The following is a 230,686-nucleotide window of genomic DNA, read 5'->3' as shown; positions in this document are numbered from 1 at the left end:
CCTTGCCAGCACCACCCTCGGCGCCCACGTCGAGAACGGCCGCATCCTTGCCACGGGCGCCGCCAACCTCAGCGGCAACACCCTCGACAACCTCCTCGACGCCGGCACCGGCAACAACCTCCTCGACGGCGCCGGCGGCAGCGACACCGTCAGCTACCTCTACGCCGTCAGCGGCAGCGGCGTCAGCGTCAGCTTGGCCCTCAGCGGCGCACAGGCCACCGGCGGCTCCGGCAGCGACACCCTCGCCGGCATCGAGAACCTCAGCGGCTCCACCTACGACGACACCCTCACCGGCGACGGCAACGCCAACCGCCTCAACGGCGCCCAGGGCAACGACTTCCTCAATGGCAACGCCGGCAACGACAGCCTCGACGGCGGCGCCGGCAACGACACCCTCTGGGGCGGTACTGGTGCCGACAGCCTGGTCGGTGGTGACGGCAACGACTCCTACTACGTCGACCACGCCGGCGACAGCGTCACCGAGACCAACGCCAACGCCACCACCGGCGGCATCGACCAGGTCTTCAGCTCGCTCGCCGCCTACACCCTCGGCGCCAACGTCGAGAACGGCCGCATCCTCGCCACCGGCGCAGCGAGCCTCAGCGGCAACGCCCTCGCCAACCTCCTCTACGCCGGCGTCGGCAACAACCTCTTCGACGGTGCCGGTGGCAACGACACCGTAAGCTACCTCTACGGCGCCAGCAGCGGCGTCACCGCCAGCCTCGCCACCGGCACCGCGACCGGCGGCTCCGGCAGCGACACGCTGGTGGCGATCGACAACCTCGTCGGCTCGGCCTACGCCGACACCCTCAGCGGCGACGGTGGCGCCAACGTCCTCAGCGGCGGCACCGGCAACGACACCCTCAGCGGCGGCCTCGGCGCCGACACCTTCCGCTTCGACATGCTGCCGAACGCCGCGACCAACCGCGACACGATCAGCGACCTCAACGTCCTCGACGACACGATCGAACTAGAGAACGCGATCTTCAACTCGCTGCCGAACGGCCCGCTGGCCGCCACCTCGTTCCGCTCCGGTGCCGGGGTCACCGCCGCCGCCGACGCCGACGACTACCTCATCTACGACACCACCAGCGGCGCGCTCTACTACGACGCGAATGGCAACACCGGCGCCGGCCCGGTGCAGGTCGCCACGCTCGCCAGTGGCCTCGCCCTGAGCCACCTCGACTTCCTCGTCACCTGAAGTCGGCAGTCACTGCCGCCGCTCGCCGGCGGCAGTGACTGCCAGCCAAAGCGCCGCGGGCAAAGCCGGAGCAGGCCCAGCGCGAGCCCGTCCCGCGGCGGCCACCGGCTGTGCCAGAGCCCGCCCTGTATGATCCACGTAAGAAGCAAATCGCTTCCCCACGACGCTGGTCCTTCTGCTAGATTCGATCCCCGGCAACACCGCCAGCCGCCGACCGGATTCCCGGTGGCGGCAGCGGCCCACCGTTCGGGCGCGCCGCCTTGGTCCGTCCGTGGCGGGTGTTTTCTGCGGGAGGATGGGTTCCGTGCTCGGATGCGGTTCGCGTGCATCGCGCTCGGTCGGCGGCTTCGCCGCCGCCTTCGCGTCCGCGCTGCAACCGCCGCACAGCCACTCGCACAGCCACTCCGACAGCGACCGCGGCACGCGCGGCAGATTCCCGGCCAGACCCGCGCACGCGGCGAACCCCGCCGGCGGCGGGCTTCGTCGCCCACCGCGCCCGGGTCGGCCAGCACACCATGACCCGATACACCCCGGAGGAATGCAATGAAGCGAACCCTGGTCCTCATCGATCACCGCGTTGCCGATCGCCCGGCGCTCGTCGCGAGTCTGCCCTCGGACAGCGAATGGCGCAACGCCAAAGCGTTCGCCGCGCTGCGCGCCGACGCTCGGTCGTTACCTGGGGCGATGCCGCCTCCGGTGGCGACAGTTCCGCCGTCGCGGTGCAACTCGGCGGCGCGCTCGACGGTCGCGGCAAGGCTAGCGGGGTGCGTCTGCACGGCGCGATAGAGCACGGTACGCTCGGGCCGGCGACGGCGATAGACGGCAGTGCGAGCGGGTGCGCTCGGGTCACCCGCGATGGCCGCGCGCACCTCGGTCGCGTGTGGGTTTAGGCGCTGCGCATGCGGCGCCTCGCACACCTTGGCGGCACGTGCTGAAAAAGACCATAATGATCAATGGGTAACTGATCCAGGTCAACGGATTCGGGGGAAAGCTGTGTTACAAGATCTTCCAGCAAGAGCAACATTAACGGTCCAAGGTCGAAGCAGTGACCAAGTAGGAGGCTGAATTCGGAGCGGCGAGCACTCGCGTGCGGTCGCAAGAGGGGCTTCACGAGTGTTCGCCTGAGGTGTGCGCCATGACGATCGCTGCCGCGCGATGCTTGCGGCGAATCTGGTTGCCGGTTTGGTTGCCGGTTGCGCTCGTCCCATCCACAAGCCTTGAGTCCGGTCGTCGGGCTGACGCGCAAGGCAGCCCCGGCAGGCGAGGACGAACTCGTGGCACGACCGACTGGCGCATCCGTGTTCGCTGCTGGATCGCCGGCAGACTTTTTGGGCTCGTCCTTTCATTCGCACGAGGGGGCACGCGTTACCGGGCAATGAACGCTGCTCCCGGAACAATCCTTCCATCACCAGGGAGCACGACATGAGCACCTACAACGGGACAAGCGGCGACGATCCGCTTGCTGGAAGCGCTGGCAACGACGATATGCACGGTCTTGGCGGCAACGACACCCTTTATGGCGGGCTCGGCAACGACTTTCTTGACGGCGGTGATGGCGTCGACGGGCTCTACGGCCAAGAAGGTAACGACACCCTGACCGGCGGTGCGGGCATCGATTACTTCACTGTCTGGCACTGGGAAAACCCCGGCGACAGCTCGACCGACACCATCACCGACTTCACTGCGGGAACCAATGGCGACGTGATGTCGCTTCCCACTTGGCGTTTCAGCAACTACACGTCGGGCAGCAACCCCTTCGGCAGTGGCCACGCCCGCCTGACGCAGTCGGGTGCTGACACCCTGCTCGAGTTCGACGTCGATGGGCCGGGAGTAGGCGGGGGATTCCAGACTGCCGTCATTTTCACCAACGTCAGCAGATCAAGCCTAGTGTCGTACAACTTCGACGTTTGGAATCCCAACGTCGGGACTTCCGGGCCCGATCTTCTCGACGGTGGTGCAGACGACGAGGTCATTGAGGGTCTTGCTGGCGACGATACCTTGAACGGCTTTCCCGGCAACGACACCCTTGACGGCGGTTCCGGCAACGACAGCCTTGATGGCGGGCAGGGGAACGACGCGCTCTACGGTCAGGAAGGAAACGACACGCTGATCGGAGACGCGGGTGACGACAATCTCGACGGCGGGCTCGGCAACGACACCCTGACCGGAGGTGCGGGCAACGACTATCTTGACGGCCGGCTTGGCGACGACAGCCTCGATGGTGGCGAGGAGAACGACTCGCTCTTCGGCCAGGAAGGCAACGACACGCTGAGTGGAGGCGCGGGCGACGACTATCTCGATGGTGGGCTCGGCAACGACACCCTGAGCGGCGGCTCTGGTTCCGACCTCTTCAATATGTGGACCGCTCCAGACGACACATCGGTCGAGACGATCATCGACTTCACTCCGGGATCTGGTGGCGACCAGATCGACGTAGTCGCGTCATTCACCAACTACAAGCCGAACAGTAATCCTTTTGGCAGCGGTCACGCCCGCTTGACGCAGTCGGGCGCCAATACCCTGCTCGAGTTCGATCGCGATGGGCCGGGAGTCGGTGGCACGTTCCAGACGGCGGCCATTCTCAACAACGTGAGCAAGTCGAGCCTGGTTTCTTCGAACCTGCAAGGCTGGGATCACAATGTCGCAACTCCGTACGACGACCTGCTTGCCGGCACCCTCAGCAACGATGACCTCAACGGCCGTGCCGGCAACGACACGCTGAATGGCCTCGCGGGCAACGACACGCTCTATGGCGGGCTGGGCAACGACACGCTGACCGGCGGTGCGGGCAGCGATGGCTTCTCCGTCTGGCATGAGTCCGGCGACAACTCGACCGACACGATTACCGACTTCACTCCGGGCAATGGTGGCGACTTCATCAGCGTGCTTCCCTCCTGGCTTTTCACCAACTTCACACCGGGCAGCAACCCCTTTGGCAGCGGCCATGCCCGCCTGACGCAGTCGGGTGCCAACACCCTGCTCGACTTTGACCTCGATGGCCCGGGAGTCGGCAGCGCATTCCAGACGGCGGTCATTCTGAACAACGTCAGCAAGTCGAGCCTCTTGTCGTCGAGCCTGGGTGGCTGGAGTCCCAATGTCGGGACTCCGAGCCCCGAGTTGTTTGCCGGCACGCACGGTAACGACGAGTTCGACGGCCTTGCCGGCAACGACACGCTGAACGGCCTCGCGGGCAACGACACGCTCTATGGCGGGCACGGCGACGACCGGATTGACGGCGGTGCAGGTGCCGATACGATGGAGGGTGGCATTGGCGGCGACACCTACGTCGTTGATGATCCCGGCGATGTGGTGCGGGAGAACTCGCTGCTCCTCGTCTCGTCTACGGTCGCCGGGGCGCAGGGGAACGCTGGTAGTTACGCCGGGGCGTTTTCTGCCGACGGGCGCTACGTCGTCTTCCAAAGCGGGGCGAGCAACTTCGTCGACGACGATACGAACGGCGACTGGGACATCTTCGTCAAGGATTTGCCGACGGGGGCGATCCAGCGGGTGTCAACCGACTCGACCGGGGTGCAGGGGAGCCGGGGCAGCCACGACGCGTCGTTCTCTTCCGACGGGCGCTACGTCCTTTTCGAGAGCGAGGCCATCAACCTCGTCGTCGGCGATTGGAATCGGTACACCGACATCTTCGTCAAGGACCTGCAGACGGGGGCGGTCCAGCGCGTGTCGACCGACTCGACCGGCGCGGAGGCGAACTCTGGCAGCTACGGCGCGTCGTCTTCTGCTGACGGGCGGTATGTCGTCTTCCATAGCTGGGCCAGCAACCTCGTTGTCGGCGATTGGAACTGGGGCAACAGCGACATCTTTGTCAAGGACCTGCAGACGGGGGCGATCCAGCGCGTGTCGACCGACTCGACCGGGGCGGAGGCGAACGCTGGCAGCGAAGGGGCTTCGTTTTCTGCTGACGGGCGCCACGTTGCCTTCGCGAGCTATGCCAGCAACTTGGTCGCCGGCGATACGAACGGGCAACCGGACATCTTCGTCAAGGACTTGCAGACGGGGGGGATCCTGCGCGTGTCGACTGACTCGACTGGGGCGGAGGCGAACTCTGGCAGCGAAGGGGCCTCGTTTTCTGCTGATGGGCGCCACGTTGTCTTCGCGAGCTACGCCAGCAACCTCGTCGCCGGCGATACGAACGGGCAACGGGACATCTTCGTCAAGGACTTGCAGACGGGGGCGATTCTGCGCGTGTCGACCGACTCGACCGGGGCTCAGGGGGGGGGTGACAGCCGCGGCGCGTCGTTTTCCACTGACGGGCGGTACGTCGTGTTCGAGAGCGCGGCCAGCAATCTGGTGGCCGGCGATACGAACGGGCTCCGCGACGTCTTCGTCAAGGACCTGCAGACGGGGGCGATCCAGTGCGTGTCGAACGGGTCGACCGGGGCGCAAGGGAACTCTGGCAGCACCAACGCTTCGTTCTCTGCCGACGGGCGCCACATCCTCTTCTCAAGCGACGCCAACGGGCTGGTCGAAGGCGACCAGGACAATGATTCCGACGTCTTCGTGGTGGAGAATCCTTTCCGGGGGGATCCGGATACGGTGCATTCGTCGGTCAGTTATGCGCTGCCCACGGGAGTCGAGAACCTCATTCTCACCGGCGCCAATGGCATCGATGGGACCGGAAATGCGCTGGCCAACACGATCACCGGAAACGGGAACGCCAACGTCCTCAACGGCGGCAGCGGCGCCGACACCCTCGATGGCGGCTCGGGGAGCGATCGCCTCTGGGGCGGCACTGGCGCCGACAGCCTGATTGGCGGTGACGGCTCCGACCAGTACTACGTTGACCACGCCGGCGACAGCGTCACCGAAACCAACGCCAACCCCGCCACCGGAGGCACCGACCAAGTCTTCAGCTCGCTCGCCGCCTACACGCTCGGCGCGAATGTCGAGAACGGCCGCATTCTTGCCGCCGGCATCGCCAGCCTCACCGGCAACGACCTCGACAACCTCCTCTACGGCGGCAGCGGCAACAACCTACTTGACGGCGCCGGCGGCAACGACACCGCGAGCTACCTCTACGGCGTCAGCAGCGGCGTCAGCGTCAGCCTCGCCATCGCCGGCCCGCAGGCGACCGGCGGTTCCGGCAGCGACACCCTGGTCGGCATCGAGAACCTCAGCGGCTCGATCCACGCCGACACGCTGACCGGCGATGGCAACGCCAACCGGCTCGAAGGCGCCAGCGGCAACGACACCCTGGCTGGTGGTGCCGGCGACGACACCCTCGACGGCGGCCTCGGCGCCGACAGCCTGATCGGTGGCGACGGCTCCGACCAGTATTACGTGGATCATGCCGGTGACCGCGTCACGGAGACCAATGCCAACCCCGTCAGCGGCGGCACCGACCAAGTCTTCAGCAGCCTCGCGGCCTACACCCTCGGTGCCCACATCGAAAACGGCCGCATTCTCGCCACCGGCGCCGCCAACCTCACCGGCAACGCCCTCGACAACCGCCTCGACGCCGGCACCGGCGCCAACCTCCTTGACGGCGCCGGCGGCAACGACACCGTCAGCTACCTCCACGGCGCCAGCAGCGGCGTCAACGTCAGCCTCGCCATCCTCGGCGCGCAGGCCACCGGCGGCTCCGGCAGCGACACCCTGATCGCCATCGAGAACCTCGGCGGATCGAACTACGACGACACCCTGCGCGGCGACGGCAACGCCAATGTTCTCAGCGGCGCCGGTGGCAACGACTTCCTCGATGGCGGCGCCGGCAACGACACCCTTGACGGTGGCGCCGGCAACGACCGCCTCTGGGGCGGCACCGGTGCCGACAGCCTGATCGGCCGTGACGGCTCCGACTCCTATTACGTCGACCACGCCGGCGACAGCGTCAGCGAGACCAATGCCAACCCGGCAACGGGCGGCACCGACCAGGTCTTCAGCTACCTCGCCGCCTACACCCTCGCCACGCATATCGAGAACGGCCGCATCCTTGCCACCGGTGCCGCGAACCTCACCGGCAACGCCCTCGACAACCTCCTCGACGCCGGCACCGGCGCCAACCTCCTCGACGGCGCCGGCGGCAACGACACCGTCAGCTACCTCTACGCCGTCAGTGGCAGCGGCGTCAGCGTCAGCCTCGCCCTTGCCGGCGCCCAGACCACAGGCGGCTCCGGCAGCGACACCCTCACGGGAATCGAGAACCTCACCGGCTCGACCTACGACGACACCCTCACCGGCGACGGCAACGCCAACCGCCTCACCGGCGCGCAGGGCAACGACTTCCTCAACGGCGGTGCCGGCAACGACACCCTCGACGGCGGCGCCGGCAACGACCGCCTCTGGGGCGGCACTGGCGCCGACAGCCTGATCGGTGGTGACGGCTCCGACTTCTACTACCTCGACGACGCCGGCGACAGCGTCAGCGAGACCAACGCCAACCCGGCAACCGGCGGCACCGACCAGGTCCTCAGCTACCTTGCCAGCACCACCCTCGGCGCCCACATCGAGAACGGCCGCATCCTCGCCACCGGCGTCGCCAACCTCATCGGCAACGCCCTCGACAACCTCCTCGACGCCGGCAGCGGCGCCAACCTCCTCGACGGCGCCGGCGGCAACGACACCGTCAACTATCTCTACGCCGTCAGCGGCAGCGGCGTCAGCGTCAGCTTGGCCCTCAGCGGCGCACAGGCCACCGGCGGCTCCGGCAGCGACACCCTCACGGGAATCGAGAACCTCAGCGGCTCCACCTACGACGACACCCTCACCGGCGACGGCAACGCCAACCGCCTCAACGGCGCCCAGGGCAACGACTTCCTCAATGGCAACGCCGGCAACGACACTCTCGACGGTGGCGCCGGCAACGACACCCTCTGGGGCGGTACCGGTGCCGACAGCCTGAGCGGCGGCGACGGCAACGACTCCTACTACGTCGACCACGCCGGCGACAGCGTCAGCGAGAGCAACGCCAATCCCACCACCGGCGGCATCGACCAGGTCTTCAGCTACCTCGCCGCCTACACCCTCGGCGCCCACATCGAGAACGGCCGCATCCTCGCCACCGGCACCGCCAGCCTGAGCGGCAACGCCCTCGCCAACCTCCTCTACGCCGGAACCGGCGCCAACGCCCTCGACGGTGCCGGCGGCAACGACACCGCCAGCTACCTCTACGGCGTCAGCGGCAGCGGCGTCACCGCCAGCCTCGCCAGCGGCGCCGCCACCGGCGGCTCCGGCAGCGACACCCTCACCGGCATCGAGAACCTCGTCGGCTCGGCCTACGCCGACACCCTCAGCGGCGACGGCGGCGCCAACGTCCTCAGCGGCGGCAACGGCAACGACACCCTCAGCGGCGGCCTCGGCGCCGACACCTTCCGCTTCGACACCCTGCCGAACGTCGCGACCAATCGCGACACGATCAGCGACTTCAACGTCGTCGACGACACGATCGAACTCGAGAACGCGATCTTCACCTCGCTGCTGAGCCCCGGCACCCTCGCCGCCACCTCGTTCCGCTCCGGAGCCGGGGTCATCGCCGCCGCCGACGCCGACGACTTCGTCATCTACGACAGCACCAGCGGCGTGCTGTACTACGACGCCAACGGCAACGCCGGAGGCGGCCCCGTGCAGATCGCCAGTCTCGGCAGCGGGCTCTCGTTGAGCAACCTCGATTTCGTGGTCACGTGAACGCCCCGCAGGCTCGGTCCAGTCCCGGCTCGCCGCGGCGGCGACCACCGGCCGTCGGGCCGCCGTGTCGCCGGTGGCCGGCGAAGCGTGAGAATTCTACTGTCGCAGGGTATCCAAAGGTCCCGGCTCGCTGTATGGTCTTTCTGTGGGTGGTTCGATGAGGAAGGTGCGAACGACTCATGCTCGCCTGCCACAGCAGCAAGAGAAAGCGAGCCCGCTGGCGGCGAGGCTGCTGGTTTTCACGTATCGAGCAACCGGTCAGCACGTCCAGGAGCGGCGACAGATGTCGAGCGAGCAGGGGCCCGCGCGGTCATGTCAGCGGACGAGACCGCTTGCGGGCGTCGGCGAAGCGCTTCCCCCTGTGTTCGCGGCGCGCGGCGCGGGCGAGAAGACGGAGGGGGCTGTGCGAGGCAGCACCTTGCCGACCGCAGGTGACCGCATGATCTGCCGCGCTCGGCGGGCACGCAGGCGGCTGGCTGCTTCGGTGCAGCGCTGGGACGCGGCGCACCGTAACGCCTTTCCTGCGTGCCAGAGCAGCGACCACAGCGTCGTGCGGGGCGCTCCGTGTGCCGCCGGCGAAGCCTCGAATGAACGCCTCCCGATGCGCGAGAAAACCCGCATCCCGGCATCCAAGGGCCACTGTGGGTGCGTGCCTGCCGGCGCCCACTACCGGCTCGACGGGCAAGACTGTGCCAGCGCTCGGCGCGTGCCCGACCGCTACTGCGGCCGGGGCATCTGCGAGCGGGCCGAGACCAGGTCTGAAGATGTCGGCGACGCAGATTGTGTTGTGGGGACAGAGGGAACTCATCACGGAGATTCGGCGCGATGAGGAAGGGAGCGCACGACCGGACAGCAGAACGTTCCGGTTCGGCAGATTCCGAACAACGTGCTGTCGATCTCCGCGGCTCGCCCGATCGGCCCCGGCGAGCTGAAATCTCCGTACGGCCACCACTTGATCGATCTGATCGACGGACGGACCAGTGGTCGCGACCGTTGCCGCCGATGGCGCGGCACCGATTCGCAACCCTTGGCTCGCTCCCTCGGATAGCAGTGTGGCGGCGATTCATCGGACTCCGGTTCATCCGGTCGCACGACCACCTGATCCATCCGGAGGGGCTTGCAGACCTGCGGCAGTGCACCTCCGGTCGCTGTCTTGCTGCCATGAGCAGGCCGGCGCTGCCCGGCCAGAATCCATTTTCCACACCAACCCTGTCATCAATGAGGAGCAGAGCATGAGTACCTATGACGGAACTCCGGGTAACGATTCGCTCACGGGAGGTGCCGGCAACGACAGCTTGAATGGTCTGGCTGGCGACGACAGACTCTACGGCGGGCTCGGCGACGATAGCCTTTATGGTGGGGATGGCGTTGATCAACTTTACGGCCAGGAAGGCAACGACACACTCGCCGGGGGTCAAGGGGTTGACTACTTCTGTCTCTGGTGGACGGTCGAGGATCACTCGGCCGACACGATCACCGACTTCGCGGCTGGAACGAGTGGCGACAGGCTTCTCTTTCCGTATTGGCGGTTTACCAACTATTCGGTGGACCGCAGCGACCCTTTCATAACCGGTCACGCGCACCTGACGCAGGTGGGTCCAGACACGCGCCTGGAACTGGACATGGACGGTGCCAACGGTCCGGGAGCTTTGGAGCTTGCGGCGATCCTGCAGAATGTGAACAAAGCTGCTCTGCTCGGCCAGAACTTCGGCGACAATTGGTCGTGGTGGAGTCCACAGGCGCTCATCGGTACGGCAGGTCCCGATGTGCTGGCCGGAACGGTTGCCAGCGATGTGATCCAAGGGCTCGCCGGTGACGATACGCTGACCGGAGGCGCGGGTGCCGATACGTTCTACGTCTGGGATACCAGCGGGGATCGCTCGGCCGATACCATCACCGACTTCACGGCCGGAGCGGGCGGCGACCGGCTCCGCATCCCGGAGTTGAGGTTCACCCACTATTGGTGGTATGGGCTTGATCCCTTCACGACGGGCCACGCGCGCCTGACGCAGGCAGGCCCGGACACGCACCTGGAGCTGGACCTGGACGGTGCCGCGGGCCCCGGAGCCTTCGAGCTTGCGGCGACCCTGCAGAATGTCAGCAAGGCGGCTCTGGTCGGCCAGAACCTTGGCGGCGAGAGCTGGGACGTCCAGGCGATCATCGGTACGGCAGGGCCGGATGTGCTGACCGGGACGGCTGCCAGCGATGTGCTTCGGGGGTTCGTCGGCGACGACACGCTGACCGGCGGCGCGAGTGCCGATACGTTCTACGTCTGGGATAGCACCGGGGATCGCTCGGCCGATACGATCACCGACTTCACGGCCGGAGCGGGCGGCGACCGGCTCCGCATCCGGGAGTCGAGGTTCACCAACTATTCGTCGTATGGGGATGATCCCTTCACGACGGGCCACGCGCGCCTGACGCAGGTAGGCACGGACACGCACCTGGAGCTGGACCTGGACGGTGCCGAGGGTCCTGCATCCTTCGCGCTTGCGGCGACGCTGCAGAATGTCAGCAAGGCGGCTCTGGTCGGCGAGAACCTTGGCGGCCAGCGCTGGAACGTGCATGCGCTCATCGGTACGGCAGGGCCGGATGTGCTGACCGGAACGGCTGCCAGCGAAGTGGTTCGAGGGCTCGCCGGCGACGACACGCTGACCGGCGGCGCGGGTGCCGATACGTTCTACGTCTGGGATACCAGCGGGGATCGCTCGGCCGATACGATCACCGACTTCACGGCCGGAGCGGGCGGCGACTGGCTCCGTATCCCGGAGTCGAGGTTCACCAACTATTCGTCGTATGGGGATGATCCCTTCACGACGGGCCACGCGCGCCTGACGCAGGTAGGCACGGACACGCACCTGGAGCTGGACCTGGACGGTGCCGAGGGTCCCGCATCCTTCGCGATTGCGGCGACGCTGCAGAATGTCAGCAAGGCGGCTCTGGTCGGCGAGAACCTTGGCGGCCAGCGCTGGAACGTGCATGCGCTCATCGGTACGGCAGGGCCGGATGTGCTGACCGGAACGGCTGCCAGCGAAGTGGTTCGAGGGCTCGCCGGCGACGACACGCTGACCGGCGGCGCGGGTGCCGATACGTTCTACGTCTGGGATAGCAGCGGGGATCGCTCGGCCGATACGATCACCGACTTCACGGCCGGAGCGGGCGGCGACCGGCTCCGTATCCCGGAGTCGAGGTTCACCAACTATCCATGGTATGGGTATGGGCGTGATCCCTTCATCACGGATCACGTGCGCCTGACGCAGGTAGGCCCGGACACGCACCTGGAGCTGGACCTGGACGGTGCCGGGGGTCCCGGAGCCTTCGAGCTTGCGGCGACGCTGCAGCATGTCAGCAAGGCGGATCTGGTCGGCCAGAACCTTGGCAACGAGAGCTGGAACGTGCAGGCGCTCATCGGTACGGCAGGGCCGGATGTGCTGACCGGAACGGCTGCCAGCGAAGTGGTTCGAGGGCTCGCCGGCGACGACATGCTGACCGGCGGCGCGGGTGCCGATACGTTCTACGTCTGGGATACCAGCGGGGACCGCTCGGCCGATACGATCACCGACTTCACGGCCGGAGCGGGCGGCGACCGGCTCCGCATCCCGGAGTCGAGGTTCACCAACTATCCGTCGTATGGGGGTGATCCCTTCACGACGGGCCATGCGCGCCTGACGCAGGCTGGCCCGGACACGCTATTGGAGCTGGACCTGGACGGTGCCGGGGGGAGCGGAGTCTTCGAGCTTGCGGCGACCCTGCAGAATGTCAACAAGGCGGCCCTGGTCGGCGAGAACCTTGGCGGCGAGAGTTGGGACGTGCAGGCGATCATCGGTACGGCAGGGCCGGATATGCTTGTCGGCACCCCGGCAAGCGAGGTGATCAGAGGTCTGGGCGGCAACGATACCCTGCATGGAGGAGCCGGTAACGACACGCTGGACGGTGGTCCCGGCATCGACGTCGCCAGCTACTCCAGCACCAACGCCGGCGTCACCGTTTCCCTGACGACTCCCAGTGTTCCAAGAGACGCGACCAGCGCCGATGTCGATACGCTGATCGGCCTCGAGGACCTCATCGGCAGTGGTTTCAACGACGCGCTGACCGGTGACGCCGGCAACAACTCACTGCAAGGCGGCGCAGGCGACGATAGCCTGCTCGGTGGCCTCGGTGACGATACGCTGGACGGCGGCGCCGGAACCGACCTCGCCAGTTATGACGGTGCGAGCGCCGGCGTCACCGTGACTCTGGCGACTCTCGGTGCGCAACAAAACACGGGTAGTGCGGGTATCGACACCCTGATCGGCGTCGAGGACGTCATCGGCAGCGGCTTCAACGACTCTCTGACCGGTGACGCCGGCAACAACTCGCTGCAGGGCGGCGCCGGCAACGACACGCTGCAGGGCGGTCTTGGCAACGACATACTCGACGGCGGCGCCGGTACCGACACTGCCCGTTACTCCGATGCCACCGCCGGTGTCGTCATCACCCTGGCGATGCCTGGCATGCAGCAGGACACCATCCATGCTGGCGTGGACATCCTGCTCGGCGTCGAGAATCTTGTCGGCAGCCACTTCAATGACTCCCTGACCGGTGACGCCAACAGCAACGTGCTGCAAGGCGGGTTCGGCAACGACACTCTTGACGGCGCTGGCGGCACCGACACCGCCAGCTACTCCGACGCCACCGCCGGCGTCACCGTCACCCTGGCCACGCCCGGCTTGGAACAGAATACGGTCAATGCCGGACTTGACCGGCTGGACGGCATCGAAGACCTCATTGGCAGCGGGTTCAATGACTTGCTGACGGGTGACGCCGGCGATAATTCCCTGGATGGCGGCACCGGTGGCGATAGCCTGATCGGCGGCGACGGATCCGACATCTACTACGTCGACAACATCGCTGACCTCGTCACCGAGACCAACGCCGACCCAGTGACCGGCGGTACTGACCAGGTCTTCGTCGACCTTGCCAGCTACACCCTCGGCGCGCACATCGAGAGTGGCCGCGTTCTGGCGAGCGGTGCAGCGAACCTTGCCGGCAACAGCCTCGACAACCTCCTTGAGGCCGGACGTGGCAACAACCTTCTCGACGGCGCCGGCGGCAACGACACTGTCAGCTACCTCTACGCCGTCAATGGCACCGGCGTCAGCGTCAGTCTCGCCATCGCCGGATCACAGGTGACCGGTGGCTCCGGCAGCGACACCCTCGTGGCGATCGAGAACCTCGTCGGCTCGATCTACGATGACACCCTCTTCGGCGATGGCGGTGCCAACCACCTCAGCGGCGCCGAGGGCAGCGACATCCTCGACGGTGGTGGCGGAGCGGACGTCATGCGCGGCGGGCCGGGGTCGGACACCTATGTGGTGGACAACGTCGGGGACAAGGTCGAAGAAAGCTCTTCTTCCCACGTGCAGCCGTTGCGGCAGGTCTCGACGGCAGCGGACGGATCACCGGGGAACAACCACAGCTACCATCCGTCGCTCTCGATCGATGGCCGCTACGTGCTTTTCGAGAGTCTCGCCAGCTTGCTCGTCGCTGGTGACACCAACGGCCATCTGGATATCTTCATCAAGGACGTGGAAAGCGGCGCAGTGCGGCGGGTGTCGACGGGCGCCACTGGCGAACAGGCGAACGGATCGAGTTCGGGCGCACAGTTCTCGGCCGACGGGCGCTACGTGGTTTTCCGCAGCGACGCCAGCAATCTTGTCGCCGGCGACACGAACGACGCGCAGGACATCTTCGTCAAGGACCTGCAGACGGAAGACATTCGGCGCGTGTCGACGGACGCCACCGGCAACCAGGCGAATCACGGCAGTGACGGCGCGTCGTTCTCGGCAGATGGTCGCTACGTGCTTTTCGCGAGCGACGCGGACGATCTGGTCGCCGATGACAGCAACGGCCATTCGGACATCTTCGTCAAGGACCTGCAGACCGGCGGGATCCAGCGGGTGTCGACCGATGCCGCCGGTGGACAGGCGAACCGGGGTAGTGAGGGCGCGTCGTTCTCGGCTGATAGCCGCTACGTCCTTTTCGAAAGCAACGCGGACAATCTCGTCGCCGAAGACGCGAACGACTACAGCGACATCTTCGTCAAGGATCTGCAGACGGGCGGGATCGAGCGCGTTTCCGGCGGCCTGGACGCTATTGAATATGTCGGTTGGTATTCTCGAGGCGGGCACACGAATGCCTCGTTCTCTGCCAGCGGGAAGCAAGTGGTTTTCACGAGCTTCGTTGAGTTCTTCCATCCCGACGCCGGGCAGCTCAGTTCCAGCGTCATAACGATCGTTGATCTGGAAGACGGTGCACTGCGGAGCTTCGATGCCGAGCCTGCTCTCCGGGGCGAAATCGTCCCTCGTGCATCGTTTTCCGTCGACGGTCGTTACCTGGTCTTCGATGAACGTGTCGGGGTTGCGGGTGCAGGGGCGTCCTACGGGGAATGGGTGGCGGACGACTGGGACGTGTTCGTCAAGGACTTGCAGAACGACACGGTTCGTCGTGTTGCCGAGGGAGGAGGGAGACATGGTCCGCCGCGCTTCGCCGCCGACGGGCAGCACGTGGTCTTCGGCGGCGACGCGATCAACCTCGTCGAGGATCCCGCACCCACCGGGTACTCGGACATCTTCGTTGCGCCGAACCCATTCCTGGTCGACGACGGAGTCGATACGGTCCTGTCCTCACTGAGCTACACACTGCCCGCCAACGTCGAGAACCTGGTCCTCGCCGCTGGCGCGTACACTGCGCTCGACGGGACTGGCAACGAACTGGCCAATAGCCTGACCGGGAACGACGGCAACAACGTGCTTGACGGAGGCGGGGAGGGCGACCGGCTGACCGGCGGCGGTGGGGACGACACCTACTGGGTGGACTCCCCGGCTGATCGGGTCATTGAATTCGCGGGAGGTGGCAACGACAGCGTCCTCGCATCCTGCACATTTGCGCTCGCCGATCACGTCGAAGCCCTCACGCTCAGCGGCAGCGCGGACATCGACGGGGAAGGCAACACACGGGCCAACATGGTGCTCGGCAACAGCGGGGCGAACGTCCTTGACGGTCATGGTGGTGACGACACGATCAGCGGTGGAGACGGCTCTGATCGGCTGTTCGGCAGCGAAGGTAACGATGCGCTCAACGGCGGCGCGGGTGCCGATGAGTTGCTGGGTGGTGCTGGCAACGACACCCTCGACGGCGGCAGTGGGGGCGATGTTCTTGAGGGCGGTTTGGGCGACGACATCTTCCTCGTCGATGAAAGCGCTGATCTGGTCCGCGAGACGCTGGAGCCCTCACCGTTGCGGATATCGGTCACCGGTTCCGGCGGGCAGGGCTACGGCCCTGGGGGCAGCCGAAGCGCGTCGTTCTCGGCAGATGGCCGCTACGTGCTTTTCGAGAGCGGCGCCAGCAACCTCGTTGGCGGCGATACCAACGGAAGCAGTGAAGTCTTCATCAAGGATCTGCAGACCGGCGCAGTCCGGCGCGTGTGGACGGCACTGGAAGAGTATAGCTATTTTCGCTACAGCTCCGACCCGTCGCTTTCGGCGGACGGGAATTACGTGGTTTTCACGAACGCGACTTGGGAATGGGGCTTCCGCACGATCGACGAAACCAGCAACGTCTTCATCATGGACCTGCGGACCGGGGTGACCCGATGCGTGTCGACCGATTCGACTGGCGGGCCGGAGCGCGGTACCAGTTCCGGTGCTTCCTTCTCTGCTGACGGGCGCTACGTGGTGTACCAAAGCTCGGCCATTGGCCAGTATTTTCACGGTATCTTCGTCAGGGACCTGCAGAGCGGTGCAACCCGCCGCGTGTCGACCGACGCCGCTGACCTGCCCGCGAATGGCGACAGCTCCCATGCCTCCTTCTCGGCCGACGGGCGCTACGTCGTCTTCCAGAGCCGAGGCAGCAATCTGGTGGCTGGTGACACGAACGGCGCCACCGACATTTTCGTCAAGGACCTGCTGACGGGTGGCATACAACGGGTTTCTTCCGACAGTGCTGGAACTGCCGGCAACGGGCGAAGCGGCAGCGCATCCTTCTCGGCAGACGGCCAGCGCGTCGTTTTCGAGAGTGAAGCGAACAACCTCGTCGCCGGCGACAGCAACGGCAGCAGTGACGTGTTCGTCCGCGACCTGCGCACCGGCGCCATCGAACGCGTGTCCACCGACTTCGCTGGAAATCAGGTCGACGGCGGCAGCGGTTCCGCTTCGCTGTCGACCGACGGGCGGTACCTGGTGTTTGCCAGCGTGGCGCCCAATCTGGTCGCCAACGATACCAATGGATGCAGTGACGTCTTTGTCAAGGATCTGCAGACCGGGGCGGTTCATCGTGTGTCGGCCAGCCTCGCTGGCGGGGAAGGCAATGCCGCCAGCTTTTCGCCGCGATTCTCGAGCGATGGTCGCTACATTCTCCTGACCAGCGACGCCAGCAACCTTGTTGGCGACGACACCAACGGCGCGACCGATGTCTTTCGGGTGTCCAACCCCTTTGTCGAGACCGGCGGCACCGATACGGTCATCGCGTCAATCGACTATGTCCTCCCGGACCGTGTCGAGCGCATCGTCCTCGCGGGGAGCGCTCACCTGAACGCGGGCGGCAATGGCGGCAACAATCTGTTGACCGGGAACGACGGGAACAATGTCCTCGATGGCGCAGGTGGCATCGACGCAGCCAGCTACGGTACGGCAAGCGCCGGCGTCACCGTTACTCTGGTCATGGCGGGCGTGCAACAGAACACGGGGCAAGCCGGAATCGATACCCTGATCGGCATCGAGGACCTGATCGGTAGCGGCTTCAACGACTTTCTGACGGGTGACGCCGACAACAACTCGGTGCAGGGCGCTGCCGGAGACGATGCGCTGCAAGGCGGTCCCGGCAACGACACCCTCGATGGCGGCACCGGCAACGACACCCTCGATGGCGGTGAAGGCAACGACCTTCTCTGGGGTGGCAGCGGCGCCGACAGTTTGCTCGGCGGCGATGGCTCGGACCTCTACTACGTGGACCATGCGGGCGACAGCGTCACGGAGACCGGTGCCAACCCCTTCACCGGCGGCACAGACCAGGTCTTCAGCACCCTCGCCGCCTACACCCTTGGTGCGCACGTCGAGGCCGGCCGTATCCTCTCGAGCGGCGCAGCGAGCCTCTCGGGTAACGATCTCGATAACGTCCTGTACGCCGGCCGCGGCAACAACGCCCTTGACGGCGCCGGTGGTGCCGACACCGTCAGCTACCTCTACGGCGCAAGCGGCAGCGGCGTCAGTGTCAGTCTGGCCATCGCCAGCGCCCAGGCGACCGGCGGTTCCGGCAGCGACACTTTGGTCGGGATCGAGAACCTCACGGGTTCCACCTACGACGACACTCTCGGCGGCGACGGCAACGCCAACTGGCTGGACGGCGGCAGCGGCAACGACACCCTGGCCGGCGGCAATGGCGACGACACCCTTTCCGGTAGCGTGGGCACGGACACCGCCAGTTACGCGGACGCCAGTAGCGGCGTCCGCGTCAGCCTCGTCCTCAGCGGTCCGCAGGCGACCGGCGGTTCCGGCAGCGACACGCTCATCGCCATCGAGGATCTCTCCGGCTCCAACCATGACGATACCCTGCGTGGCGACGGCAACGCCAACCGCCTCGACGGCGCGCAGGGCAACGACTTCCTCAATGGTGCCGCCGGCAACGACACTCTCGACGGCGGCGGCGGAAACGACCGCCTGTGGGGCGACAGCGGCGCCGACAGCCTGATCGGCGGTGACGGCTCCGACTCCTACTACGTCGACGACGCCGGCGACAGCGTCAGCGAGAGCAACGCCAACCCGGCAACCGGCGGCACCGACCAGGTCTTCAGCTACCTCGGCGCCTACACGCTCACCGCCCACATCGAGAACGGCCGTATCCTTGCCACCGGCGCCGCCAACCTTGCCGGCAACGCCCTCGACAACCTCCTCGACGCCGGCACTGGCAACAACCTCCTCGACGGCGCCGGCGGCAACGACACCGTCAGCTACCTCTACGCCGTCAGCGGCATCGGCGTCAGCGTCAGCCTCGCCATTGCCGGCGCACAGGCGACCGGCGGCTCCGGCAGCGACACCCTTGCCGGCATCGAGAACCTCACCGGCTCCACGTACGATGACAGCCTCACCGGCGACGGCAACGCCAATCGCCTCAGCGGCGCACAGGGTAACGACACCCTCGACGGCGGTGCCGGCAACGACATCCTCGACGGCGGCGCTGGCAACGACCGCCTCCGGGGTGGCACCGGTGCCGACAGCCTGACCGGTGGCGACGGCTCCGACTCCTACTACGTCGACGACATTGGCGACGGCGTCAGCGAAGCCAACGCCAACCCGGCAACCGGCGGTACCGACGAGGTCTTGAGTACCCTGGCCGCCTACACCCTCGGCGCCCACATCGAGAACGGCCGCATTCTTGCCACCGGCGCTGCCACCCTCGTCGGCAACCCCCTCGACAACGTCCTCGGAGCTGGTAGCGGCAACAACGTCCTCGACGGCGTCGGTGGCAACGACACCGTCAGCTACCTCTACGGCGTCAGCGGCAGCGGCGTCCGTGTCAGCCTCGGCGTCAGTGGCGCACAGGCGACCGGCGGATCCGGCAGCGACAACCTCGTCAGCATCGAGAACCTGGCTGGCTCGACCTACGCCGACACCCTGACCGGCGACGGCAATGCCAACCGCCTCGAAGGAGGCTCTGGCGATGACTCGCTCGACGGCGGTGCCGGTAACGACACCCTTGACGGCGGCGCCGGCAACGACCGCCTCTGGGGCGGCACTGGTGCCGACAGCCTGCTCGGCGGCGACGGCTCCGACCTTTACTACGTTGACCACGCCGGCGACAGCGTCGCAGAAAACAACGCCAACCCCGCATCTGGGGGCACCGACCAGGTCTACAGCTTCCTCTCCGCCTACACCCTCACGGCGCACGTCGAGTGCGGCCGCGTCCTCTCGAGCGGCGCCGCGAACCTCACCGGCAACGATCTCGACAACCTGCTCTACGCCGGCAGCGGCAGCAACGTCGTCGAAGGCGCCGACGGCAACGACACCGTCAGCTACCTCTACGGCGGTCCCATCGGCGTCAGCGTCAGCCTCGCCATTGCGGGCGCGCAGGCGACCGGCGGCTCCGGCAGCGACACCCTCATCGCCATCGAAAACCTTACGGGGTCGAGCTACGACGACACGCTCGTCGGCGATGGCAACGCCAACCGCCTCGAAGGTGGCAACGGCAATGACACCCTGGGTGGTGGTGCCGGCAATGACACGCTTTCAGGGAGCTCGGGCAGCGACACCGCGAGTTACGCTGACGCCGCCAGCGGCGTCAGCGTCAGCCTCGCCATCGCCGGCGCCCAGGCGACCGGCGGTTCTGGCAGCGACACCCTGATGGCCATCGAGAACCTCGGAGGCTCGGCCTACGACGATACCCTGCGCGGCGACGCCAATGCCAACCGGCTCCACGGCGGGCAAGGCAACGACTTCCTCAACGGCGGCGCCGGCAACGACACCCTCGACGGCGGCGCCGGCAACGACCGCCTCTGGGGCGGCACTGGTGCCGACAGCCTGATCGGTGGTGACGGCTCCGACTTCTACTACCTCGACGACGCCGGCGACAGCGTCAGCGAGACCAACACCAACCCGGCAACCGGTGGCACCGACCAAGTCCTCAGCTACCTCGCCAGCACCACCCTCGGCGCCCACATCGAGAACGGCCGCATCCTCACCACCGGCGCCGCCAACCTCACCGGCAACGCCCTCGACAACCTCCTCGACGCCGGCACTGGCGCCAACCTCCTCGACGGCGCCGGCGGCAACGACACCGTCAGCTACCTCTACGGCGCCAGCAGCGGCGTCAGCGTCAGCCTCGCCCTTGCCGGCGCACAGGCGACCGGCGGCTCCGGCAGCGACACCCTCGCCGGCATCGAGAACCTCAGCGGCTCCACCTACGACGACACCCTCACCGGCGACGGCAACGCCAACCGCCTCACTGGCGCGCAAGGCAACGACTTCCTCAATGGCGGTGCCGGCAACGACACCCTTGACGGCGGCGCCGGCAACGACACCCTCTGGGGCGGCACCGGTGCCGACAGCCTGAGCGGTGGCGACGGCGCCGACCTCTACTATGTCGACCACGCCGGCGACAGCGTCAGCGAGACCAACGCCAATCCCGCCACCGGCGGCATCGACCAAGTCTTCAGCTCGCTTGCCGCCTACACCCTCGGCGCCCACATCGAGAACGGCCGCATCCTCGCCACCGGCGTTGCCAGCCTGAACGGCAACGGCCTCGCCAACCTCCTCTACGCCGGAGCCGGCAACAACCTCCTCGACGGCGCCGGCGGCAACGACACCGTCAGCTACCTCTACGGCGTCAGCAGCGGCGTCACCGCCAGCCTCGCCACCGGCACCGCGACCGGCGGCTCCGGCAGCGACACGCTGGTCGCGATCGAGAACCTCGTCGGCTCGGCCTATGCCGACACCCTCAGTGGCGACGGTGGCGGCAACGTCCTCAGCGGCGGCAACGGCAACGACACCCTCAGCGGCGGCCTCGGCGCCGACACCTTCCGCTTCGACATGCTGCCGAACGCCGCGACCAACCGCGACACGATCAGCGACTTCAACGTCCTCGACGACACGATCGAACTCGAGAACGCCATCTTCGCCTCGCTGCTGAGCCCCGGCACCCTCGCCGCCACCTCGTTCCGCTCCGGCGCTGGGTTCTCCGCAGCCGCCGACGTCGACGACTTCGTCATCTACGACAGCAGCAGCGGCGCGCTGTACTACGACGCCAACGGCAACGCCGGTTCCGCCCCTGTGCAGATCGCCAGCCTGGGCAGCGGGCTCACCTTGAGCAGCCTCGACTTCGTCATCACCTGAAGCCTGCCGCCGCTGCCGCCGCTTCCCCGCGGCAGCGGCACACGCCGGCCACCGCTTGTTCCCCGGAGAAAAAGACTGTAGCGTTATTCCCCAACGTTCCGCGCAGCTGCCCACAGGCTGGACTGGTCGCGCTGCGTCGACACCGGACGCAGCCCGATTCGGCAACGCACCATGCCGCTCGCCGCAGGCAGCGTCCATGACGGCGGAACCGCATGCGCGACGACCGCCGCTCCGCGCGGGCGAACGCGCAGCGAAGGGTGGAAACCCGGCACCGCATCACCGGCGCCAGGAAGCGGCGCCAACTGGAGGAGGTCACGACGCTTGGGAAAGTTCTGTCCCCCGCGCCTGCCGCGGGTGCTGGTGCGTGAGCGCCTGTTCCGGCTCATCGACGACGGGCTGCGGGCATCGGCCGTGTGGATCGCCGGTTGCGCCGGAGCCGGCAAGACCACCCTCATCAGCAGCTACCTCGATAGCCGACAACGGACCGCGTGCTGGTATCAGGTCGATCGCACCGACATCGATGCCGCCGGCTGCTGCCATTTCCTGCGGCAGGCGACCGGGAGCGCGACCGCTTCCGCCGCCGGCAGCATGCTGCCGCTCGATTCGCTGGCCGGGAGCGATCTGCGGGCCTTCTTCCGGCACTACTTTGCCGACCTCTACCGCGGATTTCCCGGCCCCGTCACACTGGTCTTCGACAACACGCAGGAGGCTCTTTCCTCGCCGACCTTCCGCGCGCTGGTCGTGGCCGCCATCGCCGAGGCGCCGGCAAGCGTCCGCCTGCTCGTCGCCAGCCGCGTGCGGCCGATGGCAGACTTCGCGCGCCTGCTTGCCAACGAGCATCTGGCCGTCCTCGACCCGGAACAACTCCCGTTCACCGAGGACGAATCGCTCGCCGTGCAGCGATTGGCGCGGCCGCTGGCCGGCACCCGCTCGCTGCGCGAGATGACCCGGCTGCACCAGCTCAGCCGCGGCTGGCCGGCCGGACTGAAGTTGCTGCTGCAGTTGCCGCAGGTTCCTGCCAGGAACCTGCAGGCCGACACCGCCGCCGACCAGGCCGCGCTCTTCGCCTACCTGGCGGGCGAGATCTTCGAGCAGCAACCGGCCGGCGTACAGCGCATGCTGCTTGAACTCGCGCACTTCCCGCGCATGAGTGCCCGCATTGCGGAGGATCTGTGCGGCAGCGCAGCAGCGGCAGAGGTACTGGCCGCGATGCATCACGACAGTCTCCTCACGACCCTGCACGGTAGCGGGGAACAGGCGCAGTACGAATTCCACCCGCTGCTGCGCGAGTTCCTGCGCCGCCGCGCCCTGGCGCAACTCGCCGGCGACGAGCAGGCACGCCTGCGCCGTCGCGCCGCAGCCCTGCTCATAGCGGCAGGCGACCTCGAGTCCGCCGCCCAGCTCCTGATCGACGGCCAGCACTGGGATGAGCTGCGCGAGCTGATCCGCAACGCCGCCGAATCGCTGCTGCGCATGGGAGCCCACCGCACCCTCGCCGACTGGCTGCAGGCGCTGCTCCCCGAACTGCGCGACGACGACCCCTGGTTGTCCTACTGGTACGGCGAAGCCGAACTGCACTTCGACCCACCGCTGGCACAGGAGCGCTTTGCGCGGGCCTACCGGCTGTTCCGCGAGCGCCGCGATGGCGACGGCGCCTATCTCGCCTGGTCGGCGAGCGTCGACCTGATCTGCCTCGAGTGGGCCGACTTCAGCCAGCTCGATTGCTGGCTGGATGAGGTGACAACACTGCGCGGGTTTTTCGGTGACCCACCGGCCGCGCTGCACGAACGCTTCACGGCGAGCATCTTCAGCGCGCTGATGTTCCGCCGACCGCAGGACCCGGACATCGGCGTCGTCGAACAGCGCCTGCTGGGTCTCGTCGAGCAGTGCGCCGACCCCGGCCGGCGCTTGCTTCTTGGCTGCAACCTGCATATCTACTACGCCGCCTGCGTCGGCCGCCACACGGAACTCGAGCGGCTGATGAATGCCCTGCGGCCGCCCGACGCAGCCGCTCTGCCGCCGGTCTTCGCAGTTCTCTGGGAAGCGCTGCAGGCGATGCACGACTGGCGCCATGGGTGTTGCGCGCAGACGATCAGCACGGTTACGCGGGCGGTTCGCCTGGCGCGCGAGCACGGCTTGCGGATGTGGGACTTCCTGCTCGCCGCACTCGAGGTGTATGGGTGGATCAACGATGGCTTCGCCGACCGCGCACAGTTGGCGTTGCAGCGCTTCGAGCGGATGATCGAACCGCGGCGCAAGGTCGATCTGGCGCACTTCGACTACCTGAAGACGCTGGCACGACTCGTCGCCGGCGACCGCGTCGGCGCGCTTGCCGCCGCCGAGTCGGCAAATGCCATCGCCGATCGCTACGGCGGAACACATCAGCACGCGCTGGGTCGTCTGTCACTGGCGCAGGCGCTGCACGCCTGCGGGCGGGCCGGCGAAGCCTGGCGGGCGCTCGCGAGTGCCCGCCGCTACGGCGATCTGATGCAGGGTGAGATCATCCGCTACGAGATCGACCTGTGTGAAGCGACTTTCGCCCTCGCTGCCGGCGACGAAGCGCGCTGCGCCGGCGCGCTGCAACGTGCCTTCACCGTCGGCGCGCGGCAGGATTACCGCAACCACCACCACTTCTTTCCGAGCGAGATGGCCCGCCTCTGTGCCTTCGCCCTCGAACACGACATCGTCCCCGACTTCGCCGGCCGCCTGATCGGCATCCGGCGCCTGAAGCCGCCGCGCATCGATCTGCCGCAGTGGCCATGGCACGTGCGCATTCACACCCTGGGGCGCTTCAGCCTGGTCGTCGCCGGACAGCCGATCAGCGCGACCGACGGTCTGCAGCAGAAGCCGCTCGAACTGCTGCGCGTCCTCATCGCACTGGGCGGCCGAGCGATCCGGATCAGCGAAGTGATCGGCGAGATCTGGCCGGCGGACGCGACGATCGACGGCGAGTGCCGCGCACCGAAGAGGCGGAGCCGGCGTCCGCCGTTGGTCGCGGGCGAGGCGGCGGCGGTCGGCAGACGCGAGCGCGGCGCTTTCGACAGCACTCTCTCGCGGCTGCGGCGGATCCTCGGCGGCGACGGCGAGCCCGATGACCTGGTTCTGGTCGAGGACGGGCTGCTGCGGCTCAATCCCGACCGCTGCTGGGTCGACCTCTGGTGTTGCCAGCGTTCGCTGGGAAAGCTCCGCGCGCTGCTCGATGCGCCCGAGCCACCGCCGGCGGCGGAGCTGCTGGTGCCCGCACGCGAGCTTCTGCGCCACTACCACGGCGACTTCCTGGCCCGCGAAGCGCCGCTGCCGTGCGTCACCCGCCTGCGCGACGACCTGCGCCAGCAAGTGGTCAGCACTCTTGCCGATCTCGCCGCCGTCCTCTGTCGCGCCCGCTTGCACGACGAGGCGGCGAAGCTGTACGAACGGGCGACGGCGATCGACCCCTGCCGCGAGCGGCTGTACCGCGAGTGGATGACCTGCCTGCAGCAGCAGGGCGAAGTCGCGGAAGGACTGCGCGTCTACCAGCGCTGCCGCGAGGTGCTCGCCGATCGCCTCGGCAGTCGCCCGTCCCCCGCCACGGAAGCGGTTCGCCACGCGCTCGCGGCAACATCCTGCGGCGCCGGCGACCGCGACTGAGAGGTCGCCCGGTCGATCGCCAGGGCAAAGGCAGCCATCGTCCCCGCAGGCCGCCGATATTCCCAGGGCCGTACAGCTCGCGGCCGACATCGAGGAATGATCGTGGTTGAGAAAATCCGTGTTGCCGACCTTCCCGAGTCCGATGCGGCCGAACACTTCGACAGCGCACGTGATTGCCGAGTATCTGAGGGCGATGATCGAGGACGGGGATCCCGCTTTGCTGGCGGCTGTCCTGGGCGACATTGCCCGAGCGCGCGGCATGACCGAGATTGCCAAGGCATCCGGGATTGGCCGTGAGGACTTGTACAAGGCACTTCGTCCGGGTGCCCAGCCGCGCTTCGACACCATCGCCAGGGTGTGCGCTGCCTCATCGGTTGTCACCTTCACACCTGCAGTGGCCCGGCGGCGCCTTTTCCGCGGCCGCGCGGCGCTTGGTCGGGACGTCCACGATGGTGCTCAGAGGACCACCATGTATGCTCCACGTAAGATGAAAGTCGTCGGCCGCAGCCCTTTGCCGTCTGCTAGATTCGCCCGCAGAACGGCATGGCAAGCGAACGCGGGGACGGCGGACGCAAGGCCGCGCGAGTCAGCAAGCCGGTCGGCCAACGATTGACGGGGGGCAGGGGAATGGGTACGAACTGGGTATTTGTCGATTGCCGCGTGGACGACCGGGCGGCACTGCTGGCGGGTCTCGGCGTCGACAGCGAATGGCGGCTCGTCGGCCCGGACGAAGACGGGCTGCGGCAGATTCGCGCAGCCCTCGACGGGCAGCGCGATGTCGCTTCGATCCGCATCGTCGCGCACGGCCGGCCGGGCGCCATCCTGCTCGGGTCCACCGAGATCGACGGCGACACGCTGGCGCGGCGCGACGGCGAGCTGGCGCGGATCGGGCAGGCGCTGGCCGTCGGCGGCGATCTGCAGCTCTACGCCTGCGCGGTCGGCGACGGCGAGGTCGGCAGGGCCTTCGTCGACGCGCTCGCCGAAGGACTGGGTGTGCCGGTCGCGGCCGCGTCGACGCCGGTCGGGCATGCCGACCTTGGCGGCGACTGGCGGCTGGATGTAGGACGGGCAACCAGCCCGGCCTTTCGAGTTCTTGACTGGCGCGGCAGACTCGGGATGAGCATTACTCTGACCCCGTACCATCCAACTCGCAGTGCCAGCGAGTGGCGCAACTACGAAGCTTTCGCAGCACTGAAGATTGACGGGTCCGTTTTGACATGGGGGAGAGCCTCGTCGGGCGGCGACAGCAGCGCCGTCGCGCTCCAGCTGGCAGGCACGATCGACGTCACACAGGTGTTTTCAACAGGTTTCGCCTTCGCCGCGTTGCGCGAAGATGGATCGGTCGTGACGTGGGGGTCTTGGGGTGGTGACAGCAGTGCCGTCGCGGGAGAGATCGACGGAACAATCGATGTTACACGAGTGTCCTCCACCGCCACCGCCTTTGCCGCGCTGCGTGCAGATGGATCGGTCGTGACCTGGGGGGCTTCTTGGTGGGGTGGTGACAGCGGCGCCGTGGCGGAATCGCTGAATGGCGCGATCGACGTCACGCAAGTGTTTTCTACGGGAACAGCTTTTGCTGCTCTTCGCGCGGATGGCTCGGTCGTAACGTGGGGCGATGCGGTCCACGGTGGCGACAGTTCATTGGTCGCATCAGCGCTTGACGGCACCATCGACACCCTCGATGTCACCCGCATCTTTTCCAATCATGAAGCCTTTGCGGCTTTGCGGGCCGACGGATCGCTTGTCACGTGGGGGCATCCGTTCGAAGGTGGCGCTCCCCCTGCCGAATTGTCGAATAGGCTCGATGGCACCGTCGACGTGGTCTACGTGGCGGCGTCCGATTATGCCTTTGCGGCACTCCTGGACGACGGATCGGTCGTCTCTTGGGGAAACGGGGTGTTCGGCGCCAACAGTGCCGCGGTCGCGGCGGATCTCGTCGACGTCACGCAAGTGTTCGCGACCCATGGCGCGTTTGCCGCCCTCCGTGCCGACGGATCCGTCGTTACCTGGGGGCTCGACCACGCAGGCGGTGACAGCTCGCTGGTAGCCACAGCGCTGGACGGATCGATCGATGTCGTCGAGGTGGTTCCTTCAGACAACGCGTTTGCAGCACTGCGCGCCGACGGATCAGTCGTGTCGTGGGGACACGAATGGAACATCAGCGGGCAATTCGTGTTCGGCGCCATAGTCGCCGACGGCTCGATCCCGGTTACACAGATCTTTTCGACAAGGAACGCGTTCGCGGCATTGCGGGCGGATGGATCGATCGTCACGTGGGGGCGCTCGTCGGATGGGGGCGACAGTTCGCGGGTAGCGTCCGATCTGGATGGAACAATCGACGTGACGCGGGTCTTTTCCACCGCCAGTGCCTTTGCCGCGCTGCGAGCGGATGGTTCGGTGGTCGTCTGGGGATGGCCTTTCTCCGGCGGTGACGCCAACATGGACCATTCTGGCGTCAGTCCCGCAGGGAGGCCGTTAAACGATGTTGTCAGCATGGCCGACCCGTTTGCACTGGACGTGTATTCGCCGACGGGCGGAAACACCCTCACGGGCAGTCGAGGAAACGACCACCTGAATGGCGGTGGTGCGAACGATGTCCTCGACGGCAGTGACGGCAATGACACCCTCGCCGGCGATTCCGGTAACGATATCCTGCTCGGCGGCCTCGGCGACGACCTCCTCAGCGGCGGCGCCGGTGCCGATAGCATGGTCGGCGGCGACGGATCCGACTTCTACGACGTAGACGACGCAGGCGACAGCGTCAGCGAGACCAACGCCGATCCCGCCAGCGGTGGCATCGACCAGGTCTTGACTTATCTGGCCGCCTACACCCTCGGTACCCACGTCGAGAATGGCCGCATCCTCGCCACCGGCGCGGCCAACCTCACCGGCAACAATCTCGACAACCGCCTCGAAACCGGGATCGGCAACAACCTCCTTGATGGTGCCGGCGGCAACGACACCGTCAGCTACCTCTACGGCGCCAGCAGCGGCGTTAGCGTCAGCCTCGCCATCGTTGGCGCACAGGCCACGGGTGGGTCCGGCAGCGACACGCTGATCGCGATCGAGAACCTCGGCGGATCCAACCATGACGACAGCCTCACCGGCGACGGCAACGGCAATCGCCTGAGTGGCGCGCAGGGCAACGACTTGCTCAATGGTGGTGCTGGCAACGACACCCTCGATGGCGGCACCGGCAACGACCGCCTCTGGGGCGGCACCGGAGCCGACAGCCTGACTGGTGGCGACGGCTCCGACCAGTACTACGTTGACCACGCCGGCGACAGCGTCACCGAAACCAACGCCAACCCCGCCACCGGCGGCACCGACCAGGTCTTCAGCTCGCTCGCCGCCTACACCCTCGGCGCGAACGTCGAGAACGGCCGCATTCTTGTCGCCGGAATCGCCAGCCTCACCGGCAACGACCTCGACAACCTCCTCTACGGCGGCAGCGGCAACAACCTGCTCGACGGCGCCGGCGGCAACGACACCGCGAGCTACCTCTACGGCGTCAGCAACGGCGTCAGCGTCAGCCTCGCCATCGCCGGCCCGCAGGCGACCGGCGGTTCCGGCAGCGACACCCTGGTCGGCATCGAGAACCTCAGCGGCTCGATCCACGCCGACACGCTGACCGGCGACGGCAACGCCAACCGGCTCGAAGGCGCCAGCGGCAACGACACCCTGGCTGGTGGTGCCGGCGACGACACCCTCGACGGCGGCCTCGGCGCCGACAGCCTGATCGGTGGCGACGGCTCCGACCAGTATTACGTGGATCATGCCGGTGACAGCGTCACGGAGACCAATGCCAACCCCGTCAGCGGCGGGACTGACTGGGTCTTCAGCGGCCTCACCGCCTACACCCTCGCCACTCACATCGAGAACGGCCGCATCCTGGCGACTGGCGCCGCCAACCTCACCGGCAACGCCCTCGACAACCTCCTCGACGCCGGCACTGGCAACAACCTCCTCGACGGCGCCGGCGGCAACGACACCGTCAGCTACCTCTACGCCGTCAGCGGCAGCGGCGTCAGCGTCAGCCTCGCCCTTGCCGGCGCGCAAGCGACCGGCGGCTCCGGCAGCGACACTCTCGCCGGAATCGAGAACCTCAGCGGCTCGGCCTACGACGACACCCTCACTGGCGACGCCAAGGCCAACCGTCTCAGCGGCGCGCAAGGCAACGACTTCCTCAACGGCGGTGCCGGCAACGATACCCTCGACGGCGGCGCCGGCAACGACCGCCTCTGGGGTGGCAGCGGCGCCGACAGCCTGATCGGTGGTGACGGCTCCGACTTCTACTACCTCGACGACGCCGGCGACAGCGTCAGCGAGACCAACGCCAACCCGGCAACCGGCGGCACCGACCAGGTCCTCAGCTACCTCGCCAGCACCACCCTCGGCGCCCACATCGAGAACGGCCGCATCCTCGCCACCGGCGTCGCCAACCTCACCGGCAACGCCCTCGACAACCTCCTCGACGCCGGCACCGGCGCCAACCTCCTCGACGGCGCCGGCGGCAACGACACCGTCAGCTACCTCTATGGCGCCAGCAGCGGTGTCAGTGCCAGCCTCGCCATCCTTGGCGCCCAGGCCACCGGCGGCTCCGGCAGCGACACCCTCGCCGGCATCGAGAACCTCAGCGGCTCCACCTACGACGACACCCTCACCGGCGACGGCAACGCCAACCGCCTCAACGGCGCCCAGGGCAACGACTTCCTCAATGGCAACGCCGGCAACGACAGCCTCGACGGCGGCGCCGGCAACGACACCCTCTGGGGCGGCACCGGTGCCGACAGCCTGACTGGCGGCGACGGCTCTGACCTCTACTACGTCGACCACGCCGGCGACAGCGTCGGCGAAAGCAACGCCAATCCCGCCACCGGCGGCATCGACCAGGTCTTCAGCTACCTCGCCGCCTACACCCTCGGCGCGAACGTCGAGAACGGCCGCATCCTCGCCACCGGCGCCGCGAGCCTGAGCGGCAACGCCCTCGTCAACCTTCTCTACGCCGGTGTGGGCAACAACCTCCTAGACGGCGCCGGCGGCAACGACACCGTCAGCTACCTCTACGGCGTCAGCGGCAGCGGCGTCACCGCCAGCCTCGCCACCGGCACCGCGACCGGCGGGTCCGGCAGCGACACGCTGGTCGCGATCAAGCACCTCGTCGGCTCGGCCTACGCCGACACCCTCAGCGGCGACGGCGGCGCCAACGTCCTCAGCGGCGGCAACGGCAACGACACCCTCAGCGGCGGCCTCGGCGCCGACACCTTCCGCTTCGACACGCTCCCCAATGCCGCGACCAACCGCGACACGATCAGCGACTTCAACGTCCTCGACGACACCATCGAAATCGAGAACGCCATCTTCACCTCGCTGCCGAACGGCCCGCTGGCCGCCACCTCGTTCCGCTCCGGCGCCGGCCTCACCACCGCCGCTGACGCCGACGACTGCCTCCTCTACGACAGCAGCAGCGGTGCGCTCTACTATGATGCCGCCGGCAACGGCGGGGCCGGCCCGGTGCAGATCGGCACACTCGGCAGCGGGCTGACATTGAGCCACCTCGACTTCGTCATCACCTGATGGCTGAGCGCAGACCATCGCGTCGCGGTCCCCGGCGGCCTGTCATCGCCGGGGCGGCCGCGAGGCCAGTCCGGGATGTGCCGGTAAATCGCGACGATCCTGCTGCAGAAGAGTAGCCTCGGCTCCCAGTTTACGATATGGTCTTTCGGCCTCCTCGTTCCCATCCGTGGTTGCTCTCAGTCTGTCCGTCAGGCCGTGATCACACGCGCAGCACATTCGATCGCAGCCTCCGACGCAGTGAGCGCGGGCTCTGCGGTTGCGGCGGTTCCTGGGTGGTGAAACTGCTGCCGCCCCCGGAGGCTCGGGAGATCCAGTTTCGCTATCGGGGTCGCCCATGCGGAGCTGAAGCACCTGACAGCTGACGGTCAAACCATCCGGCGCCGTTTGCCACTCTCCAAAGTGCTCTTTCACGGGTATCCATCGCCTGCCGTTCTCCACCCAAACTTCTTCTCGGAGCAGATATGCCTCGCGTCATTACCGCCGACCACATCGTCATCAGCGAATACGCTACCCCCGCCGTGTTCACCGTACGCCTTTCGGAAGCCGATCTCCTGGCTCCGGTGACCCTGAGTTGGAGCCTCAGCGGACTGACCGCAGCGAATGGCACCGACTACGTCGACGCGTCCGGGGTGCTCAGCTTCGCTGCCGGGGTCGTCGAGCGAAGCGTCACGGTGTCGATCGTGAACGACGCGATTGCTGAAGCGCCGGAGACCTTTGCGTTGAGCCTGTTCTCCGCGAGCGCAAATGCACAGATTGGCAATCCGTTTGCGATCGCGACGATCATCGACAACGATGCGACTTCCGGAACGCCGGTGTTGACGATCAACGACTTCGTGGTCGATGAAGCGGCGAAGGAAGCGACGTTCGTGCTGACGCTGGACCGGCCGTCGAGCGGGGTCGTGTCGCTGAACTACGCGACGCAGAACGGCGGCGCGCTCGCCGGCAGCGACTACGTGGCGACGAGCGGCAGCCTGAACTTTGCCCCGGGCGAGACGGCGAAGACGGTCAAGGTGACACTGCTCAACGACAGCGCAAGCGAAACGTCGGAAGCCTTCAACCTCGTCCTCTCGGCGCTGAGCGGAGCGACGACGCTGGACGCAGTGGGGACGGCGATCATTGCCGAGAACGACGCGGCGCCGGGCAGCAGTTCCAACATCTCCGTAGACGACATCGTCGTCGGCGAAAGCCAGACCTACGCGGATTTTCTCGTGCGTTTGGATCGGCCAAACACGGGAACGGTGACGGTCGATTACCGGACTTCCCCCGGAACGGCCGAAGACTATTTGAGCCGTGACTTTGTCGAGCAGTCGGGCTACCTGAGCTTTGCCCCCGGCGAGATGGTCAAGACGGTGCGAGTGACGCTGACCAACGACACCACCATCGAGCCGACCCAAAACTTCTGGTTGTGGCTGTCGAACGCGAGCGCCAACGCGACGATTGCGCGCGATGCCGCGATCGCGACGATCATCGACAACGATGCGACTTCCGGAACGCCGGTGTTGACGATCAACGACTTCGTGGTCGATGAAGCGGCGAAGGAAGCGACGTTCGTGCTGACGCTGGACCGGCCGTCGAGCGGGGTCGTGTCGCTGAACTACGCGACGCAGAACGGCGGCGCGCTCGCCGGCAGCGACTACGTGGCGACGAGCGGCAGCCTGAACTTTGCCCCGGGCGAGACGGCGAAGACGGTCAAGGTGACGCTGCTCAACGACAGCGCAAGCGAAACGTCGGAAGCCTTCAACCTCGTCCTCTCGGCGCTGAGCGGAGCGACGACGCTGGACGCAGTGGGGACGGCGATCATTGCCGAGAACGACGCGGCGCCGGGCAGCAGTTCCAACATCTCCGTAGACGACATCGTCGTCGGCGAAAGCCAGACCTACGCGGATTTTCTCGTGCGTTTGGATCGGCCAAACACGGGAACGGTGACGGTCGATTACCGGACTTCCCCCGGAACGGCCGAAGACTATTTGAGCCGTGACTTTGTCGAGCAGTCGGGCTACCTGAGCTTTGCCCCCGGCGAGATGGTCAAGACGGTGCGAGTGACGCTGACCAACGACACCACCATCGAGCCGACCCAAAACTTCTGGTTGTGGCTGTCGAACGCGAGCGCCAACGCGACGATTGCGCGCGATGCCGCGATCGCGACGATCATCGACAACGATGCGACTTCCGGAACGCCGGTGTTGACGATCAACGACTTCGTGGTCGATGAAGCGGCGAAGGAAGCGACGTTCGTGCTGACGCTGGACCGGCCGTCGAGCGGGGTCGTGTCGCTGAACTACGCGACGCAGAACGGCGGCGCGCTCGCCGGCAGCGACTACGTGGCGACGAGCGGCAGCCTGAACTTTGCCCCGGGCGAGACGGCGAAGACGGTCAAGGTGACGCTGCTCAACGACAGCGCAAGCGAGTCGTCGGAAACCTTCAACCTCGTCCTCTCGGCGCTGAGCGGTGTGACGACGCTGGACGCGGTGGGGACGGCGATCATTGCCGAGAACGACGAGGCTTCGGCGAGCAGTTCGAACATTTCGGTAGACGACATCGTCGTCGGCGAAAGCCAGACCTACGCGGATTTTCTCGTGCGTCTGGATCGGCCGAACACGGGAACGGTGACGGTCGATTACCGGACTTCCCCCGGAACGGCCGAAGACTATTTGAGCCGTGACTTTGTCGAGCAGTCGGGCTACCTGAGCTTTGCCCCCGGCGAGATGGTCAAGACGGTGCGAGTGACGCTGACCAACGACACCACCATCGAGCCGACCCAAAACTTCTGGTTGTGGCTGTCGAACGCGAGCGCCAACGCGACGATTGCGCGCGATGCCGCGATCGCGACGATCATCGACAACGATGCCCCGTCCGGAACGCCGGTGCTGACGATCAACGACTTCGTGGTCGATGAGGCGGCGAAGGAAGCGACGTTCGTGCTGACACTGGACCGGCCGTCGAGCGGGGTCGTGTCGCTGAACTACGCGACGCAGAACGGCGGCGCGCTCGCCGGCAGCGACTACGTGGCGACGAGCGGCAGCCTGAACTTCGCGCCGGGCGAGACAGCCAAGACGGTGAAGGTGACGCTGCTCAACGACAGCGCGAGCGAGTCGTCGGAAACCTTCAACCTCGTCCTCTCGGCGCTGAGCGGTGTGACGACGCTGGACGCGGTGGGGACGGCGATCATTGCCGAGAACGACGAGGCTTCGGCGAGCAGTTCGAACATTTCGGTAGACGACATCGTCGTCGGCGAAAGCCAGACCTACGCGGATTTTCTCGTGCGTCTGGATCGGCCGAACACGGGAACGGTGACGGTCGATTACCGGACTTCCCCCGGAACGGCCGAAGACTATTTGAGCCGTGACTTTGTCGAGCAGTCGGGCTACCTGAGCTTTGCCCCCGGCGAGATGGTCAAGACGGTGCGAGTGACGCTGACCAACGACACCACCATCGAGCCAACCGAGAACTTCTGGTTGTGGCTGTCGGACGCGAGCGCCAACGCGACGATTGCGCGCGATGCCGCGATCGCGACGATCATCGACAACGATGCGACTTCCGGAACGCCGGTGTTGACGATCAACGACTTCGTGGTCGATGAAGCGGCGAAGGCAGCGACGTTCGTGCTGACGCTGGACCGGCCGTCGAGCGGGGTCGTGTCGCTGAACTACGCGACGCAGAACGGCGGCGCGCTCGCCGGCAGCGACTACGTGGCGACGAGCGGCAGCCTGAACTTTGCCCCGGGCGAGACGGCGAAGACGGTCAAGGTGACGCTGCTCAACGACAGCGCAAGCGAAACGTCGGAAGCCTTCAACCTCGTCCTCTCGGCGCTGAGCGGAGCGACGACGCTGGACGCGGTGGGGACGGCGATCATTGCCGAGAACGACGCGGCCTCGGCGAGCAGTTCGAACATTTCGGTAGACGACATCGTCGTGGGCGAAAGCCAGACCTACGCGGATTTTCTCGTGCGTCTGGATCGGCCGAACACGGGAACGGTGACGGTCGACTACGGGACTACCCCCCTAACGGCCGAAGACTATTCGAGCCGTGACTTTATCCGGCAGTCAGGCTACCTGAGCTTTGCCCCCGGCGAGATGGTCAAGACAGTGCGGGTGACGCTGACCAACGACACCACCATCGAGCCGACCGAGAACTTCTGGTTGTGGCTGGACCACGCGAGCGCCAACGCGACGATCGCGCGCGATGTCGCGATCGCGACGATCATCGACAACGATGCACCGACCGGAACGCCCGTAGTGCACGTCGCCGATGCCGTGGTGGACGAGTCGGCCGGCCTGGTCTACGTTCCGATGCTATTGGACAGGCCCAGCGCCGGCAACGTCACGTTCAACTACGAGGTGTTGGGAATCAGCGCTGTCGCCGGATCGGATTTCACTATCTTCCCTGCGCAGACGGTGGGTTTCGCGCCGGGTGAAACCGCCAAGTGGATTACCGTGGGCATCGTCGACGATTCCGCGCCTGAGCCGGCCGAACTGTTTCAGGTAACGCTCACGCAAGCCAGTGGAGCAACTGTCGGCACAGCTTCCGGGCATGTCTTGATCTCGCGCAACGATCAGTCGCCGGTGGTCACGCCGGCGATCCACCTGAGCAATGCCGTTGCCGTCGAGGGCCAGGGCTATCTGGACTTCGTCGCGACGCTCAGCGCCCCCAGTGCCAACGTCGTCCGGGTTTCCTATCAAACCTACAACGGAACTGCCACCAGCTTCTCGAATGGCGACTTCATCGGGCAGTCAGGGTCGCTCGTTTTCGCACCGGGCGACACGACCAGGACGATCCGCGTGACCGTTCGGGATGACTCTGAAACTGAAACGCCCGAGGGTTTCACCGTGCAACTACAGTCACCGATCAACGCCACTCTCGGCAATACGGTTGCGACGGGCACGATCCTGGACAACGACGGTCCGCCACCGCTTTCCGTCACCCTGCCCGGAACGCCGGCCGCTGACATCCTCCTTGGTTCGCCCTTTGGCGACGCGATCGACGGCGGTGCAGGCGACGACGTCCTGAATGGCGGCGGTGGCAGCGATACGCTGACTGGCGGCATCGGCGACGACGTCTATGTCATTGAAGACGCCGGCGACACGTACGTGGAGGCCATCGGGGAGGGCACCGATCTGGTCATCAGCTACCTGCCAGCCCTGACGCTGGGCGCGAACGTCGAAAATCTGCAACTTGCGGGGAACTCGACCACCGGCGCCGGCAATGGTCTCGACAACCGAATCACTGGCAATCCGCGCGACAACCTGCTGAATGGCGACCTGGGCAGCGATACGCTGCATGGCGGGCAGGGCAACGACTTCCTCAACGGCGGTGCCGGCAACGACACCCTGGATGGTGGCTCCGGCAACGACACCCTGTGGGGTGGCACCGGCGCCGACAGCCTGATCGGCGGCGACGGTTCCGACTCCTACTACGTCGACAACGCCGGTGACAGCGTGACGGAGACCAATGCCAACCCCGCCAGCGGCGGCACCGACAAGGTCTTCAGCAACCTCGGGGCCTACACCCTCGGCGCCCACATCGAGAACGGCCGCATTCTCGCCACCGGCGCCGCCAACCTCACCGGCAACACCCTCGACAACTTCCTCGAAGCCGGCACCGGCAACAACCTCCTCGACGGCGCCGGCGGCAACGACACCGTCAGCTACCTCTACGCCGTCAGCGGCAGCGGCGTCAGCGTCAGCCTCGCCCTTGCCGGCGCCCAGGCCACCGGCGGCTCCGGCAGCGACACCCTCGCCGGAATCGAGAACCTCAGCGGCTCCACCTACGACGACACCCTCACCGGCGACGGCAACGCCAACCGCCTCAGCGGCGCGCAAGGCAACGACTTCCTCAATGGCGGCGCCGGCAACGACACACTCGACGGCGGCGCCGGCAACGATCGCCTCTGGGGCGGCAGCGGTGCCGACAGCCTGCTCGGTGGTGATGGATCCGACTTCTACTACCTCGACGACGCCGGCGACAGCGTCAGCGAGACCAACGCCAACCCGGCAACGGGCGGCACCGACCAGGTCCTCAGCTACCTTGCCAGCACCACCCTCGGCGTCCACATCGAGAACGGCCGCATCCTGGCGAGCGGCGCCGCCAACCTCACCGGCAACGCCCTCGACAACCTCCTCGACGCCGGCACCGGCAACAACCTCCTCGACGGCGCGGGCGGCAACGACACCCTCAGCTACCTCTACGGCGCCAGCAGCGGCGTCAGCGTCAGCCTCGCCATCCTCGGCGCCCAAGCCACCGGCGGCTCCGGCAGCGACACCATCGCCGGCATCGAGAACCTCAGCGGCTCCACCTACGACGACACCCTCACCGGCGACGGCAACGCCAACCGCCTCAACGGCGCGCAAGGCAACGACTTCCTCAATGGTGGTGCCGGCAACGACAGCCTCGACGGCGGCGCCGGCAACGACACCCTCTGGGGCGGCACCGGTGCCGACAGCCTGAGCGGCGGCGATGGCTCCGACGCGTACTACATCGACAATGCCGGCGACAGCGTCACGGAAAGCAACGCCAATCCCGCCACCGGCGGCATCGACCAGGTCTTCAGCTCGCTCGCCGCCTACACCCTCGGCGCGAACGTCGAGAACGGCCGCATCCTCGCCACGGGCGCAGCGAGCCTGAGCGGCAACGCCCTCGCCAATTTGCTCTACGCCGGGGCCGGTGCCAACGTCCTCAACGGTGCTGGCGGCAACGACACCCTCAGCTACCTCTACGGTGCCAGCAGCGGCGTCAGCGTCAGCCTCGCCGTTGCCGGCGCCCATGCCACGGGCGGCTCCGGCAGCGACACGCTGGTCGCGATCGAGAACCTCGTCGGCTCGACCTACGCCGACACCCTGACCGGCGACGGCCTGGCCAACCGGCTCGAAGGCGGCAACGGCAACGACACACTCGCCGGGGGTGCCGGCAACGACACCCTGCTCGGCGGCCTCGGCGCCGACATCTTCCGCTTCGACACCCTGCCCAACGCCGCGACCAACCGCGACACGATCGGCGACTTCAACGTCGTCGACGACACGATCGAACTCGAGAACGCGATCTTCACTTCACTGTTGAGCACCGGCACCCTGGCTGCCGGCTCGTTCCGCTCCGGTGCCGGAATCACCGCTGCCGCCGACGCCGACGACTACCTCATCTACGACGCCAGCAGCGGCGCGCTGTACTACGACGCCAACGGCAACGCCGGAGCCGGCCCCGTGCAGATCGCCAGTCTCGGCAGTGGGCTGACGTTGAGCCAACTCGATTTCGTCATCACCTGATTACAGGAATCCCACAGCTTACAAAATCTCAACCCACCATCTTCTCGGAGCAGATATGTCTCGCGTCATCAGCGTCGACCACATCGTCATCAGCGAATTCGCTACCCCCGCCGTGTTCACCGTGCGCCTGTCCGAAGCGGACTTGCTGAATCCGGTAACGGCAAGTTGGGGTCTCAAGGTCGAGACGGCGGTAAGTGGCGCCGACTATGGCTACGCAACCGGGCTGCTCACTCTTGCCCCGGGGATCGTCGAACAGACCATCAGCGTTGCCATCGTGAACGACGCAACGCCCGAGATGGCAGAGTCGTTCGCGCTGACCCTGTCCTTCCCGAGCGCGAATGCCGTCATCGGTAACACGGTGGCGGTCGCGACGATCATCGACGACGATGCGACGCCAGGAACGCCGGCGGTCACGATCAACAACTTCGTGGTGGACGAGTCGGCGAAGGAAGCGAGCTTTGTCGTGACGCTCGATCGGCCGTCGAGCGGTGTCGTGTCGATGAGCTACGCGACGCAGGACGCTGGTGCGCTGGCGGGAAGCGATTACGTTGCCACGAGCGGCAGCCTGAATTTCGCGCCGGGCGAGATGGCGAAGACGGTGAAGGTGGTTCTGCTCGACGAGATTGCGAGCGAATCGTCGGAAGCGTTCAACCTCGTCCTGTCGGCGCTGAGCGGTGCGACGACGCTCGACCCGGTGGGGACGGCGATCATTGCCGCGAACGACGCGCAGCAGGTGGCGAAGTCGAACATCTCGGTGGACCACGTCGTCGTCGGCGAGAGTCAGGCGTACGCCGACTTTCTCGTGCGGCTCGATCAGCCAAACACCAACACGGTGACGGTGGATTACAGGACCTCGAGTCGCACGGCGAGCAGTTACTCGGCTGCCGACTTCGTGGGTCAGGACGGGACGCTGGCGTTTGCCCCTGGCGAGATGGTGAAGACTGTGCGGGCGACGCTGGCTAACGACACAGAGTCGGAGCCAACCGAGAGCTTCAGGCTGTTGCTCTCCGGCGCGAGCGACAATGCGACGATCGCGCGCGACGTCGCAACGGCGACGATCATCGACGACGACGCGACCCCGGGAACGCCGACGGTCACGATCAGCGACTTCGTGGTAGACGAGTCGGCTAAGGAAGCGAGCTTTGTCGTGACGCTCGACCGGCCGTCGAGCGGCGTCGTGTCGATGAGCTACGCGACACAGGACGCTGGTGCGCTGGCGGGAAGCGATTACGTTGCCACGAGCGGCAGCCTGAATTTCGCGCCGGGCGAGATGGCGAAGACGGTGAAGGTGGTTCTGCTCGACGAGATTGCGAGCGAATCGTCGGAAGCGTTCAACCTCGTCCTGTCGGCGCTGAGCGGTGCGACGACGCTCGACCCGGTGGGGACGGCGATCATTGCCGCGAACGACGCGCCGCAGGTGCTGAAGTCGAACATCTCGGTGGACCACGTCGTCGTCGGCGAGAGTCAGGCGTACGCCGACTTTCTCGTGCGTCTCGATCAGCCCAACACCGACACGGTGACGGTGGATTACAGGACCTCGGTTCGCACGGCGAGCAGTTACTCGGCTCTCGACTTCGTGGGTCAGGACGGGACGCTGGCGTTTGCCCCTGGCGAGATGGTGAAGACTGTGCGGGCGACGCTGGCTAACGACACAGAGTCGGAGCCAACCGAGAGCTTCAGGCTGTTGCTCTCCGGCGCGAGCGACAATGCGACGATCGCGAGCGACGTCGCAACGGCGACGATCATCGACGACGACGCGACCCCGGGAACGCCGACGGTCACGATCAGCGACTTCGTGGTAGACGAGTCGGCGAAGGAAGCGAGCTTTGTCGTGACGCTCGATCGGCCGTCGAGCGGTGTCGTGTCGATGAGCTACGCGACGCAGGACGCTGGTGCGCTGGCGGGAAGCGATTACGTTGCCACGAGCGGCAGCCTGAATTTCGCGCCGGGCGAGATGGCGAAGACTGTCAAGGTGGTTCTGCTCGACGAGATTGCGAGCGAATCGTCGGAAGCGTTCAACCTCGTCCTGTCGGCGCTGAGCGGTGCGACGGCGCCCGATCCGGTGGGGACGGCGATCATTGCCGCGAACGACGCTCCGCAGGTGGCGAAGTCGAACATCTCGGTGGACCACGTCGTCGTCGGCGAGAGTCAGGCGTACGCCGACTTTCTCGTGCGGCTCGATCAGCCAAACACCGGCACGGTCACAGTCCGCTATGAGACGACCAGCGGTGGAACGGCCAGCCTGCCCAACATCGACGTCTGGCATCAGATCGGGGACCTGACGTTTGCCCCGGGCGAGATGGTCAAGACGGTGCGGGTGACGCTGGCCAACGACTCGACGCCGGAGCCAGCCGAGAGCTTCAGGCTGTCGCTCTACGGCGCCAGCGCCAACGCGACGATCGCGCGCAATTTCGCAACGGCGACGATCATCGACGATGACGCGACGCCGGGGACGCCGGTGGTGTCGATCACCGACGTCGTCGTCGACGAGTCGTCCGATCTGGTGCAGGTGGCGCTCGTTCTCGACAAGCCCAGCTCCGGCAACGTAACGGTCAGCTACCAGGTCCAGGCGGTCACCGCTGCCTTCGGATCGGATTTCATCGTGTTTCCGGCACAAACGGTGGCATTTGCGCCGGGCGAGATGGCCAAATGGATTGCGGTGGGCATCGTCGACGATTCCGCGCCTGAGCCGACGGAGTTGTTCGACGTGGCGATCACGGCGGCCACTGGAGCCACCATCGGCACCGACTACGGGCACGTCTTGATCTCCCGCGGCGACGAGGTTCCTGTCGCAATGCCGGTGGTCAATCTCAGCAGTGTTCTGGCGGTCGAGGGCGACGGTTACGTTGACTTCGTTGCGACCCTCAGCGCCCCCAGTTCGAACGTCGTCAAGGTTGCCTACAGAACCAACGTGGGCACCGCTACCAGCTATTCGAATGGAGATTTCGTCGAGCAGACAGGGTCGCTGACCTTCACACCGGGAGAAACGGCCAAGACCATTCGGCTGATCATTGCAGATGACCCTGCCGTCGAAGTGCAGGAGAACTTCTCTCTGCAACTGCACACCGCGGTCAATGCAACCCTTGGCAACGCGATCGCTGGCGGGACGATCCTGGACAACGACGGTCCAGCACCGGTTTCGGTCAATCTTTCCGGGACAGCCGCCGCAGACATCCTGCGCGGCTCCGCATTCGCCGACACCATCAACGGTGCCGCGGGCAACGACGTCCTGCTTGGCGGCGGCGGCAGCGATGCACTGACGGGCGGAGCCGGTGACGATATCTACCTGATCGAAGATGCGGGCGACACCTGCACCGAGGCTCTCGCGGAAGGCACCGATCTGGTGATCAGTTACCTGTCAACGCTCACGCTGGGTGCCCATGTCGAGAACCTGCAACTGGCCGGGAACGCCATTACCGGGGTCGGCAACAGCCTCGACAACCGGATCACGGGCACGACCGGCGACAACACGCTGCAGGGCGGCGCCGCCAACGACACGCTGCAGGGCGGACTCGGTAACGACACCGTCGACGGCGGCGCCGGCACCGACACCGCCAGCTACGCCGACGCCACCGCCGGCGTCACCGTCACCCTGACGGCGCCCGGCGTGCAGCAGAACACCGTCAATGCCGGCCTCGACACCCTCAACGGCATCGAAAACCTCATCGGCAGCGGCTTCAATGACTCGCTGACCGGCGATAACGGCAACAACTCGCTGCAGGGTGGCGCCGGCAACGATACGCTGCGTGGTGCACTCGGCAACGACTTCCTCGATGCTGGTGCCGGCAACGATACCCTCGACGGCGGTGCCGGCAACGACACCCTTTGGGGCGGCACCGGCGCCGACAGCCTGATCGGCGGCGACGGTTCCGACTCCTATTACGTCGACAACGTCGGCGACAGCGTCAGCGAAACGAACGCCAACCCCGCCACCGGCGGCACCGACCAGGTCTTCAGCACCCTCGGGGCCTACACGCTCGGCGCCCACATCGAGAACGGCCGCATCCTCGCCACCGGTGCCGCCAACCTCACCGGCAACGCCCTCGACAACGTCCTCGAAGCCGGCACCGGCGCCAACCTCCTCGATGGCGCCGGCGGCAACGACACCGTCAGCTACCTCTACGCCGTCAGCGGCAGCGGCGTCAGCGTCAGCCTCGCCATCGCCGGCGCCCAGGCGACCGGCGGCTCCGGCAGCGACACCCTCGCCGGCATCGAGAACCTCACCGGCTCCACCTACGACGACACCCTCACCGGCGACGGCAACGCCAACCGCCTCAGTGGCGCGCAAGGCAACGACTTCCTCAATGGCGGTGCCGGCAACGACACCCTCGACGGCGGCGCCGGCAACGACCGCCTCTGGGGCGGCACTGGTGCCGACAGCCTGGTCGGTGGTGACGGCTCCGACTTCTACTACCTCGACGACGCCGGCGACAGCGTCACCGAAAGCAACGCCAACCCGGCAACCGGCGGCACCGACCAGGTCCTCAGCTACCTCGCCAGCACCACCATCGGCGCCCACGTCGAGAACGGCCGCATTCTCGCCACCGGAGCCGCCAACCTCACCGGCAACACCCTCGACAACCTCCTCGACGCCGGCACCGGCAACAACCTCCTCGACGGTGCCGGCGGCAACGACACCCTCAGCTACCTCTACGGCGCCAGCAGCGGCGTCAGCGTCAGCCTCGCCATCCTCGGCGCCCAGGCCACCGGCGGCTCCGGCAGCGACACCCTCGCCGGCATCGAGAACCTCAGCGGCTCCACCTACGACGACACCCTCACCGGCGACGGCAACGCCAACCGCCTCTCCGGCGCCCAGGGCAACGACTTCCTCAATGGCAATACCGGCAACGACAGCCTCGAAGGGGGCGCCGGCAACGACACCCTCTGGGGCGGCACCGGCGCCGACAGCCTGGTCGGTGGTGACGGTTCCGACGCGTACTACATTGACAATGCCGGCGACAGCGTCACGGAAAGCAACGCCAATCCCACCACCGGCGGCATCGACCTCGTCTACAGCTCCATCGCCGCCTACACCCTCGGTGCGAACGTCGAGAACGGCCGCATCCTCGCCACGGGTGCAGCCGACCTCAGCGGCAACGCTCTCGCCAACCTCCTCTACGCCGGCGCCGGTGCCAACCTCCTCAACGGTGCTGGCGGCAACGACACCCTCAGCTACCTCTACGGCGCCAGCAGCGGCGTCAGCGTCAGCCTCGCCGTTGCCGGCGCCCAAGCCACGGGCGGCTCCGGCAGCGACACGCTGGTCGCGATCGAGAACCTCATCGGCTCGACCCACGCCGACACCCTGACCGGCGACGGCCTGGCCAACCGGCTCGAAGGCGGCAACGGCAACGACACCCTCGCCGGGGGTGCCGGCAACGACACCCTGCTCGGCGGCCTCGGCAACGACAGCCTGACGGGCGGCGTCGGGGCCGACATCTTCCGCTTCGACACCCTGCCCAACGCCGCGACCAACCGCGACACGATCGGCGACTTCAAGGTCGTCGACGACAGCTTCGAACTCGAGAATGCCGTCTTCGCCTCGCTCGCCACCGGCACTCTCGCCGCCGGCTCGTTCCGCTCCGGCGCCGGTTTCAGCAGCGCTGCCGACGTCGACGACTACCTGGTCTACGACACCAGCAGCGGCGCGCTCTACTACGACGCCGCCGGCAACGTCGGTGCGGGCCCCGTGCAGATCGCCACACTCGGCAGCGGGCTGACATTGAGCCACCTCGACTTCGTCATCACCTGAGGCTTGATCTACGCCGGACGATCGTCGAACGGTCTGCCGGCGCAGCCCATGGGGCAGAGGGATGTGGCGCTGCAGTCTGGATTGGCTGTCCCGTTTCCGAGCATCCGGGGTCGCCGACCGGCAGCAAATCAGGAACGCGGTCGCCGGAGAGTGGTGGCAGCGAGAACGGCAGCTCTCGGAAGTTGATGCCTGCGCGTGCTGTCTTTCCCCACTCTTATCCTGCTGTACGGAATCTTGGGGCCCGCTCCGCCGAGGCAAGGGCCGGAAGCGCACCACGCCAAGACGCCGACGTTCTCGGAAACGGGAAAGACTGTTAACATTAAACCTCTTGCTTGACAAGGCAAAATGGTCGTGCGTGCTTCAGCAGGAACGCGACAACCGTGGGGGATGCGGCTTCGTCGGTTTTGATTTTTTCTTTCTTGGGGAGAAGGCAGGATGGCTACAAGCGGTACGATCAATGCCGTGGGTGACCACGACTGGTTCAGGATGACTCTCGCTGCGAACACCTTGTACGTGCTCGCAACCACGCACGCTGGCGGCAAGGTTCTGTCGATTCTTGACGCCAATGGCGCTTTTGGCGGTGGGTCAGGGGACGCCTCGGGAAGTGGACAACTGGCTTTCATGCCGGCGGTAGCGGGCACGTACTACGTCGATGTCGGCGATTGGTTCAGCACGACGGGATCCTATGAGCTGCGCCTGACAGCAGTTGCTGACGACTACCGCAACAACATCACGACAACGGGCATCCTGGCCGTCGGCGGCACGGCGTCAGGGACCATCAACGCGGTTGGTGACCACGACTGGTTCAAGATGAGCCTCACGGCGAACGCCTTGTACACTCTTGCCGCCAAGACCGGAAATCTGGTGGATGAGGACAAGCTCCTCATGATCTACGATGCCAGCGGCAACTTCGTTGACCAGCTGGATGCCGCGGGGGCACAACTTGCGTTCATGCCGGCACTGACGGGGACCTATTACGTGGACCTCGCGGACCTCAGCGGCGCCACTGGCGCCTATTCGCTGAGCCTGGCGTCCGTCGCCGACGACTATGGCAACAACTCAAGCACCACCGGGGTATTGTCAGTGGGCGGCACGGCCACCGGGACGATCGACGCTGTTGGCGACCACGACTGGTTCAAGATCACCCTGGCGGCGAACACCTTGTACACGCTGGTCGCCGAGGATGGAGTCGCGTTCGATGGGGCAAAGCTTTTCACCATCCTGGACGGCAGCGGCAGCCCTGTTGATCAACCGGGCTACGTGTGGGGCGCGCAAGGATTCTTTGGTGGGCGCGGGGCGTTCATGTTCGCGGCGGCCGGCACCTACTACGTGGACGTCGCCGACGCGTATGACCAAACGGGCACCTATACGCTGCGCTTGGACTCGGTCGCCGATGACTATCGCAACAACGCCACCACAACCGGGACGCTGGCAGTCGGTGGTTCGGCCACCGGGACGATCAACGCGGTTGGTGATCACGACTGGTTCAAGATGACGCTGACGGCGAACACCTTGTACACCTTTGCCGCCAAGACGGGCAACGTGGTCGATGGCTACAAGGTCCTTACGCTGTTCGACGCCAATGGCCCGTTGGGAATCGAGCTGACGGGTTTTCCGGTCGTTCAGGGGCAGCTCGGTTTCATGCCGGCCGTGACGGGCACGTACTACGTCGATATTGCCGACTGGCTCGGCGGAACGGGAGACTATTCGCTGAGCTTGGCGACGGTCGCGGACGACTACCGCAACAACACGACCACGACCGGCATCGTGTCGGTCGGTGGCACGACGACCGGCATGATCGACGCCTTCGGGGACCACGACTGGTTCAAGGTGACGCTGACGGCGAACACCCTGTATGCGGTCGTCGCCAAGAACGGGGTGGTGGTCGATGGCAACAAGTTCCTCAGGATCTACGATGCCAGTGGCACCGCCCTGGGCGAACAGGCCGACAGCATGAGGAGTGGGCAACTCGCCTTCATGCCCACCGTGACGGGCACGTACTACGTGGACGTTTCCGACCTGATCGGCGAAACCGGTGCCTACTCGCTGAGCGTGGCATCCGTTGCCGATGACTATCGCAACAACACGACGACCACGGGCATCCTCGAGGTTTCTGCAGGCCCTATTTCTGGCACGCCAAACAACGACAATCTGGTTGGTACGAACACCGCCGACACATTGGACGGGGGTGCCGGAAACGATTCCATCACCGGCGGTTTCGGCAACGACACCCTGCTCGGCGGCCCCGGCGACGACCTCCTCAGCGGTGGCGTCGGTGCTGACAGCCTGGTCGGCGGCGATGGTTCCGACTTCTACTACGTAGACGACGCAGGCGACAGCGTCACCGAAACCAACGCGGATCCCGCCAGCGGTGGCATCGACCAGGTCTTCAGCACCCTGGCCACCTACACCCTCGGCGCCCACATCGAGAATGGCGGCATTCTCGCCAACGGTGCCGCAAACCTCACCGGCAACGACCTCGACAACCTCCTGTACGCCGGCAGCGGCAACAACCTCCTCGACGGCGCTGGCGGCAACGACACCGTCAGCTACCTCTACAGCGCCAGCAGTGGCGTCAGCGTCAGCCTCGCCATCGCCGGCGCGCAGGCGACCGGCGGTTCCGGCAGCGACACCCTGATCGCCATCGAGAACCTCAGCGGCTCCACCTACGACGACAACCTCACCGGCGACGGCAACGCCAACCGCCTGAGTGGTGAGCAGGGCAACGACTTCCTCAACGGTGGTGCCGGCAACGACACCCTCGATGGTGGCTCCGGCAACGACACCCTGTGGGGCGGCACCGGCGCCGACAGCCTGATCGGCGGCGACGGTTCCGACTCCTATTACGTCGACAACGCCGGTGACAGCGTGACGGAGACCAATGCCAACCCCGCCAGCGGCGGCACCGACAAGGTCTTCAGCAACCTCGGGGCCTACACCCTCGGCGCCCACATCGAGAACGGCCGCATTCTCGCCACCGGCGCCGCCAACCTCACCGGCAACACCCTCGACAACGTCCTCGAAGCCGGCACCGGCAACAACCTCCTCAACGGCGCCGGCGGCAACGATACCGTCAGCTACCTCTACGCCGTCAGTGGCAGCGGCGTCAGCGTCAGCCTCGCCATCGCCGCCGCGCAGGCCACCGGCGGCTCGGGCAGCGACACCCTCGCCGGCATCGAGAACCTCAGTGGCTCCACCTACGACGACACACTCACCGGCGACGGCAACGCCAACCGCCTGAGTGGCGCGCAAGGCAACGACTTCCTCAATGGCGGCGCCGGCAACGACACCCTCGACGGCGGCGCCGGCAGCGACCGCCTCTGGGGCGGCACCGGCGCCGACAGCCTGGTCGGCGGCGACGGCTCCGACTTCTACTACCTCGACGACGCCGGCGACAGCGTCAGCGAGACCAACGCCAACCCGGCAACGGGCGGCACCGACCAGGTCCTCAGCTACCTTGCCAGCACCACCCTCGGCGTCCACATCGAGAACGGCCGCATCCTGGCGAGCGGCGCCGCCAACCTCACCGGCAACGCCCTCGACAACCTCCTCGACGCCGGCACCGGCAACAACCTCCTCGACGGCGCGGGCGGCAACGACACCCTCAGCTACCTCTACGGCGCCAGCAGCGGCGTCAGCGTCAGCCTCGCCATCCTCGGCGCCCAAGCCACCGGCGGCTCCGGCAGCGACACCATCGCCGGCATCGAGAACCTCAGCGGCTCGACCTACGACGACACCCTCACCGGCGACGGCAACGCCAACCGCCTCAACGGCGCCCAGGGCAACGACTTCCTCAATGGCGGCGCAGGCAATGACAGCCTTGACGGCGGCGCCGGCAACGACACCCTCTGGGGCGGCACCGGTGCCGACAGCCTGAGCGGCGGCGATGGCTCCGACGCGTACTACATCGACAATGCCGGCGACAGCGTCACGGAAAGCAACGCCAATCCCGCCACCGGCGGCATCGACCAGGTCTTCAGCTCGCTCGCCGCCTACACCCTCGGCGCGAACGTCGAGAACGGCCGCATCCTCGCCACGGGCGCAGCGAGCCTGAGCGGCAACGCCCTCGCCAATTTGCTCTACGCCGGGGCCGGTGCCAACGTCCTCGACGGCGCCGGCGGCACCGACACCCTCAGCTACCTCTACGGCGCCAGCAGCGGCGTCAGCGTCAGCCTCGCCGTTGCCGGCGCCCAAGCCACGGGCGGCTCCGGCAGCGACACGCTGGTCGCGATCGAGAATCTCATCGGCTCGACCCACGCCGACACCCTGACCGGCGACGGCCTGGCCAACCGCCTCGAAGGCGGCAACGGCAACGACACCCTGCTCGGCGGCCTCGGCAACGACAGCCTGACGGGCGGCCTCGGCACCGACATCTTCCGCTTCGACACCCTGCCCAACGCCGCGACCAACCGCGACACGATCGGCGACTTCAACGTCGTCGACGACACGATCGAACTCGAGAACGCGATCTTCACTTCACTGTTGAGCACCGGCACCCTGGCCGCCGGCTCGTTCCGCTCCGGTGCCGGAATCACCGCTGCCGGCGACGCCGACGACTACCTCATCTACGACACCACGAGCGGCGCGCTGTACTACGACGCCGCCGGCAACACCGGTGCCGCACCGGTGCAGATCGCCAGTCTCGCCCCTGGGCTGGCGCTCACGAGTCTCGACTTCCTCGTCACCTGATGCCGTGCCAGCGGCTGGGCAACGCCTGTGCAGCCGACTCGCGACCGCATCACGCGGCCGCCGTCGGCTGTTCCAGGGCCCGCCATGTATGCTGCAGGTAAGAAGGAAACGACCCTCCAAGCCCCTTGTCAGCCTGCTAAATTCATCTCCCTGTGATTCACGCCGCTGCCGATTGCCATCGCCCCACGCCCCATTGCCGCGATGACCACCGCAGCAAGACCTTTCCATCATTGAGGAGATAGCCATGGCCACGTATTCCTGGAGTTCGCTGACCGATGGGTCGACGATTGTTTTCGACCCCACGGCCGACTTGCTTGATTTCGGCTCGATTGCCGCAGCCAGTGTGGAGGTCGTTGCGCTCGACGCGACCACCACGCTGTTCCGGGCGTCCGGCAAGAGCGTGAGCTTCACCGGGTTCGGAGTGACGCAGATCGTCTCACGCGACCTCTTCGGAAGTGGGTTCCGCAACGTGGTGACGTCCACCTGGAGCCGGATCATGGTCGGTGACAACGCGCTGGCCGGCGGTGGCGATGATGGACCGAACGTGCTCACCGGCCACGTCTTTGGGAACGACTTGCTGCTGGGCCTTGGTGGCGACGATTCGCTCGACGGCGGCGGGGGTTCGGACGTGCTCGATGGCGGTGCCGGCAACGACACGCTTCGGGGAGGCAGTTCTTCGTCGGACATCGCGACCGCCAGCTACGCGTCCGCCGCCTCCGGCGTCACCGTCAGCCTTGCTTTGCTGGGAGTTGCCCAGAACACCGGCGGAGCAGGGACCGATACCCTCTTCAACATCGACAATCTGTGGGGCAGCGCCTTCGCTGATCAGCTCACGGGTGGCACTGGCAACAACTTGATCCGCGGTGGCGGCGGTGACGACCTCCTCGATGGCGGTGGCGGTACGGACACGGCCGACTACTCGGATGCGGCTGCCGGAGTCACCGTCAATCTCGGCCTCGTCGGCGCCCAGAATACGGGGTTGGCCGGCGTCGATACCCTGACCAATTTCGAGAACGCGAACGGCAGCCGCTACGCCGATGTCCTGACCGGCTCGGCGGCGGCGAACGTCCTTGACGGGGGCGCCGGAGACGACCTCCTGTCCGGAATGGGCGGGGCCGACCGGCTGATCGGAGCGAGCGGCGACGATACGCTCTCCGGTGGCGATGGCAACGACACCCTCGTTGCCGGCATCGGCAACGACGAGCTGGACGGTGGCGGCGACGTCGACACGGCGGACTACTCCGCAGCGACACAGGCGGTCGCGCTCGACCTGGATGCCGGGACGGCCGCCATCGGTGGCGGGCCGCTCAAGTCGGTGCTCGCTGTGGAAAATGCTGTCGGAACGGCGACCGCGGACCTGCTCACCGGCAGCTCCGGCAACAACGCCCTGTCCGGCGGAAACGGTGACGACACCCTTGCCGGCCTGGCGGGTGACGACACTCTCGACGGCGGCTCGGGTACCGATACCGCAAGTTATGCGGCGGCATCGGCGGGTGTCACGGTCAACCTTTCGCTGGCTGGCGCGCAGCCAACTGGCGGTGCTGGAAGCGACACGTTGATCAGTATCGAGCGGCTTCTTGGAAGTTCCTTCGCTGACACGCTGACCGGCAACGGCAGTTCCAACATCATCGACGGTGGTTTGGGTGACGACGTCCTTGACGGCGGCGGCGGTTACGATGCGGTGTCATTCATTTCGGCCAGTGGGGCCGTATCCGTCAATCTGGGCGTGTCAACTCCGCAGAACACGCTCGGTGCCGGCATCGACACGCTGCTCAATATCGAAGGCGTCGAAGGCAGCGCGTTTGCTGATCAGTTGACGGGTAACGATGCAGCGAATGAGCTCAGCGGCTACCTGGGCGACGACAGCATCGCCGGGATGGGTGGGGCCGACACGCTGCGTGGTTGGGATGGCAACGACAATATCCAGGGGGGCAGCGGCAACGATATCCTCTGCGGGGGAGTGGGTGATGACCTCCTCGACGGTGGGGCGGACTTCGATCGCGTTTCCTATTCTTTGGCGGCAGGCCCAGTGAGTGTCGATCTTCGGGTCGTCGGACCACAGGCGACCGGGGAGGGCAGCGATACCTTGGTGAATGTCGAAGACGTCGATGGTGGCGCCTTCGCCGACACGCTGATTGGCAACGGCGTCGCGAATGTGCTCGCAGGCAACGGCGGAAATGACACGCTCAATGGCTTCGCCGGCAACGACACGCTTGCTGGTGCGACGGGATCCGATCAGCTCGACGGCGGTGAAGGCAATGACATCCTGCAAGGCGGGATTCACGCTGATACCTTGCAGGGAGCTTTGGGCGACGATTACCTTGAAGGAGGATCCTGCGACTACTACTACACGGGCTCCAACTACGCTCCGCTGGCGGGCACGGATGGTGACAGCATGGCCGGGGGCGCAGGCAACGACTCCTACCAGGTGACCGCCACCGCGACGCAGCAGTGGTTCGAGGTCTCGGGCGGCTACAGTTTGACGACTTCAATTGGCTTTTCTCCCGATCTGGTCAGCGAAAACCCCGATGAGGGCAGCGACACCGTCGAGGCATACGTCTCCTACACCTTGCCGGCGAACGTCGAGAATCTCGTCCTGATGGAGAGGACCTTCGACATCAACGGCACCGGGAACGCCCTCAACAACGTCCTTACCGGAAACTCCGACGAGAACGTCATCGACGGTGCCGGAGGCAACGACACGCTCGCGGGCGGTGCCGGCAACGACACGCTGACCGGCGGTGCGGGATCGGATGCGTTTGCCGCCGCCGCGGACAGCGGCGTGGACACGGTGACCGACTTTGCTGCGGGCGCGGGTGGCGATCGCGCCCTTGTGGCCACCGCTGCTTTCTCGAACTACACGCCCGGGAACGATCCGTTTGCCAGTGGCCACGCACGTCTGACCCAGTCGGGTGCGGATACGCTTCTCGAACTCGACAAGGACGGCGCAGGCGCGGCGTTTTCATTCCAGACGGCACTGATCCTGAAGAACGTCGTCACGGCAAGTCTGGTGCCAGGGAATCTCGTCTGGCCGTCAGTCAGCCATGCCCCGTCGGGCGCCGACAAGACCGTCAGCACGCACGAGGGCAACCCCCATGTCTTCACCGCTGCCGACTTCGGCTTCAGCGACCCGGCCGACAGTCCTGCCAACGCGCTTCTCGCCGTGCGCATCAGCACACTGCCTGCTGCCGGCAGCCTGACCCTCGCCGGCCTTCCCGTCGCTCCCGGGCAGTTCATCTCCGCTTCCGACCTCGCCGCCGGCCAGCTCGTCTTCACCCCGGCCGCCAACGCCAGCGGCAACGCCTATGCGAGCTTCAGCTTCCAGGTCCAGGACGACGGCGGCACTGCCATCGGCGGCGCCGACCTCGACCCGACGCCGAACCTCATCACGGTCGACGTGACATCGGTCAACGACGCTCCCTCGGGCGCCGACACGACGGTCAGCACGCACGAAGACAACCCCTACGTCTTCACCGCGGCCGATTTCGGCTTCAGCGACGCGGCCGACAGTCCCGCCAACGCGCTCCTCGCCGTGCGTATCAGCACGCTGCCCGCTGCCGGAAGCCTGACCCTCGCCGGCATCTCCGTCACGCCCGGGCAGTCCATCTCGGTTGCCGACCTCGCCGCCGGCCAGCTCGTCTTCACCCCGGCCGCCAAAGCCAGCGGCAACGCTTACGCGACCTTCAGCTTCCAGGTCCAGGACGACGGCGGCACTGCCCTCGGTGGCGCCGACCTCGACCCGACGCCGAACCTCATCACGGTCGACGTGACGCCGGTCAACGACGCTCCGTCGGGCGCCGACAAGGCCGTCAGCACGCGCGAAGACAACCCCTACGTCTTCTCCGCGGCCGATTTCGGCTTCAGCGACGCGGCCGACAGTCCCGCCAACGCGCTCGTCGCCGTGCGCATCAGCACGCTGCCCGCTGCCGGAAGCCTGACCCTCGCCGGCATCCCCGTCACGCCCGGGCAGTCCATCTCGGTTGCCGACCTCGCCGCCGGCCAGCTCGTCTTCACCCCGGCCGCCAACGCCAGCGGCAACGCTTCCGCCAGCTTCAGCTTCCAGGTCCAGGATGACGGTGGCACCGCCGACGGCGGCGCCGACCTCGACCCGACGCCGAACCTCATCACGATCGACTTGACGCCGGTGAACGACGCGCCGTCGGGCGCCGACAACACGGTCAGCACCTACGAAGACAACCCCTACGTCTTCGATGCAGCCGACTTCGGCTTCAGCGACGCAACCGACACCCCTGCCAACGCACTCCTCGCCGTGCGCATCGGCACACTGCCCGTCGCCGGCAGCCTCACCCTCTCGGGCGCTGCCGTCAGCCCCGGGCAGACGATCACCGCCAGCGACATCGTCGCCGGCAACCTCGTTTTCACGCCGGCCGCCAACGCCAGCGGCAACGCCTACGCCAGCTTCAGCTTCCAGGTGCAGGATGACGGCGGCACCGTCGGTGGCGGCATCGACCTCGATCCATCGGCGAACGCCATCACGATCGATGTCAGGCCGTTGGTCGGCGGGGACGGCGACGACCACCTGCCTGGCGGCCCGAACGACAACACGCTCGAGGGTCTTGGCGGCAACGACACCCTCGATGGCGGCGCAGGCAACGACACGCTCGCCGGCGGTGCCGGCGACGACCGGCTGCTCGGAGGGCCGGGGACCGACACGGCGCGCTACAGCGACGCGGGCAGTGGTGTCACCGTCACGCTCGCCACGCAGGGTGTGCCACAGAACACATCCGGCGCCGGCCTCGACACGCTCATCGGCATCGAGAACCTCGTCGGCTCCGCCTTCGCCGACACCCTGACCGGCGACGGCAACGCCAACCGCCTCGAAGGCGGCAGCGGCGATGACGCGCTCGACGGCGGTGCCGGCAACGACAGCCTCGACGGCGGCACCGGCAACGATCGCCTCTGGGGCGGCAGCGGTGCCGACAGCCTGCTCGGCGGCGACGGCTCCGACCTCTACTACGTCGACCACGGCGGTGACAACGTCACCGAAACCAACGCCAATCCCGCGTCTGGTGGAACCGACCAGGTCTACAGCTACCTCTCCACCTACACCCTCACGGCGCACGTCGAGAACGGCCGCATTCTTGCCAGCGGCGCAGCGAACCTCACCGGCAACGCCCTCGACAACCTGCTCTACGCCGGCAGCGGCCACAACCTCCTCGACGGCGCCGGCGGCAACGACACCGTCAGCTACCTCTACGGTGCCAGCGGCGGCGTCAGCATCAGCTTGGCCATTGCCGGCGCGCAGGCGACCGGTGGCTCCGGCAGTGACACCCTCATGTCGATCGAGCACCTCATCGGCTCCAACCAGGACGACAGCCTCGCCGGCGACGGCAACGCCAACCGCCTCGAAGGCGGCAACGGCAACGACATGCTCGCCGGTGGTGCCGGCAACGACACGCTCTCCGGCAGCGCGGGCAACGACACCGCCAGCTACGCCGATGCCGCCAGCGGCGTCAGCGTCAGCCTCGCCATCGCCGCTCCGCAGGCCACCGGCGGCTCCGGCACCGACACCCTGATCGCCATCGAGAACCTCGGCGGATCGACCTGGGACGACACCCTGCGCGGCGACGGCAACGCCAACCGCCTGAGTGGCGCGCAGGGCAACGACTTCCTCAATGGCGACGCCGGCAACGACACCCTGGATGGCGGCGCCGGCAACGACCGCCTCTGGGGCGGCAGCGGCGCCGACAGCCTGATCGGCGGCGACGGCTCCGATTTCTACTACGTCGATGACGCCGGCGACAGCGTCAACGAGACCGACGCCAACCCCGCCACCGGCGGCACCGACCAGGTCTTCAGTTACGCCGCCGCCTACACCCTCGGCGCCCACATCGAGAACGGCCGCATCCTCGCCACCGGCGCCGCCAACATCACCGGCAACGCCCTCGACAACCTCCTCGACGCCGGCACCGGCGCCAACCTCCTCGATGGCGCCGGCGGCAACGACACCGTCAGCTACCTCTACGCCGTCAGCGGCAGCGGCGTCAGCGTCAGCCTCGCCCTTGCCGGCGCGCAAGCGACCGGCGGCTCCGGCAGCGACACCCTCGCCGGAATCGAGAACCTCAGTGGCTCCACCTACGACGACACCCTCACCGGCGACGCCAACGCCAACCGCCTCAGTGGCGCGCAGGGCAACGACTTCCTCAATGGCGGTGCCGGCAACGACACCCTCGACGGCGGCGCCGGCAACGACCGCCTCTGGGGCGGCAGCGGTGCCGATAGCCTGGTCGGTGGTGACGGCTCCGACCTCTACTACCTCGACGACGCCGGCGACAGCGTCAGCGAAAGCAACGCCAACCCCGCCACCGGCGGCACCGACCAGGTCCTCAGCTACCTCGCCAGCACCACCCTCGGCGCCCACGTCGAGAACGGCCGCATCCTCACCACCGGCGCCGCCAACCTCGCCGGCAACGCCCTCGACAACCTCCTCGACGCCGGCACCGGCGCCAACCTCCTCGACGGCGCTGGCGGCAACGATACCGTCAGCTACCTCTATGGCGCCAGCAGCGGCGTCAGCGTCAGCCTCGCCATTGCCGGCGCGCAGGCCACCGGCGGTTCCGGCAGCGACACCGTCACCGGCATCGAGAACCTCAGCGGCTCCACCTACGACGACACCCTCACCGGCGACGCCAACGCCAACCGCCTCACTGGCGCCCAGGGCAACGACTTCCTCAATGGCGGCGCCGGCAACGACAGCCTCGACGGCGGTGCCGGCAACGACACCCTCTGGGGCGGTACCGGCGCCGACAGCCTGAGCGGCGGCGACGGCGCCGACCTCTACTACGTCGACCACGCCGGCGACAGCGTCAGCGAAAGCAACGCCAATCCCGCCACCGGCGGCATCGACCAGGTCTTCAGCTACCTCGCCGCCTACACCCTCGGCGCCAACGTCGAGAACGGCCGCATCCTCGCTACGGGTGCAGCGAGCCTGGGCGGCAACGCCCTCGCCAACCTCCTCTACGCCGGAGCCGGCGCCAACGTCCTCGACGGCGGCAGTGGCAACGACACCGCCAGCTACCTCTATGGCGCCAGCAGCGGCGTCAGCGTCAGCCTCGCCGTTGCCGGGGCGCAGACCACCGGCGGCTCCGGCAGCGACACCCTCACCGGCATCGAGAACCTCGTCGGCTCGGCCTACTCCGACACCCTCAGCGGCGACGGCGGCGCCAACCTCCTCAGCGGCGGCAACGGCAACGACACCCTCAGCGGCGGCCTCGGCGCGGACACCTTCCGCTTCGACATGCTGCCGAACGCCGCGACCAACCGCGACACGATCAGCGACTTCAACGTCCTCGACGACACGATCGAACTCGAGAACGCGATCTTCACCGCGCTGCTGAGCCCCGGCACCCTCGCCGCCGGCTCGTTCCGCTCCGGCGCCGGCCTCACCACCGCCGCCGATGCCGACGACTACCTCATCTACGACAGCACCAGCGGCGCGCTCTACTACGACGCGAATGGCAACGCCGGCGCCGGCCCGGTGCAGATCGCCACGCTCGCCAGTGGCCTCGCCCTGAGCCACCTCGACTTCCTCGTCACCTGAAGTCCGCAGTCACTGCCGCCGCTCGCCGGCGGCAGTGACGGTCAGCCAAAGCGCCGCGGGCAAAGCCGGAGCAGCCCCATCGCGAGCCCGTCCCGCGGCGGCCACCGGCTGTGCCAGAGCCCGCCCTGTATGATCCACGTAAGAAGCAAATCGCTTCCCCACGACGCTGGCCCTTCTGCTAGATTCGATCCCCGGCAACACCGCCAGCCGCCGACCGGATTCCCGATGGCGGCAGCGGCCCACCGTTCGGGCGCGCCGCCTTGGTTCGTCCCTGGCGAGTGTTTTCTGCGGGAGGATGGGTTCTGTGCTCGGATGCGGTTCGCGTGCATCGCGCTCGGTCGGCGGCTTCGCCGCCGCCTTCGCGTCCGCGCTGCAACCGCCGCACAGCCACTCGCACAGCCACTCCGACAGCGACCGCGGCACGCGCAGCAGATTCCCGGCCAGACCCGCGCACGCGGCGAACCCCGCCGGCGGCGGGCTTCGTCGCCCACCGCGCCCGGGTCGGCCAGCACACCATGACCCGATACACCCCGGAGGAATGCAATGAAGCGAACCCTGGTCCTCATCGATCACCGCGTTGCCGATCGCCCGGCGCTCGTCGCGAGTCTGCCCACGAACAGCGAGTGGCGGCTGCTCGGTGCGCAGGAGGACGGCCTGCGGCAGCTCCGCGCCGCCGTTGACGGGCGCAGCGAGTTCGCCTCGATCCGCCTCCTCGCGCACGGTCGACCGGGCGCGATCCTGCTCGGTGCGGCCGCGGTCGATGCCGGCTCGCTCGCCGGCCGCGCGGAGGATCTCGCGGCGATCGGCCGGGCGCTCGCTGCCGGTGGCGATGTGCAACTCTACGCCTGTGCCGTCGGCGACGGCGCAGCCGGCCGCGCCTTCGTCGACGCGCTTGCCGCAGCCCTCGGCGCCCCGGTCGCCGCCGCCTCGACCCCCGTCGGCCACGCCGATCTCGGCGGCGCCTGGCGGCTCGACGTCGGCGAAGTGCGCACGCCACCACTGGCTGCGCCGGACTGGCGCGGCCTGCTCGGCATGACCATTGCCCGGCTGCCGTTCTCCTTTCCCAACCACAGCCCCGGCGAATGGCGCAACGCCAAGGCCTTCGCCGCGCTGCGCGCCGACGGCTCGGTCGTCACCTGGGGCGATGCCGCCTCCGGTGGCGACAGTTCCGCGCTCGCGGTGCAACTCGGCGGCGCGCTCGACGTGCGGCAGGTGTTTTCGACGCTGTCCGCCTTTGCCGCACTGCGCGCCGATGGCTCGGTCGTCACCTGGGGCGATGCTTCGTCGGGCGGCGACAGTTCGGCCGTGGCAGCGCAGATCGACGGCACGATCGACATCACCCGGGTGTTTTCGACGGAGCTCGCTTTCGCAGCGCTGCGCGCCGACGGCTCGGTCGTCACCTGGGGGCACTCGGTGTACGGCGGCAGTCGTTCCGCGGTGGCGGCGCAGCTCGACGGGACGATCGATGTGATCGAGCTGTGCTCCAGCGCCGGCGCCTTTGCCGCGCGTCGTGCCGACGGCTCGGTCGTCACCTGGGGCTATTCCGGCCATGGCGGCGACAGCAGCAGCGTCGCCGCGCAGCTCGACGGGACGATCGCCGTCACGCAGGTCGCGGCGACGAGCGAGGCCTTCGCCGCGCTGCGTGCCGACGGCTCGGTCGTCACCTGGGGATCGGCGACCTATGGCGGCGACAGCGCTACCGTCGCCGCGCAACTCGACGGGACGATCGACGTCGTGCGCGTCTTTGCCAACGTCGGCGCCTTCGTCGCGCTGCGCCGCGACGGTTCGCTGGTGGTCTGGGGAGCCCCCGCCTACAGCGCTGACGCCGGCGCGGTCGCGGCGCAGATCGACGGGACGATCGACGTCGTGCAGGTCTTCTCGACCTCGCATGCCTTTGCCGCGCTGCGTGCCGACGGCTCGGTCGTCACCTGGGGGAGTCCGGGGGAAGGCGGCGACAGCAGCGCCGTCGCCGCGCTGCTCGACGGCACGATCGACGTGACGCAGGTGTTTTCGACCGGGCGCGCCTTTGCCGCGCTGCGCGCCGACGGCTCGGTGGTCAGCTGGGGGAACTCGTCGTCGGGCGGCGACAGTTCGCCGGTCGCGGGAGCGCTCGACGGGACGATCGATGTGACCGAAGTGTTCGCGACCGACGGCGCCTTTGCCGCGCTGCGCGCCGATGGCTCGGTCGTGACCTGGGGATCGGCAGCCTCCGGCGGCGACAGCTCGACGGTTGCGGCCAAGCTCGACGGGACTCTCGATGTCCGGGAGGTGTTCTCGACGAACAACGCCTTTGCCGCGCGGCGGGCGGATGGCTCGCTGGTCACCTGGGGCGATGCGGCTGCGGGGGGTGACAGCAGTGCGGTCGCGGACCGGCTGCGGGATGTCGTCGGGGTGGCGGATCCGTTTGCCGATGACGTGTTGGTGACCGAGCGGGTGGCGGTGGTTTTTCCGGGGCATAGCTCGGGCGCGTGGCGGAACGACGATGCGTTTGCCGCGATCCGTGCGGACGGGTCGGTGGTGACTTGGGGGGTTCCGGTGTACGGGGGCGATAGTTCCGCGGTGGCGGTGCGGCTCGACGGGACGGTCGACGTGTTGGAGGTGTTTTCCACGCAGTACGCCTTTGCCGCGCTGCGTGCCGATGGCTCGGTGGTCACCTGGGGCGTGTCGTCGTACGGCGGCAACAGTCTCGCGGTCGCGGCGCAGCTCGACGGGATGAACGACGTCGTTCAGGTGTTTTCGACGGAGCGCGCATTTGCCGCGCTGCGCGCCGACGGCTCGGTGGTCACCTGGGGCGATTCGTCGTACGGCGGCAACAGTCTCGCGGTGGCGGCGCAGCTCGACGGGACGATCGACGTCGTGCAGGTGTTTTCGACGAGTAGCGCCTTTGCGGCGCTGCGCGCCGACCGTTCGGTGGTCACCTGGGGGGATTCGTCGTACGGTGGCAACAGTTCCGCTGTGGCAGCGCAGCTCGACGGGACGAACGACGTCACGCAGGTGTTTTCGACGAAGTACGCATTTGCCGCGCTGCGCGCTGACGGCTCGGTCGTGACTTGGGGGCTTTCGTCGTACGGCGGCAGCAGTTCCAGCGTGGCGGCCCAGCTCAACGGTGCGATCGACGTTACACACGTGCTTTCGACGGAAAGAGCCTTTGCCGCGCTGCGCGCCGACGGATCGGTGGTCACCTGGGGGGATTCCTACTACGGCGGCAACAGCTCCGCGGTGGCGCCACAGCTCGACGGCACGGTCGACGTCACGCAGATCTTTTCGACGGACTACGCCTTTGCCGCGCTGCGCGCCGACGGCTCGGTCGTGACTTGGGGGCTTTCGTCGTACGGCGGCAGCAGTTCCAGCGTGGCGGCCCAGCTCAACGGTGCGATCGACGTTACACACGTGCTTTCGACGGAAAGAGCGTTTGCCGCGCTGCGCGCTGACGGCTCGGTGGTCACCTGGGGGGATTCCAACTACGGCGGCAACAGCTCCGCGGTGGCGCCACAGCTCGACGGGACGATCGACGTGACGCAGGTCTTTTCGACGTACTACGCCTTTGCCGCGCTGCGCGCCGACGGGTCGGTGGTCACCTGGGGGGATTCCAACTACGGCGCCGACAGTTCGGCGGTCGCGGCGCAGCTCGACGGGACGAACGACGTCGTACAGGTGGCTTCGACGGAGGGAGCCTTTGCCGCACTGCGCGCCGACGGGTCGGTAGTCACCTGGGGGGCTACGCTGTGGTCGCACAACAATTACGCGGTGCCGGCGCAGCTCGACGGGACGATCGACGTCGTGCAGGTGTTTTCGACTTCGGCCGCCTTTGCCGCGCTGCGTGCCGACGGGTCGCTGGTCACTTGGGGCAGTGCGGGTGGCTTCAGTTCTTACCTCGGGGCGCAGATCGACGGGACGATCGACGTCGTGCGGGTGTTTTCGACGGACTACGCCTTTGCCGCGCTGCGTGTCGACGGTTCGGTCGTCACCTGGGGGTATTCGTCGGCCGGTGACAGTTCCTCGGTGGCAGCGCAGCTCGACGGGACGATCGACGTGACGCAGGTATTTTCGACGGGGACCGCCTTTGCCGCGCTGCGCGCCGACGGCTCGGTGGTCATCTGGGGGGATCCATCGTACGGCGGCGATAGTTCCGCGGTCGCGGCGCAGCTCGACGGGACGATCGACGTCACGCAGGTTTTTTCGACATGGGGCGCCTTTGCCGCGCTGCGCGCCGACGGCTCGGTGGTCATCTGGGGGGATTCGTCGCGCGGCGGCAACAGCTCCGCGGTCGCGGCGCAGCTCGAGGGCGCGATCGACGTCACCCAGGTGTTCTCGACGGACTGGGCCTTTGCCGCGCTGCGCGCCGACGGGTCGGTTGTGACCTGGGGGGATTCGTCGGGCGGCGGCAACAGCTCCGCGGTTTCGGCGCAGGTCGATGGGACGAATGACGTCGTACAGGTGTTTTCGACATGGCGCGCCTTTGCCGCGCTGCGCGCCGACGGCTCGGTCGTCACTTGGGGGGATTCGTTCGAGGGCGGGAACAGTTCCCGGGTGGCGGCAAAGCTTGACGGGACTATTGACGCCACGCAAGTGTTTTCGACGCGAAACGCGTTTGCCGCGCTGCGCGCCGACGGCTCCGTCGTCACCTGGGGGCAGTCCGGCGGCGACAGTTCCGCAGTGGCGGCGCAGCTTGATGGGACGATCGATGTCGTGCAGGTGGCTTCGACGGAGTACGCCTTCGCCGCCCTGCGCGCCGATGGATCGGTGGTCACCTGGGGGTCGTCGTCGTCCGGCGGCAACAGTTCCGCGGTCGCGGCGCAGCTCGACGGGACGAACGACGTCGTGCAGGTGTTTTCGACGGGGTACGCCTTTGCCGCGCTGCGCGCCGATGGCTCGGTCGTTACCTGGGGGGATTCGTCGCGTGGTGGCGATAGTTCCGCGGTGGCAGTGCAGCTCGACGGAACAATCGACGTCACGCAGATCTTTTCGGCGGACTGGGCCTTTGCCGCGCTGCGCGCCGACGGCTCGGTGGTAGCTTGGGGAGACTGGTGGCACGGCGGCAACTTCAGCGCCCTCGGCAGCCCGTGGATCGACATCGTCAGCATTGCGACCCCGTTTGCCGACGACCTGTCCGTAGCCGCCGACGCTGACGAATCCTCTCACCATGCGCCGTCCGGCACCGACCGCATCGTGCCCGTCACCGAAGACGCCGCTTACACCTTCGGCGTCGCGGACTTCCCGCTCACCGATCCCAGCGACCTTCCGCCCGACGCCCTGCTCGCGATCCGCAGCGGAACGCTGCCAGCTGCCGGCAGCCTGACCGTCTCGGGCGCCGCAGTTACCGTTGGCCAGTCGATCGCCGTCGCCGACCTCGCCGCCGGCCACCTCGTCTTCACCCCGGCCACCGACGCCAGCGGCAACGCTTACGCCAGCTTCAGCTTCCAGGTCCAGGACGACGGCGGCATCGCCCACGGCGGCGCTGACCTCGACCCGACACCGAACCTCATCACGATCGACGTCACGCCGGTCAACGACGCCCCGTCGGGCACCGACAAGACCGTCAGCACGCGCGAAGACAACACCTACATCTTCTCCGCGGCCGACTTCGGCTTCAGCGACGCGGCCGACACACCTGCCAACGCGCTCCTCGCCGTGCGCATCGGTACCTTGCCCGCTGCCGGAAGCCTGACCCTCGCCGGCATTCCCGTCACGCCCGGGCAGTCCATCTCCGTTGCCGGTCTCGCCGCCGGCCAGCTCGTCTTCACCCCGGCCGCCAACGCCAGCGGCAACGCTTACGCCAGTTTCAGCTTTCAGGTCCAGGACGACGGTGGCACCGCCAACGGCGGGGCCGACCTCGACCCGACACCGAACCTCATCACCGTCGATGTGACGGCCGTCAATTACGGCCTCACCGTCGCGCGCCTACCCACCCTGTTCCCCCGCCACAGCGCCGGTGAATGGCGCAACGACGGGGCCTTTGCTGCGCTGCGCGCCGACGGTTCGGTGGTCACCTGGGGCGACGCCGGGTCCGGCGGCGACAGCAGTGCTGTCGCCCCGCATCTCAGCGGGGCGATCAACGTCAGCCAGTTGTTTTCGAACTGGTACGCCTTTGCTGCCCTGCGGGTCGACGGTTCGGTCGTCACCTGGGGCGATGCCTCGTACGGCGGCGACAGTAGCGCCGTCGCCGGTCAGCTCGATGGCACAGAAGACGTCGTGCGCGTGTTTTCGACGAGCACCGCGTTTGCGGCACTGCACAACGATGGCTCGGTCGTTGCTTGGGGTCAGGCAGCGCGAGGTGGCGACATGAGTGCCGTCGCAGCGCTGCTCGATGGCACGACCGAGGCGGTCGACGTGGTCGACGTTGCCTCGACGGGTGGCGCCTTCGCCGCCCTGCGTGGTGACGGTTCGGTCGTCACCTGGGGCCATCCGCCCTATGGCGGTGACAGCAGCGCCGTCGCTGCCCACCTCGATGGGACGATCGATGTCGTTCGGATCTGTGCCACCAGCGAGGCCTTTGCCGCGTTGCGTGCTGACGGATCCGTCGTCACTTGGGGATGGCCGGTGTACGGCGGCGACAGCAGCCCCGTCGCACCACTCTTGGATGGGACGATCGGCGTTGTGCGGGTGTATGCCACCGGGGGCGCCTTTGCGGCGCTGCGCAGCGACGGCTCACTGGTCATCTGGGGATCATCGTCGTACGGTGGGGATGGCCCGGTCGACCCCGCCCAGGTTGACGGAACGATCGACGTCGTCGAAGTCTTTTCCAGTGCGAGCGCGTTCGCTGCCCTGCGGGCTGACGGCTCGCTGGTCACCTGGGGTGCATCCTCGTCCGGCGGCGACAGCACTCCGGTCGCCGGACAGATCGACGGGACGATCGACGTCGTGCAGGTCTCGGCGACGAACAGCGCCTTCGCCGCGCTGCGCGCCGACGGATCCGTCGTCACTTGGGGTTCGTCCTCGTCCGGCGGCGACAGCAGCGGGGTTGCGCCGCAGCTCGACGGGAGTATCGACGTCCGCCAGGTGTTGTCCACCGATGGCGCCTTTGCCGCACTGCGGGCCGACGGCTCGGTCATCAGCTGGGGCGATCCCGGCTTCGGGGGCGACAGCGGCGTCGTTGCCGGGCAGCTCGACGGAGTGATCGGCGTCGCGCACGTCTTTTCGACAAACCGTGCCTTTGCCGCGCTGCGTACAGACGGCTCGATTGTTGCTTGGGGTGACCCCTCGGGGGGCGGCGACAGCCCGCACGTCGTCAGCCATCTGGACAACGTTGTGAGCCTGGCCAATCCGTTCACCGCTGACACTTATTCAGCGGATATCTTCAGCGACTCTTTCCACTCCGCCCCGTCCGGCAGCGACCGCATCGTGCTCGTCGCCGAAGACGCCGCTTACACCTTCGGCGTCGCGGACTTCCCGCTCACCGATCCCAGCGACCTTCCGCCCGACGGCCTGCTCGCCATCCGCATCGCAACGCTGCCAGCTGCCGGCAGCCTGACCGTCTCGGGTGTAGCTGTCACCGCCGGCCAGTCGATCGCGCTCGCCGACCTCGCCGCCGGCCAGCTCGCCTTCACCCCGGCCGCCGACGCCAGCGGCAACGCTTACGCCAGCTTCACCTTCCAGGTCCAGGACGACGGCGGCACCGCCCACGGCGGCGCCGACCTCGACCCGACACCGAACCTCATCACGATCGACGTGGCGCCGGTCAACGACGCCCCGTCGGGCACCGACAAGACCGTCAGCACGCGCGAAGACAACACCTGCATCTTCTCCGCGGCCGACTTCGGTTTCAGCGACGCAGCCGACACCCCTGCCAACGGGCTCCAGGCCGTGCGCATCAGCACGCTGCCCGGCGCCGGCAGCCTGACGCTCGCCGGTGTTCCCGTCACTGCCGGCCAGTCGATCGCGGTCACCGACCTCACCGCCGGCCAGTTCGTCTTTAGCCCTGTTGGCAACGACGGTGGCAGCGGCCACACGAGTTTCACCTTCCAACTGCAGGACGACGGCGGTACCGCCAACGGCGGCGCCGACCTCGACCCGACACCCAATGTCCTCTCGGTGAACTTCCGACCACCAATCGAGCTCTCCGACATCGCCGCGGGCGACGGCGGTTTCGTCATCGATGGCGAATTTCCGCTTGACTACAGCGGTCACAGCGTGTCTGGCGCCGGCGACGTCAACGGCGACGGGCTCGATGATGTGATCGTCGGCGCACCGTGGATGGGTCCTTCTGGTCGAAGCTATGTCGTCTTCGGCCACACCGGCACGGGTGCCATCAACCTCAAGGCCGTTGCTGCTGGCAGTGGCGGCTTCGCGGTGAACGGCCAGAGTCTCTACGATCGCAGCGGTTTCAGCGTCGGCGCTGCTGGCGACGTCAACGGCGACGGTCTGGCCGATCTCGTTGTCGGCGCATATCGGAGCGACCCTCCTGGTGGCGCAAGTGCCGGGCGCAGCTACGTCGTTTTCGGCAAGACGGATGGTGGCGCGATCGACCTTTCAGCAATTGCCGGTGGCAATGGCGGTTTCGTCATCAATGGACAAAGTGCAGATGACCAGAGCGGCCGCAGCGTCGCTGGAGCTGGGGATGTCAACGGCGACGGGTTGGCCGATCTGATCGTCGGTGCACACCACGGTGACCCTGCTGGCGCTCCAGATGCCGGGCGCAGCTACATCGTCTTCGGCAAGACCACCGGGTTTGCCGTCGAACTCGATGCGATCGAAGGAGGCAACGGTGGCTTTCTGATCAATGGACAGGCAGTGCTCGACTTCAGTGGCGCCAGCGTGTCAGGCGCGGGCGACGTCAATGGTGACGGCCTGGCCGATCTCATCGTCGGCGCGTTCCTTGGTGACCACTCGGCGACGGGCGGTGACAGCGGGCGCAGTTACATCGTTCTTGGCAAGACCAGCAGCGGCACGATCGACCTTTCGGCGATCGCCGATGGCACAGGAGGCTTCGCCATCAACGGTCAGAGCGGTGGTGACTGGAGTGGCCAGAGCGTGTCTGCCGCCGGCGACGTCAACGGCGACGGGTTGGCCGATGTGGTGGTCGGCGCGCCCAACGGCGACCCGGCTGCCGGCGACTGGGCCGGGCGCAGCTATGTTGTCTTCGGCAAGACAGGCACCGGTTCTGTCGACCTGTCGGCGGTCGCGCAGGGTAGCGGTGGCTTCGTGATCAACGGACAAAGCGCGAACGACTATAGCGGCGTCAGCGTTGCGGGTATTGGCGACCTCAACGGCGACGGCCTTGCCGACCTGCTCATCGGGGCGCCTTTTGGCGATGCCGCTGCGGGCGGCAATTCCGGGCGCAGCTATGTCGTCTTCGGCAAGACTGATGGTAGCGCCATCGACCTCTCGGCAATCGCCAATGGCAGCGGTGGCTTTGCCATCAACGGGCAGCAACCCGACGATCGCAGCGGCTTCAGTGCTGCGGGTGCCGGCGACATCAACGGCGATGGCTTGGCGGACCTGATCGTTGGGGCGAAAGCCAGCGACCCCGCCAGCGGCACTGACGCTGGCCGCAGCTACGTCATCTTCGGCAGCACCACGGGCTCCTTCGCCCCGAGCGCCGTCGACCAGTTCGGCACTGCCGGTGCCGACGCGCTGAACGGCTCACCGGTGGCCGAAACGCTCGTCGCGGGGGCCGGCAACGACACGCTGACCGGCAACGGCGGCGCGGATGTGCTTTATGGCGGCGCCGGCGACGATAGCTTCGTCCTCAACGCCAGCAACCTCGCGGCGCTCGCGAGTGGCGTCACCGATGGCCAACTCGCGCGCATCGACGGCGGCACGGGTCTCGATACGATCGCGCTCGCCGGCAGCGGCCTCTCCTTCGACCTCACCGCGATCGCCAACCAGGGCGCGAGCACGCCCGGCAGCCAGTCGCGAATCGAGTCGATCGAACGGATCGACCTCACGGGCAGCGGCCACAACACGCTGGCGCTCTCGGTCGGTGACGTTCTCGACATGTCGGACATGAACCGGTTCCACGACGGGAACGGCTGGGCCGGCGTCGGCGCCAGCGTGCCGAGGCACCAACTCGTCATCGACGGTGACACGGGCGATGTCGTCATCGCCGCCGGCCTATGGACGACTGCCGGCACGGCCAGTCACGCCGGCCACGACTACGCCATCTACAACGCGCAGGGCAGCGCCGCGCAATTGCTGATCGACACCAGCGTCGCGCGGACGATTGCCGTGCGGCCTCAGATCGAGCTTTCCAACATCGCCACCGGCATTGGCGGATTCGTGATCAACGGCCAGTGTGCCGATGACAATGCCGGCCGCAGCGTCGCCGCGGCCGGCGACGTCAACGGCGACGGGTTTGCCGACCTGATCGTCGGCGCGCCGTGGAGCGATCCGCCCGCGGGCAACGCCGCCGGGCGCAGCTACGTCGTCTTCGGCAAATCCGACCAGGGTGCCGTCGATCTGACGGCAATCGACGCCGGCAGTGGCGGATTCGTGATCGTGGGTGCGTGCGCCGACGATCGCAGCGGTTTCGACGTCGCCGGGGGAGGCGACTTCAATGGCGACGGCCTTGCCGATCTCATCGTCAGCGCGATGGGCAGCGACCGTCCGGGTGCACCGGACTCCGGGCGGACCTACGTCGTCTTCGGCAAGAGCGACGGCAGCCGTGTCGACCTGTCGGCGATTGGGTCCGGGAACGGCGGCTTTGCCATCGATGGCCAAGGCTCGGGCGATCAAAGCGGCTACAGCATTGCCGCTGTCGGGGATGTCAACGGTGACGGGCTGGCCGATCTGATCATTGGCGCGCTTCTCGGCGACCCGGCGAGTGGTGTGGATGCAGGCCGCAGCTACGTCGTCTTCGGCAAGTCCGATACGGCTCCGGTCGATCTCGATGCGGTCATCCTTGGCCAGGGCGGATTCGTCTTCGAAGGTGCCGCCGCGCAGGAATTCAGCGGCAACAGCGTTGCCGGTGCCGGCGACGTGAACGGCGATGGACTGGCAGACATCATCGTCGGAGCGTTCTCGAGCGACCACGCGAGTGGCCTTGATGCAGGACGGGGCTATGTCGTTTTCGGCAGGACGTTCAGCAGTGCCATCCACGCCTCGGCGATCGCCGCGGGCAATGGTGGTTTCGTGATCGATGGCGAGAGCGCGGGCGATCTTTGCGGGTACGGCGTTGCCGGCGCCGGCGACGTCAATGGTGATGGTCTGGCGGACCTCCTCATCAGCGCTCGTCTCGCCGACCCGGCCAGCGGTGCGGATGCTGGCCGCAGCTACGTCGTCTTCGGCAAGACCGAAGCCGCCGCCGTGCAACTGTCGGCAGTCGCCGCCGGAACGGGCGGCTTCGTCATCCATGGCCAGTCGACAGGAGACCAGAGCGGTTCGAGCGTGGCTTCGGCTGGCGACCTCAACGGCGATGGGCTGGCCGATCTCCTCGTCGGCGCCAGGCTGTCCGATCCTTCGAGTGCGACCGACGCGGGCCGCAGCCATGTCGTCTTCGGCAAGACCGACGGCACTTCGGTAGACCTCTCCAGTATCGCCAACGGTGTCGGCGGATTCGTCATCAATGGGCAATCCCCGGGGGACTGGAGCGGCTACAGTGTGGCCGCCGCAGGCGACGTCAACGGCGACGGCCTCGCCGACCTGATCGTCGGCGCCCGTCACGCGGCCTCACCGACCGGTATCGAAAGCGGGCGAAGTTATGTCATCTTCGGCAGCACCGGCGGCGCCTTCGCCCCGAGCGCCGTCGACCAGTTCGGCACTGCCGGTGCCGACGCGCTGAACGGCTCCTCGGTGGCCGAAACGCTGGTCGCCGGCGCCGGCAACGACACGCTGACCGGCAACGGCGGCGCGGATGTGCTTTATGGCGGCGCCGGCGACGACACCTTCGTCCTCAACGCCAGCAACCTCGCGGCGCTCGCGAGTGGCGTCACCGATGGCCAACTCGCGCGCATCGACGGCGGCACGGGTCTCGACACGATCGCGCTCGCCGGCAGCGGCCTCTCCTTCGACCTCAGCGCAATCGCCAACCCGGGCGCGAGCACGCCCGGCAGCCAGTCGCGAATCGAATCGATCGAACGCATCGACCTCACGGGCAGTGGCAGCAACACCCTGCGGCTGTCCGTGGGCGACGTCCTCGACATGGCCGGCATGAACCACTTCAACAACGCCAGCGGATGGCTTGATGGCAGTTACGACCTGGCTGGCGGAGGGGCCGGCGGCGCCAGCCCCGAGCAACGCCACCAGTTGCTCGTGCTCGGCAACCGTGGCGACCTGCTCGCGTTGTCCCACGCAGCCGACTGGATCAATGCCGGTACGGTGAGCCACAGCGGCCAGACTTACGCCGTGTTCAACGGCCGCAGTGCTGCCGCGCAGCTCCTGATCCACGATGAGGTCGGCCTCAGGCTGGTCGGCACGCCAGACCACGACGTACTGGGCGCGGGCAATGGCGATGACCTGCTCCAAGGCGGCGCCGGCGACGACATCCTTGATGGGCGGGGAGGGGTCGATGCACTGCTCGGTGGCCCCGGAAACGACCACCTCGACGGTGGCGCAGGCAATGACCTGATGGACGGTGGCGAGGGCTGGGACTCGATCTACTTCAAGGAAGCAGTCCAGTCGATCGTTGTCGACCTCGATGCGGGGACCGCCTCTGGCGCCGATATCGGTCTCGACCAGCTGGTTGATATCGAAGGGGTCAATGCCACCAACGGCAACGACACCGTGATCGGTGACGCAAGAGACAATGCCGTGAATGGCCTCGACGGCGACGACTCGATTCTCGGTGGCGGAGGCAACGACCACCTGGCCGGCTGGGGTGGCAGCGACCTCATCGAGGGCGAAGACGGTGACGACTTCGTCTCTGGTGGCTCCGGCAACGACACCCTCGACGGTGGCTCCGGCAGCGACCAACTGGAAGGTGACGGCGGTGACGATCAGCTGCGCGGCGGCGACGGCGACGACACACTGATTGGCGGCACCGGCGCCGACAGCATGAGCGGCGGCAACGGTTCCGACCTCTACGCCGTCGACCACTTGGGCGATGTCGTCGTGGAGACCAATGCCGACCTGGCGATCGGTGGCAGCGACACCGTTCGCAGCCAACTGGACGCCTACACGCTGACAGCCCACCTCGAGAACCTGGAGTTGCTTCCGGGAGCGGTGCGCGGCGCCGGCAACAGTCTTGGCAACACCCTGTACGGCAGCAACGACGACAATGTGCTGGACGGCGGCGCCGGTGCCGACACGATTCTGGGTGGCGATGGCGACGACCTGCTCTGGGGCGGCAGCGGTGCCGACAGCCTGCTCGGCGGCGACGGCTCCGACCTCTACTACGTCGACCACGCCGGTGACAACGTCACCGAAACCAACGCCAACCCCGCGTCCGGCGGCATCGACCAGGTCTACAGCTACCTCTCCACCTACACCCTCACGGCGCACGTCGAGAACGGCCGCATTCTTGCCAGCGGCGCAGCGAACCTCACCGGCAACGCCCTCGACAACCTGCTCTACGCCAGCAGCGGCCACAACCTCCTCGACGGCGCCGGCGGCAACGACACCGTCAGCTACCTCTACGGCGCCAGCAGCGGCGTCAGCATCAGCTTGGCCCTTGCCGGCGCGCAGGCGACCGGTGGCTCCGGCAGTGACACCCTCATGTCGATCGAGCACCTCATCGGCTCCAACCAGGACGACAGCCTCGCCGGCGACGGCAACGCCAACCGCCTCGAAGGCGGCAACGGCAACGACACACTCGCCGGTGGTGCCGGCAACGACACCCTTTCCGGCAGCGCGGGCAGCGACACCGCCAGCTACGCCGATGCCGCCAGCGGCGTCAGCGTCAGCCTCGCCATCGCTGGGGCGCAGGCCACCGGCGGCTCCGGCAGCGACACCCTGATCAGCATCGAGAACCTCGGCGGCTCAACCTGGGACGACACCCTGCGCGGCGACGGAAGCGCCAACCGTCTCGACGGTGCGGAGGGCAACGACTTCCTAAATGGCGACGCCGGCGATGACACCCTCGACGGCGGCGCCGGCAACGACCGCCTCTGGGGCGGCAGCGGCGCTGACAGCCTGATCGGTGGCGACGGCTCCGACTCCTACTACGTCGATGACGCCGGCGACAGCGTCAACGAGACCAACGCCAACCCCGCCACCGGCGGCACCGACCAGGTCTTCAGTTACGCCGCCGCCTACACCCTCGGCACCCACATCGAGAACGGCCGCATCCTCGCCACCGGCGCCGCCAACCTCACCGGCAACGCCCTCGACAACCTCCTCGACGCCGGCACCGGCGCCAACCTCCTCGACGGCGCCGGCGGCAACGACACCGTCAGCTACCTCTACGCCGTCAGCGGCAGCGGCGTCAGCGTCAGCCTCGCCCTTGCCGGCGCGCAGGCGACCGGCGGCTCCGGCAGCGACACCCTCGCCGGCATCGAGAACCTCACCGGCTCCACCTACGACGACACCCTCACCGGCGACGCCAACGCCAACCGCCTGAGTGGCGCGCAAGGCAACGACTTCCTCAACGGTGGCGCCGGCAACGACACCCTCGACGGCGGCGCCGGCAACGACCGCCTCTGGGGCGGCAGCGGTGCCGACAGCCTGGTCGGCGGTGACGGCTCCGACTTCTACTACCTCGACGACGCCGGCGACAGCGTCAGCGAGACCAATGCCAACCCGGCAACCGGCGGCACCGACCAGGTCCTCAGCTACCTCGCCGCCTACACCCTCGGCGCCCACATCGAGAACGGCCGCATCCTCACCGCCGGCGCCGCCAACCTCACCGGCAACGCCCTCGACAACCTCCTCGACGCCGGCACCGGCAACAACCTCCTCGACGGCGCCGGCGGCAACGACACCGTCAGCTACCTCTATGGCGCCAGCAGCGGCGTCAGCGTCAGCCTCGCCCTTGCCGGTGCCCAAGCCACCGGCGGCTCGGGCAGCGACACCCTCGCCGGAATCGAGAACCTCACCGGCTCCACCTACGACGACACCCTCACCGGCGACGCCAACGCCAACCGCCTCAACGGCGCCCAAGGCAACGACTTCCTCAATGGCGGTGCCGGCAACGACACCCTCGACGGTGGTGCCGGCAACGACACCCTCTGGGGCGGTACCGGTGCCGACAGCCTGAGCGGCGGCGACGGCAACGACTCCTACTACGTCGACCACGCCGGCGACAGCGTCAGCGAGAGCAACGCCAATCCCACCACCGGCGGCATCGACCAGGTCTTCAGCTACCTCGCCGCCTACACCCTCGGCGCCCACATCGAGAACGGCCGCATCCTCGCCACCGGCACCGCCAGCCTGAGCGGCAACGCCCTCGCCAACCTCCTCTACGCCGGAACCGGCGCCAACGCCCTCGACGGTGCCGGCGGCAACGACACCGCCAGCTACCTCTACGGCGTCAGCGGCAGCGGCGTCACCGCCAGCCTCGCCAGCGGCGCCGCCACCGGCGGCTCCGGCAGCGACACCCTCACCGGCATCGAGAACCTCGTCGGCTCGGCCTACGCCGACACCCTCAGCGGCGATGCCAGCGCCAACGTCCTCAGCGGCGGCAACGGCAACGACACCCTCAGCGGCGGCCTCGGCGCCGACATCTTCCGCTTCGACACGCTCCCCAACGCCGCGACCAACCGCGACACGATCAACGACTTCAACGTCCTCGACGACACGATCGAACTAGAGAACGCCATCTTCAGCTCGCTGCCGAACGGCCCGCTGGCCGCCACCTCGTTCCGCTCCGGTGCCGGCCTCACCGCTGCCGCCGACGCCGACGACTACCTCATCTACGACAGCACCAGCGGCGCGCTCTACTACGACGCCAACGGCAACGCCGGCGCCGGCCCCGTGCAGATCGCCAGCCTCGCCGCGGGCCTCACGCTGAGCAGTCTCGACTTCGTCCTCACATGAGGGCCGCGCGCAGGCCATCGTGTCGTGGTCTTCGAGGGCAGTTCATCGCCGGGGTTTGCCGCAAAGCCGGTTTGGAAGCCGCCGGTGAGTCGCGGAAAGCCTGTATCAGAGGTGCTCGCAGCTCACCGCTTACGGTATGGTCTTTCGGGGTCTTCATTCGCACCATTGAGCCTCTTGCAAAACTCGCTATGCAGCCGAATTTTTCCGTTCAAGCGGTTGGCAATGGGGTGGCAGGCGGCCATTTCTGGCATGATTGGAGCGTCGAAACCCGGATCGCGCCTGCCATGACGAACGATAGCACAGCTTGCCGGCTGCTGGACCGGTGGAATGTGGTGCAGCACGAACTGATCCCGGAACTTGAGGCACGCTGGGGCGCGCTGACGCCGAAGTTGGAGCGGGTCATCCACATTCTCGAGTGGGTGCGGATCGAGGAGTTCACGGCGGTGTCGTGGTGTGGTGTTGGCCGTCCGCCGTTTGAGCGGGCGTGGCTGGCGAACGCTTTTGTTGCCAAGGCGGTGCTGGGCTTGACGACGACGGTGGGGCTGCTCGATCGCCTGATGAATGACCGTTTCTTGCGCCGCATCTGTGGTTTCCCGCAGTACCGGAGCTTGCCTTCCGAGGCCACCTTCTCGCGCGCGTTCGACGAGTTTGCCGCAGGGAGGTTGGGCCAACGAGTCCATGAAGCCCTGATCAAGGAGCACCTGGGCGATCAACTGATCGGGCATCTGAGCCGCGATGGGACAGCCATCGAGGCCCGCGAACGCCCCGCCGGGAAAGGCAAAGGCGCAGAGAAAGGGGCCACCAAGGCACAGCCCACCCTGTTGGCGACCGAAGAGAGCCCTGCCGCGACGCCGAGCACGCCGGCACCGGCGGCGCCGGCGAGAAAGCGGGGCCGCCCGCGGCGTGGCGATGCGCGTCCGGCGGCGAAGGCCTCGCCGATCGAGCGCCAGCGCGGGCAAAGCCTGGCGCAAATGCGCCAGGAGATTCCCACTGCGTGCGATCGCGGCACGAAGTGCAATGCGCAGGGCTACAAGAACAGTTGGACCGGCTACAAGCTGCATCTCGACACCGCCGACTGTGGTGTCCCCATCTCTGCGCTCCTTTCCAGCGCCTCGATGCACGACAGCCTCGCCGCCATCCCCCTGTCGTTGATCAGCGCCGAGCGCGTCACCAGCCTCTATGACCTCATGGATGCGGCCTATTGCAGCAGCGAGTTGCGCGCGCACAGCAAGAGCCTCGGGCACTTTCCCCTGATCGACCACAACCCGCGACGCGGTGAGAAGATCGAATTCTCCCCGGCCGAACCGCTCCGCTACAACGAGCGGAGCGCCGCCGAGCGGAGCAACGCTCGCCTCAAGGATGAGTTCGGTGGCCGGAGCATCCGGGTCAAGGGCCCCAGCAAGGTGATGGCCCACCTGATGTTCGGCCTGCTCGCCCTGTCCGCTGACCAATTGATGCGATTACGACGATGACCCCCAGCCTTCGCTCTCTGAACAGGGTGCACTCGATGAGCGCTGGAGGGGGTTCGCGCCGGATTCAGAAAACGATGCCACCAGGTTAGCAACTCGGCCGGACCGGCTTCGTGCGCAAGAAGAATCGCTCCCCGAGAGCGAATGCTGCGGCGCAGCAGCTGGCGCCGCGGGAGTTTTGCAAGAGGCTCCTTAGTAAATTTTTCAACATGGAATGACAAGAATGGCAACGACCGACTCGGACCTGACCCGCAGCAGCATCCTCAGGCAAACGATGGCTTTCATCGATTGGCGCGTTGCGGATCACCCGGCGCTGATCGCTGGCCTGGGCGCCGATTGCGAGCCGGTGTGGCTCGACGCCACGCGGGACGGGTTGGAGCAGATGCAGGCCTCGCTGGCCGGTCGGCGCGACCTGGCCTCGATCCGCATCCTGGCGCACGGTCGCCCTGGCGCGCTGAGCATTGGTTCCGGGGAACTCACCGGCAAGAGCCTCGCCTCCCATGCCACGGAACTCGCGGCGATCGGCCGGGCGCTCGGCGACGACGGCGATGTGCAGATCTACGGCTGCGAAGCCGGCAAGGGGAGCGTCGGCCGCGCCTTCGTGCGCGCGCTGGCGGAAGCCTGCGGCGTCGCAGTCTCGGCTTCATCAAAACCGGTGGGTCATGCCGACCTCGGGGGAACCTGGCGGCTCGATGTCGGCGAGCTGCGCACCCCGCCGCTCGACAACCCGCGCTGGCACGGGCTGCTCGGCATGACGATCACGCCGGTGGCCCATTCCTACTATCTTCGTAGCGCCGGCGAGTGGAACAACCTCTATGCCTTTGCCGCGCTGCGCGCCGATGGCTCGGTGGTAACCTGGGGGGCGGCCTACGCCGGTGGCGACAGCAGCGCCGTGGCGGCAAAACTCGATGGCACGATCGACGTCACCCAGGTGTTTTCAGGGGGATTTGCCTTCGCCGCGCTGCGCGCCGATGGCTCGGTGGTGACCTGGGGGAGCAATACTAATGGCGGCAACAGCAGCACCGTGGCTTCGAAGCTTGATGGCACGATCGACGTCACGCAGGTGTTTTCGGCGAAATCGGCCTTTGCCGCGTTGCGCGCCGATGGCTCGGTGGTGACCTGGGGGACTGCCAGTGGTGGCAACAGCAGCGCCGTGGCGACAAAACTCGATGGCACGATCGACGTCACGCAGGTGTTTTCAAACTTCGCTGCCTTTGCCGCGTTGCGCGCCGACGGCTCGGTGGTGACCTGGGGGGATTCCTTCGGTGGCGGCAACAGCAGCGCCGTGGCCGCAAAACTCGATGGCACGATCGACGTCACGCAGGTGTTTTCGGCGCACGACGCCTTTGCCGCGCTGCGCGCCGATGGCTCGGTGGTGACCTGGGGGGATTCCTTCGGTGGCGGCAACAGCAGCGCCGTGGCGGCAAAGCTCGATGGTACGATCGATGTGACGGTGGTTTCGACAACAGGCGGTGCCTTTGCCGCGCTGCGTGCCGACGGCTCTGTGGTGACCTGGGGGAGTAATACGGATGGCGGCAACAGCAGCGCCGTGGCGGCAAAACTCGATGGCACGATCGACGTCACGCAGGTGATATCGGCGCAATCGGCTTTTGCCGCGCTGCGCGCCGATGGCTCGGTGGTCACCTGGGGGGATGCCAGCAGGGGCGGCAACAGCAGCGCCGTCGCGACACAACTCGATGGCACGATCTACGTCACGCAGATTTTTTCGACGGAATCGGCCTTTGCCGCGCTGCGCGCCGATGGCTCGGTGGTGACCTGGGGGAGTAATACGGGTGGCGGCAACAGCAGCGCCGTGGCGGCAAAACTCGATGGCACGACCGACGTGACGCAGGTGTTTTCGCATTACGGTACATTTGCCGCGCTGCGCGCCGACGGCTCGGTGGTGACCTGGGGGAGTGGCGGCGACAGCAGCGCCGTGGCGGCAAAGCTCGATGGCACGATCGACGTGACGCAGGTGTCTTCGACGGACCTTGCTTTTGCCGCGCTGCGCGCCGACGGCTCGGTGGTGACTTGGGGGAATGCCGGATATGGTGGTGACAGCAGCGCCGTGGCGAGCCAGTTGCACGACGTGGTGGGCATGGCCAATCCGTTCACCAACGATGTTTTCACGTCCACGATGACCGGAAGGATCATCACTGGCACCCCGGGCAACGATCCCGCTCTCACGGGCGGGACGGGCGACGACCGGATCTACGGCTTCGACGGAAACGACACCCTGATCGGTGGTACCGGCGACGACACCCTCGACGGTGGCCTTGGTGCCGACAGCCTGACCGGTGGCGACGGTTCCGACCTCTACCACGTCGACCACCTTGCCGACAGCGTCAACGAGACCAACGCCAATCCCGCAAGCGGCGGCATCGACCAGGTTTTCAGCACCCTGGCCGCCTATACCCTCGGCGCCCATGTCGAGAACGGCCGCATCCTCGCCACCGGTGCCGCGAACCTCGCCGGCAACAACCTCGACAACCGCCTCCACGCCGGCAGCGGCGCCAACCTCCTCGACGGCGCCGGCGGCAACGACACCGTCAGCTACCTCTACGGCGCCGCCAGCGGGGTCAGCGTCAGCCTCGCCATCGCTGGGGCGCAGGCCACCGGCGGATCGGGCAGCGACACCCTGATCGCCATCGAGAACCTTAGCGGCTCGACCTGGGACGACACCCTGCGCGGCGACGGCAACGCCAATCTCCTCAGCGGCGCCGGTGGCAACGACTTCCTCGATGGCGGTGCCGGCAACGACACCCTCGACGGTGGCGCCGGCAACGACCGCCTCTGGGGCGGCAGCGGTGCCGACAGTCTGGTCGGTGGTGACGGCTCCGACTTCTACTACCTCGACGACGCCGGCGACAGCGTCAGCGAGACCGACGCCAACCCCGCCACCGGTGGCACCGACCAGGTCTTCAGCTACCTCGCCGCCTACACCCTTGCCACGCACATCGAGAACGGCCGCATCCTTGCCACCGGCGCCGCCAACCTCACCGGCAACGCCCTCGACAACCTCCTCGACGCCGGCACCGGCGCCAACCTCCTCGATGGCGCCGGCGGCAACGACACCGTCAGCTACCTCTACGCCGTCAGCGGCAGCGGCGTCAGCGTCAGCCTCGCCCTTGCCGGCGCGCAGGCGACCGGCGGCTCCGGCAGCGACACCCTCGCCGGCATCGAGAACCTCACCGGCTCCACCTACGACGACACCCTCACCGGCGACGGCAACGCCAACCGCCTCAGTGGCGCGCAAGGCAACGACTTCCTCAATGGCGGTGCCGGCAACGACACCCTCGACGGCGGCGCCGGCAACGACCGCCTCTGGGGCGGCACTGGTGCCGACAGCCTGATCGGCGGTGACGGCTCCGACTTCTACTACCTCGACGACGCCGGCGACACCGTCAGCGAGACCAACGCCAACCCGGCAACCGGCGGCACCGACCAGGTCCTCAGCTACCTTGCCAGCACCACCCTCGGCGCCCACATCGAGAACGGCCGCATCCTCACCGCCGGCGCCGCGAACCTCACCGGCAACGCCCTCGACAACCTCCTCGACGCCGGCACCGGCAACAACCTCCTCGACGGCGCCGGCGGCAACGACACCGTCAGCTACCTCTACGCCGTCAGCGGCAGCGGCGTCAGCGTCAGCCTCGCCCTTGCCGGCGCGCAAGCGACCGGCGGCTCCGGCAGCGACACCCTCGCCGGAATCGAGAACCTCACCGGCTCCACCTACGACGACACCCTCACCGGCGATGGCAACGCCAACCGCCTCACCGGCGCCCAGGGCAACGACTTCCTCAATGGCAACGCCGGCAACGACAGTCTCGACGGCGGCGCCGGCAACGACACCCTCTGGGGCGGTACCGATGCCGACAGCCTGAGCGGCGGCGACGGCAACGACCTCTACTATGTCGACCACGCCGGCGACAGCGTCAGCGAAAGCAACGCCAATCCCACCACCGGCGGCATCGACCAGGTCTTCAGCTACCTCGCCGCCTACACCCTCGGCGCGAACGTCGACAACGGCCGCATCCTCGCCACCGGCGCCGCGAGCCTGAGCGGCAACACCCTCGCCAACCTCCTCTACGCCGGCGCCGGCAACAACCTCCTCGACGGCGCCGGCGGCACCGACACCGCCAGCTACCTCTACGGCGCCAGCAGCGGCGTCACCGCCAGCCTCGCCAGCGGCACCGCGACCGGCGGCTCCGGCAGCGACACCCTCACCGGCATCGAGAACCTCGTCGGCTCGGCCTACGCCGACACCCTCAGCGGCGACGGCGGTGCCAACCTCCTCAGCGGAGGCAACGGCAACGACACCCTCAGCGGCGGCCTCGGCGCCGACACCTTCCGCTTCGACACGCTCCCCAATGCCGCGACCAACCGCGACACGATCAGCGACTTCAACGTCGTCGACGACACCATCGAACTCGAGAACGCGATCTTCGCGTCGCTGCCGAACGGCCCGCTGGCCGCCAGCTCGTTCCGCTCCGGCGCCGGCTTCACCGCCGCCGCCGACGCCGACGACTACCTCATCTACGACAGCACCAGCGGCGCGCTCTACTACGACGCGAATGGCAACGCCGGCGCCGGCCCGGTGCAGATCGCCACGCTCGCCGCCGGCCTGGCGCTCACCAATGTCGACTTCCTTGTCACATGAATCGCGCCCGCCACCCCGCCCGGCCCGCTGCCCGACGGCAGCCGCACCACCGCGCCCAAGCCGCGACCGGCGCCCCGGCGCGGCTTCGCGGCTCTGCATCACCACATCCCCGCCGTTCGCGGCCGGGCCGGTCGCCGGCGGCACCAGCCGCAGCAGCGTCCACCCGGTCGCTCCTGAACCACTGACCCAGGAGCCGCCCAATGCGCACCAACTGGATATTCGTCGATCACCGCGTCGCCGATCGGCCGGCACTGCTGACGGGTCTCGATGCCCACCACCCATGGCGCCTGATCGGCGCTGACGACGACGGCCTGCGGCAGATCCGGCGGGCGCTGGCGGGGCAGGGCGAAGTCGCCTCGATCCGCATCCTCGCGCACGGCCGGCCGGGCGCGATCCGGCTCGGCGCCGGCGAAGTCGATGCCGGCACGCTCGCCACGCGCGCCGCCGACCTCGCCGCGATCGGCGACTCGCTCGCCGCCGACGCCGACCTGCAGCTCTACGCCTGCGCCGTCGGTGACGGCGAGAGCGGCCGCGCCTTCGTCGCAACCCTCGCCGCAGCCCTCGGCGCCCCGGTCGCCGCCTCCTCGACCCCCGTCGGCCACGCCGACCTCGGCGGCGCCTGGCGGCTCGACGTCGGCGAAGTGCGCACGCCACCGCTCGCCGCGCCGCACTGGCGCGGCCTGCTCGGCATGACCATCGCGCAGCAGCCGATCGCCTTCCCCCGCCACAGCCTGGGCGAATGGCGCAACGAAAAAGCCTTCGCCGCCCTGCGCGCCGACGGCTCGGTCGTCACCTGGGGCGATGCCGCCTCCGGTGGCGACAGTTCCGCGCTCGCGGTGCAACTCGGCGGCGCGCTCGACGTGCGGCAGGTGTTTTCGACGCTGTCCGCCTTTGCCGCACTGCGCGCCGATGGCTCGGTCGTCACCTGGGGCGATGCTTCGTCGGGCGGCGACAGTTCGGCCGTGGCAACGCAGATCGACGGCACGATCGACATCACCCGGGTGTTTTCGACGGAGCTCGCTTTCGCAGCGCTGCGCGCCGACGGCTCGGTCGTCACCTGGGGGCACTCGGTGTATGGCGGCAATCGTTCCGCGGTGGCGGCGCAGCTCGACGGGACGATCGATGTGATCGAGCTGTGCTCCAGCGCCGGCGCCTTTGCCGCGCGTCGTGCCGACGGCTCGGTCGTCACCTGGGGCTATTCCGGCCATGGCGGCGACAGCAGCGCCGTCGCCGCGCAGCTCGACGGGACGATCGCCGTCACGCAGGTCGCGGCGACGAGCGAGGCCTTCGCCGCGCTGCGTGCCGACGGCTCGGTCGTCACCTGGGGATCGGCGACCTATGGCGGCGACAGCGCTACCGTTGCCGCGCAACTCGACGGGACGATCGACGTCGTGCGCGTCTTTGCCAACGGCGGCGCCTTCGTCGCGCTGCGCCGCGACGGTTCGCTGGTGGTCTGGGGAGCCCCCGCCTACAGCGCTGACGCCGGCGCGGTCGCGGCGCAGATCGACGGGACGATCGACGTCGTGCAGGTCTTCTCGACCTCGCATGCCTTTGCCGCGCTGCGTGCCGACGGCTCGGTCGTCACCTGGGGGAGTCCGGGGGAAGGCGGCGACAGCAGCGCCGTCGCCGCGCTGCTCGACGGGACGATCGACGTGACGCAGGTGTTCTCGACCGGGCGCGCCTTTGCCGCGCTGCGCGCCGACGGCTCGGTCGTCACCTGGGGGAACTCGTCGTGGGGCGGCGACAGTTCGCCGGTCGCGGGAGCGCTCGACGGGACGATCGATGTGACCGAAGTGTTCGCGACCGACGGCGCCTTTGCCGCGCTGCGCGCCGATGGCTCGGTCGTGACCTGGGGCTCGGCAGCCTCCGGCGGCGACAGCTCGACGGTTGCAGCCAAGCTCGACGGGACGCTCGATGTCCGCGAGGTGTTCTCGACGAACAACGCCTTTGCCGCCCGGCGGGCGGATGGCTCGCTGGTCACCTGGGGCGATGCGGCTGCGGGTGGTGACAGCAGTGCGGTCGCGGACCGGCTGCGGGATGTCGTCGGGGTGGCGGATCCGTTTGCCGATGACGTGTTGGTGACCGAGCGGGTGGCGGTGGTTTTTCCCCGACACAGCTCGGGCGCGTGGCGGAACGAGCATGCTTTTGCGGGGATCCGGGCGGACGGGTCGGTGGTCACCTGGGGCGTTCTCTGGGGCGGCGGCGATACTTCCGCGGTCGCGGCGCAGCTCGACGGGACGAACGACGTCGTGCAGGTGTTTTCGACATGGCGCGCCTTTGCCGCGCTGCGTGCCGACGGCTCGGTGGTCACTTGGGGGGATTCGTCGTTCGGCGGCAACAGTTCCGCGGTGGCGGCGCAGCTCGACGGGACGAACGACGTCGTGCAGGTGTTTTCGACCTGGTCCGCCTTCGCCGCCCTGCGTGCCGACGGCTCGGTGGTCACTTGGGGGGATTCGTCGTTCGGCGGCAACAGTTCCGCGGTAGCGGCAAAGCTCGACGGGACCATCGACGTGACGCAGGTGTTTTCGACGTATAACGCCTTTGCCGCGCTGCGCGCCGACGGCTCGGTCGTCACCTGGGGGCATGCGTCGTACGGCGGCGACAGTTCCGCGGTCGCGGCGCAGCTCGACGGGACGAACGACGTGACGCAGGTGTTTTCGACGTATAAGGCCTTTGCCGCGCTGCGCGCCGACGGCTCGGTGGTCACCTGGGGGGATTCGTCGTACGGCGGCAACAGTGTTGCGGTCGCGGCGCGGCTCGACGGGACGATCGACGTGCTGGAGGTTTTTTCGACGGGTGCCGCCTTTGCCGCGCTGCGTGCCGACGGTTCGGTCGTCACCTGGGGGGACTCGTCGCGCGGCGGCAACAGTTCCGCGGTGGCGGCTAAGCTCGACGGGACGATCGACGTCAGGCAGGTGTTTTCGACGTATGGCGCCTTTGCCGCGCTGCGCGCCGACGGCTCGGTGGTCACCTGGGGTGATTGGGACCGTGGCGGCGATAGTTCCGCGGTAGCGGCAAAGCTCGACGGCACGATCGACGTCACGCAGGTGTTTTCGACGGGTCACGCCTTTGCCGCGCTGCGCGCCGATGGCTCGGTCGTCACCTGGGGGAATTCGGCCGGCGACAGTTCCAGCGTGGCGGCGCAGCTCAACGGCACGATCGACGTGACGCAGGTGTTTTCGGCGGACTACGCCTTTGCCGCGCTGCGCGCCGACGGCTCGGTGGTCACTTGGGGAGAGGATTCGTCGTACGGTGGCGACAGTTCCGCGGTCGCGGGAGAGCTCGACGGGACGAACGACGTCGTCCAGGTGTTTTCGACGGGGCTCGGCTTTGCCGCGCTGCGCGCCGACGGCTCGGTGGTCACCTGGGGGTATCCCTCGTACGGCGGCAACAGTTTCGCGTTGCTGGCGCAGATCGACGGGACGAACGACGTCGTGCAGGTGTTTTCGACGCACGGTGCTTTTGCGGCGCTGCGCGCCGACGGCTCGGTGGTCACTTGGGGGGCGTGGGGCACCGGCGGCGACAGCCGCGACTTCGCCGCAGAGCTCAACGGGACGAACGACGTCGTCCAGGTGTTTTCGACGGAGTGGGCCTTTGCTGCGCTGCGCGCCGACGGCTCGGTGATCACTTGGGGGAATTGGAACAGCGGCGGCGACAGCACAGCCGTCGCCGCAGATCTCAACGGGACGAACGACGTCGTGGAGGTGTTTTCGACGCAAGAAGGCGCCCTTGACGCGCCGGGTGGGACGCAAGGTGGTGCTTTTGCCGCGCTGCGCGCCGACGGCTCGGTGGTCACTTGGGGGGATTCGTACTTTGGCGGCGACAGCTCCACGGTCGCGGCGCAGCTCGATGGCACGATCGACGTGACGCAGGTGTTTTCGACATGGGTCGCCTTTGCCGCGCTGCGCGCCGACGGCTCGGTGGTCACCTGGGGGGATTCGTCGTTCGGCGGCAACAGTTCCACCGTGGCACCGCAGATCGACGGCACGAACGACGTCACGGAGGTGTTTTCGACGGGAAGGGCCTTTGCCGCGCTGCGCGCCGACGGCTCGGTGGTCACTTGGGGGGATTCGTCGTACGGCGGCAACAGTTCCGCGGTTTCGGCGCAGGTCGATGGGACGAATGACGTCGTGCGGGTGTTTTCCGCAAACACCGCCTTTGCCGCGCTGCGCGAAGACGGCTCGGTCGTCACCTGGGGGAATTCGTGGGGGGGCGGCAACAGTTCCAGCGTGGCGGCGCAGCTCAACGGCACGATCGACGTGACGCAGGTGTTTTCGACATGGGTCGCCTTTGCCGCGCTGCGCGAAGACGGTTCGGTCGTCACTTGGGGGGATTCGTCGTACGGCGGCAGCAGTTCCACCGTGGCAGCGCAGCTCGACGGGACGAACGACGTCGTGCAGGTGTTTTCGACCTGGTCCGCCTTTGCCGCGCTGCGCGCCGACGGGTCGGTCGTCACCTGGGGGGATTCGTCGTCCGGCGGCAACAGTTCGGCGGTGGCGGCGCAGCTCGACGGGACGATCGACGTCGTGCAGGTGTTTTCGACGAAGTATGGCGCCTTTGCCGCGCTGCGCGCCGACGGCTCGGTCGTCACCTGGGGGAGGGCGACGGACGGCGGCAACAGTTCGAGCGTGGCGGCGCAGCTCAACGGCACGATCGACGTGACGCAGGTCTTTTCGACGGACAGGGCCTTTGCCGCGCTGCGCGCCGACGGCTCGGTGGTGGCTTGGGGAGACGTGTGGTCCGGCGACGCCCTCAGCGCCCTCGGCAGCCCGTGGACCGACATCGTCAGCATCGCCACCCCGTTTGCCGACGACCTGTCCGTAGCCGCCGACGCCAGCGAATCCTTCCACCACGCACCGTCCGGCACCGACCGCATCGTGCCCGTCACCGAAGACGCCGCTTACACCTTCGGCGTCGCGGACTTCCCGCTCACCGATCCCAGCGACCTTCCGCCCGACGCCCTGCTCGCCATCCGCATCGCAACGCTGCCAGCTGCCGGCAACCTGAACCTCGCCGGCATCCCCGTCACACCCGGGCAATCCATCTCCGCGACCGACCTCGCCGCCGGCCAGCTCGTCTTCACCCCGGCCGCCAACGCCAGCGGCAACGCTTACGCCAGCTTCACCTTCCAGGTCCAGGACGATGGCGGCACCGCCCACGGCGGCGCTGACCTCGACCCGACACCGAACCTCATCACGATCGACGTCACGCCGGTCAACGACGCCCCGTCGGGCACCGACAAGACCGTCAGCACGCGCGAAGACAACACCTACATCTTCTCCGCGGCCGACTTCGGTTTCAGCGACGCAGCCGACACCCCTGCCAACGGGCTCCTGGCCGTGCGCATCAGCACGCTGCCCGGCGCCGGCAGCCTGAACCTCGCCGGTGTTCCCGTCACTGCCGGCCAGTCGATCGCGGTCACCGACCTCACCGCCGGCCAGTTCGTCTTTAGCCCTACTGGCAACGACGGTGGCAGCGGCCACACGAGTTTCACCTTCCAACTGCAAGACGACGGCGGTACCGCCAACGGCGGTGCCGACCTCGACCCGACACCCAATGTCCTCTCGGTGAACTTTCGACCACCGATCACGCTTTCCGACATCGCCACCGGCAATGGTGGATTCGTGATCAACGGTCAGTGTGCCGATGACAATGCCGGCCGCAGCGTCGCCGCGGCCGGCGACGTCAACGGCGACGGGTTTGCCGACCTGATCGTCGGCGCGCCGTGGAGCGATCCGCCCGCGGGCAACGCCGCCGGGCGCAGCTACGTCGTCTTCGGCAAATCCGACCAGGGTGCCGTCGATCTGACGGCAATCGACGCCGGCAGTGGCGGATTCGTGATCGTGGGTGCGTGCGCCGACGATCGCAGCGGTTTCGACGTCGCCGGGGGAGGCGACTTCAATGGCGACGGCCTTGCCGATCTCATCGTCAGCGCGATGGGCAGCGACCGTCCGGGTGCACCGGACTCCGGGCGGACCTACGTCGTCTTCGGCAAGAGCGACGGCAGCCGTGTCGACCTGTCGGCGATTGGGTCCGGGAACGGCGGCTTTGCCATCGATGGCCAAGGCTCGGGCGATCAAAGCGGCTACAGCATTGCCGCTGTCGGGGATGTCAACGGTGACGGGCTGGCCGATCTGATCATTGGCGCGCTTCTCGGCGACCCGGCGAGTGGTGTGGATGCAGGCCGCAGCTACGTCGTCTTCGGCAAGTCCGATACGGCTCCGGTCGATCTCGATGCGGTCATCCTTGGCCAGGGCGGATTCGTCTTCGAAGGTGCCGCCGCGCAGGAATTCAGCGGCAACAGCGTTGCCGGTGCCGGCGACGTGAACGGCGATGGACTGGCAGACATCATCGTCGGAGCGTTCTCGAGCGACCACGCGAGTGGCCTTGATGCAGGACGGGGCTATGTCGTTTTCGGCAGGACGTTCAGCAGTGCCATCCACGCCTCGGCGATCGCCGCGGGCAATGGTGGTTTCGTGATCGATGGCGAGAGCGCGGGCGATCTTTGCGGGTACGGCGTTGCCGGCGCCGGCGACGTCAATGGTGATGGTCTGGCGGACCTCCTCATCAGCGCTCGTCTCGCCGACCCGGCCAGCGGTGCGGATGCTGGCCGCAGCTACGTCGTCTTCGGCAAGACCGAAGCCGCCGCCGTGCAACTGTCGGCAGTCGCCGCCGGAACGGGCGGCTTCGTCATCCATGGCCAGTCGACAGGAGACCAGAGCGGTTCGAGCGTGGCTTCGGCTGGCGACCTCAACGGCGATGGGCTGGCCGATCTCCTCGTCGGCGCCAGGCTGTCCGATCCTTCGAGTGCGACCGACGCGGGCCGCAGCCATGTCGTCTTCGGCAAGACCGACGGCACTTCGGTAGACCTCTCCAGTATCGCCAACGGTGTCGGCGGATTCGTCATCAATGGGCAATCCCCGGGGGACTGGAGCGGCTACAGTGTGGCCGCCGCAGGCGACGTCAACGGCGACGGCCTCGCCGACCTGATCGTCGGCGCCCGTCACGCGGCCTCACCGACCGGTATCGAAAGCGGGCGAAGTTATGTCATCTTCGGCAGCACCGGCGGCGCCTTCGCCCCGAGCGCCGTCGACCAGTTCGGCACTGCCGGTGCCGACGCGCTGAACGGCTCCTCGGTGGCCGAAACGCTGGTCGCCGGCGCCGGCAACGACACGCTGACCGGCAACGGCGGCGCGGATGTGCTTTATGGCGGCGCCGGCGACGACACCTTCGTCCTCAACGCCAGCAACCTCGCGGCGCTCGCGAGTGGCGTCACCGATGGCCAACTCGCGCGCATCGACGGCGGCACGGGTCTCGATACGATCGCGCTCGCCGGCAGCGGCCTCTCCTTCGACCTCACCGCGATCGCCAACCAGGGCGCGAGCACGCCCGGCAGCCAGTCGCGTCTCGAATCGATCGAACGGATCGACCTCACCGGCAGCGGCCACAACACGGTGGCGCTCTCGGTCGGTGACGTCCTCGACATGTCGGCCATGAACCGGTTCAACGACGGCAACGGCTGGTCCGGCCTCGGCGCCAGCGTGCCGAGGCATCAACTCGTCATCGACGGCAATGCCGGCGATGCGGTCGTCGCGGATGGTCTGTGGGCGAATTCCGGCACGGTCAGTCACGCTGGCCACAGCTACGCCGTCTACAACGCCAGGGGCAGCGCCGCGCAGCTACTGATCGACACCAGCATCACGCGGACGGTCGTCGAGCGACCGCGGATCGAGCTTTCCGACATCGCGGCCGGCGACGGTGGTTTCGTGATCAATGGGCAGTGCGCCGACGATCAAAGTGGTGTCAGCGTCTCGGCTGCCGGCGACATCAATGGAGACGGTCTCGCCGACCTGATCGTCGGGGCGCGCTTCAGCGACCCGGCGGCCGGCATCGACGCCGGGTGCAGCTATGTCGTCTTCGGCCAGACGGGCAGCAGCGGTGTCGACCTCTCGGCGATTGCCGCCGGGAATGGCGGCTTCGTGATCAACGGGCAGTGCGCGGGCGACCTGAGCGGCTGGACCGTTGCGGGTGCCGGCGATGTCAATGGCGATGGACTTGCCGACCTGATCGTCGGCGCGCGCTGGAGCGATCCGGCAGCAGGTCACGCCGGGCGCAGCTACGTCGTCTTCGGTCAGCCCAGCGGGTCCGCCGTCGAGCTGTCGGCGGTCGCCTCTGGTCGTGGTGGCTTCGCGATCAACGGGCAGTGCGTAGGTGACGAAAGCGGCAGAAGCGTGGCAGCTGCGGGCGACGTCAACGGTGACGGCCTCGCCGACGTGATCGTCGGCGCGATCTGGGCGGATCCCGCGACGGGAAGCAACGCCGGCCGCAGCTACGTCGTCTTTGGCCAGACCAGCAGCGGGGCTGTCGCGCTCTCGGCAATCGCCGCCGGTAATGGCGGCTTCGCGATCAACGGGCAGTGCGCGAGTGACTACAGTGGATATAGCGTCGCGGCTGCCGGCGACGTCAACGGCGATGGACTCGCCGACCTGATCGTGGGAGCGGACGCGAGCGATCCCGCAGCGCGTAGCGCTGCCGGGCGCAGCTACGTCGTCTTCGGCCGGATTGGTGGCATCGCGGTGGAATTGTCGGCGGTGTCTGGCGGTAGTGGCGGGTTCGTGATCAACGGCGAGTGTAGCGATGACTTCAGTGGCAACAGCGTTTCGGCTGCGGGCGATGTCAATGGCGACGGACTGTCCGACCTGATCGTCGGAGCCTTCGCGAACGATCTGGCAGCGGGGAGCAACGGCGGACGCAGCTACGTCGTTTTTGGCAAGACCGACAGTTCCGCTGTCGATCTTTCGGTGATCAGCGGTGGGAATGGTGGTTTCGTGATGAACGGCCAGAGCATCGGGGATCACAGCGGCCGCAGCGTTTCGGCAGCTGGCGACGTGAATGGCGACGGGCTGGGCGACTTGATTATCGGGGCGCTGAACAGCGAAGCAGGGGCGGGTCCTTATGCTGGACGCAGCTACCTGGTCTTCGGCAGGACTGGCAGCGCTGGCGTCGATCTCTCGGCGATTGCTGTCGGCAGCGGCGGCTTTGTCATCGACGGTCAGTGCGCTGGTGACCAGAGCGGAGGGAGTGTCTCGGCGGCCGGTGACGTCAACGGCGACGGTTTCTCCGACCTGATCGTCGGAGCCTTGCTGAGCGATCCTGCGGCGGGGACGGATGCCGGACGCAGTTACGTCATCTTCGGCAGCACCGGCGGCGCCTTCGCCCCGAGTGCCGTCGACCAGTTCGGCACTGCCGGTGCCGACACGCTCACCGGCACCGCCTCCTCCGAGACGCTGGTTGCTGGCGCCGGCAACGACACGCTGACCGGCAACGGCGGCGCGGATGTTCTTCATGGCGGCGCCGGTGACGACACCTTCGTGGTCAACGCCAGCAACCTTGCGGCGCTCGCCAGTGGCGTCACCGATGGCCAGCTCGCGCGCATCGACGGCGGCAGCGGTCTCGACACGATCGCTCTTGCCGGCAGTGGCCTTTCCTTCGACCTGATGGCGATCGCCAACCAGGGTGCAAGCACCCCCGGCAGTACCTCACGCCTCGAATCGATCGAACGCATCGACCTCACGGGCAGTGGCAGCAACACCCTGCGGCTGTCCGTCGGCGACGTCCTCGACATGGCCGGCATGAACCACTTCAACAACGCCAGCGGATGGCTTGATGGCAGTTACGACCTGGCTGGCGGAGGGGCCGGCGGCGCCAGCCCCGAGCAACGCCACCAGTTGCTCGTGCTCGGCAACCGTGGCGACCTGCTCGCGTTGTCCCACGCAGCCGACTGGATCAATGCCGGTACGGTGAGCCACAGCGGCCAGACCTACGCCGTGTTCAACGGCCGCAGTGCTGCCGCGCAGCTCCTGATCCACGATGAGGTCGGCCTCAGGCTGGTCGGCACGCCAGACCACGACGTACTGGGCGCGGGCAATGGCGATGACCTGCTCCAAGGCGGCGCCGGCGACGACATCCTTGATGGGCGGGGAGGGGTCGATGCACTGCTCGGTGGCCCCGGAAACGACCACCTCGACGGTGGCGCAGGCAATGACCTGATGGACGGTGGCGAGGGCTGGGACTCGATCTATTTCAAGGAAGCAGTCCAGTCGATCGTTGTCGACCTCGATGCGGGGACCGCGTTTGGCGCCGATATCGGGCTGGACCAGTTGGTTGATATCGAGGGGATCAATGCCACCAACGCCAACGACACGGTGATCGGTGACGCCCGAGACAACGCCGTGAATGGCCTCGACGGCGACGACTCGATTTTCGGTGGCGACGGCAATGACAACCTGGCCGGTTGGGGTGGTAGCGACCTCATCGAGGGCGAAGACGGCGACGACTTTGTCTCTGGTGGCTCCGGCAACGACACCCTCGACGGTGGCTCCGGCAGCGACCATCTTGACGGTGAGGGCGGTGACGATCAGCTGCGCGGCGGTGCCGGCGACGACATCCTGTCGGACCTGATCGGTGCCAACCAACTGCTTGGCGGCGAAGGCAACGACACCGTGGTCGGTTCCGGCACGCTGGACGGCGGAGCCGGGAATGACAGCCTCGGAGGCAGCGACGGCGACGACACATTGATTGGCAGCACCGGCGCCGACAGCATGAGCGGCGGCAACGGTTCCGACATCTACTACGTCGACCACTTGGGCGATGTCGTCGTGGAGACCAATGCCGACCTGTCGCTCGGGGGCAGCGACACCGTTCGGAGCAATCTGGACGCCTATACGCTGACAGCCTACCTCGAGAGCCTGGAGTTGCTGCCGGGAGTGGTCCGCGGCGCTGGCAACAGTCTGGGCAATACGCTGTACGGCAGCAACGACGGCAATGTGCTGGACGGCGGCGCCGGTGCCGACACGATTCTGGGTGGCGATGGCGACGACCTGATATGGGGCGGCACCGGTGCCGACAGCCTGCTCGGCGGCGACGGCTCCGACCTCTATTACGTCGACCACGCCGGCGACAGCGTCGGCGAGAGCAACGCCAACCCCGCGTCTGGGGGCATCGACCAGGTCTACAGCTTCCTCTCCGCCTACACCCTCACGGCGCACGTCGAGAATGGCCGCATCCTTGCCAGCGGCGTCGCGCACCTGACCGGCAACGCTCTCGACAACCTCCTCTACGCCGGCAGCGGCCACAACGTCCTCGACGGCGGCGGCGGCAGCGACACCGTCAGCTATCTCTACGGCGCCAGCAGCGGCGTCAGCGTCAGCCTCGCCCTTGCCGGCGGGCAGGCTACCGGCGGCTCCGGCAGCGACACCCTCGTCTCGATCGAGCACCTCATCGGCTCCAGCCAGGAAGACAGCCTCGCCGGCGACGGCAACGCCAACCGCCTCGAAGGCGGCAACGGCAACGACACGCTCGCCGGCGGTGCCGGCAACGACACGCTTTCCGGCAGCGCGGGCAGCGATACCGCGAGTTACGCCGATGCCGCCAGCGGCGTCAGCGTCAGCCTCGCCATCGCCGCTCCGCAGGCCACCGGCGGCTCCGGCAGCGACACCCTGATCGCCATCGAGAACCTCACCGGCTCGGCCTACGATGACACCCTGCGCGGCGACGCCAACGCCAACCGCCTGAGTGGCGCGCAAGGCAACGACTTCCTCAACGGCGGCGCCGGTAACGACACCCTCGACGGCGGTGCCGGCAACGACCACCTCTGGGGCGACACCGGTGCCGACAGCCTGGTCGGCGGCGACGGATCCGACTCCTACTATGTCGACGACGTCGGCGACAGCGTCAGCGAGACCAACGCCAACCCGGCCACCGGCGGCACCGACCAAGTGTTCACGTACCTTGCCGCCCACACCCTCGGCGCCCACGTCGAGAACGGCCGCATCCTGGCCACTGGCGCCGCCAACCTAACCGGCAACGCCCTCGACAATATCCTCGACGCCGGCACCGGCAACAACCTCCTCGACGGCGCAGGCGGCAACGACATCCTCAGCTACCTCTACGGCGCCAGCAGCGGCGTCAGCGTCAGCCTCGCCATCGCCGGCGCACAGGCCACCGGTGGCTCCGGTAGCGACACCCTCATCGCCATCGAGAACCTCACCGGTTCGACCTACGACGACACCCTCACCGGCGACGCCAATGCCAACCGCCTCACCGGCGCGCAAGGCAACGACTTCCTCAACGGTGGCGCCGGCAACGACACCCTCGACGGCGGCGCCGGCAACGACCGCCTCTGGGGCGGCGCTGGCGCCGACAGCCTGATCGGTGGTGACGGCTCCGACTTCTACTACCTCGACGACGCCGGCGACAGCGTCAGCGAGACCAACGCCAACCCGGCAACCGGTGGCACCGACCAGGTTCTCACCTACCTCGCCAGCACCACCCTCGGCGCCCACATCGAGAACGGCCGCATCCTGGCGACTGGCGCCGCCAACCTCACCGGCAACGCCCTCGACAACCTCCTCGACGCCGGCACCGGCAACAACCTCCTCGACGGCGCCGGCGGCAACGACACCGTCAGCTACCTCTATGGCGCCAGCAGCGGCGTCAGCGTCAGCCTCGCCCTTGCCGGTGCCCAAGCCACCGGCGGCTCGGGCAGCGACACCCTCGCCGGAATCGAGAACCTCACCGGCTCCACCTACGACGACACCCTCACCGGCGACGCCAACGCCAACCGCCTCAACGGCGCCCAAGGCAACGACTTCCTCAATGGCGGTGCCGGCAACGACACCCTCGACGGTGGTGCCGGCAACGACACCCTCTGGGGCGGTACCGGCGCCGACAGCCTGACTGGCGGCGACGGCAACGACTCCTACTACGTCGACCACGCCGGCGACAGCGTCACCGAGACCAACGCCAATCCCGCCACCGGCGGCATCGACCAGGTCTTCAGCTACCTCGCCGCCTACACCCTCGGCGCCCACATCGAGAACGGCCGCATCCTTGCCACCGGCGCAGCGAGCCTGAGCGGCAACGGCCTCGCCAACCTCCTCTACGCCGGCGCCGGCAACAACCTCCTCGACGGTGCCGGCGGCAACGATACCGCCAGCTACCTCTACGGCGCCAGCAGCGGCGTCACCGCCAGCCTCGCCAGCGGCACCGCCACCGGCGGCTCCGGCAGCGACACCCTCGCCGGCATCGAGAACCTCGTCGGCTCGGCCTACGCCGACACCCTCAGCGGCGACGGCGGTGCCAACCTCCTCAGCGGCGGCAACGGCAACGACACCCTCACCGGCGGCCTCGGCGCCGACATCTTCCGCTTCGACACGCTCCCCAATGCCGCGACCAACCGCGACACGATCAGCGACTTCAACGTCCTCGACGACACCATCGAACTCGAGAACGCGATCTTCGCGTCGCTGCCGAACGGCCCGCTGGCCGCCACCTCGTTCCGCTCCGGCGCCGGCCTCACCGCCGCCGCCGACGCCGACGACTACCTCATCTACGACAGCACCAGCGGCGCGCTCTACTACGACGCCAACGGCAACACCGGCGCCGGCCCGGTGCAGGTCGCCACGCTCGCCAGTGGCCTCGCCCTGAGCCACCTCGACTTCCTCGTCACCTGAAGTCCGCCGCCACTGCCGCCGCTCGCCGGCGGCAGTGGCGGTCAGCCAAAGCGCCGCGGGCAAAGCCGGAGCAGCCCCATCGCGAGCCCGTCCCGCGGCGGCCACCGGCTGTGCCAGAGCCCGCCCTGTATGATCCACGTAAGAAGCAAATCGCTGCCCCACGACGCTGGCCCTTCTGCTAGATTCGATCCCCGGCAACACCGCCAGCCGCCGACCGGATTCCCGGTGGCGGCAGCGGCCCACCGTTCGGGCGCGCCGCCTTGGTTCGTCCCTGGCGAGTGTTTTCTGCGGGAGGATGGGTTCTGTGCTCGGATGCGGTTCGCGTGCATCGCGCTCGGTCGGCGGCTTCGCCGCCGCCTTCGCGTCCGCGCTGCAACCGCCGCACAGCCACTCGCACAGCCACTCCGACAGCGACCGCGGCACGCGCAGCAGATTCCCGGCCAGACCCGCGCACGCGGCGAACCCCGCCGGCGGCGGGCTTCGTCGCCCACCGCGCCCGGGTCGGCCAGCACACCATGACCTGACACACCCCGGAGGAATGCAATGAAGCGAACCCTGGTCCTCATCGATCACCGCGTTGCCGATCGCCCGGCGCTCGTCGCGAGTCTGCCCACCAACAGCGAATGGCGGCTGCTCGGTGCGCAGGAGGACGGCCTGCGGCAGCTCCGCGCCGCCGTTGACGGGCGCAGCGAGTTCGCCTCGATCCGCCTCCTCGCGCACGGTCGACCGGGCGCGATCCTGCTCGGTGCGGCCGCGGTCGATGCCGGCTCGCTCGCCGGCCGCGCGGAGGATCTCGCGGCGATCGGCCGGGCGCTCGCTGCCGGTGGCGATGTGCAACTCTACGCCTGTGCCGTCGGCGACGGCGCAGCCGGCCGCGCCTTCGTCGACGCGCTTGCCGCAGCCCTCGGCGCCCCGGTCGCCGCCGCCTCGACCCCCGTCGGCCACGCCGATCTCGGCGGCGCCTGGCGGCTCGACGTCGGCGAAGTGCGCACGCCACCACTCGCTGCGCCGGACTGGCGCGGCCTGCTCGGCATGACCATCGCGCGGCTGCCGCTCTCCTTTCCCAACCACAGCCCCGGCGAATGGCGCAACGCCAAGGCTTTCGCCGCGCTGCGCGCCGACGGCTCGGTCGTCACCTGGGGCGATGCCGCCTCCGGTGGCGACAGTTCCGCGCTCGCGGTGCAACTCGGCGGCGCGCTCGACGTGCGGCAGGTGTTTTCGACGCTGTCCGCCTTTGCCGCACTGCGCGCCGATGGCTCGGTCGTCACCTGGGGCGATGCTTCGTCGGGCGGCGACAGTTCGGCCGTGGCAGCGCAGATCGACGGCACGATCGACATCACCCGGGTGTTTTCGACGGAGCTCGCTTTCGCAGCGCTGCGCGCCGACGGCTCGGTCGTCACCTGGGGGCACTCGGTGTACGGCGGCAGTCGTTCCGCGGTGGCGGCGCAGCTCGACGGGACGATCGATGTGATCGAGCTGTGCTCCAGCGCCGGCGCCTTTGCCGCGCGTCGTGCCGACGGCTCGGTCGTCACCTGGGGCTATTCCGACCATGGCGGCGACAGCAGCGCCGTCGCCGCGCAGCTCGACGGGACGATCGCCGTCACGCAGGTCGCGGCGACGAGCGAGGCCTTCGCCGCGCTGCGTGCCGACGGCTCGGTCGTCACCTGGGGATCGACGACCTATGGCGGCGACAGCGGCACCGTCGCCGCGCAACTCGACGGGACGATCGACGTCGTGCGCGTCTTTGCCAACGTCGGCGCCTTCGTCGCGCTGCGCCGCGACGGTTCGCTGGTGGTCTGGGGAGCCCCCGCCTACAGCGCTGACGCCGGCGCGGTCGCGGCGCAGATCGACGGGACGATCGACGTCGTGCAGGTCTTCTCGACCTCGCATGCCTTTGCCGCGCTGCGTGCCGACGGCTCGGTCGTCACCTGGGGGAGTCCCGGGGAAGGCGGCGACAGCAGCGCCGTCGCCGCGCTGCTCGACGGCACGATCGACGTGACGCAGGTGTTCTCGACCGGGCGCGCCTTTGCCGCGCTGCGCGCCGACGGCTCGGTCGTCACCTGGGGGAACTCGTCGTGGGGCGGCGACAGTTCGCCGGTCGCGGGAGCGCTCGACGGGACGATCGATGTGACCGAAGTGTTCGCGACCGACGGCGCCTTTGCCGCGCTGCGCGCCGATGGCTCGGTCGTGACCTGGGGATCGGCAGCCTCCGGCGGCGACAGCTCGACGGTTGCGGCCAAGCTCGACGGGACTCTCGATGTCCGGGAGGTGTTCTCGACGAACAACGCCTTTGCCGCGCGGCGGGCGGATGGCTCGCTGGTCACCTGGGGCGATGCGGCTGCGGGGGGTGACAGCAGTGCGGTCGCGGACCGGCTGCGGGATGTCGTCGGGGTGGCGGATCCGTTTGCCGATGACGTGTTGGTGACCGAGCGGGTGGCGGTGGTTTTTCCGGGGCATAGCTCGGGCGCGTGGCGGAACGACGGTGCGTTTGCCGCGATCCGTGCGGACGGATCGGTGGTGATTTGGGGGGAGCCGAGCTACGGTGGCGACAGCGCCGCGGTAGCGGCGCAACTTGATGGGACGATCGACGTGCGGGAGGTGTTTTCGACGACGTACGCCTTTGCTGCGCTGCGTGCCGACGGTTCGGTCGTCACCTGGGGGGACTCGTCGAGCGGTGGCAACAGTTCCGCGGTGGCGGCGCAGCTCGACGGGACGAATGACGTCGTGCAGGTGTTTTCGACGTCGTTCGCCTTCGCCGCCCTGCGCGCCGATGGCTCGGTCGTCACTTGGGGGGATTCGTCGTTCGGCGGTAACAGTTCGCGCGTCGAGTGGGAACTCGACGGGACGATTGACGTGAGGGTAGTGTTTTCGACGGCGAGCGCCTTCGCTGCGCTGCGCACTGACGGCTCGGTCGTCACCTGGGGATATTCCTTGTACGGCGCCGACAGTTCCGCGTTGGTAGCGCAACTCGACGGGACGATCGACGTGACGCAGCTGTTTTCGACGCGAAACGCGTTTGCAGCGCTGCGCGCCGACGGATCGGTGGTCACCTGGGGGGATTCCGACGACGGCGGCAACAGCTCCGCGGTGGCGCCACAGCTCGACGGCACGATCGACGTCACGCAGGTGTTTTCGACGCAAGTGGCCTTTGCCGCGCTGCGTGCCGATGGCTCGGTGGTCACTTGGGGGCAATCGTCGTACGGCGGTGACAGTTCCGCAGTCGCGGCGCAGCTCGACGGGACGATCGACGTGCGGGAGGTGTTTTCGACGCATGGCGCCTTTGCCGCGCTGCGCGCCGACGGCTCGGTGGTCACCTGGGGGGATTCGTCGTACGGCGGCAACAGTGTTGCGGTCGCGGCGCGGCTCGACGGGACGATCGACGTGCTGGAGGTTTTTTCGACGGCTTACGCCTTTGCCGCGCTGCGTGCCGACGGTTCGGTCGTCACCTGGGGGGACTCGTCGCGCGGTGGCAACAGTTCCGCGGTGGCGGCTAAGCTCGACGGGACGATCGACGTCAGGCAGGTGTTTTCGACGTACTCCGCCTTTGCCGCGCTGCGCGCCGATGGCTCGGTCGTTACCTGGGGCGATTCGTCGTCCGGTGGCAACAGTTCTGCGGTGGCGGCGCAGCTCGACGGAACGATCGACGTCATGCAGGTGTTTGCGACCAGCCGCGCCTTTGCTGCGCTGCGCGCCGATCGCTCGGTGGTCGTCTGGGGCGACCCGTCTGAGGTGGAGAACGGGCGCATCCATCAGGCGCCGCCACTCGACGGCACCGTCGACGTCATGCAGGTGTCTTCGACGGTCCGGGCCTTTGCCGCAGTGCGGGCTGATGGGTCGGTGGTTACCTGGGGGGATTCCTACTACGGGGGCGACAACTCCGCGGTAGCGACACAGCTCGACGGAACGATCGGGGTGACGCAGGTGTTTTCGACCAACGACGCCTTCGCCGCAGTGCGCGCCAACGGATCGGTCGTCACCTGGGGTGATCGGTCGTCCGGGGGCGACAGCTCCGCGGTCGCTTCCCAACTCGACGGTACGATGCAGGTCACGCAGGTGTTTTCGACGCCATACGCCTTTGCTGCACTCCGCGCCGATGGCTCGATAGTGACTTGGGGGGATTCGTCGTGGGGCGGCAACAGTTCGGTGGTCGCGGCCGCACTCGACGGCACACTCGATGTCACGCAGGTATTTTCGACACCGTACTCATTTGCCGCCCTGCGCGCCGATGGATCGGTCGTCACGTGGGGTGAAGCGTCGTTCGGCGGCAATAGTTCGAGCGTGGCAGCGCAGCTCGACGGAACGAACGACGTCACGCAGATGTTTTCGACGCAATACGCGTTTGCGGCGCTGCGCGCCGATGGGTCGGTCGTGACGTGGGGCGACCCAACGTCTGGCGGCGACAGTTCCGCGGTCGCGGCACAACTCGACGGGGCGAATGACGCTACCCAGGTGTGTTCGACGCGCAGTGCCTTTGCCGTGCTGCGCGCCGATGGCTCGGTCGTCACCTGGGGGCATGCGTCGTACGGCGGCAATAGGTCCGCGGTGGCGACGCAATTGGATGGGACGATCGACGTGACGGAAATATTTTCGACGGAATATGCCTTTGCCGCCCTGCGAACAAACGGCTCGGTCGTCACGTGGGGAGATTCGTCACGGGGTGGCAACAGTTCGAGCGTGGCGGCGCAGCTCAACGGAACGAACGACGTCACGCAGGTGTTTTCAACAGACTGGGCATTTGCCGCGCTGCGCGAAGACGGTTCGGTCGTCACTTGGGGGGATTCGTCGTACGGCGGCAGCAGTTCCACGGTGGCTGCACAGCTCAACGGCACGATCGATGTGACTCAGGTGTTTTCGACGGGGTACGCCTTTGCCGCGCTGCGCGCCGATGGCTCGGTCATTACCTGGGGCGATTCGTCGTCGGGCGGCAACAGTTCCGCAGTGGCAGCACAGCTCGACGGAACGATCGACGTGAAGCAGGTGTTTTCGACCGGGCGTGCCTTTGCCGCGCTGCGCGCAGACGGCTCGCTGGTGGTCTGGGGAAGTCCGTTGGCTGGCGGCGAATTGAGCGCTCTTGTAAGGCCGCCAAGGGACGACATCATTAGCCTCGCCACGCCGTTCTCGGACGACCTCTCGTTGGCTGCCGGCCGAAACGACTCGTTTCACCATGCGCCGTCCGGCAGCGACCGCAGCGTGCTCGTCGCCGAGGATGCCGCTTACACCTTCACCCGCGCCGACTTCCCGTTCACCGATCCCTCCGACACGCCGGCCGACACCTTGCTCGCCGTGCGCATCGACGCGCTGCCGGAGGCCGGCAGCCTGACCCTCGCCGGCATCCCCGTCACGCCCGGGCAGTCCATCTCGGTTGCCGACCTCGCTGCCGGCCAGCTCGTCTTCACCCCGGCCGCCAACGCCAGCGGCAACGCTTACGCGACCTTCAGCTTCCAGGTCCAGGACGACGGCGGCACTGCCCTCGGTGGCGCCGACCTCGACCCGACGCCGAACCTCATCACGGTCGATGTGACACCGGTCAACGACGCTCCCTCGGGCGCCGACAAGGCCGTCAGCACGCGCGAAGACAACCCCTACGTCTTCTCCACGGCCGATTTCGGCTTCAGCGACGCGGCCGACAGTCCCGCCAATGCGCTCCTCGCCGTGCGTATCAGCACGCTGCCCGCTGCCGGGAGCCTGACCCTCGCCGGCATCCCCGTCACGCCCGGACAGTCCATCTCGGTTGCCGACCTCGCCGCCGGCCAGCTCGTCTTCACCCCGGCCACCGACTCCAGCGGCAACGCTTCCGCCAGCTTCAGCTTCCAGGTCCAGGATGACGGTGGCACCGCCGACGGCGGCGCCGACCTCGACCCGACGCCGAACCTCATCACGATCGACGTGACGCCGGTGAACGACGCGCCGTCGGGCGCCGACAACACGGTCAGCACCTACGAAGACAACCCCTACGTCTTCGATGCAGCCGACTTCGGCTTCAGCGACGCAACCGACACCCCTGCCAACGCACTCCTCGCCGTGCGCATCGGCACGCTGCCCGTCGCCGGCAGCCTCACCCTCTCGGGCGCTGCCGTCAGCCCCGGGCAGACGATCACCGCCAGCGACATCGTCGCCGGCAACCTCGTTTTCACGCCGGCCGCCAACGCCAGCGGCAACGCCTACGCCAACTTCAGCTTCCAGGTGCAGGATGACGGCGGCACCGTCGGTGGCGGCATCGACCTCGATCCATCGGCGAACGCCATCACGATCGATGTCAGGCCGTTGGTCGGCGGGGACGGCGACGACCACCTGCCTGGCGGCCCGAACGACAACACGCTCGAGGGTCTTGGCGGCAACGACACCCTCGATGGCGGCGCAGGCAACGACACGCTCGCCGGCGGTGCCGGCGACGACCGGCTGCTCGGAGGGCAGGGGACCGACACGGCGCGCTACAGCGACGCGGGCAGTGGTGTCACCGTCACGCTCGCCACGCAGGGTGTGCCACAGAACACATCCGGCGCCGGCCTCGACACGCTCATCGGCATCGAGAACCTCGTCGGCTCCGCCTTCGCCGACACCCTGACCGGCGACGGCAACGCCAACCGCCTCGAAGGCGGCAGCGGCGATGACGCGCTCGACGGCGGTGCCGGCAACGACAGCCTCGACGGCGGCACCGGCAACGACCGCCTCTGGGGCGGCAGCGGTGCCGACAGCCTGCTCGGCGGCGACGGCTCCGACCTCTACTACGTCGACCACGCCGGTGACAACGTCACCGAAACCAACGCCAACCCCGCGTCCGGTGGCACCGACCAGGTCTACAGCTACCTCTCCACCTACACCCTCACGGCGCACGTCGAGAACGGCCGCATCCTCGCCGGCGGCGCCGCGAACCTCACCGGCAACGCCCTCGACAACCTGCTCTACGCCGGCAGCGGCCACAACGTCCTCGACGGCGCCGGCGGCCACGACACCGTCAGCTACCTCTACGGTGCCAGCGCCGGCGTCAGCATCAGCTTGGCCGTCGCCAGCGCGCAGGCGACCGGTGGCTCCGGCAGCGACACCCTCATGTCGATCGAGCACCTCATCGGCTCCAACCAGGACGACAGCCTCGCCGGCGACGGCAACGCCAACCGCCTCGAAGGCGGCAACGGCAACGACACGCTCACCGGTGGTGCCGGCAACGACACGCTCTCCGGCAGCGCGGGCAGCGACACCGCCAGCTACGCCGATGCCACCAGCGGCGTCAGCGTCAGCCTCGCCATCGCCGCTCCGCAGGCCACCGGCGGCTCGGGCAGCGACACCCTGATCGCCATCGAGAACCTCGGCGGATCGACCTGGGACGACACCCTGCGCGGCGACGCCAATGCCAACCGCCTGAGTGGCGCGCAGGGCAACGACTTCCTAAATGGCGACGCCGGCAACGACACCCTCGACGGCGGCACCGGCAACGACCGCCTCTGGGGCGGCAGCGGTGCCGACAGCCTGGTCGGCGGCGAAGGTTCGGATTCCTACTACGTCGACGACGCCGGCGACAGCGTCAGCGAGACCAACGCCAACCCGGCAACCGGCGGCACCGACCAGGTCCTCAGCTACCTCGCCAGCACCACCCTCGGCGCCCACATCGAGAACGGCCGCATCCTCGCCACCGGCGTCGCCAACCTCATCGGCAACACCCTCGACAACCTCCTCGACGCCGGCACCGGTGCCAACCTCCTCGACGGTGCCGGCGGCAACGACACCGTCAGCTACCTCTATGGCGCCAGCAGCGGTATCAGCGTCAGCCTCGCCATCCTTGGCGCACAAGCCACCGGCGGCTCCGGCAGCGACACCCTCACCGGCATCGAGAACCTCAGCGGCTCCACCTACGACGACACTCTCACCGGCGACGGCAACGCCAACCGCCTCAGCGGCGCCCAGGGCAACGACTTCCTCAATGGGGGTGCCGGCAACGACACCCTCGACGGCGGCGCCGGCAACGACACCCTCTGGGGCGGCACCGGTGCCGACAGCCTGAGCGGTGGCGACGGCGCCGACCTCTACTACATCGACCACGCCGGCGACAGCGTCACCGAGACCAACGCCAATCCCGCCACCGGCGGCATCGACCAGGTCTTCAGCTCGCTGGCCGCCTACACCCTCGGCGCGCACATCGAGAACGGCCGCATCCTCGCCACCGGCGTCGCCAGCCTGAGCGGCAACGCCCTCGCCAACCTCCTCTACGCCGGCGCCGGCAACAACCTCCTCGACGGTGCCGGCGGCAACGATACCGCCAGCTACCTCTACGGCGCCAGCAGCGGCGTCACCGCCAGCCTCGCCAGCGGCACCGCCACCGGCGGCTCCGGCAGCGACACCCTCGCCGGCATCGAGAACCTCGTCGGCTCGGCCTACGCCGACACCCTCAGCGGCGACGGCGGTGCCAACCTCCTCAGCGGCGGCAACGGCAACGACACCCTCACCGGCGGCCTCGGCGCCGACATCTTCCGCTTCGACACGCTCCCCAATGCCGCGACCAACCGCGACACGATCAGCGACTTCAACGTCCTCGACGACACCATCGAACTCGAGAACGCGATCTTCGCGTCGCTGCCGAACGGCCCGCTGGCCGCCACCTCGTTCCGCTCCGGCGCCGGCCTCACCGCCGCCGCCGACGCCGACGACTACCTCATCTACGACAGCACCAGCGGCGCGCTCTACTACGACGCCAACGGCAACACCGGCGCCGGCCCGGTGCAGGTCGCCACGCTCGCCAGTGGCCTCGCCCTGAGCCACCTCGACTTCCTCGTCACCTGAAGTCCGCCGCCACTGCCGCCGCTCGCCGGCGGCAGTGGCGGTCAGCCAAAGCGCCGCGGGCAAAGCCGGAGCAGCCCCATCGCGAGCCCGTCCCGCGGCGGCCACCGGCTGTGCCAGAGCCCGCCCTGTATGATCCACGTAAGAAGCAAATCGCTGCCCCACGACGCTGGCCCTTCTGCTAGATTCGATCCCCGGCAACACCGCCAGCCGCCGACCGGATTCCCGGTGGCGGCAGCGGCCCACCGTTCGGGCGCGCCGCCTTGGTTCGTCCCTGGCGAGTGTTTTCTGCGGGAGGATGGGTTCTGTGCTCGGATGCGGTTCGCGTGCATCGCGCTCGGTCGGCGGCTTCGCCGCCGCCTTCGCGTCCGCGCTGCAACCGCCGCACAGCCACTCGCACAGCCACTCCGACAGCGACCGCGGCACGCGCAGCAGATTCCCGGCCAGACCCGCGCACGCGGCGAACCCCGCCGGCGGCGGGCTTCGTCGCCCACCGCGCCCGGGTCGGCCAGCACACCATGACCTGACACACCCCGGAGGAATGCAATGAAGCGAACCCTGGTCCTCATCGATCACCGCGTTGCCGATCGCCCGGCGCTCGTCGCGAGTCTGCCCACCAACAGCGAATGGCGGCTGCTCGGTGCGCAGGAGGACGGCCTGCGGCAGCTCCGCGCCGCCGTTGACGGGCGCAGCGAGTTCGCCTCGATCCGCCTCCTCGCGCACGGTCGACCGGGCGCGATCCTGCTCGGTGCGGCCGCGGTCGATGCCGGCTCGCTCGCCGGCCGCGCGGAGGATCTCGCGGCGATCGGCCGGGCGCTCGCTGCCGGTGGCGATGTGCAACTCTACGCCTGTGCCGTCGGCGACGGCGCAGCCGGCCGCGCCTTCGTCGACGCGCTTGCCGCAGCCCTCGGCGCCCCGGTCGCCGCCGCCTCGACCCCCGTCGGCCACGCCGATCTCGGCGGCGCCTGGCGGCTCGACGTCGGCGAAGTGCGCACGCCACCACTGGCTGCGCCGGACTGGCGCGGCCTGCTCGGCATGACCATTGCCCGGCTGCCGTTCTCCTTTCCCAACCACAGCCCCGGCGAATGGCGCAACGCCAAGGCCTTCGCCGCGCTGCGCGCCGACGGCTCGGTCGTCACCTGGGGCGATGCCGCCTCCGGTGGCGACAGTTCCGCGCTCGCGGTGCAACTCGGCGGCGCGCTCGACGTGCGGCAGGTGTTTTCGACGCTGTCCGCCTTTGCCGCACTGCGCGCCGATGGCTCGGTCGTCACCTGGGGCGATGCTTCGTCGGGCGGCGACAGTTCGGCCGTGGCAGCGCAGATCGACGGCACGATCGACATCACCCGGGTGTTTTCGACGGAGCTCGCTTTCGCAGCGCTGCGCGCCGACGGCTCGGTCGTCACCTGGGGGCACTCGGTGTACGGCGGCAGTCGTTCCGCGGTGGCGGCGCAGCTCGACGGGACGATCGATGTGATCGAGCTGTGCTCCAGCGCCGGCGCCTTTGCCGCGCGTCGTGCCGACGGCTCGGTCGTCACCTGGGGCTATTCCGGCCATGGCGGCGACAGCAGCAGCGTCGCCGCGCAGCTCGACGGGACGATCGCCGTCACGCAGGTCGCGGCGACGAGCGAGGCCTTCGCCGCGCTGCGTGCCGACGGCTCGGTCGTCACCTGGGGATCGGCGACCTATGGCGGCGACAGCGCTACCGTCGCCGCGCAACTCGACGGGACGATCGACGTCGTGCGCGTCTTTGCCAACGTCGGCGCCTTCGTCGCGCTGCGCCGCGACGGTTCGCTGGTGGTCTGGGGAGCCCCCGCCTACAGCGCTGACGCCGGCGCGGTCGCGGCGCAGATCGACGGGACGATCGACGTCGTGCAGGTCTTCTCGACCTCGCATGCCTTTGCCGCGCTGCGTGCCGACGGCTCGGTCGTCACCTGGGGGAGTCCGGGGGAAGGCGGCGACAGCAGCGCCGTCGCCGCGCTGCTCGACGGCACGATCGACGTGACGCAGGTGTTTTCGACCGGGCGCGCCTTTGCCGCGCTGCGCGCCGACGGCTCGGTGGTCAGCTGGGGGAACTCGTCGTCGGGCGGCGACAGTTCGCCGGTCGCGGGAGCGCTCGACGGGACGATCGATGTGACCGAAGTGTTCGCGACCGACGGCGCCTTTGCCGCGCTGCGCGGCGATGGCTCGGTCGTGACCTGGGGATCGGCAGCCTCCGGCGGCGACAGCTCGACGGTTGCGGCCAAGCTCGACGGGACTCTCGATGTCCGGGAGGTGTTCTCGACGAACAACGCCTTTGCCGCGCGGCGGGCGGATGGCTCGCTGGTCACCTGGGGCGATGCGGCTGCGGGGGGTGACAGCAGTGCGGTCGCGGACCGGCTGCGGGATGTCGTCGGGGTGGCGGATCCGTTTGCCGATGACGTGTTGGTGACCGAGCGGGTGGCGGTGGTTTTTCCGGGGCATAGCTCGGGTGAATCGGTCAACGGGAACGCCTTTGCTGCCATTCGCGCCGATGGGGCTGTGGTGACGTGGGGGGGTCAGAGGTACGGGGGCGACAGTTCCGCGGTGGCGGCGCAGCTGAGCGGTGCCAACGACGTGATGCGGGTGTGCTCAACGGTGGGCGCCTTCGCCGCGCTGCGAGCCGACGGCTCGGTGATCACCTGGGGGGATTCGAGGTACGGGGGCGACAGTTTCGCGGTGGCGGCAAAGCTCGACGGGACGATCGACGTGCGGGAGGTCTTTTCGACGGAATCGGCCTTTGCCGCGCTGCGCGCCGACGGGTCGCTGGTCACTTGGGGCGGTGATGGTGGCTTCAGTCTTCCCGTCGGGGCACAGCTCGACGGGACGATTGACGTGAGGGTGGTGTTTTCAACGCTGTTCGCCTTTGCCGCACTGCGTGCCGATGGCTCGGTGGTCACCTGGGGGCATTCTTCGTACGGTGGCAACAGTTCCGCGGTCGCGGCGCAGATCGACGGGACGATCGACGTGCTGGAGGTGTCTTCGACGCGTTTCGCCTTTGCCGCGCTGCGCGCTGACGGCTCGGTTGTCACTTGGGGAGAATCGTCGTACGGCGGCAACAGTTCCGCAGTGGCAGCGCAGCTTGACGGGACGAACGACGTCATGCAGGTGTTTTCGGCTCCGTTCGCGTTCACCGCGTTGCGCGCCGACGGGTCGGTCGTCACCTGGGGATATTCTTCGTACGGTGGCAACAGTTCCGCGGTCGCGGCGCAGCTCGATGGGACGATCGATGTGACCGAAGTGTTCGCGACCGACGGCGCCTTTGCCGCGCTGCGCGCCGACGGGTCCGTGGTTACTTGGGGGAATGACTCGTACGGCGGCAACAGTTCCACTGTGGCAGCGCAGCTCGACGGAACGATCGACGTCACGCAGGTCTTTTCGACGGAAGGGGCCTTTGCCGCGCTGCGCGCCGACGGCTCGGTGGTTACTTGGGGGAATGGCTCCTCGTACGGTGGCAACAGTTCCGCCGTGGCGACGCAGCTCGACGGAACGATCGACGTCACGCAGGTCTTTTCGACGGACTACGCCTTCGCCGCGCTGCGCGCCGACGGGTCGGTGGTTACTTGGGGGAATGACTCGTACGGTGGCAACAGTTCCGCCGTGGCGACGCAGGTCGACGGGACGATCGACGTCACGCAGGTGTTTTCGACGCACGGCGCCTTCGCCGCGCTGCGTGCCGACGGCTCGGTGGTTGTCTGGGGAAACTCTGCTCGGGGCGGGAGCATCGGCCAAGCGCCGCCGGTCGACGGCACCATCGACGTGACGCAGGTGGCTTCGACGGGGCGCGCGTTTGCCGCGCTGCGCGCCGACGGCTCGGTCGTCAGCTGGGGGGATTCGTCGTCCGGCGGCAACAGTTCCACGGTGGCGGCGCAGCTCGACGGGACGAACGACGTCACGGAGGTGTTTTCGACGAAGCAGGGAGCCTTTGCCGCGCTGCGCGCCGACGGGTCGGTGGTGACCTGGGGGAGTTCTTCGTACGGTGGCAACAGTTCCGCGGTGGCGACGCAGATCGACGGGACGAGCGACGTCACGGAGGTGTTTTCGGCGGGGTACGCCTTTGCCGCGCTGCGCGCCGACGGCTCGGTGGTGACTTGGGGGTTGTCGCCGTGGGGTGGCGACAGTTCCGCGGTCGCGGCGCAGCTCGACGGGACGATCGACGTCACGCGGGTGCTGTCGACGGAAGGGGCCTTTGCCGCGCTGCGCGCAGACGGCTCGGTGGTCACCTGGGGGGATTCGTCGTTCGGCGGCAACAGTTCCACCGTGGCAGCGCAGATCGACGGGACGATCGACGTGACGCAGGTGTTTTCGGCGGGGTACGCCTTTGCCGCGCTGCGTGTCGACGGCTCGGTCGTCACCTGGGGCAATGCCTCGTACGGCGGCGACAGCAGCGCCGTCTCCGGTGAAATCGATGGCACGTCCGACGTCGTGCGCGTGTTTGCCACGCGCACCGCTTTTGCGGCACTGCACGACGATGGCTCGGTCGTTGCTTGGGGCCAAGCATCGCGTGGGGGCGACATCAGTGGCGTCGCACCGCTGCTCGATGGCACGACCGAGGCGGTCGACGTGGTTGACGTGGCCTCGACGGATGGCGCCTTTGCCGCACTGCGCGGCGACGGCTCAGTGGTCACCTGGGGGGATTCGTTGTACGGCGGCAACAGTTCCACCGTGGCGGCGCAGCTCGACGGGACGATCGATGTGACGCAGGTGTTTTCGACGGTGTACGCCTTTGCCGCGCTGCGCGCCGACGGGTCCGTGGTTGCTTGGGGGAATGACTCGTACGGCGGCAACAGTTCCACTGTGGCAGCGCAGCTCGACGGAACGATCGACGTCACGCAGGTCTTTTCGACGGAAGGGGCCTTTGCCGCGCTGCGCGCCGACGGCTCGGTCGTCACTTGGGGGTATGCGCATTACGGCGGCAGCAGTGCCGCGGTGGCGACGCAGCTCGACGGAACGATCGACGTCACGCAGGTTTTTTCGACGGACAGGGCCTTTGCCGCGCTGCGCGCCGACGGCTCGCTGGTCGTTTGGGGCGACTCGTCGGCTGGCGGCGATCTGAGCGCCCTCGGCAGCCCGTGGAGCGACGTGATCGGCATCGCCACCCCATTCTCCGACGACCTCTCGCTGGCCGCCGACCCGAGCCACTCGTTTCACCAGGCCCCCTCAGGCAGTGACCGCAGCGTGCCCGTTGCCGAGGATGCCGCCTACACCTTCAGCAGCGCCGACTTCCCGTTCACCGATCCCTCCGACACGCCGGCCGACGCCCTGCTCGCGGTGCGCATCGACACGCTGCCCGCAGCCGGCAGCCTGAGCCTCTCGGGCAACCCGGTGACCGCTGGCCAGTCGATCAGCGCCGCCGACCTCGCCGCCGGCCAGCTCGTCTTCACGCCGGCGGCGAACGTGCATGGCGCCGCCTACGCGCAGTTCAGCTTCCAGATCCAGGACGACGGCGGCACCGCTCTCGGCGGCGCCGATCTCGACCCGACGCCGAACCGGATCACCATCGACCTGCTGTCGGCGAATGACGCACCCGAGGGCGCCGACCACACGGTCCATGTCCGTCAGGGCAGCGGCCACGCTTTCGCGCTGACCGAATTCGGCTTCACCGACTCCGTCGACAGTCCCGCCAACGCCCTGCTCGCGGTACGCATCAGCACGCTGCCCGGGGCCGGCAGCCTGGCCCTCGCCGGCGTTCCGGTCAGCGCCGGTCAGTCGATCAGCGTCGCCGACCTCGCCGCCGGAAACCTCGTCTTCACCCCGGCGGGCGACGACAGCGGCGACGGTTACGCGCAGTTCAGCTTCCAGGTGCAGGACGACGGTGGCACCGCCAACGGCGGCGCCGATCTCGACCCGACGCCGAACACGATGAGCATCGACGTCAAGCGGCGCACCGCCACCGACGGCGACGACCATCTCGTCGGCACCGCCGACGACGATGTCCTCGACGGCCTGGCCGGTTCCGACATCCTCGCCGGCCTTGCCGGCAACGACCGCTACGTCATCGATGTCCTCACCGACATCGTCGTCGAGCAACCCGGCGCCGGAATCGACCGCGTCGATGTCGCTTTCCTCGCCGGCGACACCTATCTCCTGCCCGAGCACGTCGAGCACGCGCGCGTCGCCAACACGACGCCCGAGGTCAACCTGGGCGGCAACGCCCTCGACAACGAACTCACCGGCAACGACACTGCCAACCAGCTCGCCGGCGAGGAGGGCAACGACACCCTGCACGGGGGCGCCGGCGACGATCTCCTGGCCGGCGATGCCGGCAACGACAGTCTCGCCGGCGAGCAGGGCAACGACACCTTGAACGGTGGCAGTGGCAACGACACCCTTGCCGGCGAAGAGGGCAACGACACCCTGAACGGTGGCGCCGGCAGTGACACGCTCGCCGGCGGCGACGGCAACGACACGCTCAACGGCAGCAGTGGCGCCGACAGCATGAGCGGCGGAGATGGTTCCGACACCTACTACGTGGAACACGGCGGCGATGGCGTCAGCGAAAGCAACGCCGGCGCCGCCGGCGGCAGCGACCTCGTCTACAGCTATCTCGCCAGCTACACGCTCACCGCGCACGTCGAGAACGGCCGCCTCCTCGCCACCGGCGCCGCGAACCTGACGGGCAACGACCTCGACAACCTGCTCCACGCCGGAATCGGCGCGAACGTTCTCGACGGCGCCGGCGGCAACGACACCGTCAGCTACCTCCACGGCGCCAGCAGCGCCGTCAGCGCCAGCCTCGCCATTGCCGGCGCACAGGCCACCGGCGGCTCCGGCAGCGACACGCTGATCGCCATCGAGAACCTCAGCGGCTCGACCTACGACGACACCCTCACCGGTGATGGCAACGCCAATGTCCTCAGCGGCGCGCAGGGCAACGACTTCCTCAACGGCGGTGCCGGCAACGACACACTCGACGGCGGCGCCGGCAACGACCGCCTCTGGGGCGGCAGCGGTGCCGACAGCCTGATCGGTGGTGACGGCTCCGATTTCTACTACGTCGATGACGCCGGCGACAGCGTCAGCGAGACCGACGCCAACCCCGCCACCGGCGGCACCGACCAGGTCTTCAGTTACGCCGCCGCCTACACCCTCGGCACCCACATCGAGAACGGCCGCATCCTGGCGACTGGCGCCGCCAACCTCACCGGCAACGCCCTCGACAACCTCCTCGACGCCGGCACCGGCAACAACCTCCTCGACGGCGCCGGCGGCAACGACACCGTCAGCTACCTCTATGGCGCCAGCAGCGGCGTCAGCGTCAGCCTCGCCCTTGCTGGCGCGCAAGCGACCGGCGGCTCCGGCAGCGACACCCTCGCCGGAATCGAGAACCTCACCGGCTCCACCTACGACGACACCCTCACCGGCGACGGCAACGCCAACCGCCTCAGCGGCGCGCAAGGCAACGACTTCCTCAATGGCGGTGGCGGCAACGACACCCTCGACGGCGGCGCCGGCAACGACCGCCTCTGGGGCGGCACTGGTGCCGACAGCCTGATCGGTGGTGACGGCTCCGACTTCTACTATGTCGATGACGCCGGCGACAGCGTCACTGAGACCAACGCCAACCCGGCAACCGGCGGTACCGACCAAGTCCTCAGCTACCTCGCCAGCACCACCCTCGGCGCCCACATCGAGAACGGCCGCATCCTCGCCACCGGCGTCGCCAATCTCACCGGCAACGCCCTCGACAACCTCCTCGACGCCGGCACCGGCGCCAACCTCCTCGACGGCGCCGGCGGCAACGATACCGTCAGCTACCTCTATGGCGCCAGCAGCGGCGTCAGCGTCAGCCTCGCCATCGCCGGCGCCCAGGCGACCGGCGGTTCCGGCAGCGACACCCTCACCGGCATCGAGAACCTCAGCGGCTCCACCTACGACGACACCCTCACCGGCGACGGCAACGCCAACCGCCTCACTGGCGCCCAGGGCAACGACTTCCTCAATGGCAACGCCGGCAACGACAGCCTCGAAGGGGGCGCCGGCAACGACACCCTCTGGGGCGGCACCGGTGCCGACAGCCTGAGCGGTGGTGACGGCTCTGACCTCTACTACGTCGACCACGCCGGCGACAGCGTCAGCGAAAGCAACGCCAACCCCACCACCGGCGGCATCGACCAGGTCTTCAGCTACCTCGCCGCCTACACCCTCGGCGCGAACGTCGAGAACGGCCGCATCCTCGCCACCGGCGCAGTGAGCCTGAGCGGCAACGGCCTCGCCAACCTCCTCTACGCCGGAACCGGCAACAACCTCCTCGACGGCGCCGGTGGCAACGACACCGTCAGCTACCTCTATGGCGCCAGCAGCGGCGTCAGCGTCAGCCTCGCCGTTGCCGGGGCGCAGACCACCGGCGGCTCCGGCAGCGACACCCTCACCGGCATCGAGCACCTCGTTGGCTCGGCCTACGCCGACGCCCTCAGCGGCGACGGCGGCGCCAACCTCCTCAGCGGCGGCAACGGCAACGACACCCTCAGCGGCGGCCTCGGCGCCGACACCTTCCGCTTCGACATGCTGCCCAATGCCGCGACCAACCGCGACACGATCAGCGACTTCAACGTCCTCGACGACACCATCGAACTCGAGAACGCCATCTTCACCTCGCTGCCGAACGGCCCGCTGGCCGCCACCTCGTTCCGCTCCGGTGCCGGCCTCACCACCGCTGCCGACGCCGACGACTACCTCATCTACGACACCGCCAGCGGCGCGCTCTACTACGACGCCAACGGCAACATCGGCGCCGGCCCGGTGCAGATCGCCACGCTCGCCGCCGGCCTGGCGCTCACCAATGTCGACTTCCTCGTCACATGAATCGCGCCCGCCACCCCGCCCGGCCCGTTGCCCGACGGCAGCCGCACCACCGCGCCCAAGCCGCGACCGGCCCCGCGGCGCGGCTTCGCGGCTCTGCATCACCACATCCCCGCCGTTCGCGGCCGGGCCGGTCGCCGGCGGCACCAGCCGCAGCAGCGTCCACCCGGTCGCTCGTGAACCCCTGACCCAGGAGCCGCCCAATGCGCACCAACTGGATATTCGTCGATCACCGCGTCGCCGATCGGCCGGCACTGCTGACGGGTCTCGATGCCCACCACCCATGGCGCCTGATCGGCGCCGACGAAGACGGCCTGCGGCAGATCCGGCGGGCGCTGGCGGGGCAGGGCGAAGTCGCCTCGATCCGCATCCTCGCGCACGGCCGGCCGGGCGCGATCCGGCTCGGCGCCGGCGAAGTCGATGCCGGCACGCTCGCCACGCGCGCCGCCGACCTCGCGGCGATCGGCGACTCGCTCGCCGCCGACGCCGACCTGCAGCTCTACGCCTGCGCCGTCGGTGACGGCGAGAGCGGCCGCGCCTTCGTCGCAACCCTCGCCGCAGCCCTCGGCGCCCCGGTCGCCGCCTCCTCGACCCCCGTCGGCCACGCCGACCTCGGCGGCGCCTGGCGGCTCGACGTCGGCGCAGTGCGCACGCCACCGCTCGCCGCGCCGCACTGGCGCGGCCTGCTCGGCATGACCATCGCGCAGCAACCGCTCGCCTTCCCCCGCCACAGCCTGGGCGAATGGCGCAACGAAAAGGCCTTCGCCGCCCTGCGCGCCGACGGCTCGGTCGTCACCTGGGGCGATGCCGCGTACGGTGGCGACAGCAGCACCGTCGCTGCGCAGATTGGCGGCGCGATCGACGTCACACAGATCTTCTCCAACCAGAAGGCCTTCGCCGCCCTGCGCGCCGATGGATCGGTGGTCACCTGGGGGTCGTCGTCGTCCGGCGGCAACAGTTCCGCGGTCGCGGCGCAGCTCGACGGGACGAACGACGTCGTGCAGGTGTTTTCGACGGAGTTGGCCTTTGCCGCGCTGCGCGCCGACGGTTCGGTGGTCACCTGGGGGTCTTACTCGTCCGGCGGCAACAGTTCCGCGGTCGCGGCGCAGCTCGACGGGACGAACGACGTCGTGCAGGTGTTTTCGACGCGGTACGCATTTGCCGCGCTGCGCGCCGACGGTTCGGTGGTCACCTGGGGCGAATCGTCGTACGGCGGCGACAGCTCTGCGGTCGCGGCGCAGCTCGACGGGACGAACGACGTCGTGCAGGTGTTTTCGACGGAGTTGGCCTTTGCTGCGCTGCGCGCCGACGGCTCGGTGGTCACCTGGGGGTATTCGTCGTTCGGCGGCAGCAGTTTCCAGGTCGAGGAGGATATCGACGGGACGATCGACGTCGTGCAGGTGTTTTCGACGGCGGACGCCTTTGCCGCGCTGCGCGCCGACGGCTCGGTGGTCACCTGGGGGTCGTCGTCGTCCGGGGGGGGCAACAGTTCCGCGGTCGCGGCGCAGCTCGACGGGACGATCGACGTCGTGCGGATGTTCTCCACGGGGTACGCCTTTGCCGCGCTGCGCGCCGACGGTTCGGTGGTCACTTGGGGGTTGTCGTCGTGGGGTGGCAACAGTTCCGCGGTCGCGGCGCAGCTCGACGGGACGAACGACGTCGTTCAGGTGTTTTCGACGGAGCGCGCATTTGCCGCGCTGCGCGCCGACGGCTCGGTGGTCACCTGGGGCGATTCGTCGTACGGCGGCAACAGTCTCGCGGTGGCGGCGCAGCTCGACGGGACGATCGACGTCGTGCAGGTGTTTTCGACGAGTAGCGCCTTTGCCGCGCTGCGCGCCGACGGCTCGGTGGTCACCTGGGGGGATTCGTCGTACGGTGGCAACAGTTCCGCGGTCGCGGCGCAGCTCGACGGGACGAACGACGTCGTGCAGCTGTTTTCCACGGCGTACGCCTTTGCCGCGCTGCGCGCCGACGGTCTGCTCGTCACCTGGGGAAGTGCCGATTCCGGCGGCGACGGCAGCGCGGTTGCCGGCAACCTGATCCATGTGGTCGCTCTCGCCAACCCCTTCACTCAGGATATCTACACAGCGACCGACTGGGTCGACGGCACCACCGGCAACGACTCGCTGGTCGGCACAGCGGCCGGCGACACGCTGAACGGCGGCCTGGGTGCCGACACGCTCGAAGGTCTGGCCGGCAACGACGGTTACGTGGTCGACTCGCTCGCCGACCTGGTCATCGAAGCCGTCGATGGAGGGTACGACTCCGTGGCGGTGGCGCTCGCCGCAGCCGGCACCTACGTGCTGCCCGCCAACGTGGAGATCGCGCATCTGACCACCACGACGCCGGGGATGCGCATCGACGGCAATGCGCTGGGCAACCGGTTGGTCGGCAACTCGGACGACGATGTCCTGGCTGGGCTGGCCGGCGACGACTCGCTCTGGGGCTCCGGCGGGAGCGATACCCTCCTCGGGGGTGAAGGGAACGACCTCCTCTTCGGCGATGCCGGGGCGGACAGCCTGGACGGCGGCGAAGGCGGAGATTGGCTCGACGGCGGCGCGGGAGCCGACAACCTTGGCGGTGGCGACGGCGCAGACGTGTATACCGTGGATGACGGGGGCGACCAGGTGATCGAAGCTGCCGCCGGCAGCGGCATCGATACCGTCCTCAGCTACCTGAGCGCGTACACCATGCCGGCCAATGTCGAGGAAGGCCGTATCCGTAAGTCCGGTTTTTCCAGCCTGGCGGGCAACAGCCAGAACAACATCCTCTACGCGGGCGAAGGCAACAACACCTTGTTCGGCGACGCCGGCAACGACACCGTTTCCTGGGGTGACACCGCGTCCACTGCCGGCGTTACCGCCAGCCTGCTCAGCGGCATCGCGACCGGCGCCTCGGGCAACGACAGCTTCAGCGGCTTCGAAAACCTGCACGGTTCGGCGGGGAACGACCGGCTGACGGGCGACGCCGGCGACAACATGCTCGCCGGCGGCACCGGCAACGACACGCTCGATGGCGGCGCCGGTGACGACACGCTCGACGGCGGCGACGGATCGGACACCTACACGGTCGACAGCGCGAGCGACCTGGTCGTCGAAACCAACGCCACCGTCGCCGGCGGCGTCGATCTCGTGCAAAGTGCCTTGGCCGCCTACACGCTCGGCGCCAACACCGAAAACGGGCTGATCCTCGCCAGTGGCGCCGCCAACCTGACCGGCAACGACGCGGGCAACTTACTCACTGGCGGCGCCGGCAACAACGCGCTGGCCGGAGCCGGTGGCAACGACAGCCTCATTGGCGGTGCCGGCGATGACACGCTCGATGGCGGTACGGGGGCGGACAGCTTGACCGGCGGCGACGGGTCGGACACCTACGGCGTGGACGACGCGGGTGACCGGGTGGTCGAAACCAACGGCACGGTCGCCGGCGGTCTCGACCTCGTGCACAGCACGCTCGCCGCCTACACGCTTGGCGCCAATGTCGAGAACGGGCTGATCATCGCCAGCGGTGCCGCCGACCTGACCGGCAATGGTCTGGGCAACGTGCTCACCGGCGGCGCGGGCAACAACATGCTGGCCGGTGCCGGCGGTAACGACAGCCTCATCGGCGCTGCTGGCGACGACACGCTCGATGGCGGCAGCGGCACCGACACGCTCGATGGCGGCGACGGGTCGGACACCTACACGGTCGACAGCACGAATGACCTGGTGGTCGAAACCAATGGCAGCACGGCTGGCGGCGTCGATCTCGTGCAAAGTCAGGCGTCAGCCTACATGCTGGACACCAACGTCGAGAACGGGCTGATTCTCGCCAGCGGTGCCGCCAACCTGACCGGCAACGACGGGAACAACGTGCTCACCGGCGGCGCCGGCAACAATGCGCTGGCCGGGGCCGGCGGCAACGACGGCCTCATCGGCGGCGCCGGCAACGACACGCTCGATGGCGGCGCGGGTGACGACACGCTCGACGGCGGCGACGGGTCGGACACCTACACGGTCGACAGCGCGAGCGACCTGGTCGTCGAAACCAACGCCACCGCCGCCGGCGGCGTCGATCTCGTGCTCAGCCTGGCTGCTGCCCATACGCTGAGTGCCAATGTCGAAAATGGCCGCATCGTCGCGACCGGCGTCGCCAGCCTGAGCGGTAACGGCGCTGACAACCTGCTTTTCGCAGGAATCGGCGATAACGTGATCGCAGGCCATGACGGCAACGATACGCTTTCATGGGCCGATGGTGCTGCGATCGGAAGTGGTGTGAACGCGAGTCTGGCCACGGGAACGGCGAGTGGCGGGTCCGGTACCGACACCTTCACCGGCATCGAGAACCTGATCGGTTCGGCCAACGATGACGTCCTGGCCGGTGACGAAAACGGCAACCGGCTCGATGGCGGCACCGGCGATGACTTCCTGGACGGCGCTGCCGGTGCCGATAGCCTGAGCGGCGGCGGCGGCTGGGACACGTACTACGTCGACGATGTAGGCGACCAGGTCATCGAGAGCGGGGCGACGAGCAGCGAGATTGATCTGGTATGCAGTTTCCTCCCCGCATATGTGTTGCCGACCAATGTCGAAGATGGGCTGATTCTCGCGGACGGGCCGGCGAACCTTACCGGCAATGCGCTGGCGAACTTTCTCGTCGGCAACACGGACGCCAATGCCCTCGACGGTGGCGCCGGCATCGACACGCTCACAGGCGGCGATGGATCCGACACCTACACGGTCGATCATCTGCGCGATCAGGTCATCGAGACCGACGCCGATCCAATCAGCGGCGGAGTTGATCTCGTCTACAGCCTGCTGCCTGGTTATACGCTGCCCGCAAACGTCGAGAACGGCAGCATTCTTGCCACGGCAACCGCCAACCTCACGGGCAACAAGTTCGACAACCTTCTCACTGGCGGAGTCGGCAACAATCTCCTGGCCGGTGCCGCTGGCAACGACACGCTGGTTGGCGGGGGCGGTGCCGATACCCTCAACGGCGGAACGGGCGCAGACAGTCTCTCCGGCGGCGACGGTGCCGACGTCTATGTCGTCGACGACGTCGGCGACCAGATCAGCGAAACCAATGGCGACCCCGTCAGCGGCGGCAGCGACACCGTCCATAGCTGGCTGAGCGCGTTTTCGCTGCCCGGCAACGTCGAGAATGGGCGCATTCTGGTCAGCACGGCAGCCACTCTCGTCGGCAATGACCTAGACAACCTTGTCTACGCCGGAACCGGTGACAACACGATCAGCGGTGGCGCCGGCGTCGATACCCTCTCGTGGCTCTACGGCGTCAGCGGTGGGCTGGGCGTCACCGCCAGCCTCACGAGCGGAACCGCCAGTGGCGGCTCCGGCAACGACATCTTCATCGGCATCGAACACCTCAGCGGGTCGGGCAACGCCGACAGCCTTGGCGGGGACGGCAACGCCAACAAGCTCAACGGCGCGGGCGGCAACGACACCCTCGACGGTGGCGCCGGCGCCGACACCTTGATCGGTGGCGACGGCTCCGACCTCTACCTCATCGACCATGCCGGCGACCAGGTCAGCGAGAGCAACGCCGATCCGGCGACGGGTGGCAGCGACACCGTGAATAGCTCGCTGGCCGCCTACACTCTCGTCGCCAACGTCGAGAATGGTCTCCTTCTCGCCGGTGGCGCCAACCTGACCGGCAACGCCCTCAACAACCTCCTCACCGGCAACGGCAGCGCCAACACGCTCAACGGCCTCACCGGTGCCGATACGCTGATCGGTGGCGACGGCTCCGACTCCTACTACGTCGATGACGCCGGCGACAGCGTCAGCGAGACGAATGTCGACCCGGCAACCGGCGGTACCGACCAGGTCTTCAGCACCCTCGCCACCTATACCCTCACGGCGCACGTCGAGAACGGCCGCATCCTTGCCAGCGGCGCCGCCAACCTCAGCGGCAACGCCCTCGACAACCTGCTCTACGCCGGCAGCGGCCACAACGTCCTCGACGGCGCCGGCGGCAACGACACCGTCAGCTACCTCTACGGCGCCAGCGGCGGCGTCAGCATCAGCTTGGCCGTCGCCGGCGCGCAGGCGACCGCTGGCTCCGGCAGTGACATCCTGATTGCCATCGAAAACCTCAGCGGTTCGACCTGGGACGACACCCTGCGCGGCGACGGCAACGCCAATCTCCTCAGCGGCGCCGACGGCAACGACTTCCTCAATGGCGACGCCGGCAACGACACCCTCGACGGCGGCGCCGGCAACGACCGCCTCTGGGGCGGCAGCGGCGCCGACAGCCTCGTCGGCGGTGACGGCTCCGACTTCTACTACCTCGACGACGCCGGCGACCGCGTCAGCGAGACCAACGCCAATGCCGCCACCGGCGGCACCGACCAGGTCCTCAGCTACCTCGCCAGCACCACCCTCGGCACCCACATCGAGAACGGCCGCATCCTCGCCACCGGCGCCGCCACCCTCACCGGCAACACCCTCGACAACCTCCTCGACGCCGGCACCGGCGCCAACCTCCTCGACGGTGCCGGCGGCAACGACACCGTCAGCTACCTCTATGGCGCCAGCAGCGGCGTCAGCGTCAGCCTCGCCATCCTCGGCGCCCAGGCCACCGGCGGCTCCGGCAGCGACACCCTCGCCGGCATCGAGAACCTCAGCGGCTCCACCTACGACGACACCCTCACCGGCGACGCCAACGCCAACCGCCTCAACGGCGCGCAAGGCAACGACTTCCTCAATGGCGGCGCCGGCAACGACAGCCTCGACGGCGGCGCCGGCAACGACACCCTCTGGGGCGGCAGCGGTGCCGACAGCCTGGTCGGCGGCGACGGCGCCGACCTCTACTACGTCGACCACGCCGGCGACAGCGTCAGCGAGACCAACGCCAACGCCACCACCGGCGGCATCGACCAGGTCTTCAGCTACCTCGCTGCCTACACCCTCGGCGCCAACGTCGAGAACGGCCGTATCCTCGCCGCGGGCGCAGCGAGCCTGAGCGGCAACGCTCTCGCCAACCTCCTCTACGCCGGCGCCGGCGCCAACGTCCTCGACGGTGCCGGCGGCACCGACACCGCCAGCTACCTCTACGGCGTCAGCGGCAGCGGCGTCACCGCCAGCCTCGCCACCGGCACCGCGACCGGCGGCTCCGGCAGCGACACTCTCACCGGCATCGAGAACCTCGTCGGCTCGGCCTACGCCGACACCCTCAGCGGCGATGGCCTCGCCAACCGGATCGAAGGCGGCACCGGCAACGACACCGTCGACGGCGGTGCCGGCAACGACACCCTGCTCGGCGGTCTCGGCAACGACAGTCTGACGGGTGGTGTCGGCGCCGACATCTTCCGCTTCGACACCCTGCCCAACGCCGCGACCAACCGCGACACGGTCGGCGACTTCAACGTCCTCGACGACACGATCGAACTCGAGAACGCGATCTTCACTTCACTGTTGAGCACCGGCACCCTGGTCGCCGGCTCGTTCCGCTCCGGCGCTGGTTTCTCCGCAGCTGCCGACGCCGACGACTTCGTCGTCTACGACACCACGAGCGGCGCGCTGTACTACGACGCCAACGGCAACGCCGGTGTCGGCCCGGTGCAGATCGCCATCCTCGGCGCCGGGCTGGCGCTCGCGAGTCTCGACTTCGTCGTCACCTGATGACGTTCCAGCGCCCCGGCGACGCCTGTGCAGTCGACTCGCGACCGCGTCAACGCGGCCGCCGTCGGCTGTTGCGGGGCTCGCCATGTATGAAGAAAATGACCCGCCCAGCCGAACGGTAAGCCGCTGCTGTCCGCGCAACTCGCCGCCCACTGAAGTGGACACAGATATCGTTGATTGCTACCATCCGCTCGTCTATTCCACAAGAAGAAAAAGGAGACTCGCGTGACCACTTTCGACCTTTCCAGCGGCATTGCCGCGACTGCTGGCGCGCTGACCGAGGGGCGGTGCGCGGCCAACGCGACGGACTCCGACGTCGTGGCGAGCCGGACGGCAAACGACAATGGCGTTGCCGCAACCGGCGTGACGACCAGCGTTGCCTTCATCGACAGCCGTGTGGCCGACCATCAGCAGCTGATCGCCGGCCTGGAGGCCGACAGCGAGTGGCGGCTGGTCGATGGCGACAGCGACGGGCTGGCGCAGGTGCAAGCCGCGCTGGCCGGCCGCAGCGGCCTGGACTCGATTCGCATCCTGGCTCACGGCCGTCCCGGCACGCTGCTGCTCGGCGCGAGCGAGCTGACCCGGGAGACCCTCGATGCGCAGGCGGAAGCGCTGGCGACGATCGGCCAGGCGCTCGCTGCGCGCGGCGATGTCCAAATCTACGCCTGCGAAGTGGGACAGGGCGATGCCGGGCGCGCCTTCGTCGGGGCCTTGACCGAAGGTATCGGGGCGCCGGTCGCCGCCGCGTCGGCGCCGCTGGGCGATGCGCGCCTCGGCGGTGAATGGCGCCTCGATGTCGGCGAGCTACGTGGCGCGCTGCTGCACCGGCCGCAATGGCACGGCCTGCTCGGGCTGACGGTGACGCCGCAGCCGCCCGTGTCGGCAGAGCGGAGTGCCGGGGAGTTCCGTAACGGGTCTGCCTTTGCGGCGCTGCGGGCCGATGGCTCGGTGGTCACTTGGGGATACGGCCCCTGGGGCGGCGACAGCAGCGCGGTGGCGGCGGCGCTCGATGGCAGCCTCGACGTCACGCAGGTCTTTTCGACGTGGCACGCCTTTGCGGCGCTGCGCGCCGATGGCTCGGTGGTCACTTGGGGAGACAGCGGCTACGGCGGCAACAGCAGCGCGGTGGCGGCGGCGCTCGATGGCAGCATCGACGTCACTCACGTGTTCTCAACCAGAGAAGCCTTTGCGGCGCTGCGCGCCGATGGCTCGGTGGTTACCTGGGGATTGGCCCTCTCTGGCGGCGACAGCAGCGCGGTAGCGGCGGCGCTCGATGGCAGCGTCGACGTCACGCAGGTCTTCTCGGCGTACGACGCCTTTGCAGCACTGCGCGCCGATGGCTCAGTGGTCACCTGGGGAGACATCGACTATGGCGGCGACAGCAGCGCGGTGGCGGCGGCGCTCGATGGCAGCATCGACGTCACCCAGGTCTCCTCAGCGGACTACGCCTTTGCAGCACTGCGCGCCGATGGCTCGGTGGTCACCTGGGGAGGCGGCGACTATGGCGGAGACAGCAGCGCGGTGGCGGCGGCGCTCGATGGCAGCATCGACGTCACGCAGGTCTTCTCAACAGAACGGGCCTTTGCGGCGCTGCGCGCCGATGGCTCGGTGGTCACCTGGGGAGACAGCGCCTATGGTGGCGATAGCAGCGCGGTGGCGGCGGCCCTCGATGGCAGCATCGACGTCACCCAGGTCTTTTCGACGAGCGAAGCCTTTGCGGCGCTGCGCGCCGATGGCTCGGTGGTCACCTGGGGAAGCAACGGCCCCTATGGCACCCGTGGCGGCGACAGCAGCGCGGTGGCGGCGGCGCTTGATGGCAGCATCGACGTCACGCATGTCTTCTCAACAGAAGGGTCCTTTGCGGCGCTGCGCGCCGATGGCTCGGTGGTCACCTGGGGAGACAGCTCCGATGGCGGCTACAGCGGCGCAGTGGCGGCGGCGCTCGATGGCAGCATCGACGTCACCCAGGTCTTTTCAACGAGCGAAGCCTTTGCGGCGCTGCGCGCCGATGGCTCTGTGGTCACCTGGGGAAACAGCGGCCTTGGTGGTGACAGCAGCGCGGTGGCGGCGGCGCTCGGTGGCAGCATCGACGTCACCCAGGTCTTCTCGACGCCATACGCCTTTGCGGCGCTGCGCGCCGATGGCTCGGTGGTCACCTGGGGATACAGCGACTACGGCGGCAACAGCAGCGCGGTGGCCAGCCAGCTCACCAACGTGGTGAGCATCGCCAACCCCTTTACCAACGATGTGTATGTGGCTGCAGCCGCCCCACCGGCAGCGCTGTCCGCCATCGACCTGTCCGACATCGCCACCGGCATTGGCGGCTTCGTCATCAACGGCCAGTGCGCCGGTGACACCAGCGGCTTGAGCGTTGCCGGTGCCGGCGACATCAACGGCGACGGCCTCGACGACCTGATCGTCGGCGCGCCTTACAGCTCCCCCCCAGGACGCAACGAGGCAGGGCGCAGCTACGTCGTCTTCGGAAAGACCGGCAGTACCGCGATCGACCTCTCCGCGATAGCCGCTGGCAGCGGCGGTTTTGTGATCAACGGCCAGTGTGCAGGTGACGTGAGCGGCAAGAGCGTCGCCGCAGCCGGCGACCTCAACGGCGACGGCCTCGCCGACCTGATCGTCGGCGTGGGCAGCGTCGACGCTGCTGGTGGGCCCAACGCCGCGCGCAGCTACGTCGTCTTCGGCAAGAGCGGCGGTGCCGCCGTCGAGCTCTCGGCGATCGCCAACGGCGCTGGTGGCTTCGCGATCAACGTCGAACAGCCTGACCAGCAGTCGGAAGTCAGCGTCTCGGCGGTCGGTGACGTCAACGGCGACGGCCTCGCCGACCTGATCGTCGGGCGCCCGGACCTCAATGCCGGGCGCAGCTACGTCGTCTTCGGCCAGACCGGCAACGCGACTGTCGAACTCTCGGCGATCGTCAATGGCAGCGGCGGCTTCGTGATCGACGGCCAGTTCGGCGGCGACTGGAGCGGCGGCAGCGTCGCTTCAGCCGGTGACGTCAACGGCGACGGGCTGGCCGACCTGATCGTCGGTGCCGACAGCCATACCCCGGGCGGGCGAGTCGAGGCTGGAAGCAGCTATGTCGTCTTCGGCAAGAGCGGCGGCACTTCCGTCAGCCTGTCGGCGATCGCCAACGGCAACGGTGGCTTCGTGATCAACGGTCAATGCGCCGGGGATAACAGCGGCTACAGCGTCGCCGGTGCCGGCGACGTCAATGGCGACGGCCTCGCCGACGTCATCGTCGGCGCCTATCACAGCGGCCTCGCCGCCGGCCTTGACGCCGGGCGCAGCTACCTCGTCTTCGGCAAGACCACAACGGGCGCCATCGAGCTCTCGGCGATCGCCAACGGCAGCGGGGGATTCGTGATCAACGGCCAGTGCGCCGGCGACGCCAGCGGTCACCGCGTAGCAGGAATCGGTGACCTCAATGGTGACGGCCTGACCGACCTGCTGGTCGGTGCGTATGGCGGTGACCCCGCTGCCGGCAGCAACGCCGGGCGCAGCTACCTCGTCTTCGGCAAGACCACTGGCGGCGTGGTGGACCTCTCGGCGATCGCCAACGGCAATGGCGGCTTCGTGATCAACGGCCAGTGCGCGGGTGACTACAGTGGCGGCAGGCTCGCCGGTGCCGGTGACGTGAACGGCGACGGCCTCACTGACCTGATCATCTGCGCGCCGTTTGCCGATCCCGCAGCAGGCAACGAGGCCGGCTGCAGCTACGTCATCTTCGGCAGCACCAGCGGCGCTTTCGCCGCCAGCGCCGTCGACCAGCTCGGCAGCATCGGCAACGATACGCTCACCGGCAGCGCCACAGCCGAGACGCTGGTCGGCAACGCCGGCAACGACACGCTGACCGGCAACGGCGGCCCCGACGTCCTTTACGGCGGCGCTGGCGACGACAGCTTCGTGCTCAACGCCAGTAACATCGCCGCGCTGGCGACCGGCGTCACCGGTAGTCAAGTCGGCCGCATCGACGGCGGCACCGGCATCGACACCATCACCCTCGCCGGTAGCGGCCTCGCGCTCGACCTCACCACCATCGCCAACCAGGGCGCGAGCACCCCCGGCAGCCAGTCGCGCATCGAGTCGATCGAACGCATCGACCTCAGCGGCAGCGGCAACAGCACGCTGACGCTGAACGTCGGCGACATCCTCGACATGGCCGGGATGAACCTGTTCAACAACGGCAACGGCTGGAGCGGCCTCGGAACCATCGTGCCGAAGCATCAACTGGTCATCGACGGCGACGCTGGCGACACGGTCCAAGTCAATGGTGCCTGGACCAATTCCGGCAGCACGGTCAGCAACGGTGGCCATACCTACGCCGTCTTCAACGCCGACACCGCCGCAGCGCAACTGCTGATCGATACCAGCGTCGGCAGCAATCTCGCCGCGCCTCCGGTTGCGTCGATCGATCTCTCAGCGATCGCCAATGGCAACGGCGGCTTCGTGATCAACGGCCAGAGCGCCGGTGACGCCAGCGGCTGGAGCGTCGCTGGCGCCGGCGACATCAACGGCGACGGCCTCGACGACCTGATCGTCGGCGCCCCTTACAGTTCTCCCGCAGGACTAAACGAGGCCGGGCGCAGTTACGTCGTTTTCGGCAGGACCGGCAGCACGGCCATCGAGCTGTCGGCGGTCGCCAGCGGCAGCGGCGGCTTCGTCATCAATGGCCAGAGCGCCGACGACACCAGTGGCTACAGCGTCGCGGCGGCCGGCGACTTCAACGGCGACGGCCTCGCCGACCTGCTCATCGGGCCGGACGACGCCCATGCATCACATGGCATAGCTGCCGGGCGCAGCTATCTGGTCTTCGGCAAGAGCAGCGGCAGCGCCATCGAGCTGTCGGCGATCGCCGCCGGCAGCGGCGGCTTCGTCATCAACAGCCAATGTGCCGGTGACTACAGCGGCCGCAGCGTCGCCGCTGCCGGTGACATCAACGGCGACGGCCTCGCCGACCTGGTCGTCGGCGCGCCCTATGGCGACTCGGCAGCCGGAGGCAACGCCGGCCGCAGCTATGTGATCTTCGGCAGGAGCGGCAGCTCGGCCATTCCCCTCTCGGCCATCGCCGCCGGCAACGGCGGTTTCGTGATCAATGGCCAGAGCGCCAACGACTGGAGTGGCTGGCCGGTGGCCGGCGCCGGTGACGTCAACGGCGACGGTCTGGCCGACCTGATCATCGGCGCGCGCCAGAGCGATCCGGCGAGCGGCAGCAATGCCGGGCGCAGCTACGTCGTTTTCGGCAAGAGCGGAAGCGGCGCCGTCGACCTCTCGGCGATCGCCACTGGCAACGGCGGCTTCGCCATCAACGGCCACTGTGCGGCGGACCTGAGCGGTGAAGGCGTCGCCGGTGTCGGCGACGTCAATGGCGACGGCCTCGCCGACCTGATCGTCGGCGTCCCCGGCAGCGACTCCGCGGGCGGCGCCGACGCCGGGCGCACTTACGTCGTTTTCGGCAAGAGCGGTGGTGGTGCGGTCAACCTCTCGGCAATTGCCAGCGGCAGTGGTGGTTTCGTGATCAACGGCCAGTCGGCCGGCGACGCCAGCGGCCTCGACGTTGCCGGTGCCGGCGACGTCAACGGCGATGGCCTGGCCGATTTCCTGATCGGTGCGCCTGGCAGCAATCCTGCGGGCGGTAACGACGCCGGGCGCAGCTACCTCGTCTTCGGCAAGACCGGCAGTGGCGCCATCGACCTGTCGGCGATCGCCAGTGGTACTGGCGGCTTTGCCATCAACGGCCAATGCAGCGGCGACAACAGCGGCCTCGGCGTGGCCGCGGCCGGCGACATCAATGGCGACGGCCTCGCCGACCTGATCGTCGGCGCACCCGCGAGCGATCCGGCAGCCCGCAGCGATGCCGGCCGCAGCTATGTCATCTTCGGCAGCACCAGCGGCGCTTTCGCCGCCAGCACCGTCGACCAGATCGGCGGCACCGGCAACGACACGCTCACCGGCAGCGCCACAGCCGAGACGCTGGTCGGCAACGCCGGCAACGACACCCTGATCGGCAACGGCGGCGCCGATGTCCTTTACGGCGGCGCTGGCGACGACAGCTTCGTGCTCAACGCCAGTAACATCGCCGCGCTGGCCGCCGGAGTCACCGGTGGTCAACTCGCCCGCATCGACGGCGGCACCGGCATCGACACCATCACCCTGGCCGGCAGCGGCCTCGCGCTCGACCGCACCACCATCGCCAACCAGGGCGCGAGCACCCCCGGCAGCCAGTCGCGCATCGAGTCGATCGAACGTATCGACCTCACCGGTAGCGGCAACAACACGCTGACGCTGAACGTCGGCGACATCCTCGACATGGCCGGGATGAACCTGTTTAACAACGGCAACGGCTGGAGCGGCCTCGGAACCATCGTGCAGAAGCATCAACTGGTCATCGACGGCAACGCTGGCGACACGGTCCAGGTCAATGGCGCCTGGACGAATTCCGGCAGCACGGTCAGCAACGGTGGCCATACCTACGCCGTCTTCAACGCCGCCGCCACCGCAGCGCAACTGCTGATCAATACCCGCGTCGGCAGCAATCTCGCCGCGCCGATCGATCTCTCAGCGATCGCCAACGGCAACGGCGGCTTCGTCATCAACGGCCAGTGCGCCGGTGACTGGAGCGGCCTCAGCGTTGCCACCGCCGGCGACGTCAATGGCGACGGTCTGGACGACCTTATCGTCGGCGCCCCGCACAGCTCTCCCGCGGGACGCAGCAGCTATGCCGGGCCCGGGCGCAGCTATGTCGTCTTCAGCCGGGCCGGCAGCACGGCCATCGAACTCTCGGCGATTGCTGCGGGCTTGGGGGGCGGCTTCGTGATCAACGGTCAATGCGCCGGGGATAACAGCGGCTTCAGCGTCGCCACCGCCGGTGACGTGAACGGCGACGGCCTGAGCGACCTGATCGTCGGCGCGCGCGCGAGCGATCCGGCGAGCGGCGGCAATGCCGGGCGCAGCTATGTCATCTTCGGTCGGACCGGCGGAATGGCCATCGATCTCTCGGTCATCGCCGCCGGCACCGGTGGCTTTGTGATCAACGGCCAGTGTGCGGGTGACTACAGCGGTTGGAGTGTGGCCGCGGCCGGCGACGTCAACGGCGACGGTTTTGCCGATTTGATCGTCGGGGCGCTAGGCGGCGACCCCGCGGGCCGCAGCGCTGCCGGGCGCAGCTATGTCGTTTTCGGCAAGAGCGACGGTGCGGCCGTCGGCCTCTCGGCGATCGCCGGTGGAAGCGGTGGATTCATGATCAACGGACAGTGCGCGGGTGATGCCAGTGGCGGAAGTGTAGCCGCGGCCGGCGACGTTAACGGCGACGGTCTGGCCGACCTGATCATCGGCGCACGCCAGAGCGACCCTGCGGGCGGAGGTCTTGCGGGCCGTAGCTACGTCGTCTTCGGAAAAAGCAGCGGTAGCGCAGTTGACCTTTCGGCGATCGCCAGTGGTTCGGGCGGCTTCGTGATGAATGGACAGTGTTTTTATGACCACAGTGGGTGGAGCGTTGCCGGCGCAGGAGACGTCAACGGCGATGGCTTGGCAGATCTGGTCGTTGGGGCGCCTTTCAGCAGCCACGCTGGCGGCAGCAACGCCGGGCGCACTTACGTCATCTTCGGAAAGACCGGTAGTACGGCCATAGATCTCTCGGCGATAGCCAACGGGGGCGGTTTTGTCATTAACGGCCAGAGTTGGGGCGACTGGTGCGGCGCTAGTGTCGCTGGCGCTGGCGACGTCAACGGCGACGGTCTTGCGGACCTGATCGTCGGTGCCTATCGCAGCAGCCCGTATTCCGCCAGTACTGGGCTAGGGCGAACCTACGTGGTGTTTGGCAAAACCGAGAATCACGTCGTTGATCTTTCGGCAATCGCTTTAGGATCCGGCGGTTTCGTCATCGACGGCCAGTGTGCCGGTGACGTGAGCGGCCGCAGCGTTGCCGCAGCCGGCGATATCAACGGCGACGGACTTGCCGACCTGGTCGTCGGCGCCCCCTATGGCGACCCCGAGGGCCGCAGCGATGCCGGCCGCAGTTACGTCATCTTCGGCAGCACCAGTGACGCTTTCGCCGCCAGCGCCGTCGATCAGCTTGGGACTTCTGGCAACGACACCCTCACCGGCAGCGCCGCCGCCGAGACGCTCGTCGCCGGCGCTGGCAACGACACGCTGATCGGCAACGGCGGCGCCGATGTTCTCTACGGCAGCGCCGGCGACGACCGCTTCGTGCTCAATGCCAGCAATGTCGCTGCACTGGCAAGCGGCGTCACCAATAACCAACTCGCCCGCATCGACGGCGGCAGCGGCGTCGACACCCTGGCCCTGACCGGCAGCGGCCTCACCCTGGATCTCACTACAATCGCCAACCAGGGCGCCAGTACCCCAGGCAGCCAGTCGCGCATCGAGTCGATCGAACGTATCGACCTCACCGGCAGCGGCAACAACACGCTGACGCTGAACGTTGTTGACGTCCTCGACATGGCCGGCATGAACCACTTCAACAACGCCACCGGCTGGACCGACGGCACCTACAACCTCGCCGCCGGTGGCGCCAACGGCGTGAACCCCGAGCAGCGCCATCAACTGGCCGTGCTCGGCAACACCGGTGATGCCCTTGTCTTGCCCGATGCCACCAACTGGAGCAACGCAGGCACGGTCAACCACGGCGGCCGCACGTACGCAGTTTTCAACCATGGTGCTGCAGCAGCACAAATCCTGATCGACAGCGCACTGGACCTCGGGTTGACGGGTACCGCCGGCAACGACGCGCTCTCGGGCGGGGCTCGCGACGATACGCTCTCGGGGGGGGCTGGCAACGACACGCTCGACGGAGGGAATGGCAACGACTTGCTGAATGGTTCTCTCGGAAATGACCTCTACCGTTACGTCCTGGGATCGGGTCACGACGTCATTACGGATTCGGGCGGAGTGGACACCCTCGAGCTGGACGACTCCGCCGGCTATCACGAGTGGGATCTCTACCGCAGCGGCAACGATCTGGTCGTGGAGTTCTACGGGCAGGGACGGATCACCATCAAGGATCAGTTTCTCGCGGCCCCGATCATTGAGACCATGACTTTCTCCGATGGCGACCCGCCGTACACCTTCTCCAATTCGCTGAGCGGTTCACCAGGAAACGACGTGCTGATCGGAACGTCTTCCGGCGAGGCCATCAATGGCGGGAGCGGCGATGACTTGATCTTTGGAAACGCGGGCAATGACACCCTTTCCGGAGGCGACGGCGACGATGAAATCCTGGGCGGCAGTGGCGCTGATTTCCTCTTCGGAGGCGCTGGCGACGACGATCTTGACGGGCAGGGCGGACAGAGCGTCATTGATGGTGGGGACGGGGATGACTCGGTCAACTACACCCGCGAGTCCGGTGGCATCGTCATCAATCTCAGCGGGGTGACGCAAAACGTCCACGGGCATGTGCTGGCTGATGGACGGGTGTTGCACGCCGACGGAATCACCGAAGACACGCTGATCAGCATCGAAGATGTCGATGGGACGCAGTTCGCGGACGTGTTTTACGGGGGATCCGGTTCCCGCGAGTTCTCGGGAGGTGCCGGCAATGACACCTTTGTCGGGGGAACCGACGCCAATTCCCGGGTTGAGGTCGAGGACGACGGCGGCCCGCTGGCAGTCATCGTCAACCTGAGTAACACGAGCATCACCGTCGGTGGCGTAACGGTTGCCAGCAGGACGGCGCGGGATAGCCATGGCGACGTCGATACCTTTGTCCTCTCCGCTGGACGGCTCGATATCGGTGGCTCAGACCATGATGACTACATCCGCGGTCGGGACGACGCCGGTACATGGATCGACGGAGAAGCGGGCAACGACACCATCCAGGGTGGCGCTTCCTGGGATGCGGTTGAATATGATGCCGACCCCGAAGAGGGTGTAATCTACGGGGCGATTGTCAATCTCTCGGCAAGCAGCATCACGGTCGCTGGTGTCTCGGGTTATGCCGCAAGCGTGACCGTTGCGGCCAATCAGGCGCGCGACTGCTCCGGTGACACCGACACATTGACCAGCATCGAAGGTGTCGACGGCTCGGATCTCAACGATTATCTTGCTGGTTCGAGCGACGCCAATTGGCTGCACGGTGGCGAGGGCGACGACACGCTGGTTGGTGGTGCAGGTGACGACTATCTCGACGGCGGCTCCGGCAACGACACCGTCAGCTACCATTACGGCGTCAGCGGCAGCGGCGTCAGCGTCAGCCTCGCCATCGCCACCCCGCAGGCCACCGGCGGCTCGGGCAGCGACACCCTGATCGCCATAGAGAACCTCACCGGCTCCGCCTACACCGACACCCTCGCCGGCGACGGCGGGGCGAACGTTCTCAACGGCGCGCAGGGCGACGACAGCCTCGACGGCGGGTCCGGCAACGACACCCTCGACGGTGGCGAAGGCAACGACCGCCTGTGGGGCGGTAGCGGTGCCGACAGCCTGACTGGTGGTGACGGCTCCGACCAGTACTACATCGATCACGCCGGCGACAGCGTCACCGAGACCAACGCCAACCCAGCCACCGGCGGCACCGACCAGGTCTTCAGCTCGCTCGCCGCCTACACCCTCGGCGCGAACGTCGAGAACGGCCGCATTCTTGCCGCCGGCATCGCCAGCCTCACCGGCAACGGCCTCGACAACCTTCTCTACGGCGGCAGCGGCAACAACCTACTTGACGGCGCCGGCGGCAACGACACCGCGAGCTACCTCTACGGCGTCAGCAGCGGTGTCAGCGTCAGCCTCGCCATTGCCGGCGCACAGGCGACCGGCGGTTCCGGCAGCGACACCCTCGTCGGCATCGAGAACCTCAGCGGCTCGATCCACGCCGACACCCTTGGCGGCGACGGCAACGCCAACCGGCTCGAAGGCGCCAATGGCAACGACACCCTGGCCGGGGGCGCCGGTGACGACACCCTCGACGGCGGCCTCGGTGCCGACAGCCTGATCGGTGGTGATGGTTCCGACCTCTACCACGTCGACCACGTCGGCGACAGCGTCAGCGAGACCAACGCCAATCCCGCAAGCGGCGGCATCGACCAGGTCTTCAGCACCTTGGCTGCCTACACGCTCGGCGCCCATGTCGAGAACGGCCGCATCCTCTCGATCAGCGCCGCCAACCTCAGCGGCAACGCCCTCGACAACCTACTCGGCGCCGGCACCGGCAACAACCTCCTCGACGGCGCCGGCGGCAACGATACCGTCAGCTACCTCCATGGTGTCAGTGGCCGCGGCGTCAGCGTCAGCCTCGCCATCGCCGGCGCACAGGCCACGGGCGGCTCCGGCAGCGACACCCTGATCGCCATCGAGAACCTCACCGGTTCGGCCTACGATGACACCCTCACCGGCGACGCCAACGCCAACCGCCTGAGTGGCGCGCAAGGCAACGACTTCCTCAATGGCGGCGCCGGCAACGACACCCTCGACGGCGGTGCCGGCAACGACCGCCTCTGGGGCGACACCGGTGCCGACAGCCTGGTCGGCGGCGACGGATCCGACTCCTACTACGTCGACGACGCCGGCGACAGCGTCAGCGAGACCAACGCCGACTCGGCAACCGGCGGCACCGACCAGGTCTTCAGCTACCTCGGTGCCTACATCCTCGGCGCCCACGTCGAGAACGGCCGCATTCTGGCCACCGGCGCCGCCAACCTCAGCGGCAACGCCCTCGACAACCTCCTCGACGCCGGCACTGGCAACAACCTCCTCGACGGCGCCGGCGGCAACGACACCGTCAGCTACCTCTACGCCGTCAGCGGCAGCGGCGTCAGCGTCAGCCTCGCCCTTGCCGGCGCGCAGGCGACCGGTGGCTCCGGCAGCGACACCCTCACGGGAATCGAGAACCTCACCGGTTCGACCTACGACGACACCCTCACCGGCGACGGCAACGCCAACCGCCTCAGCGGCGCGCAGGGCAACGACTTCCTCAATGGCGGCGCCGGCAACGACACCCTCGACGGCGGCGCCGGCAACGACCGCCTCTGGGGCGGCACCGGTGCCGACAGCCTGCTCGGCGGTGACGGCTCCGACTTCTACTACCTCGACCACGCCGGCGACAGCGTCAGCGAGACCAACGCCAACCCCGCCACCGGCGGCACCGACCAGGTCCTCAGCTACCTCGCCAGCACCACCCTCGGCGCCCACATCGAGAACGGCCGCATCCTCGCCACCAGCGCCGCCAACCTCATCGGCAACGCCCTCGACAACCTCTTCGACGCCGGTACCGGCAACAACCTCTTCGACGGCGCCGGCGGCAACGACACCGTCAGCTACCTCTACGCCGTCAGCGGCAGCGGCGTCAGCGTTAGCCTCGCCCTCAGTGGCGCACAGGCCACCGGTGGCTCCGGCAGCGACACCCTCGCCGGTATCGAGAACCTCACCGGATCGACCTACGACGACACGCTTACCGGCGACGCCAACGCCAACCGCCTCAACGGCGCGCAAGGCAACGACTTCCTCGACGGCGGTTCCGGCAACGACACGCTCGACGGCGGCGCCGGCAACGACCGCCTCTGGGGCGGCACCGGTGCCGACAGCCTGGTCGGCGGCGACGGCAACGACTCGTACTACGTCGACAACGCCGGCGACACCGTCAGCGAAAGCAACGCCAACCCCACCAGCGGCGGCATCGATCTCGTCTACAGCTCGCTGTCGGCCTACACCCTCGGCGTCCACATCGAGAACGGCCGCATCCTCGCCACGGGCGCAGCGAGCCTGACCGGCAACGCCCTCGACAACCTCCTCTACGCCGGAGCCGGCAACAACGTCCTCGACGGCGCCAGCGGCAACGACACCCTGAGCTACCTCTACGGCGCCAGCAGCGGCGTCAGCGTCAGCTTGGCGGTTGCCGGGGCGCAGGCCACCGCCGGCTCCGGCAGCGACATCCTCACCGGCATCGAGCACCTCGTCGGCTCGGCCCATGCCGACACTCTCACCGGCGACGGCAACGCCAACCGCCTCGAAGGCGGCAACGGCAACGACACCCTCGACGGCGCTGCGGGTAACGACACCCTGCTCGGCGGCTTCGGCAACGACAGCCTGGCGGGCGCCTCGGCGCCGACATCTTCCGCTTCGACACGCTCCCCAACGCCGCGACCAACCGCGACACGATCGGCGACTTCAACGTCCTCGACGACAGCATCGAACTCGAGAACCTGATCTTCAGCTCGCTGCCGAACGGCCCGCTGGCCGCCGGCTCGTTCCGCTCCGGTCCCGGCTTCAGCAGCGCCGCCGACGCCGACGACTACCTCGTCTACGACACCAGCAGCGGCGCGCTGTACTACGACGCTGCCGGCAACACCGGCGCCGGCCCCGTGCACATCGCGACGCTCACCGGCATCCCGGCGTTGACCAGTGCCGACTTCTTCATCACCTGAGGAGGCCCATGCGCAGCACGCCCTTCCATCACGCCCGCACACCGCGCGACCATGCGCACCGCTGACCCGGTCGCAGCGGGCGAGGGCGCGCCCGCTGCCGCAGCCGACAGCCCCTGGGCCGCCCTGCGCCAGACACCGCTCGACGCCGGCCTGTGGCTCGCGCTCGCGCGTGACTACCAGCGGCACGAACTGCCGTGGCAGGCCGCCTACGCCGCCCGTCAGGCGCTGCGCAGCGACCCCGGCGTACGCGCCCAGCTTGAAACACTGGCGCTTGGCGACCGGCACGACCCGGCCACGGGCGACGCCCAACTCGGCCAACCCCGCCTCGCGCACGCCGCCGCCCTCATCGAACGCTTCCGCGCGCGCACCCGAGAACGCCCCGACGACTGGCTGACCTGGCTCTACCTCGCCCGCCTCCACGACATGCGGGCCACAGAGCAGGCGGCCGCCGCCGACCGCGGCACCCGTGCGAACGCACCGCTCGCCGACCCCCCGACCACCCCCGGCGCCCCCGACCCCACCCCCGCCGACGCCCGCGACGCCGCACTCGCCCAGGCCCGCCAGCACGAAATCCTCCCCGGCGAAAGCCTGCACTGGCTCGGCGTCTGGCGGCTCAACGCCGGCGACGCCGCAGGCGCCGTCGACGCCCTGTCCGCCCTGATCGACAACCGCCCCCCGCGCTACGGCTCGCTGATGTACCTCGGCGAAGCCCTGCTGCGCAGCGACCGCATCGCCGCCGCCGAGACCGCCTTCAGCCGCGCCTCGCAGTCGGCCAACCCCGACTTCCTGAGCGACCTCGCGGCGCGCGTCTACGCCCACAACTACTGGCGCGAAGCGATCGCCCTCCTGCAGAAAGCGCTCAGTCTGCGGCCCGAGCACGTCCCCACCTGGCTCGCGCTGGCGCGCATCCAGTCCGAAGTCCACCGCCTCGCCGACTGCCGCGACAGCCTCGCGCGCATCGCCCGGCTCGCCCCCGGGCAACCCGAAGCCGCCCTGCTCAGCGCCGGCCTGCACGGCCGCCTCGGCGACGCCCGCAGCCAGCGCCTCGCGCAGCAGGAACTGCTGGCCGCCAACGACGACCCGCTGTCGCGGCTCGCCTCGAGCATCGCCATGACCGCGCTCTACGACGACAGCCTGACGGCCCGCGAAATCGCCGCGCTGCACCGGCAGCTCTGCGCCCCGATCGAAGCCGCGCTGCCCGAGCGCACCGCCTTCCCCAACCCGCGCACCACCCAGCGCCGGCTGCGCATCGGCTACGTCACCGGCGACCTGCACCGGCAGCACCCGGTCAACCTCTTCATGCTGCCGGTCCTCGGCCGCCACGACCACCGCCGCTGCGACATCACCGTCTACCACACCGGCCGGATGTTCGACACCTACACCCGCCGCGCGCAGGCCGCCGTCGACCGCTGGCGCGACGCCTCGCGGCTCGACGACCACGCCCTGCAGCGCACCATCATCGGCGACGGCATCGACCTCCTCGTCGACCTCGCCGGCCACACCGCCTCGCACCGCCTCGGCCTCTTCGCCCTGCGCGCCGCACCGGTACAGGCCACCTTCCTCGGCTACCCGCACTCGACCGGCCTTTCACGCATCGACTGGCTGATCGGCGACCCGATCGTCGCCCCCGCCGCGCACGCCGGACTCTTCAGCGAAGGCATCGCCCAGCTCCCGGACAGCGTCTTCTGCTGGGCGCCGGTCGACGACTACCCGCTGCCGCCACCGCGGCCGGCCGCCGCGCCGATCGTCTTCGCCTCGTTCAACAACGCCCTCAAGCTCTCGCCGCGAACCATCGCCCTCTGGGCGCAGGTCCTGCACGCCGTCGCCGGTTCCCGCCTCTGCCTGAAGGCCCCGTCGCTGCACGAGCGCCTCGTGCAGGACCGCCTGCGCGAATGCTTCGCCGCCCACGGCATCACCGCCGACCGCCTCGAGCTGCGCGGCCCGAGCGGACTCGCCGACATGATGCAGGAGTACGGCGCAGTCGACATCGCCCTCGACCCGACCCCGTACAACGGCGGCACGACCACCCTGCAGGCCCTCTGGATGGGCGTCCCGGTCGTCACCCTGGCGGGCGACAACTTCGTCGGCCGCATGGGCGCGAGCTTCCTCGCCAGCCTCGGACAGCACGACCGGATCGCCACCGATGCCGCCGCCTACGTCGCCATCGCCGCCCGGCTCGCCGCCGACCCGCAACTGCGCGCCGGACGCAACGCCCTGCGCGCGCACCTCAACGCCTCCCCGCTGTGCGCGCTCGAGCGCTGGGTCGGCGCGCTCGAGGCCCTCTACGCCCGCATGTGGGCCGCCTACGCCGAGGATCGCCCGATCCGGCTGCTCGCCGCCGAAGCGGCCCCGCCATTCTCCCAGCCAGCCACCCCGGAGCCGCGATGAACCCCGATCCGCACGACCCCCGCCTGCCCGACCCGCGCGACGCGGCCGCAGCGCAACAACCGGCGCTTGACATCAGCACGTCACGGCAGTTCGCCGCCTGGCTCGCCGAACAGCAGCTCTCGCTCGCGCTCACCACCTACCAGATCGGCAAACTGTTCCTGATCGGCCGCAAGCCCGAAGGCGAACTGTCGATCTTCGAACGCAGCTTCAACCGCTGCATGGGGCTGTGTGCGACCGCCAACGGCCTCTACCTCAGCAGCCTCTACCAGGTCTGGCGCTTCGAGAACGTCTTTACCGCCGGCGAACAGCAGGACGGCTACGACCGCCTCTACGTACCGCAGGTCGGCTACACCACCGGCGACCTCGACATCCACGACCTCGCGGTCGCTGGCGACGGCCGGCTGGTGTTCGTCAACACGCTCTTTGGCTGCCTGGCGACGCTCTCCGAGACGCACAGCTTCAAGCCGCTGTGGCGGCCGCGGTTCAGCAGCCGGCTGGCCGCCGAGGATCGCTGCCACCTGAACGGCCTGGCGATGCAGGACGGGCGTCCGGCCTACGTCACGGCGGTCAGCCAGTCCGACGTCGTCGACGGCTGGCGCGACCATCGTGCCGACGGCGGCGTCGTCATCGATGTCGCCAGCGACGAAGTGATCGCCGGCGGCCTGTCGATGCCGCATTCGCCGCGCTGGTACCGCGACCGGCTGTGGCTTTTGAACTCCGGCAGTGGCGAGTTCGGCTACGTGGACCGCGCCGCCGGCCGCTTCGTGCCGGTGACCTTTTGTGCCGGCTACCTGCGCGGCCTCACGTTCCACGGCGACTTCGCGCTCGTCGGGCTGTCGAAGCCGCGCCACAACCGGACCTTCAGCGGCCTGCCGCTCGACGACCGCCTGCAGGCGCACGGCGCCGAGGCGCGCTGCGCCGTGCAGGTGATCGACCTGCGCCGCGGCGACGTCGTGCACTGGCTGCGCTTCGAGGGCGTCGTCGACGAACTCTACGATGTCGTCACGCTGCCCGGCGTCCGCCGGCCGATGGCGCTGGGGTTCAAGACCGACGAGATCCGGCGGGTGCTGAGTATCGAGGGGTAGGGGAGGGCGGTGGCTCGCCCGCTGCGGGTTGCCCGGAGGCGGCAGCCAGCTGCGCCCGGGCCGGGAACCGGCGCCGGGCTTCCGGCCGGCCTTCTTGATTGATTGGCAACGGATTTCGGAGGGGTGCAGCCATGGGGATCGAACTTTCGGGCATCGCCGCGGGGATTGGCGGCTTCGTCATCAACGGCGAGTGCGGCGGGGATCAGAGCGGCTTCAGCGTCGCTGGCGCGGGCGACGTCAACGGCGACGGGCTGGACGACCTGATCGTCGGCGCGCCGCTGCGCGATCCGGCGACCGGTTCGTCCGCCGGGCGCAGCTACGTCGTCTTTGGCACGACCGATGGCGGCGCCATCGATCTGTCGGCCGTTGCTGCCGGCGTTGGCGGTTTCGTCCTCGATGGCCAGGGGAGCGACGACTGGAGCGGCCGCAGTGTCGCCGCGGCCGGCGACGTCAACGGCGACGGGCTTGCCGACCTCATCGTCGGCGCGCCGTACGCCGACGTCAGCGGGCGCAACGACGCCGGGCGCAGCTACGTCGTCTTTGGCAAGAGCAGCGGCAGCGCGATCAACCTCTCGGCGATCGCCGCCGGTAGCGGCGGCTTCGTGATCAACGGTGCGCTGGCCGACGATTTCAGCGGTCGCGCGGTGGGCGGTGCCGGCGATGTGAACGGCGACGGGCTGGCCGATCTCGTCGTCCGCGGCGGCGGAACCTACGTCGTGTTCGGCAAGAGCAGCGGCAGCGCGGTCGACCTGGCAGCGGTCGCCGGCGGCGGTGGTTTCGTCGTTCGTGGCCAGAATGCCGTCGACGGTGCGGGTTGGCGTGCCGCTGCGGCGGGCGACGTCAATGGCGACGGGCTCGCCGACCTGGTCGTCGGCGTGCCATACGGCGACTCGCCGGCGGGCGCGGCGGCGGGCCGCAGCTACCTGATCTTCGGCAAGACGGGCAGTGGCGTCGTCGATCTGTCGGCGGTCGCCGCCGGCGCCGGCGGCTTCGCGATCAACGGTCAGTGCGCCGGGGACTGGAGCGGCTGGCAGGTGGCGGTGGCTGGCGACGTCAACGGCGACGGACTCGGCGATCTGATCGTCGCCGCGCCCTACGGCGCTGGCGGGGTGGGCGGCGACTACGCCGGCCGCAGCTACGTCGTCTTCGGCCGGTGCGGCGCTGCGCCCATCGACCTGTCGGCGATCGCTGGCGGCAACGGCGGCTTCGTCATCGTCGGGCAGGCCGCCGGTGATTTCAGCGGCCGCGCCGTTGCCGCCGCCGGTGACGTCAATGGTGACGGCCTCGCCGACCTGATCGTGGGCGCGCCCGACGGCGATGCGGTGGCGGGAGACTCGGCCGGGCGCAGCTACGTCGTCTTCGGCCGGAGCGGCGGCGATGCGGTCGCGCTCTCGCGGGTCGCCGGTGGCATCGGCGGCTTCGTCATCGACGGCCGGTGCGCCGGCGACCGCAGCGGCGCGAGTGTCGCGGCGGCCGGCGACGTGAACGGCGACGGCCTTGCCGACCTGATCGTTGGCGCACCGGCAGCCGACCCGGCCGGGGCCGATGGCGGCGGTGCCAGCTACGTCGTCTTTGGCAGAACGGACGGGGCCTTTGCGGCGACCGCCGTCGATCATCTCGGCGGCAGTGGCGACCATACGCTGCCCGGAACGGCGGCTGGCGAAACGCTCGTCGCCGGTGCCGGCAACGACACGCTGATCGGCAACGGTGGCGCCGACGTCCTGTATGGCGGTGCCGGCGACGATACCTTCGTTCTCGACGGCGACAACATCGCCGCCTTGCGCGCCGGTGCGGGCGGCACGCAGTTGGCGCGCGTCGACGGCGGCCGCGGCATCGACACCCTGCGCGTCGCGGACGACGGCGTCGCGCTCGACCTCACCGGCATCGCCAGGCCGGGCGGGGGGCTCCCGGCAGCCTGTCGCGGCTCGAGTCGATCGAGCGCATCGACCTCAGCGCTGGCGACCACCTGCTGACGCTGAGCGTCGGCGACCTCTGTCATCTCGCCGGGATGAACAGCTTCAACAACGGTAGCGGCTGGAGCGGGCTCGGTGCGACGGTGCGCAAGCACCAACTGGTGATCGATGGCGACAGCGGTGACACGGTGCGGCTGACCGACGCTGCGCGCTGGAGCAGCGCGCTCGCCACGGTCAGCCACGACGGCCACGACTACCGGATCTACGAGGCCACCGCCGTGGCAGCGCAGTTGCTGATCGACGCCACCATCGCCAGCAACCTGCCGCGCTCGGTCATCGACCTCTCGGACATCGCTGCCGGCGAGGGCGGCTTCGTGATCCACGGCGACTGTGCCGGCGATCAGAGCGGCTGGCGTGTCGCCGCGGCTGGCGACGTCAACGGTGACGGACTCGGCGACGTGATCGTCGGCGCCTGGCTGGGAGACGCGGCTGCCGGTAGCGACGCAGGGCGCAGCCATGTCCTATTCGGCCGCAGCGGCAACGGTCCGGTCGACCTGTCGGCGGTTGCCGCCGGGATCGGTGGCTTCGTGATCAACGGTCACGGTGCCGGTGACCTGAGTGGTGGCAGCGTGGCCGCCGCCGGCGACCTCAATGGTGACGGCCTCGCCGACCTGCTGGTCGGCGCCTCGGCGGCCGATCCGGCGGCCGGCAGTGGCGCTGGGCGCAGCTATGTCGTTTACGGGCGGACGAGCGGCGCCGCCGTCGACCTGTCGGCGGTCGCCGCCGGCAGCGGCGGCTTCGTGATCGGCGGCCAGTGTGCCGGTGACCTCAGCGGCAGCAGCGTGGCTGCGGCCGGCGACGTCAATGGCGACGGACTCGCCGACCTGATCGTCGGCGCGCCGGCAGGCGACCCGGTTGCCGGCGGCGGGGCAGGGCGCAGCTACGTCGTTTTCGGGCGCAGCGGCAACGCGGCGATCCAGCTGTCGGCAATCGCTGCCGGTGTGGGTGGCTTCGTCATCAACGGCCAGTGCGCCGGCGATACCAGCGGCGCGAGCGTCGCCGCGGCCGGCGACGTCAACGGTGACGGACTCGCCGACCTGGTCATCGGCGCGCCGCACGGCGACCCCGCCGCGCGCACCGACGCCGGGCGCAGCTTCGTCGTGTTCGGCAAGACCAGCGGCACGGCGGTTCAGCTGGCGACGATCGCTGCCGGCAATGGCGGTTTCGTCATCAACGGCCAGTGTGCCGGTGATGCCAGCGGAGCAAGCGTCGCGCTGGCCGGTGACGTCAATGGCGACGGCTTGGCTGACCTGGTCGTCGGCGCGCGTTTCGGCGATCCGGCGGCCGGCGCCGGCGCCGGGCGCAGCTACGTCGTCTTCGGCAGGACTGGCGGCGGCACGGTCCAGCTCTCGGCCGTCGCGGCCGGCAGTGGCGGCTTCGTGATCAACGGCCAGAGTCTCGGCGACGCCAGCGGCTTCGACGTCGCGGCGGCCGGCGACATCAATGGCGACGGTCTCGCCGACCTGCTCGTCGGCGCACCGGCGGCGGCCAGCGGAGCAGGGCGCAGTTACGTCGTCTTCGGCAGGAGCGGCGGCGCCGTTGACCTGTCCGCGATTGCCTTGGGCAGTGGCGGCTTCGTCGTCAGCGGCGAGTCTCTGCAGGATCGCGCCGGCAGCAGCGTCGCGGCAGCCGGCGACGTCAACGGCGATGGTCTCGCCGACCTGCTCGTCGGCGCAGCGGACAGCGATCCGGCGGCCGGCCTTGCGGCCGGGCGCAGTTACGTGATCTTCGGCGGTACGGACGGCGCCTTCGCGCGCAGCCTCGTCGACCAGCTCGGCACCGCCGGCAGTGACACATTGACCGGATCGTCGGCCAGCGAGACGCTCGTTGCCGGCGCCGGCGACGATACGCTGACCGGCAACGGCGGTGCCGACGTCCTTCGTGGCGGCGCCGGTGACGATACCTTCGTCGTCAACGCCGGCAACCTCGCGGCATTGGCCAGCGGCGTCAGCGATGGCCGGTTGGCGCGCATCGACGGTGGCAGCGGTGTCGACACGCTCGCGCTCTCGGGCAGCGGCCTGACGCTCGACCTGACGGTCATCGCCAATCAGGGTGGTGGCACGCCTGGCAGCGCGTCGCGCCTCGAGGCCATCGAAAGGATCGACCTCACCGGCAGCGGCAACAACACGCTCCGCCTGAACGCCCGGGACCTCGTCGACCTGGCCGCGATCAACACCTTCAATGATGGCGATGGCTGGACGGGACTCGGTACGACGGTCGCCAGGCACCAGGTGGTCGTCGACGGTGACGCCGGCGACCGGGTCCACGTGCTCGGTGCCTGGGCATGGAAGGCAGCCGGCACGGTCAGTCATGGCGGTCGGCAGTACGCCGTCCATGAAGCCGACGGGGCAGCGGTGCAATTGCTCGTCGACGCCGACCTGCAGTCGAACGTGGGCGCGGTTGCGCTGTCCGACATTGCGGGCGGCAATGGCGGCTTCGTGATCCATGGCCAGGCTGGGAGCGACCAAAGTGGCAGCAGTGTCTCGGCGGCTGGCGACGTCAATGGCGATGGGCTGGCCGACCTGATCGTTGGCGCGTCTTACGCCGATCCGGCGGCGGGAGAGTCGGCCGGGCGAAGCTATGTCGTCTTTGGCACGACCGGCGGTAGCGCGATCCAGCTCTCGGCCGTCGCTGCCGGCAGCGGCGGCTTCGTGATCAATGGCCAGTGTGCTGGTGACCGGAGCGGCGGCAGCGTCTCGACCGCCGGCGACGTCAACGGTGATGGGCTTGCCGACCTGATCGTCGGCGCCGACCGGAGCGATCCGGCCGCGCGGAGTTCCGCCGGTCGCAGCTACGTCGTCTTTGGCAAGGCGGACGGGGGTGCCGTCAACCTGTCGGCGATCGCCGGCGGATCGGGTGGCTTCGTGATCAACGGCCAATGCACCTATGACTACAGTGGCCGGAGCGTCTCGGCGGCAGGCGACGTCAACGGCGACGGGCTTGCCGACGTGATCGTCGGGGCACTGGGTAGCGATGCAGCGAGCGGCGTGAGCGTCGGGCGAAGCTACGTCGTGTTTGGCAGGAGCGGCGGCAGCAGCGTCGATCTCGCGGCGATCGCCGGCGGCAACGGCGGCTTCGTCATCGACGGGCACCAGCCTGGGGACCTCAGCGGCAGCGCGGTTGCAGCCGCCGGTGACGTCAATGGTGACGGTCTGTCCGACCTGCTCGTCGGCGCGAGTTACGGCGATTCGGTGGCCGGCATCGACGCCGGGCGCAGCTATGTCGTCTTCGGCAAGAGCAGCGGCGACACCGTCGCCCTTTCGGCGGTCGCTGCCGGCAGGGGCGGCTTCGTGATCCATGGCCAGTCCGATCGTGACCGAAGCGGCTACAGCGTCGCCGCGGCCGGTGACGTCAACGGCGACGGCTTTGCCGATGTGGTCGTCGGCGCGAACCGGAGCGATCCGGCGGCGGGACTCGATGCCGGTCGCAGCTACGTCGTCTTCGGCCACACCGGCGGCGGTGCCGTCGACCTGTCGGCGGTTGCTGCCGGTACGGGCGGCTTCGTGATCAATGGTCAGGGCAGCGGTGACCGCAGTGGCGGCAGCGTTTCAGCGGCCGGCGACATCAACGGCGACGGGCTGGCCGACCTGATCGTCGGCGCGGCCGGGAGCGATCCGGTGGCGGGTCCGAATGCTGGGCGCAGTTACGTCGTCTTCGGCAAGACCGGCGGCGGTGCCGTCGATCTATCGGCGATTGCTGGCGGCAATCGCGGCTTCGTCATCGACGGCCAATGCTCAGGCGACTACAGCGGTCACAGCGTCGCGGCCGCCGGCGACGTCAACGGTGACGGGTTGGCCGACCTGATCGTCGGCGCGCACCGGGCCAGCGCGAATTCTGGGCAGAGTTACGTCATTTTCGGCAGCACCACCGGCGCCTTCGCGCAAACGGCCGTTGACCAGTTCGGCACTGCCGGTTCCGACACACTGTTGGGTTCGGCGGCCAGCGAGACGCTGGTCGCCGGTGCCGGCAACGACACGCTGATCGGCAACGGCGGTGCCGACGTCCTCTACGGCGGTGCCGACGTCCTCTACGGCGGCGCCGGCGACGACACCTTCGTCATCGACGTCGGCGACCTCGCGGGATTGACCGGCGGTGTCAGCCGGGGCCAGTTGGCCAGGATCGATGGGGGCAGCGGGATCGATACGCTTGCCTTTCGGGTGTTCATGGGGATCAGGCTGGCCGTGGACATCCCTGACATCTTCAACCTGAGGGCCATCGCCAACCAGGGTGGCAGCACTCCGGGCAGCGCGTCGCGCCTCGAAGACATCGAGCGCATCGATCTGAGCTGCAGCGACGACATCATCCTCGCACTGTCGGTCGGCGATGTCCTCGACCTCGCCGGCATGAACCACTTCAACAACGCCAGTGGCTGGAGCGACGGCAGCTACGACCTCGCTGCCGGCGGCGCACAGCCCGAAGCACGCCACCAGCTCATCGTCACCGGCAGCTCCGGCGACGAGGTCGCGCTGGTCGACGCCGCTCGCTGGAGCAACGCCGGCACGGTGACTCTCGACGGCGGTTCGTTCACTCCGCCTGGCCCTTGCTATCCCCCCTATCCGTCTTGCCGCACCTACATCGTTTACAACGGCACCACTTCGGCAGCGCAGATCCTGGTCGACAGCCGCGTGCGCGTGTCGCTGCTGGGTACTTCGAGTGCGGAGACGCTGGCAGGCGGCACGGGCGCGGAATGGCTCTATGGTGGCGACGGGGACGACACGCTGCTTGGTGGCAGCGGCAACGATGGCCTCTACGGTGGCGACGGGGACGACACGCTGCTTGGCGGCAGCGGCAACGATGGCCTCGACGGTGGCAGCGGCGCCGACAGCCTGCTCGGCGGTGACGGCTCCGACTCCTACTACGTCGACGACGCCGGTGACAGCGTCACCGAGACCAACGCCGATCCGGTAAGCGGCGGCATCGACCAGGTCTTCAGCCGCCTTGCCGCGTACACGCTCACGGCGCAGGTCGAAAACGGCGAAATCCATGCCAGCGGCGCCGCAGACCTCACCGGCAACGACCTCGACAACCTGCTCCACGCCGGAATCGGCGCGAATGTCCTCGACGGCGCCGGCGGTAGCGACACCGTCAGCTACTCGTACGGCGCCAGCAGCGGCGTCAGCCTCAGCCTCGCCATTGCCGGCGCCCAGGCGACCGGTGGCTCCGGCAGCGACACCCTGATCGCCATCGAGAACCTCGCCGGATCGGCCTGGGACGACACCCTGCGCGGCGACGCCAATGCCAACCGCCTCGACGGCGCGCAGGGCAACGACTTCCTCAATGGCGACGCCGGCAACGACACCCTCGACGGCGGTGCCGGCAACGACCGCCTCTGGGGCGGCACCGGTGCCGATAGCCTGATCGGTGGCGACGGCTCCGACTCCTACTACGTCGACGACGCCGGCGACAGCGTCGGCGAGACCAACGCCAGCCCGGCAACCGGCGGCACCGACCAGGTCTTCACCTACCTGGCCGCCTACACCCTCGGCGCCCACATCGAGAACGGCCGCATCCTCGCCACGGGCGCCGCCAACCTCGCCGGCAATGCCCTTGACAACCTACTCGACGCCGGGGTTGGCAACAACCTCCTCGACGGTGCCGGCGGCAACGACACCCTCAGCTACCTCTACGCCGTCAGCGGCAGCGGCGTCAGCGTCAGCCTCGCCATTGCCGGCGCCCAGGCCACCGGCGGCTCCGGCAGCGACACCCTGATCGCCATCGAGAACCTCGCCGGATCGGCCTGGGACGACACCCTGCGCGGCGACGCCAATGCCAACCGCCTCGACGGCGCGCAGGGCAACGACTTCCTCAATGGCGACGCCGGAAACGACACCCTCGACGGCGGTGCCGGCAACGACCGCCTCTGGGGCGGCACCGGTGCCGACAGCCTGATCGGTGGCGACGGCTCCGACTCCTACTACGTCGACGACGCCGGCGACAGCGTCGGCGAGACCAACGCCAACCCGGCAACCGGTGGCATCGACCAGGTCTTCAGCTATCTCGCCGCCCACACCCTCACCGCCCACATCGAGAACGGCCGCATCCTGGCGACTGGCGCCGCCAACCTCACCGGCAACGCCCTCGACAACCTCCTCGACGCCGGCACCGGCGCCAACCTCCTCGACGGTGCCGGCGGCAACGACACCCTCAGCTACCTCTACGCCGTCAGCGGCAGCGGCGTCAGCGTGAGCCTCGCCCTTGCCGGCGCGCAGGCGACCGGCGGCTCCGGCAGCGACACCCTCGCCGGAATCGAGAACCTCACCGGCTCCACCTACGACGACACCCTCACCGGCGACGCCAACGCCAACCGCCTCAACGGCGCGCAGGGCAACGACTTCCTCAACGGCGGTGCCGGCAACGACACCCTCGACGGCGGCGCCGGCAGCGACCGCCTCTGGGGTGGCACCGGTGCCGACAGTCTGGTCGGCGGCGACGGCTCCGACTTCTACTACCTCGATGACGCCGGCGACAGCGTCAGCGAAAGCAACGCCAACCCGGCAACCGGCGGTACCGACCAAGTCTTGAGCTACCTCGCCAGCACGATCCTCGGCGCCCACGTCGAGAACGGCCGCATCCTTGCCACGGGCGCCGCCAACCTCAGCGGCAACACCCTCGACAACCTCCTCTACGCCGGCGCCGGCAGCAACGTCCTTGACGGTGCCGGCGGCAATGACACCCTCAGCTACCTCTACGGCGCCAGCAGCGGCGTCAGCCTCAGCCTCGCCATTGTCGGCGCACAGGCCACCGGCGGCTCTGGCAGTGACAGCGTCGCCGGCATCGAGCACCTCGTCGGCTCGACCCATGCCGACACCCTGACCGGCGACGGGTTCGCCAACCGGCTCGATGGCGGCAACGGCAACGACACCCTCGCCGGCGGTGCCGGCAACGACACCCTGCTCGGCGGCCTCGGCAACGACAGCCTGACGGGCGGCCTCGGCGCCGACATCTTCCGCTTCGACACCCTGCCCAACGCCGCGACCAACCGCGACACGATTGGCGACTTCAACGTCCTCGACGACACGATCCAACTCGAGAACGCGATCTTCACCTCGCTCCTGAGCCCCGGCACCCTCGCCGCCGGTTCGTTCCGCGCCGGTGCCGGCATCAGCACCGCCACCGACGCCGACGACTACCTTATCTACGACAGCGGCGGCGGCGCGCTGTACTACGACGCCGACGGCAACACAGGCGCCGGTCCCGTGCAGATCGCCACGCTCGCCGCCGGGCTGGCGCTCAGCAATCTCGACTTCGTCGTCACATGAGGCATGACCTGTCCCGGCCGATAGCACAACGTTCTGCCGAGGCAGGACAGCGGGCGGTGAAATGCCGTTCTCCAGCGTGGACGGGCTGTCCCGTTGCCGAGCATCCCGGGCTGCCGACTGGCGGGCGAATCTCCTTGTAATTGGAAAGGACAAGTGCTTTACTGATGAGCATGGAAATCATCCTCGCGGGCGTGGTGCCGGCAGCGAATGCGACGCACCAATCTTCCCTCTCGCCGGGGTGATCGAGTCACCAGACCTGCCTGCCGTACATCGTCCTTGCTGCAGGTCTTGCGCGGCTGGCCGTGACAGGGGGTGGGAATGTCGATTGAGCAGACAGCGGTCCTGTTGTTTGACGATTTCGCGATTGCAGGCCCCGATGTCGACCGGAGCGTGTGGACGACGCCGACGGGGGCCGCCGGGTTTTTCGGTCGCACGGCGATTCGCAATCCATTGTCGGTTGCCGGTGACGGAGGGAAGACCCCGGTTGCCGATGGCGTTGCGCACCTGCGTCTGTCAACCTACAACCCAACGGCGCTCGTGCCGGGCGACAGCTTCTGGGGGTCCGAGATCGATTCGATCCAGACGTTCGCCATCGGCGGCTCAATCCCGGGGCTGCAGTTTGAAGCGCGCGTCGCCTCACCGTTCGGCAAGCCGCCTGGCTTGGTCACTTCGCTGTTCGGGTATCGCCTGATCGATGCGCAGTCGACGAACCATGACGAGATCGACTGGGAGTTCGTCTCCAACCTCTACCAGCCCGGAGTCGATCCACCGCGCGCCCTGATCAATCATTATGCCGACGAGCCTCTCGGCGCGGGTCACGGTGTCGCGCTCGAGTTGCCAACCGGATTTGACTTTACGTCCTTCCACACCTACGGTTTTCGGCTGTTTCCCGGACGGATCGAATGGCTGGTCGATGGTCTGCTCCGGTACTCGTCGACCAGCGCTGTGCCAACCGGGCCGATGGGCGTGAACCTGAACGTCTGGGCGCCCGCGCCTGAGTTTGCTCTCGCCTACAGTGCGGCATTGCAGCCAGCGGCTGATGCGCAGGCGAACGTCGACTTCGACTACCGGGTGGATTGGGTGCGGGTGTCGTCTACCAGCCTGCGCTTCTACGACCAGCCGGAGCACTTCGCCGCGTATGCGAAGATCCTGCCGGGTGTTGCCGAGCCCGCCGTACCCATCTACCACAACGATGCCCTGCTTGGCGGCATCGACTACCACGGCATCGAGTTGTACGACCGCACACCGGGCGGTGCGGGTTACCCGTTGACCTTCGTAGACCTGGTCGCCAACAGCTTTGTCCGCGCGACGTATCAGAAGCCGGACGGTACGTCTGGCTCACTGGGCACGTCCTTTGCCGCAACCTTTTCGTATCGTCCGGCACAAGGGGGCGAGAACCTGCTGTATGTGCCAACGACAGACAAGGCGGAGATCACCACCGGAGGGAGCGACCGCTATACCGATCGCGTCACCGCACACTTCGGCTCGGCAGCTACCGTGAGCAGCACGCGAACCTTTCCAGACCCTTCTCCCGCGGCAACGACGGTGTTCATCACGAACACCCTGCTTGCCACCGAAGAAATCGCCCTCGCAACGGGACTGGCGAGAACGCGGGGCGATGTCGTGCGCAGCGGGACTCTTTCCAGCATGTTCGCTGACGCGCAGCAGTTCGATGCGTCGCTGCTCCTCTGGGAAGACGGCTCAGGCAACGTGCATCATCTGGCGCTTTCGGAGAGCACTCCCAGGGACGCCCATCTCTTTACTGCGCCCCAGGAGCTCGGCCGTTGGGTCGAGCTGGTCAAGGGTGCGGGTTCAACCTGGTTTCCTGACAGCCCGACGATTCGATTGTCGATCACCGACTCGCATGGACTTCGCTTCGGCCTGCAGGGCTTTCTCGCCGCCAGCCGGAATCCGAATGATGATTCTCTCAGCGTATGGCTCGAGGTCCTCGACGCACCGCCTGCCATCGCGCAGGGCACGCGCTACGCGACGGGACTTGCCGTCTCGGCCGTTGCGCCCTTGACCGACCCGTCGACCTACGTCAGTCCCTTCTCGATCAAGCTCGCCGGGACACCGTTTGTCAATGCCGAGTTGAGCGGCTACGACAACCTCGTCGCTACGGGCACTGCCGCAAGCAATGCCCTGCGGGGGAACGCTGGAGCCAATACCCTGAACGGTGAGGGCGGGGACGACACCCTCATCGGTGCGGCGGGCAATGACACACTGAATGGCGGTGACGGCAACGACAGCCTCGACGGCGGGTCCGGCGCCGACACTCTCGACGGTGGCGAAGGCAACGACCGCCTCTGGGGCGGTACCGCTGCCGACAGCCTGACGGGTGGCGACGGCTCCGACCAGTACTACGTTGACCACGCCGGCGACAGCGTCACCGAAACCAACGCCAACCCCGCCACCGGCGGCGCCGACCAGATCTTCAGCTCCCTTGCCGCCTACACCCTCGGCGCGAACGTCGAGAACGGCCGCATTCTTGCCGCCGGCATCGCCAGCCTGACCGGCAACGACCTCGACAACCTCCTGTACGGCGGCAGCGGCAACAGCCTGCTTGACGGCGCCGCTGGCAACGACACCGCGAGCTACCTCTACGGCGTCAGCAGCGGCGTCAGCGTCAGCCTCGCCATCGCCGGCGCACAGGCGACCGGCGGTTCCGGCAGCGACACCCTGGTCGCCATCGAGAACCTCAGCGGCTCGATCCACGCTGACATGCTGACCGGCGACGGCAACGCCAACCGGCTCGAAGGCGCCAACGGCAACGACACCCTGGCCGGTGGTGCCGGCGACGACACCCTCGACGGCGGCCTCGGCGCCGACAGCCTGATCGGTGGCGACGGCTCCGACCAGTATTACGTGGATCATGCCGGTGACCGCGTCACGGAGACGAATGCCAACCCCGTCAGCGGCGGCACCGACCAGGTCTTCAGCGGCCTCGCGGCCTACACCCTCGGCGCCCACATCGAGAACGGCCGGATTCTTGCCACGGGCGCCGCCAACCTCACCGGCAACGCCCTCGACAACCGCCTCGACGCCGGCACCGGCGCCAACCTCCTCGACGGTGCCGGCGGCAACGACACCCTCAGCTACCTCCACGGCGCCAGCAGCGGGGTCAGCGTCAGCCTCGCCATCGCCGCCCCACAGGCCACCGGCGGCTCGGGTACCGACACCCTGATCGCCATCGAAAACCTCGGCGGCTCGACCTGGGACGACACCCTGCGCGGCGACGGCAACGCCAACCGTCTCGACGGTGCGGAGGGCAACGACTTCCTAAATGGCGACGCCGGCGATGACACCCTCGACGGCGGCGCTGGCAACGACCGCCTCTGGGGTGGCAGCGGTGCCGACAGCCTGGTCGGCGGTGACGGCTCCGACTCCTATTACGTCGACAACGCCGGCGACAGCGTCGGCGAAAGCAACGCCAACCCAGCAACCGGCGGCACCGACCAGGTCTTCAGTTATCTCGCCGCCTACACCCTCACCGCCCACATCGAGAACGGCCGCATCCTCGCCACCGGCGCGGCCAACCTCACCGGCAACGCCCTCGACAACCTCCTCGACGCCGGCACCGGCGCCAACCTCCTCGACGGCGCCGGCGGCAACGACACCGTCAGCTACCTCTACGCCGTCATTGGCAGCGGCATCAGCGTCAGCCTCGCCCTTGCCGGCGCCCAGGCGACCGGCGGCTCCGGCAGCGACACCCTCGCCGGCATCGAGAACCTCAGTGGCTCCACCTACGACGACACCCTCACCGGCGACGGCAACGCCAACCGCCTCAACGGCGCGCAGGGCAACGACTTCCTCAACGGCGGCGCCGGCAACGACACCCTCGACGGCGGCGCCGGCAACGACCGCCTCTGGGGTGGCAGCGGCGCCGACAGCCTGCTCGGTGGTGACGGCTCCGACTTCTACTACCTCGACGACGCCGGCGACAGCGTCACTGAGACCAACGCCAACCCGGCAACCGGTGGCACCGACCAGGTTCTCAGCTACCTCGCCAGCACCACCCTCGGCGCCCACATCGAGAACGGCCGCATCCTCACCTCAGGCGTCGCCAACCTCACCGGCAACACCCTCGACAACCTCCTCGACGCCGGCACCGGCGCCAACCTCCTCGACGGTGCCGGCGGCAACGACACCGTCAGCTACCTCTATGGTGCCAGCAGCGGCGTCAGCGTCAGCCTCGCCATCCTCGGCGCCCAGGCCACCGGCGGCTCCGGCAGCGACACCCTCGCCGGAATCGAGAACCTCAGCGGCTCCACCTACGACGACACCCTCACCGGCGACGGCAACGCCAACCGCCTCAACGGCGCGCAAGGCAACGACTTCCTCAATGGCAACGCCGGCAACGACAGCCTCGACGGCGGCGCCGGCAACGACACCCTCTGGGGCGGTACCGGCGCCGACAGCCTGAGCGGTGGCGACGGCTCCGACCTCTACTACGTCGACCACGCCGGCGACAGCGTCAGCGAAAGCAACGCCAATCCCACCACGGGCGGCATCGACCTCGTCTACAGTTCCATCGCCGCCTACACCCTCGGCGCGAACGTCGAGAACGGCCGCATCCTCGCCACCGGCGCCGCGAGCCTGAGCGGCAACGCCCTCGCCAACCTCCTCTACGCCGGCGCCGGCGCCAACGTCCTCGACGGTGCCGGCGGCAACGACACCGCCAGCTACCTCTACGGCGTCAGCGGCAGCGGCGTCACCGCCAGCCTCGCCAGCGGCGCCGCCACCGGCGGCTCCGGCAGCGACACCCTCACCGGCATCGAGAACCTCGTCGGCTCGGCCTACGCCGACACCCTCAGCGGCGACGCCAGCGGCAACGTCCTCAGCGGCGGCAACGGCAACGACACCCTCAGCGGCGGCCTCGGCGCCGACATCTTCCGCTTCGACATGCTGCCGAACGCCGCGACCAACCGCGACACGATCAGCGACTTCAGCGTCTTCGACGACACCATCGAACTCGAGAACGCGATCTTCAGCTCGCTGCCGAACGGCCCGCTGGCCGCCGGCTCGTTCCGCTCCGGTGCCGGGGTCACCACCGCTGCCGACGCCGACGACTACCTCATCTACGACACCGCCAGCGGCGCGCTCTACTACGACGCCAATGGCAACATCGGCGCCGGCCCGGTGCAGATCGCTACCCTCGCCGCCGGCCTGGCGCTCACCAATGTCGACTTCCTCGTCACATGAATCGCGCCCGCCACCCCGCCCAGCCCGCTGCCCGACGGCAGCCGCACCACCGCGCCCAAGCCGCGACCGGCCCCGCGGCGCGGCTTCGCGGCTCTGCATCACCACATCCCCGCCGTTCGCGGCCGGGCCGGTCGCCGGCGGCACCAGCCGCAGCAGCGTCCACCCGGTCGCTCCTGAACCCCTGACCCAGGAGCCGCCCAATGCGCACCAACTGGATATTCGTCGATCACCGCGTCGCCGATCGGCCGGCACTGCTGACGGGTCTCGATGCCCACCACCCATGGCGCCTGATCGGCGCTGACGACGACGGCCTGCGGCAGATCCGGCGGGCGCTGGCGGGGCAGGGCGAAGTCGCCTCGATCCGCATCCTCGCGCACGGCCGGCCGGGCGCGATCCGGCTCGGCGCCGGCGAAGTCGATGCCGGCACGCTCGCCACGCGCGCCGCCGACCTCGCCGCGATCGGCGACTCGCTCGCCGCCGACGCCGACCTGCAGCTCTACGCCTGCGCCGTCGGTGACGGCGAGAGCGGCCGCGCCTTCGTCGCAACCCTCGCCGCAGCCCTCGGCGCCCCGGTCGCCGCCTCCTCGACCCCCGTCGGCCACGCCGACCTCGGCGGCGCCTGGCGGCTCGACGTCGGCGAAGTGCGCACGCCACCGCTCGCCGCGCCGCACTGGCGCGGCCTGCTCGGCATGACCATCGCGCAGCAGCCGATCGCCTTCCCCCGCCACAGCCTGGGCGAATGGCGCAACGAAAAAGCCTTCGCCGCCCTGCGCGCCGACGGCTCGGTCGTCACCTGGGGCGATGCCGCCCATGGTGGCGACAGCAGCACCGTCGCCGCCCAGATTGGCGGCGCGATCGACGTCACACAGATCTTCTCGAACCAGCAGGCCTTTGCCGCGCTGCGTGCTGACGGCTCGGTCATCAGTTGGGGTGATCCCGCTTACGGTGGCAACAGTGCCGCGGTCGCGGCGCAGATCAACGGCACGATCGACGTCGTGCGGATGTTCTCCACGGGGTACGCCTTTGCCGCGCTGCGCGCCGACGGTTCGCTCGTCACCTGGGGCGATTCATCCTGGGGCGGCAACAGTACCGCGGTGGCGGCGCAGCTCGACGGCACGACCGCCGTCACGCAGGTGTTTTCGACGATCAGCGCCTTCGCCGCGCTGCGCGCCGACGGCTCGGTCGTCACCTGGGGCGCGGCACCGTACGGCGGCGACAGTGCCGCGGTCGCGACGCAGATCGACGGGACCAACGACGTCGTGCAGTTGTATTCGACGTACGGCGCCTTCGCCGCGCTGCGCGCCGACGGCTCGGTGGTCACCTGGGGCGATGCCGCGTACGGCGGCAACAGCACCGCCGTCGCCGCGCAACTCGATGGAACGATCGGCGTCACGCAGGTGTTTTCGACGATCAGGGCTTTTGCCGCGCTGCGTGCCGATGGCTCGGTGGTCACCTGGGGACCTTCATCGTATGGCGGCGATAGTGCTGCGGTCTCGGCGCAGCTCGACGGGACGACCGACGTCGTGCATGTGGCTTCGACGCTGTACGCCTTTGCCGCGCTGCGTGCCGACGGATCGCTGGTCACTTGGGGCGATCCCTCGTCCGGTGGCGACAGCAGCGCCGTCGCGGCGCAGCTCGACGGCACGATCGACGTCACGCAGGTCTTCGCGACCAACGGCGCCTTTGCCGCGCTGCGCGCCGACGGCTCGCTCGTCACCTGGGGGGCGGCAGCCTCTGGCGGCGACAGCACCGGCGTCGCGGCGCAGCTCGACGGCACGATCGACATCCGGCGGGTGCTGTCGACCGACGGCGCCTTTGCCGCGCTGCGTGCCGACGGCTCGCTCGTCACCTGGGGATCGGCAGCGTCGGGCGGCGACAGCAGCGTGGTCGCTGCGGGCCTCGACGGGACGGTGGACGTGCGCGAGGTGTTCTCGACCAACGACGCGTTTGCCGCGCTGCGCGCCGACGGCTCGCTGGTGACCTGGGGCGATTCGTCGTCGGGGGGCGATAGCAGCGGCGTCGCGGAGCGGTTCCGGCACGTCGTTGGTCTGGCGAATCCGTTCACCGACGACGTGTTTACTGTGACGCGCATCGGGAACAGCTTTCTCGGACACAGTTCGGGCGCGTGGCGCAACGAGGGTGCGTTTGCGGCAATTCGCGCCGACGGCTCGGTGGTGGCCTGGGGGGATCCGAGCTACGGCGGAGACAGTTCCGCGGTCGCGGCGCAGCTCGACGGGACGAACGACGTCGTGCAGGTGTTTTCGACCGAGAGCGCCTTTGCCGCGCTGCGCGCCGACGGTTCGACCGTCACTTGGGGGGGGGCGTCGTACGGCGGGAACAGCTTCGCGGTCGCGGCGCAGCTTGACGGGACGAACGACGTCGTGCAGGTGTTTTCCACGAGGTACGCGTTTGCCGCGTTGCGCGCCGACGGCTCGGTGGTCACCTGGGGGGATTCGTCGTTTGGTGGAGACAGCTCCGCGGTCGCGGCGCAGCTCGACGGGACGAACGACGTCGTGCAGGTGTTTTCGACCGCGAGCGCCTTTGCCGCGCTGCGTGCCGACGGCTCGGTGGTCACTTGGGGGGATTCGTCGTTTGGTGGAGACAGCTCCGCGGTCGCGGCGCAGCTCGACGGGACGAACGACGTCGTGCAGGTGTTTTTGACCGAGAGCGCCTTTGCCGCGCTGCGCGCCGACGGCTCGGTGGTCACTTGGGGGGATTCGTCGTTCGGTGGAGACAGCTCCGCGGTCGCGGCGAAGCTCGACGGAACGAACGACGTCGTGCAGGTGTTTTCGACGTCGTTGGCCTTTGCCGCGCTGCGTGCCGATGGGTCGGTGGTTACCTGGGGGAATTCGTCGGATGGCGGCAACAGTTCCGCGGTTGCGGCGCAGCTCGACGGGACGAACGACGTCGTGCAAGTGTTTTCGACGGGGTTCGCCTTTGCCGCGCTGCGCGCCGACGGCTCGGTGGTCACCTGGGGGCATGCATCGTCCGGCGGCAACAGCTTCGCGGTCGCGGCGCAGCTGGACGGGACGAACGACGTCGTGCAGGTGTTTTCGACGCGGTCCGCCTTTGCCGCGCTGCGCGCCGACGGCTCGGTGGTCACTTGGGGAGATTCTTGGTCGGGCGGCTACAGTTCCAACTTCGCAGCGCAGCTGGACGGGACGATTGACGTCGCGCAGGTGTTTTCGACGGAGTACGCCTTTGCCGCGCTGCGCGCCGACGGCTCGGTCGTCACTTGGGGGCAGCCGTGGTTGGGCGGCAACAGTGCAGCGCTCGAGGTGCAGCTCGACGGGACGAACGACGTCAAGCAGGTGTTCTCGACGGAGAGCGCCTTTGCCGCGCTGCGCGCCGACGGCTCGGTCGTCACTTGGGGGGATTCGACTCGCGGCGGAGCCATCGGCTACGCGCCACTGGTCAACGGGACGAACGACGTCGTGGACGTGTTTTCGACGGGGTCCGCCTTTGCCGCGTTGCGCGCCGACGGCTCGGTGGTCACTTGGGGGGCTTCCTCCTACGGCGGCAACAGCTCGGCGGTGGCGTCACAGCTCGACGGGACGAACGACGTGACGCAGGTGTTTTCGACGGAGTACGCCTTTGCCGCGCTGCGCGCCGACGGCTCGGTGGTCACATGGGGGAATTCGGGGTTGGGCGGCAACAGTTCCGCAGTGGCGGCGCAGCTCGATGGGACGATCGACGTCACACAGGTGTTTTCGGCGGAACGAGCCTTTGCCGCGCTGCGCGCCGACGGCTCGGTGGTCACGTGGGGCGACGCTGACTTCGGCGGCAACAGCGCGACGGTCTCAGCGCAACTCGACGGGACGAACGACGTCGTGAAGGTGTTTTCGACGAAGAGCGACACTGTCGAGGTGTTCCCCGACGGCGCCTTTGCCGCGCTGCGCGCCGACGGCTCGGTGGTCACATGGGGGGATTCGAACCGCGGCGGTGCCAGCAGCGCCGTCGCCACCGAGCTCGACGGGACGAACGACGTCGTGCAGGTGTTTTCGACGCACGGTGCTTTTGCGGCGCTGCGCGCCGACGGCTCGGTGGTCACTTGGGGGGATTCGTCGTTCGGTGGAGACAGCTCCGCGGTCGCGGCGAAGCTCGACGGAACGAACGACGTCGTGCAGGTGTTTTCGACGTCGTTGGCCTTTGCCGCGCTGCGTGCCGATGGGTCGGTGGTTACCTGGGGGAATTCGTCGGATGGCGGCAACAGTTCCGCGGTTGCGGCGCAGCTCGACGGGACGAACGACGTCGTGCAAGTGTTTTCGACGGGGTTCGCCTTTGCCGCGCTGCGCGCCGACGGCTCGGTGGTCACCTGGGGGCATGCATCGTCCGGCGGCAACAGCTTCGCGGTCGCGGCGCAGCTGGACGGGACGAACGACGTCGTGCAGGTGTTTTCGACGGAAGGGGCCTTTGCGGCACTACGCGCCGACGGTTCCGTGGTCACTTGGGGGGGAGCGGGAGGCGATAGTTCGCCAGTCGGGGCGCAGCTCGACGGGGCGAACGACGTCGTGCAGGTGTGTTCGACGGAGTACGCCTTTGCCGCGCTGCGCGCCGATGGCTCTGTGGTCACTTGGGGAGACTCACGCTGGGGCGGCGACAGTTCCGCGGTGGCGGCGCAGCTCGACGGGACGAACGACGTGACGGAGTTGTTTTCGACGGCTGAGGCCTTTGCCGCGCTGCGCGCCGACGGGTCCCTGATCACTTGGGGCGACTCGTCGGCTGGCGGCGACCTTAGCGCCCTGGGCAGCCCGTGGTCCGACGTCGTCAACATCGCCACCCCGTCTGACGGCGACCTGTCCGTACGCGTCGACGCCAGCGACTCTTTCCACTCTGCCCCGTCCGGCAGCGACCGCAGCGTGCTCGTCGCCGAAGACGCCGCTTACACCTTCGGCGGCGCCGACTTCCCTCTCACCGATCCCAGCGACCTTCCGGCCGACGGCCTGCTTGCCATCCGCATCGCCACGCTGCCCGCCGCCGGTAGCCTGACCCTCTCGGGCGCCGCGGTCACCGTTGGCCAGTCGATCGCCGTCGCCGCCCTCGCTGCTGGCCAGCTCGTTTTCACGCCGGCCACCAACACCAGCGGCAACGCCTACGCCAGCTTCAGCTTCCAGGTCCAGGATGACGGTGGCACCGCCGACGGCGGCGCCGACCTCGACCCGACGCCGAACCTCATCACGATCGACGTGACGCCGGTGAACGACGCGCCGTTGGGCGCCGACAACACGGTCAGCACCTACGAAGACAACCCCTACGTCTTCGATGCAGCCGACTTCGGCTTCAGCGACGCAACCGACACCCCTGCCAACGCACTCCTCGCCGTGCGCATCGGCACGCTGCCCGTCGCCGGCAGCCTCACCCTCTCGGGCGCCGCCGTCAGCCCCGGGCAGACGATCACCGCCAGCGACATCGTCGCCGGCAACCTCGTTTTCACGCCGGCCGCCAACGCCAGCGGCAACGCCTACGCCAGCTTCAGCTTCCAGGTGCAGGATGACGGCGGCACCGTCGGTGGCGGCATCGACCTCGATCCATCGGCGAACGCCATCACGATCGATGTCAGGCCGTTGGTCGGCGGGGATGGCGACGACCACCTGCCTGGCGGCCCGAACGACAACACGCTCGAGGGTCTTGGCGGCAACGACACCCTCGATGGCGGCGCAGGCAACGACACGCTCGCCGGCGGTGCCGGCGACGACCGGCTGCTCGGAGGGCAGGGGACCGACACGGCGCGCTACAGCGACGCGGGCAGTGGTGTCACCGTCACGCTCGCCACGCAGGGTGTGCCACAGAACACATCCGGCGCCGGCCTCGACACGCTCATCGGCATCGAGAACCTCGTCGGCTCCGCCTTCGCCGACACCCTGACCGGCGACGGCAACGCCAACCGCCTCGAAGGCGGCAGCGGCGATGACGCGCTCGACGGCGGTGCCGGCAACGACAGCCTCGACGGCGGCGCCGGCAACGACCTGCTCTGGGGCGGCAGCGGTGCCGACAGCCTGCTCGGCGGCGACGGCTCCGACCTCTACTACGTCGACCACGCCGGTGACAGCGTCACCGAAACCAACGCCAACCCCGCGTCTGGGGGTACCGACCAAGTCTACGGCTACCTCCCCACCTACACCCTCACGGCGCACGTCGAGAATGGCCGCATCCTTGCCAGCGGCGCCGCCAACCTCACCGGCAACGGCCTCGACAACCTGCTCTACGCCGGCAGCGGCCACAACCTCCTCGACGGCGCCGGCGGCAACGACACCGTCAGCTACCTCTACGGTGCCAGCAGCGGCGTCAGCATCAGCCTCGCCCTTGCCGGCGCGCAGGCGACCGGTGGCTCCGGCAGTGACACCCTCATGTCGATCGAGCACCTCATCGGCTCCAACCAGGACGACAGCCTCGCCGGCGACGGCAACGCCAACCGCCTCGAAGGCGGCAACGGCAACGACACACTCGCCGGTGGTGCCGGCAACGACACCCTTTCCGGCAGCGCGGGCAGCGACACCGCCAGCTACGCCGATGCCGCCAGCGGCGTCAGCGTCAGCCTCGCCATCGCCGCTCCGCAGGCCACCGGTGGCTCCGGCAGCGACACCCTGATCGCCATCGAGAACCTCAGCGGCTCGACCTGGGACGACACCCTGCGCGGCGACGGCAACGCCAACCGCCTGAGTGGCGCGCAGGGCAACGACTTCCTAAATGGCGACGCCGGCAACGACACCCTCGACGGCGGCGCCGGCAACGACCGCCTCTGGGGCGGCAGCGGTGCCGACAGCCTGATCGGCGGTGACGGCTCCGACTCCTATTACGTCGACAACGCCGGCGACAGCGTCAGCGAGACCAACGCCAACCCCGCGTCCGGTGGCACCGACCAGGTCTACAGCTACCTCTCCACCTACACCCTCACGGCGCACGTCGAGAACGGCCGCATCCTTGCCACCGGCGCCGCCAACCTCACCGGCAACGCCCTCGACAACCTGCTCTACGCCGGCAGCGGCCACAACGTCCTCGACGGCGCCGGCGGCAACGACACCGTCAGCTACCTCTATGGTGCCAGCAGCGGCGTCAGCATCAGCTTGGCCATTCCCGGCGCGCAGGCGACCGGTGGCTCCGGCAGTGACACCCTCATGTCGATCGAGCACCTCATCGGCTCCAACCAGGACGACAGCCTCGCCGGCGACGGCAACGCCAACCGCCTCGAAGGCGGCAACGGCAACGACACGCTCGCCGGTGGTGCCGGCAACGACACGCTCTCCGGCAGCGCGGGCAGCGACACCGCCAGCTACGCCGATGCCACCAGCGGCGTCAGCGTCAGCCTCGCCATCGCCGCTCCGCAGGCCACCGGCGGCTCCGGCAGCGACACCCTGATCGGCATCGAGAACCTCGGCGGCTCAACCTGGGACGACACCCTGCGCGGCGACGGAAGCGCCAACCGTCTCGACGGTGCGCAGGGCAACGACTTCCTAAATGGCGACGCCGGCAACGACACCCTCGACGGCGGCGCCGGCAACGACCGCCTCTGGGGCGGCACCGGTGCCGACAGCCTGATCGGTGGCGACGGCTCCGACTCCTACTACGTCGATGACGCCGGCGACAGCGTCAGCGAGACCAACGCCAACCCCGCCACCGGCGGCACCGACCAGGTCTTCAGCTACCTCGCCGCCTACACCCTCGCCACGCACATCGAGAACGGCCGCATCCTCGCCACCGGCGCCGCCAACCTCACCGGCAACGCCCTCGACAACCTCCTCGACGCCGGCACCGGCGCCAACCTCCTCGACGGCGCCGGCGGCAACGACACCGTCAGCTACCTCTACGCCGTCAGCGGCAGCGGCGTCAGCGTCAGCCTCGCCATCCTCGGCGCCCAAGCCACCGGCGGCTCCGGCAGCGACACACTCGCCGGCATCGAGAACCTCACCGGCTCCATCTACGACGACACCCTTACCGGCGACGGCAACGCCAACCGCCTCAACGGCGCGCAGGGCAACGACTTCCTCAACGGCGGCGCCGGCAACGACACCCTCGACGGCGGCGCCGGCAACGACCGCCTCTGGGGTGGCAGCGGCGCCGACAGCCTGCTCGGTGGTGACGGCTCCGACTTCTACTACCTCGACGACGCCGGCGACAGCGTCACTGAGACCAACGCCAACCCGGCAACCGGTGGCACCGACCAGGTTCTCAGCTACCTCGCCAGCACCACCCTCGGCGCCCACATCGAGAACGGCCGCATCCTCACCTCAGGCGTCGCCAACCTCACCGGCAACACCCTCGACAACCTCCTCGACGCCGGCACCGGCGCCAACCTCCTCGACGGTGCCGGCGGCAACGACACCGTCAGCTACCTCTATGGTGCCAGCAGCGGCGTCAGCGTCAGCCTCGCCATCCTCGGCGCCCAGGCCACCGGCGGCTCCGGCAGCGACACCCTCGCCGGAATCGAGAACCTCAGCGGCTCCACCTATGACGACAGCCTCACCGGCGACGGCAACGCCAACCGCCTCAACGGCGCGCAAGGCAACGACTTCCTCAATGGCAACGCCGGCAACGACAGCCTCGACGGCGGCGCCGGCAACGACACCCTCTGGGGCGGTACCGGCGCCGACAGCCTGAGCGGTGGCGACGGCTCCGACCTCTACTACGTCGACCACGCCGGCGACAGCGTCAGCGAAAGCAACGCCAATCCCACCACGGGCGGCATCGACCTCGTCTACAGTTCCATCGCCGCCTACACCCTCGGCGCGAACGTCGAGAACGGCCGCATCCTCGCCACCGGCGCCGCGAGCCTGAGCGGCAACGCCCTCGCCAACCTCCTCTACGCCGGCGCCGGCGCCAACGTCCTCGACGGTGCCGGCGGCAACGACACCGCCAGCTACCTCTACGGCGTCAGCGGCAGCGGCGTCACCGCCAGCCTCGCCAGCGGCACCGCGACCGGCGGCTCCGGCAGCGACACCCTCACCGGCATCGAGAACCTCGTCGGCTCGGCCTACGCCGACACCCTCAGCGGCGACGGCGGCGGCAACCTCCTCAGCGGCGGCAACGGCAACGACACCCTCAGCGGCGGCCTCGGCGCCGACACTTTCCGCTTCGACACCCTGCCCAACGCCGCGACCAACCGCGACACGATCAACGACTTCAACGTCCTCGACGACACGATCGAACTCGAGAACGCCATCTTCGCCTCGCTGCTGAGCCCCGGCACCCTCGCCGCCACCTCGTTCCGCTCCGGCGCCGGCCTCACCGCCGCCGCCGACGCCGACGACTACCTCATCTACGACACCACCAGCGGCGCGCTCTACTATGATGCCGCCGGCAACGGCGGGGCCGGCCCGGTGCACATCGCGACGCTCACCGGCATCCCGGCGCTAACCATTGCCGACTTCTTCATCACCTGAGGACACCGATGCGCAGCACGCCACGCCATCACGCCCGCGCAGCGCGCGACCATGCGCCCCGCTGACCCGGTCGCAGCGGGCGAGGGCGCGCCCGCTGCCGCGGCGGACAGCCGCTGGGCAGCCCTGCGCCAGACACCGACCGCTCGACGCCGGCCTGTGGCTCGCACTCGCGCGCGACTACCAGCGGCACGAACTGCCGTGGCAGGCCGCCTACGCCGCCCGTCAGGCTCTGCGCAGCGACCCCGGCGTACGCTCGCTCTCCCAGCTCGACGCTCTGGCACTCGGTGACCGGTACGACCCGGCCACGGGCGACGCCCAACTCGGCCAACCCCGCCTCGCGCACGCCGCCACCCTCATCGAGCACTTCGAGGTGCGCACCCGCGAACGCCCCGACGACTGGCTCACTTGGCTCTACCTCGCTCGCCTCCAAGACATGCGGGCAGCAGAACGCTCGGCGCCCGACACCCCCGGCGCCCCCGACCCCACCCCCGCCAGCGCCCGGGACGCCGCACTCGCCCAGGCCCGCCAGCACGAAATCCTCCCCGGCGAAAGCCTGCACTGGCTCGGCGTCTGGCGGCTCAACGCCGGCGACGCCGCAGGCGCCGTCGACGCCCTGTCCGCGCTGATCGACAACCGTCCGCCGCGCTACGGCTCGCTGATGTACCTCGGCGAAGCCCTGCTGCGCAGCGACCGCATCGCCGCCGCCGAGACCGCCGTCAGCCGCGCCTCGCAGTCGGCCAACCCCGACTTCCTGAGCGACCTCGCCGCGCGCGTCTACGCCCACAACTACTGGCGCGAAGCGATCGCCCTCCTGCAGAAAGCGCTCAGTCTGCGGCCCGAGCACGTCCCCACTCGGATCGCGCTGGCGCGCATCCAGTCCGAAGTCCACCGCCTCGCCGACTGCCGCGACAGCCTCGCGCGCATCGCCCGGCTCGCCCCCGGGCAACCCGAAGCCGCCCTGCTCACCGCCGGCCTGCACGGCCGCCTCGGCGACGCCCGCAGCCAGCGCCTCGCGCAGCAGGAACTGCTGGCCGCCAACGACGACCCGCTGTCGCGGCTCGCCTCGAGCATCGCCATGACCGCGCTCTACGACGACAGCCTGACGGCCCGCGAAATCGCCGCGCTGCACCGGCAGCTCTGCGCCCCGATCGAAGCCGCGCTGCCCGAGCGCACCGCCTTCCCCAACCCGCGCACCACCCAGCGCCGGCTGCGCATCGGCTACGTCACCGGCGACCTGCACCGGCAGCACCCGGTCAACCTCTTCATGCTGCCGGTCCTCGGCCGCCACGACCACCGTCGCTGCGACATCACCGTCTACCACACCGGCCGGATGTTCGACGCCTACACCCGCCGAGCGCAGGCCGCCCGGCGAGAGAGAATGGTTCGTCGGAGTGCCAATGCCCAAGGAGAGAAACTGAGCTCTCAGGCAGTCGCTGTCCGTTTCGCGCGACGGGAAAAGGCAGTTGCAACTTTTTTAATGGCCCTGGCGATATCACGAACGTCCGCGTCCGAGAAACTGTTGCGGTAATGGAAATATCCCAGGTTCGGAAGCATTCTCTCAACCACTGGCAGTTTCACCAAACGGTAATCGACCCTTGTCAAGCCACTTTCGTCAATGAACGGAAAACCCGATTGTCCATAAGTGCGCGAATTGACAAAAAGGGGAGCGCGATATAACGGCCTTCCCTTGATGTAAGGACCGCAGGCATCTTGGATGCCCTCGGCCTTCAGTGCGGCGACAAATTCATCCAGCGTGCCTCCCACCTTGCGTGGATCCAAACAATAAGGATACACATAATAGACGGGCCGATCATTGTTACGGCGTGCCGGCAACGTGAATCCTTCGAAATCATTGAACACCGCATCCCATGCCTTCGCCGCATTTTCCCTCATGCGCGTGGCCGCCTCGAGTTTTGCGAGCTGTGCGACTCCTATGGCCGCCTGCAAGTCCGTCATCGGAGAATAGGTTCCAAGCCGCCAATACGGTTCCCAAACGCCGCGGATCTGCTCGCTGCCCTTGCTCAGGAACCCTCGAACCCTGGCGGCAAGTCCATCGTCGTTGGTGAGGACGAACCCCCCTTGATCGGTTGTCAGGGTTTTCAGGCTCATCGAAAAGCAGGCCATATCACCGAAGCTGCCGATCATGCGCCCATTGAACTCGGCGAAGTGAGCCTGGGCACAATCCTCAATGACTGGCAGGGAGTGGCGCTTGGCTATACGCATGATCGAATCCATATCGCATGGATTTCCGAAAATGTGTACCACTAGAATGGCGCGGGTTCTTTCAGTGATCTTGCGCTCGATATCGGCGGGATCCATGTTGAAGGAAGCGGGATCCCAATCGACGAAGACAGGAATCAAATTATGCATCAGGATGCCAATGACGCTACCTATGTCCGTAACTGGTGTGGTAATGATCTCGTCCATCGGACTTGGATTGAGCGCCCCGATCGCGGCATGAATGGCGGACGTTCCACAACCGGTCGGAATGGCGTTCCGCATGCCGTAGCATTGAGCGAACAAGCCGGAGAACTCGCGTACCTTATAACCTTGACGCCATTCCCATGGGGCGCGGTCAAGAACTTCCAACACCTGTTGTCGGTCCGTTTCGTCGAAGATCCAGCGGGGTCCGAAAGCCCTGGCGCGAACGGGCATGCCGCCCTCTATTGCCAAGCGGTCGCTGATGGGTTCGCAAATCTCTACGGAGTCAATCAGCAATTCCGCGCTGCCACCTCCCTGCAACTCCAGAACTTCGAGTTGTACCTTTAGAGCCTCGTGGGTGTGGGTGAATTCCTTGCGAACGGTGACGCTCTGCGCAATCCCCGGAGCAAGCGTGACAGGTCTATGCGCCCCTTCATACTCAGAGTCACCATGGCGGCCGATGCTGACGCGAACAGCCATCTCCTTGTTCGCCTCCAGCCGCATGGTCGCCGCGAACTCCCTCGCCTCAGTCTGGCCCAGGCTGTCGAACACCGCCACCCAGAGCTTCTGCTTGGCACCGGACTCGACGTAGCTCCACTTGTTGCCCGAAATCTCCCTGAAGTTGGGACCCGGCAATACCTTGAACCCGCGGCCCCTCGCAGGGGATTGAAGCGAAGCGACCGATCCACCGGCTCTGTCGCTGGAAGAGGAGTCTCTTGATGGGTGTGCCAAGGCACCAGGCGTAGGGTAGAGCGGAACGACCTGAGCCACCGCGGAGCTGGCGAGGGAACCCGTCATTTGCCGAGGTTCTGCGCCTGACTGGTTGGTCACCGAGTGTTCGTCGGCGCTCGGGCCGGCCGAACTGATCGCAACCGAGTCAATCAGCAATTCTGCCGTCTGACCGCCCTGCAGTTGCAGAACTTCCAGCTGTATCTTCAACGCTTCGTGGCTTCTGGCGAATTCCTTGCGAACCGACACACTTTGCGCAATGCCCGGAGCAAGCCGGACGGACCTAAGCGCTCCTTCGTACTCCGAGCCGCCGTGCCGACCGATACTGACGCGAACACCCATCTCCGCAGTGGACTCCAGTCGCATGGTGGCCCCGAACTCCCTGGCGGCTGTTGGACCAACGTTCTCAAACACGGCCACCCAAAGCTTCTGCTTGGCGTCCGAGTCGACGAAGCCCCACCTGTTGGCCGAAATCCTGGTGAAATTCGGCCCGGCAACTACCCTGAACGATGGGCCCGCAGCCGGGGGCTGGAGCGACGTCCCTGGTCTGTCAGAGCTCTGCTTTGGAGCAGCTTCCCGCGTGCCTAGGGGCAGGGCTTCTACGGTAACGTGCTGAGAAACAACCTGAACCGGCTCAGGTGCGGCAAGCGCCTCCGTGATGGGCGCGGCGTGTACAGCTCCTTGGCTTTTCATGGAGCCCTCTTTCGTCTTGCCGCAGATTGGGCCAATCGATACCGCGTCGATCAGCAATTCAGCCGTGCCGCCCCCTTCCAACTCCAGAACTTCCAACTGTACCTTCAACGCTTGGTGGGTTCTGGAGAACTCCTTGTGAACGGAGACGTCCTGCGGTATTCCCGCCACAAGCCCAACAGACCTGTACGCCCCCTCGTACTCCGAGCTGCCCTCGCGACCGATGCTGACGCGCACAGTCATCGTTCGATTCGATTCAACGCGAATAGTCGCTGCAAACTCCCTCGCCGCAGTCGGGCCTGGATCGTTGAAAACCGCAATCCAAATCTTCTGGGTGGTGCCCGAGTCGAGATAGCGCCATCGATTGCGAGAAATGTGCCTGAAATGCAACCCGGGCTTCACAGTGAATCCCTGATTCTCCTTGTGGGTCGATAACTCTGCCTCGCCTTGGATCGGTGAAAAGAAGCGGCCAAAGGTATATGAAACGCCCATTACGGGAATACTTGCAATCAACCTATCCTCGGACACGCTCAATACGGAAATCTGGCTTCTTGACCAATTGGCAACGTACAACCGAGTACCCTGCGGATCCACGTCAATTCCGGTCGGGGCTCCGCCGACAAAGATCTTGCCGACGGGCTCGTTTGCTGCTGCATCAACGACCGTGACGTTTCCGTCCTCGCGGTCCGTGACGTAGATTTTTTCATCGTTTGGGGTTATGGCAAGGTCGAACGGCGCACTGCCAACTGGGATTCTGCCAATCACGCTTCTTGTTCCGGGATCGATAACGGCGACAGCATTGCTGCTCTGGCAGACCACATAAAGACGAGTCCCCGCCGAGTTGACAGCAATGCTAACCGGGCCGCCATCGACCGCAATCGGAGCCCCCGATATGCGCTTTTCGGTTGGGTCGATTACGTACACGGCGTTATCCTCGCAATTTGCCGCATAAACAGTTCCATCGACCGGATTAACGGAAACGTCCAGAGTATTTTGCCCGATGTCGATGTCGGCGATACGCTTGTTGCGAAGGCAATCGATCACCGTCACACCACCGCCTTTCTGGGTGGCGACATACAATTGCGAACCATCAGGCGAAAGTCGCATGCCAACCGGCTTGCTCCCCACCGGGATGGTGGCGAGGCATTCGTGGTTTTGCGCGTCGAAAACCGTCACGCTACTCGCGCCGTAGTTCCCGACGTAGAATCGCTCACCATTCGGCGCGACGGCTATCCCCTGCGGCTCATGCTGTGTGGGAATGTTTGCAACACAGGCATTGGCGTCGAGGTCGATGACAGAGACGGAGTCCTTCTCGAAATTCGCGATGTAGGCTTTTCTCATGGCACATCCTCGTGTGGGTAACTGGCTCCTGGCGCTTATCGCCACTGAGTCGATCAACAGTTCTGCTGTCCCGCCTGTTTGCATTTGCAGGACGTCCAGCTGCAGCTTCAACGAATCATGTGAGTTGCCGAATATTTTGCGCACCACCACGGGCTGCGCGATTCCTGGGGCAAGGCAGACACGTTTGTTTGCACCCTCGTAGTTCGACGCTCCGTAACGCCCTATGCTGACGTCCACCATCATTCCGTGGCTCGACTGCAAACGAACGGTGGCGACGAATTCCCTGCCAGCAGTCGGGCCCAGAGCGTCGAATACGGCCACCCAAAGCTTCTGCCTGGCGTTCGAATGGACGTAGCTCCAACGGTTCGGCGAAATCTGGTTGAAATGAAGACTTGGCTCCAGCCGAAGACCCGGCCCGTCGACGCAGCGGCTAGAGGCAGTCTTCTGGCCGCTGCGGAGCACGGTCTGTCGTGCCTGCTCAGCATGCAACATCCCATCGTGCGAAAGGCCGGAACCAGCTGAGCCAGTGTCCGTCGTCACCTCACATCTGTCAAGTGACGAGTCGGCCGGGTCATCAAAGACCCGGAAAAACGAAGCCGCTCGAGATCCAGTCGGCTTTGGTGCCGGGACATACAGTGCAACCATGGGCGTGTCACGCTGGTAAGCAACGGACTTCGACGAAGTGAGCGCACATTGTTCGCGAAGAACTCTCCAATCCTCCGTGTCAATCCTGAAACGTCCACCGTGCGATGGCGTGTGGTTGAGGGTAAAGTGAATTTCCCTGAACCCGATCTCCTGTGCCAAACGCTTTGCCTCGTGAATTTCCTCTTGCGAGTCATTCCACTTGGTCAGGACATATCTCCAGGATAGATCGAAATTGCCTTGGTGGCGATCGCGGATCTCGGCTGTTCGTTTCGCGGCGTCAAATGCAGCTCGTAGATCAAAAGAACGTCCCATATACCTCTTCACACTGGACTGCCTCGCACCATGTATGGAGAACAGGATATGATTGATTCCGGATGTTGGTAGCTGCTCAAATACGCCCAGCTTTCCCATCAATGCCCCGTTCGTCGAGGTGAAGAGGAAGGTGCTGGAATTCTGCATCCTTGCCGCGCGTGTGAACTCTGCCCACCGCGGATTCAACCAGGTTTCCCCAAGATGATAGAGACGCATCTGGCTGATGTCTTGGCCGGTACCGCTCAGCCATTCCAGGAGCCGATCAATGTCCATATTCGCCGCGCCACGAGCCGAGCGAAACTGGGGCTGCGACACAAAACAGTCCACACACCTCAAATCGCACTTGCTGGACAGCTCGAGGTTCAGTATTACGGAGCGTGGATTGAACGCCTGGAGAAACTGTTGAATCTTCCCGTCCCTGTTGTCGACACTGAGCCACTTGGCACCCGGGCGCCCAATTCGTCTTGACTCGGGTATGGTCAGATAGCAATAGTGACAATGGGGAAGCAGTGATGGATCGCTCATCACTGCAAGACGCAAATCGCGATACCTTTGTGCTATTTCGGGAAAGGCATGCTCGTAAAGACTGGCAAAGGCGTTGTCACCGCTGCAGTCTTTGGTGCAGGTCGTCACCCTGCCATCGGATAGCGCCACCGGCGACTTCATGAAGCCACAAAGAAACTTGGGTGACCATTCCATTTCATGTGCCTCGCCATGGATGCGGCGGCATTGAAGACAATGTCGGCGCAATATGCGTCGGAGACGTTACGGTGAATCACTCCAGGCGACAGGTATCAGCCGGGAGGTAGGCGGAGGAGACATCCTGACCGGAGTAGTCGAGCCACTCCGCGAAATCAAGCGCCCCGGCTTGCGGCGGGAATTCGCCATCCTTGCTATTTCGAGCGGTCGATGGCTTGGTGGCGCCGATCAGGAAGTCCTTGCTCCCCATCGCGCCAACGTAGGTATTGTTGTGCGAATAGAAGGCCTTCCAGAAGCGGCCCGCGTCGAAAGATTCGTCAGGTAGATGGAGCAGTGTCGGCCGGAGACGCGAACTGATGATGGTGTTGGCGACCAGTCGCAGTCGCTCGGTATGCCATTCCTCCCGTTGACCGGAATCTGGATCGAGCCAGACCCGGACTTCCCGGTCATCCCGCACACCCACTTGGGCCAGATCATTGTCGGCGATGACATTCTCCTGAAGGGTGACATCGGATACGTGGGTCAAGACGATGCCGGAGCCGAACGCCCATCGCCACTCATGTATGGTCGGCTCCTGGCGATTGCCAATCACCTGACAGCGCCGGACAAGGAAGGGGCCAGATCCAGCCTCCAAGTGCAAGCCGCGGAAGTTGCCATAGAATAAGCTGTCTTCGATGCAAATGTCGCGGTTGTTCAAATCGATCCAGCCCCCGGTTGCAAGGTTTCGGACGGACTGGTGACGACGCACCGTCACGCCCACAGATTGTGAGATCTTGAACCCGCAAGGCCAACCACGATACAGTCCTGCGGCAGCCCCCCGCCAGTTATTCAGGTTGGTTTGACAATCCTCAAGAAGAAGGTTGCAGCATCTCACTGCGCTCAGTCCGATGCATCCATTGCGGATGAACCGGGACCGGCGGATAACCACGTTGGAATTGCGGGTCCCACCCAAGTAGAGGCCTTTGTTGTTGTTTTCGCTGAAGACGCAGTTCTCGATGAGCACGTCATCGCAGTTTTCAAGCTGCAGGGGCGCACAGCGTGGCGCAGCGTGAAAGGATGCGTCGTGCTTGAATACCAGGCCTTTGATCACGACGTTCGAGGCATTATTGATTCGCAGTGCTACGGAACGGGTCGCTACCTCGACCAAGGCCGAGCATGGGTCAACGCCCACGGGCGGAGCGAGAAGAACCCGGGCTTGCCGCTCATCCACATAGAAGGAGCCGGGCCCCAAGTCCCCATGGTGGAGTGCTTGGCGGAGCAATACGCCGTCTACCAGAAGAATCTCTCTGCGCAACATCAGCTCGGGCGTTTCCAGGTAGGGGTCTCCGCAAGCCGATGGCGCTGAAGCGAGCCCGAGGCGATAGGGCCAAGGCGCTGACCAAAACTTGCCCTCTGGGCGCCATCCGCCTAGAGGATCGGAGCCGGAGAAAACTGCCGTGCCACTACTCTCCGCCTCGATGACGACGACAGCCGATGTTTTGTCGCGGCAGGCGAATGACACGCTTGAACGATAAATTCCGGCCGCCAAGACGAGTCGGGCCGACTTGCCTTCGGCTTGAGCTGCGAAGGCCGCAGCCAGCTTCTCCTCGAAATCTCTGGGCTGCTCCGACGAGACGGGGAGAGTCAAATCGAAGGGACCTTCAGAGCTTGCCGCCGCGCGCGCGATCGGAAAATCGGGACCGGCGGGTGGGGCGGTCGGCTGATCGGCAGCTTGCTGCCGACGATCCATGCTGCTCATTGCGCTCCTTCTGCTGGGCGAGTCTTCCACGTTTACTGAGAAAGCCTGCGACAGGTCAAGACCGAAGCACCGATTGTAGAGCTCAAAGTCCCGGGCAAACCGCTTGGCCACCAACAGTCTGAGTTCAGGGGTGAAGAGTCTATTGGCGGTTGGGAAGTGGGGAAGTTCGGCCAGCTCGGCGGGCAGGATGTTGTGGAAAGGCTTGTTGCCCAGTGAGCCGCTATAGTCCGTGGTATTGACGGCTCTCAATTCACCGAAATTCCAGCCGCGGCGCTCACCAAGAGTCCTGATGACGTCGCCCATGTTCTCAAAATTTCCGATGAAGTGGAAATTTGAAAGATCGCGGCTGAAGAAGGTGCATTGTGGTCGCCAATGATAGTTGAGGTCAATATCGTCGGTATCGGCTATGTAATGGATAAATTCGTCGAAGGTGACTGACCGTGCGAAATCCGGAGCAGTCTGCTTCTTGTGGTAGACATGGAGGATCACTTCGCGTACGCCATCCGTCGCAGCCGGGGCGTGGCGCATGGGCTGAACGAAAAGATTGGCGAAGGCGCTGGCGAGACGTTCAAATGGATCGCGTAGAACGGTAAAGGCGAAATATCGTGGATCCTCGAGATGCGTGACCTCAGCCAGATGAAATCCGGAGTTGGGCTGGCGTGTGAAGACATGCGCATCTTGATGAGATGCGCGAAAAGTCTCGGCTGATGAGCTATTCAGAACCATCGCGGTTTTCAGGAAAGTGCACGCATTCTTGGGTATCCAGCAATAAATGGTACCGTCACGATGGTCTGCCAGATAGGCGCTTTCGATCCAGCCTGCGAAAGCGTCTGCGGCTTTCTGCTGATTTCCGAGGTGCTGCCAGACATTGCCGAGCTCCAGGTATACTTCTTCGCCGTAGGCGTGCCCGCCGGCCGCTTCGCGCAATTGAATGGCGGTTTGATACGCCGCGCATGCCTCGTGGTGGCGGCGCAGCCAGCGCAGGACCCGGGCTCTGGCCAGTGCCAAGGAGAGGGATGGACAACCCGCCAGATCCAGTGCCGTATTGTAGGCAGCAAGGCTCTCTTCAAGAGAACCTTGATCCTTCAGTGCATCCCCAAGACTCTGGTAAGCACTGGCAGAGGCTGAATGCAGGCGAATGATTCGATGCAGCGTATCGACCGCTTCTGAGAGAAAGCCATATTTTGCGAGCGCACGCGCGAAACGCAGCGGGTTAGCTGAGGAGGAGTGCGATGGCGCGACGGTGCGGCGCAAGTCACTGAGGTTTTTCACCAACAAGCCGGAACGGGCGAGGGAGGATGCGACGCCTAGGACAGCAGCCAAGCCAAGTCTTCCGCTGACTTCGCCGAGTCCATCCCCAAGCGGTAGGCGGTCTGAAGGGCATTTTCCATGTACATGTTCAGCGGGCGCTTCTGACTCAACGACAGATAGAGGCCGAGTGCCGTCTGGTAATCGCCCTCCCGGTACAGGCGGTTGGCCGTCTTCAGGCTGACGCCGTGATCACCGAGGCGGCGGACGACACTGTACACCGTTTCCGAGATCGCCAGAGCGTCGATGGTCAGATCGGCGGTGCCGCCACCTTCGAGTTCGAGCACTTCCAACTGGACGCGGAAGGCTGCGTGCGGCCGGGCGAACTGCTTGCGCAGCGTAATCGTCCGTGGCTGTCCGGGCAGCAGCCTTGTCCTCTGGTGGGCGGCCTCGAACGCCGTGTCGCCATGGCGTGCAAGTGAGCACTGTACCGTCATTGCGCGGTTCGACATGAGGGTGAACCGCGCTGCGTATGTCGCTCCGGCGGTTGCCTGGGGCCGCTCAAGGATGGCGTGCCACTGCCGCTGGGCCGCATCGGAATGGGTGTAGCGCCATTGGTTGGCTGCCGTCTGTCGGAAGAAGCGTCCGGGGACGATGCGCAGAAGACGATGCGGCGAGCCGGTCTGGGCTCCATGGGGAACCGCCGGACTTGCTTCTGGCTGTCCGGAGACAGCGATCGTCGTCTTCGCCGCCTCGCCGGAGCCGACCTTCAGTACCTTGCGCACGGCTGCGATGAGGCTCTGATCATCGATCGGATCACGGAAAGCCAGCAGGTTGCCCCAGCCCTTGGCTTCCGCCAACTCGCAGGGATAACGGGTGAGTCGATTCCAGTCGTGCCGAATGCCATAACGGACGATCGGGTGCCACTCGCTGACATAGACGGAGTACCCTTTGTCAAGCAGAAAGCGCGCCAGATCGTGGAAGGTGTAACCCAGCGGCACGGTCTTGGTATCTTCAAACTCGCATTCGATCACGGCGGGTCTCGTCCGCGCCCACGGGAAACCCTCCAGGACAAACAGGTCGTGCCCCTCGGTATCTATCTTCAGGAAGTCGACGGCGGGCAGTTCCTGGTCCTCGAAGTACTCGCCCAGAGTCGTTGTGTCGACCCGCTGCGCTTCGACGTGGCTTTCATGAAAGGCCGACAAGCCGCTGATGCCACTGCTCTGTTCCGAACGGTAGAAAGAGACGCCCTTTTGCGACCGGTTGCTGACGCAGCGAGTATCGAGGGTCAGCAGCCCCTTGTTCGCGCTGGTCGAGAGGCGCTCAAGCAGTTTGCGACGGTTCTCCTCGTCTGGCTCGAAGGCGAAGATGCGCCACCCCTTCTTGAGAAAAGGTGCATGTGCCCATCCGTGGTGGGCGCCCACGTCGATCATCAGTCGCCCGTGCAATACGGTTGAGAATAGTTCGGCAATACAGTCCGTCTCGTCGTAGTGAGCCAACTGGCGGCGCTCGAACGGACCGACCACCGGCGCAACAGCTGAATGTCCGGTAGCGAGCGTGCTCTGGATGAACTTGCGAAATTCCTGTTGCACGCCGCTTTTCGACATCCTTGCCCGTACGTGGTTGCGTCCCTTCGTTCCCAACTCCCGTCGTTTTTCCGGGTGATTCAATAGTACTTCGACGGCCGCTCTCAGTTCGGCAGGGTCTTGCCGTACCACGAGCTGAGCACAACCCGCCTGCTCGAGGTAGCGGATCGTTGCCGCCTCCAAGGGGCCGTATGCCAAAACGGGCGTGCCAGAGGCGAGACATTCGGGCAGCTTGTTGGCGAGCGAGAGGCCAATATACGAGAGGCTCTTGGCGTCGAAGTTGTAGGCGATCAGCAATGCATCCGCCTCGCAAAGGCAGCGCCGGTAGGCGCTCACCTCGACCAGATTCGTCACCACGACTGCCGGCAGCTGTCCGATGTCGCTCTCGGCCTTCGCCCGACACCAGTCCATGGTGTGGACTTCGAAACGCACGGGGTAATCTGCGCTCAGTTCGGAGACCACGTTGGCGACGTCGCGGACGCTCGAGTAGGTCATGTCATCTGCCAGTGCGCCCATGTATCGAATCACGAAGGGCGCCGCTGCCGCAACTGGCGGTCGAGATTGCGGGTCCCTGGACGGGAATTCGGACGGATCAGCACCGTTGGCCAAGGGCAGCCAGTCGCCGCCGTACCGCTGATGGTATGCATCAGACATCGCCTGGCAGATGCTCAGACGCAGGCTCGCGCTGTCGAGCAAACTGCGCAATGCTTGGTCGAGACGCAAGAACCTAGCCGGGTCCGTCAGGCGCAGACGTTCTGGCCAGTCGTCCATCATGTGAACGACCAATGGCCGAGGGAACTCACGGCGCACGCGGTCCACGGCGTCAAACAGAAGCTCCGACTCGATCGGTCGGAAATAGATCACTTCCGGATCAAAGAGCCGGATCGCCGCAATCACCTCTTCCAGCGATGGCTGGGCAGCCTGACTTTCTGCGATCGACTGCCCAAGACGAATCAGGCGCAGGCTGGAACTCCGACCACCCGTTTCCCATATCTGCAGGAATCGCGACTCCGGCCAGTCGCCGAGAAAAGTCTGCTTCAGTTGTCCGGTTGCCGAACAGTGACCGACTGGCGTGCTGTCGACCATGAGGAGCCTTGGCCCCGGCTCCGCCGTTTCGTCTCCCGACGATGGCCGCGCAGGCTGCTGCATGGCCAGTTCAGTGCCAAGATCGGCCCGTCTGAAGAGTTCCAGACGTCCGCCGACGGTGCAGTTGACGATTTCCCGACCATCCTTTTCGTAGGCCGCTTTCGCGACGACGTACATCTTCTCCATGTTCGCGGTATCGGCCGCCTGCCAGTCCTTGCCCTTGAAGTAGCGTGGGTCAAAATGGTTCTCGTCGTCTTCGGTCTGGCTGATGAGTGTGCCCTCACCGATCCCTTTGGGCTGGACGTAGGAATGATCAAATCCGATCAGTATGACCTTGCGGTAACCGATGGCATAGGCCAGCTGCAGGTTGAAGAAGCTCACCGTCGAGCGCCACGAAGCATCCTCGACGAAATCGAGGCCGAAGTCCGGCTTGACGGTCGCGTTGACGAAGAAAGTGTCATCCGATTCGTTGAAGTGGTTCCCGAGCCAGAACGGGACAACCTTTTTCGTCGGCAAAGAATTGAAGTCGATGGCGCCCTGCCGGGCGACCAGATCGTTCACCACTGTCAGGATGGTCGCCGAACGTCGGAGATCGGAACTGAGAACCGCAAAATTGGAGATGATCGTATCGACGCTGGCCAGCAGCGAGAGGTCGCTTCTGCGCAGGCTTGGTCCATTGCCAACAATGACACAAATGTCGCCGCGCCGCTCACGTCGGAAGCGTGCCAGCGCATCGGCAGAGCGTCTCAACTGCCTTTCATGCCAGTCACGCAGGAAATAGCGGTCGAAATTATCCGGGACATGGTAGGCGCGATAAGCCAAACCGTCGCTCGTCGTTGCATCGAATATGTTCCAGGCGACTCGTTCGCGAGCCTTCGGGTCGGCAGCAGACTCGCTGACGATCTCGAGGTCGGACTGCTGGAAATAGATGCGCTTCTTCTCAGGGTGGTTGCGTTGCAGATAACGCCAGGTCTCGACCATCTCCGGTGCGTCGGCAGTCGACAGCCGGCGCAGCATCTCCTGTGACACGACTTCATCGATCACGCGCCGAATCGCCGTCGACTTGGCCTCTGGATCGATGCTGGCGGCGTGGTTCACCACACCATCCTGGCTGGAGCAGAGATAGTCGGCAAAGCGATCGAGCCATTTCCAGTGCACGTAGCCAAAATAGCGGTCACAGACCTTGCAGTGCTCGCGCAGGCTCAGGTCGCGTCGGGAGCTGGTCTTCATGCCACCCCACCAACGGTGATGAGCCAGGACTCGCGGCAGGTAACGCCACTTGTACCCCTTCGCGGCCATGCGTACCCACAGCTCGTAGTCCATGCAGTACTCGAATTCCTCCGATGGCCCGCCGATTGCCTCGAATACGCGACGGCGCCAGAAGACTCCCGGCTGGACAATCCCGACCTGATACTCGAAGGAGGCTAGCAGTTTCTCCGACGCCTGGTTGACGAAGCCCTTGCGGAGGAACTTGCCGTCGGCGTCAACGAAGTTGACGTCGCCATAGACGATGTCTACATCGGGGTTTTCTTCAAAGCTTTCGATCACGGAAGCGAGGACGAGGTTGTCGGGGAAAAGGTCGTCCGAGTTGAGCCAGCAGAGAATGTCGCCCGTTGACCGCGAAAAGCCCTTGCCGATGCCGTCAGACTGGCCTCGATCGGGCTCGGCGATGACGGTGACACCGGATGCGCTCAGCGCAATCCCGGTACTGCCATCGGTTGAGCCGGGGTCAACGACGATGTGTTCGAAGTCTGCGCGTACCTGGCATTGCACCGAGGCGAGGTTGGCGGGTAGAAACTGCGCCTGGTTGAAGGATGGGGTAATGATCGATACTTTCATGGGTCAAAAGCCACTCTGCCACAGTTCGGGACGAAACGGTTTGATGTGCATCGGACGCAGGTTCTGGTTGGAATCCTTGAGGCGACGATTGACGAAAACGACATCCGCCTGCCACAGGCAGTCCTGGTAATAACAAAGATCGCAGATGTCCCAGAGATCAAAACCCGCTTCGTGGAGCACGATCGCTCGCTCCATGAATTTGTCCACGGTCATTTCAATGACGACAGCTGCTGTCTGAGAGAGCACCGCCGCAGCTCCGCGCAGAATCGCACTCGGGACGTCCGGTCCTTCGACATCGATCTTGAGCAGCAGCGCGCCAGGGCGAGGATGGTCGCGGAAGTAGCCGTCGAGGGTCAGAGTCCGGACCGTGCGTGAGGACGCCGTCGGCGCGCGTACGATGTAACTATGGGAGATTTCGTCGCCACGCGTCTTCTTCTCGGTGTGCAGGGTGAGTTCGCCATCGAAGTCGGAAACCGCGGCTTCAACCAGTGTGTGCGATATGTTGCAATAGTTCTTGCGAATGAAAGGGTAGTACTCCTCAACTGGCTCGAAGAGCACATGCGGCAGGTTCGGAAAAACGGCCATGAGGGCCGGGGTGGAGTGTTGAACGCCCACGTCGACCACGGTCGTCAGGCCGATGCCCAAACCCTTCAGTGTCGTCAGACTGTCCAGAATCTTTGCCGCGCGCATCAGCTTTGCCCTCGCGAAATTCCTACGCTGTAACCAGGTAACCGACCCAGCCGCGGTCAATCTTCAGCATCTCGAGACTGCTGGCCCCGAACTCGCGCAAGACAGCTTCCATGCCCTTGTTCGAGAAATGGGTGCAATGTGCGTGCGGATATTCGAGCGGATGGCCTGGCCGTGAGCTGTCGTCGTGCAGGTGTCGCCACCAAGCACGATTGAAGAACGGCACCGACAGGTAGACGCTTGCCCCAGCCAGTCTTGCCGCGCGCAACATATCCTGAATCAGGGCTCGTGGCTGGTGAATATGTTCCAGGACGCTGATACAGGTCAGAACGGAGAACTCTGCAGTCTGCTCCGGCTGCCAGAGGCCGCAGCGCAGGTCAAGCCCGTACTGCTCGCGACCGTAGGCACAGGCTTCGGCATCGAGGTCGTAACCGATACCCGGGATGCCACGCCGCTGGGCCGCCAGCAATAGCGAGCCAATGCCACAGCCAATATCCACTATCGGTCCGTTTGCCTGGCGTGAACTGAATTCGTCAAGCAGCGTGGCAGACCAGGCCAGGTTACGTTCGAGGACCTGTTGGTGCCATTGAACCTGTGTTGGCGGGTTGACCATCGGCCGGGAAAATGGACTGCTGAAGGACTCGCACTCCATGCAGTAATAGAGATCAACGCTGCCGCCGACCTTGATCGGGAGCCTTTTCACCCACGCCATGTGCGGCGAAGCGCAAACGGGGCACGCTGCCGGCATGGGGATGGCGGTAGATGTCGTCGCCATCGCATCAGGCCAGTGGTCTGAGGGCGACGCTGAGCATGGTCGCGAATTGCGAAACATAGGGAGCGCCGTTCTTCAGCGGGTCACCATCGGCCAGCGCGTTATAAATCATGTAGCGCACCTTTGGCTGCTCGATGAACGTCGTGTAGTTGCCATCGAACTCCCAGCGGTCGTAGTAGGGCGGCGGTACTTCGAGCCTGGCCTGCTTGCTGAAGTAATGCCACTTGGCCGCGCGGTCGCTGCGCGGATAGATGTCGATCGAGTGAGCGGAACGGCCTCCCGGGCGCAGTATCCGCTTGATCTCCGAAACGACAGTCGGCATCGTGCGATCGTCAAGATGTTCGAGTACGGAAATCGAAAAGACAAGATCAAAAAAGTCGTCGGAAATGGCCTGGTTGCCGTCCCCGAGCAGACCGTCGATGTACGTGGCGCCGAGTTGGCGACGTTCCTCGACGGCGGAGAGGAAGCGGGTTTCATCCTTGCCTACGCCGAGATAGTTGTTGGATTTGTCGATATACCAGTATTCCACGCCAATCTTCGACATCTGGTTGGCGAAGAACGTGTCGTAGCCGCAACCCACTTCGAGGATTCTTTTCGCGCCGGTCGAGCGAATCAGGTCATAGATGAAAAGAGTGCCATATTCCTTCAAAGACCAGTCTCTGGGGTAAGCAAACTGAAACTGCGGGAACTTGCGCTTCAGTTCCAAGTAGTGCGCGTAATAGCCGAGTTGGTACATACGGGGAAGACCTCATTGAATGGTTCGTTCAAGGTTTCGGGAAAGCCAGAGCGGAGACAGACTCACTCTGGCATCTTCTGTTCACTGTCGCTTCGCTCTCGGTGAAACAGGCCGCCGGGCGGGCGGCTCGGAGGCAGCCGGCATTTGGGGGAGCAGCAGGCATGTGCATTGTCTCGACGCGCAATCAGAGGTTGGGAGTTCGCTGCCAGATTGCAAGCCCAGGCGTAAACCACGAAACAAATTCCAGATTGATGAGATTGCCCCCGTGGCGAGCTTGCAGGAGTTTCAGGAAGCCGTTCACCCGTGGATCCTCACCGTCGTCCGCGATCCGATAAGTGTTGTCGAAAATCACGAGTGCATCGCCGGACAGTTTCGGCAACAGGGCCTCGAATTCGCGCTCGATATCCCGGAGGAGGTGGGATGCGTCGAGAAAGGCGACGCGAATATCGTCGTTGATGCTTTCCAGTACCTGCGGCAGCAGTCGGATACTATCGCCGATGTGCAACTCCACCCGGCCGTCCACACCCGCAGCGCTGAGGTTGTGCTGGGCCTTGAGGGCATTGTCGGGCTCGATTTCGAACGTGATGACACGGCCCTCGCAGCCGCTGTCGATCAGCGCTTGCGCGAGCGCAATGGTGGAGCAACCCCAGTTCGTGCCCGTCTCGACGATGATCTCGGTTCGATTTCGGTCAAGATGAGACAACAGCAGGTGGTAGATCAGGCACCAGCCGGGATAGCCAATGCTGGCACCCGTCTTCTGACGGGCCTGCTCAAGGCTGACCACATCTGTCTCGAGCAGGGCAAGTTGTCGGTTGGGCAGTTGCGACCGCTGGTAATCGAAACGGCGATGGTGGATGGGAGTCTTCATCGCCTTGCCTGCATGAAGAAGAACCCACGGCCCAACCCCTCGGCGGCTGATCCTCGACCGGTGTCTTGCGTGTACGGCGGCAAGGTACGCGCCGGTACTCGCAGCGCAGGCAGCACCTTCCCACACGGGGCGACGACCGATTGGGCTTCCAGCCGCCCCAGCTCTTTCCTTCTCACCGCGCGAATCTTAACAAAGAATCGGCCCGCTTGAGACGCCCGTCGACCTGGTTCCGCATGGGTTCAATCCGGATCATGCAGACAGCCGCCAATTCCGCCATCGAGGCTCAGGCAGGCGCCATGAAGGAAGTCCATCCCGCCGTTGGCGATCGCCAGGGCAAGGCGGGCGACCTCGGTGGGCTGGCCGATTCGCAGCTGGGGATGATGGCTTAAAAGCTGACGGTAAGCTTCGGAGTTGCCTACGAAACCAGCCCTGAGCATGTCGGTTTCCACTGCGGCGGGTTCGATTGCGTTGACGCGGACGCGCGGACCCAGGTCAACGGCGAGGGCGCGAGTCATCCCGGCCAGTGCCGCCTTGCTGGTCGCGTAGGCGACGAAGTTCTTCTTGGTGAGGCGTGCGTGGATGCTCCCGACATTGATGACGCTGCCCTTGACGGCTTCGAGTTCTGGCAGGAGCGCCTGGGTGAGCAGAAACGGGGCCAGCAGATTGACGTCGAGAGTGGTCCGCCAGTCCTCCCTGCGCAGGCTGTCGGCACCACCCAGGATCTGGATCGCCGCGTTGTTGATGAGCACGTTGAGGCCTCGGCCGTGCAGGGCCTCGCGCACTGCACCGACGATGCAGTCGGCGCAGGCTTGGTCGTTGACCAGAGAGATCAGGTCTGCCGCCAGGTAGAAGTCGCAATCCATGCCTTCCGGCTTTCCGGTGCAGTCGCTGGCGATGACGCGGAATCCGGCGGACCAGAAAACTTCCACCAGCGCACGGCCGATGCCGCCTGCAGCGCCAGTGATCAGCGCTGTCCTGGTGCTCGCTGCCGGCACGGGCTCGTCTCAAGGGGCATGTTCAAGAGCGTTGCTCCTGCCACTGGGCTTCTCCCGACGCTGCCGCGAGGTGCCTGGTCAACTCTCGCCACGCGGTGATACCCCGAGAAACTCCATCAGCTTGACGATCGCCGTTTCGCTGCCGCGCGTGACAGCTTCGACGGTGTTGGAAGCATTGTGGGAGCCAAATATCACTCGCGAGTGGTTCCGCAACGGCGAGTCGATTGGCAGTGGCTCAACTTCAAACACATCCAGAGCTGCGGAATAGACCTTGCCGGATGCCAGTGCGGACTCCAGAGCTGCTTGGTCGATCACCTGGCCGCGGCTGACATTGACGATGCGCACGCCGGCTTTTGCATGCGCCAGAGAATTGGCGTTGATGATGTTGCGGCTGCTGGGTGTCAGTGAACAGGTAAGCACGATGTAGTCGGCTTCATCGAGGCGCGTGGGCCAGTCGGCACGTTCCACACTGGGCAGTTCGGGCACCGGGCCGACAAAAGGGTCATAAGCAACGACCTGGATCCCGGACGCGAGCAGGCGCCGGGCGGTGTTCTTGCCAATGTCACCGAAGCCGACCAGAGCCGCTGTTTTTCCGGCGAGCGAGATTCCTGTGGGTTTTGGCCATCCGCCCTGACGGACGCCGTCGTCAATATGGAAGCTCTCGCGTGCCAAGGCAATCACGTATCCCATCGCCGTATCGCCTACCTCGGCACCAAAAAGCCCGGGTGTGTTGGTGATCGGAATGCCAAGATCGGCACAGGCAGCAAAGTCGATGTTGTCCACGCCAACTCCCCACTTCACTGCGGCCTTCAGTCTACCGGCCTTGCCAGCTTCGAGAACACGGCGGGTGGCCGGGTCGTCGCCAATGATCCAGCCGTCGTGTTGCGGCAGGATGTTGATGAGTTCGTCTTCGGAGAGTGATTGCACTACCGCCGGCGCAGTTGCCTGCGCTGAGTATCTTTCCAGGGTAGGGTAGAAGCGATCCATGAGGCCAAGCATCAACGGGCAGGTGACGAGGATTTTCATTGAGTGGTTCCTTTTGTGTCGGAGTGGTAGCGGGCGGCGATGACAGCAAAATCCCAGTCCTGCTGGTCGTCGATGTCGATTGATTCGAAACGCGGGCTTTCATACATCATGGGCTGCTTGCCGATGCGCGCTTTGGTCCGGGCGAAGCTTTCGCGTGTGAAGAGGTAGAGATTGGAATTCTCCTCGAACCAGGGTTCGAGATCCTGGGTTCGGATGAGGTTGTCGGGGTCGTGGTTAACCGGTGTGCAGTCCGCGTGGTAAAAGCGCGTCTGAATCCGGTCTACAGTAAACAAGGAGTCGGTCGCACCCGCGGTCCGAGCGTCCTCAAACAGCCTGATGGCGCCGCGAATGGTTTCCACACTCAGCAATGGGTTGGTGGTGTGAGTCATCAGGTAGATATCGGCGGGGATGTTGGCAACATCATCCGCCAGTACCAGATTCATGCTGACGAGATCGCCGCAGATCTCGGCCCTGCGGTCTCGAATGAGGACGCGGTCGGTATCGACCAAACCGTTCCTGGCCAGGATCCCGCGGGCGTCGGTGTTGATGACGATCCTGTCGATCTCTTCGACCGCAAGCAGCGTATCGAGTATCCAGCGGAAGAGCGGTCTGCCGCAGAAATCCCGGAAATTCTTGCCTTGGACGCGCTCGCTGTTCGCCTTCATGGGAAGCAGGGCAACGATGTAGGGTTTCTTGCTCATGAGGAGTTTGCGATTGGTCATCAATGGGGGAAGAAGTATTTCTCTTTCTCGGCGTGCGAGAGTTTACGGTGTTGGTGGTTGCCTTTCCAGGAACCCAGGTACTGATTCCAGCGATAGCTGACGATGTCCATGAGACTGCTCTGGCTGGCACCCTCGCGTCGGGCGGATTGCAGATCCTTGCAGACGCTGGTGACGATGTATCGCAGGACATCGAAGAGATTGACATGCACCTGCGGCATGATCTTCTGCAGGGCGATGGCCTCTCGCTCGAACCGGCGCCGAACCTGCGGCCAACTCTCGCTGTGGTGGTGTACGACGCTTGCTCCGGCGACGTAGGCCGTCTTGCCGCCGGTCCGGACCAGGCGCTGGGCCAGTTCCATGTCTTCGAGGCCGGTCAGTTCTTCGTCGAACCGGTGCTGGTCCCAAGCCGCACGTGACAGCGCTGAATTCGCGTTGTTGCAAAAGAAGCCATCCTGAGGAATGCGTGAGTGTTCGGGGTAGTACTTGGCGAAGATCCGGCGCTCGCTGTAGTGGCTATCCGGGCTGCCGACCTGTCGACCATAAGTGTAGTCGGCCGCGCCGTCGAGAATCGGCTGACAGAGTTGCTGCAGCCAGCCTGTGCCCGTGGGAACACAGTGGCCGCTGATCAGGACGAGAATCTCGCCGTTTGCCGCTTCGCAACCCATGTTGAGCGAGCGGCCAAAGGAGAACTGGTCACGCGAGATGTGGTGGATGCGGCAGCCGTAGCGCTCGGCGATGGCGAGCGTGCCGTCGGTCGAGCCCGAATCGACGAGGATCACCTCCGGCTCGATGCCGTCGGTTTGCTGGCTGGCGATGCTTTGCAACAAGGATTCGAGATGCGTGGCCTCATTCAGCGTGCGGATGATGATGCTGGCCTGAACGTTGCCGAGATTGATGACCCTGGGGTTGAGAAGCAGGCTGAACCCGGGGCGCGTGCGCTGATGAACCAGGCGGATCTCGTCGGGGTCGACGGCGTTGATGGCGAACATGTCCCAGTGCACGGCTACCACCTGTTTCGCCCCGATCTCGTTGCCCATCTGGAAGGCTTCGCGCACGGACATGTTGCCGATGATGCCGCGGCGACCCCGAAAGAAGTTGTGCTCGTTGACTGGCAGGAACGCGGTGTCAATGGGTCCGTTGGCCACCAGGATGTCGATGATCTCCTGCCGGGCCGAGGTGTCCCCGGCAAGATAGATTCGCTGTCCGGCATAGTCGAGAAGGTATCCGACACAGTTGAGGTTGCCCTCGGCATCACGCGTGACTTCAGGATGAGCCGCGGGAATCGCCAGAATGCGGAGGTCTGGTGCAAGCTCGAGCCAAGTTTCGCTGGCCATACTGATGCGCTCGGCGGCAACTCCCCAGCCGATGAGGGCGCCAACGACCGGGGACGGGCCGACAAACCGGGCATGCGGCGAGGATTTGGCCAGTTTGGGCAGAGTGTGCGGGTCACAGTGGTCGATATGCGCGTGCGTGATCAGTACCCAGTCCGCATCGGTGACGCTCTCCGGCTGACGAGGAATTGGTATCTGACGAGCCAGATCGGGGGCGTCCATCTCCTGGACCGAGTTCGAGAGATAGGGATCGAGGTACAGCGTGGCCTGAGCAAAGGACAAACGGCAACCGGACTGTCCCAGCATCTCGACGGGAATACGCATGCCCCTGGTCATTGCTGCAACCCGAATACCTGCCGGTAGTCTGCCTTCTCGAAGACGCTGCAGGCGCCGCCGACTGTGGCATCGATGATGCGGCGCCCGTCCTTTTCGTACTCGACGCGGGCGATGCTGTAGGACTCTTCGGAGCGGGCGAGGTCCGGGTTGTCCCAGGTGTGACCAGCGAAATAGTCGGGGCTGAAATGGTTGGGGTCTGTGCCGTCCAGACGATGCGCTTCGTTGGGGGCGCCAGTGAAGTGGTACCGATGATCCATGCCGATGATGACGACCTCCTTGAACCCCAGATGGTAGGCGACCTGCAGCGCCGCGTAGGTAACCGTCCAGCCCTCGTGGATACCCCGGGAAATGTCGCCACAGAAACGTGCGGGTGGACTCCTCGTCTCGATGTGGTAGGTCAGAGCATCCTCCGGAAGGAGACCGGCGCTGCGCTGGCTGATCATCTTGACGCAGGTCATGGCCTTGATTTCCGCCACCGACTGCGCGATCACCCTTTCGTTGACCGCTACGTAGTAGCGGGGGTAGAAGGCGAACTTCCGGATGCCCAGGAAGATCTTGTTGACCCCAATGGCAATCTCGCGCTGCAGGAAAGCGAGGCGCATGAGATTGAGCGACGGGCCGTTGGCGACCAGCACCACACGCTGGTTGCAGTGGCGGTTCTGCAGGCGGCGAAGTCTTGTCTCGCCAGTCATTGAACGTCCGCCAACCGCTTGCGGCCGACGGCCGTGCGTGAAATCGCTCCAAGGTACTCGAGGTTGGGGGCTTGCTGGAGATCGTGATCGATGAACTGCTGCACCCCCGGCCACTCTTTTGCGTTGTAGTCATCGAAGATGACGTAACCACCCGGTTGCAGGAGTGGAAAGTAGGTGTAAAAGTCGCCCTTAACACCCTCGTAGCTATGATCGCCGTCAATGACGATCAGGTTGATCGGCAGTTCCTGGGCCAGGGAAACCGCTACTGGATCAGTGCTGTAGTGCTTGATCAGCTGGAAGTCCCCTGCAGGTACATTCGCCAGTTGCATGTTGCGCAGAAAGGTCAGATCATTCACCGGCTGATTCAGAACGGCATCATGGGCTTGTCCATAGAATCCGTCGAATGGGTCGAGGCCGACAATGCGGACTTCGCGATAGCGAGTGGTCGCGTGGTTGTACAGGATGGCCAGACTGACTCCATAGAGGGCACCGATTTCCAGGATGCAGATCTTCTCGCCAGCGATGCACTCGGCGACCAACTGGCGGGCGATGGCGTCCTCAATCGTCGTGGCAAGACGGCCGACGCAGTTGCGTTCGATCTGGAGGACCTTTGTACCGAGATAGTCAATATAGCCCGGCTTGAGTCCTGAACGCTTCAGGCTGCGTTCGGCGAAATGGAGCAGCGATTTGTTCAGCGCGGGAGTCAGCGTCCGATTGTGCACGTATGGGTTGGGGTTCTTGGCCTTGAGGTCGGCCTCGACGGCCGCGGTGACTTCTTCCGTGACCTTCCTGGTCAGTCCGTCAATCGCCCGAACAAGAGATGGCGCTGCCACAATGGCGTTCTGGGGCATGGCGGATCTTGACGCGGTCGATTCTGAGAGGCCAGTCCCCAGCAAACCAAGTTGAGCGAGCTGCTCGCCGGCTCGCGCTCTTGTCGCCAGACGAACTTCGCCCGCGGGACTCCCGGTCGCGATGGCGCTCTCGAAGTGCCCGAAGGCACGTGCTTGCTGTCCGGCCAGGGCCGCGGCCCGAGCCAGACTGTTATGCACGCCAGCCACCAGTATCTGAGTGACCAGTTTCTTTCCGCAGCCCCAATCGACGGCGAGGCGGGTGAGTTGTCGTGCGGCGGCCGTGTCGTTGGTCTGCAGATGAGCAGCGGCGGCCAGCAGGGCAAGCTTGGCGCGGTCAGGATGATGTTGCAGCGTTTCGCGGTCGATCCTGGCAAGGTTTTCCCAGTCGCCAAACTGCCACTGCGTGCGGGCTCGCTCGAGCAAATTCTCGTCGTAAGGCACACAAAGTGAGTCAGTTGCTACCCCTTCGGTTGGACGGTTCGTGCGGCCCGGTTGTTGCACACTTGCCGTCGGTCCAGGCTCGACCTGCTTCGGCTTGCGCGTCGAGGCGCGCGCGCTGCTGCCCCGGGTTGTCGCGTCGGCGCGGGTTATGGCCTCGGTGCGCGTTGCCTTCTCTTCGATGCTTCCGTTCATGGTGCTGAATCCCTCGAAGGCTCACTGTGCCGAGCACGACCCCTCTGTCGACCGCGAAGCACGGCCGGCTGGTCATCCCCTTGCGGGCGGGCCGAAACCGTCATCGTCTTCACAGGCCGGGTTCCCGTAGGAGGACGTCCTTGATCAGATCAATTTGTGCCTCGGCTCGGAGCAGCTCCTCGTGCATGAGTTGCTGACGCGCCGAGAGTTCTGCATCTGATGCTCGCTGGCTCTCCATCTGTTGCTGCAGCGAGGCGATTTGGTTCTGCCGTTCCGCTGCTAGCTTCGCCTCGTCGTCGCGGGCTTGTGCAAGCGCCTTGACTTCCTTTTCCAGTTGCCCAAGTTGTTCTGTGAGCACCGATTGTTGCTGCTCAAGCGCCTGCTTGGCACGGACCAGTGCTTCCATCTGGGTCAGTCTCTCTGCTGCCAGTGTGCCCTGTTCGTTGCGCGCGGCGGTGAGGACCTGAACCTCCTTCTCGAGCTCGTCGCGGCGAGCGGTCATGGCCGACAGCTGCTTCTGGAACTCCTCGGACGCCTGGGTCAGTGCCTCGACCTGCGCCAGTCGCTCCGCTGCCAGTGTGGTCTGTTCGTTGCGCGCGGCAGTGAGGGCCTGGACCGCTTTCTCGAGCTCGCCGTGACGAGCGGTCATGGCCGACAGCTGCTTCTGGAACTCCTCGGACGCCTGGGTCTGTGCCTCGACCTGCGCCAGTCGTTCGGCTGCCAGAGTGGTCTGTTCGTTGCGCGCGGCAGTGAGGGCCTGGACCGCTTTCTCGAGCTCGCCGTGACGAGCGGTCATGGCCGACAGCTGCTTCTGGAACTCCTCGGACGCCTGGGTCTGTGCCTCGACCTGCGCCAGTCGTTCGGCTGCCAGAGTGGTCTGTTCGTTGCGCGCGGCAGTGAGGGCCTGGACCGCTTTCTCGAGCTCGCCGTGACGAGCGGTCATGGCCGACAGCTGCTTCTGGAACTCCTCGGACGCCTGGGTCTGTGCCTCGACCTGCGCCAGTCGTTCGGCTGCCAGAGTGATCTGTTCGTTGCGCGCGGCAGTGAGGGCCTGGACCGCTTTCTCGAGCTCGTCGTGGCGAGCGGTCATGGCCGACTGCTGCTTCTGGAACTCCTCAGACGCGCGGGTTAGTGCCTCGACCTGCGCCAGTCGCTCCGCTGCCAGTTTGGCCTGTTCGTTGCGCGCGACGGTGAGGGCCTGGACCTCTTTCTCGAGCTCTCCGTGGCGAGCGGTCATTGCCGACTGCTGCTTCTGGAACTCGTCGGTCGCCTGGGTCAGGGCGTCGACCTGCGCCAGTCGCTCCGCTGCCAGTGTGGCCTGCTCGTTGCGCGCGGCGGTGAGGGCCTGGACCTCTTTCTCGAGCGCGTCGTGGCGAGCGATCATGGCCGACTGCTGCTTCTGGAACTCCTCAGACGCGCGGGTCAGTGCCTCGACTTGCGCCAGTCGTTCCGCTGCCAGCCCGGCGTGCTCGTCTCGGGCTTGGACCAGATGTGCGAGTTGACCGGCCTGCCGGGAAAGTTGTGACTCCAAGGCGATCTTCCAGTCGCGCACGTAGAGTGCGAGGCCAACAGCGGGATGTCGCTCCGGTTCGACGGTAAGCAAGCGATATCCCTTCCCTGCGAGCAGTGCGTCCACTTCATCCTTGCTCGCGCCGCTGGCGGGCAAGAGCGAGCCATCGATAACGACCCGGGCGATCACGACATCCCAGCTGGCCAGGCTCGCCTGACCGCCGGACAGGATCCGCGCTGCCGGAAGACAGTCGATGACTGCCCAGTTGAAGCTGTCCGTCGGCAGGCCGACGGTCTCCGCTAGGTGATCGATGGTGATTGCCTGCACGCGTCGCGATTCGCGTCGTCGGAGATTGCGCCACAAACCAGTCAACCTCTCCGGTTCAACCATGCCACTTTCGTTCTGGCTGGAAGCCAGGTGGAACTCCCGCTCATCGTCCGCATCGGCGAGTAGCCCGGTATGTGCTTTCCAAGCATCAGTGGTGAGGACAGCCGCCGCCAAGCGCGCAGCAAGGTTTTCGTCGGCCTCGACGAACAACGCAACCGCGGCTTCCATCTGATGGCAGAAGGCAATGGCCTGTGTTCCGCTGCCAGCGCCGGCAAAGAGGATCCCGCGCGGAGGCAGGCACTTTCTGATCACTGTCAGCCACTGTTGCATGGTCAGTTTGGGTTGCATGTGAGTCTAGCCTTTACTTTGCCCGTTTCCAGAACGCCCACCATGGGCCGGTCTTGGCATTCTGCAGCCAAGGGGCGGATGGATCCTGGACTCGCACGCACAGCGAGGCGAGACGTATCGCCAAGTGGCGCTCGTCGTCGGACCCGTGTTCGGCCGGTGACACGAGCTTTGGAAACCGGAATGCGAACTCCCAGACAGGCTCCCGATCATTGTCGCCAACAGCAATCTGCGCCTTGACCAGTTTCGCGTAGCGGCTGCCGCTGTCAACTCGGATTGCGACTGGTCTGCCGTTGAGCGTCAGCGTCATGCCAGAAACTATTTCCGGTTCCATCGCATCCACCACACAGAGCTCGAGACGGTAGCTTCCCGGAGCCATCGCTGGCACCCGCAGAGTACTACAGGTCTCGGGACCCGCCCAGCGTCCGTCGTGCTCGGCGTAGTACCAATTCTCACCGTCGATCTCTCCGCGCAGGTCGTAGAGTACTTCTGCTGGCAGCAAACCAGAGCCTGGCAGCTGGGGGGGCGGGCCTAGGTCGACACGGCTTTGCAACTGCCGGTTCTCAATGTAGTAGCGCTCGACTTCCTCCTGCAACTGATGCAGTTGCAACACCAGAATTCCATTCTCTCGGGTCAAGCTGTCGTTCTGCTCATTCAGTTTGGCCAGCTCTGTGGAACGATCGGCCGTCGCTGTCGCGCGTGCAGCCGCAAGCTGGGCCGCACGTTCCGCCGCCAGTTTGGCTTGCTCGTCCCGTGCGTCGGTCAATGACCGAACCTTCTGTTCCAGGGCGGTGTTCGCCGTTTGCAGCAGATCCCATACGTCGGTCAATGACCGAACCTTCTGTTCCAGGGCGGTGTTCGCCGTTTGCAGCAGATCCCGTGCGTCGGTCAATGACCGAACCTCCTGTTCCAGGGCGGTGTTCGCCTTTTTCAGCAAATCGGCCCTCGTTTGCCCTTCGCGTACCAGCTCGTCCTGTTGGTGTTGTGCCTGAATCAGGCGCTGCAAGCGCTCGTCTACTTCTGCGTTCTTTTTCGTCACTGCCGCATGGTCGCGCTGCAGTATGCGCAACTCATCCTCACGCTTCTGGCTGTCGAGGTAGCATTCTTCAAGCTCCTCTTGCGCCTGATGCAGTCGCAAGAGGGTCACCTTGCTCTCTTCGGCGAGTGCTTCTTGGTCTCCCTTCAGTCTTGCCAGTTCGGCGGTGCTCGCGGCAAGCCGCATACGACGTTCTTCAGCCTTTTGGCTCTGATCGTCTCGCTCCCGCGTGCGTGCCTGCATCAGTTGCTCAAGTTCTGCTTGGCGTGCCGCCAGTGCTGACTTCTCCTGCTCGAGGGTCCGCAGCATCCTGGCCTGGGACTCGAGCGTGGCTGCATGGGCGGCAAGGACCTCGGTGTAGTCGTTCCAGGCTGGCGCCTGCAGGGCAATTGGTCGCACGAGGGGCAGGTCTGCGGTGCTTTCCAGCTCTTCGTAGAGGGCACGAGGCTCGTCCCGATCGTTCACGAGATCCCGAGCCAGATACTCGAGCAACTGAGCATCGGCAGACGGTGGCTCGAGGGCGGCGAGGGGGGCTCGCTCGGACGACAGATTGATGTCGAAGGCACCGGCCACCCGTTCGGCAAGGGCCCGTGGTGACTGGCGAACCGCGGCCGAGTTGACCAACAGGCATCGCTCGCGATTGGCATAGGAGAAGCGCAGCAGTTCAGTGTTGAAGTCGCGCCACATCGCGAGCGTGCGTGTCAGCTCGTCCTCGGTGGCTTGGCGGCCCCTGAGGACTCCGCCGACTGCGGCCGCAGGGGACTCGTAGGCGAGGACGAAGCCGATCTGCGGGTCAAAGTTCTTCCAAAAGTCCAGCAGGTAGATGAGGCGACAGTCTGCCCATCCCCAAGCCTCGCTGTCGGCGTTGCTCAGGAAGAGGTCGGTGGCCAAGTCTTGCCATGGCCTGTCTGGGGCCAGTTGCTGTATCGACAAGGCCATCGGGCTCGTCATGACTTCCAATGGATCGCTCTTGATGATCTGCTTGTGCAACGCCTCTGGGGTCATGCCGTGAGCGCGCGAGCGCGCGGCCGTCGCGAGGCCGGCAGCCTGCAGTACCTGGTGGGGCAATTCATACCCCGGCTGCGGAAAAGCGCAGGTCAGGATTACTTTCACGTGTTTCTCCGTTATTCCGGGCTGGGCCGTGGTTGATACGCTGAGATGGCGAAAACCTCTTCCGTTCGCATTGCCTCAAGGCAATTTCTGGAAAAACAGGAAGACCCCCAGTTCACCGCCATGATCCGTGAACTCCACATGGAACCTGCGCACTCCGGCGCCCTGAAGAATGAACAGCAATTCATTCAGGTTGTATGGATTCATCTGCATTTCGGGGTCGGCGCCAAGTGGCGGGGTGGCCGCTGACGTTCGCCATATCCGGACCGCGCCAGGAATGGATGCGGCGGCGGGGGCAGGAGGCGCAACCCCGTTGGTTGATGCATAGCAAGCTTTGGAATAAGAGAAGTGAACAGCTCCAATCCCTCCAACAGCAAGGTGGTCGAGCATTCGGCGAAAGATCTCGCGGCCACGCTCCGGTGCTACATGCTGGAAGACGATGAACGAATGAATCAGGTCATAGTGGCTGTCGGTCAATGTCGTCAGCCGGTCGTCGGACGGTAAAAGGCGGACGTTACTGACACCGAACACGTTGCAGTTTCTTTGTGCCTCTTCAAGCATGGAAAGGGATACGTCGACGCCAACCACCTCGGCGGCGGTTGGTGCAAAATGGACCAGCAGGCGTCCGACGCCGCAACCGAAGTCGAGCACGGATTTCGGCTGAAAATTGGGCGAGATGTATTGTCTGATCATTCGCAACACGTAATCGACGTGCACCCGTCCGGATTCGAAGAACTCGTTTCTCGCCGCATCCGTAAGCTCTGCTCGCCGAAACTTCGGATCGGTAATGACGCCAAAATACGGATCCCTGCGACCCCATTCCTCCCATGCGACGTCCGTGGTCACGTCCGCATCCCCTTCGTCGCCGCAATGCCGGGCGCCCTGATCTTTTGCAGGAACTCCTGCCACTGGGGAAGAAGCCGATCAGGCAGGTAGCGACAGGACGTCACTGCACCCTTGGCGACCAGTTCCAGTCGCCGCTCGCGCCGCTCCGGAGCGATCACGGCAGCGATTGCTCGCGCCGAGTCGGCAATGGAGTATGGACTGAAGTACTCTGCCGCATCACCGTAGACCTCGCGGTGTACCGTGATTTCCGAGGCCACCACGGCGCCCCCGCTGCGCATTGCTTCCACTCCGGAGAAATCAAATCCCTCGCCAAAGCTTGGGCAGATGGTTGCCTTTGCGTGCTTGTAAAGCAGCCGAAGTTCCGGCGATGGTACGTCGGCAAGAACGAACAACTCGCCACGCTCGATCCACGGGAGAAACTTCTTGACAATGGCTTTGTTCCCCCAGCCGAGCATGCCGACGACCACCAGTTTGAGGTTCGGGAAACGCTCGGTACGCAACTTCTCCCATGCCGCCAAGAGCGTTGTGTGATTCTTCCGGGGTTCGATCGTCGATACGATCAGTAGGAATTCGAGTGGCGCCCCGCCGTCCCGTAGCGATCCTTCAGTCGCTGTGGCACGTGCGGGAATCCTGTCGTTGCGTCTCGTTGCGATGATTTCGGGCACGCGTGCGGGCGACGACTCCTCCGGGAAGTAGTGATGTGAAACCATGTTGTAGATGGTTGTCGAGCGCGCTTCGGCTTGTGGAAAGATGGACAGCAGATCGCTTCTCGTTGCGTCAGAAACACAGGAGAAAAAGCCGCCACGCGTCACATTGTTCCGCAGTGCCTGGTAGTGTGACGCCTGATGATACACCTTGTCGGAAATCGTGTGCGGCATCAGAAGTGGTATGGCGTCGTGGTAGCGGACAACGAGCGTCGTCGATGGCGCGACGATCGCCGGATAAGGCGTCTCGACGATCAGCACGTCATAGTCTGAGGTGTCGAGGCGAGGATAGAGGGCATAGCCCAACTTCTTGGTGAGCAGGGCGCAACGATGCATGGCTGTCCACGGCACCCGGGCAACGCGGAAATCGGCGCAGGTCACCGCATCGAAGTTCTCATATGGCAGGGTTCTCGCAAAGAGCATCCGCCAGATGAAGTCGCGGAAATGGGTTGCCTCGAATCGGCTCAGTCTTTCCTGGCGACCAAGCAAACGTCGCGTTGTCATCCCCACCGCTGCCAGATGTGCATTCGAGATCCTCTGCTGCAGTGAAACGACCACACGCGAGAGACGGTTGATCTGCTTGTCTCGCGTCAGCGGCGCATGCCAGCGGCTTTCGACGGTCGGCAGTCCCTTGGCGAGAACGTGGCTGCTGCTCTGGATCAGTCCCTCGACGTTGATACCCCGCAGGGTCCTCAGGCCATTGAACAGTAGCCGGGTTTCCTGCGGAATTCCCGCATGGCCGTCAAGAGCCGGACGCATTTCGAGGAGTACGCGCATGGCGGCAGGGGATTGGGTCTGATCGGCTTTCACGATATGAAGGAAGCTAGAATTCCTTCGCCGGCAGCGCGAGATGTGGCTGCTGGTGAAGAATTCCCTGGTAATAGTCATACGCCTGCTCAACATTGCCGAAGGCATGCAACTTGCCTTCATGCAGGACATGAGCGGTCTGGCAATAGAGCCTGATTACATTCGCGTCATGACTGACCAGAATGTAGGCACGGTCCTTTCGCTTGTGCAACAGTTCGTGATGGCTCTTCTCATGAAAGCGCGCGTCGCCCACGACCATCGCTTCATCGATCAGGAAACAGTCGAACTCGATGGCCATGGACAGCGCAAACGCCAAGCGTGTGACCATGCCATGGGAGTAATGAAACACCGGCTCGCGAAAATAGGGACCGAGTTCGGCGAAGTCCTCGACAAAGCGGATGAGGGGTTTATAGTCCACACCGTAGATCCGGCAAACGAACTTGAGGTTGTCCAGCCCCGTCAGATGTGTCTGGAATGCACCGCCGAAGGCGAGTGGCCACGAGACAGTCATGTCGCGGCGGATTCTCCCGGCGGAGGGAAGATCAGCGCCGCTGAGGATCCGGATGAGTGTCGACTTGCCGGCGCCGTTACAGCCGAGAATGCCGAGCTTTTCCCCCGGATGGACCGTCAGGTCGATCCCGTCAAGCACGGTATGCAAGCCGCTGCGCGTGCGATAGCTCTTGTGGATCCCGTACAGCTCGATCATCTCGTCCGCACCCTGCGGCCGGCCTCCCGCGAAAGTGCCAGACCAATCAACGTCAGCACAAGGTTGGCGGCGGAAAAATAGATCGGATCCCCGTGTGTGGGTACGAGGTCGCCAAAATAGCCATGGCGAATCATCTCCACCCCGTGCACCATGGGCAGCCAGAGGACGGCTTCCTGCGCAGCAGGCGGCAGCCAATGGACCATGAACACCGCGCCGGAAAGTGGAAAGAGGAGGTAGGTCGTGATGGGCCAGGTACGCTCGAAGGTCTCGGAGTATTCGGACAAGGCGCCGACGATGAGTCCAAGCCCGAGAGAAAACCAAGCCAGGAGAAGCCAGCCGCCAATGATCGGCCACGGATCTTCTGGCCAGTTCATCGCGCCCACGCTGGCGAAAAGGATCGTCAGGACCGCGATCGAGGCCGTGGCACCAACCCATTCAAGAACGATTCGCGCCAGGAATATATCGAGGACATTGACGTTGCGGTGATACATCAGTGGGCGGTTCGACTCGATCGCCTTCGAGCAGCGGTTCGAGGTGTTGCGCCACATCAGGACCGACGAATAGCCGGTGATGGCGAAGGCAATGATCGGGATGCTGGACAGGATGTTCATCCTGGCCAAGTACCAGAAGCCAGCAACCCCCAGGGTGAACAGGGCGGGCTCGATGATGATCCAGAGCACCCCGAATCCATGCCTGCCATAACGCGTGATCGCCTCGCGCAGCAACAAGGCACCGATGACGCGCTGCTGGATGGCGGCCGACCGGGTGAGGCTTGTGCCACTCATGGTCGTCAATCCTGATGTTCCCTGATGCCGGCGACGAGCATCGTCAGGACGCCCCAGGCGATCAGGCCGAGGACGAAAACGGCGAGGATGATGCGCAGGCGCCGGGGCTCCATCGCCTCGTCGGGCAGACTGGGCTGTGCCACCCGCTCGAGGTAGAGTGCCTGCCGCTGCGCCTCGTTGCGCGCCTGTTCAAGCGAAGCGAACGCGCTCGCGAGCTGCTTGTCGGCAAATTCCTTCTCCAGTACCAGCCGCTGAAACTCGGCCGCCTTGCTGGCCAGCGAGCGGCCGCCGCCGGTCACCCGAGCCGACTCGAGCTCGACTTCGTGTTCGAGGATTTCGATGCGCTTCCTGAGCACCGGGATCTGTGGGTTGTCCTTGGTGATCATCTGCAATTGCACCAGTTGCGTCTTGGCGGCGATGAGCTCTTCCTGCAACCTGGCGATCTGCTGCAGAGGAATGGCGGACTGCCGCTCCGGGTCGATGACGCCTTTCTCGTTGCGGTAACGGGCCAGGGTCAAGGCCGCCAGCTTCGCCTTCTTCTCTGCCTCCACGACCTCGTTGGCCGCGAAGCGAATCATGTCCTGCCGGCCGCGCTCGTTGAGGCGATTGACCAGTTTTTCGCTCATCTCGAGCAGCATCTGGTTCATACGCAGCGCATCCTCGGCAGTGAAGGCGCGAACGGTCACCGTGGCGATCGATGAGGTCGAATCGAGTTGCGTACTGACCACCATCTTCTGGTAGTAGCGGTGCAGGTTCTCGAAACTGTCGTCCCAGTCGAGGCCGGGGAAGCGCCGGAACAGATCCCCTTGGCCCAAAGCGCGGCGCAGATCCAGTTCCTGGTCGAGCACGCGCAGGGCATCGCGCGAGAGTATGAAGTCCTGCACCGTGTAGCTGTCGTCCTGCGAACGGGTGAAGCCCGCACCCTTGAAGATGATGCCCAGAGGCGAGGTCGCCTGCCGCTCCGGGCTGCGGACGACGAAACGGGATTCGCTGATGAAGATGTCCGAGGCCATGAGGCCGAAATACAGAATGGCCAGAAACGTCGGCACGACCACGGTCAGCCAGAAAAGTCTGTGGGTGGTCCAGGATCGCACGAGGCTCGCGCGGCTGTACTTGCTGGCCATGGAAATGATCTGGGTCATGTTGGATCGCTCGGGCGTTGGCGTGGGCTACGCGGCTATCGATACCTTGCGCTGACAGATTGATGGGGCTGGGCAGAATGCCGTGCGTCGCCGACGGCCTCTGCTCGTTCCTTCGCCATCGCCACCGATCGCAGTCGCTGCGGCGGTCGCGCGATGTGGCCGTTCGTCATGGAAGTCATGCCCAGTGGGCAGAGACGCAACAATCACCACAGTGCTGGTTGCCGGTCAAGGCAAGGGAAATCAGACATGAGCATCATCGTCGAAACGGCGGTTGGGGCGGCCCCGTCCAATCTCCGCCCGCACCCAGCAGGGCGGATGCTCCGCCACTGGCAGGGGAACCGGAATCAGTGAAAGTGGGGAAGGGCGCCAATGCTACACCAATGACGGCCACTTTTGCTGTTCGATCGAGTCGTCAGCCGCGCTTCGATCACGTCGATGACCATCCTCGCAACGATCAACCCACACAACTCACTTCAGCTGCCCATTTCTTTCCCTCCTCAAGAAGCAGTGATTTGCAAACCTGTTTCTTGTGAGGACTTTTCTTGTAACATCAAGCGAGACCTTGACCAGTAACCGGAAGCGAGTCGCCATGCCTACCCTGGAGCTCTCTGACCTAGCGATCGATGGCGGAAGCCTAGTCATTGACGGACACAGTGCTGCCGATGCGGCGGGCTGGAGTGTGGCTGCAGCGGGCGATGTCAACGGCGACGGACTCGCTGATCTGATTCTCGGAGCGCCCGAGCCGCTCAGTCTCGGCGAACGCGCCGGGAAAAGCTATGTCGTTTTCGGCACCAGCAGCAGCGGCATCGTCAGTTTGTCAAGTGTTGCCCTGGGCGTCGATGGCTTCATCATCTCCGGCCAGCACGGCAATGACCAGAGCGGCCGACTTGTCGCCGGTGCCGGTGACATCAACGGCGATGGCCTCGATGACCTGATTGTTGGAGTGCCGTTTGGTGACCCCGCCGGTGCAAGCAGTGCTGGACGCACTTTCCTGGTGTTTGGCAAGAGTGGAAGCGACGCCGTTGATCTAGAGGTGATTGCCGGTGGCGGTGCTGGCGGCTTCGTGCTTGACGGTCAGAGTGCTGGCGATTACAGCGGTTTGAGCGCCAGCGCCGCTGGCGACGTCAATGGCGACGGCCTGGCGGACCTGATCGTCGGTGCCCTCGGCGCAGACCCGGCAGCGGGCAGCGCAGCGGGTCGCAGTTACGTCGTTTTTGGTCGGACCGGAATCGCCGCCATGGACCTCGCAGCGGTCGCCAGCGGCAGTGGTGGTTTCGTCATCAACGGCACCTCAGCCGGCGAGATCAGCGGCAACAGTGTTTCTGCCGCCGGGGACGTCAACGGCGATGGCCTCGCCGATCTCATCGTTGGCGCTCCCGGCGTGGGCCCGGCCTCTGTCGGCAGGAGTTATGTCGTTTTCGGCAAGACTGGCGGTGCTGCGGTTGAGCTTTCGGCCATTGCCAGCGGCAGCGGTGGTTTCGTCATCGGTGGCCAGAGTTCCGGCGAGCGGAGCGGACGAGTCGTTGCCGCGGCCGGCGACGTCAACGGAGACGGTTTTGCCGACCTCCTGATCGGCGCGCCGGGAAGCGACCCCGTGTCGGGGAGCGACGCTGGCCGAACCTACGTGGTTTTCGGCAAGTCGGGAGGCGCACAGGTTTCCCTCGCTGCAATTGCCGGTGGCAGTGGCGGCTTTGTCGTCAATGGCGAAGGCGTCGACGACTCGAGCGGTTACAGCATCGCGACGGCTGGCGACCTCAACGGCGACGGTCTGGCCGACCTGCTCGTCGGCGCCCCTTACAGTGATCCTGCCGGGCGCGCTGATGCGGGACGCGCCTATGTCGTCTGGGGGAAGACGGGCAGTGAAGCCATTGACTTATCGGCGATCGCCGCGGGAATTGGGGGATTCGCCCTCAATGGAGAGAACGCAGGAGACTGGAGCGGCACGAGTGTCGCGGGAACTGGGGACTTCAATGGTGACGGGCTGGGGGACCTGTTTCTCGGAGCGCCGGGCGGCGACCCACATGCCGCGGTCGACGCCGGGCGGGGTTACGTGGTCTTTGGCAGGACCAACGGTGTCTTCGCCCCGGGTTCGGTAGATCAGCTAGGGACGTCGGCCGACGAAACTCTCGTCGGGACGGCACTTGCTGAGACAATCGTAGCAGGCGCCGGTAACGATACGCTCATCGCCGGTGGCGGTGTCGACGTTCTCTACGGCGGTTCCGGCGACGACAGCTTCATCGTCAATGCAGCCAACGTGGCGGCGCTGGCGGCAGGTGTCACATCAGGAAGGCTCTCGCGTATCGATGGTGGAACAGGTACCGACCGGCTGATTGTGGACGGGTCGGGCCTCACGCTCGACCTCCGGAGCGTTCCCAACCAAGGCGGTGGCACGCCTGGCAGCCTCTCACGTCTGGAGTCGATCGAATGGATCGACCTCACCGGCACGGGCAACAACGTACTCCGGCTGGTCGTCAGGGACGTGCTCGACGTGACCGGCACCAATCTGCTCAACAACGCGAGCGGGTGGGTCGACGGAACCTACGACTTGGCCGCGGGAGGCGCCGGCGGAAGCGACCCCGAAAGACGCCACCAACTCGTGGTGTCCGGAAACGACGGCGACATCCTTGTGGTAGTGGACGGCGGTGGGTGGATCAATGCGGGAAACGTCTCCTATGGTAGTTCCGCCTACGAGGTGTTGAACAACCGCGTCGCGGCCGCTCAGCTTCTCGTGCGCAGTGCTGTCCGCTTGTGGCTTGTGGGCGCACCTGACAACGACACCCTGGTCGGCGGACCGGCAAGGGATGTGCTGGAGGGAAAAGCAGGCAACGACACGCTCGACGGTGGTGCGGGCGCCGATTCCCTGACAGGCGGTGACGGGGATGACCTGTATTACGTCGACACGGGCGGCGATCAGGTCAGCGAGGGCACTGCCGATCGCGTGCTGGGAGGCAACGATACCGTTGCTACCTCTCTCGCCGCTTACACGTTGGCGGCCAACGTCGAGAATCTGCGTCTGCTGGCTTCGGGCGTGGCGAATGGAACGGGCAACGAGCTGGACAACGTCCTCTATGCCGCTGCCGGCAACAACGTCCTCGATGGTGGGATCGGTACCGACACCGTTTCGTACCAGTATGGCGTCAGTGGCACCTCCGGAGTCAGCGCCAGTCTCACCAGCGGCACGGCCAGTGGTGGCTCGGGAAGCGATCGCTTCACTGCCATCGAGAACCTCACCGGATCGGCCAACGCCGACAGCCTTACCGGAGACGGCGGCGCCAACGTCCTCGACGGAGGCGCCGGCAACGACACGCTCAACGGCGCAGCCAATGTCGACACGATGATCGGCGGCGACGGCAGCGACGGCTACTACGTCGACCACGCGGCCGACCAGGTCATCGAGAGCAACGCCGACCTTGCCAGTGGCGGAACCGACATCGTCTACAGCTTCCTCGCCGCCCATACTCTGTCCGCCAACGTCGAGAACGGGCGAATCCTCGCCAGCGGTGCGGCGAGCCTGACCGGCAACGGCATCAACAACGTTCTCTACGCCGGAGTCGGCGCCAACAACCTGACGGGCGGCGACGGCACCGACACCGTCTCGTATCTCTACGGCGTCTCGGGAAGCGCCGGCGTCATTGCCAGCCTGGCAACCGGCAACGCCAGCGGCGGCTCGGCAAACGACACATTCAGCGGTATCGAGAACCTGACCGGATCGGCCAACGCCGACAACCTCACCGGAGACGGCGGCGCCAACGTCCTCGCCGGTGGCAGCGGCAACGACACGCTCGATGGCGGCGCCGGCGCCGACACGCTCGACGGCGGCAGCGGCGATGACACCGCGGCCTATGGCTCGGCCAGCGGCGGAGTCACCGTCAGCCTGGCTCTGGCCGGACCGCAGACCACCGGTAGCGCGGGCAGCGATGTCCTGATGAACATCGAGCACGTGATTGGCGGCGCCTTCGCCGACAATCTGACCGGAAACAGCAGCGCCAATCGGATTGCTGGTGGAGCGGCAAACGACACGCTGGATGGTGGTGCCGGATCGGACACGCTGCTCGGTGGTGACGGCGACGACCTGTATTACGTCGACACGGGCGGCGATCAGGTCAGCGAGGGCACTGCCGATCGCGTGCTGGGAGGCAACGATACCGTTGCCACCTCTCTCGCCGCTTACACCTTGACGGCCAACGTCGAGAATCTGCGTCTGCTGGCTTCGGGCGTGGCGAATGGAACGGGCAACGAGCTGGACAACGTCCTCTATGCCGCTGCCGGCAACAACGTCCTCGATGGTGGGATCGGTACCGACACCGTCTCGTACCAGTATGGCGTCAGTGGCGCCTCCGGAATCAGCGCCAGTCTCGCCACCGGCACGGCCAGTGGTGGCTCGGGGAGCGATCGCTTCACTGCCGTCGAGAACCTCACCGGGTCGGCCAACGCAGACAGCCTTACCGGAGACGGAGGCAGCAACGTTCTCGACGGAGGCGCCGGCAACGACACGCTCAACGGCGCCGCCAATGTCGACACGATGATCGGCGGCGACGGCAGCGACAGCTACTACGTCGACCACGCGGCCGACCAGGTCCTCGAGAGCAACGCCGACCTCGCCAGCGGCGGAACCGACATCGTCTACAGCTTCCTCGCCGCCCATACTCTGGCCGCTAACGTCGAGAACGGGCGCATCCTCGCCAGCGGTGCGGCCAGCCTCACCGGCAACGCCATCAACAACCTCCTCTACGCCGGAGTCGGCGCCAACAACCTGACGGGCGGCGACGGCACCGACACCGTCTCGTATCTCTACGGCGTCTCGGGAAGCGCCGGCGTCATCGCCAGCCTGGCGACCGGCACCGCCAGCGGCGGCTCGGCGAGCGACACCTTCAGCGGTATCGAGAACCTGACGGGATCGGCCAACGCCGATAACCTCACTGGCGACGGTGGCGCCAACGTCATCGACGGCGGCAGCGGCAACGACTCGATCAACGGCGGCGGCAACGCCGACACGATGGCCGGCGGTGACGGGAACGACAACTACTACGTTGACCACGTTGCCGACCAGGTGATCGAGACCAGCGCCAACCTCGGCAGCGGCGGCACCGACATCGCCTACAGCTTCCTCGCCGCATACACCCTCACCGCCAACGTCGAGAACGGCCGGATCCTCGCCACCGGCGTAGCCCGCCTGGCGGGAAACGAGCTCGACAACCTGCTTTACGCTGCAGCGGGCGACAACGTCCTGAACGGTGGCGACGGCAGCGACACTGTTTCCTGGGCGTACGGCGTCAGCGCCAGCAGCGGCATCCACGTCAGCCTCCTGCTGACGACGGCCCAGAGCACCGGCGGGTCGGGATCGGACACCCTGTTGAACATCGAGCATCTCGTCGGCAGCAGCCTGAGCGACACGCTCAGCGGCAATTCCGCTGCCAACATGCTGGCTGGTGGAGGCGGGGACGATACACTGGACGGAGGCGCTGGTGACGACACGCTCGACGGCGGGGCGGGCATTGATACTGTTTCCTACGCTTCGGCAACGGGTGGCGCCAGCGTCAGGCTCGCCGTGGCTGGGCCCCAGGCTACCGGCAGTTCGGGAATTGACAGCCTGCTGAATGTCGAGCATCTCCTCGGAAGTGCCTTTGCAGACACGCTGACCGGAAATGGTGGCGCCAATTGGCTCCGTGGTGGCAACGGCAACGACACACTGGATGGGGCGGCTGGCGTCGACACGCTCGAGGGCGGGGATGGCGACGATCTCTACTACGTGGACACGACCGCCGACCTGGTCTTCGAAACCAACGCTGTTCGCGTGACCGGTGGTGAGGATACCGTGGTCAGTTCGTTGAGTGCCTATACACTCCCCACCAACGTCGAAATCCTACGCTTGATTGGGACCGAGCCCCGCTTTGGTTCCGGCAACGACGGGAACAACATCCTCTACGCCAGCCCTGGGGACAACTTCTTCGATGGCGGCCTGGGCAGCGATACCGTTTCGTATGCCCTTGGCGTGAATGGCGGCGTTGGCGTTGTGGTGACGCTGGCTACTTCTGCAAGCCAGGCGACCCGCGGATCCGGCTCGGATTCGCTGTCCCGTATCGAACATCTCAGCGGCAGTGCCCTGGCCGACATGCTGACCGGCGATTCGGGCAGCAACCGGCTGGCAGGCGACGACGGTGACGACTTGCTGGACGGCAGCAGTGGCGACGACACCCTTGACGGCGGTGGCGGGGAAGACACGGCATCTTACGCTTCAGCGACCTCCGGTGTCAGCGTCGACCTGAGCCTGACCGCCGCCCAGCCAACCGGCGGGTCAGGGTCGGACGTGCTGCTCAACATCGAACACCTTGCGGGGAGTGATTTTCGTGATGTGTTGAAAGGCGATGCTGGTGCCAACAGACTGGATGGCGCAGCAGAAAATGACAGCCTCATTGGTGGGTTCGGCGATGACACGGTCGACGGCGGGGCCGGCAACGACACGCTTGACGGTGGCAACGGCGAAGACATCGCGTCCTACCAGTCGGCCGTTGCAGCAGTCACCGTCAGCCTTGCAGTGAACACGGCGCAGGCTACCGGGGGTGCCGGTTCCGACACCCTGCTGAACCTCGAACATCTCGTCGGCACTGGCTTCGCGGATCGACTGACCGGCAACGCCGGCGCGAACCGGCTGGTCGGCGCAGCGGGCAACGACACGCTTGCTGGTGGCACGGGGGACGACACCCTTGATGGAGGCCTCGGAGCAGACTCCTTGAGCGGTGGCGACGGCAGCGACGTGTATTTTGTGGACGATTCGGCGGACGTAGTCAGCGAAGCCAACGCCAGCCTGAGTACCGGTGGCAGTGACATGGTAAACAGCCTGCTGGCTGCCTACTCGCTGACTGCCAACGTCGAAAATCTGCGCATCCTGGCGGCCGACACGGCCGAGGCAACGGGCAATGCTCTCGACAACATGCTCTTTTCTGGTTCCGGGAACAACGTGCTCGACGGGGGCGCGGGCAGCGATACCGTTTCCTACGCTTACGCGATTCGGGGTGTCAGCGTCAGTCTCGCTGTCGTTGGCGCGCAAGCGACTGCTGGTTCGGGCTTCGACACCCTGCTGGAAGTCGAGCATCTGGACGGATCCGCGTTTGCCGACGCACTCGTGGGCAATGCCGACAGAAACCGCATTGGCGGCGGTGCTGGCGACGACACAATTGACGGCGCTGAAGGCGCCGACAGTCTGAACGGAGGTGACGGCAACGACCGCTATGATGTCGACGACGCCGGCGACCTCGTCGTCGAGACCAACGCCGACCGAGTGACGGGAGGGGATGACACCGTATGGACCACGCTCACCGCTTACACGCTTGCCGACAACGTCGAGAACCTGCGGCTGCTCGCGCTCGTCGCCAGCAGCGCCAACGGCAACGATCTGAACAACATCGTTCATGCGAGCGGCGGCAACAACGAGCTCGACGGCAGAGACGGCAGCGACACCGTCTCCTACCTTTTCGCGCCCTCTGCCGTCCGCATCAATCTTGACTCAAGCACCGCTCAAGCGACCGGCGGTTCCGGTGTTGACCGCCTGCTGAATTTCGAGAACGTTGCCGGCAGCGATTTTGACGACATCCTGGCGGGCGACGACGGGCGCAATGCCTTGTACGGTAACGGCGGCGACGACCAGCTCGACGGTGGCTCCGGCAACGACACCCTCGATGGCGGTGACGGTGAGGATACCGCCTCGTATGCCACCGCCGCCACAGCCATCAGCGTCAACCTTGCTCTGACCAGTGCGCAGACGACAGGGGGATCCGGTCTTGATGTGTTGCTCCGTGTGGAGCATGTCACCGGAAGCGCTTCCGACGACTCGCTGGCTGGTTCGGCGAGCAACAACCTGCTATCCGGCGGCGCCGGCAGCGACACTCTGGATGGCGCTGCCGGTGCAGACACGATGATCGGGGGAGACGGAAACGACATCTACCGCGTCGATGACGCCGGCGACGTGGTGACCGAAACCGGTTCCGACGCGCGTACCGGTGGCCTCGACGTGGTGTACTCCGCACTGTCTACCTATACGCTCACCAGCAACGTCGAGAACTTGCGTCTGCTCGCATCCAGCGCCGCCGATGGCGTCGGAAACAGCCTCGACAACACCCTCTTCGCTGGTTCGGGCAGAAACCTTCTCGATGGCGGAACTGGCAACGACACGGTGTCCTACGTCGACGCGGCGTCGGGCGTCAGCGTCAACCTGTCGATAACGGGCGAGCAACTGACCGGTGGCTCAGGATCCGACGAGCTGCTCAACATCGAGAATCTTGCCGGTAGCGACTTTGACGATCTTCTTCGCGGCGACGCCAGCAGGAACGAGATCTCGGGGGGCGCCGGTGCCGACACGCTGGACGGTGGATCGGAAGCCGACACGCTGGAAGGAGGCGACGGCAGCGATCTGTACTACGTGGACAACCTGGCTGACGTGGTCAGGGAGACGAATCAACCGACGGCGGGCGAGGACACCGTGTGGAGCACGCTCGCCGCCTACGCACTTCCAGACAACGTCGAGAACCTCCGGCTGCTGACGACGGGTAGCGCCAACGCGACCGGCAACGAGTTGAACAATGTGCTCTATGCCGGCGAGGGGGACAACCTGCTCGATGGCGGCGCCGGCAGCGATACCGTCTCCTATGCGTATGGCGTCATGGCAGGAGCACTGGGCAGCTCCGTCAGCCTCGCCGCCACGGATGCGCAGCGAACCGGCGGGTCCGGTCTGGATACCCTTCTGAACATCGAGCACCTGATCGGCAGCGATCTGGCCGACGTCCTGCTCGGCAACTCCGAAGACAATGCACTCCTGGGGGGCGAAGGCGACGATGTCATCGGCGGCTCTGGCGGTAACGATACGCTCGACGGAGGACGGGGTTCGGATGCCCTCAGCGGCGATGAGGGCAACGACCTGTACTACATCGACGCGACGGGCGACAGTATCAGCGAAAACAACGCAGATCGCAGTACAGGCGGAGACGACACAGTCTGCAGTGGACTGGCCGACTACACCCTTCCAGTGAATGTGGAAAACCTGCGGCTTCTCGCTCCCGGCGAGACCAACGGCACCGGGAACGGTCTTGACAATATCCTGTACGCTGGAATCGGCAGCAACATTCTTGATGGCGGCGCTGGCGGTGACACCGTTTCCTACGCGTACGGCGTGGTCGGAGCCAGCGGCGTGAGCATCAGCCTCGCCCGGACCACCGCCCAGTCTACCGGCGGGTCAGGCCAGGACACTTTGCGAAACATCGAAAACCTCGCCGGATCGGCCAACGCCGACAGCCTCACCGGAGACGGCGGTGCCAATGTCCTCGACGGCGGTGGCGGCAACGATACCCTCAACGGTGGCGCCAACGCCGACACGATGACCGGCGGCGACGGCAACGACAGTTATTACGTCGACCACACGGCCGACCAAGTGGTCGAGGCCAACGCGGGGGCTGCCAACGGCGGAACCGACATCGTCTACAGCTTCCTCGCTGCGTACTCCCTGACCGCCAACGTCGAGAACGGGCGGATCCTCGTCAGCGCCTCGGCCAGCCTGACCGGCAACGCCATCGACAACGTCCTCTACGCCGGGGTCGGCGCCAACAACCTCATCGGCGGCGACGGCACCGACACCGTCTCGTACCTCTACGGCGTCTCGGGAAGCGCCGGCGTCGTCGCCAGCCTGGCGACCGGAAACGCCAGCGACGGCTCGGCAAGTGACACCTTCAGTGGCATCGAAAACCTCGCCGGGTCGGCCAACGCCGACATCCTCACCGGGGACGGCGGCGCCAACCTCCTCGACGGCGGCGCCGGCAACGACTCACTCGATGGTGGCTTCGGCAACGACTCGCTCGATGGTGGCTCCGGCAGCGACACGATGAGCGGCGGCGACGGCAGCGACAGCTACTACGTCGACCACGTGGCCGACCGGGTGGTCGAGGGCAACGCCGATCCTGCCAGCGGCGGAACCGACACCGTCCACAGCTTCCTCGCCGCATACACCCTCACTGCCAACGTCGAGAACGGGCGGATCCTCGCCAGCGGCTCCGCCAGCCTGACCGGCAATGCCAGCAACAACCTCCTCTACGCCGGAGTCGGCGCCAACAACCTCAGCGGCGGCGACGGCAGCGACACCGTCTCGTACCTCTACGGCGTTGCCGGCAGCAGCGGCGTCACCGCCAGCCTGGCAACCGGCAACGCCAGCGGCGGCTCGGCAAGCGACACCTTCAGCGGCATCGAAAACCTCACTGGATCGGCCAACAACGACAGCCTTACCGGAGACGGCGGCGCCAACGTCCTCGACGGAGGCGCCGGCAACGACACGCTCAACGGCGCCGCCAACGTCGACACGATGATCGGTGGCGACGGCAGCGACAGCTACTACGTCGACCACGCGGCCGACCAGGTCCTCGAGAGCAACGCCGACCTCGCCAGTGGCGGAACCGACATCGTCTACAGCTTCCTCGCCGCGTACTCCCTCACCGCCAACGTCGAGAACGGGCGCATCCTCGCCAGCGGTGCGGCGAGCCTCACCGGCAACGCCATCAACAACGTCCTCTACGCCGGAGTCGGCGCCAACAACCTGACGGGCGGCGACGGCACCGACACCGTTTCGTATCTCTACGGCGTCTCGGGAAGCGCCGGCGTCATCGCCAGCCTGGCGACCGGCAACGCCAGCGGCGGCTCGGCGAACGACACCTTCAGCGGCATCGAGAACCTCACTGGCTCGGCCAACGCCGACCGCCTCACCGGCGACGGCGGCGGCAACGTCCTTGACGGCGACAACGGCAACGACTGGCTTGATGGTGGCTCCGGCAACGACTCACTCGATGGTGGCTTTGGTCGCGACACGATGACCGGCGGCGACGGCAACGACAGTTATTACGTCGACCACACGGCCGACCAAGTGGTCGAGGCCAACGCGGGGGCTGCCAACGGCGGAACCGACATCGTCTACAGCTTCCTCGCTGCGTACTCCCTCACCGCCAATGTCGAGAACGGGCGGATCCTCGCCAGCGCCTCGGCCAGCCTGACCGGCAACGCCAGCGACAACGTCCTCTACGCCGGAGTCGGCGCCAACAACCTCATCGGCGGCGACGGCACCGACACCGTCTCGTACCTCTACGGCGTCTCGGGAAGCGCCGGCGTCGTTGCCAGCCTGGCGACCGGAAACGCCAGCGACGGCTCGGCAAGTGACACCTTCAGTGGCATCGAAAACCTCGCCGGATCGGCCAACGCCGACAGCCTCACCGGGGACGGCGGCGCGAACTTCCTCGACGGCGGTGCCGGCAACGACTCACTCGATGGTGGCTTCGGCAACGACTCGCTCGATGGTGGCTCCGGCAGCGACACGATGAGCGGAGGCGACGGCAGCGACAGCTACTACGTCGACCACGTGGCCGACCGGGTGGTCGAGGGCAACGCCGATCCTGCCAGCGGCGGGGCCGACACCGTCCACAGCTTCCTCGCCGCATACACCCTGACCGCCAACGTCGAGAACGGGCGGATCCTCGCCAGCGGCTCCGCCAGCCTCACCGGCAATGCCAGCAACAACCTCCTCTACGCCGGAGTCGGCGCCAACAACCTCAGCGGCGGCGACGGCAGCGACACCGTCTCGTACCTCTACGGCGTTGCCGGCAGCAGCGGCGTCACCGCCAGCCTGGCGACCGGCAACGCCAGCGGCGGCTCGGCAAGCGACACCTTCAGCGGCATCGAAAACCTCACTGGATCGGCCAACAACGACAGCCTTACCGGAGACGGCGGCGCCAACGTCCTCGACGGAGGCGCCGGCAACGACACGCTCAACGGCGCCGCCAATGTCGACACGATGATCGGCGGCGACGGCAGCGACAGCTACTACGTCGACCACGCGGCCGACCAGGTCCTCGAGAGCAACGCCGACCTCGCCAGTGGCGGAACCGACATCGTCTACAGCTTCCTCGCCGCGTACTCCCTCACCGCCAACGTCGAGAACGGGCGCATCCTCGCCAGCGGTGCGGCCAGCCTGACCGGCAACGCCACCAACAACGTCCTCTACGCCGGAGTCGGCGCCAACAACCTGAGCGGCGGCGACGGCAGCGACACCGTCTCGTATCTCTACGGCGTCTCGGGAAGCGCCGGCGTCATCGCCAGCCTGGCGACCGGCAACGCCAGCGGCGGCTCGGCGAGCGACACCTTCAGCGGCATCGAGAACCTCGCCGGATCGATCTACGCCGACACCCTGACCGGCGACGGCCGTGCCAACCGGCTTGACGGTGCCAACGGCAACGACACGCTCAATGGCGGCGCCGGCGACGACGTGCTCGACGGTGGGCTCGGCGCCGACAGCCTGATCGGCGGCGATGGCTCCGACTCGTACTACGTCGACAACGCCGGCGACAGCGTCAGCGAGACCAGCAGCAGCGCCACCAGCGGCGGCACCGACCAGGTGTTCAGCGCCCTCGCTGCCTACACCCTCACCGGCAACGTAGAGAACGGCCGCATCCTTGCTGTTGGCGCTGCCAGCCTCAGTGGCAACGGACTCGACAACCTTCTCGAGGCCGGAACGGGCAACAACACTCTCGACGGCGGCGGTGGCAACGACACCGTCAGCTACCTTTATGGTGCCAGCAGCGGCGTCAGCGTCAGCCTCGCCATCGCTGGTGCGCAGACGACTGGCGGTTCCGGCAGCGACACCCTCATCGCCATTGAGAACCTCAGCGGCTCCAGCCATGACGATACGCTTACCGGCGATGGCAACGCCAACCGCCTCAGCGGTGCTCAAGGCAACGACTTGCTCGACGGCGGCTTCGGCAACGACACGCTCGACGGCGGCGCCGGCAACGATCGTCTCTTGGGCGGCGCCGGTGCCGACAGCATGCTCGGCGGCGATGGCTCCGACCTGTACTCCATCGACAACGCCGGCGACACCGTAGTCGAGACCAACGCCGACGCCACCAGCGGCGGTACCGACCAGATCTTCAGCCATCTCGCCGCCTACACCCTCACCGCACACGTCGAAAACGGCCGCATCCTTGCCACCGGCGCGGCGAACCTCAGCGGCAACGGCCTCGACAACGTCCTCGAGGCTGCAACGGGAAACAACGCCTTCGACGGCGCCGCCGGCAACGACACCGTCAGCTACCTCTACGGCGCCAGCAGCGGGGTCAGCGTCAGCCTCGCCCTCGGTGGCGCGCAGGCCACCGGTGGTTCCGGCAGCGACACCCTCATCGCCATCGAGAACCTCACCGGCTCCAACCATGACGACACCTTGGCCGGCAGTGGTGACGCCAATCGGCTCAATGGCGCCCAGGGCAACGACTTCCTCGACGGCGCCGCCGGCAACGACACGCTCGACGGCGGTGCCGGCAACGACCGTCTCTGGGGCGGCACGGGCGCCGACAGCCTGATCGGCGGCGACGGATCCGACCTCTACTATGTGGATCATGCCGGCGACAGCGTTAGCGAAACCAACGCCAACGCCACCAGCGGCGGCACAGACCAGGTCTTCAGCTATCTGGCCAGCTACACCCTCGGTGCCAACGTCGAGAACGGTCGCATCCTCGCGGTCGGTGCGGCGAACCTCAGCGGCAACAGCCTCGACAACCTCCTCGACGCCGCAACGGGCAACAACGCCTTCGACGGCGCGGGTGGCAACGACACCGTCAGCTACCTCTACGGCGCCAGCGGCGGAGTCAGCGTCAGCCTCGCCAGTACCGGGCCGCAAGCGACCGGTGGCTCCGGCAGCGACACCCTCGTTGCCATCGAGAACCTCACCGGATCGACCTACGCCGACACCCTCACCGGCGATGGCAACGCCAACCGGATCGAAGGCGGCAACGGCAACGATACTCTGGTCGGTGGCGCCGGCAACGACCGGCTGGTCGGTGGCTTCGGCAACGATAGTCTCGTCGGCGGCGCCGGCGCCGACATCGTCCGCTTCGACATCCTGCCCAACAGTGTCAGTAACCGCGACACGGTCGGCGACTTCGACGTCCTCGACGACACGATCGAACTCGAAAACGCCGTCTTCAACTCGCTCGTCGCCACAGGCAGCCTGGCCCCCTCATCGTTCCGGGCGGGTGCCGGTTTCACCAGCGCCGCCGACGCCGACGACTACCTGATCTACGACAGCGTCACCGGTGCCCTGTACTACGATGCAGGAGGCAACAGTGGAGCGGCTGCGGTTCATTTCGCCACCCTCGTCGGCGCGCCGGTGCTGACCTCGCTGGACTTCGTGGTCACTTGAGCGGAAATTGCCCAACGCACCGGGAACAACCTCGCACCCGGATCGACGGTGCTCCGGCTGCTGGCGCGACTGGACAGGCCACCACCCATCAGCGCCAGCGAGACCGACATCCTGGACCACGTCAAGTAAAGGCGGCCTCGAAGATCGACAATTGCGCCGTGTCGAGCGTCAGCTCAGCGTCTTCCGATGCCTCGTAGGGCGAAGACACTCCGCGAACTCCTCATTTCAGCGCGCCGTAGCGGGTCTCATACTCGCCGATGAGCTTGGCCAGCAGATCCGACAATCGCTTGGCCGCGAAAGGACTCATCACGAGCCGATGCCCCAGTGCCACTTCCACTTCAGGCGTGACACGATCCCAGGTGTCATTCAGTCCGAAATTCAACACCACTTCCTCGCGAGTGCTGTTGGCACTGGCGAAATTCACGTAGGAGCTCTTCAGGTCGTCTACGTTCCATTTCACTACGGGTGCGGTTCTGGTGTCCGCGGGTGTATCGGCTCTTTCAGCTGCCATCGGTCTTCCTCTTGTCGAAATGAGTGCAACAGGTTCAGATTCTCGGAAGGGTAATCTTCCAGTCGTTCCGCTTCTTCTCACCGCGCTCGCTTCCACCAACCCAGGTGGACAGCCACGCGTGCTTCCCAGCCGCACCGCGCGCATGAAGCTCGCGCTTCATCCAGGGTAGCGGCTGCACACCCGCTTCGAGCGACACCCTGGGCTTCGCGACCTCGGATTCGGGCGTTGCGCGCACGCCTTCCTGCAGGCGAGGAGCCATCAGTCCTTCCTCTGCATGGACCAACCCGGCAAGATGCCCCAATTCGTGGGCAACCACGGAGAGCAGGTCTACCTTCTGCGCCGCGGGGCCTCGCTCGGCAGCGACGTAGAGACGATCCGTGGGTTGCCAGAGGAACTCGCTGCTGTCGAAGGGCGTCCGATCAACGAACCAGCCCGATCCTGCGGCGTCGACGTCGAGCATCACCACATTGCCAGAGGTGAGTCCAAGCATGTCGCCAGGTAGATCCATGATCGTAAACTGCGCCGTTTGCATCGGTCCGGCATCCAGCGACAGCGCGCCCGCCCATTGGGCATAGGCGGCTGTGACAATCAGGTCAAGGTCGGACGGGAGCAGAGGCTGAACGCCATCATCGACCGACTCGTTCCCGGTACGGTCGCTCGTATCGAGCAGCAAGGGCGATCCGGACAGGCCCGTGTCAACGTTGGTGTTGATCAACGCCTGGTCAGGAGGGTCGAGCCGGTCGTAGTCGGGATCCTCGCTCTCTGCCGCTTCAAGGACGATGCTGTACGGCTGATCGGTGGTATCGGCGTCGCGCTGTCCCGTCACCATGACCGTTTGCGCGTCATTCCAGTTCTCGGGGGAGAACAGCAGCCGCGTCGTCGCGGTCCTCCCTTCACTGCGATCCGATGAATACACATTGACGGCCACGACATGCTCCGGCCGAGTGGCGAGCTTCACCTGGAAGCTGGCGGTTCCACCTGCCTCAGTTGTAACCAGCGGCGATATGATTGGCGTCACCTGGAAACCGGAAACGTCATTATCCGTGACCCTGACGGTCACTTCTGCGTCGGACCCCAGCCCGTCATAGCGCCCGTCCGCGCTGGTGAAGAGATGCCGAATCACGCCTTGCGTAGCGTGATCATCGTCGATATGGTCGACGATGGCGAGCACGCGTACCGTTTGTGGGGTCGCCCAGTTGGCCGGCGTAAAGACTAGCGAAGACGTTGTCGGCTTCGCGTGCGAAACCGCTTCCACCTGTGAATCGCCCAGCAGCGTCACGGTGACGTTGGCGGTCGGTTGCCGTGTCAGGCGGATGCTGTAGGTGTCGTCGGCCCCTCCTTCCGTCACGGCCGTCTCGCCCGCCGTCTCGTCGATGAGCAGGCCAAAGCTCGGGCTGACGTTGACCTGCACCGACGCGCTCACCAGTGAACCATCGTCATCGCGGACGGTCAGTGTGAGTGTTTTCGTGCCGGGAGCATCATAGACGTGGCTGAGCCTGACGGTGCCATCGGCTTTCGGCACGTACTGAGCGCCTGTCCCATCGCCGTAGTCGGCCTCGAGCGTCAGGCTGTCGCCGGCGGTGGGAACCAGGCCATTCAATACGAGGCTGAAGGGGCGCCGCGCATCGGCCGGGTAGGTCCCGCTCACCGCCAGCGTCGGGGCGACATTCTCCACGGTCAGAATCGCGTTGGTCCGGACGCCGTTCCTGGCCACGTTGGTATCACCGACCGCCGCGTCCTTGTCCGTGACCCGCAGACGCACTTCATAACGGCCCGCATCCGGTGGCAGGAAGTCCAGCGTCGGCCCGGCACCCGTGCCGACTTCGACGCCATCGGCATCGACCACCGACCATCTGTACGCGACTCGGTCTCCGGGCACGTCGTTCGTACCGGCGGCCACGAAAGCCACCGTCTGGCCCTCCTGGCTGGGGCGATCGCCACCGGCAATGGCCGCGACCGGCGCCGCGTTGGTGACCGTGATCACTTTCAGGACTGACGACGAAGCACCGTCGTTGTCGGTGACGGTGAGCGTCACGCGGTACTGTCCCTGATCGACCGGCGTCAGACGGAATGGAAGAAACGTCGGTGCGGTCGCGCCGGGAACGACGTGGCCGACATCAGTCGCGTCGGCAACGACCTGGCCGTTATCTGCCGAGACATGCCAGCGCAGCGTGTGCGTGTCTCGCAAACCGCCATCCGCGAACACGGCCGCCAGAACGATCTCCGCGTTCTCGGGAGCCTCGTCGGGACCGTCGATGACCAGCGAGGACGGTGGCGCGTTGCCGACGACGATCGACACCGTATCCGAGGCGACAGCGTTGTGGCCATCGGTGACCGTGGCGGTCACCACGTAACTGCCTTCCTCGTCCGGAACGAAGCTGAATGTGGTGCCACTGCCATTGTCAATGAGTTGCCCGTTCGATGCGGCAACCTGCCACAGATAGGTATGGGCATCCGCCGGATCGGGGTCCGTCAGATTCGCCACCAGGTTGATCGACTCGCCCTCGTAAGCTGTTCTGTCGGCGCCGAGATCCAGTTGCGGCGGCGTGTTGCGCACGGTCACGGCCACGTCGTCACGGCCGCTGCTGCCGCGGTTGTCGGTCACCAGCAGGTCGACCCGGTAATCGTTGCCCGCGCTCCCGAAGCGATAGTCCAAATCGCCTGCCGCGCTGGCGCCGAGTTTGATGCCCAGGGCATTCCGCAGACTCCAGCGATAGGAATGGGTTTCCTGATGGCTGGTGTCGGTGACCGCCGGATCAAAGGATATGGTCTGCCCGTCGGCAACGCCGCCTAGGTCCGGCCCGAGGCTGACGGCCGGGGGCTGATTGACATCGCTGAAGCTGACCCGCTTCTCGTCGACACCCACCTTGCCGGACTGCCGGTCAGTCACCGTCAGCCGCACGAGATAATCGCCCGGCTTGTCCGGGAGGTAGCTGAAGGCGCCGATGGCATGATCGTCGTTGTGTTTCACTACCGAATTCGTGCCCGTGTCGATCACCTCCCAGAGGTAGTCATGCACGTCCTGCCCACCGGGATCGATGACTGGCGCCGAAGCGTAGCTCAGCGCCTGCCGGTAGTTCTGGGCGAGATCGGGTCCTAGGCTTACGATCGGTGCAGCGTCGTCGATGAAGAGGACGACTTCGTCCGAGTAACCGCCCAGCGCGGCGCTGACCGCGAGCGTGACGGTGTACGTTCCTTCGTTCGCAGGCGTGAAGCTGAAGGGGTTGGCACCATCGCCCGTACCTTGACCGACGATGCTTCCTGCCGCATCCTTGACCACCCAGGAATAGTAGTAAACGTTGTCATCGGATACGCGCTGAATTTCACCCGTGCTCAGGTCCTTGCGAAAGACGTCTGTAGTGCCAGTGGTATCGCCGGGTACCAGGTTGCTGGCGTTGCTATTGAAGACGACGTAGCGCCCATCGGATGAAATGGCTGAGGAGTAGCTCCACCCATCCGCCTGCCCTCCCAAAGCATCGGTCGAAACCCGCACCACCTGGCCGGTCGTCAGGTCCTTGCGGAAAATGTCTGACCGCTGATTGGTATCGTCGGAAACCAAGTTGCTGCCGTAGCTTTCGAAGACGACGTAGCGCCCATCGGATGAAATGGCTGGGTAGTAGCTCGACCCATCCACCTGCCCTCCCAAAGCATCGGTCGAAACCCGCACCACCTGGCCGGTCGTCAGGTCCTTGCGGAAAATGTCTGGCGCCTGATTGGTATCGTCGGAAACCAGGTTGCTGGCGTCGCTATAGAAGACGACGTAGCACCCATCGGATGAAATGGCTGAGGAGTGGCTCCACCCATCCGCCTGCCCTCCCAAAGCATCGGTCGAAACCCGCACCACCTGGCCGGTCGTCAGGTCCTTGCGGAAAATGTCTGACCGCTGATTGGTATCGTCGGAAACCAGGTTGCTGGCGTCGCTATTGAAGACGACGTAGCGCCCATCGGATGAAATGTTTGGGGAATCGCTCGACCTATGCGCCTGCCCTCCCAAAGCATCGGTCGAAACCCGCACCACCTGGCCGGTCGTCAGGTCCTTGCGGAAAATGTCTGGCGCCTGATTGGTATCGTCGGCAACCAGGTTGCTGGCGTCGCTATAGAAGACGACGTAGCGCCCATCGGATGAAATGTTTGGGGAAGAGCTCCACCAATCCGCCTGCCCTCCCAAAGCATCGGTCGAAACCCGCACCACCTGGCCGGTCGTCAGGTCCTTGCGGAAGGTGTCGGAATTAAAATTGGTATCGTCGGCAACCAGGTTGCTGGCGTAGCTCTCGAAGACGACGTAGCGCCCATCGGATGAAATGGCTGGGGAGTAGCTCGACCCATCCACCTGCCCTCCCAAAGCATCGGTCGAAACCCGCACCACCTGGCCGGTCGTCAGGTCCTTGCGGAAAATGTCTGGCTGCTGATTGGTATCGTCGGAAACCAGATTGGCCTCGCTCCTAAAGACGACGTAGCGCCCATCTGCTGAGACATCTGGCTGAACGATCGGGTACCCGGCATCGCCGTGGTAGATTCCCGACAGGCTGACGCTTGTACCTTCTACACCACGCCGGTCGAAGCCGGCGTCGAACACCCGTTGCAAGCCGAACCCGCCTGTAACGATTGCTCCGCTGCCAGTGGGACCCTCAATGGCGGTGGTCCGCCAGTTCTGGGGAAAATAAAATGGATACAGCACGACATTCGGCAGGCTCGTGCTGGCAATCAATCCATAAGTCCCCTGCGCCGTGGAATAGCCTAAGGGCGCCCCGGCATCCGCATATCCGTCCCCGTCCAGATCGCCGACGACGAGCTGCCCTTCGATACCCGGCTCACCGGCTTGGCGAATGCCGTCGCCGTTCATGTCCTCCCAAATGGTGCCGTAGGCGCCAGCGGTGCCGACATGCACATTGAAGCGCTGCTCGCTGCTCCGGCCCGTTGGATTGCCGCTCGAATCCGTCCTGTCCCAAGCCTTGACGCTGACTTCGGCGGTGCCGACAAAACCCGCCACAGGCGACAGCGTCAAAAGGTTACCGGCCATGCTCGTCTGCACCATGGCAGGACTGCTACTAACAGCTGTGTAGTAAACAGGCGTTCCTTCCAACGCAGATGGTAACGACACGGTTGTCGGAACACCTGCTGATGCACTGATCGGTGCCATGGCCGGCAACGCTGCCAGGGGTCTGTCCAGATCCATCAACAGAGCGGGCGGGTAGACCCCGGTCGATCGCAGTCTCGGACGCTCGATTTCATAGGCCCCATTGCTCAGTGGGTTGCCATACAAAGACAAGGTGCCGAGTTGGGATGCAGGGATCACTGGCTGGAAGGTTGCTGGGTCAAGCCGCACGAGGTGCACGCCATCGGCGGCAACCAAGCCGTCGGCACCCTGATTGTCGAGCGTTACCTGCAGCACCTCAGACGCCAGATCCACCCGCCCCAGGCTTTCCCACGGTCCGCCCCATGGCGGGATATACCAGTCATCTGGCGCAAAGCGCTGGTTGACTCGTTCTTCAGACAGCTGTACGAGATGAAGCGCGCCGGTTCCATCGACACCGCCACTCGATACGGCATAGTGCGCATTGCTCGCGCGACTTTCATGCTCTGGCCAGGTCACGAATACTTCGTACAAACCCTTATCGAGGCTGGTGAAGGTCCAAGTCGCCTGGGCAGAACCCAGACCGGGTCCGCTGAACCTGTAGTCCCCGAGGGCCGCTTTAGGGTTCACCCCCCCTAGCCAGGAACCCGTTTCCTGGTAACCGGCATCATGATCATCGAGGTAGCTCAGGCCCGCGAGCGGAGCAACCGTCTGAATCCGGTTGTTGCTGAGATCAAGAACAGCGAGTTTCTCCAGCTTCGACAAGGGTGTCACATCGGTGATCCTGTTTCCTGACAGCAGCAGGACCTCAAGATCGCTCAGTGCTGAAAGCGCCGAGATATCTTGCAACTGGTTGCTGCTGAGATCCAGAGTATGAAGGTGGCGCAGCTCAGCCAAAGAGTGCGGCACATCACTCGTCGTCCACGACAAGGAACTCAAATTCTGCCCAGGGAGTTTCAAGCTCCGTAGATTCTTCAATTGCTCGAGCCCGGCCAGACTAAATACCGGGGTAGTGACTTCAAGTGTCGTCAGTCCGACCACATCAGACGACCTCAGTGGTTGGTGATCGGGTATCGCAAGCGCGGCGCTCACCGCATCGCGCAAGGCCGACGACTCAAACCGCACGATCGGATCGGCAATGAAGTCGGTCTGGCTGGCGGCTGTGTTGCTGTTGGCTTGTGCCTCGATGAAGATTTTTCCGCGGTCGTCGGCTGATTGGTCGCGTACCTCGAAGGCGGCCACCAGCTGGCCCCCGGAATCGGCGACATTAAACCGATCATTGCCAAGGCCACCATAAAGTTGATCGATATCGACCCCGCCATCCAGGTAGTCATTGCCAGCACCGCCTTCGATCCAGTCCGAGTCCTGCATGGCGACCAGATTGCGCCCCATTTCGGGCAATTGCCCGTAAAGCGTCACATGCAGGCCATTGGCGGTACCCCCTGTACGGGTCAGGCGCAGAGCGTACTCGCCGGCAGGCAGTCCCGAGAGTGAGGCGAAGCGCCCGTTCGCGACGACTGTGCCGCTCGCCGAGTTGCCCGACGCAAGTCTGACCAGGCTGCTTTGCAACGGTATGGTGGTCCCGGCGGGCAGGGCAATGAAACCATCCCCAACGCTACCGTCCCCCAATGTGGTGAATCGGTACCACAGTTCCGATTCACCCTGGGCGAAACTGACCGCGTTGTCTACCTTCCCGTCAAGCGTGGCACTGAGGCGATTGGCTACCTGAACTCCGGCCGGCAAACTCGTGTTCGGCGAGGGTGGAACGGCCACCGTGGTCGCCTGTGCTTTCCAGCCAGACAGCAGGGTGAAAGCCCCGGCATTCTCCAGATACTCCGGATCGACCCGGTCGGCATAAGGGCGGCCGACCAGCAGGTCGGCGATACCATCGCCGTCGACATCCTGGCTGGGGCCATTCCAAAGCACACCCATCAGTTCATGGTCGGCGCCCAGGAGGGTGATGTCTGGCTTGTTGTTATAGCCAATCAGGTCGCCGACTTTGGACCACCAGGGACTGCTGCTGGTGCCCAGATAGACGTCTACCCGACCATCCGAGTCCTGGGACAGCAAGCCATAGTTGGTTGGGTAGCCACCGGGGAAGGAGCTGGTAAAGCGCAGCGGCGTGCCGATGGCCAGGTCGGCGATGCCGTCGGCGTTGTAGTCGCCAGTTGTCACCGTGGAAGTGGCGAAAATCGCGGGGTCCGGCAGGTACCAGCGGTAGGCTCCGTCGGCGGCTTGCAGGAAGCTCGCGCGCGAAGCGTCGCCAAGAAGAATTCGCAAAGAGGGACCACCGGGTCCGTATTGCGCGTAGTCCGTGAGTGCGATGTCGTCGAGACCGTCGCGATTGACGTCCCCCAGGCGGTACACGCCACCGCCAAGTCCGAAGTCGGCCTTGATGTAGCCTCCACCACCATATCCGAGCCAGGCGCCATTGTGAACGTAGTCGTAAACTTGCCCGAAGAAGACATAGTTCGCGCCAACCGGCTTGTCGCTGTCAGACTCTGGCATCATGTCGAGCGGTGACGCGACGGCGATGTCATCGCGGCCGTCCCCGTCAAGGTCGCCAACAAACCCCGCATCGAGGACCGAGCGGTTTACCCGGTAAGGTCCGGAACCGGTTGGGAGGGCAAAGCCGGGGTCGGCCGGGCCGGGCGCAAGAAAGAACAGTTGTAGTTGTTGAACGCTGAAGGGGTCGCCCACAGATCCGAAGGTGTCGTAGAAGTCTTTGATACGGGCGCCCGAGTAGATCTTCAGGAACGGACGGTTAGGACTTTCCGTCCAACCCTCGACCTTCACCATCACATCGCCGAAACCGTCCCCGTCCCAGTCGCCGACTGACACCTGGACGCCCGTGCCACGGAGCCAATCCGCGTTCGAGTTGATCAACTTGGTTGTGCGTGGATCACACCAGTCGAGATCCGTGACGAACGAGAAGTCGACGGATTCCGGGGTGCGCGCCGACGACGTCGCAGGCTTTGAGCCACCGAAGATGACATTGATCCGCACTTTCCCGCTGACATCTCTGGTTGCTGTGACCAAGTCACTGGTGCCCTTTTGATCCGCATCGAGATTGCCCCAACGTTCAGCGGGCTGGCCCAAGGTGACGTACTGGCTGCTGCTGCCTACCCGGACAAGCGAATCGGGGTCGAGCAGCAGGTCGCCCAGGTCGTCAAGCTTCCCCCCGGATGTGGGCAGAAGCGTGCCCAGCACGATCCTGGCGGGCGAGCCGCCGACCTGCAGGCCGCTTCCCGGCAGAAGCAGGTCCTCGTGCCCATCGCCATTGAAGTCTCCGATGGCGATTGGTCGAGACGGGATCAGAGACGGCTGGGAGACCTGCCAGTCCGAAACCTTGGAGCCTTCCTTCGCGCCGTCGTCGCCGAAGAAGCTGAGTGCCGCATCGTAGACCGACTGCGACCACTCGGCCGGCAGAGGCGAAATGGTCGCCACTGCGCCACCGTTCCACACGGCCGCCAGCTCATAGGTGGCCGGCTGCTGTTCGGGTAGCGCTGGGTCGTTCGATGAAACCAAGGCCTCGTGGCCGCGGTAAACGAGGACGCCCGCACCTTCTCCGGTGGCTACGGCCAAGTCAGCGTGCCCATCGCCATCGACGTCACCCAGCGGCACGACCCAGTTCGTGAACTCACGGCCAATCCCAGGCTGCGCAAAAAGATGGCGCGTGGGTGCGCCGATGGTGGAACTGGCCTCGATCCCGAGCCAGATTCTGGTCGCCGGGTTCAACGGCCCGGCAACCGCAGCTCGGTCATAAACCTCGGCGACGAACGGTGCCGATGCCGACGAGCGGCCGACGATGGCGAAGTCCGGCCCCTGGTCACCGATAAAATTCCCCAGCGCGACGACATCGACGGCGCCGTAAATCGGGGAGGCGTTGCCCACCAAGGGTACGGGAGCCGCCATGGCCGGCGCAAGACTGCGCCCGAGCAGCGGCGTCCAGGCGCGCGCACTGCTGCTGACTGTCCCGTTGACGAACACGAAGTCTTGACGCTGGTCGGCGTCGAGGTCGCCGATGGCGAACACTTCCCCCTGCGCGGTGCCATGGCTCATGTCGGAAATCAAGACCGCTGAGCGCAAGGCGCCACCTGTGAGGTCATGCCAGTCCGTGGACGCCTTCATGAACAGCGTGCGCCCCGGCATCGTGACGACGATGTCGCGACCAACGCCGTCGCCGTCGATGTCGTCAGTTGCGAAAATCCGGCTGGTTCGCCGAAAGTCCGTGAGCGACCCGACATCCAGCGAGCTCGCGAGATCGAGGCTGGCCAGCGGCGTGGCCGGTGCCGTCTGGCCCGACCAAATCTGGGCTCCGGACCACACATCGAGCACGGCCCGACCGACCCGCACTGCCAAGACGGCCAGGTCATCCACTCCGTCACGATCCAGGTCGCCCACCAAGGCAGCGGTCGCGAAGGTTGAAGACGGCGAGTAGCTGGCGATTTCCCGGATCACAGAGTCGTCATCGGACGGCAAAAATCCGGGCGTCAGCGACTTCGCCACCAGAACACGGGAATTGGTGGCTCGGGTGTCCACCCACACGAGTTCGCGAGCGGCGTCCTGCGAGAAATCCGCCGACCCGATGAGGCTGACCGTCCGGAGTGGATCCAGACCTTGGATCAACGGGCCGTCAACGGCGCCGAATTGACGTCCTTCGAGTTCCCCAAGCAGGTCGGCTTCGAGCCACGAAGATGGACCAGTCTGCCCAGAGACGCCAGTGAAATAGCTGCTGATCCCTTGCGTGTAGATGTGGGTGGCGTATTCAGGATAGCCATCAGCATCGATATCGCCAAGCGGAACCAGCACCGGCTTGTAGCCGGGCACGGAGGTGCGATCGAGGAGGTTGGCCTTGTCCGACTCGTCGATCGCCAGCGGCGCTCTGGACAGGTCGAAAGTCAGGCGGTACGAAAACGCACTCGGATGAGCGGAGCCGCTCGTCGCATTGTTGACCTGCAGCAGGTAGTACTCGGGGGCCGTGGTCTGCCCGCTGAGATCCTGCGTCACCGAGAGAATCCGGCCGCTCGCGTCGCGCACAATGCTGCCGCTGGCATCGACACTGACCTTGGCCGCAAAGATCCCCAGCGTCACCGACTTGTCCCCGACCACGGTCACCGAACGGGCATCGAGAGCCAGGCGGTCGGCGCTGCCGAAGGCCCTCGGGGCAAGCGGGGCGCGCACCAAATACCAGTCCTGGGTGTCGCCGTAGTGAAAGCTCGCCTCCAGAGAGAACAGCCCTTCCTCGTTGGGCCGCAGAACCAACTCGTGCGGTGTGGCGGGGCTGTCATTCGGACGTTCCGTTTGTCCACTGCCTTCCCAGGCATCGGGAGCCACTGCAAAGCGGTCTCCAGTAATCACGTCGTCGCCATCATTGCCGACAAGGTGATCGTCACCCATGCCGCCAGCGATGACATCCCGCCCTCTGCCGCCATCGATCAAGTCTTGCCCGGCGCCGCCGAAGAGGCGGTCATCGCCATCGCCACCGTGGATCGTCATGCCGTCTACCGGCGCACCCTTCGGACGGGCGTCTTCGCTCAGATTTGCGCGAAATTCATCATCGCCTGCTCGCAGGTCTGCCTGGATGGCCTCGATGTCACGCATGGTGAAGAAGGCGTACGCCAGGGCAAAGGGGTTGACGGCTGCGTCCGAGTGGATGAATTCCTGATTGGCGGTATCCCACACTCGACTGGCGAATTCATAGTGCCCGAGATTGGTGTTGTAGCTGAGGGTGGCATGGTCGGAAACGGCTTTGCCGTTCGCGTCAATGTCGCCACCCAGGAAGAAAACCCGGTCCGTACCTTCCTGCCCGAAATAGCCATCACTCTGACTGGTCACCCCCGGCCGGCCGCTCCCCTTGGTCAGCGGGAGGTCGTCGGGGATGATCTGGAAGGTATCGTTGCCCTTGCCGCCCCAGATGAGGTCGCTGGCCTGACGGTCCAGCCCCCCGGTCAGCACGTCGTCGCCATCCCCCCCAAAAATCCAGTCTTCTCCCGGCCCGCCCGAGAGGACGTCGTTACCGGACCCGCCCAGGATGATGTCGCGACGGGCCGAGAGCGGATCATTCGTGAGCGGGCTGGCCAGGTCGATGCTGCTGCCGCCGCCTGCCGCCAGCATCAAGCTGCCGCCCTGACCGACTGAAGGCCGTAGAGCGTAGCGGGCCAGTTCGCCGTTGCCGCTGATCTTGATCCAGTAATCGCCCGCTGCCAGTCCGGCGAAGCTGAGAGTGGCCGCTTGTTCAGGACCCGCCGTGGATTGCTCAGACAATGTTTGCCCGGCCGCACTGACCAAGGCCATGGTCAGCTGAGTTGCCGGACCGTCGTTACGAATCTCGACGGCATCCGTCGCCGTGCCTGCTTCAGTCAGGTTGAACTTGAACCAATCCAGGTCACCTGCCTGATGCAGACTGAGACCGTCGATGCGAGCGATGGCTTCGATATTCCGGATTTCGTACGCGCCCTCCCGCGTATTGCTGCTGCCCCCCTTTTCAGTCGTATCCGGTGTGTCGATCAATTCGAAGTGGAGGTCGTAGAGGGTGGGTTTGCGGTCCGGCGTGGACACCCTGAGCCAGTACGTTGCATCGGCCCGGAGATTGCTCAGGGACAGGATGTTGCGTTCACTGGTTGTTTCCGGCTGGAGTGCGTCCGCGGCCGAAAACAGCGCCATCAACACATTGTCTTCGTCAGACCAACTGTCGAGGACGATACGGTCGTTGGAATGGACATCGGCCAGCCTGAACTGGTACCAGTCCACATCCGCTGGGCTATCCATGCTGAGCCCCGTGAAACGGACCGACTGGTTGATCGGCAACGCTGCCAGCTGATAAGCCCTCTCAGGGGTGTCGTTGCGAAGGGCCAGATCGCCGCCCTGCTTGTCCGCCTTGTCGATGAGAATGGGGCGACCGGACTTGATCTCCACCCGGTCGTCACCCTTGCCGGCGTCGACCCATACCGTCTTGAGCACCGTCGGGCCGATGGTAATCCGGTCATTGCCATCCAGTGCGTCGATGATGATGGCCATGAAGTCGCCCTCGGGCGGCAGCGTGATGCGCTCCGCCAGCTTGCGGGTTTCCTGCACACCGCCATCGGCCATGGTCTCGCCGCGTCCCTCCAGATCGACTGAGCGCAGGGCGTCCAGGCGCAAGGTCTTGTCCTGTTTATCCCAGATCGCATTGCCATCCTTGTCTACGGCATCGAAGTCCAACCTCACCTGAGCATCAAAGCTGAAGGCGCCGCTGTTTTCGCTGAGGCGCGTGATGAGGTGGTGCTCGCCCACCAAACCGGGCTCGGTGACGAAATCGACCGAGATGATGTCATTCAGGTTCGTCGCACCGTAGTACCAGACCCGGTCTGATTTCCGGGCATACTCCTTCCATTCGTTGTCCTCGGCAAAGGCCGACCCGTCGATTCCTTCGAATTTCTCGCCCCGCCGGTTGTAAAGAATGTCTTCGCCGTCCCCTCCGTACATGAAATCGAGGCCGGTGCCGCCATAGAGAACATCGGCGCGATCCATGCCCAGCATGCGGTTGAGGCCCGTGTCCTCCAAGCGGTGAGCGGCAATCGGCTTGCCGTCGTGATCGCGTTTGCGCAGTTCAGGGTCGGCTGAATCGTCGAGGTAGCCGTCAGGAAGGGGGTTCCCCAATTCGTCGAGGCGTCCGATGAAGTCGTCACTACTGTCGTGCAGCCTGCCTTCACCGTCGACGAAAACGCCAAACTCGTCTCCGGCAGCGGCGACGGGATCCCGGCTCCAAGCGTAGAGGGCATTCGTTCCCTGGCCGCCGATCAGGTCGTCGTTGCCCTGGCCACCGAACAGGATGTCGTGGTCGGTCGCTGCGCCATCCCCGCCATCGCCCCAGAGGCGGTCATTACCGGCATAGCCGTAGATCGTGTCGCTCCCCGAGCCACCATCGATACGGTCGCGACCGCCGGTGCCAGAGAGGCTGTCGTTGCCCGCTCCTCCGTCCAGCACGGCCACCCAGTCATGCCCAAGAGCGCTGAGCTTGGTGACATCCAGCGCATTGTCACCGTCCACGAATCGAATGGTGTCATCGCCTCCCAAACCAGCAATCTGAAACTGCTCGACCAGTGGTGTGCCACCGGCATCGGTCCAGCTAGCAAGAAAGACGGCGCTCTGGTTCAAGTCGAGACGCAACTTGCCATCCTGCCGGGAAATGAGGATCGTATCGTCTTCCTCGCTACCCTGAATGAGCAGGATATCGGTGGGGTTGTTGGCATCCGGCACGTCACCAGCCTTGGTGTTGCCTCGGTCACCGTCGTAGGTATCCTGTGACACCTTGTATTCCGGCGCGGTGTCCATGACCAGAACATCGACCCCAGCGCCGCCATAGAGGCTGTCATGGCCATCCTGTCCTTCCAGCCTGTCGGACTCCCCACCACCCCAGAGGATATCGTCACCCCCGCCACCGTAGAGTTGATCCTCACCAGCGCCGCCGAACAACTGGTCGGCACCGCCGCTGATCGCCGCATTCGGGTTGATCAGGTAGGAAAGCCCCCGCAAGTAGTCTCCGTGCAGGAAATCATTACCCGTATCGCCGAACAGAATGTCCTGCCGCAGGTTGCCGAATAGCCAGTCATTGCCGGCACCTCCATGCAGTTCATCTCCGGCCAACAAGGACTCTGCGTCTGAATCAGTACTGCTCGCGTAGGCATAGAGGTAATCCCGGTCGTCGCCACCCCAGAGACGCTGTCCCTTCACGCTGCCATCGGCGCGACCCGCATCGCCGTACAGGCTGTCTATCCCTCCTTCACCGTAGAGCTGGTCAATCCCTTCGTCGCCAAAGAGGTGGTCGGAGTTGGCTCCGCCGCGGAGCAGGTCATCTCCCTCGCCGCCGCGAATCGTGTCATTGCCCACGCCACCGTCCAGATAATCATCGCCCTCACCACCGCCGAGCCTGTCGTCCCCGCCGCCGCCAAACAGCCAGTCAGTCTCCTCGTCACCGCGTAGCAGGTCATTGCCATCGAAATAGCTTCCACCCCGAGACTGTGCCTCCACAACCGTGGGCATCAGCTTTCTCGGCGTGTGGTCAGTGGCGTTGAGGGCTTCTGCGGCGGCAAAGTCCTTTGGCGCCTCGAACAGCGAGGCATCCGTCAGGGTAAAGTGCTCCCGGCCGAGTTCCAGATCCCCACCCCAGAGCACGTCCGTGCCACCACCGCCATAGATCTCGTCGTCACCGAGGCCACCTGCCACAACGTCAAAACCATTGCCACCACTGATGAAGTCGTTGCCCAGCTCGCCAAAGAGATTGTCGTCGCCGGCCAGTCCGAAGATTCGGTCGTCACCCATTCCCGCGTAGACCCAGTCGGTGCCCAAGTCGCCATAGATCAGGTCGATGTCGCCACCGCCGGTCGTGGTGTCGGCGGGTTCCTTGTCTCCATAGATGGTGTTGCTGTCCTGGGTAACTCCGCCACCTTCTGCGGACACGCCTGCGTAAATGGTGTCCTTGCCCTCTCCGCCGATCAACCGGTCGCTTCCCCAGCCTGGCGTACCGGCGATCGAAATGACGCTCGCGTCCACGCCACCGAACAGCAGGTCGTCGCCCTTGCCGCCACGAAGGGTGTCGTTGCCCTTGTTGCCCCACAAGGTGTCGGCACCGGCTCCCGTCCCGTCCTCGAGGTCGCCCCACAGGGCATCGAAGCCGATTCCACCATCCAGGAAATCATTGCCCAGGCCGCCGATGAGGATATCGCCGCCGTCGTTGCCATAGAGTTGATCGTTGCCTTCGCCGCCGTCGATCTGGTCGATGTCCAGACCGCCTTCGAGGAAGTCCTGTCCTTCCTGGCCGTAGAGACTGTCACGGCCCGCTGCGCCGGAAAGACGGTCGTCGCCACGACCGCCGCCCAGCGCGTCGTTGCCTTGCTGTCCATCGAGGACGTCGTTGCCGTCGCCACCCTCCAGTACATCCTGGCCGCTGCCGCCGGCGAGCTGGTCGTCATCGGACTGACCGTCCAAGGTGTCGTCACCATCGCCGCCAGCCAGCCAGTCGCGACCGGCGCCGCCGCGCAGCCGGTCGGCCTTCGTGCCGCCGGTGAGCCGATCGTCGCCGTCACCGCCATCGAGAAGGGCCATGCCGCCACCAGCGGTGAGGGTATCGTTGCCCGCGCCGCCGTAGATCTCGACGCTCAGGCCAAGCCCGGCAGCCACGTTGATCTGGTCATCGCCGGCTCCGCCATTGGCCTGGATGCGCGCGACGCCCGCGTATTCCTGCTTGACGCCGAAGGCCTCGACGATCACGCGGTCCGCGGTGCTTCCCTGCGAAACGCGGAACGTCTCGTTGCCGTCGGCGGTGTTGCCGTGTTGTCGAAGGTGGGCGCGGGTCCCGACGTTCAGATTCAGTTGCCCCGTGCTCGAGTCGAGCTCGGCGAGAACCGGGATGTTGCTCGGGCGAGGGACGTCGAAACTGAGCAACGGCATGAACTGGGAGATGCTTGCCTGATAGAGCGTAATGAAACCGAGCCAGGTGTCGAAACCCACCTTGAGGTAAGCGCCGAAATCCAGGCCCACGGCACCCCGCGTGTCAAAGATGAACTGCGGGCCGAGTTCAAGGCTCTTCTCGAGATCGCTGATGCGAATCTTGTTGTCGGGGGTGTCATCGTGTAGATCGAACCAGACGTTGCCGCGTACGCCACCATAGACACCGGCCGCGGCAAACCCGAGTTTGAGTTCCGCGTTGAGGTTCAGGTACGACCCCAACGTCAATTCAGGCTGATCCCGCCCATCGACGATGTGATCGCTGATGTAGAAGCCTTGCGTGTCTACACCGAAGCCAAACTGGATCAGTCCGTCGATTTCTCCGCGGACGATCAGGAAGATCGGGAAGGGCGGGAAGATCGGCCCGATCGGCGGGCTTTGCATGCTCCAGTCCAGCGGCAGCGGCGGCATCTCGTAGCTGATCAGATCGACGGGACGCCCGACGAGCAGGCCAAGAAGGCTTGCCGGATTGTCGAGGATGGGAATCCGGAAACCGCCGTAACTGTTCAGGCGATCCGTCTGTGTCTTGACGCCGCCAAAAGCGTTCTGCATCACCGAAAAATCGCCGCCCTGGCTGCTGATTTGTGGCTTGCCGTTCGCGTCCTGCGCCTGCTTGCCGTCAATCAGACCCTTGAACAGGTCATCGCCGATCTGTATCCAGCCATCTGCGCTGATTGCGGAAATGCCGCTGATCACGTCGGAGATGGTGTCCATCGTGGCGATGAATTTCTTGATTCCCGACACATCCTTTCCGGAGAACAGGCCAACGACGTCAACGATGGTGAAATTGCTCCCGGCAAGTCCGGAGATGATGGGCAGCGGCTCGGTGAGGAAGTCGAGCACAGGCGCAAGGGGGTCGAGCGTCTGCTTGATGTCACGCAAGGTGGAACCCAGGAGATTGTTCACGAACTCGCCGATGTTCAGTTCGACGTGGTCGACCCAGATCTGCGGCGTCTCACCGACGCTCTCCTGGTTGCGGGTGGTATCGTTCTCGCTGAGATCCCAGATGACGTGGAAATCGCCGCGGACCGACGGGAAATTCGGATTGTCATCGACCGTCGCCTGAATCTCGAGATTGATCTCGGCACCACCGGTGAAGCTGGCCTGCAGTAGCTGGCTGAGGGAGGCGGCGGTGACCTCGGCATAGGTCAGCCTGCCATCGTGGTCGGGATCCTGGAGGTCGACACTGAAGCTTCCACCCAGGAAGGAGGGATCCCGGGCATCGTCGTGCACCTCGATGTTCACGAAACCGATGCGCCCGTTGGCGTGGTAACCGGGAATCGTCGCCCCGAGCCTCAGGGTGAGTTCGTCCTGTGCGCTGGTGTCGAGGAAGAAGCCATCGCTCTTGCTGAGGCCGAAGCCCAGCTTGAAGTCGAAACCGAGCCCGAACTGCATGCCGCCGACGCTTTCGAGCTCGAAGAGGCCCGGCAGCCCGAGGTCGAAGGAGAGCGGGATCTCGCCCAGCGCGACGTCCTGATGGAGAACCAGGTTGAATCGGACCTCGTCGGCGGTCGTTTGCACGTCGATGTCCTGCAGGTCCACATCGCGATCTCCGTCGCGGTCAGCGAGCCATGAATTCTGGCGCGTACTGCTTGGGCCGAGCAGGTCGAACAGCAGTTGCCGGATACCCGTGGCATTCTGCGCGGTAACTCCGGTCAGCGCGCCACTGAAATCGGTTCGCAAGCGCTCGAGGAACGACTCGGCTTCTGCCAGCTTGTCGCCAATGAACGGGATGCGCACACCCAGGACGCCCGAGTCGAGCGCGGCGCCAAGTGCGCCGAAGACGCCATCCCAGCCTTCGGACAAGGAACTCCAGACATCCCCCAGGCTGTTCGCGAGGTCGCCGAGCCCGGATAGGGCGTTGATGAAGTTGGGGATCGCGATCGTGGTGGTGCTGGCAGGCTGGCCGATGTCGAGGACCTGGATATCGATGGCACGCTGCACAGGATCGAGCGGCGCACTCTGGTTCCGCTTGTAGACCGGCAGATAGACATGCGCCTGCCCGTCCAGGTCGGACGACAGTTTGTCGAGACCAAAATCCGAGAACAGCGCATAGCGGCCGTCACCGCCGACTCCGTCATCGTCAACGACGCTCACGGTCCAGGTCGCCAGGTGCTCGGCCGGCCGGTCGCCGTGAATGACGATCGGTGTCCCGTCGTCGATGCGCAGTTCGCTCCTGCGGCCGTTTACCGGGTCCGTGGCGGGGATGGTAAATCCGAGAGGACCATAACCCGCCGAAAAGCTCAGACCCTGGCTCAAGACGCCGGCTCCGAGTTTGAATGCACTCGAATCCCGAACATAGAACACCGGGCTCGTCGGGTTGGTGAGATCGATCTGCAGATCGAGATTGAACTCGGCCAGATGGGCCAGATCGACCTTCGCATCGGCGGCAATGACGCTGCCGAGACCGCCGAGTGCGCCCAGTTCCAGCTCCAGCGGCAGATCCTCGGTTGCACCGAAAGTGCTGAAGTCCAGGCTCAGGTCGAGAATGTGGTCAGAAAAGGCGACGTCTGCCTTCCCGGGGTCCTGGGCGCCCGGATTGCCGGGCGAACGCATGCCATCGATCGCCTGTTCGAGCGCCTGCCGCAGATCGTTGATCGTCTGACCCGGTTGCCGTTCGAAGGCATCGACGAAGCGACCGAATGAGTCGGAAAAGTCGACGAGTTGGTTGATGCTCTTGCCGACCCCCGGAATCTTCTCGCGGAATACGGCCGTGCTTTCGATCTGGTCGATTGAACGTTGCACTCGCCGCAGCCCGCCGACGATTTCTCCGATGGCGAGGTTCTGCAGACCATCGACTTCGCGCATGTCGCGTGTGACGACGTCGAGCGTCGACAAGTCTTCGAGATCGGACCAATCGACGATCACGGCCGGCTCGGTCCGGCCATCGCCATTGGCGTCGGTAAACGCTACTGCGGCCAGGGTGCCTCCCAGAGCGCCGGTGGTGGCAAGCGGGAGGGTGAGCTGGAAGTTCCCTGAAAAATCGGCTTCGGCGACGAGTTGCGACAAAGCCTGCGAAATCACTTGCGAAGTGGTCTCGTTGGCGCCCAGCGCACGGCCGCTTTGCGAAATGATTTCGCCGATCTCCGCCAGAGTGATGCGCTGATCGCTGGCGCCGGTGACGCCACCCGCCTGAGTACCCAGAACGGGGTCCGCGAAGACGATGCTCGCTTCGCCGTGCAGCGCACCGCTGCCATTCTCCACATTGACGCCGAGAACGCCGAGGTCGATCCGGGCATCGACGTCCGGGAGCAGCACATCAGCGGCAAAGCCAAGGCTCGCCTGCCTGGCGGGGTCGGACAGATCGACGAAGAGGTGCTGCGCCAGCGTATCTCCATGCAGGCTCTGCCCAATGATCAGGCCATCGCCCACATCCTGGAGGCCGTCAGCGTTGGCGTCGACGCCGGTCGAATCCGATCCGGTGATGCCCAGCCCGTAACCGGGTGCGCCAAACAACGAGCCATTGATCGCTTGAACAGAAAAGGTTCCCGTCCCTTCCGTTTCGTCCTTCAGGACCAGGGACTTTCGCTCTGTATTCAGGGCGACCGAAACGGCGGCACTGGTGATACCTCCCCGCAAGACCGTCGGCGCGGCGTTCTGGATGGCGCGGATGACATCACCGACGGTGGTCGCCCCGTCGAAATCGACTTCGAAAGCGGAACCATCGTGCAGGGTGAGCGCGATGTCGTTGGCCTGCGGCCGTGGAGCGACGACGCCCCTGCCACCATTCAGGGCGGCCAGCGGCGTGCCATCCGCCAGCACGAAGTCCCTGCCGAGCTGGGCGATCTCGACACCGAGTCTCAATCCTCCGGTCAGTCGGCCCTTGAACTCGATCGGGACGTCGCTGTTGCCGATCCGTATGGAAGTCGCGTTCGACAGCGGCGCCAGGCTCTCGTCGAGATTGAGGTCGAAGGTGAGAACGCGCTTGCCGAGGTCGATCGTTGGCAGGACGACTCCGTTGAACTGGTCCAGAAAGTCGCTGAGCGACGGCCAAGCAAAAGGATTTGCCGGGTGGACCGCAGGCGCGCTGTCCGCGTCGCCACTTCCGAAGGACGGCAACCGCAGTGAATAGAGTCTGTCGATCAGCCATTTTCCCAGACCGGGAATGTCAATGTCGGGTAACTGGATTCGCCCGAAGTTTGGCCACGAGACTTCCGGCATCTGCCAGTTCAGGCCACGCAAGGCAGGCGAATCTCCGGAGCGACCCTTGCTGGCGATACGGTTCAACCATTCAGCGAGGTCCTGCAGGGCATTCGAGAAATCGGGCCACTGGATGCTCCCCAGGCCTTTCAGATCGCCAAGGCCCGAAAAATCGAACGGGTTTCTCAGACCGTCGCAGAAATCGCCGCCGGCAAGGCTGATCGGTATGTTCAGGGTCTGCGTCGACGGCAAGCCAATCAGCCGTGCCGCGGCGGAGACGTCCACGGGCAGGTTGCCCACCAGCGACGGGTTGCCGCAGTCGAGCGAGAAAATCCGGGAAGCCGGTTCGGCACTGAGCGCGGAGATGCTCTGGCCTTTGACCTCGTCCCGCAGCGCCAGCGTGACGGCCGCATCCAGCGCGAGATGACCATCGCGGATTCTCGCGTCGACGATCCCGAGACGCAGATCGGCATCGAGATCCGCCACGTCCGCCTTGACTGCCAGCGTGACGTCGAAATCATCGACGATGAAAGCCTGTCCCTCTGCCAGACCCGGTGTGAGGTCGAGGGTGAAGTCAAGCGTGGCGGTCAGCGACAGGCTGACCGCGACAGCGGTATCGGGTTTGAGGGCGATGCCGGCGCTCTCGCCCCATTCGCCCAGGCTGATCGGCAGACTGACGGTTCGCTGGGCGTTGAGGCTCACTCCGGCGAAACGAATCCGGTCTCCGTCGACGACGAAGCTGAGCGACGAAGCTCCCGGAGTGGCTGCAAAGCCGGTCTGCTGCTCGGTGAATGAACGCAGGGCCTGCACCAGTCCTTCGGCGGTCGGCGTTGCCGTCGAGTTCATGTAGTCGGCGACAACGTCGCGCAGAGCACCGAGCAGTTCATCGGCGGGGATCAGGTCTGCCAGGCTCTTGCCAAGAAGCGGAAGCTCGTTCTGCAGCAGCGCGAGTTCGTCCGCAGGGCCGCCATCCGTCTGACTGGCCATCCTGGCCAAGCCGCTTGCGCTCGCAACTTCGTTGTCCGCAGAGCCGCTCCCGGGCGGCCGGGCGAGCTTGGCAAGCCTGATCGCGCTCTCGAGTCCGCTGAGCCCCGCGTTCAGCGCGTTCGCCGCAGACCTTGGAATGTTCTTCTCGCTGACCTGCACAGGCGGCGCCTTGACGTTGACCTGAAAGACGCCGGCGTTGCCGGGCTTGAATTGCACCTTGTCCTTCAGTTGTGGATCGTCCCACAGGCGGGGATCGTTGAAATAGACGCTCTCGACCTTGGCGCCGTTGCTCAGTGACCGGCCGATGAATGAACTGATCTGTTTGCGCACATCCGCCAGCCGATACCCGGTATCCGGGTCGACGATCAGGTTCCTGATGGCCCGCAGAATGGCCTGGTCGTTCAGGGCGTCGCTGCCGCGAAGGGCGACCCCCCAGTTGAAACCCGCCTGCGCGGAATCAGCGGTCCGATAGCCGCCCGAACTGTTCCGAACGACGATCATCGTTCCCGGACCCGCGACGTAACTGACACCCGCATGTTCCACCGTCCTGAAGAAGGCCGTACGGCCGGAAATCAGCCGGCCGTTACTGTCGAACGGTTCATTGTGGGAGGGAACATCGAAATCAACTTGCAACCCGGTTTCGTGCAGATCGTCGTGGGCTTCATAGCGATCGTGCCAGGGCGTCTCGCCCCCGCCCACCAGGCTGGCACTGCGCAGCTTCAGGGCGGGCGCACCACTGTCTCGGTTGGAGCGGGCGGCTTGAGCGATCAACTCGGCGGTCCAACTCGTTGCCCAGCGCTCCGGGTTTGCTCCGCCCACGACAGCCGGCTCGATCGTCAAACCCGCTGTGGCAGTGATCTCGACCCAATCGGGTGCCTGCTGACTGTTGATCCACAGCAGATCGACCTCGCGACTGGGTGTGTGCGCATCCTCTCCCCGGACGGCGGCATTGAACAGTCCGATCGCATGGAGAGTGCGCAATCCCATCACACCGTCGAGCTTCAGCGGATCTCCCTTGGGATTGGGAAAGCCATGATAGGCCAGCCGCTGCTGGATTTGAAGAATATCGATTGTCGATGATGATGAAGTTATGGCTGCCGCGCCGCTGCTGGACAAGCCGGCTGCGACATTGATTTGAAAACGGCGTTCGCCACCGGGCAAGCTGGGTAACCCGGTGAAGAGGGAAGTGCGCAGAGATCCCCGTATGATGCCTTGGAAGCCCCGTGCAGGATCAGGATCGACAATTGACGTGGTGCCCACGACATTTGGCGCGAAATAGGCGCGCCCGCTGCTGCTGAAAGGCTCACCGTCAATCGCATCGGAAAGGAGAAGTGTTCCGATCGATATGCTGTCACCCCGCGTCTGAATCTCGTACACGTTGGCCGCGAGAGGCTTGAGATCGAGTGTCGTCCCGTTGGCAAGGCTCAAATTTACCTTATCCGGCGCAAACACTGTCCCATCCGGCAACTCGCCCAGCTGGACGACGACGATGTCTCCGGTCTTGCCGGCAGACGTCCTTTGCGATTCGATTCGGACATTGTCCAATCTAACCTGGGCCGTGATCCTGGGATCAGCATCCCCGGTTACAAGCTGGAAGCCGAGCGTGTGCGCCGCGTTGAGTTGCGTGATATCGGAAAACGGCAGTTCGACGGTTCGTTTCCCGGGCGAGCCGAGTCGGATCGAATCCAGGATGCGGTTGTTCGCCCCGGAACCAGGCTGATTCGACCAGTCGCCCAAATAGACGAGCAACTCGTCATCGCCCGGATTGACCACATCCAGGTCAAACGTCAGGTGGCTTGCGTCGAGGGGCAGGTAGAACAGATTATGGCTTCTTCCCGGGGCGTTCGGCGTTAACTGCAGGCCAGGATCATTATTGAAGACTGATGAAAGAACAGGTCCCTGGCCACCACCGCCATGATGTGTCCAGCCAGGAAAGACATACTCCTCATATATACTTAGTGCCCGCTCTTGTGGATCCGCGCCTGTCTTCGAGAAGTTCCCATTGACCAGCCCCCCGCCCTGATTCGCGTCGCCATACGGTGACCAGGCAGGCTCCCAACGCACGTTGTCCAACCCTGAATCGGCCTTATGGCCTGGCGTGTGTTTGTAAGGGTCATCGCCGACGCTGGATGTGAGGCCGGAAAAGACTCGTGCGGGCTGGCGCGAACGGCCACCGGCGAGTGCCGAATGCGCAAACCCGGTTTCTGTTCGCTGTTGGGCGGCGACTCTGTTGGCGGGGCCGGCAAGTCTTTCTCCTGTCTGCCCATCGCCATCCAAGTCTCGCCACTCAACGTACTCGTTCTTCGCGCCGTCATATTCGAGCGCGCCAGGGATGGTCGATAGGTAATAGGTGTCCCAGACATAGGAGTGGTCACCTCCGACCAATGAGTTCGCATATCCAGGAAGCACCGGATCATAGGGATTGAGCAGTCCGACCGCGGGTAACTCGTCATCAAGGAATCGGTTGAAAGCGCCAGGAATAGCACGGCCCAAGGGAACGATACGATCCGGGGCGAACCTGGAATTGAGTCCCCTGGTCTGGTAGTAGACATCCGCAAAGTCCACGTTGTCCCAGATCGAGACACCATAGTCCTCGGGAAACGCCAGTGATTTCTGGTCCTGCTCCGTGTCAAAATACAACCGCTGCGAGAAATCGTGAGGATCAAGCAGTGTGACCTGATCGACCGGTACCTTGTAGTACGCCAGCCGCTCAACCGCTTCACTGGTCACTGCCGAGCCAAAGCTATGGGCGATGAAATGCAGAGTCGGGTTGTCGGCACCGGCCGTCGGGTCGATCAGGTCGAGCCCGGCCAGAAGGCTGAAGAGCGCGTCGCCGGCGGCTTCGGTCCAGCCAGCCGACGGCTCATTGGAGTCGGCAGCCCAGTCAAAAAGGATGACGACTTCGCCCGACTCACCTTTCTGGCTGGCATCGGGCAAACGGGACTGGTTCTTGTCGAAGCCCGCGACAGCGCCCGGTGAGGGTATGTCATAATCGAGCAGCCAGGCAGATCCCTTGGTATCAGCGAAGTTGTAGATGGCGTTCGCCACGCTCAAAAGGGAGTCACCTGTCGAATCCCCGAGTTGGAATCCATGCGTGATGACCGTCACCCCGGCGGGATGGATGTCATTCGTCCTGAAGCTGTCAGCGACTTCCCCCAGCGACAGGTCAGCCGAAAGCAGCAGTCGCGGCTCGAGTGGCTCGCAGATCAGCCGCTGAGCTGCTCTGGCCGAATTCTCGACGTCCGCTGGTGACGGATCGCGCCGCGCGCGGTTTCTGCTCTGGAGGAAAGCAAGGATCGCTGTCAGGGACATGAGAGTTCACTCCGCGTGGGATGGCGTTGACGACGCACGATGCCGTCGCAAGAACTGCAGCAATTATGGAACATAAGGACTGCTTCTTGCGCTCTTTCTTGAGCGCTCAGGTCCTCAAAACGCGGGAAACTCTGCGGCACTCCGGCATTCTGGAGCACGCACGCCTAGCCGCGGTCGGGCTCCGCGCTGGCGACGACTTTGTGCTTGCTGCCGAACTCTGCGAGCCCGCAGGGCCCTGCACTGATCCTCATGACTCACCCGCATGAGCCAGGACCATGAGTTCACATTTTCTGCTGAAAGCCGAAGCCCGGCCCACGTGAGCCGGGAGTGGTGCGGGTACGGGCGAGGCAACCACCGGCAGGGGGAAAGCCTGGCGGTGTGAAGCGGTCAGGCGACCGCCCAAGTGGCGCCGTGTCCGTCACGGCCGGCCGGGACCAGGTGACTTCTCGAGCAGGCGGGTAGGGCCACCGGCCACATCGTGGGGGGGCCTATTGCTCCGTGTTTCCCCCCGGCCCAGCGCCGACTCCTCGACGTCGCGCTCGGGCAGCCACGGCAGTCCTTCCTCGAGGCGCTGCACCGTTGCGGGAACCGCCACCGCCAAGCCTTCCCGGGTGTAGTAGCCGCCGCGCACGTGCAGCGCGCCGGCCAGGAGCCGAATGAAATCGCGGACGAGGTCGCTATCTGGTGGTTCCGGAGCAAGCCAGAAGCGCTCCAGTGGGCCGCCGAAGCTCAGGCCGGCGACGTCGAAAATGGCGCTGCCCATGACCTTCAGCGGACAACCGACGACCAGGGCCGAGATGCCGACGGTGCTGTTGACCAGCACGCAGCCCCTCGCCCGACGCAGCATTACGACCACATCACCGCTGCTGACGCAATGAACGCGGTTGGCCACCCCGAGTTGTGCCGCGATCTCGCCGATGACCTTTGGCCACGGGGTGAGACCGGGGTCGAGCGGGTGCACCTTGACGACCAGTCGGGAGGGCTCTGGCGCATGCGCGGCGAAGGAAGCGAGGATCTCGCGCGCCGCCGCCGGCATGTCTGGGTAGCGGGAATGGTCGCGGATCTGGTAATCGGTCGAGAGTTGCAGCGGTAGCACGAAGGTTGGCACGTCCTGCTGCT

Annotated in this window: 49 protein-coding genes and 1 pseudogene (2 of these 50 only partly in view); 27 read left to right on the top strand and 23 right to left on the bottom strand. The window is 66.3% G+C overall.

The features are described 5' to 3' along the window. From V5B60_RS20685 to V5B60_RS20560, 26 genes and pseudogenes are all read left to right on the top strand, one after another. Positions 1 to 1,201, top strand: the 3' end of a protein-coding gene (locus V5B60_RS20685; RefSeq protein ID WP_332349823.1) for a hypothetical protein. 5,807 nt of this gene lie to the left of the window's left edge; the window shows 1,201 of its 7,008 coding nt (coding positions 5,808–7,008); its start codon lies beyond the left edge, outside the window; the stop codon is at positions 1,199 to 1,201. A 623-nt stretch (positions 1,202 to 1,824) separates the two neighbouring features. Next, complete coding sequence (locus V5B60_RS20680) at positions 1,825 to 2,091, top strand: hypothetical protein (protein WP_332349821.1); 267 nt, start codon at positions 1,825 to 1,827, stop codon at positions 2,089 to 2,091. A 532-nt stretch (positions 2,092 to 2,623) separates the two neighbouring features. Beyond that, positions 2,624 to 8,845: a hypothetical protein gene (locus tag V5B60_RS20675; protein ID WP_332349819.1), complete on the top strand. Its 6,222-nt coding sequence runs from the start codon at positions 2,624 to 2,626 to the stop codon at positions 8,843 to 8,845. A gap of 1,232 nt (positions 8,846 to 10,077) precedes the next feature. Further along, positions 10,078 to 21,708: a hypothetical protein gene (locus V5B60_RS20670; RefSeq protein WP_332349816.1), complete on the top strand. Its 11,631-nt coding sequence runs from the start codon at positions 10,078 to 10,080 to the stop codon at positions 21,706 to 21,708. A gap of 321 nt (positions 21,709 to 22,029) precedes the next feature. Beyond that, on the top strand, positions 22,030 to 25,335 hold the full coding sequence (locus tag V5B60_RS20665) for a BTAD domain-containing putative transcriptional regulator (RefSeq protein ID WP_332349814.1): 3,306 nt from the start codon (positions 22,030 to 22,032) through the stop codon (positions 25,333 to 25,335). Between the two features lie 96 nt (positions 25,336 to 25,431). Further along, positions 25,432 to 25,711, top strand: a pseudogene (locus V5B60_RS20660) (addiction module antidote protein); the annotation flags it as partial. Positions 25,712 to 25,878: 167 nt separating this feature from the next. Further along, on the top strand, positions 25,879 to 30,912 hold the full coding sequence (locus V5B60_RS20655) for a DUF4347 domain-containing protein (RefSeq protein WP_332349812.1): 5,034 nt from the start codon (positions 25,879 to 25,881) through the stop codon (positions 30,910 to 30,912). 461 nt (positions 30,913 to 31,373) lie between these two features. Next, complete coding sequence (locus V5B60_RS20650) at positions 31,374 to 38,168, top strand: beta strand repeat-containing protein (protein ID WP_332349810.1); 6,795 nt, start codon at positions 31,374 to 31,376, stop codon at positions 38,166 to 38,168. A gap of 55 nt (positions 38,169 to 38,223) precedes the next feature. Further along, positions 38,224 to 43,917 carry a beta strand repeat-containing protein gene (locus V5B60_RS20645; protein WP_332349808.1) on the top strand — a complete coding sequence of 1,898 codons (5,694 nt, stop codon included), beginning with the start codon at positions 38,224 to 38,226 and terminating at the stop codon, positions 43,915 to 43,917. A 435-nt stretch (positions 43,918 to 44,352) separates the two neighbouring features. Then, positions 44,353 to 48,606: a beta strand repeat-containing protein gene (locus V5B60_RS20640; RefSeq protein WP_332349806.1), complete on the top strand. Its 4,254-nt coding sequence runs from the start codon at positions 44,353 to 44,355 to the stop codon at positions 48,604 to 48,606. Between the two features lie 244 nt (positions 48,607 to 48,850). Next, a complete protein-coding gene (locus V5B60_RS20635; protein WP_332349804.1) occupies positions 48,851 to 56,167 on the top strand; it encodes an Ig-like domain-containing protein in 7,317 nt (2,438 codons plus the stop codon). Between the two features lie 543 nt (positions 56,168 to 56,710). Beyond that, positions 56,711 to 72,016 (top strand): DUF4347 domain-containing protein, encoded by a 15,306-nt coding sequence (locus V5B60_RS20630; RefSeq protein ID WP_332349802.1) that lies wholly within the window; start codon positions 56,711 to 56,713, stop codon positions 72,014 to 72,016. A 284-nt stretch (positions 72,017 to 72,300) separates the two neighbouring features. After that, entirely contained in the window at positions 72,301 to 73,488 is a 1,188-nt protein-coding gene (locus V5B60_RS20625) for a transposase (protein WP_332350667.1), read from the top strand. Positions 73,489 to 73,708: 220 nt separating this feature from the next. Beyond that, positions 73,709 to 78,145 (top strand): DUF4347 domain-containing protein, encoded by a 4,437-nt coding sequence (locus V5B60_RS20620; protein ID WP_332349800.1) that lies wholly within the window; start codon positions 73,709 to 73,711, stop codon positions 78,143 to 78,145. A 200-nt stretch (positions 78,146 to 78,345) separates the two neighbouring features. Beyond that, positions 78,346 to 91,659: a DUF4347 domain-containing protein gene (locus V5B60_RS20615; RefSeq protein ID WP_332349798.1), complete on the top strand. Its 13,314-nt coding sequence runs from the start codon at positions 78,346 to 78,348 to the stop codon at positions 91,657 to 91,659. A gap of 543 nt (positions 91,660 to 92,202) precedes the next feature. Further along, positions 92,203 to 100,431 carry a DUF4347 domain-containing protein gene (locus V5B60_RS20610; protein WP_332349796.1) on the top strand — a complete coding sequence of 2,743 codons (8,229 nt, stop codon included), beginning with the start codon at positions 92,203 to 92,205 and terminating at the stop codon, positions 100,429 to 100,431. A 543-nt stretch (positions 100,432 to 100,974) separates the two neighbouring features. Next, on the top strand, positions 100,975 to 109,248 hold the full coding sequence (locus V5B60_RS20605) for a DUF4347 domain-containing protein (RefSeq protein WP_332349794.1): 8,274 nt from the start codon (positions 100,975 to 100,977) through the stop codon (positions 109,246 to 109,248). Positions 109,249 to 109,448: 200 nt separating this feature from the next. Further along, positions 109,449 to 116,867 (top strand): DUF4347 domain-containing protein, encoded by a 7,419-nt coding sequence (locus V5B60_RS20600; RefSeq protein WP_332349792.1) that lies wholly within the window; start codon positions 109,449 to 109,451, stop codon positions 116,865 to 116,867. Positions 116,868 to 117,092: 225 nt separating this feature from the next. Then, the gene (locus V5B60_RS20595; RefSeq protein ID WP_332349790.1) at positions 117,093 to 130,034 is read left to right on the top strand and encodes a DUF4347 domain-containing protein; all 12,942 of its coding nucleotides are present in this window, start codon (positions 117,093 to 117,095) and stop codon (positions 130,032 to 130,034) included. Positions 130,035 to 130,303: 269 nt separating this feature from the next. Further along, on the top strand, positions 130,304 to 132,640 hold the full coding sequence (locus tag V5B60_RS20590; protein ID WP_332349788.1) for a tetratricopeptide repeat protein: 2,337 nt from the start codon (positions 130,304 to 130,306) through the stop codon (positions 132,638 to 132,640). Beyond that, positions 132,637 to 133,725 carry a TIGR03032 family protein gene (locus V5B60_RS20585; protein WP_332349786.1) on the top strand — a complete coding sequence of 363 codons (1,089 nt, stop codon included), beginning with the start codon at positions 132,637 to 132,639 and terminating at the stop codon, positions 133,723 to 133,725. The genes V5B60_RS20590 and V5B60_RS20585 overlap by 4 nt, the downstream gene beginning before the upstream one ends. 131 nt (positions 133,726 to 133,856) lie before the next feature. Next, positions 133,857 to 135,698 carry an FG-GAP-like repeat-containing protein gene (locus tag V5B60_RS20580; protein ID WP_332349784.1) on the top strand — a complete coding sequence of 614 codons (1,842 nt, stop codon included), beginning with the start codon at positions 133,857 to 133,859 and terminating at the stop codon, positions 135,696 to 135,698. A 35-nt stretch (positions 135,699 to 135,733) separates the two neighbouring features. Then, positions 135,734 to 142,957: a beta strand repeat-containing protein gene (locus tag V5B60_RS20575; RefSeq protein ID WP_332349782.1), complete on the top strand. Its 7,224-nt coding sequence runs from the start codon at positions 135,734 to 135,736 to the stop codon at positions 142,955 to 142,957. 318 nt (positions 142,958 to 143,275) lie between these two features. Further along, on the top strand, positions 143,276 to 148,159 hold the full coding sequence (locus V5B60_RS20570; protein ID WP_332349780.1) for a family 16 glycosylhydrolase: 4,884 nt from the start codon (positions 143,276 to 143,278) through the stop codon (positions 148,157 to 148,159). 200 nt (positions 148,160 to 148,359) lie between these two features. Then, positions 148,360 to 157,536: a DUF4347 domain-containing protein gene (locus tag V5B60_RS20565; protein ID WP_332349778.1), complete on the top strand. Its 9,177-nt coding sequence runs from the start codon at positions 148,360 to 148,362 to the stop codon at positions 157,534 to 157,536. Further along, positions 157,514 to 159,064, top strand: coding sequence for a tetratricopeptide repeat protein (locus tag V5B60_RS20560; protein ID WP_332349776.1), 1,551 nt, complete (start codon positions 157,514 to 157,516; stop codon positions 159,062 to 159,064). The genes V5B60_RS20565 and V5B60_RS20560 overlap by 23 nt, the downstream gene beginning before the upstream one ends. On the opposite strand, the gene V5B60_RS20555 is transcribed toward V5B60_RS20560, so the two are convergent. From V5B60_RS20555 to V5B60_RS20460, 20 genes are all read right to left on the bottom strand, one after another. Next, positions 158,959 to 164,373: a DegT/DnrJ/EryC1/StrS family aminotransferase gene (locus tag V5B60_RS20555; protein ID WP_332349775.1), complete on the bottom strand. Its 5,415-nt coding sequence runs from the start codon at positions 164,371 to 164,373 to the stop codon at positions 158,959 to 158,961. The two genes, V5B60_RS20560 and V5B60_RS20555, sit on opposite strands and share 106 nt — an antisense overlap. A 76-nt stretch (positions 164,374 to 164,449) precedes the next feature. Next, positions 164,450 to 167,434, bottom strand: a complete 2,985-nt coding sequence (locus tag V5B60_RS20550) for a sulfotransferase family 2 domain-containing protein (protein WP_332349773.1) — start codon at positions 167,432 to 167,434, stop codon at positions 164,450 to 164,452. Continuing rightward, positions 167,419 to 171,870 (bottom strand): FkbM family methyltransferase, encoded by a 4,452-nt coding sequence (locus V5B60_RS20545; RefSeq protein WP_332349771.1) that lies wholly within the window; start codon positions 171,868 to 171,870, stop codon positions 167,419 to 167,421. Before V5B60_RS20545 ends, V5B60_RS20550 begins: the two co-directional genes overlap by 16 nt. A gap of 3 nt (positions 171,871 to 171,873) precedes the next feature. After that, positions 171,874 to 172,560, bottom strand: a complete 687-nt coding sequence (locus V5B60_RS20540; RefSeq protein ID WP_332349769.1) for an FkbM family methyltransferase — start codon at positions 172,558 to 172,560, stop codon at positions 171,874 to 171,876. A gap of 22 nt (positions 172,561 to 172,582) precedes the next feature. Then, positions 172,583 to 173,269 carry a class I SAM-dependent methyltransferase gene (locus V5B60_RS20535; protein WP_332349767.1) on the bottom strand — a complete coding sequence of 229 codons (687 nt, stop codon included), beginning with the start codon at positions 173,267 to 173,269 and terminating at the stop codon, positions 172,583 to 172,585. A 67-nt stretch (positions 173,270 to 173,336) separates the two neighbouring features. Then, positions 173,337 to 174,065, bottom strand: coding sequence for a class I SAM-dependent methyltransferase (locus V5B60_RS20530; RefSeq protein ID WP_332349765.1), 729 nt, complete (start codon positions 174,063 to 174,065; stop codon positions 173,337 to 173,339). A gap of 184 nt (positions 174,066 to 174,249) precedes the next feature. Then, positions 174,250 to 174,933, bottom strand: a complete 684-nt coding sequence (locus tag V5B60_RS20525) for an O-methyltransferase (protein ID WP_332349763.1) — start codon at positions 174,931 to 174,933, stop codon at positions 174,250 to 174,252. A 239-nt stretch (positions 174,934 to 175,172) separates the two neighbouring features. Beyond that, complete coding sequence (locus V5B60_RS20520; RefSeq protein ID WP_332349761.1) at positions 175,173 to 175,928, bottom strand: SDR family NAD(P)-dependent oxidoreductase; 756 nt, start codon at positions 175,926 to 175,928, stop codon at positions 175,173 to 175,175. Between the two features lie 78 nt (positions 175,929 to 176,006). Then, complete coding sequence (locus tag V5B60_RS20515) at positions 176,007 to 176,954, bottom strand: phosphoglycerate dehydrogenase (protein WP_332349759.1); 948 nt, start codon at positions 176,952 to 176,954, stop codon at positions 176,007 to 176,009. Beyond that, positions 176,951 to 177,655 carry an acylneuraminate cytidylyltransferase family protein gene (locus tag V5B60_RS20510; RefSeq protein WP_332349757.1) on the bottom strand — a complete coding sequence of 235 codons (705 nt, stop codon included), beginning with the start codon at positions 177,653 to 177,655 and terminating at the stop codon, positions 176,951 to 176,953. The genes V5B60_RS20515 and V5B60_RS20510 overlap by 4 nt, the downstream gene beginning before the upstream one ends. 20 nt (positions 177,656 to 177,675) lie before the next feature. Further along, positions 177,676 to 179,331, bottom strand: coding sequence for an MBL fold metallo-hydrolase (locus tag V5B60_RS20505; protein WP_332349755.1), 1,656 nt, complete (start codon positions 179,329 to 179,331; stop codon positions 177,676 to 177,678). 8 nt (positions 179,332 to 179,339) lie between these two features. Continuing rightward, positions 179,340 to 180,035 (bottom strand): 6-hydroxymethylpterin diphosphokinase MptE-like protein, encoded by a 696-nt coding sequence (locus tag V5B60_RS20500; protein ID WP_332349753.1) that lies wholly within the window; start codon positions 180,033 to 180,035, stop codon positions 179,340 to 179,342. Beyond that, positions 180,032 to 181,519, bottom strand: a complete 1,488-nt coding sequence (locus V5B60_RS20495; RefSeq protein ID WP_332349751.1) for a class I SAM-dependent methyltransferase — start codon at positions 181,517 to 181,519, stop codon at positions 180,032 to 180,034. Before V5B60_RS20495 ends, V5B60_RS20500 begins: the two co-directional genes overlap by 4 nt. A 109-nt stretch (positions 181,520 to 181,628) precedes the next feature. Then, positions 181,629 to 183,704, bottom strand: coding sequence for a hypothetical protein (locus tag V5B60_RS20490; protein ID WP_332349749.1), 2,076 nt, complete (start codon positions 183,702 to 183,704; stop codon positions 181,629 to 181,631). Positions 183,705 to 183,717: 13 nt separating this feature from the next. Next, the gene (locus tag V5B60_RS20485; RefSeq protein ID WP_332349747.1) at positions 183,718 to 185,850 is read right to left on the bottom strand and encodes a hypothetical protein; all 2,133 of its coding nucleotides are present in this window, start codon (positions 185,848 to 185,850) and stop codon (positions 183,718 to 183,720) included. A gap of 75 nt (positions 185,851 to 185,925) precedes the next feature. Continuing rightward, positions 185,926 to 186,693, bottom strand: coding sequence for a class I SAM-dependent methyltransferase (locus tag V5B60_RS20480; RefSeq protein WP_332349745.1), 768 nt, complete (start codon positions 186,691 to 186,693; stop codon positions 185,926 to 185,928). Then, positions 186,690 to 188,312, bottom strand: coding sequence for a glycosyltransferase family 4 protein (locus tag V5B60_RS20475; RefSeq protein WP_332349743.1), 1,623 nt, complete (start codon positions 188,310 to 188,312; stop codon positions 186,690 to 186,692). Before V5B60_RS20475 ends, V5B60_RS20480 begins: the two co-directional genes overlap by 4 nt. Next, positions 188,221 to 188,910, bottom strand: a complete 690-nt coding sequence (locus tag V5B60_RS20470; RefSeq protein ID WP_332349741.1) for an ABC transporter ATP-binding protein — start codon at positions 188,908 to 188,910, stop codon at positions 188,221 to 188,223. Before V5B60_RS20470 ends, V5B60_RS20475 begins: the two co-directional genes overlap by 92 nt. Then, positions 188,907 to 189,695: an ABC transporter permease gene (locus V5B60_RS20465; RefSeq protein WP_332349738.1), complete on the bottom strand. Its 789-nt coding sequence runs from the start codon at positions 189,693 to 189,695 to the stop codon at positions 188,907 to 188,909. The genes V5B60_RS20470 and V5B60_RS20465 overlap by 4 nt, the downstream gene beginning before the upstream one ends. A 5-nt stretch (positions 189,696 to 189,700) precedes the next feature. Then, positions 189,701 to 190,837, bottom strand: a complete 1,137-nt coding sequence (locus tag V5B60_RS20460; protein WP_332349736.1) for a hypothetical protein — start codon at positions 190,835 to 190,837, stop codon at positions 189,701 to 189,703. A gap of 589 nt (positions 190,838 to 191,426) precedes the next feature. Here V5B60_RS20460 and V5B60_RS20455 point away from each other — a divergent pair. Further along, positions 191,427 to 205,055 (top strand): hypothetical protein, encoded by a 13,629-nt coding sequence (locus V5B60_RS20455; RefSeq protein WP_332349734.1) that lies wholly within the window; start codon positions 191,427 to 191,429, stop codon positions 205,053 to 205,055. A 220-nt stretch (positions 205,056 to 205,275) separates the two neighbouring features. Here the strand turns inward: V5B60_RS20455 and V5B60_RS20450 are convergent, their stop codons facing one another. The 3 genes from V5B60_RS20450 to V5B60_RS20440 form a co-directional block, all read right to left on the bottom strand. Then, positions 205,276 to 205,566: a DUF3467 domain-containing protein gene (locus tag V5B60_RS20450; RefSeq protein ID WP_332349732.1), complete on the bottom strand. Its 291-nt coding sequence runs from the start codon at positions 205,564 to 205,566 to the stop codon at positions 205,276 to 205,278. A 34-nt stretch (positions 205,567 to 205,600) separates the two neighbouring features. Next, on the bottom strand, positions 205,601 to 229,567 hold the full coding sequence (locus V5B60_RS20445) for a PKD domain-containing protein (protein ID WP_332349730.1): 23,967 nt from the start codon (positions 229,565 to 229,567) through the stop codon (positions 205,601 to 205,603). Positions 229,568 to 229,985: 418 nt separating this feature from the next. After that, positions 229,986 to 230,686: the 3' portion of a capsule biosynthesis protein gene (locus V5B60_RS20440; RefSeq protein ID WP_332349728.1), read on the bottom strand. 625 nt of this gene lie beyond the right edge of the window; the window shows 701 of its 1,326 coding nt (coding positions 626–1,326); its start codon lies beyond the right edge, outside the window — the gene reads right to left on this strand; it ends in the stop codon at positions 229,986 to 229,988.

The organism is Accumulibacter sp. (assembly GCF_036625195.1).
Taxonomy (GTDB): Bacteria; Pseudomonadota; Gammaproteobacteria; order Burkholderiales; family Rhodocyclaceae; genus Accumulibacter.
This window is presented reverse-complemented; position numbering and strand designations above follow the sequence as displayed.

What these genes read in the sequence shown, in the direction of transcription:
- V5B60_RS20680 (WP_332349821.1), top strand. Translation starts at nt 1,825, where the DNA reads ATGGCGCAACGCCAAAGCGTTCGCCGCGCTGCGCGCCGACGCTCGGTC.
- V5B60_RS20675 (WP_332349819.1), top strand. Translation starts at nt 2,624, where the DNA reads ATGAGCACCTACAACGGGACAAGCGGCGACGATCCGCTTGCTGGAAGC.
- V5B60_RS20670 (WP_332349816.1), top strand. Translation starts at nt 10,078, where the DNA reads ATGAGTACCTATGACGGAACTCCGGGTAACGATTCGCTCACGGGAGGT.
- V5B60_RS20655 (WP_332349812.1), top strand. Translation starts at nt 25,879, where the DNA reads ATGGCAAGCGAACGCGGGGACGGCGGACGCAAGGCCGCGCGAGTCAGC.
- V5B60_RS20650 (WP_332349810.1), top strand. Translation starts at nt 31,374, where the DNA reads ATGCCTCGCGTCATTACCGCCGACCACATCGTCATCAGCGAATACGCT.
- V5B60_RS20645 (WP_332349808.1), top strand. Translation starts at nt 38,224, where the DNA reads ATGTCTCGCGTCATCAGCGTCGACCACATCGTCATCAGCGAATTCGCT.
- V5B60_RS20640 (WP_332349806.1), top strand. Translation starts at nt 44,353, where the DNA reads ATGGCTACAAGCGGTACGATCAATGCCGTGGGTGACCACGACTGGTTC.
- V5B60_RS20635 (WP_332349804.1), top strand. Translation starts at nt 48,851, where the DNA reads ATGGCCACGTATTCCTGGAGTTCGCTGACCGATGGGTCGACGATTGTT.
- V5B60_RS20630 (WP_332349802.1), top strand. Translation starts at nt 56,711, where the DNA reads ATGAAGCGAACCCTGGTCCTCATCGATCACCGCGTTGCCGATCGCCCG.
- V5B60_RS20625 (WP_332350667.1), top strand. Translation starts at nt 72,301, where the DNA reads ATGACGAACGATAGCACAGCTTGCCGGCTGCTGGACCGGTGGAATGTG.
- V5B60_RS20620 (WP_332349800.1), top strand. Translation starts at nt 73,709, where the DNA reads ATGGCAACGACCGACTCGGACCTGACCCGCAGCAGCATCCTCAGGCAA.
- V5B60_RS20615 (WP_332349798.1), top strand. Translation starts at nt 78,346, where the DNA reads ATGCGCACCAACTGGATATTCGTCGATCACCGCGTCGCCGATCGGCCG.
- V5B60_RS20610 (WP_332349796.1), top strand. Translation starts at nt 92,203, where the DNA reads ATGAAGCGAACCCTGGTCCTCATCGATCACCGCGTTGCCGATCGCCCG.
- V5B60_RS20605 (WP_332349794.1), top strand. Translation starts at nt 100,975, where the DNA reads ATGAAGCGAACCCTGGTCCTCATCGATCACCGCGTTGCCGATCGCCCG.
- V5B60_RS20600 (WP_332349792.1), top strand. Translation starts at nt 109,449, where the DNA reads ATGCGCACCAACTGGATATTCGTCGATCACCGCGTCGCCGATCGGCCG.
- V5B60_RS20590 (WP_332349788.1), top strand. Translation starts at nt 130,304, where the DNA reads ATGCGCACCGCTGACCCGGTCGCAGCGGGCGAGGGCGCGCCCGCTGCC.
- V5B60_RS20585 (WP_332349786.1), top strand. Translation starts at nt 132,637, where the DNA reads ATGAACCCCGATCCGCACGACCCCCGCCTGCCCGACCCGCGCGACGCG.
- V5B60_RS20580 (WP_332349784.1), top strand. Translation starts at nt 133,857, where the DNA reads ATGGGGATCGAACTTTCGGGCATCGCCGCGGGGATTGGCGGCTTCGTC.
- V5B60_RS20575 (WP_332349782.1), top strand. Translation starts at nt 135,734, where the DNA reads ATGAACAGCTTCAACAACGGTAGCGGCTGGAGCGGGCTCGGTGCGACG.
- V5B60_RS20570 (WP_332349780.1), top strand. Translation starts at nt 143,276, where the DNA reads ATGTCGATTGAGCAGACAGCGGTCCTGTTGTTTGACGATTTCGCGATT.
- V5B60_RS20565 (WP_332349778.1), top strand. Translation starts at nt 148,360, where the DNA reads ATGCGCACCAACTGGATATTCGTCGATCACCGCGTCGCCGATCGGCCG.
- V5B60_RS20555 (WP_332349775.1), bottom strand. Translation starts at nt 164,373, where the DNA reads ATGGAATGGTCACCCAAGTTTCTTTGTGGCTTCATGAAGTCGCCGGTG.
- V5B60_RS20545 (WP_332349771.1), bottom strand. Translation starts at nt 171,870, where the DNA reads ATGAAAGTATCGATCATTACCCCATCCTTCAACCAGGCGCAGTTTCTA.
- V5B60_RS20540 (WP_332349769.1), bottom strand. Translation starts at nt 172,560, where the DNA reads ATGCGCGCGGCAAAGATTCTGGACAGTCTGACGACACTGAAGGGTTTG.
- V5B60_RS20535 (WP_332349767.1), bottom strand. Translation starts at nt 173,269, where the DNA reads ATGGCGTGGGTGAAAAGGCTCCCGATCAAGGTCGGCGGCAGCGTTGAT.
- V5B60_RS20530 (WP_332349765.1), bottom strand. Translation starts at nt 174,065, where the DNA reads ATGTACCAACTCGGCTATTACGCGCACTACTTGGAACTGAAGCGCAAG.
- V5B60_RS20525 (WP_332349763.1), bottom strand. Translation starts at nt 174,933, where the DNA reads ATGAAGACTCCCATCCACCATCGCCGTTTCGATTACCAGCGGTCGCAA.
- V5B60_RS20515 (WP_332349759.1), bottom strand. Translation starts at nt 176,954, where the DNA reads ATGAAAATCCTCGTCACCTGCCCGTTGATGCTTGGCCTCATGGATCGC.
- V5B60_RS20510 (WP_332349757.1), bottom strand. Translation starts at nt 177,655, where the DNA reads ATGAGCAAGAAACCCTACATCGTTGCCCTGCTTCCCATGAAGGCGAAC.
- V5B60_RS20505 (WP_332349755.1), bottom strand. Translation starts at nt 179,331, where the DNA reads ATGCGTATTCCCGTCGAGATGCTGGGACAGTCCGGTTGCCGTTTGTCC.
- V5B60_RS20500 (WP_332349753.1), bottom strand. Translation starts at nt 180,035, where the DNA reads ATGACTGGCGAGACAAGACTTCGCCGCCTGCAGAACCGCCACTGCAAC.
- V5B60_RS20495 (WP_332349751.1), bottom strand. Translation starts at nt 181,519, where the DNA reads ATGAACGGAAGCATCGAAGAGAAGGCAACGCGCACCGAGGCCATAACC.
- V5B60_RS20490 (WP_332349749.1), bottom strand. Translation starts at nt 183,704, where the DNA reads ATGCAACCCAAACTGACCATGCAACAGTGGCTGACAGTGATCAGAAAG.
- V5B60_RS20475 (WP_332349743.1), bottom strand. Translation starts at nt 188,312, where the DNA reads ATGCCTTCGGCAATGTTGAGCAGGCGTATGACTATTACCAGGGAATTC.
- V5B60_RS20470 (WP_332349741.1), bottom strand. Translation starts at nt 188,910, where the DNA reads ATGATCGAGCTGTACGGGATCCACAAGAGCTATCGCACGCGCAGCGGC.
- V5B60_RS20465 (WP_332349738.1), bottom strand. Translation starts at nt 189,695, where the DNA reads ATGAGTGGCACAAGCCTCACCCGGTCGGCCGCCATCCAGCAGCGCGTC.
- V5B60_RS20460 (WP_332349736.1), bottom strand. Translation starts at nt 190,837, where the DNA reads ATGACCCAGATCATTTCCATGGCCAGCAAGTACAGCCGCGCGAGCCTC.
- V5B60_RS20455 (WP_332349734.1), top strand. Translation starts at nt 191,427, where the DNA reads ATGCCTACCCTGGAGCTCTCTGACCTAGCGATCGATGGCGGAAGCCTA.
- V5B60_RS20450 (WP_332349732.1), bottom strand. Translation starts at nt 205,566, where the DNA reads ATGGCAGCTGAAAGAGCCGATACACCCGCGGACACCAGAACCGCACCC.
- V5B60_RS20445 (WP_332349730.1), bottom strand. Translation starts at nt 229,567, where the DNA reads ATGTCCCTGACAGCGATCCTTGCTTTCCTCCAGAGCAGAAACCGCGCG.